We start from the raw sequence: 202,462 nt of genomic DNA, 5'->3' as shown, positions 1-202,462 counted from the left end.
CCGTGAGCAGTGCCGATGGCACCGCTACTTCGGTCACCGTGCACATCCTCGGCACCAACGATGCGGCGGTGCTGTCCACCGGCATCGCCAACCTCACCGAGACCAATGCCGCCGTCGACATTTCCACCGCCGGCACCCTGACCATCAGCGACGTCGACAGTGCCGCAACCTTCGTCGCACAAACCAACACCGCCGGCACCTATGGCCAGTTCTCCATCGGCACCGGCGGTGCCTGGACGTACGTCGCCAGCTCAGCCCACAACGAGTTCGCCGCCGGCACCACCTACACCGACACCTTCGCCGTGAGCAGCGCCGATGGCACCCTCACTTCGGTCACCGTGCATATCGCCGGCAGCAACGACTCACCGACGATCACTTCCAACGGTGCTGGTGCAACGGCTTCGATCAGCGTGGCGGAGAACACCACGGCGATCACGACGGTAACGGCGACCGATGTTGATCTGCCGGCACAAACGCTGAGCTACAGCATCGTCGGTGGAGTGGATGCCGCGAAATTCTCGATCGTTTCTGGCACAGGCGTGCTGAGCTTTATCTCTGCACCCAACTTTGAAGCGCCGACTGATACGGGAACGAACAACGTTTATGACGTGATTGTGCGGGCATCGGACGGCACGCTGTTCGACGACCAGGCGATTGCGGTAACCGTGACAGGCGTCAACGACAACTCCCCAGTGATCACCTCCAACGGTGGTGGTGCGACGGCTTCGGTCAGCGTGGCGGAGAACACCACGGCGGTCACGACAGTGGCGGCGACCGATGCAGACCTGCCGGCACAAACGCTGAGCTACAGCATCGTCGGTGGAGCGGATGCCGCGAAATTCTCGATCGCTTCAGGCACAGGCGTGCTGAGCTTTATCTCTGCACCCAACTTTGAAGCACCGACTGATTCGGGAACGAACAACGTCTATGACGTGATTGTGCGAGCGTCAGACGGCACGCTGTTTGACGACCAGGCGATTGCGGTAACCGTGACGGGCGTCAACGACAATAGCCCGATTATCACCTCCAACGGTGGTGGTGCGACGGCGTCGGTCAGCGTGGCGGAGAACACCACGGCGGTCACGACAGTGGTGGCGACTGACGCTGATCTACCAGCGCAGACGCTGAGCTACTCGATCCTGAATACAGCCGGGACAGACTTCAACAAATTCTCGATCAGTTCGAGCGGGGTGCTGACGTTCAATTCGGCGCCCGACTACGAGAATCCCCAGGATGTCGGTGGAACCGCCGGCGACAATGCCTATGTTGTGGACGTTCAGGTGGCCGACGGCAATGGCGGAGTCGACACGCAGACCATTACGGTAAACGTGCAGAACGTCGTTGAGACGCCAGTTGATACCGTAGCGCCGACGGTGACTTCCATAACCGCGCTCACAGCGTCAGGGACACCGCTAGGGAACACCGGCAGCGGCACAATAACCATCACGTTCAGTGAAGCTGTGATTAACTTCGATATCAGTGATTTCAGTGTCACCGCAGGCCGCGGAACCCTCAGCAACTTCTCCGGTAGCGGCACTACTTATACAGTGGACTTCACAAGAACCAACAATGGATCTGTAAAAGCCAGCGTTACAAACACCTACACGGACTTGGCTGGCAATACGGGTGTTGCGTTCACCTCTAGCGCGAATCTTCCGGCAGGTGTGGCTGGCGAACCGATCAATCTAGCCCTCAACGCTCCATTGGCCGATATCAGCGGCCCCGTAACGGTGTCCATCAGCGGGGTTCCCTCGGGGTGGGTGTTCAATGCAGGAACCGACAACGGCGACGGCACATGGACCGTGCACACCAACGATCCCGGCGCATTGACCGTGACAACACCAAGCGACTTCGTGGGTGCGTTGGTGCTTGATGTCAACATGAGCTGGAGCAACATCGACGGCAGCACCGCCAGTGCCTACGTATTCAACAACGTCGAAGTCTATGCCCCAGGCGCGCCGATCTTCGCCGTGTCCGCCGATGACAATCTGACCGGTTCGTCTGGTGCCGACACCTTCGTCTTCGCCCAGCCGATCGGCAACAACCAGATCTACAATTTCGATGCCGCAGCGGACAAGATCGACTTGATTGGCTTCACGGGCGTCAACGGCTTTGCAGACTTGAGTATCACTAACGACGCCAACGGCAATGCACTGGTCAGCATCAGCACTGGCCAGACGGTCACTCTCAAAGGTGTCGATGCGGCGGACTTGAGCGAAGCGAACTTCCAGTTCGATGTGGACCCGCTCACCAACAACGCCGGTACCCTCAGCATTGCCGACGGCGCGATCATGCCGTTCGGTGGCAGCATCCATAACAGCGGCACCATCGAGCTCGGCTCCGCCGGCAGCGCAACCAGCCTTGAGGTTCTGTTCCGTGGCGCGACCTTGACCGGTGGCGGCCAGGTGCTGCTATCCGACAACGCGCAAAACGTGATTTTCGGCGGCAGCGCCGACACCGTACTGAATAACGTCGACAACCGCATTTCCGGCGCCGGCCAGTTGGGTGCCGGACAGATGGTGCTGATCAATGCGGGGCTGATCATGGCCAGCGGGCTGAACAGCCTGGTGCTCGACACCGGCACCCACACCATCACCAACAGCGGGGTGCTGGAGTCCACGGGCCCAGGCGGCATGACGGTGGCCAGCACGGTCGAAAACACCGGCCACCTGTGGGCCAATGGTGGCGACCTGCGCCTGCTGGCCGACGTGACCGGCGATGGCAGCGCGACCATCGACGGTAACGCGACCCTGACCTTCTCCGGTGCTGCACACGGGTCCGTCGCCTTCCACGGCGAAGGCGCGGGCACGCTGGTGATCGCCCAGGCCGAAACGGCGGGCTCGCTGTCCGGCATCCTCGGCCTTGAGAGCGATGACATGCTGACGTTCGGCAATCTCGCTTTCGGCGCCAACACCCAGCTCAGCTATAACGCCAGCGCCTCTGGCGCCGGCGGCCTGCTGACAGTGGACGACGGCGTGCATCGGGCCGAGGTGAACCTGCTGGGGCATTACTCGGCGGAAGACTTCCAGGTCACCGACGGCGGCGCGGCCGGCACTCAAGTCAGTTACCACGGAGAATCCAGCGGCACGCTGGTGGGCACCATGCTCGCAGACACGATCAGTGGCGGCGACGGCAACGACATCATCGTAGGCCGTGAAGGCGCAGACACGCTCAGCGGTGGCGCGGGCGCCGACGTGTTTGCCTACTTCAACGTGAATGAAGGCGGCGACCATATCCTCGACTACAACTACGCCGAAGGGGACAAAATCGACCTCTCCGCACTGCTCAAGGCGAACTTTGTCAGCGGCACCAGCCAGGTGTCGGACTTTGTCCAAGTGGTGCAGACCGGCACCGACATCACCGTGAAGGTGGATACCGATGGCGCAAGTAATGGCAAGAACTTCGTCGACGTGGCGGTGCTTGACCACACGGGTACGCCTGGGCCAGATCTGGTGCGCACCTGGTTCGGGGATACGGACCATACACTGACGGCGTGATCGTGGGCGGGAGTTGAGCAGTTGATAATGCTGGAGACCAGGGAAGGTCGAACCATTATCCGGCTACTCAACTCCTTCGCTCACACTGCCCCTGACCATTTGATTCACCGGAGAATGCAACGCGTTAGATGAACCTCTGGGTTGCGTAGTTTAATGTGCACTACCCTGGAAAAGGATTTCATCGTGTACATCAAAGGACGCTACATCGTATCTGCCTGCGCACTGCTGTTTTTCCAGCACGCACTGGCGACCGGAATGGACTGCACAAAAGCGGCAAACGCTGTCGAAAATACAATTTGCGCGAACAAAGGACTGTATGAGCTGGATACGCAAATGGGGTCGGTCTATCGAACGCTGATGAACGCCGCTTCGCCGGCGCAGGTTGAACTGAAGAGATCCCAGCGCCAGTGGTTGAAAGTGCGCAATGAATGCGTCGAAGACGTCGCCTGCCTGGACCAACACTATCGCGAACGCTTGCTGGCATTGCACGTGCAATGGGTCGACGTCGTTGCCTATCAACCCGACGATGTTGATAAACAGGTGATGGAGGATTTGCAACAACGCATCCAGGACCTGAGCAAGGACAATCCGGAATTTGCACTGGAGCGAGCACTCGACTCCATGGCGTTCGACAGCAGCACAACGTCATTCCCTGGCGACTCGGGTGAAGATGAGCAATCGCTCTTTCCCAAGGCAATTCCCCGAGATGTCACGGAGGACGAGTGGAGGGCACTGAAAGCGTCCGACATCGGCGACGCCGCTGAATCCGGGCAGACCTCATACACGCTGATGGATATGGATGGCGACGGACAGCGTGACCTCATCGTTGAAACCTATTCCGGCGGCACCGGGATGTTCAGTTACACGCAAACCTACCGTCGCAGTGAAGGTCGGTTCATCAGCAGGACATCGGGGCCTGCCCATGAATCCGGCCCACTTTTCTATACCAATGAACGCGGCGCCAACCAATCCGTGAACTGGATCAAGGCTCGCGGAAAAATCTACTTAGCCTACCGAAACGGTAGCTACGGCGTTGACCAGGTCTTTCTTCTCAATCCCCTGAAGATCAATAACAAAGTACCTACACTGACCGTTCGCTACGGCTATCAACTGACAGTGCCCCATACACAACATCTGGAGGACGGCACCACCACTTTCGAACTGGAGCCCGCCCTGCAAAAGGCACTTGCGAAGGCCTTGATCAAAGTGAATGCAAATGAAGCCCTGGAGACTGGCCGCCAGAAAGCCCCGATCTGCCCCATCCCCCTTTCAGTACAAGACAGTGATGACTATTACAGCTTCGGGGCGAGTTACTACGCGATCGAACCCGTCGCCGATATGCCGGTGGTCATCGCTAATGAGTGCTTCATCGCAAGACTGATCAATTGGTACGGGAGCTACAGCGACAAGGACGGACTGTTTGCACTACTGACGTTGCGCAAACCGGGATCTGAAGACCAGGAACGCAGTTATTCGGTCAACGGACGTCGACATATCACGCAAGTGAGCACATCGATTGGCAAGGCCGAAGGTGGGGCTGAGAATTTTTAGTCAGTTATCCACCGATGGATAGCCACAAAAAAGCCCCACCAGATCACTCTGCGTGGGGCTTTCAAATATATGGTGTCCCAGGGCAGGTTCGAACTGCCAACCTTCCCCTTAGGAGGGGGATGCTCTATCCAATTGAGCTACTGAGACACAAGTCGCGCGCAAGGAATGCGCGGCGATGGACGGCGTGCATGTTAACGGGCAGGCCCGCTTTTGTCATGTCGTCCGTAGGGCTTTTTAAGTGTAGGCAGACGCCCTGCGGTAGCGTGGCTTTGTTTACCGTGCAAATTGCATCACCGCAAAATGCCATCATTGCAAAATGCAATGCCGGCCCTTGGTGAAAATATCTTAAATCGTTGTTTTTAAAGAATTTAATAGCCGTTAAACTTTTGGCATGCGGGCTGCTTCGACTGTTCTCAAAGAACGAAGGAGATCAGCCCCATGAACAGCGCTCTTTTAGTCGCGAATGCAGTCGCCCTGGCGGTTCTGTTGGGTTTTCAGTTCTTTCCCGAAAACGACGCTGCGATGGTTGCCCAACGCACGCCCCATTACCTGCAGCTGCAAAAAGCGCCTCAATGGGCAGTCACGAGCGATCAACGCAGTTTTGTCAGCCAAGAGGTGAGCCAGGAGAGTCTTCAACCGCGCACGCAGTCTTTTGAACGCTTGGTATTTTGAACCACCCCATCGGGAGCACAGCATGTCCAAATCAGCCGCAGGGTTTCTCATCCTCGCTCTACTGAGTGGCATCTTTCATCTGTCATTAGTCCAGGACACGATCGTCACCCTGCCCCTGATTGCCTGCGGCGTGTTCAGTGCGCTGTTCGTGCTGGCGCTGATCGCCGGGCGCAAGATCAAGTTCGATCCGGTTCTGCGCTGACGCTCAGCAACTCCAGAAGACCGGCAACGGTGACCGTAAGGTCGCCGGAGTTATCGAGTCGACGGATCTGCGTATCACCGATTGTATCGTCAGCCGTGAACAGCGCATTGCGGCGCAGTCTCGCTTCAATTTCTGCCGGGCTTTCACGCCCCCGCCGTAGCAGGCGCTCTCGCAGAACGTCATCCTTGACCGTCAACAGCACCGGCAACAACGTGGGATAGCGCTGTTGCGCTTCTGTCAGGTGGCCGCGCGAAGCATTGATCAGCACATCGCGCCCGTCCTTGAGCCACTGGTCTATACGCACAGGAATACCGTAATCCAGCCCATTGGCCTGCCACGAAAGCGCGAAATCCCCTTTGTTTCTGCGTCGCTCGAACTCTTCGCGGGACACCTCAATGGCGTCTTCGCCGACGGACTCAGCCGAGCGCGTAATAACCCGCCGCACGACTTCACAATTGCGTACCCGCAATGGCCCGCGAGCGGCTTCGATGAGGCTGTCCTTGCCGGATCCCGAAGGCCCCATTAAATAAATCAGCCTGCCATCCATCCTGAAATCATCCCATACCGTCCGTCTGCCCTAGTAAATCGGCCATTTGCCACTATCCTGTTAAGGTAAGGAACAAGGATCGAATCCGCATAGCATGCACCTTCAGGCGTCTTCGGGCATCACCTGTCGGGCAAGAGGACGCGGTCAGCGATACGGACTCATGGAATGTTTTCAAACCAGTCCGCATTTCTGATAATAGGTGCTGGCATTAAGCCTTTACCCAGATCAATATTTGTCACAGAATTGACGCCAATGATCTGGCTAATTTGAGGCATGATGCGCGCCTCTATCAATTCAGGTTGAACATTTGGCCGGAGTGCTTGTCCTATCTGACATCCTGCGGCCTATCCCGAGAACCGCTCCCCTGAACTAACCGGTTAAATATATGCGCCCATTGAAACAGGCAATTTATTCCAGCCGTACGGCTGACAAGTTCGTCGTACGTCTGCCAGACGGAATGCGTGAACGCATTGCCGAGGTGGCTCGCAATCATCATCGCAGCATGAATTCCGAGATCATCGCGCGCCTTGAGCAGAGTCTTATTCAGGAAGGCGCGTTGGGCGAAGAATTGAGCATGCGCCTGGACAGCCCCGAGCTGTCATTGCACGAACGCGAACTGCTGCAACGCTTCCGCCAACTCTCCCACCGCCAGCAAAACGCTCTGGTTTCGCTGATCGCCCATGACGCCGAAATGGCTGCAGACGCTTCCTGATTCATCCCGAAAGTTCAAGCCAGCGTAATTGCTGGCTTTTTTTTGCCTGAAATTCGGCCCCAAAAAAAACCCGCCGATTGGGCGGGTTCTTTTGAGGCAGAACGTCAGAGCAGAAAAATCGTCGCCAGCCCGAGGAAGATGAAAAAGCCACCACTGTCGGTCATGGCAGTGATCATCACACTGGCCCCCATTGCCGGGTCGCGCCCAAGCCGCGCCAGGGTCATCGGAATCAACACACCCATCAATGCCGCAAGCAACAGGTTAAGCGTCATGGCGGCGGTCATCACCACGCCCAGGGACCAACTGCCATAAAGCAGGTAGGACACCACACCAATCACCCCACCCCAGACCAGGCCATTGATCAAGGCAACCGCCAACTCCTTGCGCATCAGGCGCGACGTATTACCGGTACTGACCTGATCCAGCGCCATGGCCCGAACGATCATGGTGATCGTCTGGTTACCCGAGTTGCCGCCGATACCCGCCACGATCGGCATCAATGCCGCGAGCGCTACCAGCTTCTCGATAGAGCCCTCGAACAGGCCGATCACCCGTGATGCAACGAACGCGGTGATCAGGTTTATCGCCAGCCAGGCCCAACGGTTGCGCAGGGACTTCCAGACTGACGCAAAAATATCTTCTTCTTCGCGCAGACCCGCCATGTTGAGAACTTCGTTTTCGCTCTCTTCACGAATCAGGTCGACCATTTCATCGATGGTCAGACGACCGATCAGCTTGCCGTTCTTGTCGACCACCGGGGCCGAGATCAAGTCGTAACGCTCGAACGCCTGAGCGGCCTCGTAGGCGTCTTCGTCCGGATGAAAACTCACCGGATCGCTGGCCATTACTTCCGAGACCTGTTTATCCGGGTCGTTGACCAAAAGGCGCTTGATCGGCAACACGCCCTTGAGCACGCCGTCGTAATCGACCACGAACAGTTTGTCGGTATGGCTTGGCAATTCTTTGAGACGACGCAGGTAACGCAACACCACTTCAAGGCTGACATCCTCACGGATGGTCACCATCTCGAAGTCCATCAGCGCACCGACCTGCTCCTCGTCATAGGACAACGCGGAGCGGACGCGCTCACGCTGTTGAGCATCGAGGGTTTCCATCAGCTCGTGGACGACGTCTCGCGGCAGCTCGGAGGCCAGGTCAGCAAGTTCGTCGGCATCCATGTCCTTGGCCGCTGCCAAGAGCTCGTGATCGTCCATGTCGGCGATCAGGGTTTCACGAACCGAATCGGATACTTCGAGCAGAATGTCGCCGTCGCGGTCGGCCTTGACCAATTGCCAGACGGTCAGACGATCGTCCAGTGGCAAGGCTTCAAGGATGTAGGCAACGTCGGCGGAGTGCAGATCATCGAGCTTGCGTTGCAACTCGACGAGGTTTTGCCGGTGAACCAGGTTCTCGACCCGGTCGTGATGCGGACCTTCCTGGCGATGAGTCAGGTCTTCGACCACCCGCTGGCGCTGCAGCAGCTCAACGACTTGAGCAAGGCGGTCCTGCAAGCTTTCCTGCGTTTTCTTTACTTCAACTTCAGACATAGGCGAACTCCACTCCCAGCAGCGGGGCACGCCGGAAGGATCAATCAGTCAATTCATGATTGTAAAAACGGGGTACTGAGTAACTACTGGGTAAGTCCATGGAGGTATTCCACAAGCCCCGGCGGGGCTGACGGGCGCAATGATAACACCGCCTGACGGTTTTAAACGTGAAAAAATCGCGGCTGAAACAAGCGCTTGCGAGACAAACCTGAGCGCTGTCCTGATCCATGGAACTGCGACGACTCATCCTGAAAAGAAAACACACCCTAGTCGAAAAATGCAGCGGCTACTCTTGATAAGGACCGTCAAGGAGGACGTCGAATGCCATGGAATGCTGATTATCTTTTACTTGCCGCCCTGCTCTGCCTGCCGTCCTGGGCGTTTGCTACGACCATCCACCGGTGTGAAGCCCCTGACGGACGCATCACCTTCACGACCTTGAGCTGTACGACCGGAGAAAGCCTTTCGCTTCAGGAAGTACGCACGTTTTTGCCTGGCAGCACGACAGCCCTGATACCAGAAGCCGAGGTTCGCGAAACATCAAGTATGAAAAAACCAAGGAGAGAGCCGACGGTCGTTGGTCAGTCCGAGGACAAATGTGGAAATCAGCTCAGCGCAAAGGAACGCCGCATCGCGATCATCAATCAGAGAGTGGTTGCCGGCATGAGTCAGCAGGACGTCGAAAGCGCTCTCGGCAAGCCAGACAAAATCAGCACTCGCAATTCAGCCATGAGCTACCGCTACGACAACAAGCGAGGGCACAGTGCTCACATCGAGTTCGATGAGAAAGGTTGTACCAAAGGAAAAGCCAAATCGCAGACGGCAAAAAGCCCGCGTTAAACGCGGGCTTTTTGGTGTTTGGTGCACTCGACAGGATTCGAACCTGTGACCGCTCGGTTCGTAGCCGAGTACTCTATCCAGCTGAGCTACGAGTGCATTTGTGTTTTTATACCAGATCACAACTGGTTGAAGCCAAGTTACTCACATTACTGCAAACAACTCTTAAATGGTGCACTCGACAGGATTCGAACCTGTGACCGCTCGGTTCGTAGCCGAGTACTCTATCCAGCTGAGCTACGAGTGCATTTGTTGCCGCGCATTATAGGCCGTCAAATCTTTTTGTAAAGCACTTTTTCTAGTAATTTCAACAACTTACCGAAGAAGCCAGATTACAACGTACTAAACAAATAATGGCGGAGAACGGGGGATTCGAACCCCCGACACCCTTTTGAGGTGTACTCCCTTAGCAGGGGAGCGCCTTCGGCCACTCGGCCAGCTCTCCGCAACACGGGGCGTATATTAACCAGCTTTATCCCCGTTTGCAAACATAAAAAACGATAAAAATTAATGGCTTGGTTCTTCGTCCTTCTCTTTCTTGATACGCAGGTAAATTTCCTCACGGTGCACAGCCACCTCTTTCGGGGCGTTGACACCAATACGCACTTGATTTCCTTTAACGCCGAGCACGGTCACGGTGATTTCGCCATCACCAATAATCAGGCTTTCTGCGCACCGACGAGTCAGAATCAGCATACCTTTCTCCTCACGCATTTCATTTCAGGGACAACAGTCTGCAAAAAAAAGGCATTCGACCTACAACCGAAAAGGTCGCAGCCCTACATGCCTGAGTATTGACTAGCGCGAGCAAAAGAACAGTTTTGGTACGCACCATTCAAAAAAGCGAAGGGCGCGGTCAGACCGCGCCCTTCGGGGGAAACGCATTACTCGCCCTGTCGGGCCGGCGCGTCCAGTTCAAAAGCTGTGTGCAGGGCGCGCACAGCCAGTTCCAGGTACTTCTCTTCGATCACCACGGACACCTTGATTTCCGAAGTCGAGATCATCTGGATGTTGATGCTTTCTTTCGCCAGGGATTCGAACATGCGGCTGGCCACGCCTGCGTGGGAGCGCATGCCGACGCCAACGATCGAGACCTTGGCAATCTTGGTGTCGCCAACGACTTCACGGGCACCGATCTCGCGAGCGGTGTTTTCCAGCACCGATTGCGCCGCCTGGTAGTCGTTGCGGTGTACGGTGAAGGTGAAGTCGGTGGTGTTATCGTGCGCAACGTTCTGCACGATCATGTCGACTTCGATGTTCGCGGCACTGATCGGGCCGAGAATCTTGAACGCCACGCCCGGGGTGTCTGGCACGCCACGGATGGTCAGCTTGGCTTCATCGCGGTTGAAAGCGATGCCGGAAATGATCGGCTGTTCCATGGTTTCCTCTTCATCAATAGTAATGAGGGTGCCCGGACCCTCCTTGAAGCTGTGCAGTACGCGCAGCGGAACGTTGTACTTGCCGGCGAACTCGACCGCACGGATCTGCAACACCTTGGAACCGAGGCTGGCCATTTCCAGCATCTCTTCGAAGGTGATCTTGTCCAGACGCTGAGCCACGGACACCACACGCGGGTCGGTGGTGTAGACGCCGTCGACGTCGGTGTAGATCTGGCATTCGTCAGCCTTCAGGGCTGCCGCCAGTGCCACGCCAGTGGTGTCGGAACCACCACGACCGAGCGTGGTGATATTGCCGTGCTCGTCGACGCCCTGGAAACCGGCGACAACCACCACACGACCGGCCTTCAGGTCACCGCGAATCTTCTGGTCATCAATCTGCAAGATACGCGCTTTATTGTGCGCGCTATCCGTCAGAATCCGTACCTGGTTGCCGGTGTACGACACCGCTGGCACGCCACGCTTGATCAGCGCCATGGCCAACAGTGCAATCGTCACCTGCTCACCGGTGGAAACGATCACATCCAGTTCACGCGGAACCGGTTGGCCGTCGCCACTGATTTGCTTGGCCAGATCGATCAGACGGTTGGTTTCGCCGCTCATTGCAGACAGCACAACCACCAGGTCATCGCCCGCATCGCGGAATTTCTTAACCTTGTCGGCGACCTGCTCGATTCTCTCGACAGTGCCGACTGAGGTGCCTCCAAATTTCTGTACGATCAAAGCCATTTCAAAGCCGCCTCTGCCCATGAAGGGCGCCCAATAATCACTCAAACAGCGTTCTGGCCCGCCACTAGACCGCGGGCCAGGCACACTGCCTTATAAACCCTGCTCTACAAATGGAACAGTCAGGGCCAATGCGGCATCCAGTGCGCCAGCGTCAGTACCACCGCCCTGCGCCATGTCTGGACGACCACCGCCCTTCCCGCCCACTGCCGCAGCAGCCTGCTTCATCAAATCACCGGCTTTGAGTTGGCCAGTCAGGTCTTTGGTCACGCCTGCAACCAGAACGACCTTTTCCTCATGGACACTGCCGAGCAGGATCACTGCGCGGCCGAGTTTGTTTTTCAGTTGATCGACCAGCGCCAGCAGCGCCTTGCCATCCTGACCGTCCAGACGCACGGCCAGCACTTTCACGCCTTTGACGTCCAGGGCAGAAGCCGACAGATCGTCGCCCGCCGCGCTGGCCGCCTTGGCCTGCAACTGCTCGAGTTGCTTCTCCAGCAGACGGTTGCGCTCCAGCACAGCCGACAGCTTGTCGATCAGGTTATCGCGGCTGCCCTTGACCAGGTTGGCCGCTTCCTTGAGTTGTTCTTCTGCAGCATTCAAGTAGGCCAGTGCCGCGGCACCGGTGACTGCCTCGATACGACGCACACCCGAAGCCACACCGCCTTCGCTGATGATTTTCAGCAGACCGATGTCGCCAGTACGGGTGGCGTGAATACCGCCGCACAGCTCAACGGAGAAATCGCCCATGCTCAGCACACGTACGCTGTCGCCGTACTTCTCGCCGAACAGCGCCATGGCGCCTTTCTGCTTGGCGGTTTCGATGTCGGTTTCTTCGGTTTCAACTTCGGAGTTCTTGCGAATCTCGGCGTTGACGATGTCTTCCAGCGCCTTCAACTGCTCAGGCTTGATCGCTTCGAAGTGGCTGAAGTCAAAGCGTAGACGCTGACTGTCGACCAACGAGCCTTTCTGCTGAACGTGCTCGCCCAGCACCTGACGCAATGCGGCGTGCAACAAGTGAGTTGCCGAGTGGTTCAGCGACGTCGCATGGCGCACTTCGGCATCGACATGAGTCTCCACCGGAGCACCTACGATCAGGCTGCCCGAATCCAGCACACCGTGGTGCAGGAACGCACCGCCGGTCTTGGTGGTGTCGCGCACGTCGAAACGCGCAGCGCCAGCCTGAAGGAAGCCGCAATCACCAATCTGACCACCGGACTCGGCATAGAACGGCGTCTGGTCGAGAACGACCACGCCCTCTTCGCCTTCGCTCAGTACGTCAACCGATTGCCCTTCTTTATAGAGAGCAACGATTTTGGCAGAACCGCTGTGAGCGGTGTAACCGGTGAACTCGGTGGCCACATCAACCTTGACCAGGCTGTTGTAGTCCATGCCGAAGGAGCTGGCGGAGCGGGCACGCACGCGCTGGGCTTCCATTTCGCGCTCGAAGCCTGCTTCGTCGATGGTCAGGCTGCGCTCACGGGCGATGTCGCCGGTCAGGTCCATCGGGAAACCGTAGGTGTCGTAAAGCTTGAACACCACGTCGCCCGGCACCACGTCGCCTTTGAGTTCGGCCAGATCCTGCTCGAGGATCTTCAGGCCCTGCTCCAGAGTCTTGGCGAATTGTTCTTCTTCGGCCTTCAGCACGCGCTCGATGTGCGCCTGCTGGGATTTCAGCTCAGGGAATGCTTCGCCCATCTCGGCGACCAGGGCCGCAACGATCTGGTAGAAGAAGCTGCCCTTGGCGCCCAGTTTGTTGCCGTGACGGCAAGCGCGACGAATGATCCGGCGCAGTACATAACCGCGACCTTCGTTGGACGGCAGCACGCCGTCGGCAATCAGGAAGCCGCAGGAACGGATGTGGTCAGCCACGACTTTCAGGGAAGCCTGATTGTCATTGGTGCAACCGATGGCCTTGGCCGATGCGCTCAGCAGGCTCTGGAACAGGTCGATTTCATAGTTCGAGTGAACGTGCTGCAGCACGGCACTGATCCGCTCAAGACCCATGCCGGTGTCCACCGACGGGGCTGGCAACGGGTGCAACACGCCATCGGCGGTGCGGTTGAACTGCATGAAAACGTTGTTCCAGATTTCGATGTAACGGTCGCCGTCTTCTTCCGGCGAGCCCGGTGGGCCACCCCAGATGTCGGCGCCGTGATCGTAGAAGATCTCGGTGCAAGGACCGCACGGGCCGGTATCGCCCATGGTCCAGAAGTTGTCGGACGCGTACGGCGCGCCCTTGTTGTCGCCGATGCGAACCATGCGCTCGGCCGGTACACCGACTTCTTTGGTCCAGATGTCGTAGGCCTCGTCATCGCTGGCGTAGACGGTCACCCAGAGCTTTTCTTTCGGCAGGTTCAGCCATTTGTCGGAGGTCAGGAACGTCCAGGCAAAGGTAATGGCGTCACGCTTGAAATAATCACCGAAGCTGAAGTTACCCAGCATTTCGAAGAAGGTGTGGTGACGGGCGGTATAACCGACGTTTTCCAGGTCGTTGTGCTTGCCGCCGGCACGCACGCATTTCTGGCTGCTGACGGCGCGGGTGTACGCGCGCTTTTCCTGGCCCAGGAAGCAGTCCTTGAACTGGTTCATCCCCGCGTTAGTGAACAGCAGGGTTGGGTCGTTGCCCGGAATCAAAGAGCTGGAGGCTACACGGGTGTGGCCTTGCTCTTCGAAGAAGCGAAGGAAGGCTTCACGGATTTCTGCGCTTTTCATTAGGTTCTTCCACGGAGGCTGCGGCCAAAGGCCTGTGCGAAACGTCAACAGACGAAGCGACGGCAAAGGGCCGCATTATATCGGCCCTGCGCGCGGGGTACAGCGTGTTTATACGATAGAAACGGTCAATTGGACCGCTAACGCGATCAGATGCGGGAAAACTCGACGAATGTAGCGACGACCTGCTCGATTTGCGCACGACTGACGTCCATGTGCGTGACCATTCGCAGACGAGCGGCAGCGCTGAGCTTGACCCCGCGTGTCGCGGCGAAGGCCTTGATCGCTTCGGCCTTGTCGCCCATTTTCACGTAAACCATGTTGGTCTGCACCGGCTCGACCTCATACCCCGCCGCTCGCAGGCCTTCAGCCAGCCATTGTGCGTTGGCATGGTCGTCGGCCAGGCGCTGAACATTATTATCCAGCGCATACAGCCCCGCCGCCGCAAGAATCCCGGCCTGGCGCATGCCGCCGCCGACCATCTTGCGCAAACGCCGAGCCTTGGCGATCAACTCGACCGAGCCGCACAGCACCGAACCGACCGGCGCACCCAGGCCTTTGGACAAACAGACCGACACCGAATCGAAATGCTGAGTGATCTCCCGGGCATCGACACCCAGCTTGACCGCCGCGTTATAGAGCCGCGCGCCATCCAGATGCAGCGCCAGGCCATGCTCACGCGTGAAGCGGCGAGCCTGGGCCAGATACTCCAGCGGCAGCACCTTGCCCTGCATGGTGTTTTCCAGCGCCAGCAAACGGGTGCGGGCGAAGTGGAAGTCGTCCGGCTTGATCGCGGCGGCGACTTGCGTCAGGTCCAGCGAGCCATCGGCTTGCACTTCCAGCGGCTGCGGCTGGATCGAACCGAGTACCGCCGCGCCACCACCTTCGTACTTATAGGTGTGGGCCTGCTGACCGACAATGTACTCGTCACCGCGCTCGCAGTGGGCCATCAAGCCCAGCAGGTTGCTCATGGTGCCCGTTGGAACAAACAACGCCGCGGCAAAACCCAGTCGTGTTGCCAGCTCGGCTTCCAGACGATTGACCGTCGGATCTTCGCCATAAACGTCGTCACCGGTGGCGGCATTGGCCATCGCGTCGAGCATCCCTGCGGTTGGTTGGGTGACGGTGTCGCTGCGAAGATCGATAACGCTCATGAATCTGGCCTCGGTAAACAGGGGAAAAATCCGTTTCGGAAAGGAATTACTGCGGTCATGCCGACAATTAATCAAGCCTTGAACGAGGAAAAGACGCTGTATGCCTTCGGAAAACCCGATAGCAATCATCAGAAAGCAGCCATGCACGCCCCATAAATATGTGTTAAAAACGCTTCGCCGCCAAACAATCTGGCGGCAAAACGTTCTCAGGGCGGGGTGTAACTCCCCACCGGCGGTAATTGCGCGCAATGCGTATAGCCCGCGAGCGCTTGGCGACAGGCACGGCAATGGCTGTGATGGCGGCAAGGTCAGCAGACCCGGTGTGATTCCGGGGCCGACGGTCATAGTCCGGATGAAGAGAGAACGGGATTGACGCCGCCCAGGTTCCATACCAAAGCGCCGTCCGTAGACACGTGTGCCTGCGTACCCTTAAATCCCATTCGATTCATAACGCCCTGTTTTTCACACAAACAGGAGTCAGAACATGCAACCCACCGCAATCGATAGCAAAAGCAAAAACCATCAGGGCGAGCGCGTCGCGTTCATCCAGGCCTGCTGGCACAAGGAAATCGTCGATCAGAGCCGTAAAGGCTTCGTCGCTGAAATGATTGCCCAGGGTTATCAGGAGTCGGACATCGATTTCTTCGAAGTCGGTGGCGCCTTTGAAATTCCGCTGCACGCCAAGTTGCTGGCCAAGTCCGGCCGTTATGCCGGCATCGTCGCCGCGGGCCTGGTGGTCGATGGCGGCATCTATCGCCACGAATTCGTCGCCCAGTCGGTGATCAGCGGCCTGATGCAGGTTCAGCTGGAAACCGAAGTGCCAGTGTTCTCGGTGGTTTTGACCCCGCACCACTTCCATGCCGGTGAAGAACATCAGAAGTTCTTCTTCGAGCATTTCGTGCATAAAGGTCAGGAAGCGGCGAAGACGTGTGCAGATACGCTGCACAAGACTCGCGCATTGCGCCGCAGCGAGCCTCGCGCGGTAGCTGTCTAAACACCGATAAAACTTGTGGGGGGCGGGCTTGTGTGGCGAGGGGGCTTGCCCCCGTTCGGCTGCGAAGCAGTCGTAAATCCAGATAACTTGGTTTGTCTGGACCCAAACCGGGGGCCGCTTCGCGACCCAACGGGGGCAAGCCCCCTCGCCACACAGGCCCGCTCCTACATTTGACGGGTGTTGTGCCTAGACCAGGTTTTCGTCGGTGGTCGGTACGATCAGGATGCCGGCGCGCAGGCCGTTCTTGACCCTGGGGTTCGGGAAGATGATCCGGGCGCCCTGCTCTTCGATGATCCAGCGGGTATTGGCGATATCCTCGGCCAGCACATAACCCACTTTCAATTCCGAAAAGTTTTCGATGTCCGCCGGCAGGTTCAGGCGGAAGTTATCGCTGTGCTTGATCACTTCCCGGGCCACGCTGAACAACTGCAACCCTGCCAGCCCTTCATCGGTCATTGGCGGCTCGTTGCCTTCGATGATCTGCTTCAGGCGGGTTTCCAGCAGGCTGACATTGACCCCTTCGTTCTGCCCGAACGGCCGGGCCTTGCCCAGCTCCAGGGTGAAGGACTCGGCATCGAGCTTGTCGTAGGTGTAGGAGCTGAAGACGATGGAGGGTTTGTTCTGCAACAGCACCGCTTCCATGCCGGCGGCGCGCAAGCGAGCCAGCTCTTGGCGTGAATGCTGACGGCCTTCTTTCCAGGGGTACAGGGCGAACTGCTCGATTTTCGAGCCACGGATCGCCGTGTGCAGGTCGTAGTGCAGACGGTCGCGGTCCGGCAGGCTGAAGAACGTCGCCGCCAGCCGCTCCAGCTCACAGGCGCGCAAGGCCTCGGAACCACTGCTTTGTTCGTGACGGCCGTTGAACAGCCGATTGACGTCCTGCTCGATGAAACGCTCACCGCGACGGATGGCCTCGGGATTGCCGAACAGGAACAGAATACGGGCGCGCGGCTTCAAGTCACCGCGGGCGATGTCATGCAACAGGCGATCGAGCAGCTCGATCGGCGCTGTTTCGTTGCCATGGATACCGGCCGACAGCAGCAGGTCCAGGCCATTGTCGCGAGCTTCAGGTGGCCGGACTTCCAGCGCACCTTCGCTCAACCAGCGCATCCGTACGCCTTCGACAGTCAGTTGAGTCTTCTCCGCCGGTTCGCGGCCGGCGAGGGTCAGTTCAAGCAGTTTGCCGAGGGCGAGCATAGAGCGGTTTCCTTAGTGGTCGTGATTGCAATCCGGGCCGTGCACGTGGTCCTCATCATCACCGAGATCGGCCGGTTCCATCTCCAGTTGCAGACTTACCAGATTAGTCGCCAATGGGCGCAGCAGCAGGTTGGCGTATTCAGCGTCACCCTCTTCGACGTCCACGCCGATCAGCAGTTGGCCACGGCCGTCCTGCTGGATCCACAGCTCTTTGCCTTGCCACATGACCGCGACGCGGGTGCAGGAAGTTTCCAGTTGCGTGCCGTCGGTGTCTTCAAGGATCAGCTGCAGGGTATCGCTCATGTATTTACGCTCTCATCTGGAGATTAAGCGGCGCGCTTGCCATTCATATAAAAAGCCAAAGCGCGCCGGCTATCAATTGATCTGGAATGGATAAACCGAGCCCAGTTTAAGGATTTGCGTCAGTTCATCCAGTGCCGTCCGGCACTCAAGCAACAATTGCGGGTCCGCCAGATCGTTTTCGGTCATGCGGTCGCGGTAGTGCTTTTCGACCCACTCGGTCAATGTGCCGTACAACGGAGCCGTCATGATAACCCCTTGGTTGACGGCCGCCAGTTCGGTCTCGTTGAGGGCGACGCGCAACCGCAGGCAAGCCGGGCCACCGCCGTTCTGCATGCTCTGCTTGAGATCGAAGACTTTCACTTCGCGGATCAGGCCGCCAGAGCTGGTCAGGCCTTGCAGGTACTGCCAGACGCGTTCGTTGCCATGGCATTCTTCCGGCACGATCAACAACATGGAGCCGTCAGGACGCGACAGCAGCTGGCTATTGAACAGGTAGGAACGAACGGCGTCTTCCACGGTGACCGCGGAACGCGGTACGCAGATCGACTGAAATTTCCCGCCGACTTTTGCCAGTTTGCCTTGCAGTTCAACGAGCATCTGGTCGGTGTCGAGGAAGGCGTCCTCGTGATAGAACAGCACCTCGCCGTTGCCCACTGCGATCACGTCGTTATGGAACACGCCCTGATCGATCACCGAAGGGTTCTGCTGGGCGTAGACCACGCCGTCATCGCTCAAGCCATGCAGGCGAGCGACGGCCTGGGAAGCTTCGAGGGTCTGGCGCGCCGGGTACTTCTGCGGGGACGGATAACGGGTGTCGAACGCGCTACGACCGAACACGAAAAACTCGACGCCGGCTTCACCGTAGTCACGGCAGAAACGGGTGTGGTTGGCCGCGCCTTCGTCACCGAACTGCGCCACGGCCGGCAACGCGGCGTGGTGAGCAAAGTGTTTCTGGTCAGCGAACATCGCGCCCAGCACGCGACTGGTGGTCGGGTGCTCGATGCTGCGGTGGTATTTGCAATTGAGGTTAGCGGCGGTGAAATGCACACGACCGTCGGCGGTGTCGGCACTCGGGCTGACCGTGGCGGCGTTGGCCACCCACATGCTCGATGCCGAGCAACTGGCAACCAGCAGCGGCATTGCATCCTTGGCGGCGCGCTCAATCACTTGCGCGTCAGTGCCGCTGAAACCCAAGCGGCGCAGGGCGGCTACGTCAGGGCGCTCCTGTGGTGCGAGCACGCCTTGCTGAAAGCCCATATCCATCAGCGCTTTCATTTTCGCCAGACCTTGCAGCGCAGCTTCCTTCGGGTTCGAGGATTGCTGGCTGTTGCTCTGGGAGGCGACGTTGCCGTAGGACAGGCCACCGTAGTTATGGGTCGGCCCCACTAGACCGTCAAAATTGACTTCATAGGATTTCATCAGCGAGGCTCCACAAGAATCTGTTGTTATAGGCTGCTACAAGGGTCTGTCTTACGACATGCGTACGCCGGGCGTAAGGGCCGCTGGCAAGGTCAGGCTCGGGGTTTCCAGCGAGGCCACCGGGTACGCGCAGTAATCCGCCGCGTAGTAGGCGCTGGCGCGATGGTTGCCCGAGGCGCCGACGCCGCCGAATGGCGCGCTGCTCGCCGCACCGGTCAGCTGCTTGTTCCAGTTGACGATACCGGCGCGGCTTTCCAGCCAGAACTGCTGATAACGCGCTTCGGAATCCGACAGCAGGCCGGCCGCCAGGCCATAAGCGGTGTCGTTGGCTTCAGCGATCGCCGCTTCAAAATCAGCGTAGCGGATCACTTGCAGCAGCGGACCGAACAGCTCTTCGTCTGGGCGATCGGCAACCGCTGTCACGTCCAGAATGCCCGGGGTCAGCAACGCAGCCTGAGCCTGAGGCTGAGTCATTTCCAGCAGCGCCACGGCGCCGTTGGCCAGCAGATGTTCTTGCGCTTCCATCAGGGCTTTCGCAGCACCGAGGGAAATCACCGAGCCCATGAACGGTGCTGGTTGCTGATCGAACGCACCGACGTCGATGGTCGAGCTGACCGCCACCAGACGCGCCAGCAGCGTATCGCCCCAGGCGCCTTGCGGCACCAGCAAACGACGGGCGCACGTGCAGCGTTGGCCGGCAGAAATGAACGCCGACTGAATGATGGTGTAAACGGCCGCATCGAGATCCGCAACCTGATCCACCACCAGCGGGTTGTTACCGCCCATTTCCAGCGCGAGGATTTTGTCTGGACGACCGGAAAACTGCTTGTGCAGATGATTGCCGGTACGGCTGGAACCGGTGAAGAACAGACCGTCGATGCCCGGGTTCGCCGCCAGGGCGATACCGGTTTCGCGAGCACCTTGCAGCAGGTTCAGCACGCCGGCCGGCAGACCGGCTTCGATCCAGCACTTGACCGTCAGTTCGGCGACTTTCGGTGTCAGTTCGCTAGGCTTGAACAGCACACTGTTACCGGCCAGCAGCGCCGGCACGATGTGACCGTTCGGCAAGTGACCGGGGAAGTTGTAAGGACCGAACACCGCCACCACGCCGTGCGGCTTGTGACGCAATACGGCGGTGGCGTCGCCCAGCGGGCCGCTCTTCTCGCCGGTCCGTTCGCGGTAGCTCTGTACCGAGATGGCAATCTTGTTGACCATGCTGGTGACTTCAGTCGCCGCTTCCCACAAGGGTTTGCCGGTTTCTTCACCGATGGTGCGAGCCAATTCGTCAGCGTGATTCTTCAGCGCAGCGGCAAAGGCTTCCAGCACGCTGATGCGCTCTTCCAGGGTACGGCGGGCCCAGCCCGGGAACGCCTGACGCGCGGCTTGCACGGCCGACTCGACCTGAGCGGCAGTGGCGCCTTCGCCGGCCCACAGCACTTGCTGGGTCACCGGGTTGACCGATTGAAAGCTTTCACCCTGGCCGGCCAGCCATTCACCGGCGATGTATAGCGAATTCATTATTTCGACTCCCGAGCTGCAGACAACGGAACGGCGCGTACTTGATCGCCAGCGTTGAGTTGAAGACGTTTGGCGGTCAGCGGATCAACCACCAACGTGCCAGCGGCGAAGCGTGCTGGCGCGGCAGTGATCCGGCAGTCTTCGCGCTTGCGGTTATGGATCAGGAACGGCGTGGCGTCATCACCCGGGGTGCCGATGGCCAGCACCAGCGCCTGGCTGTCGCGCACTGCGCGGATCTTGGCGGTTTCGCACTCCACCGCAGGGCCTGCGTCGAAAATATCGACGTAGCCTTGGTAACTGAAACCTTCACTCTTGAGCATCGCCAGAGCCGGCTCGGTGTCCGGATGAACCTGGCCAATCACGTTGCGCGCGTCTGGCGACAGGAAGCAGGTGTACAGCGGGAATTTCGGCATCAGTTCGGCGATGAACGCCTTGTTGCCCACGCCAGTGAGGTAATCGGCCTGGCTGAATTCCATCTTGAAGAAATGCCGGCCCAGACTTTCCCAGAACGGCGAACGCCCGGCTTCGTCGGACATGCCGCGCATTTCAGCGATGATCTTGTTGCCGAACAGTTGCGGGAACTCGGCGATGAACAGCAGCCGCGCCTTGGCCAGCATGCGGCCGTTGAGGCCACTGCGGTAATCGGCGTGCAGGAACAGCGAGCACAGTTCAGAGTTGCCGGTCAGGTCGTTGGCCAGGAACAGCGTCGGAATTTCGCGGTAGATATTCAGCTCTTGCGAGGCACTGACCGTCAGGCCCACCCGGAAGTTGTACCAGGGCTCACGCAGGCCGACGGCGCCAGCAATCGCGGAAATACCCACCACGCGGCCATTGTCGTCTTCGAGTACGAACAGGTAGTCCGCATCGCCCCGCCCGGCTTCGCCGCGGAAGGTTTTCTCGGCCCAGCCAACCCGATGGGCCAGACGCTCTTCGTTGGCCGGCAAAGTGGTCAGGCCGGTGCCGGTGCTGCGGGCCAGGTCGATCAGAGCGGGTAAATCGCTGCTGCGTACGGGACGAACGATCATGCTATCTCCTCAAACGGGCCGCTTGCGCCACCCGCGAAATTTCGCTGCTTTCCAGACATTTCTCTCCAGGAAGCAGGCGTCAAACCGCCACCAGGCGCACGCTGGCACCTTCACCAACACCCAAGGCTTCGGCCGCTTCAAGATCCAGGGTCACCGGTTTGCCCGGCGCGTAATCAAGCTCGAGCAACACAGCGCGGTAATCCTGCAACTGGGCATTGGCCACCAGATACTGACGACCGGCGCCTTTGACCGGCTCACCGATTTTCACCGGGACTACACGGCTCTGGGCGATCGAACGGATCCCCGAGACGCGGGCATGCAGAGTCGGGCCACCATCGAAAATATCGATGTAGTGATCGGTCTCGAAGCCTTCGCGCATCAGGATGTCGAAGGTGATTTGCGCCCGCGGGTGCACCTGGCCCATCGCCTCTTGAGCGGAGTCCGGCAGCAACGGCACGTAGATCGGGTAATGCGGCATCAGCTCGGCGAGGAACGTGCGGCTCTTCAAACCGCACAGACGCTCGGCTTCGGCGTAGTTGAGGTCGAAGAAGTTGCGACCGATGGCATCCCAGAACGGCGAGTCGCCATTTTCGTCGCTGTAACCGACGATCTCGGTCACCACGGAATCGGCAAAGCGCTCCGGATGGCTGGCCACGAACAACAGACGGCCACGGGAGTTGAGCTCCGCCCAAGGCGTGCCCACCAACTCCCTCTGCACGTAGAAACTGGTCAGCAAGCTGTTGCCGGTCAGATCGTGGCACTGGGAGAGCACGTGGATCTTATTGTGAATCTTCAGCTCGCGGGAGGCGTGCACGAACGTTTCGTTTCGAAAGCTGTAGAACGGCTCGGAATAACCGGCCGAGGCAACGATGGCCGAACAACCGACCAACTTGCCGGTGGCGGTATCTTCGAGCACGAAGAAATAGCTCTCTTCACCGTTGAAGCTCACTTCGGCGGCGAACGAGGCTTCGCTTGCGGCGATCTTGTCGCTCAGGCGTTCAACGTCATCCGGCAAGGAAGTGACACCAATCGGGCTATCCGCAGCCAGACGCTGTACCTCGCCCAGATCAGCCATTTGCGCGGGGCGCATCACCAGCATGGTGTCACTCCTTTCTTAACATCAGGTTGGCGAATTGCGCCAACTCGGGGAAAAAAATGCCGGGCAGGCCCGGCACAGGAAATAATCTCAACGCCTATCTATTACGATAGGCGCTGAGGAGCACTGTATGAATCAGGCTTGCGTCAGCTTGGCCACGGCGCGTTCGAAGCGGTCCAGACCGGCATCGATATCGGCGTCTTCAACCACCAGGCTTGGCGCGAAACGAATCACGTCCGGGCCGGCTTGCAGAATCATCAGACCTTCACGCTCGGCGGCGTTGAAGATGTCTTTGGCCTTGCCTTTCCAGGCATCGGCCAGCACGCAACCGAGCAGCAGGCCCAGGCCACGAACCTGAGTGAAAAGGCCGTATTTCTCGCCAATCTGCTCAAGACGGGTCTTGAACTTGTCGTGCTTGGTTTTGACACCGTTCAGCACTTCGGGCGTGTTGATCACATCGATCACTGCTTCAGCGACCGCGCATGCCAGCGGGTTACCGCCGTAAGTGGTGCCATGGGTGCCGACAACCAGATGTTTAGCCAGGTCTTCGGTGGTCAGCATTGCTGCGATCGGGAAACCGCCGCCCAGGCTCTTGGCACTGGTCAGGATGTCCGGGGTCACGCCGTAATGCATGTAGGCGAACAGCTCACCGCTGCGGCCCATGCCGGTCTGGACTTCGTCGAACACCAGCAGCGCGTTGTGCGCATCGCACAGTTCACGGGCGCCTTGCAGGTAAGACAGCTCGGCCGGCAGTACGCCGCCTTCGCCCTGGATTGGCTCCAGCACCACCGCGCAGGTCTTGTCGGAAACAGCGGCTTTCAGCGCGGCCAGATCGTTGTAAGGCACGTGGGTGATGCCGGTGATCTTCGGACCGAAACCGTCGGAGTACTTCGACTGGCCACCGACATTCACGGTAAACAGGGTACGGCCGTGGAAGCTGTTGAGCGCGGCAACGATTTCGTACTTCTCGGTCCCGAAACGGTCATGGGCCACGCGACGGGCCAGCTTGAAAGCGGCCTCGTTGGCTTCGGCGCCGGAGTTGCAGAAGAACACACGATCGGCAAACGTGGCGTCGACCAGCTTATGGGCCAGGCGCAAGGCCGGCTCATTGGTGAACACGTTGGAGACGTGCCACAGCTTGTTCGCCTGTTCGGTCAATGCAGCGACCAGCGCCGGGTGCGCATGGCCCAATACGTTAACGGCAATCCCGCCGGCGAAGTCGATCAGCTCGCGGCCAGACTGGTCCCAAACACGGGAACCGGCGCCACGCACAGGAATGAAAGCGGCAGGCGCATAGTTGGGAACCATTACCTGGTCAAAATCGGCGCGTTCTACCGCAGCGTGCTCAACGGACATCGGAGTCTCCTGATGAGGAACACTCGCCTGAAACTGGCGAGCGATGAGGGGATTGTAAGGACAGTTTTCAGCCCGGCCTTGCCGCCAAGCGACAACTTCTTATAGCGCAAACACCGGTTTTGCCCGGGTTTACGGCAATGCGACAAATACCGTCGCAAAGGCGCAGTTTAAACTGTCGACGCAGGTTATAGGCAGGGTTGTCGGACGGGGTGGTAATTATGTACCGCACCAAACACATCATTGTCTGTTTTGCTGGCGGCCAATCCAAACGCTAAGGGAATAGCGCATGAGCCGATACGAAAATGATCACCCTTTCACTGTCGCCGTCAGCGAATCCGCCACACAACCGGACGATCACTACCATCACCTGTTCAATAATCTGCCGAACTGGGTATTAGAAGCCTCGCCCGGTACACGTAGCGCCCTCAAACAAGCCTCGCTTGCCGTGCCGGACTGGCATGGCACCGCGACGCCTTCGCAACATCAGTCGCTGAAAAAGCTCAGCCAGGAACACTGGACCCATCGAAATCGCCTGGACTCGATGCTGTCGAAGCTGCAAAGCGCACGCGACTTTGCCGAACCTCTTCTGAGCGCGGCCCTGAAAACCCGTTTTGACCTGGACCTGGACGTCAAAACGACTTTCCTGCGCCTCTACACACCTCAAACAGTGCCCTTATTCGGGATCAAGACGGGTGCTGCGCGTACCTGGACCGTATCGCTGCTCGATGCCTGCCTTCATAATTTTCAGGAATCGGAAACCGCAGCGGATGCCTATGAGTCCGCCTCGACGTTCATCACCAAACCGTCGCTCACAGGGCAGTTCGAGACACTGCCAAGGGTCAAGCAGAAACTCACTGTCGCAGCCTTTGCCCTGTTGTGCCGGGAACTGGATATCGGTGGCCAGTACAGCACTTACCTTAAAGACAATCTGGGGCTGACCAATCCGGTGGCCGCAGCGGTGTTGAAATCGAAGGTGATCGGTTCGCACAAAACCGCACTCAAGTCCGCACTGCAAATGGCGCACATCCGAGGGGACATTCCAGAGGATGCCCGCCTCTCGATCCTGCGCATTGTGGAAGGACGTTCGGGCGCTCGACTGGATGGCCAGCCGCTGTATTGTCACGACCTGACAATCATGTCTTCCTCACTGACCGGCATCGTCATGTTCGCGCCGAAGCTTGACCGAGCACGCAAGGCAACGCGGGTCATCGCTTACATCCCGGACGATCCGGAGCACCCTCTCAAGCAATATCCAGACACACTGGCGTTCCTCAACGAGCTAACCCGCAAGCTGCGCACTCCCGCTTACCAAACGTTTTTCAGTCGCTTCGTCGACCACAAAGAAAGGGGACATTTCTTTGCTGATCTCAATCGTCGCCTCCAGAGCGTAACCTGGCATCCACACCAGCATGGCGACCCCATGCCGAGTTGGCGCGAAACGCCCATCGACACGCCCAATCTCCGGTTTGCGATAACCCCGTTCAGAGCGGACCTGTGGAACCATCTCCATCAGCGGCAGTTGAACAAGATCCTCAACGACGCCAGCACGCTCGCCGTCTCCACCGCTTCTGCCGACCGAAACGCACGATGGGCATTGTGGGATGCCTTCAGCAAAGTGGCCTCGACACTTCTTGAAATCGCGACGTTTGTTGCATTGCCATTTGTTCCGTTTCTTGGCGAATTGATGCTGGCCTATATGGCCTACCAGTTACTCGATGAGACCTTCGAAGGCATCGTGGACCTGGCCATAGGGCTGAAAACAGAAGCGCTGGGGCACTTGATGACGTTCGCCGAAACAGTGGTCCAGGTAGGCACCTTCGCGGTGGGCGGCGCCATCGCTGTCGGCGCCTTCAGTCGCCTGCTTTCGCGCGAAGCTGTTGGGCTTATCGCCCCATTCAAACCCATCACGACGCCTGAGGGGAAAACCCGCTACTGGAAGCCGGATCTCACACCTTACGAACAAACTCTCAGTTTGCCCGAAGAATCAAAACCCGATCAGCTTGGCCTCTATCGTCACGGAGGCAAGACACTGCTGCGACTGGAAGAAAAACTGTATGCCGTGAAACCCGATCATACGTCGGGTGCGTTTCAGATTGAGCATCCGAGCCGGGCCGATGCTTATCAGCCGACTCTGCTGCATAACAACCACGGCGCCTGGTACACAGAGCTGGAACAACCGTTGAACTGGGACCGGGAAAAGGTCATGCGTCGCCTCGGTCATAGTGTTGAATCGTTCAGCAGCACCGAGCGCGAACAAATCCTGCGGATCAGCGGTTACCACGACAACGTAGTGCGTGAAACGCACGTCGAGCGGTATCGCCCGCCTTCGCTGCTGACCGACACGATCAAACGCTTCCGGATCAATCGGGACATTGAAACCTTTATCGAACAGATCGGCAGCGACCAACCCGAACACTATCGAAAGGCCGATCCGGCCATGCAATATCAACTGCTGAGCCGATACGACGCATGGCCTGCCGACACGCCTGTGCCGGCACTGGAAACCCAAACGCCAACACTCCGAAAGCAGACTGTGGATCTCGCCCTGAGGTACCGCAAATCGCTGTTCGAAATGCTCTACCGCGCAAAGGAAAAAACGGATAACCCGCCAGTTCAGCGAGTGCTTGACGACGTGCAGGGACTACCCACCGATATTGCACAAGAGCTGGTGAGCAATGCCACCGGCACCGAATTACGGCAGTTGCACAGCAATCGCATCCCCCAACGCCTCAAGGACGCGGCACAAAAAGCCATGGAGGCCGTACGTGCAACCCGAGCCTGTGAAGGCCTTTATACCGAGGCTCTGGAAACCACCGATACCCATCGGCTGGCCTTACATAGCCTGAACTCATTGCCCAACTGGCCTGCCGAGCTACGTATCGAAGTGAGGGATTATTCCCATGACGGGACCCTGCGTGACAGCATTGGTCAGCCCGATGCGCCGACACTTAAAACGCTGGTGCGGGCCGAAGACGGGACCTACCAGGCTCACCAGGACAGTGAATCAGTACCCGGTGATTTCTATCAGGCCCTCTTTCAGGCGTTGCCGGATGCACAGCGCAATGCATTGAGCCCTTCGCCTCAAGACGCCCGGACATTCAAACAACGCATCGCCGAGCACGCTCTGGAGCAACCGGCATTACGCGCACTGTTCGCAAAAAATCCCCATCGAAAACCCTACTATGACCCCACCACCATGCGCCTGCCCGGTGGCACGCAGGGCTATAGCCGAGCCAGCCGCGAGACACTTACGCTTAACGACCGGGTTCGAGATGTTTACCCCAATCTGTCTCAAGAGCAATTGCAGTCCGTAGTCCAGGCATTGCAGAGTCACCCCGATGGCGCTCGCGTTGAACTCTCACGTCTGAATAGAGAGCTGGTCCGACTGCATCAGGACCTGGGCACCTGGATCAATGAGGTGCCCACTGTTCATCCTGAAACCGGACGCCCTCTCAGTGAGCTGGATCAACAAGCCGAGAGAAACAATCGCCAGTTGCTGGCTCAGGAAATCCAACGCAGTTGGCGGCGACAGACCGAACTGGACTTCGACGCACCGGATGAGACTAGCCGGTATACGCTCAGGTTTGCAGAGCCGATAATCGGTGACTTGCCGTCAATACATGCCGACTTCGCTCATGTGTCGCTGCTATCCCTGGAAGGCAACCATACCGCGCAGGGTATTCCAGGGTTTCTACAGCGTTTCAGTGGATTGCGCCGCCTGGAGTTACGCCGTTTCTCCCTGACCACCCTCCCCGACGCTATCCCTCGAATGACAGACCTTCACGCCCTGGTTCTAAGCGATTGCGGCATCAGGATTGACGCGGCCACATGGTCGAAACTGACTTCATTGAAGAAGCTGGTCTCGCTGGATCTGTACAAGAATCCATTTGAAACCGCCCCCCGCATCGACACAATGAGCGAACTGACTCACCTGGATCTGAGCGCCACCGACCTGTCCGAAATTCCGGCCGGCGCCCTGCAACACCCAAGGCTCGACACCCTTCTGCTGACGAACAACCTTATCAGCGAGTTGCCTGTCGGATTGTTCGAGAGCTCGTTGTACAACAAGCGTGGCATACACCTTACGCACAATCCGGTTTCCAACAGAGCCCGAGAACTGATCAAGCGACACCACTTCGATACCGCTTACGACATGTCCGTCTATGCCCCCGAGGCGGACATTGATCGCGTCACTGCGCTATACCCCGGCATGGACGTCGAGCAAGCGAGTCAATTTGTCTACGAATTGCCGGGCACGCTGGAGGATGGCCGCACCGATCTGACGCGCCTTGAAGAAGAGTTTGCCCAATTGAGAAATGATTTGTCTGTCTGGACCGCCGACGTTCCGGACCGGCACCCCGTAACGGACACCCCCCTCAACGACAACCAACTGGCTGTCGAACAAGCCAACCGTGACCAATTCAAACAGCTTCTTGAGAGGTGCTGGCAGCATGAATCCGAACTGGATGATTTCAACGATGCCCTTGAGCCCACGTTCGAGCTCACAGCCCCCTCCATCATCATCGGAGAGCTGCCGACACTGAGTGCCGACTTCAGCCATGTCTCAGCGCTGGAACTTGGCAGTGCCAACGGCGCGACCCGCATCGGGCGCTTTCTGGAATCCTTCCCCAACCTCAAAAGCCTCAGGCTGCGCGAGTGCAACCTGGGCAACATTCCTGAGGCGGTATTCAAGATGAGTCGACTGAGATCGTTGTCATTGCCCTATTGCCGCATCCGTTTGTCACCGGAGTCGACAAACGCATTAGCAGGGATGGAACAGCTTGATTATCTCGATCTGGGCCACAACCCTCTGGGACAAACACTGGACCTGAGCCAGATGCCAAATCTGGCGACCGTCGTGCTTAACCACACTGGCCTCAGCGAAATTCCACATGGCCTGTTACAACTGACCGAACTGGACTGGGCAGACCTGAGCGAAAACGCAATCACCGAAGTCCCCAGTGACGTTCTGGAGATGCCATTGGACATCGCGGAGAACATTAGCCTGAGAGGCAATCAGCTTTCCGAGGAGAGCCTGTTACGGCTGATCGGCTACTTTGAACACACGGGCGCGGATTTCGGCGTGGAAGAAGTAATCAATCGAGGCGAAATGGAGGTTTCATCCTCCGATAGCTCAGCGATGGACGAGTAACACAACCTTCAGTTCCGAGCGTGGAGCACTTGATCACCCGCGCTCGGACGGCACCGACGACAATTCGAACGGGCTGCTGCTACGCCGCTGGTTGCGGTCTTCCCGGGGCGTGGCACCGAAGAAGTTACGGTAGGCGCTGGAGAAATGCGGCCCCGAAGAGAAGCCACACGACAGGCCGATCTGGATGATCGACTTGCTGGTTTGCATCAACATCTGCCGGGCCTTGTTCAGGCGCAGTTCCAGGTAATACTGGCTCGGCACGCGGTTGAGGTATTGCTTAAAGATCCGCTCCAGCTGCCGACGCGATACGCACACGTGCTGGGCGATTTCGTCAGTGGTCAGCGGCTCTTCGATGTTGGCTTCCATCAGCAACACCGCCTGGGTGAGCTTCGGATGGCTGGAACCCAATCGGTTCTGCAACGGAATACGCTGGCGCTCGCCGCCCTCGCGAATGCGTTCGACCACCAGTTCTTCCGACACCGCACCGGCCAGTTCGGCGCCGTGATCGCGGGCCAGCACCGCCAGCAGCAAGTCGAGAACTGACAGGCCACCGCACGCGGTCAAGCGATCACGATCCCAGTCGAACAGGTGACTGGTGGCAATCACTTTCGGGAAACGCTCGGCGAAATCGTCCTGCCAGCGCCAATGCACGGCAGCGCGATAACCGTCGAGCAAACCCAACTGCGCCAATGGGTAAACACCGGCGGACAAACCGCCGATCACACAACCGGCGCGCACCAGCTGTTTCAACGCACTGCTGAGCGGCGGCGCGAGAGAAGTCGGTGGTTCGTCGGCGAGCAGGAACAGTTTCTGAAAGTTTTCGAGCTTGCCGGCCCATGGCTCACCGGGCAATTGCCAGGCGCCGTCGGTCGGCGGTTCGGCCTGCAAAAACGACAATTCGTAAACAACGTCCGGGTGCACACGCTGGGCAACACGCAAGGCCTCCTCAGCCAGCGCAAGCGTCAGAGCTTTAGTGCTGGGCCAAATCAGGAAACCAATTCGATGGGCAGTCATGGCGGGCAATCCGAAACGAAGACAGTGTTAAAGCCGAAGGCGGCTGCAACCAAATTAGACCATCTGGCGCGCGGTGCGCAGCATGACCTAATTTGGTGCGTAACGGGAGCGATTACTTGAGGCTGCCCGAGAGGAATTGTTGCAAGCGTTCCGACTGCGGATTGACCAGCACTTCGCGCGGGTTGCCGCTTTCTTCGACGACGCCTTTGTGCAGGAAAACCAGCTGGTTCGACACTTCACGGGCAAAGCCCATTTCGTGCGTCACCACCACCATGGTCCGGCCTTCCTGTGCCAGGGCCTGCATGACTTTCAGCACGTCACCCACCAACTCCGGATCGAGGGCCGAGGTCGGTTCGTCGAACAGCATCACTTCGGGTTCCATCGCCAGCGCACGGGCAATCGCCACACGTTGCTGCTCGCCACCAGACATGTGCCCTGGGTAGGCGTCCTTGCGATGGGCCACACCGACCTTGTTCAGGTAGTGCTCGGCTTTCTCGCGGGCTTCGGCCTTGGACACACCGAGCACATGCACCGGCGCTTCCATGATGTTTTCCAGCGCGGTCATGTGCGACCACAGGTTGAAATGCTGGAACACCATCGACAGGCGCGAACGCATGCGTTGCAGTTGTTTCGGGTCGGCGGCTTTCAACGCGCCGTCCTTGTTGGCAACCAGTTTCAACTCTTCGTTGTTGAGCAGAATCTTGCCCGCGTGCGGCTGCTCGAGCAGGTTGATGCAACGCAGGAAAGTACTTTTGCCGGAGCCACTGGAGCCGATGATGCTGATCACATCACCAGCCGCCGCTTTCAGGGACACGCCCTTGAGCACTTCGTGACTGCCATAGCGTTTATGCAGGTCTTGGACTTCAAGTTTGTACATGCGGTCGGTTCTCACAAAAACAGTCAGTCAGTCGTTGAGCAAGCGCCCGTGACGCAGCGCTTCGCGCCCCGCCACCTTGGCCAGCCAGAAACCGGGTTGGGCGTAACGCAGCCGTTCAATGGCAAACAGCACCCCGGACGTACCAGCACACACCGTGCTGACCCGATCCGCCAGCGGATCGATCACTTCAAAAATCTCGTCGCCTGCTTCAACCCATTCACCGGGTTTACGCAGAAAACTCAGCACGCCAGGATGCGGCGCGAACAGTAATTCGGTGCCTTCGAACGGCATGCCTTCACACGCGTCTTGCGCAGGCTTGGGCCATTCACCGCCGATCAAGCCTTGCTCGGCGAGGAACGCCAGAATGCCTTCGGCGTGAGCTTCTGCCTCAGCGCGACCGGTATCGGCCTGACCACCCAGTTCGATGGTCGTCGCCAGGCAGGCCAGTGGAATCTGCGCATCCGGGAACAGACGCGACAAACGCAGCCACGGCAGCGAGCACGCTTCGTCAAAGGAACTGCCGCCGGAATCTTCCGCCAGCAGGCCGACCTTGACGTTCAAGTGCGCAGCCAGTGAGCGCCAGTGCGACCAGTGTTGCGGCAAGGCGTACATGTGCAGCGCCGCTTCGCAATCGCAATGCAGATCCAGCACCACGTCAGCGGTGCAGGCATGGCTGAGCAAGATGCGCTGCATGCCTTGCAACTGGCTGCTCGCCTCTGGCAAAGCTGCCAGGTGATCGCTCATGGCCTGACGGATGAGTCGAATATTGGCATGCGGATCATCACCCAGATGCCCATCGAGTTCGGCGGCCACCGGCGCGCTGAGTTCGACGAAATCCCGGTTGAAGTTCTTGCCGCTGCCCGCTTCGAAACGCCCCTGATGATTGCCTTGCAGCAATTGACCCAGGCCCAATGGATTGGCCACCGGCACCAGTTCAATCACACCATTGAGCAAGCCCTGGGCTTCGAGTTCGCTCAGGCGCTTTTTCAGCTCCCAGGCCGTGCGCATCCCCGGCAGTTCATCGGCGTGCAGGCTGGCCTGGATATAGGCCTTGCGCTCGCCAGCGCCGAAGCGGAACACCGAAATCCGGCGTTCACTGCCCAGGTGGCTCCACGGCAAAGCATGATCGATGCGTTCCATATCAATGCTTCCGCGGGGCCAGATAGCCCAGCCAGCGGTGTTCGGCCAGCTTGAACAGCCTCACCAGAATGAACGTCAGGCACAGATAGAACAGGCCGGCGGTGATGTAGGCTTCGAACGGCAAGTAGAACTGAGCGTTGACCGTGCGCGCAGCACCGGTAATGTCGATCAGGGTCACGATCGACGCCAGACTGGTGGTCTGCAGCATCATGATCACTTCGTTGCTGTACTGCGGCAGTGCCCGGCGCAGGGCCGATGGCAGCAGGATCCGCTTGTACATCTTGATGCGAGACATGCCCATGGCCTTGGCCGCTTCGATCTCGCCGTTCGGCGTGGCACGCAGGCTGCCGGCGATGATTTCGGCGGTGTAGGCGCTGGTGTTGATCGCGAAGGCCAGGCACGCGCAGAACGTGGCGCTGGACAACCATGGCCAGAGGAAGCTTTCACGCACGGTTTCGAATTGCGCCAGACCGTAGTAGATCAAGAACAGCTGCACCAGCATCGGCGTGCCACGGATCACGTAGGTGAACAGCCAGGCACTCATGTTGACCAGCGGCTGCTTGGAGACGCGCATCAGCCCCAGCGGCAGTGCCGCCAGCAAGCCGAAGAACAGCGACAGCGCGAGCAGTTTGAGGGTGGTCACCAGCCCGCCGAAGTACAGCGGCAAGGCCTCCCAAATGACGTTGTAGTCGAAGATCATAGCTCAGCCGCCCTTACGCCTACCGAGTAGCGCTTCTCAAGATGACGCAATGCCAGCAACGAGACGCTGGTGATCACCAGGTACATCGCCGCCACCGCGAGGAAGAAGGTGAAAGGCTCGCGGGTAGCGTCTGCCGCCTGCTTGGCCTTGAACATCATGTCTTGCAGACCCACCACCGAAATCAGCGCGGTGGCCTTGGTCAGTACCAGCCAGTTGTTGGTGAAACCCGGAATCGCCAGGCGAATCATCTGCGGCACCAACACCCGGAAGAACACCTGAAAACTGCTCATGCCGTACGCCATGCCGGCTTCTGCCTGGCCCTTGGGGATCGCCATGAACGCGCCACGGAAGGTTTCCGACAGGTACGCACCGAAGATGAAGCCCAGGGTGCCGATACCGGCGGCCAACGGGTTCAGGTCGATATAGTCGTCATAGCCGAGCATCGGCGCGACGCGGTTGAGCAGGTCCTGGCCGCCGTAGAAAATCAGCAGGATCAGCACCAGATCGGGAATACCGCGGATCACCGTGGAATACAGATCGCCCAGCCAGGCCAGCCAGCGCACCGGCGACAGACGCAGCGCAACGCCGATCAGCCCCAGGACGATGGCCAGGGCCATGGACGACAAGGCGAGCTGAAGCGTCAGCCATGCGCCATCGAGGATGACAGCCCCGTAGCCTTTCAACATGATTCAGGTCCTCGAAAGTTGGGATGAAAAAATGGCGCAAACCTCAGAGATCCTGTTGCTTGCGCCATTTCGGACTTGTTGCGGGGACGATTACTTGCCGTAGATATCGAAGGCGAAGTATTTGTCCTGGATTTGCTTGTACTTGCCGTTCTCGCGAATGGCCGCGATCGCGGTGTTGATCTTGTCTTTCAGCGCGTCGCCCTTGCGAACCGCGATCCCTACGCCGTCGCCGAAGTATTTGACGTCGGTGAAGGCCGGGCCAACGAAGGCGAAGCCCTTGCCGGCGTCGGTTTTCAGGAAGCCGTCATCCAGCAGGGTAGCGTCTGCCACGGTGCCGTCGAGGCGGCCAGCGGCCACGTCGAGGTAGATTTCGTTCTGCGAACCGTAAGGCTTGATCTCGGCACCCAGTGGGGCCAGGACTTCGCGGGCGAAACGCTCGTGGATCGAACCACGTTGCACGCCGATGTTCTTGCCCTTCAGCTCAGACAGGTTTTCGCTGACCTGAGTGCCGGCTTTCATAACCAGGCGAGCCGGGGTGTTGTAGTACTTGTTGGTGAAGTCCACGGACTTCTTGCGGTCTTCAGTGATCGACATGGACGACAGGATCGCGTCGATCTTGCGCACTTTGAGTGCCGGGATCAGGCCGTCGAACTCTTGCTCGACCCACTGGCACTTGACCTTCATCTCTTCGCACAGGGCGTTGCCGATGTCGTAGTCAAAACCCACGATGCTGCCGTCCGGTGCTTTGGAGGCGAACGGAGGGTAAGCCGCTTCGATACCGATTTTCAGAGGTTTTTCATCGGCGAATGTCGGCAGGGACAGCACGGACAGTGCCAGGGCGCCAAGCAGCACGAGTTTCTTCATCTTGGGACTCCATCGGTAAAGGGCAAAAACGGCAGAGTGAGCGACAGCCCAATATGCGAATGGTTAAACCAAAAAGCGGTGCTGCGTCCTAGGAACCGTACGCTGATTTCAACGCAGGCAACGACGAGCGAGTGATTGGCATTCTAACGACAGGCCAGAAGCCGATATTTCTTCAATGCGACAACAAATTACAGAAGCACCGAGAATGCCGCTTGGGCACGTTGACAGCCCTGCAATTTCATGCAAGAGCAAAAGACAGTGAACCGATCTATGTTGCAAATTGCGGGCCTATTATTGGCAAACCCTTCTAATCCGGCAAGCGTAGCGTTGTGTCTTATTTTTCATGGCGATTGAGAAGCCCTGAAACGGGGCTTTGCGTTTCCCATTGCCTCGTTATCGGGCGGGCGGTTACACATTCAGTTACTTGGAAGGTGATGGGTAACAGTGGGAAAGGGCCTACGGGGGAAGCCGATAATTATTGGTTGAAGATCAGTACGAAAAAGCCCCACCAGACTCAACACCTGGCAGGGCTTCGATGACTCCGAATGCTACTTATGCAACATTCATGGTCTTGTGTGTATCAATCAAATGCTGCACCACACCCGGATCGGCCAGGGTGGAGATATCGCCCAACCCGTCGTATTCCGCCGTAGCAATCTTGCGCAGAATCCGGCGCATGATCTTGCCCGAACGGGTTTTCGGCAGACCCGGCGCCCATTGAATGACATCCGGCGAGGCAATCGGGCCAATCTCTTTACGCACCCAGTTCTTCAGCTCCAGGCGCAGTTGCTCGCTCGTCTCTTCACCAGCGTTCAACGTGACGTAGACATAAATGCCCTGCCCCTTGATGTCGTGCGGCACACCCACCACCGCCGCTTCGGCGACTTTCGGGTGAGCGACCATCGCGCTTTCGATCTCGGCGGTGCCCATGCGGTGGCCAGAAACGTTAAGCACGTCATCCACGCGACCAGTGATCCAGTAGTAACCGTCTGCGTCACGACGCGCACCGTCACCGGTGAAGTACATGCCACGGAAAGTCTTGAAGTAGGTGTCGACGAAACGGTCATGGTCGCCATACAGCGTGCGCGCCTGGCCTGGCCACGAGTCGAGAATCACCAGGTTACCCTCGGCAACGCCTTCGATGATGTTACCCAGGTTATCCACCAGCGCCGGCACCACGCCGAAGAACGGCCGTGCTGCCGAGCCAGGTTTCAGCGCATGAGCACCCGGCAATGGGCTCATCATGTTGCCGCCTGTTTCGGTCTGCCACCAGGTATCCACGATCGGGCAACGGGACTGGCCGACATTCTTGTAGTACCAATCCCACGCTTCCGGGTTAATCGGCTCACCGACCGAACCCAACAGACGCAGGCTGCTGCCATCGGCACCTTCAACAGCGGCGGTGCCCGACGCCATCATCGCGCGGATCGCGGTCGGCGCGGTGTAGAGGATGTTGACCTTGTGCTTGTCGACAACCTTCGCCACCCGGGTGATGTCCGGATAGTTCGGCACGCCTTCGAACAGCAGCGTGGTCGCACCGTTGGCCAGCGGGCCGTAGACGATATAAGAATGGCCGGTGACCCAGCCGACGTCGGCGGTGCACCAGTAGATTTCACCCGGGCGGTAGTCGAACACGCGCTCATGGGTCATTGCCGCGTACAGCAAATAACCGCCAGTGGTGTGCTGCACGCCCTTCGGCTTGCCGGTGGAACCGGAGGTATAAAGGATGAACAGCGCTTCTTCGGCGCCCATTTCTTTTGGCGCGCAGACGGTGCCCGCCACTTTCATCAGGTCTTCGTACCAGATGTCGCGATGCTGGTTCCACTTGATGTCGCCGCCGGTGCGCTTGCACACGATGACTTTCTGAATGCTGCTGGTTTCCGGGTTGGTCAGGGCGTCGTCGACGTTGGCCTTGAGCGAGATCTTCTTGCCGGCACGAATGCCTTCGTCGGCGGTGATCACCACTTTGGATTTGCAGTCGATGATGCGACCGGCCAGGGCTTCCGGCGAGAAACCACCGAACACCACCGAGTGAATCGCGCCGATCCGGGCGCAGGCCAGCATGGCGACCACGGCTTCGGGGATCATCGGCATATAGATTGTCACCACGTCGCCGCGATGCACATCCTGGCCGCGCAAGGCGTTGGCGAACTTGCAGACTTGTTCGTGCAGTTCGCGGTAGGTGATGTTGCGGCTTTCGGCAGGGTCATCCCCTTCCCAAATAATCGCGACTTGATCGCCGCGCTCGGCCAGATGACGGTCGAGGCAGTTGTAGGAAACGTTCAGCGTGCCGTCGGCGAACCATTTGATGTCGACATGGTGATCGTCGAAGGACGTCTGCTTCACCGTGGTGAAAGGCTTGATCCAGTCGAGGCGCTTGGCTTGTTCGCGCCAGAAGCCGTCCGGGTTGACGACCGACTGCTGGTACATGGCCTTGTAAGTGGCCTCGTCAGTCAGCGTATTGGCTGCTACCTCGGGACGAACGGGATACAGAGAAGCCGCACTCATCTTTCTTACCTCGGTGGAATAGTTGTTTTTGTATGGCCCCAGTTGTAGCCGGGGCGGGCCTATAGAACCATTCGACGATGGTAGTAACAAGCCCCTACAAAATGTGGCTATACCGCGACGCGACGCTCAAACCCACTGTTTTAGGGGGTTCGACGATTATTACCAAATCTGCCAAAGGTGTTTATCAAAAGCACAGCTATATGCCCGTCATGCCCAGGCCTAAAATCGGTCTCGCCAACACGGCAATGTGATTAACCCAGTTGCAGCCCCCACGAAGGCAGTTAATCCAAGACTCTTTACTAAAGCTCCACACGCAATCCTAAAAAGATTGCGTGACCCCATTCGACCTCAGAAAGGTAAATTCGAAATGAAAGCTTTATTGGTTCTGGCCCTCAGCAGTCTGTGCGCAACCGCCATGGCAGACGAGGCCCCGACTGATGCCGCAAAACAACAACCCGTCGTCGAGGAATACACCTACTCCACCCACCTGGACATCGCCAAAGTCATCTCGATGAGCGAAGTCCCGAACGTCTGCGAAGTAGTCCCGGCCAAAATGGTCTACGACGACTCCAAAGGCCAGCGACACATTCTGCGTTACAGCGTCATGGGTAACGGCTGCTCCAACGGCTGATCCGCCCCACTTTTACCCCCTAAGGCTCGACCCATCCTTTTTAAGAGACCGATGAAGTGCCGAGCCTTACATCGATTAACTTGATTGTTTTTAGCATTTATTTGCTCTTTTTAATCAAATTATCTGGCGTAGTATGAATTCCACACCAAGGCACACAACGCCAACGAACCTGGAGCCACTACCATGAAAACCAAACTGATCCTCGCCCTGACCCTTTCCGTCCTGGCCGCCAACACCTTCGCCGCTGACGGCTACGACCGCACTGGCTCGGCTGCTTTCAACGATGCGGCTGTCGCTTCTGACGGTTACGACCACACCGGTTCCGCCTCTTTTGCGGCTGACGGCTTCGATCGTACGGGCGCTGCCAAAGTCGCTGCCGATGGCGCCGATCACATCGGTGCAGCCAAAGTTGCTGCTGATGGCTCTGACCGCGTGGGTGCCGCTCGTTTCAGCTGAAACCCGGCGCGACATCACAGCCCGACTTCGGTCGGGCTTAGTTGTGTCTGGAGTGGTTGAAAATCGACCAAAACCACAACATGTAGTGAAAAACATGGTTTTTTGGTTGTTTTTTGAGCAATGCTTTTCAAGCTCCCTTACAGCTCAATATTGCACACAATCTCGTCCACAAAACCCCGCCCATTGCTCTGCAAGCCCCGTCTTACCTGGCTTGCAACGTATCAGCCGCGCTTAACCGGGCGAACACCCTGATCTCACCGTCAAAAACCAGCCGAAACAGGCGAAAAAAAAACTTCCTCCGCCAAAGCCCTGTAAACCCTCGCTCCAACCTGAAAACGCCCCTCGCCAAGCCCTCCAGGTGCCATTTCGCCGCACCACGGGGCCGAAAATTTCCTTATAATGCGGACTTAAACGGGCCTGCAATATTCCCTTACAGGGGTGAAAAGCCAGTCTGAAGCCCACGCAGAGCGGTTCACGCTTTCTGCGCCCATCAGCGGCTTCGGAACACCCGTACAAAATTCTGTTTATTGCCTGCGTTGTACTGCTGCAACAAACGATTTCCTTTAGATCCAACGCGGCCAGAACCGGCCGTGTGAAAAACCAACCTATCAGTTTTCACACGGGCAATCTGGCCCTCACGCAGGAGACGACACGTCATGCTGAGCTGGGACGAATTCGACAAAGAAGATGACGGCGAAGCCGCTGTAAAAGGCGCCAATGCCGGCCACGCTTCTGAAGCCAACATGGACCGCCTCGACAGCGCCGGTGGTGCCGCCGCTCAAGAGGCCCGCGCCGTGACCGCGACGGACTCCGCCGCGATCGCCCGCGCCAAGGCTGCCCTGGATTCCCTCGACGTCGCCGAAGGCCTCGCCGAACTGGAAGGCGCCTCTGCCCGTGTAGCTGTCGATGAAAAGCGCATGATCAACTGCCGCGCCGACCTCAACCAGCTCGTGCCATTCAAATACGACTGGGCATGGCAGAAGTACCTGGACGGCTGCGCAAACCACTGGATGCCGCAAGAAGTCAACATGACCGCCGACATCGCCCTCTGGAAAAACCCGGAAGGCCTGACCGACGACGAGCGCCGCATCGTGATGCGCAACCTCGGCTTCTTCTCCACCGCCGACTCCCTGGTTGCCAACAACCTGGTCCTGGCCGTGTACCGCCTGATCACCAACCCGGAATGCCGCCAGTACATCCTGCGCCAGGCCTTCGAAGAGGCGATCCACACCCACGCCTACCAGTACTGCATCGAATCGTTGGCCATGGATGAAGGCGAGATCTTCAACATGTACCACGAGATCCCATCGGTCGCGAAAAAAGCCACCTGGGGCCTGAAATACACCCGTTCGATCTCCGATCCGAAGTTCGAAACCGGCACCGTCGAAACCGACAAAGAGCTGCTGCGCAACCTGATCGCCTACTACTGCGTTCTGGAAGGCATCTTCTTCTACTGCGGCTTCACCCAAATCCTCTCCATGGGCCGCCGCAACAAAATGACCGGCGTCGCCGAGCAGTTCCAGTACATCCTGCGCGACGAATCCATGCACCTGAACTTCGGCATCGACGTGATCAACCAGATCAAAATCGAAAACCCGCATTTGTGGGATGCTGAGATGAAGGAAGAGGCTTCGCAGATGATTCTGCAGGGCACTCAGCTGGAGATCGAATACGCTCGGGATACCATGCCTCGTGGGGTGTTGGGCATGAATGCGGCGATGATGGAGGATTACCTGAAGTTCATCGCTAACCGTCGTCTGTCGCAGATTGGGTTGAAGGAAGAGTATCCGGGGACTACGAACCCGTTCCCTTGGATGAGCGAGATTATGGACTTGAAGAAAGAGAAGAACTTCTTTGAGACTCGGGTTATTGAGTATCAGACTGGTGGGGCGTTGAGCTGGGATTGATTCGATGCTCCGCTGAAACACCGCAAGGGCTACCACTGGTAGCCCTTTTTTTTAGATTTTCGATTCAATAGAACCAGCTCGTCGACTCCACCCTTATCTCTTCAATTCTCACCTGCTAGACTGCTCTCGCATCATCACCATTTTTTCGGAATTCGGCATGCAACCTGATATAGATCACGCACGATTCCTAGCAAGGATTCTCAACCGTACAACATTTACGTCGCTTGCCCGTGGAGAGGATCCACGCGACATTTTCAAACTCTACCTAGACAAAGTCGACCGCATACACATCAGAACAGCTAATGACTTATATGCTTATGCCTACAACTCAATTCAAAAAAACTATAGAAATGAATACATATATAAATCTGCTATCGCGGACCGCATAATCTTTGGCCGACACAGCCCAAACTCATCAGCACTTTCCATAGAGTTACCAGTAGGAAGCTCTATTATAGACGCCGCTGTATTCAATGGAACATCCACAGCGTACGAGATAAAGACCGAATTCGACAGCCCAAGAAGATTAACCTCTCAAACACCAGATTACACAAAAGCCTTTGACAAGATATACATCGTCACACACCCACAACAAGCAAAACGCTATGCTGAAAAAGCCGACACACACATTGGAGTATTATCACTAACTTCAAAAGGAAGCCTTTCAGAAATAAAACCAGCAACCAGCAACATTAAAAATATTGATCAAAAAATCATATTTAGAATGTTGCGAAAAGATGAATATCTACCAGCACTCGAAAAAATAACAGGAAAAAAAATCCAACTACCCAATGGCATAATAAGAAACCATTGTGAAAAAATATTCTTAGAGATTGAGAAACAGGCAGCGCACAAACTTTATATAGATGCAATGCGCCAACGGACAACCAGACCTGAAACTGTAGACTTCATGAGGAGCCTTCCTAGCCATTTAAGGGTTCTCGGATACGCCTCTCCTCTGTCAAGACCTCAGAGAGCTCGGTTACTTACGGCACTTGAGGAAAAACTTAATTAGCCACACATTCATCAGCAAGGAAAGCAATATGTATAGCCCGTATCTTTACGCACGCGCATCAGAATTACTAGCTCTAAGATTCCTGATCAGTGAAAAGACAGACTTGACAGGACTGTTACCGATATTAGAGCCGGTAACTTCCGACACTAGTGGCATACATCGCTGCATGGACGCCTTTGGAAACGATAAAAAACCCTTAATAGTCGTTACAAACCCAAACCAGCACCAATATTTAAATAGCCCAGCAACGCAGGCAAACCTTGTCAAAAACAGTCAAAATCTATTCAACAGCCATTCAACTCTATTACCAGGTTACTGCATAGGATCCACAACCACGCAAAGCGATGTAGCTGCGTTCCTAAACCAGTATCCAAGTAAAAACGTCGCACTCCTTTACAACAACCCGGCTCTTAGCGAAGTAGAAATACAGACAAACGCCACTCTTAATCAAGTTTCATTTCATGTAATTCTTAATGACAAAATTTCCGCCGCGCAGCTGTCTAAAATACCAAAAAACAAAGCCATAATTACACAAGACTTTTTCAACAAGCTTGACCGCAACGCAGATTACAGTGGAAAAGAGTTTTTTACGGATAAACACAAAGCCGTAGGAAAAGATTTCTGTGCAATTGGTGACTACACCATCACAGGAAAAAAACTCGAAATGGGTGGCGGAAAACCTGGCGCCGTGGCAAGCCATATAATCTATAAAAACTCTAACACTTCAGATATCTGGATTGAGCACTTTGTATCAGATGAAACTGATAGAAACGTCAGTGACGCAGAAACAAAATTCTTAGAGATGGCGCGCAAACTTGTCCGCCAAGTAAGAAGCTTACCAGCCGAGTTCGGTTGGAACAGTAGCTTGAAAGCCTACGACGACCATGTAAAACAGAGCACATGGTCAGGACTGCCAAAAAACAAAGAATATCAAATAAAACATCACATCCAACTCATGCTTGATGTTTTAAATAAAAGACTATAAACAAAAAAGCCGAGCGATTAAAAATCGCTCGGACTACAGGTCGTATGTTTATTTCAGAGTATTCGATAATAAATCTAGCTCTTGACCACGAGAACAAATGCCCATAGGCTTTTGTCTCCGGCGCCTAAGAAACGCCTCAAGTAGCGGCCTGACCGCTCCCGAAAGATGCGGCTTTTTTGTGCCTATAGATTTCTCGTGGGCGTAAAACACCTCTGCTATGCCGGGAGTGGGCTAATACAAGACCCGAAAGGGGAATATGTCCGGCCTTCTACTTGGGGTTTCTTAACTCCCGGCGCCTTAGCCCTAAGAAAGCTATCAAGTAGAGGTAATGGATATGCCTAAGATTTTTCGCTTCTCATTGAAGGAAATCACCTACAGCTTTACTGCTGAATTTACGCCTCCACACCAGGAGGTCGATCATGTCTGATCCCATCCCCCCCACAGTTTTTAATCGTCACAACCTTTCCCTTCACGCCCTCCTCCTTGAAAACCAGCCGTGGTTCTGTGCCCGCGATATCGGCCGCATGATGGGTGTCCATCTGAGCGATCGTATGGTCAACAAGCTAGATAAAGATCAGCACCGCATCCTGTGGATCGAATATTACCGACAACCCGAAAAACAGCTGATGCTCAGCGAATCTGGTGTGTATGCGCTGTTGGTGTATCACTACGTCCCAGGGAATCGACTGCTGCGTGAGTGGCTAACCCATCAGGTTGTGCCGGCATTACGCGACGCGGAACAGTACGAGAACACAGATCGACCGATGTTGAGTCTGTTGGATTGGCCGGAAATGTCGTTGAGTCTGCTGCATTGGCGGGATGAAGGTTGGATTCGGCTACGAGATATGCCTTACCTGCTGAACGATCCGAGCCAAGGGCGAGCTAGGGCGGCGAAACCTTGGTGGCGGAGGGTCGCGCAAGTATTCCAGTCTTCAAAGCACTCGATGGGTTAGAGCTGTGGTTGTAGGATCATGCGAGATCCGTCGCGATTTTCTGTAGGAGTTTTCGTAGACAGCTGTGATGGCCACTCAGTATCGTCCGAGGGTTAACCACCCTCGGCGACTCTATGGATACGAAAAAGGAACAAAAAGGCTGGACCAATGACGAATTGGAAGCATCGGTCGACGCCTATCTCGCGATTCAAGCGAGATATCCAAACGATGAGAAATTCAACAAGTCTGCGGAGCACAAGCTTCTGCAGAATGGCGTGCTAGCTAATCGCAATACCAAATCGATCGACTATCGCCTGCAAAACATCTCGGCTCTCTTTGATGAGCTGGGACTGAAACCAATTGTCCATTACAAGCCGAAAGTGAACATTGGCTCGGGAATAGCCGCACGCCTGACCAAAATTTTAGAGGCCAAAGGCCTTTTGGCTCAGAGCACCGATCTACCTTCTACCGAGGGTGGAGTTCGAAATCGACACATTACGCCAGCTAAAGCACAGAATTTCGTAGACGTCCCAGAAGATGATTCAGCACCTCAACAAGGGGTCACAGTTACCCGGTATTTTGTCCGAAATTCAAAAATAAAAGGTTGGATTCTAGAAAATGCTAAAGGAATTTGTGAGGCCTGTGATCAACCAGGTCCATTCGAAATGGATGGAAAACCATACCTTGAGGTTCATCACGTTAGACACCTGGCACAGCAGGGTAAGGATCGCAAAAATAATACTGTTGCGCTCTGTCCGAATTGCCATCGGCGCTGCCACTACTCGAGCGACCGAGAGGAATTCACTGATTCGCTTTATAAAAAAGTGAAGCGGTTAAAGCGACAGTAAGACCTATGCCCAGCAGAACCTGTGGTGAGGGATATAGCCCTGCGAGATGCGTTTCTGCAGTGTTAGCGCCAGATCAGAGGTTTGGTTGATTCCACCAATCGCCAGTAAGCTGGACCCGCATCATCCTAGAAACAATCAGTGCAACCCGCCCCGCCTCCCGCTATTAATACCCTTCCCCACTCAAGGACCCGAGCCCGCCATGAAATTCGACCTCGCCTACTGCCTCAGCCTCGACGACAAGCTGTCGATCTATGACGTGCGCGATTTGAATTTCGACGAAACCATGGAGTTCGATTCCGCCAAGGAGCATTTCCAGTGCCCCAACGATGCCTGCCGTTCGGCGTTTGATACGACCAACGTGCTGGGAACATTCAACGCCAAGAATGTGAATTACGTGCGTACGCCGCACTTCAAGAACATGCCCAGCACGCGGCATGTGGCGGATTGTCCTTATGTCAGTCTGAAGACGCCGGCGTCGGGTCTGGAGGCGGACGGGGCGGAATCGGATGACGGTCGGGAGGAGCATTTTCCGTCGGAGTTGTTGCTGACTCGGCGTGAGTATGTGCGTAAGCCTGCGAGCCCGGCGGTGGCGGCGGATGTTATGCGGGATGACCCGACACCCAGCTCAGCGGCCAATAACGTCGAGCAGCCAAGCCGGGAGTCGGCGCCGGACAAGACCAGTGTCTTCGCCCATCCCGTTGAGTGTTTTGTGTCGAACTTCGCGGACAAGGAGCTGCTCAAGCGCATGCCGCTGAAGATTGGCGAGCACACGGCGCCCTATGGATCGTTCTTCAAGAAGATCGAGTACCTGCAGGACAACAAGGGGCTGATTTACTGGGGCAAGATCAAGGAGATCAAGGATTACACCCAGAGCTTTCGCATCGATTTCGAACAGAAGGTCTGGTTCAAGCAAGCGGACGAGGCGAAGAAGAAGCCTTATTCGGTGAACGTTTATTTGAGCAAGAAGCTGATCGACAACTACCGCAAACGCAAAGCGTTTCTGGAGGAGATCAAGCACGCCGTCGACAGTGATGCCGAGTTGTATTGCTTCTTTTATGGCGTGACGCCGGAGTTGAAGCAGGTGCCGAGCAAGAAAAACCCCGAACAGACGTTCGGGGTGTTCAGTGCCAACATCGAGAACCTGGATCACTTCATTATTCGTGAAGCGCCGGGGTTGGCAGCAGGCTAAGGATTAGTTGCGAGGCAGTTCGAGTTTGACCGCGCCGGGATGTTGCTTGACCACGGCGTACGGCAGCACTGACCAGCCCGGGTCATCGCAATTACGTTGTACGCGGGCGAAGTACGGTCCCAGGTACAGGCCTTTGGCGGTGAAGTGCCAGTTGGAATAACCCCAAACGCTTTCGTCGGTGTAGTCGCAGCTGTCCTCGTCCGCCGGCTTCTGCATTTCCTCGGGGTACAGCGCGGCGAATTGCTTGATCAGCCAGGGTACGAACACTTCGCGCTGATAGGTGAATCGTGCCTTGCTCTCTTCCTCGGTCAAGGATGTATCGCTCGCGCCGTCGCGGTCGGCGTGCAGCAGCGGCTTGCCGTTGCCAACCCACAGCACGTCTTCCAGCGACAGGTTATGGCCGGTGTGAACGTCGAGGTTGATCGGCGAATTGCCAAAGTCCGGGTGAGCGCCGCCGCAGCTGTAGCTGGTGGAGATGTTCAGGCTGACCACATCGGGCGACAGGAATTGGGGGGCGACGCCTTGGTCGAACTCGGCAAATTCCCCACCTCCCAGCAAGCAGCCGTGGTAGTTGATGACTTCGCTCCAGAGCCGCTCCAACAATTGCTGATTGATCCGCTGCTGGTCAGCTTTCGGGTAGCCGGACTCGACGCTGAACATGGAGAGACCGGACGCGGGCTCCGTCCACCATTGCAGGTCGTAGCCCATGAAGGACTCTTTCTTGCCCGGTTTGAGTTTCAAGCCTTGCAGGCGCAGATATTCGTAAGGGTCGCTTTTCGGCAGCGCAGCGATGAAGGGCAAGGCGCCTGCTGCCGGTGCCGGGAGCTTGGCCTCGGTCAATTGCATTTGCAGAACCTTGCCCTTGGGGCTTTTCCATTCGCCTTGCCAGCCGTTGGCCGCTTCTTGCAACTTCAGGGTTGCCAGGGGTTTGTCTTCGCTGTAGCGGCTGTCGCCTTCGGTCAGCGTCAGGGTCTCTTCTTGCAGCGAGCCGCTCAGCTCCAGGTCGCGATGGTATTTCTCATAGAAGTAGCGGCCGGTAACTTCGTCCGGCTGGTTGGTGTTGAGTTCCAGCACGATCGGCATCTTGCCCAGGGTGCCGGTGAACACTCGTCTCCCGTCCTCGGCATGAGCAGTGGAACACAGCATGAGTAACAGCGTGGCAACTGGCGCCAGGCGTAACAATCCTTTGAACATTGATCGATCCCTGAATGAGTCGGAAGCCGCGCCGGGCAGATTGCATGCGGCGCAGGTTGAACGGGGGACGGATTATGGCGAGGTTGCAGGGGAGAATCGAGCCTCATTGCGCGCCCCACTTCGTCGCCATGCTGAGCATCACCACCACCAGCAAACCAATATAAACCCGGGCATGCACCCGATCCGGTATCCGCCCGATCCACGGCGTCGCCAGCCGAATCCCCACCAGCGACCCAACCGTCAGCAGCGTAAACGCCAACACATCCACATAACCGACAAACCACGGCCCCAGATCAAACTCGGTAAACCCGGCCATCGCCATATAGGTCAGCGTTCCGGCCACCGCAACGGGCAGGCTCAGCGGATTAGCCATGGACGTCGCCTGGGACATACTCAGCCCACAACGGCGTAATAACGGCACGGTCATGACGCTACCACCCACCCCAAGAAACGTGGCGATAGCGCCAATTCCCACACCGCCGCCAGACACTTCTGCCCCGCCCAATCGCCGTGGGACTTCGATGTAGGACTGTGTAAGAAAACCGCGTCTGAAAAAGCAGTCCAGAATGGTCACGCCCAGGTAAACGATGAAGGCAAACCGGATCAGCTCTCCACTCGCCCACATCGCGGCAATAGCTCCGACGATCGCGCCCAGGCCGATGAACCCACCCAACGGCCACAGATAATGGCGGATGAGATTGCCCGCGTGATGATGTTTTCTGGTGGCGATCAGTGCATTGACGATCATCACGCAGGTCGAGGTGGCTACGGCAATGTGCATCGCCGATTGGCCGATGGGATCGTCGATGCCATGGCTGGCCGTGAGCATGCGGTACAGCAAGGGCACGACGACGAAGCCGCCGCCGAAGCCGAACAGCACGGCGGTGACGCCGGTCATGCAGCCGAAGAGTGTCAGCAAGAGGTAGAAGAACATCGCGCATCGTCCGTGGGTTGAGAGTGGCCGACGATAGAGCGACGGGGCTTGGCCTGCTTCAGCAAGTCAGCCAATAATGTTTGTGTTTACGCCAATCGCTGGGTGCCGCTCGATGCGCAATGTTTCGATTGATCTGCTGGACGACACGCCACGGCCGGTGGTGGCCATCGGTACGGATTATCCCGACGGTCATCGGTTGCCGCGCCATACCCATCGGCGGGCGCAGTTGTTGTATGGCGCCACGGGGGTGATGCAGGTGAGCACGCTGGACGGTAATTGGGTGGTGCCGCCGCAGCGGGCGGTGTGGATTCCGCCGGGGGTGGCGCATGAGGTGTTGATGCTGGGGGTGAGCACCCGCAGTGTGTATATCGAACCGGGGGCGGTTGATCTGGGCAATCGTTGCCAGGTGATCAGTGTTTCGCCGTTGATGCGGCATTTGTTGATGGAGGCGGTGGAGGTTGCGCTGGAGTATGACGAGGCCGGGCGCGATGGGGCGCTGATCGACTTGTTGCTGCATGAACTGGCGCGCAGTGCTCCTCTGCCGTTGCACATTCCGCTGCCTGTGGATTCGCGGCTGCTCGGGTTGTGTCAGACGTTTCTCCGGCAACCGAACGCTCACCAATCGCCGCAGCAATGGGCCGATCAGTTGCACATCAGTTTGCGTACGTTCAATCGTCTGTTCCGCCAACAAACCGGGCTGAGTTTCAGCCAATGGCGGCAGCGGGCCTGCGTGGTGCTGGCCTTGGCGCGGTTGGCGGTGGACACACCGGTGACGCGCATTGCCCTGGATTTTGGCTATGAAAGCCCGGCGGCGTTTTCGACCATGTTTCGTCGTGTGCTGGGGCAGGCACCGTCCGTTTGGTTGGAAGGGGTGAAATGACCCCGTAGGAGCGAGGCTTGCCCGCGAAGAATGCAACGCGGTATTTCAGGGATTACGCATCATCGTTCTTCGTGGGCAAGTCGGATCGCCGCACCGCTCGCGTCTACAGGTTCTGCACCAGGCGCATGATTGTCTTGACTGGCTTGTTCTGACAGCAATTCAAAGCTCTGCTCCTTCACATCCTGGGAATCCAGGCCGATTTGCACCCGGAACTCACCCGGCTCGGCGACGTATTCCAACTGGCTGTTGAAGAACTTCAAGTCGTTCTCGTCAATGCTGAAGTGCACCGCTTTCTCCTCGCCGGCCTTGAGCATGATTTTTTGAAAGTTCTTCAGTTCCTTGACCGGACGGGCGACGGAGGCAACGACATCGCGGATATACAGCTGAACCACCGTTTCGCCGTCACGCTGGCCGGTATTTTTCACCATGATGCTGGCGACGAGGTTGTCGGTCTTGTTCAGCGTGGTCGAAGACAGGGCCATGTCGGTCAGGCTGAAATCGGTATAGCTCAGCCCATAGCCGAAGGGGTAAAGCGGCCCATAGGATTGATCGAAATATTGCGACGTGTAGTTGCGAAGCGCACCCGGCAGGTACGGACGGCCGGTGTTCAGGTGGCTGTAGTAATTGGGGATCTGCCCCACGGAGCGTGGAAAGGTGATGGGTAATTTGCCGGACGGGTTGTAGTCACCGAACAATACATCGGCAACGGCATTGCCTCCCTCGGAGCCGCTGTACCAGGTTTCCAGGATCGCATCGGCCTGTTTCTGCTCCTTGCCGATGGACAGCGGCCGACCGTTCATCAACACCAGTACCAGCGGCTTGCCGGTGGCTTTCAGGGCGGTGATCAATTCACTCTGGCGCCCAGGCAGATCGAGGCTGGTTCGACTGGCCGCTTCATGGGACATGCTGCGAGGCTCTCCCACCACGGCAATCACAACATCGGCTTGCTGTGCAGCCTTGACTGCTTCGTCAATCATTTCTGCTGACGGACGAGGGTCGTTGGCGATTTCGGACACGCCCTGGTATTCCAAGTATTTAACAACCTCCTGATCCTCCTCGAGATTGGCACCTCGGGCATAGATCAGCGAGCCCTGGTTCATCGCGTTTTTCAGCCCGTCGTAGATCGTCACCGATTGCGCAGGCACACCGCTCGCGGACCAACTGCCCATGATGTCGACGGCACTTTTTGCCAACGGGCCGATGAGCGCGATCGTGCCTTGTTTTTTCAGCGGCAATAGCCCGTTTTCATTCTTCAGCAGCACCAGTGTCTTGCGTGCCACTTCACGGGCCTGCGCTCTGTGCAGACGGTTTTCGGCGTTGTTATCAGCAGCACTCTCACTGGCAGCGCCGAGGCGCCGGTAAGGGTCTTCGAATAGCCCCATGTCGTACTTGGCACCCAGCACCTCGCGCACCGCGTCATCAATATCGCTCTGGGAAATGGCGCCAGACTCAAGCAGCCCTGGCAACTCCGGCCCATAGGAGGAGTCGTTCATGCTCATATCAATGCCGGCCCTGATGGCGAGCCTGGCCGCGTCGCGAGGATTCCTCGCAACACCGTGCTGAACCAGATCGGTGACCCCGTTATGGTCGCTGATGACCAGTCCCTTGAAGCCCCACGCTTTGCGAAGCAGGTCCTGCATCAACCATCTATTGGCCGCCGCCGGCACGCCATTTACCGAGTTAAGCGCCGCCATGACGGCTCCCGCGCCCCCCTCGATCGCCGAACGATAAGGTGGCAAGTAGTCCTGGTACATTCGGGCCAGGCCCATGTCGACGCTGTTGTAGTCGCGCCCTCCTTCGACAGCCCCATACAACGCAAAGTGTTTGGCGCTGGACATGATGCTGTCGGGCGCGCTCAAGCTCTGGCCCTGGTAGGCCTGGACCATCACTCTGGCAATGCGTGAAACCAGATAGGTGTCTTCACCGAAGCCTTCGGATGTGCGCCCCCAGCGAGGATCACGGGCGACATCGATCATCGGTGCGAAGGTCATATCGATACCGTCCTCACTGGCTTCTTTCGCCGCCGTTCGACCGCTCAACTCGATGGCGTCCATATCCCAACTGGAGGCCAAGGCCAGGCCGATGGGGAAAATGGTTCGATGACCGTGTATCACGTCCCAACCGAAAAACATCGGTATCTTCAGGCGGCTTTGTTGAGCCGCGTCCTGCATGGGGCGGTTTACATAACGGCTCACAGAGCCATACGTCCCCCCGATTCGCCCGGCAGTGATCTCCTGGCAGATTTTTTCGGGCGTCATCTTTTCATCGATAGCGATCAGCCGCAGTTGGCCGACTTTTTCGTCGAGGGTCATCTGATTGATGAGGTTGGTGACAAAGGCATCTTTGTTTGGCGATGCCGTATCGGCCAGGACCGGCAGAGTAGTAAAGCTGATCAGGGCACATAGCAGACGTAGTCTTTTCATGATTCCCTTCCCCGCATAACGCTGTGGCGCACTGCTTTTGAAACGCCACCTTTCCGGCATTGAAGATCAGAAGGCTGACGTTCAATCATTTGGAGCTTTCAGGAAACCGCCTAGAGACAGCGTAGTCGGTCCAACGCCCCTGCCTGAGCGAAAAAAGACAATCGATCAAAAAATGAGTTTGATCCGGGCGCAAAACAACTGTACAAAAACACAGTACATTTTCGAATCGCCACGCTCGATCCCCGGAGAAAACCATGGCCTCTCTTGCAATGAAAATCACCCTGGAACGTATCGCCCTCTTCCAGTTCACCCCTGCCCACTGCGCCCAGGCCCGAGCGATGCTGGGTTGGAGTGTGGAAGAGTTGTCCGAGGAATCCGGGGTTTCCGTTGACGCCATCCAGCGATTCGAGGCGCAGCGTAATGTGCTGGATGTCACGCGGCTGGCGTTGGCGTATCGGTTTGAATCGCAAGGCCTGGTGTTCTTCCCGGGGTTTGCACCGGGCCGAGGGATGAATGTGAAAGGGTCCACACCGAATCCGGTGGGGCGGGCGGATTATGCGATGGTTGAGTGAGGTTGCAGCAGATGCGGGCCAAAGCCGAACACGTTATGAAAATAGGCATGCTCCTCGAAACCGGTCGGCTGAGTCAGGCTGATGCTGCCCATAGGCTCGGATTGTCTGAGGAGGAACTGAACGAAATACTCCGTGGAGAATTTTGCGATCTGACCGTGGCAAAAATCTCGGAATATACAAAGCCGTTACTGGACGAACGCAGCTGAAAAGTCCGGGGCGCTTGCACCGCAAGCGCCCCGGCAGCACAACATCAAGCGTTCTGCACTGTCGCCTGATCGCTTACATCTTCCACACCCAACCACCACGCGCCACCACTCTGCGGATACATCACGTTGAACGCCTCGCCCATTTGCGGTGTGGTGATCGATACGTTCCGTTCCCAGGCCAGCGCCAGAATACGGTCGAAAGGTTCGTACCAGGCGTGCATCGACAGGTCGAAGGTGCCGTTGTGGATCGGCAGCAACCAGCGCCCTTTAAGGTCGATGTGCGCTTGCAGGGTTTGCTCGGGCTGCATGTGCACGTGAGGCCACTCGACGTTGTAGGCGCCGGTTTCCATGAGCGTCAGGTCGAACGGGCCGTACTGCTCGCCGATGCGTTTGAAGCCATCGAAGTAGCCGCTGTCGCCACTGAAGAAGATCCGCGTGTCGCCGTCGATCATCACCCACGATGCCCAAAGGGTGCTGTTACCGTCGAACAGCCCGCGACCGGAAAAGTGCTGCGAAGGTGTGGCTACGAATTGAAGGCCATCGACCTCGGTGCCCTGCCACCAATCCAGCTGGCGCACTTTGCTGGCGTCGATGCCCCACTTGATCAGGGTGTCACCCACGCCCAGGGGCGTGAGGAAGTAGCGGGTCTTGTCCGCCAGTTTGAGTACGGCCTGATAATCGAGGTGGTCGTAGTGATCGTGGGACAGGATCACCGCTTCAATCGGCGGCAGGTCTTCGAGGCTGATCGGCGGCTGGTGGAAACGCTTGGGGCCGGCCCATTGCACGGGCGAAGCGCGTTCGGCGAAGACCGGGTCGGTGATCCAGAACTTGTCCTGCAGCTTGAGCAGAAGCGTGGAATGGCCCAGGCGATAGACACTGTGGTTAGGCGCGGCAATCAACGCCGCCTGGGTCAGGGTTTGCACCGGAACGGGAGCTGACGGCCGGGTGTCGTGCGGTTTGTTGAAGATAAAGTTCCACAGGATGCGCAAGGTTTTGCGAAAGCCTTCGCGCTGCACCGGCACATGGTTTCGGTACTGCCCTTGAGCCTGTCGGGACGCTTCAGGCGTTGAAGCGTTGTTCGCTGGGGAAGTTGAAGTGTCCATGACTGAATGACTCCAGAAAAACCGCACAATCGACGATTTTCCGCTTGGGACGATTTATGGCCAAGGCACGCACGCATCAGCCGAAGATTCAATTTCTCACTGTGCAGGATTAACAAAACATTACACTGCACAGTGTAGTTTCTAGGTTGCATCAAAGCCGATCACAAGTAAACTACCAAGTGTAATTCTCCACTTCTTCCTGCCGAAACGTACTTATGACAGCTCCACAGCGCCTCACCGACCGAAAACGCGAAGCCATCATCCAGGCGGCGATTGCCGAATTCCGTGCCAACGGTTTCGACATCACCAGCATGGACAAGATCGCCGCCACCGCCGGCGTGTCGAAGCGCACGGTGTACAACCACTTCCCGAGCAAGGAAGAGTTGTTTGCCGAAATCCTCAATCAGTTATGGACTCGAGTAACGGCCGAACAGGAAACGGCCTACCGCCACGACCTGCCCCTGCGCGATCAGCTGCGCCTGATGTTGCAGGCAAAATTGCAGATGCTGGCCGATGATAATTTTCTCGACTTGGCGCGGGTGGCGATTGCCGCCACCATCCACTCTCCCGAGCGTGCGCAGAACATGGTTGCCCGAATGGGTGAGCGCGAAGAAAGTTTGACCGTGTGGATTCGCGCCGCCCAGGCCGATGGCCGCCTGAAACAGGTCGAGCCTGAGTTCGCCGCGCAACAGATCCATGGGTTGCTCAAGTCCTTTGCGTTCTGGCCGCAGATCTCCATGGGCCAATCGGGCCTGTCGCCCGACATGCAGCACACCGTTGTGGAGTCGGCGCTGGACATGTTCCTGGCGTGTTATGCGTGCTGAATCAAGCTGCAAAAAATGACAATGTCCGCCGTTTTATCGCTGATCGGTCGCTCTGAATAAGAACCCGGTAATGTGTTTCTGAATGAGACTGACGCTGGAGCTATAGTGAGCCTCAGTCCCCGCCCCCTTCAGAGAGCATCATGAGCACTCCGACCCACGAAACCGAAACCGAAATCACCGGCCCCGTCGATCACCTGCGCTTCCATCGCCCTCACGCGCACCTGGCACCTACTTTCGGTACCGACCGTTTTGCCCTGCGCGCCGAGGCTTTTGCGCGGTTCTTCGGCACGCCGACCTTCCTTGGCGCCCAGACCTTGGTGGTGGTGATCTGGATTTGCCTGAACCTGTCCGGCGTAACCCAATTCGATGTGTACCCCTTCATCCTGCTCAACCTGGCGTTCAGCCTGCAGGCAGCCTATGCCGCGCCGTTGATTCTGCTGGCCCAGACGCGTCAGGCCGCGCGGGACAAAGCCCAGTCAGACGCCGATGCGCGACATCGTGAAGCCTTGGCCATCGCCAACAGTGAACGTCAGGCCCAGGCCGCGCGGAACACTGCGCAACTGAAGGAGTTGCTGGAGCAAAATACCCGGCTCACCGAAATCACCAAGACCCTGACCGAACGCATCGAAAGCCTGACGTCGGAAATGCATCAACACTTCATCGGCAAGGAGCCACCGAAGGTTTGATCCGGAGCGCCCGCCCCAACTCGTCGAACAACGTCACCACCGAGCGCAACGCGCGGCAGTCCGGGCGGGTCAGCAGCCACAGCGCGGTGTCGTAACCGTGCAGGGGCTCGGTCAATGGCTGCAGTCCTTCACCGATCAAAAAGTCCGGCAACGCCGCGACACCCAGTCCCGCCCGCACCAACTCGGTCACCGACAACATGCTATTGCAGCGATAACCGGGTGTTACGCCAGGCAACTGCTGACGCCGCCAGGCGACAGTGGGGTGATCGGGCAGAAAGTCATCGGGGGCGATCCAGGTCAATGAGGCCAGGTCGTGGGATTCGACCGATTGCAGATAGGCCGCGCTGGCACAGACCCGGTAGGAAATGTCTGCCAATCGCCGGCCAACCAGATGCTCGGGCGGGGTACGGGTCAACCGCAAGGCGATGTCGGCGTCGCGGCGGCTGAGGTTGGCGAAGTCGTTGGAGGTGCAGAGTTCAATAGTCAGTGCCGGGTAAGACGGCATGAACCGCGCCAGTGCCGGCAGCAGCAGACTTTGCAGGACCGAATCGGTACAGGTCAGGCGCACGGTGCCGCTGATGATTTCACCACCCTGCTCCACGCCAATGCGCGCCGCCTCCAGTGCTTGTTCGGCGCGTTCAGCCTGCTCGGCCAGGGTCTGAGCCAACGTGGTAGGCAGGTAACCAGCGCGGCTCTTTTCGAACAGTTGCTGGCCCAGCGCGGCTTCGAGTCGACGGACCGCGCGAAACACCGTCGACACGTCGACCTTCAACAACGCCGAAGCCCGGGCCAGAGAGCCGCCGCGCACTAAAGCGAGGATCAGCGACAGGTCGGGATAGTCCAGCCGATAGTGCGTCGATGCATTGATCACTTGGGATAACGCCAATATTGATTGCGTGAACGCCAATTTATAGTCGGTGCCGGAAATCAACAAGCGTCGAGATCACTCATGGAAACCAACGCCATCCGCATTGCCCTGATCGGTGACTACGATCCACAGGTCACCGCCCACCAAGCCATCCCCGTCGCCCTCGGCATGGCCGCCGAACACACTGGCCAGAACGTTCAGTTTCAATGGCTGGCCACCGACCACATCACCGCCGATACGCCACTGGATGAGTTCGATGGTTTCTGGTGCGTACCCGCCAGCCCTTATCGCGACATGGATGGCGCGTTACGGGCGATCCGCTTTGCCCGCGAGCAGCAGCGACCGTTCCTCGGCACGTGCGGCGGTTTTCAGCATGCGGTGCTGGAATTCGCCCGCAACGTATTGGGCTGGGAAGATGCCGAACACGGCGAGACATCGCCCGACTCGACGCGGGCGTTACTCACGCCGCTGACCTGTGCGCTGGTGGAAGCCGTCGACAGCATTCATTTGGTTGAAGGCTCGTTGATCGCCAAGGCGTACGAAAATGCGGAGATTCGTGAAGGCTATCGCTGCCGTTACGGTGTGAATCCCGAGTTTGAACGGCAGCTGCTGACGCGACAGTTGCACGCGGTTGGCCACGATTCGGCGGGGGATCTGCGGGCATTGGAGCTGCAGGATCATCCATTCTTTGTCGCAACGCTGTTTCAGCCGGAACGGGCCGCGCTTAAAGGCCTGCTGCCGCCATTGGTCAAGGCGTTGATCGAGGCCTGTGTGAGGCAAAAATCATGATCGCCCAGACACCTGCAGCACCTTACTACGCAGTGATTTTCACCTCGCTGCGCACCGAAGGCGATCACGGTTACGAACAGGCCGCCGAACGCATGGTGGAGCTGGCCCGTGAGCAACCCGGCTTCCTGGGCGTGGAATCGGCCCGGGGCGCGGATGGGCTCGGGATTACGGTGTCCTACTGGGCCAGCGAAGCGGCGATCCTGGCCTGGAAGCATCATCCCGAACACAGCGCGATTCGTGAGCGCGGGCGATCGACCTGGTATTCGGCGTGTCATACGCGGGTGTGCAAGGTTGAGCGGGCCTATGCGTTCAATCAGTGAATGACCCGGTGATTCTGGAGACCGTCTTCGCGGGCTTGCCCGCGAAGACGCCAGAACAGCCACCACAAAACCCTCACCCCCGCACCAAACTCCTCACCGCCGTAATCTGCGGCACGTCCTGTCGATTCATGTACACCCGCAACGGCTCGGTGATGTTGATCCGGTCGTCGATGTTCTGGTCCAGCAGCAACTGAATCAGTTCGCGCTTGAGCGTCATGGTCTGCTCGGGGCCGGGTGCCCAGACGAACTCACTGGTAGGGATGATGCCGTCGTCGGCTACGTCCATGCCGAAAGCGTCTTCACTGAAGCGCACGATGTACTGGCCGGTTTTGCGATTAAGACCGACGAAGCCTTTGAGTTGGTCGGCGGCCTGGCAAATGAGCTGGGAAGTGATGCGCATGGTAAACCTCACAAAAGGTCGCTAAGGACCGGTGATCGATGGTTTACACGCAGGGCAAGTGAACGGGTTTCCCTCTGCCGGGGAAACTGCAGGTGTGAAGATTACTGCAAAGAGCCGCACAAAAGCGTCGAAGAAATCTTCTTTAAACACGTTTATGTCGGTCTGGTGATAGCACAAGCGGCGCTCAGTTGTTAAAAGATACGTCTTTGAACACTCATCGCAAAAGGACTTCGAGCATGCCTGTCTCCTTCACTAAAAGCGCCCTGCTGCTGAGCCTGATGCTCGGCCTCGGCCAGGCACAGGCCACCAGCGAGCCAAGCCCCAGCGCACTGGCAACCCGCCTGGGCATTCCGCACCCGGCGGTGATCGCCCACCGTGGCGCCTCTTTCGATGCACCAGAATCCACCGCCGCAGCCTACAAACTGGCTCGCGACCTGGGCGCCGACTACCTGGAAATGGACCTGCAACGCAGCAAGGATGGTGTGCTGTTCGCCCTGCACGACAACAACCTGCAACGCACCACCGACGTCGCTACCAAATTCCCTGAGCGCAAGGACAGCCCGGCCAACGAATTCACCATCGCCGAACTGAAAACCCTGGATGCCGGCAGCTGGTTCAATACGGCGTACCCGGATCGCGCCCGTCCGGGCTACGTGGGTCTGAAGATCCTGACCCTGGACGAAATCATCGACATCGCCCAAGGCAATCCGCTGCACAAGCCTGGCCTGTACATCGAAACCAAAGAGCCAAAGCAGTTTCCCGGCATCGAGCGCGATCTCAAGGATAAATTGCAGGACCGTGGCTGGCTGAGCCCGACGGGTTCCAAACTGGCAAAAAGTAATCTGGCGGTCGGCCAGGGGAAAGGCAAAGTCGTGCTGCAAACCTTCGAGAAGAGCAGCCTCGAACTGCTCGAGAAGGAGATGCCGCAAGTGCCGAAAATCCTGCTGTTGTGGGTCGGCGAAGGCAGCATCGAGCCGAAATCCAAAGTGACGTTTGCTGAGTCCGGAGACAAGGACAAAGCGACTTACTACGCCAAACAGGAACCGAAAGACAAAGCCGAATTCCAGCAATGGGTCGAGTACGCCAAGTCCCAGGGCGCTATCGGCACCGGGCCTTCTGCCGCGCTGACCAAGGGCGGCGATCAGAGCTATTCGGACCTGGTGAAACCGTGGATGAACCAGTTCACCCACGATCAGGGCATGCTGGTGCACGTCTACACCATCGACGATGCCGTGGATTATCAGAAAGTGACGGATGCCGGTGTCGACGGCATCTTCACCAATCGCGCCAGCGAACTGCTGAAGTTCTACAAGCGCCCGGCGGCGGCGAGTGTTGCGCAGTTGTTGCAGAACAACGGGTACTGATTGGCGCCAGGCACTGCACCGCGTCGTCCCCATCGCGGGCAAGCCACGCTCCCACAAGGTCTGCGCAAAACCTGTGAGAGCGTGGTTGCCCGCGATTGTTTTTTTAAGGGTGAATTAAGTTGTGCTGTTTAACCTGATCCCACTTAAACAGCTCCTCCAAGGAAAGAACTTGATGAAAACCTTAACTGCCCTGTTCACCGCCGCTGCCCTGACTCTCACCGCTGGCCTGGCCCAGGCTGACGTTCGCGTCGACCAGATCCCCGAGTTGGTCAAAAGCGGCAAGATCAAACCCCTGGAAGAAATGAACCAGGCCGCGCTGAAGTTGCACCCGGGCGCCACGATTACCGATACCGACCTGGATAACCACTTCAACGGTTACGAATATGAAGTGGAACTGCGTCTGGCTGACAACACCGAATGGGACGTGGACTTCGATGCCGCGACTGGCAAGGTCCTGAGCAACAAACAAGACAAGTGATTCAACTACAAAAAGCCGCACGACCTTCGGGTCGTGCGGCTTTTTTGCGTTCGGCGTAAGGCAAATCGCTGCAGTGATGAACGAAGTCGCGCCCTTTTGCGCAGGCCCGCTAGAATCCCTCAACACCACTCAGCATGTTGAAGCAGAGAACCACGGATATGGGGCAAACAGCGGCAGCAGACATCGCCACGATCAGCCGGATCAGCGCGGTGCCAGCAGTTCTTCAGGTGATAGGTGAGTTGACCGGTTTGCGGTTCGCGGCGGTGGCCCGCGTCATCGAAAACACCTGGATCGCCTGCGCGGTGCTCGATCGACTGGATTACGGCGTGCAAGTGGGCGATGAACTGCAGCTGGTCTCCACGCTGAGCGACGAAATTCGCCGGGGCCAACAGTCGGTGGTCATCGACAAGGTCAGTGAAGACCCGCTCAGCCGCGATCATCCCTTCGAAAGCTACATCGCCGTGCCGATACTTCGCACCGATGGACGCTTCTTCGGCACCCTCTGCGCTCTCGATCCTGATCCTGCGCCGCTCAAGTCCAGCACGATCCGGAGCACCATGGAATCGTTCGCCCGGATGCTGGCGCTGCAGATCGAAACCGAAGAAAACCTGCAACGGACCGAAGCGGCGTCGATCAAGGAACGCAAAACCACTGAGCTGCGCGAGCAGTTCATCGCCGTGCTCGGTCATGATCTGCGCAACCCCTTGTTCGCCATCAGCGCCGGTGCCGAAATGCTCCTGCGCAAAGTCAAAGACCCAGCGAATGAGCAACGGGCGCGACATATCCTCACCAGCGCCCGGCGTGCGACCAAACTGGTCGACGACGTACTGGACTTCGCGCGCGGGTCATTGGGTCGCGGCATCCCGGTGAATATCGAGCCGTGCCCGGATTTGGGGGATGTGCTGCGGCATGTGATCGCCGAGATCCAGAGCATTCACCCCAAGCGCATTATTCAGTCGTCGATTGGCGACCTGAGCGACATTCACTGCGATCGCGAACGGGTCGCGCAGTTGCTGTCCAACCTGCTGGCGAATGCCGTTGTCCACGGAGATCCCGACGGCGCGGTCGAGGTCAGTGCGCAGGTCAAGAACGGGCACTTCGTGTTGAGCGTGAAAAACCAGGGGCTGATTGCCGAAGATGCACTGCCGCACCTGTTCCAGCCCTACTCGCGACCGACCGGTGGAACACCGCAGGCCGGCCTCGGGTTGGGGTTGTACATCGCCAGTCAGATTGCACAGTCCCATGGCGGCAAACTGGAGGTGGAATCGACCGAGCCGCAGGGCACGACGTTTACCTTCAGCTTGCCCCCCAGGACTTAAGCGGTGGTGCTGACCACCGAACCCGACGTACTGCCACCCTCATCCTGCAACGCCTGCAACAACGCCGCCGTCACCGTCTGCATCGAAGCCGACGTGGCCGCAATTTGCGATTGAGCCGCTGCGACTTCCGCGGCCTTGGCTTCGCTGCTTTGCTGCTTGGCCTGCGCCGCTTGCAGTTGCTGCTGTTGCTCCTGCAATTGCTTTTGCAGTTCGGCGAGCTGCTTGCGCAGTTCTTTCACCGTATCGGACTCACTGCTGCTGGAACTGCTTTCGCTCGACGCGGCTGCGCCGCCAGCGGCAGCCTTGGTGGTGTCACTGGAGGTCTCGGTGGATGCCGCGACGGTGCTGTCTTCGGTGCTGTCGCTGATCGAAACCTGGCTTGAAGAGGTCGACAGGGTCTGGTTGATTGAAACGGAGCTGATGCTGACCATGGGCGTTATCCAATATGCAGTTTGGGTAACTTCCGTCATCGTCAGGCGCGGCACGAACTTGAGAGCGACTGTGTACCGACTCGGTAACCGATTCGGTACACAGCCCATTTCACTAGGCGCTCAACCGCGCCGTCACCTCATTCAATTGCCCTGACAGCCCATGCAGGTTGTGGCTGGCCGCTTCGGTGCGCTGCACGTTGTCCAGGTTGGTGCTGGCGATGCTGGTAATTTCGGTGAGGTTGCGCGAGATGTCTTCGGCCACTGAAGTCTGTTCTTCTGCGGCGGTGGCGATCTGGCGGTTCATGTCGCGAATGGCTTCCACGGCATGGGTGATCCGCTCGAGCATGGCGCCGGCCTGGGTCACTTGCTCGACGCTTTGCTCGCTGCGCGACTGGCCGCTTTCGATGGCCTGGGCCGCATCCACCGCACCGGTTTGCACGGTTTGAATGATCTGGTTGATCTCGATGATCGACGCCGCCGTGCGCTGGGCCAGGCTGCGTACTTCATCGGCGACCACCGCAAAACCACGCCCGGCTTCACCGGCACGGGCCGCTTCGATTGCCGCGTTGAGCGCCAGCAGGTTGGTTTGTTCGGCGATGCCGCGAATCACTTCCAGCACCTTGCCGATGCGCCCGCTGTCTTCTTCCAGACGACGGATGACCGTGGCGGTGTTGGCGATTTCGCCACGCATTTGGGTGATGGTGTGAATGGTGCCCTGCATGACCTTCTCGCCTTGCTGGGCGGACTGATCGGCATCGTCGGCCGCACGTGCCGCTTCGGCGGCGTGGCGCGCGACTTCTTGCGCGGTGGCGGACATTTCGTTCATCGCCGTGGCCACCTGATCGGTGCGATTGAACTGCTCGTTAGTGCCGCTGGCCATAAGGCCGGCAATCGAGTTCAGCTCACCGCTGGCGCTGTCCAGGTCCGACGCGCTGCGCTGCAAACGACTGAAGGTTTCGGCGAGGAAATCGCGCAAGGTGTTGGCGGCCCTGGCCAGGTTGCCCAACTCGTCCTGACGGGTGCTGGCCACGCGTTCGGCGAACCGGCCCTGACTGAGTTGCGCCACGTAGTCGATCAGTTTGCGGATCGGCTCCACCAGATTGCGGTTGACCAGCCACAGACTCAACAGGCCAATCAGTAGGCCCGACAGCAGCATCACCACGAGCCCCGACAACACCGTCTGATCGGCACTGTCACTGATCAATTTCGATTGTTCGACACTCTGCTTGCGCAGTTCACTGACCAGTTCATTCATCTGCTCGCTGGCAGCGCGGTCCACGCCCTTGACCGCATTGTCGCCCGCCGCTGGGTCGGCACCGGCCGCCACGTAGGCATCACGGCCCTTCTGATACGCCGCACCTAATACACGATGCTCCTCACGCAGGCGTTCGATGCGGGTCTTGAGTTGCGGCTCCATACCCTTCTGCCCGGCCAGTTCACCGAGGATACCCTGCACATTGCGCTGACCCTCCTCGAACTGCTTCCAGTATTTGTCCAGGTCCGCGGGTTGCTTGCCGCGCAGCAGGACGTTTTTCCACTCCTGAACCTGCACCTTGAATTGCAGGTTGGCTTCATCGATCAATTGCGAAGTGTGCAACGGGCCTTCAATCAGATTCGCGTAGCTCTGAACGCCGTTGGACAGAAAGTGAAAGCAGGCCAAAGCGATCAACAACATCGCCAACAGGCTGCCACTCAACAGGGCGAGAATTTGTGCTCGAAGGGACTTTTGCAAAGACATCGGGAAGTACTCGAAACAGGAATGAGGCACGCTGATGAAGGCGTGAAAAGTATCCGGACATCCCTGTCTGCCACATTGGCCCTTGGCCGAAGGCGCGCAAACGTAACTCAAGCGTGATCGGCGTTCCAGAGCGGTTCTTGAGGAGAATCCGACCATCGGTATCGCAATCGTTTGCGTACACCTCGCCATCACAAAACCGTCATGAGCGCTTGCAATGATGGGGCTCAAGTGAACCTGTGAAACCCGCGACAGGCGCCTCCTCGCAGCGAGACTTCATGAACCACAGCATTGACCAACGCCATCGCGATTCCGACTTGTTCGGCCTGCTTTACGGTTTCAGTTTTCGCCCCGGCGAGCGCGGTCGAGAGATCGATTCGGCCAAGGCACTGCACTGCCTGCAACAACCGGACGACAGTGACGAGTTTCTCTGGCTGCACCTGAACCTGGCCCATGCGGCGTGCGAGCGCTGGATGAAAAGCCATCTGGAATTGCCCGACGAGTTTTTCGAAGCCTTGCATGAAGGGTCGCGTTCGACGCGCATCGAGCATGTCGATTCGGCGTTGCTGGCGGTGGTCAACGATGTGGTGTTCAACCTCAGCAGCATGGTTTCCTCGGATGTCTCGACGCTGTGGGTCTGCGCCCGCAGTCGGCTGATCATCAGCGCGCGCCTGCAACCGCTGCACTCGGTGGACAAGCTGCGCTCTTCGGTGAAGGCCGGTGAATGCTTTCGCTCACCGCTGGAATTGCTGGTGCATTTGCTGCGCGATCAGGGCGAAGTGCTGACGCAGATCGTGCGCAAGACCAGCCTCAGTGTCGATCAGATCGAAGATGAATTGCTGTCGTCGCGCCTGTCCACCAACCGTGCCGAACTGGGCGCCAACCGCCGGGTGCTGGTGCGCCTGCAACGGCTGCTGGCGCTGGAGCCGGGCTCGTTGCTGCGCCTGCTCAATCGCCCGCCGCAATGGTTGCAAAAGGAGGACGTCAAGGAGCTGCGCAAGTCCACCGAGGAGTTTGCGCTGATCATCAATGACCTTACGGCGCTCGGTGAGCGGATCAAGCTGTTGCAGGAAGAAATCGCCGCCAACCTCAACGAGCAGAGCAACCGCACGCTGTTCACCCTGACCGTGGTCACGGTGTTGGCGCTGCCGATCAACATCATCGCCGGTTTCTTCGGCATGAACGTCGGCGGGGTGCCGCTTGCCGGTGATCCGGAGGGGTTCTGGATTCTGGTGGCGCTGGTCGCGACGTTTACCCTGATTGCCGGGCGTTGGGCGTTTCGCAAGCGGCGCGATTATTAAGCAAAGTACCAAGGCCTTATCCCAATCCTGTGGCGAGGGGGCTTGCCCCCGTTGGGCTGCGCAGCGGCCCTTATCGGGTTTATTCATTCAAACCGCATTCTCTGGTTTTACGACTGCTTCGCAGCCGAACGGGGGCAAGCCCCCTCGCCACAGATATTTGCCTGCATTAACTTCTAGCCCCACAAAAAAACCAAACACTGACCCAGCGCAGCCTCACTGTAATATTTAGCAACGATCATGGCCGATACTCCTTCTCTGCTCAGGATTGTCCGGCATGGCTACGCCTTCTTTCACCGCCGCTACACAGGCTCCTGCCAGCGGCGCCAGGCCGCAGTTCGATAAAAAACCCGGCCTGCTCACCTTCGTGATGTTCTTTGCCGTGCTGGGCAGCGGGCTGTTGTTCACCGCCTACAGCCTGATGCACGACATGAGCGAACTCGGCACGGTGGTCACCACCTGGACGCCGTTTCTGCTGTTGGGTGTCGCGCTGCTGATTGCTTTGGGCTTTGAGTTCGTCAACGGTTTTCACGACACCGCCAACGCCGTGGCGACGGTGATTTACACCCACTCCTTGCCGCCGAATTTCGCCGTGGCCTGGTCCGGGTTCTTCAACTTTCTGGGGGTGTTGCTGTCCAGCGGCGCGGTGGCGTTCGGCATCATCGCCCTGCTGCCGGTGGAGCTGATTCTGCAGGTCGGCTCCTCCGCCGGTTTCGCGATGATCTTCGCCCTGTTGATCGCCGCGATCCTGTGGAACCTCGGCACCTGGTGGCTGGGCTTGCCGGCCTCTTCGTCGCACACCCTGATCGGTTCGATCATCGGCGTCGGCGTGGCCAATGCCTTGATGCACGGCCGCGACGGCACCAGTGGCGTGGACTGGGCCCAAGCGACCAAGGTCGGTTACGCGTTGCTACTGTCGCCGCTGATCGGCTTCGCCTTTGCCGCGTTGTTGCTGCTGGCGTTGCGTGTCTTCGTCAAAAATCGCGCACTGTACAAGGCGCCGAAGGGTAATACCCCGCCACCGTGGTGGATTCGCGGCATGTTGATTCTGACCTGCACCGGCGTGTCGTTCGCCCACGGCTCCAACGACGGCCAGAAAGGCATGGGCCTGATCATGCTGATTCTGGTGGGCACGCTGCCGATGGCGTATGCATTGAACCGCACCATGCCGGCGGATCAGGCCTTGCAATTCGCCGCGGTGGCCGAAGTCACCCAGCAAGCCCTGATGAGAAACACACCACTGCCGATGCCCACCGATCCACGCCCGGTGCTGACCGACTACATGCGCAACAAGGAAGCCACCCCGCAACTGATCCCCGCCCTCGCCGCGTTGGCGGGCCAGATCGGTAACGAAGTGAAGGGTTACGGCTCGCTGTCGAAAGTCCCGGCCGAAGCGATGGGCAACGTGCGCAACGATATGTACCTGACCAGCGAAACCATTCGCCTGATGGACAAGAACAAGGTCGGAAACTTCGACACCGACACCACCGGCAAGCTGCAGTTGTTCAAGCAACAGATCGACAACGCCACGCGGTTCATTCCGCTGTGGGTGAAGATCGCGGTGGCCATCGCCCTGGGACTGGGCACCATGGTCGGCTGGAAACGCATCGTGGTGACGGTCGGCGAGAAAATCGGCAAGACACACCTGACCTATGCGCAGGGCGCATCGGCAGAAACCGTGGCGATGCTGACCATCGGCGCCGCCGACATGTTCGGCCTGCCGGTATCGACCACTCATGTGTTGTCTTCAGGCGTGGCCGGAACCATGGTCGCCAACGGTGGCGGCTTGCAGATGAAGACCATCCGCAACCTGCTGATGGCCTGGGTGCTGACCTTGCCGGCGGCGATTGTGCTGTCGGGCAGTTTGTACTGGTTGTTCACTAAGCTGTTCTAGTCGGCACACCGGACTGTGGGTAATAAAGATCCCCTGTGAGAGCAAGCTCCCTCGCCACAAAGGAGCCCTCTCATTAGCGAACTGCACGAGCCATCACCCACCGCTCACGCACCACGTCGTAGCCCCAGTGGTACACGTAGGTGTACGGCAGGAAAAACAGCAGCACGCCGATATCCAGCAGGAACGCCTGCCACAGGCTGATCTTCAGCCACCAGGCAATCAACGGCACCCCAAATGCCACCAGCCCGCCTTCGAACAACAGCGCATGCACCACGCGCACCCAGGCGTTACGCACAATGGCGAAGCGTTTGAGCACGCGGTCGAACAAGCCGTTGAAGACCACGTTCCAGGCCAGGGCAAGGGCTGCAATCGCCATGGTTGCCACGCCCATTTCCAGCATGGGTTTGTCCATGACCCAGGCCAGCAGCGGAGTACAGATCAGTATCGCCAGCAGTTCGAAACCGATGGCCTGGAGAATTCGTTCAGTGATGGATTTGTTAGCGTTCATGGCCAGACTCCCTGAGTGACTGTGGTTGCCATGATCTGCCATCACACCGATACTTCATAACCAATAACCATCGATCAAGGCGATAGTTCATGGCTTCCCACGAAGTGTTGCTGGCGTTTGTAGAGGCCGCGACCCAAGGCTCGTTTTCCGCCGCGGCGCGCAAGCTCGGGCGCAGTCAGTCGACCATCAGCGCCGCCGTGGCGAGCCTGGAAATCGACCTGAACCTTGTCCTCTTCGACCGCAGCAGTCGCAAGCCGAGCCTGACTCCGGCCGGGCACGTCATGCTGCAACGGGCCGAGGAGATTCTGGCCGCCACCAGCCGTCTGGAAATGACCGCCAGCCAATTGTCCCAAGGCATCGAGCCAAAGTTGACCGTGGCGATTTCCGACACTTACCAGTCCGACCGTTTCGAAGCGGCGCTCAGTGCTTTCGAGCAGCGGTATCCAGACCTGGAACTTGAATGCCTGATCGCCGAATGCGATGACCTGGTAGCACTGGTACAACGCGGCCGCGCGCACGTCGCCTTCGCTGAAATGCAGGACAGCTACCCGCCGGACCTGGTCAGTTCGACGGTGGACGAGCGCACGGAAATCGCCCTGTTCGTGTCCCACACGCACCCATTGGCGACGCTGAACGACATCGATCAGGACGTGCTGCAACAGCACCGCGAACTGCGTCTGGCGACGATCGTCAATCCGTATGAAAGCCGCGCGAAGGGGCGGGTCTGGTCGGCGCCGAGTTACCTGATGCTGCTGGAAATGGCTCAGGGCGGGTTCGGCTGGGCACCGTTGCCGCGATGGCTGGTGGGGCGGTTCGGGGCTGGTTCGTTGGTGGAATTGAAAGTGCGCGGCTGGCCGAAACCGGTGTACGTCGATGCGCTGTGGTCGCGTTTGCACCCGCCGGGGCCGGCGGGGAGTTGGTTATTGGGCAAGATGCTGGAATGAAGGTCCTGCGGACCTTATCGCGGGCAAGCCACGCTCCCACAGGATTGAGGCGATCACACCTTTGCGATTCGACTGTGGGAGCGTGGCTTGCCCGCGATGGGGCCATTGAAATCACATCACTCCAACGCCCGGAGCCGTCCCTCGATAAACCGCCGCTCCGGCACCTGCTGTGTCAATTCCAGCGCCCGCTGATACGCCGCTCGCGCCTCTTCCACCCTTCCCAACTGCCGGCAAAACTCTGCCCGTGCCGAATGCGCCAGGTGGTAATCCAGCAACTCGCCCCGGGCCAGAATCCCTTCGATCAACGTCAGCCCGGCCTGCGGGCCATCACGCCTGGACAGCGCCGCCGCGCGGTTCAGTTCGATCACCGGCGACGGCACCGCCCGCAGCAGCACGTCGTACAGACCGACAATCTGCGCCCAGTCCGTCTCTGCCGCCGAGGGCGCTTCGGCATGCACCGCGGCAATCGCTGCTTGCAGGCAATAAGGTCCGAAGCGCCGTGTCGTCAGCGCCCGCTCAATCAAGGCGCAGCCTTCGGCAATCAGCTCGGCGTTCCACAACGAGCGATCCTGTTCATCCAGCACAATCAGCTCACCGCTCGCGGAGGTCCTGGCCGGACGCCGGGACTCATGCAACAGCATCAGCGCCAGCAGCCCCATCACCTCCGGTTCAGGCAACAGCTCCATCAACAACCGACCGAGACGAATCGCTTCGCGCGTCAGGTCTTCACGGATCAGTTCGTTGCCGATGGACGCCGAATACCCTTCGTTGAACACCAGGTAAATCACCCGCAACACGCTGTCGAGTCGCTCGGGCAGTTCCGTCAGGGTGGGCACTTGGTATGGGATTTTCGCGTCACGGATCTTGGCCTTGGCGCGCACGATGCGCTGGGCGATGGTGGCCGGTGCCGAGAGGAATGCCCGGGCGATTTCTTCCGTGGTCAGGTCGCAGACTTCGCGCAGGGTCAGCGGCACTTGAGCGTCCGCCGCCAGCGCCGGGTGACAACAGGTGAAGATCAGGCGCAGGCGATCGTCTTCCACGTCTTCGTCACTCCAGTCGGCCTGCTCCAGCGCCTCCAGTTGAGCGATCAACAACGGCCGGGACGCGTTAAAACGCGCGCGCCGGCGCAACACATCAATGGCCTTGAAACGGCCGGTGGACACCAGCCAGGTGCGCGGATTGTCCGGCACACCGTCGCGCTGCCAGCGCTCGACCGCGACGAAGAACGCCTCGTGCAGCGCTTCTTCGGCGAGGTCGAAATCGCCGAGCAAGCGGATCAGGGTCGCCAGGATTCGCCGCGACTCGTCGCGGTAAACCTGCTCGACTTGCGCCCGTACCGATTCGCCCGGCATCAGTCCGGCATGCCTGGGGCCATTTTTCGCTGGACGGTTCGCACACTCATAAAAGAACTCCTGTTGTGATAGTTATTCAGACATTCAACTGGCGAACGGGCCGCACCTCGACGCAGCCGACCCGGGCCGCCGGAATGTTACCGGCGACCTGGAGGGCTTCATTGAGGTCTTTGGCATCGATCAGGTAGAAGCCGGCCAACTGCTCCTTGGTTTCAGCGAACGGGCCGTCGGTGATCGACATTTTGCCGTTGCGCATGCGCACGGTGGTCGCGGTCTGCACCGACTCCAGCGCTTCGGCGGCGATCATCCGGCCGCTGCCCTGGATCGACTCGGCATAGGCCATGCACTCGGCGTCGTTGGGGCTTTCGGGCATCGAGTGCAATTCGTGCTCGTTGCTGTAGACCAGGCATAAATACTTCATGGGACTCTCCATTTCAGGCGGCTTTGCCGTGACCGAACTGATCAACTATGGCTGTCGATTGGCGCTTTGGCGCTGCTTTCCGATAAACAGCCCGACCATCAGGGTTCCAGGTTGAACAGCGCCGCGCCGCTGGTCATGTCGAACGGAGCCGACCAGTGTTCGTGGACGATCTGCCAGAGCCCTGCTTCCTGCCGATAGCACGCGGTGACGCGCATCCAGCAAGCCTGGGTTTCACCCTTTTCATTGGTGCCGCCGCAATGCGCCAGCCAGTGAGCGAAAGCGATCTCCTGCGATGGCACGACGTTGATTTCATGGAACTCGAAAATATGCGGGCCGGGGCACATCTCCATGCATTCCTGCCAATGCGCACGGTAGGCCGCCTTGCCCTTGAATTGCAGGGCTTTGACGGCATCGAAGGAGACGATGTCGTCGGCGTACAGGGCCATGACCTTTTCCACGTCCTTGGCGATGACCGCCTGACGGTAGTTCTCGATCAGGTTATGGATTTGTGTCTGAGCGTTCATGAGGGTTCTCCGTGTTTTTTGTTGAAGACACCTTTAGTCGTCTGGCAAAAAGCCAAATCGACAACCGAAATAAAAATAATCCATGGAGGCAAACTCGCTAGAATCCGAGCCTCATTTGTGTTGGAAAAAGGACACTCCAGTGACAGCCCGACTCGTGCCTTACGAAAGCCTGAACGCCTTGCAGCGCCAACAGGTCGAGGCCATCGAAATCCACGCCGAACAAATCAGATTCTCCGGTGACATCCACGGTGCATTGCACACCTTGCTGTCCAAACCGGGCCCAGGCGTCAAAGGCTTTGCCCTGCTGGCCGAAGAGGTTCCAGTGGCCTTCCTGCTGCTCAAGCGCCCGCCGGTGCTGCCGGCCTGGGCCGACGAACACAGCGCCACCCTGCACGCCCTGCAAGTCGATCACCGTGCCCAGGGCAAAGGTTACGGCAAGGCCTGCCTGCAAGCCCTGCCCGAGGTTGCGCGCCAGGCCTGGCCGGAGATCAAAGGGCTGGAGTTGTCGGTGGATGCCGACAATGAATCGGCCATCGCGCTGTATGCCAAATACGGTTTTGTCGACAGCGGCGAAGCGTACAAAGGCCGGATCGGTTACGAACGACGGATGGGACTGGTTTTCTGATTCATGGAGGGATGAACGAATGTTGAATTCAATCGAAGCGCTGGAAGCGATCTACGGCCTGCCCCATGAGCGCGCGGTGCGCAAGCAGATCCCGTTTTTGAACGAGGACTATCAGGCGATGGTCCGCGCCTCGCCGCTGGTGATTATCAGCTCGGTCGGCCCCGACGGCATGGACGGCTCACCGCGCGGCGATACGCCGGGTTTTGTGCGGATCATCGATGAGCGCACGCTGGCGATCCCGGATCGCCCCGGCAACAACCGCATCGACACGCTGCGCAATGTCGTGCTCGACTCGCGGGTATCGCTGCTGTTCATCATTCCGGGGATCGGCGAGACGCTGCGGGTCAACGGCACGGCGCAGATCAGCGCCGAACCGGCATTGCTGGAGAGTTTTGCTGTCAATGGCAAACCGGCGCGCACGGTAATGCTGGTGACGGTGGAAGCGGCGTATTTCCATTGTTCGAAAGCGATTGTTCGTTCGGATTTGTGGAACCCCGAGCGCTACCTCGACCGCTCTGCCCTGCCGACGGCAGGGGCGTTTCACAAACGGCTGAACGATGGGCAGTTCGATGCCGAGACGTATGACCGGGAAGCACCGGCCAGGGTACGAGACAGCCTCTACTGATAACACCGTTGATGATCGTTCCCACGCTTTGGGAACGATCAATCAAAGGTCCAGAATCATCTCATGCCACGCCATCCCGCCATGGTCGGACGCCGAAGGCTTGATGTAGACAAACCCAAACCCGGCATACAGCGCAATGTGCCGCTCTTTGCACATCAAATGGATGCTGGCCTTGTTCAATGCGCGCATGCGCTGGATGAATTCACCCATCAAGCGTTTTGCCAGGCCTTGCCCCTGATAATCCGGATGCACCACCACCGACATGATCACCACATGCGGGCCGGCCGCGTCGTGGCCGATCAGTTCCTTGAACGCCTCGTCCGACATTTCCACCTCGAACGCCGCACCGGAATTGACGAAACCGGCCACAACGCCATCCACTTCGGCGACGATGAAGCCCTCGGGCCATGTGGCGATGCGGGTGGCGATTTTCTCGCGGGTGGCGGCTTCGTCGCCTTCGTAGGCAACGGTTTCGATGGCGTAGCAGCGGTCCAGGTCAGCGGGAATGACGTGGCAGATGACGGTGTTCATGGCAGCTCGGAATCGGCGGGGGAAAGGCTGGGATCATAAATTAATAAGGTGTTCATATCGATCACGACGAGTGCCGTAAAGCCTTCGTATAGGCACTTTCATTGCGCGTCTCCCGGGGCTATTTGTGTTGCCTGTCTCTAGTCACCATGAGGGGAATACACCATGAGCAGCGTCCAAATCGGTCTTCTTATGCTGTTGGGCATCAGCACGTTCGGCTTCGTTTCTTTGGCGATCGACCTGTTGCGGGCGCGACGGGTGAACAAGGGAAAATAGTGCCCGCAGGACATGCAGAGGCGGCCGGTTGAGCCGCCTCTGCAAATGTGATCAGGACTTGATCGGCAGCCAGATTTCCAGCACGCCGGTATTGAGCTTCGGGTTGAAGTCTTCGCTGTAGCGTTCGAACTCCGGGGCATCCGCTGCCTCGTGACCGGACTGCGGCAACCAGGTGTTCCAGATGTACTGAAAGGTCTGGGGCAAGGTATCCAGCGAGCCCTTGTGCTCGAAAACCGCGTAATACTGGGGCTGAATCTCGACCCAGCGGTATTTCTCGGGCAGGTCGTCGAGCTTGCTGATCTCGACACCGGCGATGTATTCGAAACCGCCCTTGCCATCCGGGTTGCAGCAAACGCCGTAGGTCACTTCGCCCTTTTGCCCGGGAACATTGCCGATGTGGGGAACGAATTTATCCCAGAGCTTGGGAATCTTGCCGGCCGTCTCTTGGGTAAATCGTCCGCCAAGCCCCGCTATGAGCATGAAGTGCCCGTGTTCGAAGCGTTGCTCAACCTGATCATCGCGTATTTGCTCATCCATGACTCGACTCCTGGGAACGTAAAAAGTGGGTTCGGCTGGGAGTATAGAGGCCAAACCCGATTCGCCCAGTCAGAGCCCCGGAAGCTGCCCGGCGGTGGGCGCACCGATAAACTCGTTGTAACCCGAAAGAATCACGTACACCGCGAAATAGCAGAAGATCGCGGCCGATGCCATGTAGGAATAACGCAGCAGTTTGTCTCCGAGCAGCTTGCCGCCATGGCTCGCCGCAAAGCACAGCGTGACGCACCAGAGAATTCCCGCACAGAGAAATCCACCGAGAAACAACGCCGAGCTGAGGGTGCCGCCGCCACCGGAACGGGCAATCAGGGTGCCGCCCACCGCGGCGAACCAGAGAATCGCACTGGGCGACGACATGGCGAGGAAAATCCCCCGCAAGAACTCTTTGCGATGGGAGTTGTGGCCAACGTCGGCGGTCTCGGCCAACACGGCACTGTGGTAGATCGCCGAATGAATCATCTTCGCCGCGAAGTACAGCAGCAACGCCGACCCGCCGATCCACAACACCCAACGCACGGTTTCGTACTGCAGCAATACGGTCATGCCGGCCAGTGCCAGCACTGCGTAAATCAGGTCGCCGACGCAAGTCCCCAGCCCCAGGGCAAAGCCCTGGAAATAGCCGCGCTGCATCGCCAGCGTGATCATCGCGATATTGGCCACGCCGATGTCCAGGCACAGCGAAAGGCTGAGCAGGAAGCCACTGGTAAATTCCATCAACCCGTTTCCTTCGGAAAATTTGTTTACGTAGAGGCTGGACAGTTTGCCATACCTGCCCTTACATTCCGCCACAGGCCACCGCAGTGGCCAGCGTCGCTCGGACGGTTCCGGGCGCTTACGTTATTCGAGGCAACAATGGCCGAACAAGGTTCGCCGCGCCGCTTTGCGCGCATAGATCGACTCCCCCCTTACGTTTTCAACATCACTGCCGAGCTGAAGATGGCCGCCCGTCGTCGTGGCGAAGACATCATCGACTTGAGCATGGGCAACCCCGACGGCGCCACGCCGCCGCACATCGTCGAAAAACTGGTCACCGTCGCCCAGCGCGAAGACACCCACGGCTACTCCACGTCCAAAGGGATTCCGCGCCTGCGTCGGGCGATTTCCAATTGGTACAAGGATCGCTACCAGGTTGATATCGACCCGGAAAACGAAGCCATCGTCACCATCGGTTCCAAGGAAGGCCTGGCGCATTTGATGCTGGCCACCCTCGACCAGGGCGACACCGTGCTGGTGCCGAACCCGAGCTACCCGATTCACATCTACGGTGCGGTGATTGCCGGTGCCCAGGTGCGGTCGGTGCCGCTGATCCCTGGCGTGGATTTCTTCGCCGAGCTGGAACGGGCGATTCGCGGTTCGATCCCGAAACCGAAAATGATGATCCTGGGCTTTCCGTCCAACCCCACCGCCCAGTGCGTGGAGCTGGACTTCTTCGAGCGGGTGATCGCCCTCGCCAAACAGTACGACGTTCTGGTGGTGCACGACCTGGCCTACGCCGACATCGTCTACGACGGCTGGAAAGCCCCGTCGATCATGCAAGTGCCCGGCGCCAAGGACATCGCGGTGGAGTTTTTCACCCTGTCCAAGAGTTACAACATGGCTGGCTGGCGCATCGGCTTCATGGTCGGTAACCCGGAGCTGGTCAACGCTCTGGCGCGGATCAAGAGCTACCACGACTACGGCACCTTCACCCCGCTGCAGGTCGCGGCCATCGCGGCGCTGGAAGGCGATCAGCAATGCGTGCGCGACATTGCCGAACAGTATCGCCAGCGTCGCAACGTGCTGGTCAAAGGCTTGCATGAATTGGGCTGGATGGTCGAGAACCCGAAGGCGTCGATGTATGTCTGGGCCAAGATTCCCGAGGCTTATGCACACCTGGGCTCGCTGGAATTCGCCAAGAAACTGCTGGCCGAGGCCAAGGTTTGCGTCTCGCCGGGTGTCGGGTTTGGTGAGTACGGGGACGATCATGTGCGCTTCGCGCTGATCGAAAACCAGGACCGGATTCGTCAGGCCGTACGCGGAATTCGCGGGATGTTCCGGGCGGATGGGTTAGTCACCAAATAACCCCCCGTAGAAGTCGCCCACAAAAAAACCGCATCGCTGCGGTTTTTTTGTGTTGGCCGTTTGTGTCAGACGAACAACGACAGCAGCAGGATAAAGCCCAGGCCTACCACGGACAAGATGGTTTCCATCGCGGTCCAGGTCTTGAAGGTTTCCGCCACGGTCATGTTGAAGTACTGCTTCACCAGCCAGAAACCGGCGTCGTTGACGTGGGACAGGATCAACGAACCGGCACCGGTGGCCAGCACCAGCAGCTCACGGTTCACGCCCGGAATCATCCCCACTACCGGCACCACGATGCCGGCGCCAGTGATGGTCGCCACGGTTGCCGAACCGGTTGCGATGCGAATCACCGCGGCTACCAGCCAGGCCAGCAGGATCGGCGAGATCTGAGCCGCCACCGCCATGTGACCGATCACATCACCCACACCGCTAGTCACCAGCATCTGCTTGAAGCCACCACCGGCACCGATGATCAGGATGATCGCGGCAGTCGGCGCAAGGCTCGAATCCAGCCATTTGAGCATCTGTTGCGAACCGATGCCCTGCTTGTAGCCGAAGGTGTACAGCGACAGCAGCAACGCCAGCAGCAGCGCCGAGATCGGGTGACCGATCAGGTCCATGAAAGTGCGGAAGAAGTTGCCGTCCGGCAGCGCCACATCGGCAAAGGTCTTGAGCAGCATCAGGAACACAGGCGACAGCACGGTGACCAAGGTAATGCCGAAGCTCGGCAGATCGCCTGCATCCTCATCGCGCACCAGTTGATCCACCAGCTCCTGGTTCGGATGACCGGGAATGTGCTTGGCAATGAACGTACCGAAGATCGGACCGGCGATGATGGCCGTTGGCAGCGCAACGATCAGGCCATAGAGAATGGTTTTACCGATGTCGGCACCGAACACGCCGATCGCCAGCAACGGCCCCGGGTGCGGAGGAACCAGACCGTGCACGGCGGACAGACCGGCCAGCAGCGGGATACCGATCTTGATGATCGACACACCGGTACGACGGGCGACGATGAACACCAGCGGGATCAGCAGCACGAAGCCGATTTCGAAGAACAGCGGGATGCCGACCAGGAAGGCCGCGAACATCATGGCCCACTGCACCTTATCCTTGCCGAAGGCCCGAATCAGGGTCTGGGCGATCTGATCCGCCCCGCCGGACTCGGCCATCATTTTGCCGAGCATGGTGCCCAGCGCCAGAATGATCCCGACGAAACCGAGAACGCCGCCGAAACCATCCTGGAACGCCTTGATGATGGTGCCGATCGGCATGCCGGAGGTCAGCCCGAGGAACGCGGCGGCGATGATCAATGCAATGAACGGGTGAAACTTGAACTTGGTGATCAGGACAATCAAGCCGATCACCGTGACCACTGCATCGAGCAGCAGAAACGACTCGTGGGACATGCCAAACATGGGGGGTGTCTCCTGTTTGTTGTTGTTATTAAAGCGATTAATCAGAAGCCGTCAGGACAGCGCTATCTTTTGCAGCAAAACTCAACTGGCGAGTTTCAAGCCGTGATCGAGCCACCAGCGGTGGGCCTGAGCGGCCAATTCGTCGACGCTGTAACTTGAAGCATCCAGAGCCAGGGTCAGGGGCTCACCAACGGGCGATTCAAGGGTGGCGAACTGGCTGTCGATCAGGGTCGACGGCATGAAGTGGCCCGGCCGATGGGAGACACGATCGGCGGCGACTTCAGGGGTCAACTCAAGGAACACAAAGCCCAGGCCCGGCAAGGCACTGCGCAAGCGTTCGCGGTAACTGTGTTTGAGGGCCGAACAGGTCAGCACCGGGCGCTCGCCACGGGCATCGACGCGGCGCAGTTCATCGCACAGGCTGTCGAGCCAGCCGGCACGGTCTTCGTCGTTCAGGGGGATACCCGCGCTCATCTTTTCGATATTGGCGGCAGGGTGGAAAGTGTCGCCTTCAATGGCGGTCGCGCCGCTGAGTTGGCACAGGGCCTGGCTGACGCACGTCTTGCCGCAACCGGCAACGCCCATGATGACCAGGGCGGTGATGGGATGATTCATGTAACACCTCAGCGCGCAGACAGCGCTACCTTTGCTACGTAAAACTCTAGTGCAAAAGCAGATGTTGCCGACGCCTTCTTGTCATTTTTGTGGGTTGCAGCATGTTCGTTCTCGATGCCGAAAAGCGAGGATCAGGCAAACCCCGCTCACGCATTTGCAGCTGCATCGAGACAGCGCTACCTTAGTGCCTTGAATTTTGTTTGGCAAGCCGTCCGATGAATACCCCTAAAAACGATAAAAATACACGAACCACTGGCCGTCCTACCCTCAACGAAGTCGCGCGCCTGGCCGGTGTCAGCCCGATTACCGCCTCCCGCGCCCTGCGTGGCGTCAGCACGGTGGCCACCGAACTGGTGGAAAAAGTCCAGAAAGCTGCCCTCGAGTTGAACTATGTGGTCAACCCCGCCGCACGCGCGCTGGCCTCGGCCCAGAGCCATTCCGTCGTGGTGTTGGTACCGTCATTATCCAACCTGCTGTTCATCGACACGCTGGAAGCCATTCATCAGGTTTTGCGACCAAAGGGCTTCGAAGTGCTGATCGGTAACTTCCATTACTCGCGCGATGAAGAAGAAAACCTGCTGCGCAACTACATGGCTTATCAGCCGCGCGGCTTGCTGCTGACCGGTTTCGACCGCACCGAAAGTTCGCGGCGGATGATCGAGGCCAGCAACATTCCCTGCGTCTACATGATGGAACTGGACAGTGCGGCGGGACTCAATTGCGTCGGTTTTTCGCAACTGGCCGCCGGCGAAACGGCGGCCGAGCATTTGCTTTCCCGTGGTCGCAAACGCCTGGCTTATATCGGAGCGCAACTGGATCAGCGCACGTTGCTGCGGGGCGAAGGTTTCCGCCGGGCGCTGCAAAAAGCCGGATTGTATGATCCGGCCCTGGAAGTGCTGACCCCACGCCCCTCCTCCGTCGGCCTCGGTGGCGAACTGTTCCTGCAACTGCTGGCTGCGCATCCGGACCTCGATGCGATCTTCTTCGGCAACGACGACCTGGCCCAGGGCGCACTGCTCGAAGCCTTGCGCTGCGGGATCAAGATCCCCGAACAAGTGGCGATCCTCGGCTTCAACGACCTGCCCATGTCCGAACACATGGTGCCGCGCCTGAGTAGCATCAATACGCCTCGAGAGGCCATTGGCCGTCGTTCGGCCGAGTTGATGCTGACCTTGATGGCCGGCAATTCGGTGGCCAAACCGGTGCAGGACATGGGGTTTGAATTGAAGGTGCGCGAGAGCACCTGATACGCAATCATCCCTTTGCTCGTGCTAGATTCCCGGCACCTGTAACAGCAAACGGAGAAGCTCAATGGGACATGCGCTGAAGATTTTGGGTCGGGCCTCGTCAATCAACGTCAGAAAGGTCCTGTGGGCCTGCGACGAACTGGGCGTTTCCTACGAACGGGAAGACTGGGGCAGCGGTTTTGCCTCGACCCAGAGTCCGGAATTTCTCCAGCTCAACCCAAACGCACAGGTGCCGGTGCTCATCGACGAAGCCGGCGTGCTGTGGGAGTCCAACACCATCTGCCGCTATCTGGCCGGCAAATACCAAAACACCGATCTGTTGCCCATCGAGCCGGCGGCGCGCGCTCGCGTGGAACAGTGGATGGATTGGCAAGCCACCGAACTCAATCCGTCCTGGGGCTACGCCTTTTTTGCGCTGGTGCGGCAATTGCCGAACTTCCAGGACTCGCAGCGGATCGCCGATGGCGTTCGCGGCTGGAACGCGAAAATGGGCATCCTCGAACAGCAACTCGCGTCGACCGGTGCGTATGTCGCCGGACCTCGGTTCACCCTGGCCGATATCCTCATCGGCTTGTCGGTCAACCGCTGGCGGATGACCCCGATGGAGCGCCCGGACTATCCCGCCGTCGACGCCTATTGCCAACGACTGGCACTGCGACCGGGGTTCATGGAACACGCCTGCAACGGCGTGCCATAACGCCAAACCCGCTCCCTCTGCCCTTCCATAAAAAGAGAACCCCATGAACGGACTCAACGTACTGCTGACCGGCGCCTGCGGCAGAATCGGCAAAACCTTTTTTGAAGCTTCGCAGGACCGCTACACCTTCGTGCTGACGGATCGCATCGAGCCCGACTTCAATGTCGAAGCACCGCATCGCTTTGTACGCCTGGACCTGTCCGACCTCACCGCCATAAGCGAAGTGCTCAAAGGCATCGACGTCATTGTGCATCTGGCCGGCATCCCTCACGCCACCGCCTCTTTCGATGAGTTACTGCCCAACAATATTCTGGCCACCACTTACCTGTTCGAAGCCGCCGTGGCTGCGGGTTGTAAACGATTGGTGTTCGCCAGCAGCGCGCAGACCATCGAGGGCTATCCGGTGGACCGGCAGATCACACCGGGCATGCAGGTGATGCCGGCCAATCTGTATGGCGTCAGCAAGTGTTATGGCGAAGCCTTGTGTGCGTTCTACGCTGCCAAACACAACCTCTCGAGCATTGCCATACGCATCGGCGCTTTCGAGTTTGCGGACCGTCACGAATTGACCAACGCTCGCGACCTGAGTGCATGGCTCAGCCCTCGTGATGCAGTGCAGTTGCTGCAACTCTCTGTGGAGGTCGAAGGTGTGCAACACCTGATCGCCCACGGTATCTCCAATAACCGTTTCAAACGCCTGGACCTCAGTGAAACTACCCGGGTGTTGGGTTATAGGCCGGTGGACGATGCATTTCAGGAGTTCGACATTCCCATTGGGTTTCCTTGACGGTGCGTCTCCAGAATCCGGGCAACGTGGTTCTTGCGCTGTAGCCTGAGGTCGGTCGACCTCTGCCGCTCGGCGGCAAGGGTTGATCGCCCTCCTTTTCAGTTCCCGGACGAATCAGCCGATAACTGATGTTCTGCGAGCATCCTTAGCAGCGCCCGCACCGCCGCCGAAGGTTCTTTGTCGGGCGCGACCACCAAGGCAAACTCCCGGTCGATGCGTGGCGTCACCGGCACTATCCGCAGGCCTTGGCGATGAGTCGGCAGGGTCATTTCCGGCACCACGGTCACGCCGATGTTTTCCCGCACCAAGGTGAACGCACTGCTCCACTCACGCACCTCGGCCCGCACATCCAGCAGTTGCAACCCGGCATCAGCCGCCAGGCTGCGGGCATTGGTCGAGCACCCGCCCGTGGCCAGCACAAAGGGTTGCTGCGCCAGTTCCGCCAGTGAGACGCCCTCTTCATTCGAGCGACGCGCCAAGGGATGGCCACCGGGCAAAACCGCCACCCAGGCATCACGCCCCAAACGTCCGGCATTGCGCGCGGGTGCCGGGTTCAACGCCACACCGACATCCACCAGCCCATCACTGAGCAATGTTTCCACTTCATTGTCGCTGACCTCCAGCGCCACCACTTGAATGCCGGGATACAGCCGATTGAACTGGCGCAACAGCGGCGGCAGGAGTGTCGTCAGCACCATCGGGAAACTGGCCAGACGAATCGTCCCGCGCTGGATGCCTTTAGCGGCGTCGACGGTGCTGCGAATGTTTTCCAGGGCACCGAGCATGGTTCGCGCCTGTTCGATCACCGGCAAGCCAATAGCGGTCGGCAAGGTCTGGCGGTTTTCCCGGCTGAACAGCTGAACGCCCAGGGTTTCTTCGATCAAGGCCAGTGCCTGGCTGGCACCGGACTGAGTCATGCCGACCCGCTCAGCGGCGCGGGTAATGTTGCCGGTATCGGCCACCGCCACCACCATTCGCCAATGCATCAGGTTCATCATGACAGTAGCTTTCCTAATGGCAGTTTTCTGAAAGATTAATTTTACCGAGGGTGCCGCGCACTATGACACTGGCGCAAATCCGCAACCAGAGCCCTGCCCATGAAGTTGTATTACGCCCCGCAAGCCTGCTCATTGGCGCCGCACATCGTGCTGCGCGAACTGGAGCTGCCGTTCGAGTTGGTCCGCGTCGACAACAGCAGCAAGAAAACCGTCACCGGTGATGACTTCCTCGCCATTAACCCCAAAGGCTACGTCGCGGCATTGCAGCTGGATAACGGCGATGTGCTGACCGAGGGCCCGGCGATCCTGCAGTACCTGGCGGATCTGCACCCGGAGGCCAACCTGGCACCGGCGAGCGGAACGTTCGAGCGGGTGCGGTTACAGGAATGGCTGAACTTCGTTTCGACCGAGATTCATGGCGGGCTGGGTTGGCTGTTCAATCCGCAGTTTGCGGACGAGGTGAAGGCGCTCATCAAAGAGAAACTGTTCAAGCGCTTTGCCGTGTTGAGCCGGACGCTGGAGCGGCAGGATTACTTGATGCCCGGCGGGTTCAGCATTGCCGATGCGTATCTGTTTACGGTGTTGCGTTGGGCTCGGCTGTTTGCGATTGATCTGGATGATTGGCCGGCGTTGGCCCGGTTTCAGGCGCGGGTTGATCAGCGGCCAAGCGTGAAAGCGGCGTTGGCGGCGGAGTTGGTGTAAGGCTTTAGATCGCTTCGCGGGCAAGCCCGCGATAGCTATCTATCAAATACAGCTGAACTACAAACTCGCACTCACTTTGCTCGCCACCTCACCCGGCACCCAATCCTTCCACACCTGCGGCTGATCGCGCAAAAACGCTTCGGCGACCTGACGCGGTGGCTGGCGTTTTTCGCTCATCTGCCCCAGGGTCTGGTTCAGCAGATCGATCGGCAAATCGACCTTTTCGAAGAACGCCACCAGGTCCGGGTACTGCGCCTTAAACGGTGCCGACACACCGATGGCCAGGCTGGCCGGCATCGAACGCGTGCCCTTGGGGTTCGGGTTGTTGGCATCGGCCAGGGTTTTCCAGGCTTGCGCGTCGAACGGTGGCTCTTCGAGTTTCACCAATTTGAAGCGGCCCAACAGTGGCGTCGGCGACCAGTAGTAGAACAGCACCGGTTTGCCCCGGCGGATCGATGAAGCGACCTCGGCATCCAGCGCCGCGCCGGAACCGGTGCGGAAGTTCACGTAGCTGGCGGTCAGGTCATAGGCCTTGAGTTTCTGGCTGTTGACGATCTCCGACGTCCAGCCGGTCGGGCTGTTGAGGAAGCGTCCGCGGCTTGGGTCTTCGGGGTCGCGGAATACGTCCTTGTAGCGAGCCAGGTCGGCGACGGATTTCAGCTCCGGCGCCAAGGGTTTAATGCCGCGTTCCGGGTCGCCCTTGATCACGTATTCCGGCACCCACCAGCCTTCGGTGGCGCCTTTGACGGTATCGCCCAAACCAAACACTTTGCCCTCCGATGCCGCCTTGACCCAGGCCGGACTGCGCCCGGCCCACTCTTCGCCGATCACCTGGATGTCGTTCTTGGCCAACGCGGCTTCGAGGCTGACGGTGCTGCCGGGCAAGGTGTCGGTTGGGTAGCCATAACCTTTCTCGACGATCAGCCGCAGGATCTCGGTGATCAGGCTGCCGCTTTCCCAGGTGATGTCGCCGAAATGGATGGGTGTGGCTTTTTCTGCGGCGGGAACATGGCCAGCCACAAGGCTCAGGGCCAGCAGCGAACTGCCGAGCAGGGTTTTGATCGATCTCATGCGGACCTCCGGGTCTGGGGTGTTCGGTTCAAGGACGTTCGGTTCAGGGGTTCGTTGGCGCTGTGCAGCGCGCACAGTGCCTGGGAACGGGTCATGTAGACGCTGACCGAACGCTGGGAAATGCCCAGTTCGGCGGCAATTTGTGGGTAGGTCAGGCCGTCGACTCGCGACAGCAGAAACGTTGCCCTGACCTGGCCCGGCAGGCGGTCGAGGGTTCGATCCAGGTGCTTCAGGGTCTGGGAGAACTGCGCCAGGTCTTCAGGCGATGGCCCGCCAATCGGATCAGTCGGCAGTAACTGCTCGAGGTGTTGGCGTTCCAGATCCCGATGGCGCCACAGCTGATAAATCAATCGCTGGGCGATGGTAGTGAGTAAGGCGCGGGGTTCGCGAATCGGCGTCAGGCCTGGCGACTCGAGCAATTGCACGAAGGTTTCGGCGGCAATGTCTTCGACACTGGGACTGGCTCCCAGATATCGGCGCAGACGTGCGCACAGCCAGGTGTAGTGGGCGCGGAACAATCCGCCCACGGCGTTGCGATGGGAAACGTCGGCGCCGGACATAGGGGCTCCTTGGGTTAGGGGTCGCTGAATGTCCGGTGATCCGGTGGCGCGATCCTAGCAAGGAGCCTTATTCATTAAAAATACTTAAAATGAATTTTTATATTCCATAAATGAATTTACATGAATGAGCCTCATCGCAACCGCCCATACCCCAGCGCTTCGGCGTCCCGCTGATAATCGAGAATAATCTGATAGTCGCTCTCGCTGGCGGGCAACACTTCTTGCAGGCCCAACGTCTCGGCGACCTCGGGCAGTTCCTTCAATGTCTGGTTCATCACCTGTCGAAGCTGTTCAGCCTGCACATCAGTGGTGTCAGCCGCCGCGATGTACGGCAACGTCGGACTGAACGCGGTGCGCGCCAATACTCTCAAGCCAGCGACTTCTGCCTGGGCGTGCTGCGCCAGATAGGTGAAGGTCACGCTGTCGATGGCGGCCAGGTCCGCCAGGTCGTCACGCAGCCAGCGCAGGCTTTCGCGGTGGCTGCCGCTGATGGCGACACGGGCAAAAAACTGCCCGTCGCGGTGCAACGGCGCCAGTCGGTGACGCAACAGGTTCATGCCACTGTTGGAGTCTTCGCCGTTGATCACGCCGCGACTGCCGCGCAAGGCCGACAAGGTTCTTCGAGGATCATCGGCGCGAGTCAGCAACAGGCTGCAATGGTTGCCGCCGCTGCTGTCCGGCAGTTCATAACGAGGACGACCAATGACCCGGACGCGACCGCGCAAGGCTGTCATCAACGGGTAACCACAGGTTTGGGTCAGCAGCAGGTGCGGGGATAGCCAAAGGTCCATCAGCGACAGTTCTTCGGCATCAAGGCGGGTGCTGCCGAGCTGTTCGAGTATCTGCGACAGCCAACGCTCGTTGGCTTGGTGGATCGGCTCGGGAGCGACGTACATCAGTAATTCAGCAAGGTGTTGTGTCATCGAATATTTCTTCACCAGTGAAAATCAATGAAACGGATGCCGCGGACTGTCAATCGCCCTCACCCCGTGCCAACGCACCCACTGGCCATAACCCCGCACCAGAAACCCGCCACTGCGCGCCAGCCATTGATCGCGATGCGCGCGGTACACCCGTGGCAAGTCGTACCAGGGCAACCCCGGCAAGTCATGGTGCACCAGGTGCAGATTGAGATTCAGGAACATCCAGCGCCACGGCCACCCTGCTTCATTGATGACGGTGCGTTGCTCCGGTTGTGTATGCGGACGGTGTTCATAGTAGGAGCGAATCATTGCAATCGACAGCGCCGGCACGCTGATCAGCAACAGGTAATACCAAACCGGCAGCACGCTGTAGCGCGCGATGAACGCCAGCATCAGCAGCGTCAGCGCACCATGGCTCAGCCACATCAACCAGGCTTGGCGCTCACCCGTTTTCAGCCGTTGCAGCTCCTCCCGCACCAGCGCCAGCAAGGCCAGTGGCGCACCGAGGGCCAAGCGCCCCAGCACGGTTTTGTTCAGCCAGTGCAGGCCCTGTTCGAACAGCGAACTGCGCTGCCACTGTTCAGCGCTCAGGTAACGGCTTTCCGGGTCGCTACCTGGGATGGTCAGGTCTTCGTTGCGGTGATGCAGCAAATGGCTGTCGCGGTACAAGGTGTAGGGATACCAGACCGCAAACGGCGCATAACCGAGGACTTTATTCAGCATTGGCCAACGGGTGGGATGACCGTGCAGCAATTCGTGCTGCACCGACAACCACAACACCAGCAGTGGAATCAGCAACAACGTGCTCCACCAGAGCCCCAACCGGGCACTGCCCAGCACAATACTGAACCAGCCGACGTAAACGCCGATCAGCAGCAACCAGGTTGGCCACTCGGTGCGAGCGGTGAAACGTTGGCGCAGGGTTTCGATTTCTTCACGATGGGCAGCGTCAAAGTAATGGGGCATGGCTTTGCTCAGAACGGGAACCAGTCCCCCTCTGTGCAACGGCGCCGGGATTTCTTGCAGATTGTTTGGTTATTTCGATAGACGCAAAAAACAGGAGCCCGAGGACTCGGGCTCCATGGACGCGGGATCAGTGGCCGAACACATTCACCTTCTTGGCTTTCTTGTCCGCGCGTTTTTCAATTGCGGTTTTCGCCGGTTTTTTCTTCGCGGCTTTCTTTGATTCCATACCTTTGGACATGATGCGTACTCCACTAACAGGGGATGTGAGATCAGGTATACACCTATCCCGGCGCGCGTGTTCTTTTATAATCTGTGCCCTGCCCACCGACTGTCCGAGCCCATGCCCAACACCCAGTACACCTTGCTCGACGAGCCATTATGGCCGTTGATGAACAAGTTTTACCGCGCCCACCAATCGTCGATGAAAGCGGTGCGAGACGCTCAATTGTGGGTCGCAAGACGTGAAGAGATCATCGCGGCGCTGTGTTTGCGGCCGGTGGTCGGCGGGCATTGGCTGACCGGGCTGTTTGTCGACCCGAGCTGTCGCGAACAAGGAATCGCCGCGACGTTGATTGCCCACGCCGTCAAGCACCTTGAAGAGCCGGTCTGGCTGTTCTGCCATCCGGATTTGCGTGGCTTTTATGAGCGTCGTGGTTTTACCTTCGACCCGCCCCTGCCCTACGCCCTGGCCGAACGGTTGAGCCGTTATGCGCGCAGCAAACCGATGATTGCCATGGGTTTGCAACCAGGTCCGGCATGAACAGCGATCCTTTAGCGATTCAATCGTCCGCCGCAGGATCAAGGTCCGGGAACATCACTTCGGTAAACCCGAACTTGCTGAAGTCGGTGATGCGCGAGGGGTATAACCGGCCGATCAGGTGATCGCATTCATGCTGCACCACCCGTGCATGAAATCCCGAGGCAATGCGCACGATCGGCTCGCCCTTGGGATCAAAGCCTTCATAGCGAATCTGCTGATAGCGATCCACCGCCCCGCGCAGGCCCGGCACCGACAGGCAGCCTTCGAAACCCTCTTCGAGGGTCGGGCTCAAGGGCGTGATCAGCGGATTGATCAGAATTGTCTGCGGCACCGCTTCGGCGTCCGGATAGCGCTCGCTGTGCTCGAAACCGAAGATCACCAGTTGCAGGTCGACACCGATCTGCGGCGCGGCCAGGCCGACCCCGCCGACGCTTTCCATGGTCTGGAACATGTCATCGATCAGTTGCCACAATTCGGGGCTGTCGAACATTTCCGCCGGCACCGGCGGAGCAATGCGCAGCAGGCGTTCATCGCCCATTTTCAGAATTTCACGGATCATTTTATGACTTCGTCAGTGGTCGGCTGGATTGAGTGATCTCGTCCCAGTCCTGAGACATGCTGTTTGGGTTCTTCGTGCACCTTTTCACCGGGTTTCTTACCTTCGGATGACATGTGCTCGATCACCGCGTTCATTTCCGCACCGAGCAACAGCACCGCGGCGGAAATATAGAAGTACAGCAACAACACGATGATCGCGCCGATACTGCCATACATGGCGTTGTAGTTGGCGAAGGTTTTGACGTACAGACCGAAGCCCAGCGAAGCGACGATCCAGACCACCACGGACAACACCGCACCCGGGGTGATGAAGCGAAACTCTTGTTTGACGTCGGGCATGACGTAGTAAATCAGCGCCACCGCCATCATCAACAGAATCACGATCACCGGCCAGCGCGCGATGGTCCAGACGGTCACGATGAAATCTTCGAGGCCCACTTGCGAAGCGATCCAGGCCATCACCTGCGGCCCGAGCACCATCAGCGCAGCGGCGGCCAGCAGCATGCCGGCAATGCCAATGGTGTAGAAAATCGACAGCGGAAAACGCTTCCACACCGGACGGCCTTCAACCACGTCGTACGCGGCGTTCATCGCACTCATCATCAGCCGTACACCGGCGGACGCGGTCCACAGGGCGATCACAATACCTACCGAGAGCAAACCGCCCTTGGATTGCTGGAGCTGGTCGATCACCGGGTTCACCTGCTCCAGCGCCTGGGGCGGCAGCACCAGTTCCGATTGCAGGCGCAGCCAGGAGAAGAAGTCCGGCAAGTGCAGGAAGCCGATCAGGGCAATCAGGAACAGGATGAAAGGGAACAGCGAGAACAGCATCTGATAGGCGAGCGCCGAGGCATAGGTCGACATCTCGTCGGCGACGAACTCGGTGACCGTGCGCATCATCACGCGATGCAGGGGCAGACCTTTCATGGTCGGGAAAAACATTAGCGTCTCGCCGCAAAAAAGTTGAAGTCATGGCGACTCAGGGGCCGTTTTCTACAACAAAGTAGCCTACTTGGCGACTTTGAAACAATTTCCTTGCTCAAGTTCAAGCTGACACAAAAACGGCCATCCGCGGATGGCCGTTTGTGTTACTCGTCAAAGGCCGGATCACGCCTTGTCGATACCTTTTTTAAGAGCATCCTTGACCTTACCGATGGCTTGCTGGGCTTCGCCTTTCTGTTCCTGCCTGACGCCTTCGGCGCGCATTTTGTCATTACCGGTGGCCTTGCCGACACCTTGCTTGACGTTGCCGACCGCTTCGTTTGCCATGCCTTTAACTTTATCGCCAGTGCTGCTCATGGTATGTCTCCTGAGAACATTTCAACGGGGAAAGTCGTTACATAAGGGTGGACCGAAAGCCTTTGCGCGGAGTTTCATTTATTTCCCAACAGAACATTTCATCGCCCCAGGCAGGTTAGGCTTTATGTTTGCAGGCTTTGCCCCGAGAATGCGCAACGTATTCAGGCCATGGCGCTGAAGATCCAATCCCGTAGGAACGTTATGAAACTCGATAAAAAGCAGGCCATTGCCCGCAGAAACCAGGAACTTGGCGGTGCCGTGCTTGGCGTCAACAACTGCCATTTCACCGAATTGAACCGTAACCGCAACATTTTCTGGTTCGATATTCCGGTCGCGCGCCTGGCCATTGGTCAGTACGAATGGATTCACTTGCTGATGCACACCCCGGACACCGACGAACTGCTGCACCTGAAAGTGCCGACGGTGTTCCTGCGCGAGAAGCTGGAAGGCCTGGTGGTGCGTAACCAAGGCAAACGCAAGGCCGCCCTGAGCCTGGAACTGAGCGCCGACAAGGACTCGTACCTGCAGGACATGCGTCCGGCGGGCACCAACGTCAATTTCGCGCAGTTCCGCCAGTAATCCTCTCAAGCCATCAAAGAGTCCCCTGTGGCGAGGGAGCTTGCTCCCGCTGGGGTGCGTAGCGCCCCTAAATCAGGCACCTCGATTCACCAGATCAGGCCGCTGGCGGCTTTTACGACTGCTGCGCAGTCGAACGGGGGCAAGCCCCCTCGCCACAAAAGCACACTTCATACTGCTTTAAACAAAAAGCCCCGCATCTGCGGGGCTTTTTGTTTGATCAGGCGCTGACTTTCTTCACGCCCAGCTTTTTCAGCTCTTCGTCGCGCAACTCGCGGCGCAGGATCTTGCCGACGTTGGTAGTCGGCAGCGCGTCGCGGAACTCCACGGCTTTGGGCACCTTGTAGCCGGTGACGTTGGCGCGCATGTGCTCCATCACCTGTTCCTTGGTCAGGGTCACGCCCGGTTTGGCAACGATGAAGATCTTGATCGCCTCCCCCGACTTCTCGTCCGGCACGCCGATGGCCGCGCATTGCAGCACGCCCGGCAGGGTCGCCAGCACGTCTTCCAGTTCGTTGGGGTACACGTTGAAACCGGAGACCAGGATCATGTCTTTCTTGCGATCGACAATGCGCATGTAGCCATCGGGCTGAATCAGTGCGATATCACCGGTCTTCAACCAGCCTTCGCTGTCGAGTATTTCATCGGTGGCTTCCTGACGCTGCCAGTAGCCCTTCATGACTTGCGGACCTTTCACACACAGTTCACCGATGCCGCCCAACGGCTGCTCAACGCCGGCATCGTCGATGACTTTGCACCGGGTCGACGGCACCGGAATACCGATGGTGCCGATCTGGATGTTCTGGCTCGGGTTCACCGTGGCCACCGGGCTGGTTTCGGTCATGCCGTAACCTTCGCAGATCGGGCAGCCGGTGACCGCTTTCCAACGTTCAGCCGCGGCCAGTTGCAAGGCCATGCCGCCGGACAAGGTGATTTTCAGGTTCGAGAAATCCAGCTTGCGGAACGCTTCGTTGTTGCACAGAGCAACAAACAGCGTGTTCAAGCCGACGAAACCGCTGAACTTCCACTTCGACAGTTCCTTGACCATCGCCGGCAAGTCGCGCGGGTTGCTGATCAGGATGTTGTGGTTGCCGATCAGCATCATCGCCATGCAATGAAAGGTGAAGGCATAGATGTGGTACAGCGGCAGCGGCGTGATCAGGATCTCGCAACCTTCGTTGAGGTTGGAGCCCATCAGCGCCTTGCACTGCAGCATGTTCGCCACCAGGTTGCGATGGGTCAACATCGCGCCCTTGGCCACGCCGGTGGTGCCGCCGGTGTATTGCAGCACCGCCACGTCGCTGCTGGCCGGGTTGGCTTCAGCCACTGGCTGGCCATGGCCTTTGCTCAACACATCGTTGAATTTGATGGCCTTGGGCAAGTGATACGCCGGGACCATCTTCTTCACGTACTTGATGACGCTGTTGATCAGCAGACGCTTGAGCGGCGGCAGCAGGTCGGCCACTTCAGTGACGATCACGTGCTTGACGCCGGTTTTCGGCACGACGGTCTGTGCCAGATGCGCCATGTTGGCCAGGCAGACCAGGGCTTTGGCACCGGAGTCGTTGAATTGGTGTTCCATTTCCCGCGCGGTGTACAGCGGGTTGGTGTTAACCACGATCAGCCCGGCGCGGATGGCACCGAAGACGGCGACCGGGTACTGCAACACGTTGGGCAATTGCACGGCGATTCGATCGCCCGGCTGCAAATCGGTATGCTGTTGCAGGTAAGCAGCAAAGGCACCGGACAATTCGTACAGCTCACCGTAGGTGATTGTCTTGCCCAGGTTGCTGAATGCCGGTTTGTCAGCGAAGCGTTGGCAGGATTGCTTCAACACTGCCTGAATATTCGGGTACTCGTCTGGATTGATCTCGGCAGCTATTCCAGCTGGGTACTTATCCTTCCAAAAGTCTTCGATCATGGAAGCCCACTCCTCAGCAACGCGAATTCAACACCGCATTTGATGCGATTATTATTGGTGTTTGTCTATTGGTGAATCTGGCTTTACATAGGCCGAGAAGTCACAAAGCGCGCCGAGAGTAGCAGCTTTGCCAAGGGCCGACTAGAGCCTAAATAGGCCTCCACAGTCACTTTGGTGACTCTAGAATGGCAAGCAGTCATATTAGAGCAAAAATCCTATACCTCCCTGAAAGCCGCTGAATTCGCGGCTTCCATCGTCTGAAAAGCATCGCGGGCAAGCCTCACCCCTACTGTCCGCGTCATTCATAAAATGAACGCCACTGAACCTATGGGAACGAGGCTGCCCGCAATCCGCGCAAAGCGCGGGCCATTCAACGATCAAGCGATATCCCGCAACTCCCGCCGCAAAATCTTGCCCACCGGCGTCATCGGCAACGACTCACGCAATACGATGTGTTTGGGTACTTTGTACGCCGTGAAGTTTTCCTTGCAGTAAGCCTTCAGCTCTTCAAGGCTGACCCCCGACTCACGGGCCACCACAAACAATTTCACCGCCTCCCCTGAACGCTCGTCAGGCACGCCGATCACCGCACAGTTGGCGACTTTCGGGTGGGCCATCACCACGTCTTCGATCTCGTTCGGGTACACGTTGAAGCCCGAGACGATGATCATGTCTTTCTTGCGATCGACAATGCGCACGAAACCGTCCGGGTCGATCACCCCGATGTCGCCCGACTTGAACCAGCCGTCGGCATCCAGCACTTCGGCGGTGGCTTCGGGTTTCTGCCAGTAGCCCTTCATGATCTGCGGGCCCTTGATGCACAGTTCGCCGCGCTCGCCCAACGGCTGCTCGACGCCTTCATCGTTGATCACTTTCAGGGTGGTGCCCGGCACCGGCAGGCCGACCGTGCCGATGCGCGATTTGTCGCCGTAAGGGTTGGTGCAGGCCACTGGCGAGGTTTCGGTCAGGCCGTAACCTTCGGTGATCCGGCAACCGGTGAGCTGTTCCCAGCGTTCGGCGGTGGCCTTGACCAGCGCCGTGCCGCCGGAGTTGGTGAGTTTGAGGCTGGAGCAATCCAGGGTCTTGAAGTCGGGATGGTCCATCAGCGCGACAAACAGCGTGTTGAGCCCCAGCAGCGCCGAGAACCGCCAGTTCTTCAGTTCCTTGATGAAGCCCTTGATGTCCCGTGGATTGGTGATCAGCACGTTGTGGTTGCCGGTCACCATCATGCACATGCAGTTCGCCGTGAAGGCATAGATGTGGTACAGCGGCAGCGGCGCGATCATCACTTCCTGGCCTTCGCGCAGCAGCGGCTGACCGTCGGCACCCAGTTGACTGAGGCATGCCCGGGCCTGCTGCATGTTCGCCACCAGGTTGCCGTGGGTCAGCATGGCGCCCTTGGCCAGCCCGGTGGTGCCGCCGGTGTATTGCAACACCGCGATGTCGTCGAGACCGACGTTCAGCGGTTTGATGCCCAGGCCCCGGCCCAGACGTAGCGCGCTCTTGAAGGAGATGGCCTGGGGCAGTGAATAATCCGGGACCATTTTCTTGACCTTGGCGACCACGGTATTGATCAGCCAGCCCTTGGCGGTGGGCATCAGGTCGCCCATCTTCGCTTCGATCAGGTACTGGATGTCAGTGTCGGGCAGCACTTCCTGGACCTTCTGCCCGAACACGTTCAGGTACACCAGCGCCCGGGCACCGGAGTCCTTGAACTGATGACGCATCTCCCGCGCGGTGTACAGCGGGTTGGTGTTGACCACGATCAGCCCGGCACGCAAGGCGCCAAACACGGCAATCGGGTAATGCAGGACGTTGGGCATCTGCACCGCGATGCGATCCCCCGGCACCAGGTCGGTGTGAGCTTGCAGGTAACCGGCGAATGCCGCGCTGTAACGTTCAAGTTCAGCGTAGGTCAGGGTCACCCCCATGTTGCTGAATGCCGGGCGGTCAGCAAATTTCTTGCAGGAACGCTCGAACACCTCGATCACCGACTTATAGGCCCCAAGGTCGATATCCATGGGCACGCCGGCCGGGCGTTTGTCATTCCAGAAATCAGGTTGCATTGTTCTTGTCCTCATTACCTGAATCTATCCAGGGCCGCTTTTTCCATCACTTCTGAAAAGCGGGGCTTCCCGGACACTAGCAGCTATGGTGAATCAGGCAAATATGCGCACAGTCGTCATTGATCCCGTGAATCTTGCTGCCCCGGCGTGGCCTGATCAGACGGCGCGCGCGGGATGCGCTATACAATGCAACGACGCCCATGCCGCATACAGTCCCATGCAAAGGAATCGCCATGATCCACGACACTTTCTGGCTGACCGCGAGCGACCGCAGCCGCCTCTTCGTCAACCAGTGGCTGCCAGCTGCGCCGCTCAAAGCCGTGATCCTGCTGGCCCACGGCATGGCGGAACACAGCGGTCGCTACGCTCGCCTGGCAGAAAAGTTCTGTGAACAGGGCTACGGTGTTTACGCACCGGACCTGCGTGGACATGGCAAAACCGCTGAAAACGGCACGCTGGGCCACTTCGCCGACAGCGATGGCTGGGGCAAAGTGGTCGGTGACCTCGCCAGCCTCAACCAACATATCGGCCAACAGCATCCCGGTACGCCGATCGTGCTGTTGGGCCACAGCATGGGCAGCTACATCGCCCAGGCTTACTTGCTGCACCACAGCGCCAGTCTGCACGGGGCGATTCTCAGCGGTTCGAACTTCCAGCCCGTGGCGCTCTATCGCGTCGCGCGGCAGATTGCTCGCCTCGAACGCCTGCGCCAGGGGCCCAAGGGTCGCAGTGCATTGATCGAATGGCTGTCGTTCGGCTCATTCAACAAGAAGTTCAAGCCAGCGCGTACCTCATTCGACTGGCTGAGCCGCGACCCGGCCGAGGTCGACAAATACGCCAACGACCCGCTCTGCGGCTTTCGCTGCACCAATCAGCTTTGGATCGATTTGCTCGGCGGCTTGCAGCAAATCAGCAAAGCGTCCAATCTCGCCCAGATCGATCCGGGCCTGCCGCTGCTGGTGATTGGCGGCGAATGTGATCCGGTGAGCGAAGGCAAACGTCTGAAAGATCTGGCCCACGCCCTGCGCGACGCTGGCTGCCAGAGCCTGCACTTGAATATTTACCCGCAGGCCCGGCACGAACTGTTCAATGAGAGCAATCGCGATGAAGTGACTGCCGACGTGCTGAACTGGATCGCCCAGGCCTTGAGCAACCGCCGGCCCCCCAGAGCCGAATAGTTTTTTTTGTGGATTCATTTAATTCGTCACAGGAATCGAGACAGATGACCCAGGTTACCAACACCCCTTACGAAGCCCTCGAAATCGGCCAGACCGCCAGCTACAGCAAAACCGTTGAAGAACGCGACATTCAGTTGTTCGCCGCGATGTCCGGCGACCACAACCCGGTGCACCTGGACGCCGAATTCGCCGCTGCCTCCATGTTCAAGGAGCGCATCGCCCACGGCATGTTCAGCGGCGCGTTGATCAGCGCGGCAGTGGCTTGTGAGTTGCCTGGGCCGGGGACTATTTATATCGGTCAGACGATGAGTTTTCAGAAGCCGGTGAAAATTGGTGACACGCTGACTGTGCGCCTGGAAATTCTCGAGAAAATGCCGAAGTTTCGTGTGCGGATCGCCACACGCGTGTTCAACCAGCGTGATGAACTGGTAGTAGATGGCGAGGCGGAGATTCTGGCACCGCGTAAACAGCAGACCGTGACATTGCCGACGTTGCCGGCGATCAGCATCGGCTGATTCATCACTTCCTTGTGATGAGAGGCCTTCCCTGTGGCGAGGGGGCTTGCTGTGGTGAGGGGGCTTGCCCCCGTTCGACTGCGAAGCAGTCGTAAAACCTGCTACCGCGTTTAATCAGGTCAAATGCGGCGCCTGTTTCAGGGGCGCTGCGCCCCCCAACGGGGGCAAGCCCCCTCGCCACAGGTCGAACGCTTACGAGCGTGCGCGAGCCTGGTTACGCAGGGCTTTGACCTGATCGTGGTTGCGTTGCACGCCGTGGTACTGGCGTTCAACGGTGTCACGAATACTCACCAGGTTGTCCTCGTTGATTTTTTCCAGCGCTTGCTTGTAAGCCTTCTTCGCGTGGTCTTCACCACGCTCCGCTTCGTTCAGCACTGCCTCTTCATCCTTGCCAGTGAACATCGACTTCACATCGACCCAACGGCGATGCAGATCACCGCTGACGCTGGTGGAGGTTTCCGGATCGCCGCCCAGGGAACGCACCGTGGCCTGCAGTTCGGCAGCGGCAGTGGCGCAGTCGGCGGAGCGCTGAATGAACAGGTTTTTGAGTTCGGGATTCTTGATGTCTTCAGCGCAAGTCTTGAACCCTTCCTGACCATCTTTACAGGTTTCAATCAGGTCGTTGAGTACAGAGATCGCTTCTTTATTAATGTCGGTCATTTTTCAATTCCTTGCGGTTGATGAAAGATGCAGTAAGTCATTGCACCCCGCATGCCAGCTTCGAATTGATATTTTTCACTTTAATTTCAATACGTTAGATTTATATGCGAAATCTGTATCCGTTTTTTTTGCATGATCTGTCAATTGGCCTGCATGCAGAATGCCTGTATTTTCCAGACTGTTTTGAATCAAGACGACTGATGATGAATCCCGAAAAGCTCGAACTGCTGATTACCCGCGAGATGCCCTTCGGCAAATACAAGGGCCGTATCATCGCCGACCTGCCCGGTCAGTACCTGAACTGGTTCGCTCGCGAAGGTTTCCCTCACGGGGAACTGGGCGGGTTGCTGGCCTTGATGCAGGAAATCGATCACAACGGCCTGTCGGAACTGCTCGAACCGCTGCGCGCCAAGCACGGCAAACCTGCCCCTCGTCACTGACCCGCCCTTCTGACCGAGTAGCCCATGCCCGATAACACCCGCCGTGCCCGTGATGAAGCCTTTTGGCAGACCTTTGCCGACCGCTATGCTGTCGAACCCGGCCCCCTGAACCTGGAGAACGGTTACTTCGGGCGCATGTCACGCACCGTGGTCGAGGAGTATCAACGCAACATCGAGCTCATCAACCGCGGCAACTCGGTGCATGTGCGCCAGCGCTTCGAACAGGGCGAAAGCGTCAAGATCCGCGCGCAGCTGGCCGAGCTGATCGGTGCCCCGGCCGAAGCCGTCGCCTTCACCCGAAACGCCTCGGACGGTTTGCAGTCGCTGATCCGCAACTACAATCGCCTGGAACCGGGCGATCAGGTCCTGCTGTGCGATCTGGAGTACGACACGGTCAAGAGCGCAATGCGTTGGCTGGCCCGCTATCGAGGCGTGGAAGTGATCGAGATCGAGCACCGTCACCCCGCCAGTTTCGACAGCTTGCTGGCCACGTACCGCGAAGCTTTCACACGTTATCCGCGACTGAAGTTGATGGCCCTGACCCACGTCACCCATCGCACCGGTCTGGTAATGCCGGTGCAGGCGATTGCCGCTGCAGCCAGGGAGCATGGCATCGATGTAATCCTCGACGGCGCCCATGCCCTCGGCCAGATCGAGTTCAACCTCGATGAACTGGGCATCGCCTTTGCCGGCTACAACCTGCACAAATGGATCGGTGCGCCATTGACCCTCGGCTTCATTTACATCGCGCCCGAGCGCCTGGTCGACATCGATCCGGACATGGGCGAGATGCATTTCCCGGCCACCGACATTCGCGCCCGCACGCCATACAGCACCCCGAACATCCCGGCCCTGCTGACCCTGCCGCTGGTGTTCGAAGAGCATCAGGCCATGGGCGGTTCTGTCGCCAAGGGCACACGGCTCAATTACCTGCGCAACCGCTGGGTCGATGCCGTTCGGGCGTTACCGGGGATCGAAGTCATGACCCCGGATGACCCGCGCCTGTACTGCGGCATCACCTCGATGCGCTTTACCCGACATGCCGACCAACAAGTGATGGTCGAGCGCCTGCTCAACGACTACAACCTGTTTACCGTGGCGCGCAGCGGCGCGGCGTCTGGCCCGTGCATCCGCATTACGCCGGGGCTCACGACCATGGCTGCGGACATGGATGTACTGGCCCGGGCGTTGAACGAATTGCGCTGACGTCACACGGTGTATTTATCAAAGTCCTCGGGCTTGATTTGCGATGACACCGCAAACGTGTCGACACCGATGGTCATGTGCCCGAAAAAGCCGTCCTCATTCGAGTCTCGACCGATGGTGTGGATGTTCAGGGTCGAGGCCTCGCCGCCCATGCGCTGATGAAACATATCCTGCGCATTGGTCAGCGGTGAGACGGCTCGACCGCTGTACTCACGGGCGTTGAGCACTGACCTTGATGCGACCTCGGGAAAGTAAAGCTGGCCGACCCAGGCGACGTGCCGCTCCTCCAGATAGTTATTACCGGCCGTGATGCGTACCGCGACGTGAATGTGCAAAGCGCGGCCGGCATAGAACCCCGGATAAATCGTGGTAAACCGCACGATGCCCATTTTGTCGGTGAATTGCCCACCACGCAGGTAGGTGTCGTCGTCGGTGCGCGGGATCGACCCGATATCATCCACATCGACTTCCTTGTCCGGGTTGACCTTGCTCCAGCCCGAATACGCCCCGCGCGCATTGCAATGCCAGATATCGACCAATGCCCCGGTAACCGGTTGACCGGTCATGGCATCGATGATCGTGAGCCGCAGCACCAAGGGAATGCCGTCCATGCCTTCGCTGACGTTTCGCCTGATCAGTTTTGGATTTCGAAAATACGGACCGGCGATCTGCTCGGGTGACAGTTGATAAACCGGTAGTGGGGATGCAGCTGAGGTGTTGTCGTCCATGACGTTCTCTCTTCCATAAGATGAACGCAGGTTAACGCTGGACGTGCGGCGAGATGCGGTAACTATGTATCGCGTGATGTCGATCCGTAGCAGCTGCCGAGCCTGCGAGGCTGCGTTCGGCTGCGCAGCAGTCGTAAAACCAGAGATTGCGGTATGTCAGGCAGACCGCGTCAGCCGGATTCACGACTGCTTCGCAGCCGAACGCAGCCTCGCAGGCTCGGCAGCTGCTACAACGAGCGTTTCGACGGCCACAGGAGTTTTCACCAGGCAAAAAAAAACGGTGCACCGACCAAGCGCACCGTAAAGCCGTAGAACACACAACGAAGTGTTTGGTAAATCCGCTAAATCAGATCAGTCCAGCAGCGCCAACGCCTCGGCGGTGCACTCCTGGATGCGGGCCCAGTCGCCGTTCTTGATCCACTCGGGGTCAAGCATCCAGCTACCGCCCACGCACATCACGTTTTTCAACGCCATGTAGCTCTTGATGTTGGCCGGGCTGACGCCGCCGGTCGGGCAGAATTTAACTTCGCCGAACGGGCCGCCCAGGGCTTTGATGGCTGCGACGCCGCCGCTGACTTCCGCCGGGAACAGCTTGAAGCGGCGATAGCCCAGGCAATAGCCTTCCATGATGCCGGAGGCGTTGCTGATGCCCGGCAACAGCGGAATCGGGCTGGCGACACTGGCTTCGAGCAAGTCACGGGTGATGCCCGGCGTCACGATGAATTGCGAACCGGCGGCTTCGGCAGCGGCCAGCATGCTGCGATCAAGCACCGTACCGGCACCGGTCACCAGCTCCGGACGCTTTTCGCGCAGGATCTGGATGGCCTTGAGGCCGAACTGCGAACGCAGGGTCACTTCCAGCGCCGTCAGGCCACCGGCGGCCAGGGCGTCGGCCAACGGCAGCACGTCCTGTTCGCGAGCGATGGTGATCACCGGCAGGATCCGCGCCTTGGCGCAGAGGCTGTCGATCAGGGCAACTTTGTCCGCCATGGAAACGGTCGGGGATGTGTTTGTCATAGCGGCTGATCCTTGGTTCATGGGCACCAGTAAATCTCTAACGTAGGTTGCAGAAACGCCCGAATCGGCATGGCGGCGACATCGTCACCGGCCAGTGCGGCGCTCAGGGTGGTCAACTTGGACTGACCGGAAATCGATAGAACGGTGTGCCTGGCCGAAGCCAGCAGCGCGCGACTCATGGTCAGGCGCTGACGCGGCACGGTCGGCGCCAGCATCGGCCAGCAACGACGAGTGCCGTCGACTTTCAAGGCGTCGGCCAGGTTCGGGCTGTTGGGGAACAGTGATGCGGTGTGACCGTCGTCGCCCATGCCCAGCACCAGCACATCGATCGCCGGCAACTCGGCGAGCAAGCGATCAGCCTGCTCGGCGGCCTGCTCCAGGTTGGCGGTGGCACTGTAGAGGCTCAGGAACTGGGCCTTGGCCGCCGGACCTTGCAACAGGTAACGCTTGAGCAGACCGGCATTACTGTCGGCATGCTCCACCGGCACCCAACGCTCGTCAGCCAGGCTGACCACCACCTTCGACCAGTCCAGCGCCTGCTTGGCCAGGTGCTGGAAAAATGCCACCGGGCTGCGTCCACCGGACACCACCAGCGTCGCGGTGCCTTGTGCGGCAATCGCGTCGCTCAGTTGTTTGGCCACTGCCAATGCCAGGCCTTCGGCCAGCAGCATCGGTTTTTTGAACTCATGGGCGCTGACGCCCTGAGGCAGTTTCAATTCAGATATCGCCATACCACGACCTCCCGTCCCGCGTGATCAGTGCAATGGAGCTCATCGGCCCCCAGGACCCGGCCGCGTACGGCTTGGGCGCATCACCGGACTTTTTCCACCCGGCAATCAACTGGTCACACCACTTCCACGCGGCTTCGATTTCATCTTTACGGACAAACAGGTTCTGATTGCCACGCATCACTTCCAGCAACAACCGCTCGTAGGCATCGGGAATCCGTGCGCTGCGCCAGGTGTCGGAAAAATTCAGCTGCAACGGACCGCTACGCAGCTGCATGCCCTTGTCCAGGCCTTGTTCCTTGGTCATCACGCGCAAGGAAATGCCTTCGTCCGGTTGCAGGCGGATGATCAGTTTGTTGCTGATCTGCAAGCGCTGCTCGGGGGCGAAGATGTAGTGCGACGGTTCCTTGAAGTGGATGACGATCTGCGACAGCTTCTGCGGCATGCGCTTGCCGGTGCGCAGGTAAAACGGCACGCCGGCCCAACGCCAGTTGCGAATGTCGGCACGCAGGGCAACGAAGGTTTCGGTGTCGCTCTGGGTGTTGGAGTTAGGCTCCTCCAGATACCCCGGCACCGACTTGCCTTCGCTGTGACCGGCGATGTACTGGCCGCGCACCACTTGAGTGGTCAGGCCTTCCGGGCTGATCGGCGCCAGCGCCTTGAGCACTTTGACCTTCTCGTCGCGGATGCTGTCGGCGGACAAGTCGGCCGGCGGGTCCATGGCGATCAGGCACAGCAACTGCAACAGGTGATTCTGGATCATGTCCCGCAGCTGGCCGGCCTTGTCGAAGTACCCCCAACGGCCTTCGATCCCGACCTGCTCGGCCACGGTGATTTCCACGTGGGAGATGTAATTCTGGTTCCACTGGGTTTCGAACAGGCTGTTGGCGAAACGCAGCGCAATCAGGTTCTGTACGGTCTCTTTGCCCAGGTAGTGGTCGATACGGTAGGTGCGGTTCTCCGGGAAGAACTGCGCCACGGCGTCGTTGACCTTACGCGAGGATTCCAGGTCCGAACCGATGGGTTTTTCCAGCACCACGCGGGTGTTTTCGGCCAGGCCAACCTTCGACAGGTTCTCGCAAATAGCACCGTAAACCGCCGCCGGCGTGGCGAAGTAGGCAATCACCCGCTGGGCGCTGCCGGCCTGCTCGGCCAGGGCGACGTAATCGTCGGCCTTGAGGAAGTCGACATGCAGGTAACTCAACCGGGCCAGGAAGCGCTCGAGCACGGCTTCATCCAGCTCTTTGGCGCCCACGTAGCGACGCAACTCGGTGGCGATGAACGCCAGATGCTGCTGCTCGCTGCCAGGTTCACGGGCCAGTGCGATAATGCGCGTATCCTCATGAAGCAGGCCGGCACCATCGAGTTGATAAAGGGCAGGGAATAGCTTGCGCAGGGCTAGATCGCCGAGAGCGCCGAACAAGGCAAAGGTGCACGGTTCAACCGTAATCGAAGGCATGATGTTTGTTCTTTTATCAAGTTAAGCTACAAATACCTTTTTTCAAGGCATCACTCAAGGGAAAATGTAGTAATAACCACAACATTTTCGCAAAATATAGATTCCGAGTGGTGGTCGGTCGGAGCCATCAGTAGGATAGGCCACCGTTATGGGCCGTATCAAAGGCCCAATTTGCATAGCCGAGCGCTTGTTTGCGCAGGTGAATTTAGGAACCCCATATGGACCGCGTGCGAAATTTACTGGAACAGATCCAGAGTCGCCTCGAAGACCTGAACAAGGCAGAACGCAAAGTCGCCGAAGTGATCCTGCTCAACCCACAGCAGGCGACCCGGTTCAGCATCGCCGCCCTCGCCCAGGCCGCGTCGGTCAGTGAGCCGACGGTCAACCGTTTCTGCCGCTCATTCGGTGTCAGCGGCTACCCTGAACTGAAACTGCAGCTGGCCCAGAGCCTGGCCAGCGGCGCGGCGTATGTCAGCCGTGCGGTGGAAGCCGACGACAACCCCGAGGCTTACACCCAGAAGATCTTCGGCAGCGCCATCGCGTCCCTGGACAGCGCCTGCCAGGCACTGGACCCGAACCTGATCAGCCGCGCCGTCGACCTGTTGATCCAGGCCCGGCAGATCCACTTCTTCGGCCTCGGCGCCTCGGCCCCGGTGGCACTGGATGCGCAGCACAAGTTCTTCCGCTTCAACCTCGCCGTCACCGCCCATGCCGATGTGCTGATGCAACGCATGATTGCCTCGGTGGCCCACACCGGTGAGTTATTCGTGATCATCTCCTACACCGGCCGTACCCGCGAACTGGTGGAAGTGGCACGCATCGCCCGGGAAAACGGCGCTTCGGTGCTGGGGCTGACGGCCGAGGGTTCGCCGCTGGCCAAGGCCAGTACCTTGAGCCTGAACATTCCGTTGCCGGAAGACACCGACATTTACATGCCGATGACCTCGCGGATCATTCAGCTGACCGTGCTCGATGTGCTCGCCACCGGCATGACCTTGCGCCGAGGCGTGGATTTCCAGCCGCATTTGCGCAAGATCAAGGAAAGCCTCAATGCCAGTCGGTATCCGATTGGGGATGAGTTTAATTAACCCCCTGTGGCGAGGGGGCTTGCCCCCGTTCGGCTGCGCAGCAGTCGTAAACCTGGCAAACGCGGCTTGAGCAGAATGTCGCGCTGGTGATTTTGGGGCCGCTTCGCGGCCCAACGGGGGCAAGCCCCCTCGCCACAAAGGTTGTGCGCATCGGCTATGCCCCAACCCGCGCCTGCAAACTCAGATGCGCCCTCTCCCCCGGCGCCAGGCACAGGCTGTCGGTGCCGCCGCTGGCCGCTTCCACACAGACGAACTCGGAAATCTCATTCCAGCTCACGCCCAGCAATGGCCGCGAGCCGGGATGCCAGACCACCGTGTCTGCATGATCACCGGTGTCGATGCACAGTTCGCGCTGCCAGGCGTGGTCCTTGAGCTGCAATTCGCCGTCATGCTGGAACACCCGCTGACACCCACCGTCGACCCGCAACTCGCCTTCCTGTTGGCAAACCTGGCGGTTCAACTGGTCGTAACCTTGCGCTCCTTCGAGCCCAGACAGCGCTACCTCACCGACGTCACCAATACGCCAATAGGCGTGCAACGCCTGACTCAACTGGCACGGCATGTCGTCCTGATGCTCCGTGCTCAAGTGCAAATCCATGCGTTCGCCCAGGTGCGCGTGCAAGTCCACTTGCCAGTCGCACAGCTGTAACTGCCAGTGCAGGTGCACGCCATCGTCGTCACTGCTGCTGTCGAGTAACTTCCAGTCCAGCAGGCGCGCCCAGCCATGGGACGGCCAGGCGTTTTCGCTTGGGTGGCGGCCATACCACGGCCAACACACCGGCACGCCGCCGCGAATCGCACCCACGTGCGGCCATTTCGCCGCGCACCACAGCCAGGGTTTCTGACCCTTTGGCTGGAAGTGCAGCAACTGCGCGCCCTGACGACTGAACACCGCCTGACACAGCGGATGGTCGATCACCAGCACGTCGCGCATCTGATAGCGCTCCCACGCAAACACCGGACGTTCGCGCAAGGATTTGAAGAAGCGTTGTAGCGGATGCTCAAGCATGTGCCACGGTCCTGAAAATCATCTGTCACCCGAGGGTGCGCCACCCCCAAAAAAAAGCGGACAGCCATGGCCGTCCGCAAATATGCGCACATAGAGAGGAGCTTATCGCAACAGCGTTAGAACACCGACTGAATTTTCAGGCCGGCGACCAGCGCGTTATCAACTTCATCCACACCACCCGGGTGAGTGATGTATTGCAAGTTAGGACGCACCGTCAGCCAGTTGGTAACGTGGAAACCGTAGTTGATCTCGTAGTTGTACTCGGTGCTGCGCAGTGGCGCGAACAGTGGATCGTTGTAGTCGGTGACACCATTGGCGGCGTTGACCAACTCGGAGTTTTTCTTCACGTCATCGTTGACATGGATACGGGAGAAACCGATCCCGACGTCGTCTTTTGGACGCGCATCGAACGGGCCCTTGTAAACAAACATCAGCGACTGGTAGTTGTCGACGAAGTTGGTGTCCTTGTCGTGGAAGGTGGCGTTGGCCGCGATGTTCAGACCGCGCGAAGCATCACCGTTATGGGTGGTCAGTTGTTGCTGCGCCACGAACCAGTAACCGTGCTTGCTGTCATGGCTGCGATAGGCATTGCCGGTGGTCGCTGCATCATTGCCGTTGTCGTCTTTACGGACGTCATCGGCGTCGGCCGTGCTCTTGTAGTAACCGACACGGTATTCGCCCGGCAGGTTGTTGACCTTCGGCGACCAGACCAATTCAACCGGCAAGACGGTACCTTTGGTACCACTGCCGCTGAGCTTGAAGCCGTTACCGTGCTCAAGTTGCGATGGGTTCTGGTTGTACGCGCCGATCTGCGCATAGAACTCAGGCGTGATGTTGTACTTCACGCGAACCGCCGCCTGCATGACCGGCCAGTTGTACCAGATACCGGTCGCCCAGTTACCCGCCTGGGAACCGCAGAATGCCAGGTTCTGGAACTCGCAAGGGAAGGTGTTGAAGTCTTCGCCTTCGCCGAAGTAACCAGCCTTGACGTCCAGTTTCCCGTCGAGGAACTGATGCTTGATCCACAGCTGGGTCAGACGGACCATGTGGCCACGACCGTAGACTTCCTGGGAGGAACTCAAGGTGCCGGCACGCGGGTCGCCGACACGGTCATTGGAGATGTTCTGACCGTTACGGTTGGTGAGCTGGATCTTGGCCTGGGTGTTATCCCAGCCCCACAGTTTTTGCAGGTCCAGCGCCACGCCCAGACCAAACTGGTCGGCGTAACGCGCCGTTTTGTCGTCGTTGTAGCCGCCGTGCAGGTTGGCGCCCACTTCACCGACGTAGTCGGCCTTGATGTCGATACCTTGCTCGATCAGCTTGGTCCGCTCACCACCCCAGTCCCCCGTCATCCACTGGGAATCGGCACTGAACGCGTCAGCCGCGTGTGCGCTACCGGCCAGCATCATCGCCGCAACCGCTGACAATTGGCAGATCAGTTGAGCGTTGTTCTTCTTCTTCATCCCTACATCCTCGTTTTATTGTTATTAACTGTTTTTATCTAACGCGGTTTACATCGATTGCGACGGATGTCTCCATCCGCCACTAATCCCCCCTGTGAGAGCGGGCTTGCTCGCTCCCACATTTGATCTTCAGCGGCCTTTGAACTGGGCCACGTTGGCGCTGTGAGCTTCGGTTTTTGGCAGGCCGGCAACGCCCAGACGCTCACCGGTCTTGGCATCGAACAGCAGCACTTTCGATGGATCGAATTGCAGCGTCAGGGTCTCGCCCGGGGCCGGTGCGACGTCCGGTGCCAGACGGCAGCAGACCTTGGTGTCGTTGAGATTGACGAATACCAGGGTGTCGGGACCGGTCGGTTCGGTGACCTGCACTTCGGCGCGGATGGTCGGCAGGCCGTTGGCTTCGCCGTTCGCCAGCACGATTTGCTCCGGGCGCATGCCGAGGATCACTTCGCGGTCTTCGAGCCCGGCGTCCTGCATGCCCAGCGGCAATTCGCAGCGCGCCTGACCACTGTCGAGCAACGCCAACAGACGGCCGTCCTTGCGCTGCAAACGCAGGGGAATGAAGTTCATCGGCGGCGAACCGATGAAGCTCGCCACGAACAGGTTGGCCGGGTTGTTGTAGATGTCTTTCGGCGTACCGAACTGCTGGATGATCCCGTCCTTCATCACCGCCACTTTGTCGCCCAGGGTCATCGCTTCAATCTGGTCGTGGGTCACGTAGACCGTGGTGGTTTTCAGGCGCTGGTGCATCAGTTTCATTTCGGTGCGCATCTCGACCCGCAGCTTGGCGTCGAGGTTGGACAGCGGTTCGTCGAACAGGTAGATCTTCGGCCGACGCGCCAACGCCCGGCCCATGGCCACGCGCTGTTGCTGACCACCGGAGAGTTGACCCGGCTTGCGGTTGAGCAGGTGTTCGATTTGCAGCAACTTGGCCACGCGAGCGACTTCCGCGTCGATGTCGGCGGCAGGCATCTTGCGGATCTTCAAACCGAAGGCGATGTTTTCGCGCACGCTCATGGTCGGGTACAGCGCGTAGGACTGGAACACCATGGCGATGTCGCGGTCTTTGGGGCTCATGCCGCTGACGTCCTGGTCACCGATCATGATCGCGCCGCCGGTGATGGTCTCAAGGCCGGCGATGCAATTCATCAGGGTCGATTTACCGCAACCCGAAGGGCCCACAAGAATCAGGAATTCACCGTCCTTGATCGACAGCTCAATGTTCTTGAGGGTGTCCGGCAGGCCGGGGCCATAGGTTTTGTTTACATTGCGAAGTTCGAGCGTAGCCATGATTACCCCTTGACTGCGCCGGCCGTCAGCCCGCGCACGAAATACTTACCTGCGACCACATAGACCAGCAGGGTTGGCAACCCGGCGATCATTGCCGCCGCCATATCAACGTTGTATTCCTTGGCCCCGGTACTGGTGTTGACCAAGTTGTTCAACGCCACCGTAATGGGTTGCGAGTCACCGCTTGAGAACACCACGCCGAACAGGAAGTCGTTCCAGATCTGAGTGAACTGCCAGATCAGGCAGACCATGATGATCGGGGTGGACATCGGCAGGATGATCAAGCGGAAGATGGTGAAGAACCCCGCGCCATCGAGCCGCGCCGCTTTCACCAGTGCATCGGGAACGCTGACGTAGTAGTTACGGAAAAACAGCGTGGTGAACGCCAGGCCGTAGACCACGTGCACGAACACCAGGCCTGTCGTTGTGCTGGCCAGGCCCATCTTGCCGAGGGTGAACGAGGCCGGCAGCAGGACCGTCTGGAATGGCAGGAAGCAACCGAACAGCAGCAGGCCGAAGAACAACTGCGACCCGCGAAAGCGCCACATCGACAGCACATAGCCGTTCAACGCACCGATGGCCGTGGAGATCATTACCGCCGGAACGGTGATCTTGATCGAGTTCCAGAAGTACCCGTCAACCGTGCCCCAGGCCTTGATCCAGCCAATACCGCTGACCACGGTCGGCCAGCTCAGCAGGTTGCCGGAGTTGATATCTTCCGGCGTCTTGAAACTGGTCAACAGCATGACCACCAGCGGTATCAGGTACAGCAATACCGCAAGGAGCAGCACGCCATAGATCGCGATGCGACTCAGGCTGATGGCAGGTTTGGCAGCGAAACTAGTCATGACGTTTGGCCCTCAGCTCGGAGTACAGGTAAGGCACGATGATCGCGAGAATCGCACCGAGCATCAGAATCGCACTGGCCGAGCCCATGCCCATCTGGCCGCGACTGAAGGTGAAGGAATACATGAACATCGCAGGCAGATCGGAGGAATAACCCGGGCCACCGGCGGTCATTGCCGCCACCAGGTCGAAACTCTTGATAGCGATGTGGGCCAGGATCATCACTGCGCTGAAGAACACCGGGCGCAGGCTCGGCAACACCACCTTCAGGTAAATGCGCGGCATGCTCGCGCCATCGATCTGGGCGGCACGGATGATCGATTGATCAACGCCACGCAGACCGGCGAGGAACATCGCCATGATGAAGCCCGAGGCTTGCCATACCGCCGCGATCACCAGGCAATACACAACGCGATCCGGATCGATCAGCCAGTCCAGGCGAAAGCCTTCCCAGCCCCAGTCACGCAGCAATTTGTCCAGGCCCATGCCCGGGTTGAGCAGCCACTTCCAGGCGGTACCGGTGACGATCATCGAAAGCGCCATCGGGTACAGGTAAATGGTGCGAATGAAACCTTCGCGACGAATGCGCTGATCAAGAAACACCGCCAGCAACACACCGATCACCAGGGTGATGCCGATGAACATGCCGCCGAAAAGCGCCAGGTTCTTGCTCGCTACCCACCAGCGATCGTTGTCGAACAGCCGCTGGTACTGCGCCAGACCTGCCCATTTGTAAGTCGGCAGGAAAGTCGAAGTGGTGAACGACAGGACGAAGGTCCACAGGATATAGCCATAGAACCCCACCAGAACAATGAACATGCTCGGCGCCAGCACCAGCTTGGGGAGCCAGCGCTGCAGCGCATCGAACGGCGAGGCCTTGCTGAACACAGCAACAGAACTCATGGGAAGATCCAGTACGAGAGAGAGAGAATTCGGGCAGGTCCCCTGTAGGAGCCGGCTTGCTGGCGAAGGCGGTGTGTCAGTCGACATCTGCGTTGAATGACACATCGCTATCGCCAGCAAGCCGGCTCCTACAGGCCAAGCATTACTTGGCCGCTTTAATGGCAGTGCCGAGTTGCTTGGCGGCAGTGGCAGGATCGGCTTTCGGATCGTTGATGAAGTTGGTCACGACATCAAAGAAAGCACCCTGTACCGCCAGCGTGGTCGCCATGTTGTGCGCCATGCTCGGCTGCAAGCCACCGGACTTGGCGTCCGCCAGGAAGTCTTTGGCAGCCGTCTGGGCGCACGAGTCAAAACCGTACTTGCCCATGTCGCTCAGCATGTCGTTTCGAACCGGGATCGAGCCCTTGTTGATGCTGAAGACTTTCTGGAAGTTCTCACCCAGCACGACCTTGGCAATGTCCTGCTGAGCTGCAGCAGTGCCCTTGTCTTTCTGCTTGAACACGGCCAGCGAGTCGATGTTGTAGGTGAAGGCCTTGTCGGTGCCCGGGAAGGCTACGCACTCGTAATCCTTGCCGGCGACTTTCTTGGCCGCTGTCCACTCGCTCTTGGCCCAGTCACCCATGATCTGCATGCCGGCCTTGCCGTTGATGACCTTGGCTGCCTCCAGGTTCCAGTCCTGGCCTTTGCCGTCGGCGTCCATGTAGGTCGCGACTTTCTTCAGCTCGGTCAGCGCCTTGACCATGTCAGGACCGGTCAGCGCCGCGTTATCCAGGTCGACCAGGGCTTTCTTGTAGCCATCGACGCCCATGACCGACAGGACCACCGCTTCGAACACGGTGCTGTCTTGCCAAGGCTGGCCACCGTGGGCAAGCGCGATGAAGCCCGCAGCCTTGAGCTTGTCACCGGCCGCGTAGAATTCCTGAAGGGTGGTTGGCGCTTTTTCGATGCCGGCTTTCTTGAAGACTTCCGGATTGATCCACAACCAGTTGACGCGGTGAATGTTCACCGGCACGGCCACATAGTTACCGTCGTACTTCACGGTATCGGAGACTTTCTTGTCGAGCAGGCTGTCCCACTTCTCAGCTTTGGCAGCGTCTTTCAAGACGTCGGTATCGAGCAGACCGGTAGACGCCCATTCCTGAATGTCCGGACCTTTGATCTGCGCTACGCCCGGCGGGTTACCGGCCACGGCGCGGCTTTTGAGTACGGTCATAGCTGTGGCACCGCCACCGCCGGCGACTGCGCCGTCTTTCCAGGTGAAACCGTCTTTTTCGACTTGAGCCTTGAGCACATCGACAGCCGCTTTTTCACCACCAGACGTCCACCAGTGAACGACTTCCACCGAACCTTTGGAATCGGCGGCAAGGGCACTGATCGGGAATGCAGCAACGGGAAGCAGTGAAGCGAGAGAAATGACAGTAGCGAGGCGAGAAATCGCATTCATCTAGTAGTACCTTTCTTGTTGTTATGCATGCAAGTCTGGTGCTTGCGCTGCATAGGATTTTAAACAGGGGATAGCCCTTCGCAGGTAACGAAGGGACGCGCGAATGTCACCACATGGTTACACAGGAATGCTCTGGGACAACTGCCCCAGCGCACTGGCCATGCTCGGCGCCAATGGCAGGCGCGGGATCAATACGGCTTGCCAGGCGTGATACAGGTCAGGTTTACCGGCCCAGATATCGGCGCTCGGGCGGTTCAGCGGATCGAGCTCGTGATGCCAGCTGCCATCGCAGCGGTCGATGAAATGACTGTCACAGAATTCCCAGAACAGTCGGTACCAACGCTCGTATTGCTCATCACCGGTGCGTTTTAGCAGCGCACTGGCGGCGGCGCTGGCTTCGCAATGAGTCCAGTGCAAACGATGACGAACCACCGCGCGATTGTCCCAGTCGAGGGTGTAGACGATGCCCGGCGCACCGTCGACGTCCCAGCCGTGACGGCAATTGTGTTCGAAGAGTTTTTGCGCATCGGTGGCCAGCCAGCCCGGCGTGAGCATCCCGGCCTGTACCCGCGCCGCTTCAAGGTGCAGTAACAACCGCGCCCATTCGAAACCATGACCCGGCGTGGTGCCGTAAGGGCGGAAACCGTCGGCTGGGTTGTCGTGGTTGTAGTCGCGCAGCGGCTGCCAGTCGCGGTCGAAATGCTCGACCACCAGGTAATCGTTGGCGGCGGCGTGTTCGTGAATGACACGCTCGACGATGCGCTGCGCGCGAATCAGCCAGCGGTGGTCCTCGGTGACATCGGCCAGGGCGAGGAAGGCTTCGGTGGCGTGCATGTTGCTGTTGGCGCCGCGATAGGCCTCCTCGCAACTGAAGTCGCGGTTGAAGGACTCGCGCATGGCGCCCTCCTCCTCGCTCCAGAAATGGCTGTCGATGATGTGGATCGCATCATCGAGCAAGGCTTGCGCACCGGGACGCTGGGCAACCACCGCAGAACTCGCGGCCAACGCCACGAAGGCATGCAGGTAAGCGGCTTTGCCGGTATTGCCGTCGCGGTGTTCGGGCGTGGCGAACCAGCCACCGTGTTCGGCGTCACGCAGCGGCCCGCTGAGGGCTTTGATGCCGTGATCCACCAGCTCGGCGAACCCCGGCAAACCCTGGATGTGGGCCATGGCGAAGCTGTGGGTCATGCGCGCGGTGTTCATGGTTTCGGCTTGCGCGTTGGCCGCCAGGCGCCCCTTTTCATCAAGGTTGCCGAAACCTTCGGGGAGTTTTGAAGCCTTGGCAAACGCCAACAGGCGCAGGCCTTCGGCGCCGAGCCATTGCTGATGGGCAGGCGCGTTCAGCCAACTGCTGAAGGCGGGTTGGAAGGTGTCCATGCGGTACCTTTTTTTGTTGTTATGACTGGGACCAGTCTAAACAACGGTCGGTGGCGGGCAGGTAACGAAGGGGGCGGCTTTTGTCACCGAGCTGTGACATTCACCCCAATTTTGAAGTGAGTGGTTACTTGTGGCGAGGGGGCTTGCCCCCGTTGGACTGCGCAGCAGTCCCGCTTTCAGGGCCGCTCCGCGCCCCAACGGGAGCAAGCTCCCTCACCACAGGGTCGCTTTCAATCCATTGGTCGCGGCAACTGCAACGTCACGCGCAACCCGCCTTCACGCAGGTTTTGCAGGCTGACTTCACCGCCATGGCTATGGGCAATGTTGCGTGCAATCCCCAGCCCCAGGCCATAACCCTGCTGCTGCCCGGCCAGGCGGAAGTGCGGCTCGAACACTTGCTCCAGCCGCTGCTCCGGCACGCCCGGACCTTCGTCGTCGACATGCAGGACGAACGCGCTCTCGTCGTCATCGATGTGCAGATGCGCGTTCTGCCCGTACTTCAAGGCGTTGTCGATCAGGTTGCCAATGCAGCGCTTGAGCGCCAGTGGCTTGCCGGGATACGGCGCCAGCGCCCGCCCCTGCTGAGTCACGCGGCCATTGCCGTTAGGCGCCAGATACGGTTCCACCAGGCAGTCGAGCACATGATTGAGGTCCACCGGTTCGATGTTTTCGTGGATGTCAGTGTCTTTCACGCATTGCAGCGCGCCTTTGACCAGCAACTCCAGCTCATCCAGATCGCGACCGAACTTGGCTTGCAGCTTTTCGTCTTCAAGCAATTCGACCCGCAGTCGCAACCGAGTGATCGGTGTGCGCAAGTCATGGGAAATCGCGCTGAACAACTGGCTGCGCTCAGTCAGGTAACGGCTGATGCGTTCACGCATTGCATTGAACGCGCGACCGACTTCCACCACCTCACTGCCGCCGCCCTGAGCGACTGGTTCGACGTCGGCCCCCAGGGACATGTCCCGCGCCGCCCGCGCCAATCGCTTGAGTGGCCGGCTCTGCCAGTGCACCAGCAGGCCAATGAACAGGAGTAAGAAGCCGCTGGTGAGTACGATGAACCAGACTTGCTGTGCCGGCAGGCCTTGCTCTTCGAGACTGGTGTAGGGCTCGGGCAACAGCGAAGCGATGTACAGCCATTCCCCCGGCGCCATCTGGATTTGCGTGACCAGCACCGGTGGGTTCACTGGCTCCAGGGTCAACGCGTAGTGCGCCCAGGAGCGTGGCAATTCATCGAGTTTCAGCCCGCTATTGAAGATCCGCAGGTCTTCGGGGCTGACGAACGTCACCGAAATATCCGCGTCCTGGCCCAGCGACTGGCGCAGCACTTCGTCCACCGCTTTGAGCACCGCTTCTTTGCGCGGCGTGATCGGCAGCACTTCCATGCCCAAGGGTTTGTCGTTGAGGGTCACCACGAACCGGGTGCCGCCCATGCTGCGCAACTGGTCGAGCACCAGCGGCCTGAACGCCACCGGCAACGAGCGGAAATAACTGACGCTGGCCGTCATCGAATGGGCCAGGCTGCGGGCGCTGGTGACCAGGCCTTCGAGTTGGGTAGCACGCAGTTGCGAAACCCAGATCACGCTCGACAGCGTCTGGGCAAACAGCACCGCCAACAGGGTCAGCAGCAACATGCGCCCGAGCAGCGAGCGCGGCACCGGCACGCGCCCGGCGAGCTTGCGCAGGAACTCAGTGACCATTGCCGGCAACCACGTTGGCTGCCAATTGGTAGCCGCTGCCACGCACGGTCCGGATCAGCCGCGGCGGCTTTTCGGTGTCGCGCAGGCGCTGGCGCAAACGGCTGACCGCCATGTCGACGATGCGATCGAGCGGCATCAGGTCACGGCCACGGGTGGCGTTGCCGATGGTGTCGCGGTCGAGGATTTCCTGGGGGTGATCGAGGAACAGTTTCAGCAGGGCGAAATCGGCGCCGGAGAGAATCACTTCCTCGCCGTCGGTGTGGAACAGCCGATGGCTGACCATGTCCAGCCGCCAGTCGTCGAAGGCCAGCACTTCACCGCCGGAACGCTCCTGACCAAACTGCGCGCGGCGCAACAAGGCTTTGATCCGCGCCTGCAATTCACGGGGGCTGAAGGGTTTGCCGAGGTAGTCGTCGGCGCCCAATTCCAGGCCGATGACACGATCGGCCTCATCGGAACTGGCGGTGAGCATGATGATCGGCACGTGGGCCTGGCGCGGGTGCTGGCGGATCCAGCGGCAGAGGCTGAAACCATCTTCGTCCGGCAGCATCACGTCGAGGATCACCAGATCGCTCGGCGCCTCGTTCAGCGCCTGACGAAAGCCTGCGCCATCGGGCGTGGTGCGGACCTGGAAACCGGCACGGGTCAGGTAGGTGTCCAGCAACTCGCGTATCTCTTGATCGTCATCGACCAACAAAATCGACTTGTTGACTGAGCTCACGGCGGCATCCTTGTTGTTTGTGTTGGGGAGGATTATGCCTTACGGAAATCTGATGACGTGCGCGGATTTGTGGCGAGGGGGCTTGCCCCCGTTGGATCGCGTAGCGGTCCTTTTTTACGACTGCTTCGCAGCCGAACGGGGCGGTGCGGCGTTCCGACAAGCCCCCTCGCCACAGGTCTCAGGCCTGCTCCAGCGCCACACCCGCGCCAACAAGGCCGGAATACGGCGCTGTCACCAGCCACACCGGAATGCCCTTGAAGTAATCGCTCATGCAACCCTTGTCGGCAAAGCACCGGGCGAAACCGCTTTTAACGAAAAAGTCGGCAAACCGTGGAATCACCCCGCCAACGATGTACACACCACCCCGTGCACCGGTGGTCAGCACATTGTTGCCGGCCACGCGGCCGAGCCAGCAGCAGAACTGCTCAAGCACTTCCAGGGCAATCGGATCACCCGCCAGCCCGGCCGCCGTGATCGCCTCAGGTGTGTCGAGCACAGGCGTGTGACCATCCACCGCGCAGATCGCCCGGTACACTCGCGGCAAACCACTGCCGCTCAATGCCGTTTCAGCGCTGACATGGCCGATCTCGTTGTAGATGTGTTGCCACAGTTGGGTTTCCCGCGGGCTGCTCAGCGGCAGATCGACGTGACCACCCTCCCCCGGCAACGCGGCAAAACGGCCCTCGCCCAGATCGAGCAACGTGCCTACGCCCAAGCCTGTACCCGGACCGATTACCACTGCTGGCCGCAACGGTTCCGGCGTGCCTTCGCAGACCACCCGGAACTCGCCCGGCTGCAATCGGGTCATGCCCAGCGCCATGGCTGAGAAATCGTTGACCAGCAGCAGTTGATCCACCTGCAAAGTCTTGCAGAAACCCTTGCGGCTGAGCCGCCAGTGATTGTTGGTGAACTTGAATTCATCACCGCTCACAGGGCCGGCCACCGAGAGGCACACCGAACCGATCGAACCCGGCGCCAGGCCGAGCCCGCTCAGGTACAGCGCAATCGCTTCTTCCGGGGTGGCGTGGTCTGCCGTTGCCAGCACCTGGACCGATTCCAGCTGCTGGTTTTTCCACAACGCGAAACGTGCGTTGGTCCCACCGATATCACCGACCAAAGCCAGTTTCAATTAAGCGTCTCCAGGGCAGAAGTAAAGGCGCTGGCGCCTTGCTCTGCGGAGCTGAAGGCCATGCGCATGAAACCAAACAGTTCGCGACCGGTGCCGATGTTGTTGCCCAACAGACCTTTGGCCGGCTCGCGTGCTGCGAATTCTTCGGCGTCCACCTTAAGCTCCAGGGTGCCTTTGACGCCATCGACGCGGATGATATCGCCCTCACGCACCCGTGCCAAAGCGCCGCCCACATAAGCTTCGGGGCTGACGTGGATCGCCGCCGGGATTTTCCCTGAGGCGCCGGACATGCGCCCGTCAGTCACCAACGCAACTTTGAAGCCACGGTCCTGCAACACACCGAGGAATGGCGTCATCTTGTGCAGTTCCGGCATGCCGTTGGAACGCGGGCCCTGGAAGCGCATTACCGCGACAAAATCCTTCTCCAGCAGACCAGCCTTGAATGCATCGGCCAGGTCCTGTTGATCCTGGAACACCATGGCCGGGGCTTCGACGACTTGGTTTTCCAGCGCGACCGCCGAGACCTTCATCACGCCACGACCGAGATTGCCTTCCATCACGCGCAAACCGCCCTCTGCCGAGAATGCCCGAGCTACGGGGCGCAGGATGTTTTCGTCGAGGCTTTCGATCGGGCCTTCGCGCCAGACCAGCTCGCCGTTTTCGAGGAACGGCTCTTTGGTGTAGCGGCTCAGGCCGTGGCCGAGCACGGTGTTGACGTTTTCGTGGAGCAGGCCGGCTTCCAGCAGTTCGCGGATCAGGAACGACATGCCGCCCGCTGCCTGGAAGTGGTTGATGTCGGCTTTGCCGTTCGGGTACACGTGGCTCAGGGTCGGCACCACCTCGGAGAGGTCGGCCATGTCCTGCCAAGTCAACTGGATGCCTGCGGCCATGGCGATGGCCGGCATGTGCAAAGTGTGGTTGGTCGAGCCGCCGGTGGCGTGCAGGGCCACGATGGAGTTGACCAGCGAACGCTCGTCGACGATTTCGCCGATCGGCAGGAAGTTGCCATTCTGCTTGGTCAGGCGCGTGACCTGATGCGCCGCTTCGCGGGTCAGGGCATCGCGCAACGGGGTGTTCGGGTTGACGAACGAGGCGCCTGGCAAGTGCAGGCCCATGACTTCCATCAGCAACTGGTTGGTGTTGGCGGTGCCGTAGAAGGTGCAGGTGCCAGGGCTGTGGTAGGACTTCATCTCCGATTCCAGCAGCTCTTCGCGGGTCGCCTTGCCTTCGGCGTAGCGCTGACGCACATCGGCTTTCTGCTTGTTGGAGATGCCCGACACCATCGGCCCGCCCGGCACGAAAATCATCGGCAGATGACCGAAGCGCAACGCGCCCATCATCAGGCCCGGCACGATCTTGTCGCAGATGCCGAGCATCAGCGCGCCGTCGAACATGTTGTGGGACAGCGCCACGGCGGTGGACAACGCGATCACTTCACGGCTCGGCAGGCTCAGTTCCATGCCCGGTTCGCCCTGGGTCACGCCATCGCACATGGCCGGGGTACCACCGGCGAACTGGCCGACGGAGCCGATTTCGCGCAGGGCTTTTTTGATCTGTTCAGGAAAGACTTCGTACGGCTGGTGCGCCGAGAGCATGTCGTTATATGACGAAACAATTGCGATGTTGGCGGAGTTCATCATCCGCAAGCTGTGCTTGTCGTCGCTGCCACATCCGGCCACGCCGTGGGCGAAGTTGGCGCATTGCAGCTTGCCACGCATCGGGCCGTCACTGGCGGCGCCACGGATCAATGCAAGGTAAGCCTCACGTGTGGCGCGGCTGCGGGCGATAAGCCGTTCGGTGACCTCAAGGACGCGGGGATGCATGTGTAGAACTCCAGGCTAACGGATGTGGCGACCTGATTGTCTATGCTGATCAAACGCCGTTGTGATCGGGATGACAGACGGCTTTCTTGATCATTCGGACCAGTTGATTCAGGTCACTCGTTGTAGATAAAACAAAATATTGCCACTAAAAAGGCTTGTTTTCTATTTTTTTGCGAATAATCTTGTAATTCCAACAACAAAACGACGGCGGCGCTGTAAATGACTCTTCGAATCGCAATCAATGGTTTTGGCCGTATCGGCCGTAATGTCCTGCGCGCACTGTATACCCAAGGCTATCGCCAGGATCTGCAGATCGTGGCAATCAACGACCTGGGCGACAGCTCGATGAATGCTCACCTCCTGAAATACGACACCGTTCACGGCACATTCGATGCCGATGTCCAGCACGATCAGGAAAGCCTGACCGTCAACGGCGACCGTATTTCGGTCAGCGCCATTCGCAACCCGGCCGAATTGCCTTGGGCCGCGGAGAAGGTCGACGTCGTATTCGAATGCACTGGTCTGTTCACCGACCGCGCCAAAGCCGCCGCCCATATTACGGCCGGCGCACGTAAAGTGATCATCTCGGCCCCGGCCAAAGGCGCCGACGCCACTGTGGTTTATGGGGTTAACCACGACATTCTGCGCCAGTCGCACCAGATCATTTCCAACGCCTCGTGCACCACCAACTGCCTGGCCCCGGTGGCCCAGGTGCTGCACCGCGAGCTGGGCATCGAAAGCGGTCTGATGACCACCATCCATGCCTACACCAACGACCAGAACCTGACCGACGTCTACCACACCGACCCGTACCGCGCCCGTTCCGCCACCCAGAACATGATCCCGAGCAAGACCGGCGCCGCTGAAGCGGTAGGCCTGGTGCTGCCGGACCTGGCGGGCAAACTGACCGGCATGGCAGTGCGTGTTCCGGTGATCAACGTGTCGCTGGTGGACCTGACCGTGCAGCTCAAGCGCGAAGCGTCGGCCGATGAAGTGAATGCGCTGCTCAAACAAGCCAGCCAACACTCGAAGATTCTCGGCTACAACGCCCTGCCGCTGGTATCCAGCGACTTCAACCACAACCCGCTGTCGTCGATCTTCGACGCCAACCACACTAAGTCCAGCGGCAAGCTGCTCAAAGTGCTGGCCTGGTACGACAACGAGTGGGGCTTCTCCAACCGCATGCTCGATAACTGCCTGGCGCTCTGCAACGCCGAGTAAACCGTGGAGCAGCAACCGATGATCGGTATCAGCTTTACGCAAAAGACCATGGCAGCGCGCAAGCGTATCGCCCTGGTCGCCCATGACCACTGCAAAGTGTTTTTGCTGGACTGGGCCGAGCGACAGAAAGACAAACTCGCGCAGCATGAACTGGTCGCCACCGGCACCACGGGGTTGTTGTTGCAACAACGCCTCGGCCTGTCGGTGGAAAGCATGATCAGCGGTCCACTGGGCGGCGACCAGCAACTCGGCGCGCAAATCGCCGAGCAGCGGGTCGACATGCTGGTGTTCTTCTGGGACCCGTTCGAACCGCAACCCCACGACCCGGACATCAAGGCATTACTGCGGGTCGCGGCGGTGTGGAACATCCCCGTGGCCTGCAACGAATGCAGCGCCGACTACCTGCTCAGCAGCCCGTTGATGGATCAGGCTCACGAACACCGCATCCCGGATTACGCGACCTATCTGCAGGGGCGTGGGTAAAGCGCTGGAACAATTCCCCTGTTGCAGCAGCTCCCACAGGGGAATGCATATCCTCGTAGGAGCGAGGCTTGCCCGCGAAGGCGTCAAGTCAGCCAACTCAAACTCTGAACTCAGCCAACAGTCCCCCCGGCCACTGGGAATTACTCAGTTGGCACTACCTTATCCAACACCTGATTCACAGCCAGTTCAGCCAGCATCACCACCTGCGCGATGCCCAGCAAGGTTTTGCGGTGAGTGCCTTCAAGCAAAGCCGCGAAGTCGTTGAGCATGACGGTGGCCGAGCCCAGGGTTTCGCTGGCGTTGACCAGCATCGGCTCGGTGGCGGCCGCCGGGTTGGCCAGGTACAGCTTGTTGGGTTGGTAGGGTGTGGCCATGACCGTGGCCGCCGGGTTGAGGTAATGGTCGAGGGCGCGCTCGGCGGCTTCGTTGAGTTTTCTGGAATCGGGGGATTCGTAGGGGGAGACCGGGTCGGTGACCGGTGGATTAGGCGTTACTTTGAACATGGGGTATCTCCAGTAAGGCCGCAACCATCTCGCTGCTAAACGAAAGGGTGGCAGCTGTGCGCAAGTTAGCAGACCGGTAACCCCAAACCCGGCGCACCCGAAGGTGCCATGCGCACAGCCACCATCGAGCGCAGGCGAATGCCTGACTGGATAAGACTTGTACAACCGGGATGAAGAGCCGGGCTGCTAAACCCGATCACTGGGAATCAGTGATGCGAATCAAGTTACCGACCGGCCCCAAGGCGCACAAGCCGGCGGATTCTGGCGCAGGCGTAGGCAACGGCGCAAGGTTTCGTGGGCTTTAGGACGTAACACAGGGTGTCGTTAAACATTCATTCTGGATCGTGTGTATTGGCGCTCGGAAATCGATGAATACCCTGACAGATCGGTCTTGCTCCCACAGGATTTCATCTGGCCGAGCCGTCTTTTTGAACTATGCTCGGGCTCTCGTTCCGGAGGGCCTTCGATGACTGATTTACTCACGTCCATTCAAGCCGCACTCGGCTTGCCCCACACCCCAATCCCGTTCACCTCGAGCGGCGCCCTGCCCTCGGCGTTTGCCGTGACCGATCTGGCTTGCGCCAGCATTGCTGCCGCCGGCCAGGCCGCCAGCGAACTGCTGCATCAACAAACCGGTCGCTTGCCCACCCTTGAAGTCGACCGCCGCCTGGCGTCGTTCTGGTTCGCCACCTCGATCCGCCCCATGGGCTGGAGCGTCCCGCCGCTGTGGGACCCGGTCGCCGGCGACTACGCGACCAAGGACGGCTGGATCCGCCTGCACACCAACGCGCCCCATCACCGCGCCGCTGCTGAATCAGTGCTCGGCGCCTGTGCCGACCGCGCAGCGATGGCGAGCAAAGTGGCTCAGTGGGCGAAAAGCGATCTGGAACAAGCGGTGGTCGCGGCCGGTGGATGCGCCGCCGAAATGCGCAGTTGGAAGCAATGGCAAGCTCATCCCCAAGGTCAAGCCGTGAACGCCGAACCGTTGATCCAATTCAGCGCCGATGGCAGCCAGAACGCCAAACCGTGGAAAGGCTCGGTGGCGCAACCGTTGGCCGGGATCAAGGTGCTGGACCTCACGCGAGTACTCGCCGGCCCGATCGCCAGCCGCTTCCTCGCCGGGCTCGGCGCCGATGTGCTGCGCATCGACCCACCGACCTGGAACGAACCGGGGGTGGTGCCGGAAGTCACCTTGGGCAAACGCTGTGCGCGCCTGGATCTGCACGACAAAGCCGATCGCGCGGTGTTCGAAAGCCTACTCAAGGACGCCGACATCCTGCTCCACGGCTACCGCGCCGATGCCTTGGAACGCCTGGGTTACGGCATCGCCCAACGCCAGGCACTGGCCCCGGGCCTGATCGATGTTTGCCTCAACGCTTACGGCTGGAGCGGCCCTTGGCAGAACCGTCGCGGCTTCGACAGCCTGGTGCAGATGAGCAGCGGGATTGCCGACGCGGGCATGCACTGGAAGAAGGCGGATAAACCGACACCGCTGCCGGTCCAGGCCCTTGATCACGCCACCGGGTATTTAATGGCGGCCAGTGCGATCAAGCTATTGGGGCACGGTGGTTCTGCGCGGTTGTCGCTGGCACGGACGGCGAAGCTGTTGATCGAACATGGCGCCGGAACCAACGAGCCATTGCGCGCAGAGGATGACCTCGATCAAGGGATGTTGATTGAGCAAACGCCGTGGGGACCGGCCCATCGGTTGCAGGTGCCGTTGAAGATCACCGGGACGCCACTGCAATGGGCGCTGCCGGCCGGGGAACTGGGCGCCCATCGCGCGCAGTGGTGGTGATCATCAGATAGCTATCGCGGGCAAGCCCGCTCCCACAGGTACAGCGTGACCCTGTGGGAGCGTGGCTTGCCCGCGATGAGGCCAGAACAGTCACTGCAAATACCTCAACGCTGCAAAGCAGTGACTTTTAACTAAATAGATAAAGCGAAATAACCTTAATCAATTAGTCTCAATAGCGTCTTTTATTTATCGCTGAATAATCTATAGCTTCAGCGCCTGCTTTTTTTACATCAACATCTGTATGCCCGACAAAGATACATAAGTCTTTCAATAACAATGAAATGTGCCCATGCACTGATCTATATCAGCTGATTGAACAGCCAACGGAATTACGCTGTGGCCTCTCTTCTCCTGCAATGGAGTCATGCAATGTCTGAAAACCCCGGAAAACTGAAACTCGGCGCGCTTGTTGCGTTAGTGGTCGGTTCAATGATTGGTGGCGGGATCTTTTCTTTGCCCCAGAACATGGCCGCCAGTGCTGATGTCGGTGCTGTTCTTATTGGTTGGGTAATCACCGCAGTGGGCATGTTGACCCTCGCTTTCGTCTTCCAGACCCTGGCCAATCGCAAGCCTGAGCTGGATGGCGGTGTTTATGCCTACGCCAAGGCCGGTTTCGGCGACTACATGGGTTTCTCGTCAGCCTGGGGATACTGGATCAGTGCCTGGCTGGGCAATGTGGGTTATTTCGTTCTGTTGTTCAGCACCCTCGGTTACTTCTTCCCGCTATTTGGAGAGGGGAATACTCCTGCCGCCGTCATCGGTGCTTCGCTGCTGCTTTGGGCCGTGCACTTTCTGGTTTTACGGGGAATCAAGGAAGCGGCGTTCATCAACCTGGTGACCACCGTCGCCAAGGTCGTACCGCTGCTGCTGTTCGTGTTGATCGCCTTGTTCGCGTTCAAACTGGAGATCTTCACCGCCGACATCTGGGGCATCAAAAACCCAGACCTGGGCAGTGTGATGAACCAGGTGCGCAACATGATGCTGGTCACCGTGTGGGTGTTCATCGGCATCGAAGGCGCGAGCATCTTCTCGGCCCGTGCCGAAGTACGCAGCGACGTGGGTAAAGCCACCGTCATCGGCTTCATCACCGTGCTGCTGTTCCTGATGCTGGTGAACGTGTTGTCTCTGGGGATCATGACCCAACCTGCGTTGGCGAAACTGCAGAACCCGTCGATGGCCGCGGTGCTGGAACATGTGGTCGGTCATTGGGGCGCGGTGCTGATCAGCGTCGGCCTGATCATATCCTTGCTCGGGGCGTTGCTGTCGTGGGTGCTGCTGTGCGCGGAGATCATGTTCGCTGCCGCCAAGGACCACACCATGCCGGCGTTTTTGCGCCGTGAAAACGCCAACCTTGTACCGGCCAACGCGCTGTGGCTGACCAACGCGATGGTGCAGCTGTTTCTGATCATCACACTGTTTTCGGCCAGCACTTACCTGTCGCTGATCTACCTCGCCACTTCGATGATTCTGGTGCCGTACCTGTGGTCGGCGGCTTATGCCGTGCTGCTGGCGGTACGCGGCGAGAGCTATGAAAACGCCCTGGCCGAACGCAGAAAAGATTTGATCGTCGGTGGCATCGCGTTGATCTACGCGATCTGGCTGCTGTACGCCGGCGGCGTCAAATACCTGCTGCTCTCCGCCCTGCTGTATGCCCCCGGTGCGATCCTGTTCGCCAAGGCCAAACTTGAAGTCGACAAACCGGTTTTCACTAACGTCGAGAAGCTGATTTTCGCCGCCGTCGTCGTAGGCGCCCTGGTGGCGGCCTATGGGCTGTATGCCGGCTTTCTGACCCTTTAGCACTGTAATGAAAAGCAGCACCTGAATGTTTTGATCTGGAGGAACACGGTAATGACCACGGAAAAAGTTAAGTACGGCGTCCATTCCGAAGCCGGCAAACTGCGCAAAGTCATGGTTTGCTCCCCCGGCCTGGCCCACCAGCGGCTGACCCCGAACAACTGCGACGAACTGCTGTTCGATGATGTGCTGTGGGTCGCCCAAGCCAAACGCGACCACTTCGACTTCGTCACCAAAATGCGCGAGCGTGGTGTCGACGTGCTGGAAATGCACAACCTGCTGACCGACATCGTCGCGATGCCTGAAGCGCTGGACTGGATTCTGGAGCGCAAGATCACCGCCAATTCGGTCGGTCTCGGCCTGGTCCATGAAGTGGGGGCCTGGCTACGTAGCCTGGAGCCACGCAAGATCGCCGAATTCCTCATCGGCGGGGTTTCCGCCGATGACCTGCCGGACAGTTTCGGCGGCAAGACCATTCAGATGTTCCGCGACTTCCTCGGCCACTCCAGCTTCATTCTGCCGCCGCTGCCCAACACTCAGTTCACCCGCGACACTACGTGCTGGATCTACGGCGGCGTGACCCTGAACCCGATGTACTGGCCGGCGCGCCGTCAGGAAACCCTGCTGGCCACCGCCATTTACAAATTCCACCCGCAGTTCACCCACGCCGACTTCCAGATCTGGTACGGCGACCCCGACCAGGACCACGGCAACGCCACCCTTGAGGGCGGCGATGTGATGCCGATCGGCAACGGCGTGGTGTTGATCGGCATGGGCGAGCGCTCGTCCCGCCAGGCCATCGGCCAATTGGCGGTCAACCTGTTCAAGAACAAAGCCGTGGAACGCGTCATCGTCGCCGGCCTGCCGAAATCCCGCGCGGCGATGCACCTGGACACCGTGTTCAGCTTCTGCGACCGCGACCTGGTGACGATTTTCCCGGAAGTGGTGAAGCAGATCGTCGCCTTCAGCCTGCGCCCCGATGAAAGCAAACCGGGCGGCATCGACGTGCGCCGTGAAGAAACCAGCTTCCTCGACACCGTGGCCAAGGCCCTCAACCTCAAGGCGCTGCGCGTGGTCGAAACCGGCGGTAACGCCTTTGCCGCCGAACGCGAGCAATGGGACGACGGCAACAACGTGGTGGCGGTGGAGCCAGGCGTGGTCATCGGCTACGACCGCAACACCTACACCAACACCCTGCTGCGCAAGGCCGGCGTCGAGGTCATCACCATCAGCGCCAGTGAGCTCGGGCGCGGGCGTGGCGGTGGCCACTGCATGACCTGCCCGATCATTCGCGACCCTATCGATTATTAACTTTCGAGCCTTGGCCGATGCTTATCCAGCACGGCCGAGGGGATAACCGAAACCCAAGGAGATCCAATCATGGCTTTCAACATGCGCAACCGCAGCCTGCTCTCGCTGATGCACCACACCACTCGCGAGCTGCACTACCTGCTGGACCTGTCCCGCGACCTCAAGCGCGCCAAATACACCGGCACCGAGCGTCCGCACCTGCAAGGCAAGAACATCGCGCTGATCTTCGAAAAAACCTCGACCCGCACCCGGTGCGCCTTCGAAGTCGCGGCCCATGACCAGGGCGCCCACGTCACCTACATCGACCCGGTGTCGTCGCAGATCGGCCACAAGGAAAGCATGAAGGACACCGCCCGCGTGCTGGGGCGGATGTTCGACGCCATCGAGTACCGTGGCTTCGAACAGGAAATCGTCGAAGAGCTGGCCAAGTTCGCCGGCGTACCGGTGTTCAACGGCCTGACCGCTGAATTCCACCCGACGCAAATGATCGCCGATACCCTGACCATGCGCGAACACAGCGACAAACCGCTGCACGACATCAGCTACGCCTACCTCGGCGATGCGCGCTACAACATGGGTAATTCGTTGCTGATGATCGGCGCCAAACTCGGCATGGACGTGCGCATCGCCGCGCCGAAAGCGCTGTGGCCGCATCAGGACTTCATCGATCAGTGCAAAGCCTTCGCCGAAGAGAGCGGCGCGCGCATCACCATCACCGAAGACCCGAAAGCCGCGGTCAAGGGCGTGGACTTCATCCACACTGACATCTGGGTGTCGATGGGTGAGCCGGTGGAAGCGTGGGACGAGCGTATCGAGCAACTGCTGCCGTACCAGGTCAACGCCGACATGATGAAGGCCTCGGGCAACCCGCGCGTGAAGTTCATGCACTGCCTGCCGGCGTTCCACAACAGCGAAACCAAGGTCGGCAAGGACATCGCCGCGCGTTATCCGAACCTGGCCAACGGGGTTGAAGTGACTGAAGAAGTCTTCGAATCGCCGGCCAACATCGCCTTCGAGCAAGCGGAAAACCGTATGCACACCATCAAGGCTATTCTGGTGTCGGCGCTGGCGGATGTCTGACGGCTGAACACTTGCTCATGATCGTTCCCACGGTCCCCGTGGGAACGATCATCAGGGAGATCAGATTGCCCGCCCCTATTTAGAAGGACTGCACTATGCGTATCGTCATTGCTCTGGGCGGTAACGCCCTGCTCCGCCGGGGTGAGCCCATGTCCGCGGACAACCAGCGCGCGAACATCCGGATCGCCACCGAACAGATCGCCAAGATTCATCCCGGCAACCAACTGGTGATTGCCCACGGCAATGGTCCGCAGATCGGCCTGTTGTCGCTGCAAGCGGCGGCCTACAGCCAGGTTTCGCCTTACCCGCTGGACGTACTCGGCGCCGAAACCGACGGCATGATCGGCTACATCATCGAACAGGAACTGGGCAACCTGCTGGACTTCGAAGTGCCGTTCGCCACCCTGCTGACCCAGGTCGAAGTCGACCCCAACGACCCGGCGTTCCAGGCCCCCAGCAAACCGATCGGCCCGGTGTACACCAAAGCCGAAGCAGAAAAACTCGCCGCCGAAAAAGGCTGGGCCATCGCCCCGGACGGCAACAAGTTCCGGCGCGTGGTCGCCAGCCCGAAACCCAAACGTATCTTCGAAATCCGCCCGATCAAGTGGCTGCTGGAAAAAGGCAGCATCGTGATCTGCGCCGGTGGTGGCGGCATCCCGACGATCTACGACGCCAACGGCAAACTGCAGGGTGTGGAAGCGGTGATCGACAAAGACCTGTGCTCGGCGCTGCTGGCCGAACAGTTGGAAAGCGATCTGTTGGTGATCGCCACTGACGTCAATGCGGCGTTCATCGATTTCGGCAAGCCCACCCAGAAAGCCATCGCCCAGGCTCACCCCGATGAAATGGACAAACTCGGCTTCGCCGCCGGCTCCATGGGACCAAAGGTCCAGGCGGCCTGTGAGTTCGCCCGCCATACTGGGAAAGTCGCGGTAATCGGTTCACTCTCGGACATCGAAGCGATCATCCAGGGCAAGGCCGGCACCCGTATCAGCACAGCGACGCCTGGCATCAGTTATCAATAGAAAGAAACGAATAGAAAGAAACGCAGGGGGGCAGGCGTGAGGTCTGCCCTGATTCAATGCCTTTGAAGGAGAGACGCCAATGGCTACGTTCGAACCCGGACACCTGCACATCGAGCGCCATGCGCTGAACAAGGACGATTACAGCTACAACCTGCACATCGAATACAAAATTGCTCAGGATCCCAAGGAAGGCCAAGGCATGCTCTTCACGCTGCGTGGTTCGGTCGAGGGCAAGGAGCTAAATGAAGCGTTTTATCTGCCCAAGGACCAGGCCTTCGACTTTGCCCGCCACGCCACGCGCATCGCGCAAAAGTACGGCATGCCCAAGACCGCCAACATCGGCGCCATGCACAAGTACTACGACGAAATGTTTGAAGACGTGCGGGCCCAACTCGACGTCAAATCCGGCGACCCGGTCAAACCTGAACACCTGGGATAAAACGGTGAACGCTGAACCTGTGGGAGCGGGGCTTGCCCGCTCCCACAGGAGATCATCGTTGTCATGAAGTCCCGTGCAGGATTTCACCATTGGCCCGCCCCAAGGCATACTTGCCACCCTCCGCACTCCAGAACCAAACCGCCCCATGCGCATCCACGTCAGTTTCATCGACCGCGTCGGTATCACCCAGGAAGTCCTGGCCCTGCTCGGTGGGCGTAATCTCAATCTGGATGCGGTGGAAATGGTGCCGCCCAATGTCTACATCGACGCCCCGACCTTGAGCCCGGCCGTGCTCGAAGAGCTGCGCGATGCGCTGTTCAACGTGCATGGCGTGCAAGCGGTGACGGTGGTCGACATCCTTCCCGGTCAACGCCGTCACTTGCAGCTCGATGCGCTGCTCGCCGCCATGACCGACCCGGTGCTGGCCCTGGACAGCGCCGGCAAGGTGCTGCTGGCCAACCCGGCACTGATTGCCCTGTACGGTCGCGAACCGGCGGGTGAAAGCATCAGCGAGCTGTTTGCCGACCCGGCGCTGCTCGACACATTGCTGGAAAACGGCTTCCGCCTGCCGCTGCGCGAGATCACCGTCAACGGTCAAACCCTGCTGCTGGATGCCACGCCGATCACCGACGCCGGCGCCCTGCTGACCCTGTATCAACCGAACCGCATTGGTGAACGCCTCTCGGCGCTGCACCACGATCACGCTGAAGGTTTCGATGCCCTGCTCGGCGAATCCCCGGCGATTCGTACGCTCAAGGCCCGCGCCCAACGAGTCGCAGCCCTTGATGCACCGTTGCTGATCCAGGGTGAAACCGGCACCGGCAAAGAACTGGTGGCCCGTGCCTGCCACGCCATCAGCGCCCGCCACAGTTCGCCGTTCCTGGCCTTGAACTGCGCGGCACTGCCGGAAAACCTCGCCGAAAGCGAACTGTTCGGCTACGCCCCCGGCGCTTTCACCGGGGCGCAACGGGGCGGCAAGCCGGGGCTGATGGAGCTGGCCAACCAGGGCACGGTATTTCTCGACGAGATCGGTGAAATGTCGCCGTATTTGCAGGCGAAACTGCTGCGTTTTCTCAACGACGGCAGCTTCCGTAGGGTTGGCGGCGATCGCGAAGTGAAGGTCAACGTGCGGATCCTCAGCGCGACCCATCGCGACCTGGAAAAAATGGTCAGCGAAGGCACTTTCCGCGAAGACCTGTTCTATCGCCTCAACGTGCTGAATGTCGAAGTCCCGCCCCTGCGCGAGCGCGGCCAGGACATTCTGCTGCTGGCGCGTTACTTCATGCAGCAGGCCTGCGCGCAGATCCAGCGTCCGGTCTGTCGCCTGGCCCCCGGCACTTACCCGGCGCTGCTAGGCAATCGCTGGCCAGGCAACGTACGGCAATTGCAGAACGTGATCTTCCGCGCCGCGGCGATTTGCGAAAGCAGCCTGGTGGACATCGGCGACCTCGACATCGCCGGCACCTCTGTGGCGCGCCAGAGCGACATCGAGGTCGACAGCCTCGAACAGGCCATGGAAGCGTTCGAGAAGGACCTGCTGGAAAAGCTCTACGTCAGCTACCCCTCGACCCGCCAACTGGCCAGCCGCCTGCAAACCTCCCACACCGCGATTGCCCATCGGTTACGCAAGTACGGCATTCCCAATAAGCCGTGAGGCTTGTGGCTGAAAGGCTATCTCTCTAAACACCATAGACCGCCGCTCCCGCAGGTTTTTGCCGCCTTCAAAACCATGCCAAAAAGCGACCTCCATCTGTACTGAAAGCGCTACAGTGGAATGATATCGATACACCCTCTCCCAATCAGCGCCGTGCAAGGCTTTGATCCACCTAGGCTTTTTTCTTTGCTTCAAGCTGTAGCGATTTCGCTACAGCCGCAGAAACACAACGGTTTACGCAAACATCTAAGTTGCTGTTTTTAAACATAAAAATAACATTGGCCGCCTTTTTGCTTAGTAACCTCCTATAAAGCAGGGTTTTTGCCCCTGCATTCCATCGCGTCCACCAGACGAGTCTGGCCCCCTTAGGAGTTTCCATGAGCGAGTTGCGTTTTACTGAAGATCACGAATGGCTGCGCACCGAAGCTGACGGCACCGTTACGGTCGGCATCACCGCTTTCGCACAGAACGCACTGGGCGACGTGGTTTTCGTACAACTGCCTGAGCTGCAGTCCTACGACAAAGGCGCAGAAGCCGCCACAGTGGAATCGGTAAAAGCTGCCAGCGGTGTGTACATGCCTCTGGACGGAGAAGTGGTCGAGACCAACCCGGCCCTCGATAGCAGCCCTGAACTGGTCAACGAAGATCCGCTGGGCGAAGGCTGGTTCTTCCGCTTCAAGCCAACCGACGCCTCGGCTGTCGGCCAACTGCTGGATCAAGACGCTTACGACCGTCTGATTGCCCAAGCCTGAGGAGCGCTGACATGACTCAAGTCAATCTGACGACCGCCAACGAATTCATCACCCGCCACATCGGCCCGCGCGCAGGTGATGAGCAAGCCATGCTCAACAGCCTGGGCTTTGATTCCCTGGAAGCCCTGAGCGCCAGCGTGATTCCCGACAGTATCAAAGGCACCAGCATCCTCGGCCTTGAAGACGGCCTGAGCGAAGCCGATGCCCTGGCGTTGATCAAATCCATCGCCGGTAAAAACCAGCTGTTCAAGACTTACATCGGTCAGGGCTACTACGGCACTCACACGCCGTCGCCGATCCTGCGCAACCTGCTGGAAAATCCGGCCTGGTACACCGCCTACACCCCATACCAGCCAGAAATCTCCCAGGGCCGTCTCGAAGCGCTGTTGAACTTCCAGACCCTGATCAGCGACCTGACCGGCCTGCCGATCGCCAACGCCTCGCTGCTGGACGAAGCCACCGCTGCTGCCGAAGCCATGACCTTCTGCAAACGCCTGAGCAAGAACAAAGGCAGCCACGCCTTCTTCGCCTCCGTTCATTGCCACCCGCAAACCCTCGACGTTTTGCGCACCCGTGCCGAGCCTTTGGGCATCGACGTTGTGGTGGGCGACGAGCGTGAACTGACCGACGTGACGCCGTTCTTCGGCGCCTTGTTGCAATACCCGGCCAGCAACGGTGACGTGTTCGACTACCGCGAACTGACCGAGCGCTTCCACGCGGCGAATGCGCTGGTCGCGGTCGCTGCTGACCTGCTGGCCCTGACCGTGCTGACCCCGCCGGGCGAGTTCGGCGCCGACGTGGCCATCGGCAGCGCGCAACGCTTCGGCGTTCCGCTGGGCTTCGGTGGCCCGCACGCAGCGTACTTCTCCACCAAGGATGCGTTCAAGCGCGACATGCCGGGCCGTCTGGTCGGCGTTTCCGTGGACCGTTTCGGCAAGCCGGCCCTGCGCCTGGCCATGCAGACCCGCGAGCAACATATCCGTCGCGAGAAAGCCACCAGCAACATCTGCACCGCCCAGGTTCTGTTGGCCAACATCGCCAGCATGTACGCCGTGTACCACGGCCCGAAAGGCCTGACGCAGATCGCCAATCGCATTCATCACCTGACCGCGATCCTCGCCAAAGGCTTGAGCGCACTGGGCCTGAGCGTCGAGCAAGCCAGCTTCTTCGACACCTTGACGATCAAAACCGGCGCGCAAACGGCGGCCCTGCACGACAAGGCTCATGCGCAGAAGATCAACCTGCGCGTGGTCGATGCTGAGCGTCTGGGTCTGTCCCTCGACGAAACCAGCAGCCAGGCTGACGTCGAAACCCTGTGGAGCCTGCTGGCCGACGGCAAGGCACTGCCGGACTTCGCTGCATTGGCCGCTTCGGTCCAAAGCACCCTCCCGGCCGCACTGGTTCGCCAATCGCCAATCCTCAGCCACCCGGTGTTCAACCGTTATCACTCCGAAACCGAGCTGATGCGCTACCTGCGCAAACTGGCGGACAAGGACCTGGCCCTGGATCGCACCATGATCCCGCTGGGTTCCTGCACCATGAAACTCAACGCCGCCAGCGAAATGATCCCGGTGACCTGGGCTGAATTCGGTGCCCTGCACCCGTTCGCTCCGGCCGAGCAAAGCGCCGGCTATCAGCAACTGACCGATGAACTGGAAGCGATGCTCTGCGCCGCCACCGGTTACGACTCGATCTCCCTGCAACCGAACGCCGGTTCCCAGGGTGAATACGCCGGTCTGTTGGCGATTCGTGCCTACCACCAGAGCCGTGGCGAAGACCGTCGCGACATCTGCCTGATCCCGTCGTCCGCCCACGGCACCAACCCGGCCACCGCCAACATGGCCGGCATGCGTGTGGTTGTGACCGCGTGCGATGCCCGCGGCAACGTCGACATCGAAGACCTGCGTGCCAAGGCCATCGAGCACCGCGAACACCTCGCCGCGCTGATGATCACCTACCCGTCGACCCACGGCGTGTTCGAAGAAGGCATCCGTGAAATCTGCGGCATCATTCACGACAACGGCGGCCAGGTGTATATCGATGGCGCGAACATGAACGCCATGGTCGGCCTCTGCGCACCGGGCAAGTTCGGCGGCGACGTATCGCACCTGAACCTGCACAAAACCTTCTGCATCCCACACGGCGGTGGCGGCCCGGGCGTCGGCCCGATTGGCGTCAAGTCGCACCTGACGCCATTCCTGCCGGGCCACGCCCAGATGGAACGCAAGGAAGGCGCGGTCTGCGCGGCACCGTTCGGCAGCGCGAGCATTCTGCCGATCACCTGGATGTACATTCGAATGATGGGTGGCGCCGGCCTCAAGCGCGCTTCGCAATTGGCGATCCTGAATGCCAATTACATTTCCCGTCGCCTCGAAGAGCACTATCCAGTGCTGTACACCGGCAGCAACGGTCTGGTGGCGCACGAATGCATCCTCGACCTGCGTCCGCTGAAAGACAGCAGCGGCATCAGCGTCGATGACGTGGCCAAGCGCCTGATCGACTTCGGCTTCCACGCCCCGACCATGTCGTTCCCGGTGGCCGGCACGTTGATGATCGAGCCGACCGAAAGCGAATCCAAGGAAGAACTGGACCGCTTCTGCGACGCCATGATCCGCATCCGCGAAGAAATCCGCGCGGTGGAAAACGGCACGCTGGACAAGGATGACAACCCGCTGAAAAACGCCCCGCACACCGCTGCGGAAATCGTCGGCGAGTGGACTCATCCGTACAGCCGCGAGCAAGCCGTTTACCCGGTAGCGTCGCTGATCGAAGCCAAGTACTGGCCGCCGGTCGGTCGCGTCGACAACGTGTTTGGCGATCGCAACCTGGTCTGCGCCTGCCCGTCGATCGAAAGCTACGCTTGATCTATAGGGGGCGAGTTACTCGCCCCCTTCAAGAACACCGCACTCCCCCTGTGGGAGCTGGCTTGCCTGCTCCCACAGGATCGCAGTTCCCCATCGGATCTGTGTCGATCCTCATAACAAGAAACCGGAGAACAACCATGTCGTTAAGCGTGTTCGACCTGTTCAAAATTGGTATCGGCCCCTCCAGCTCCCACACCGTCGGCCCGATGCGTGCCGCTGCGCGCTTCGCCGAAGGTCTGCGCCGTGAAGGGCTGCTATCGGCAACCACCTGCGTCAAAGTCGAGCTCTACGGCTCGCTCGGCGCCACCGGCAAAGGCCACGGCAGCGACAAGGCCGTATTGCTGGGCTTGGAAGGCGAACACCCGGACACCGTGGACACCGAAACCGTCACCGCCCGCCTGCAAGAGATTCGCAGCAGCGGTCGCTTGAACCTGCTCGGTGAACACAGCATCGCGTTCAACGAGAAAGAACACCTGGCAATGATTCGTAAACCGTTGGCCTATCACCCCAACGGCATGATCTTTCGCGCGTTCGACGCGGCCGGCCTGCAAGTGCGCAGCCGCGAGTATTACTCGGTCGGTGGCGGGTTCGTGGTCGATGAAGACGCGGCCGGTGCCGATCGCATCGTTGAAGACGCCACACCGCTGACCTTCCCGTTCAAAAGCGCCAAGGACCTGCTTGGTCACTGCAGCACTTACGGTTTATCGATCAGTCAGGTGATGCTGACCAACGAAAGCGCCTGGCGCCCGGAAGCGGAAACCCGCGCCGGGCTGCTGAAGATCTGGCAAGTGATGCAAGACTGCGTCGCCGCCGGTTGCCGCAACGAAGGCATCCTGCCCGGTGGGCTGAAGGTCAAACGGCGGGCGGCGGCGCTGCATCGGCAACTGTGCAAAAACCCGGAATCGTCGCTGCGCGATCCACTGTCGGTGCTGGACTGGGTCAACCTGTACGCCCTGGCGGTCAACGAAGAAAACGCCAACGGCGGACGCGTGGTCACTGCGCCCACCAATGGTGCAGCCGGCATTATCCCGGCGGTGCTGCATTACTACATGCGCTTCATCCCCGGTGCCAACGAAGACGGCGTGGTGCGTTTTCTACTGACAGCTGCTGCGATTGGCATTCTGTACAAGGAAAACGCCTCGATCTCTGGCGCCGAAGTCGGCTGTCAGGGTGAAGTCGGCGTTGCATGTTCCATGGCGGCCGGCGCCTTGTGCGAAGTGCTGGGCGGTACGGTGCAGCAGGTGGAAAACGCGGCCGAAATCGGCATGGAACACAACCTCGGCCTGACCTGCGACCCGATTGGCGGACTGGTGCAAGTGCCTTGCATCGAGCGCAACGCCATGGGTTCGGTCAAGGCCATCAATGCGGTGCGCATGGCCCTGCGTGGCGACGGTCAGCACTTCGTCTCCCTCGACAAGGTCATCCGCACCATGCGCCAGACCGGCGCCGACATGAAAAGCAAATACAAGGAAACCGCCCGTGGCGGTTTGGCGGTCAACATTATCGAGTGCTGATGCGCGCATCTGCACTATTTTCAGGAGCTGTATATGTCCACCGAACAACTGTTGAAGACCCCGTTGCACGCACTGCACCTCGAACTCGGCGCCCGCATGGTGCCGTTCGCCGGTTATGACATGCCGGTGCAATACCCGTTGGGCGTGATGAAAGAACACCAGCACACCCGTGATCAGGCCGGGCTGTTCGATGTGTCGCACATGGGCCAGATCCGCCTGACCGGTGCCAACGCCGCCAAAGCCCTGGAAACCCTGGTACCGGTGGACATCATCGACCTGCCGGTGGGCATGCAGCGTTACGCGATGTTCACCAACGAGGCCGGTGGCATCCTCGACGACCTGATGGTCGCCAACCTCGGTAATGACGAACTGTTCCTGGTGGTCAACGCCGCCTGCAAGGACCAGGACTTGGCGCACCTGCGCAAGCACATCGGCGACCAGTGCACCATTGAACCGCTGTTCGAAGAGCGTGCCCTGCTCGCTCTGCAAGGCCCGGCTGCCGTCACCGTGCTCGCACGCCTGGCACCGGAAGTTGCGAAGATGACCTTCATGCAGTTCACCCGCGTGAAACTGTTGGGCGTGGACTGCTTTGTCAGCCGTTCGGGCTACACCGGTGAAGACGGTTACGAAATCTCCGTACCGGCGGCCAACGCCGAAGCGCTGGCTCGCGCCCTGCTGGCCGAACCGGAAGTGGAGGCCATCGGCCTCGGCGCCCGCGATTCCCTGCGCCTGGAAGCCGGCCTGTGCCTCTACGGCCACGACATGAACACCGAAACCACGCCGATCGAAGCAAGCCTGTTGTGGGCCATCTCCAAGGTTCGTCGTGCCGATGGTGCACGGGCCGGCGGCTTCCCTGGCGCCGAAACCGTGTTCGCCCAACAGCAAACCGGTGTCAGTCGCAAACGCGTTGGCCTGCTGCCGCAGGAACGTACACCGGTGCGTGAAGGTGCAGAGATCGTCAACGAAGCTGGCGAAATCATCGGCAGCGTCTGCAGCGGCGGCTTCGGTCCGACCTTGGGCGGTCCTTTGGCCATGGGTTACCTCGACAGCGCTTATACCGTTTTGGAAACGCCAGTTTGGGCCATTGTGCGTGGGAAAAAGGTGCCTTTGCTTGTAAGCAAAATGCCATTTGTTCCACAACGCTACTATCGTGGCTGATTGACTGTTTCTATAAGTAACGCGGTTGCGTTAACAGTGCACTAATCTGTAACGCAACCGCCATAAAATAGTGCATACGTTTCGTTTATGAACGTTACTTATAACAATCGAAAAGCAATGAACAACTCGATCGAATAAGCCCGCACTAGTGACCACTCTAATTGCCATCAACCTGAGGAAATCCGGGCCTTCGCGGGGCTTGTTTTTTCTCCCGTAGTTGGCGTAGAGTTTGTTCACTGTGTTTGCATGGGTCGCTTGGAAATCGTGACCTGGGCAGTAGCCTACAAGTTAGCTACATCCCGCTCGACGTCTTCTTACTCTCCTGCAACCAGCCCCAGTACTCTTTCACGAGAAGGAGACTGTCATTCATTTTTGCGTCAAAGGAAATAAGAAATGTCCCAACGTCAGAGCGGTACCGTCAAGTGGTTTAACGACGAGAAAGGTTTTGGTTTTATCACTCCAGAAAGCGGTCCGGATCTGTTCGTGCATTTCCGCGCTATTCAGGGCAACGGCTTCAAGAGCCTGAAAGAAGGCCAGAAAGTGACGTTCGTTGCTGTGCAAGGCCAGAAAGGCATGCAGGCTGACGAAGTACAAGCAGAAGGCTAATCTTCTGTTACGAAAAAGCCCCTGATGGTGACATCAGGGGCTTTTTTGTGCGCGCAAATCCGTAAAATGGCTTCTTTTTTCCGTTCAGAGGCAGCCATGTCGAAACACCTGCTCAACCCCCAAGGCGACTTTCCCGCCGCAGGCCTGGGTCGTCGCCTGGCAGCGATGTTCTACGACTTCCTGCTGTGCACCGCGCTGCTGATCGTCACCAGCGGCATTTACAAGATGATCCAGATGGCGATCATCGGCGAAGACCGGATGCGCACCCTGACCGAGGCCGGCGCCTTGGACGGTGACCCACTGCTGTCGACGGTTCTGCTGTTTGTGCTGTTCGGCTTCTTCGCCAAGTTCTGGACCTGGTCGGGCCAGACCCTGGGCATGCAGGTGTGGTGCATCCGCGTACAAAACGCCGACGGTTCATCCATCAGCCTGTGGCAGGCGCTGCTGCGCTTTGTGGTGTCGATCGCGTCCTGGTTATGCCTCGGGCTGGGGTTCTTCTGGTCGCTGTTCGACAAACAGAAGCGCAGCTGGCATGACATCTACTCCAACACCCAGTTGGTGCGGATTCCGAAGAAGACCAAATAATCCTCAGATGCAAAAACGCCCCGATCAAACCGGGGCGCTTTTTTGGCTCACTGCCAACGAATCAGGCGTTACCCGCCAGCTTCATCCGCGCCGCCTGCGTGAAATCGAGCATCCGCTTCAACGGCCGAATCGCCTGCGGAATCAACGCCGGGTCGACGAAGATCTCGTTGGTCCCCTCCTTCAAGCTCTTCAGCGTGCGTTCAAGGGTGTTCATCGCCATCCACGGGCAATGCGCGCAACTGCGGCAAGCCGCGCCGTTACCGGCCGTTGGCGCTTCGATAAAGACCTTGTCCGGGCACAACTGCTGCATCTTGTAGAAGATGCCGCGGTCGGTGGCAACGATCAGGGTCTTGTTCGGCAGGCTTTGCGCAGCAGCGATCAGCTGACTGGTGGAACCCACCGCATCGGCCAATTCGATCACGGCGGTCGGCGACTCCGGATGCACCAGAATGGCCGCGTCCGGGTACAGCGCTTTCATGTCTTCAAGCTGCTTGGCCTTGAACTCTTCGTGAACGATGCAGGCACCGTCCCACAGCAGCATGTCGGCGCCGGTCTGGCGCTGGATGTAAGTGCCCAGGTGCTTGTCCGGGCCCCAGATAATGGTTTCGCCGTTATCCATCAGGCTTTCGACGATTTCCAGCGCGCAACTGGAAGTCACCACCCAATCCGCCCGGGCTTTGACTGCCGCCGAGGTGTTGGCATACACCACCACCGTGCGTTCCGGGTGCTGATCGCAGAACGCCGAGAACTCGTCCACCGGGCAACCCAGGTCCAGCGAGCAGGTCGCTTCCAGGGTCGGCATCAGCACACGTTTTTCAGGGTTGAGGATTTTCGCGGTTTCACCCATGAATTTCACACCGGCGACCACTACGGTCTTGGCCGGGTGAGCATTGCCGAAGCGGGCCATCTCCAGAGAGTCGGAGACGCAGCCACCGGTTTCTTCGGCCAGGGCCTGAATGACTGGATCGCAATAGAAGTGGGCAACCAGCACCGCGTCCTGAGCTTTGAGCTCGGCTGCGATGGCTGTGCGGTAATAAGCCTCTTCCTCGGCCGTCAGCGGCTTGGGCTGCTTGGCGTCGAGGTGGGCTTGAACCAGAAGGCGTTCGGAAATCTGCGTCATGTTCGCAAGACCTGCAGGCGCTTTCGCGCGAAAGTCGAGTATACACCCGGCTCCGGACCCTTCGGGGTACCGCCGGGAGAGTGAGTATTCATCAGGCACGGACAGCGTTGAAGCTGCGCAAGGCTACAGAATATCCGGCGGATGCAAAAGATGATTCTGACCTGTGTCACTCGGTGCGATCCCGAACCAGGACAACCTCAAATCGCAGGCAAAAAAAAACCCGGAAATCCTCACTTACGTGGGCCTTCCAGATTTTTTAAAATGGTGGGTCGTGTGGGATTCGAACCTACGACCAATTGGTTAAAAGCCAACTGCTCTACCAACTGAGCTAACGACCCGCTGTGTGGTGGCGCGTATAATACTGATTTTTAAGGACTATTCAACACCTAATTTGAAATAAATCAAAAATAAGGTGTCGGGTCGCTGATTCCGGCCGCCGCAAAGCCTTCTGCACGCAGACGGCAGCTGTCGCATTTACCGCAAGCACGGCCGTTATCGTCCGCCTGATAGCAGGAAACGGTCAGCCCGTAATCGACGCCAAGCTTCACGCCCGCCTGAACGATCTGCGCCTTGCTCAGGTTCTGCAGGGGCGCCTGGATACGGAAGCCATTCCCTTCTACACCGGCTTTGGTCGCCAAATTAGCCATGCGCTCGAAGGCTTCGATGAACTCGGGACGGCAATCCGGGTAACCGGAGTAATCCACCGCGTTGACACCGATAAAGATGTCACGCGCACCCAGCACTTCGGCCCATCCCAACGCCAGGGACAGAAACACCGTGTTGCGCGCCGGCACATAAGTCACCGGAATGCCTTCGCTCGGCGCCTCCGGTACGTCGATGGAACTGTCGGTCAGGGCCGAGCCGCCGATACCGTTCAGGTTCAGGCCGATCACCTTGTGCTCGACCACACCCAAGTCGCGGGCAACACGCTCGGCGGCCTGCAGTTCGGCACGGTGGCGCTGACCGTAATCGAAGCTCATGGTGTAGCAGCTATAGCCTTCGGCACGGGCCATGGCCACGACCGTCGCCGAGTCCAGGCCACCGGACAGCAGGATGACCGCACGTTTTTCAGCAGTGTTCAGTTGTTCAGTCATTTCAGCGCCCCGGCTCGTCATTCCAAAGATATTTATGCAGCTGCAATTGCAGACGCACTGGCAGATTGTCCGCCACCACCCAGTCCGCGAGATCACGTGCATTCAGGTCATGGTGGCTCGGCGAGAACAGGACTTCGCCGGCACGCTCGTTCAAACCGTATTGAATCAGCTTGGACACGGCCCAGTCATAGTCTTCCCGCGAGCAGATGACAAACTTCACCTGATCGTTGGGCGTGAGCAGTTCGATGTTCTCGTAGCGGTTGCGGTGGGCTTCTTTCGAACCCGGGGTTTTCAGGTCGACGACGCGACTGACCCGTGGATCGACCGCCGAGATGTCCAGCGCACCACTGGTTTCCAGCGACACTTCGTAACCGGCGTCACACAACTGCTTGAGCAAGGGAATGGCATTGGGTTGCGCCAGGGGCTCACCGCCCGTGACACAGACGTAACGCGGGCGAAAACCGGCCACTTGCTCGAGGATGTCGTCGAGCGTGCGGAGGGTGCCGCCAGTGAACGCGTAGGCGCTGTCGCAGTATTGGCAACGCAATGGGCAACCGGTCAGGCGCACAAAAACAGTGGGCAGCCCGGCAGTCCGCGTTTCACCCTGCAACGAGTAGAAAACTTCGGTGATTCTCAATGTGTCTTGCATAGTCGCCACGGGCGTAACAGCTAAACAGGCTGTCCGCCTCCGTCAGGCACTTCAAGGAACCCCGCCAACGCGCAGATCCCAAAAAGCGTGTTTCATAAAAAGGGCATGAATTCTAACGAAAAAACCCGCGACAAGCGCGGGTTTCTTCAAAACGGGCCAAACAGGCTTACATGCGCTGCAAGTCCCGTTGCGCCAGCTGAGCGGCGGAAGTGCCCGGATATTGGGACACGACCTGTTGCAGAATGCCTTTGACCCGGTCGGTATGACCGAGACGACGCTCTACATCAGCGAGCTTGTACAGCGAATCAGGCACTTTGGGGTGCTTGGGGTACAACTGCGAAACCTTGGCAAATGCCTGACCTGCACCTTGCAGATCACCTTTGGCCAGGTTCACTTCACCCAACCAGTACTGGGCATTGCCCGCGTATTGGCTGTTCGGGTATTTGCGCAGGAATGCGGCGAAAGCCTGGCTGGCCTTGTCGAAATCCTTGGCTTTGATCAGGTCGAAGGCTGCATCGTAATACAGTTTTTCCTTCGCCGGGTCAGCCGGTTCGCCACCCGCGGCCGGGGCTTGAGCGGCAGCCGCTCCCGCACCTGCGCCGGCTGCTGCACCGGGGGCATTCAAATTGCCACCGGTGGAAGAATTATCAGGAGTCGCGGCTGGTGCAACGCCGGTTCCTATGCGCCGATCAAGATCCTGATATCGCTCCAGGTTCTCTTGCTTCATGCGCGCTACATCATTTTGCAGAACCTCGATGATGCCTTGTTGGCGCGAGATCTGCTCCTGCATCGATTGCAGTTGGTTGAACAGCTCGCCCTGTGCCGAGACAGGGGCCGAAACCCCTCCCCCGGCATAGGCGCCGTTCGTACCGTAACCCGCAGGCGGATAACTGCTCCCGCTATTGTTATAGCCGGAGTTGTCCTCGACCACAGGAACCGCAGCCCACACCGCAAGCGGTGCGAGACTGAGAGCCAAAACAGTTACAGCACGACGGCACGTTCGCATGACGAATTACTTACGCAGTTCGACGCGACGGTTTTGAGCCCAGGACTGCTCGTCGTTGCCGGTAGCAACTGGACGCTCTTCGCCGTAGGAAACCAGTTCCAGCTGAGCTGGGGAAACACCTTGCAGTACCAGGTAGCGCTGAACGGCTTTCGCACGACGCTCGCCCAGTGCCATGTTGTACTCACGAGTACCACGTTCGTCGGTGTTGCCTTCCAGAACAACGCGAGCGCCGTTTGCTTTCAGGTCTTTGGCGTGAACGTCCAGAGCGCGCATGGCTTCTGGCTTCAGGTCCGAGCTGTCGTATTCGAAGTAGAAGGTGGTGATTGCGCGCAGAGCAGCTTCTTCGCTCAGGGAGCCGTCAACTGCACCAGTGTTAGCGCCGTAACCAGCGTTTGGATCTACAGCGCCTTCACCGGCGTTGTCGCCGCCTTTGGACGAGCAACCTACAGCTACAGCCATGGCCAGAGCCAGCGCAGCAAATTTACCAAACTTCAGCATTTCCATCGTGAAACTCCTAATGAACCCCAGTGTGTTAAGTAAAACGTATAGCGCCGCGTCAGTTCAGGTAAGGGGACCAGGACGGTTCTCTGACTTCGCCTTGTGCGGTAGGAAGCGGGAGCCTCACGCGTCCATTAATAGACACGAGCATCAAGACTCCCCGGCCCTGCTGGCGGGTGGCGTAGATTACCATGGTGCCGTTGGGCGCAACAGTAGGAGACTCGTCCAGAGTGCTATCAGTGAGGATCTTTACACTACCGCGCTGCAAATCCTGGGCCGCCACCTTGAAGTTGGTGAAACCGTCCTGGCGGTGAATCATCACCAGGGTCTTTTCATCGGCCGACAGTTTAGGGTTGGCGTTGTAGTTACCAATGAAGGTCACACGCTCCGCACCACCACCGCCTGCGCTGGTTTTATAGATCTGAGGCTTGCCGCCACGGTCGGAGGTGAAGTAGATGGTCGAACCATCCTTACCCCAGAACGGTTCGGTGTTGATGCCAGGACCATTGGTGACACGGGTGATCTGACGCGACCCCAGGTTCATCACGTAGATGTCCGGGTTACCGTCTTTCGACAATACGAATGCCAGGCGATTGCCATCCGGCGACCAGGCTGGCGCGCCATTCAGGCCTTCGAAGTTGGTGATCTGCTCACGGCGACCAGTGTCGATGTTCTGCATGAAAATGCGCGGACGCTTCTGCTCGAACGACACGTAGGCAATGCGCTTGCCATCCGGTGCGAAACGCGGCGACAGGATTGGCTCGCGCGATTGCAGCAGCGTCACGGCACGGGCACCGTCGTAGTCCGAACGTTGCAGTGTGTAGCGAGTGTTCTTCTCGGAGAAACGCTCGGCCGTCACGTACAGCAGACGTGTCGAGAACGCACCTTTGATACCGGTGAGTTTTTCGAACGACTGGTCGGAGATGTAGTGCGCCATGTCGCGCAGTTGATCGACGCCGCCCGACACGCTGCCGGTCAGCACTTGCTGCTCGGTGGCGACGTTGAACAGTGCGTACTGCACCTGCAGGCGACCGCCCGCCGGAACAATGCTGCCGACCATGACGTACTGGGCACCCACCGCCTTGAAGTCACGGTAGATGATTTCGCTGGCCTGGCTTGGCTGGCTGATCATGTTCTGCTTTGGAATCGGCGCGTAGTAACCCGAATTGCGCAGGTCGTTACCGATAATCTCAGCCATGTCGTCCGGCAGCACGCTACCGCCCTGGAAGCCGAAAGGCACAACGGCAATTGGAGTTGCCTGGGAGCTGCCACTGCTGACCAGGATATTTTTTTCATCTGCCGTGGCCAGTCCTGCAAAGCAGAACATGACTACAAGCAGTCCTCGAAGAAGGTTTCTCACAAGGCTAAATCCTCAGGTGTGAATGTCATCTTGAATGAACGATAGGGTGCGAAATCAGCTGGCTTCAGACCCTGCATTTCGGTCAATCGACCAATATTTTTTACAGCCGCGACTGCAGAACTGTCGAACGGCGCGTCACCGCTGGAATGAGCAACCGAAACACCGGAGATCGTTCCGTCAGGGAGCATGTTGATTTGCAGAATCACCTTCATGCCCTTGCGGGCCGACGGTGGCTGCGCCCAACCTTCAGATGCTCGCGAACGAATCAGATCATCAAAGTTGCCCGCGGTTTCATCGCCTTGCTCATCCGCCAAAGCCTGCTGACGCTCGGTCTTATCGGACAGCAAGTCAGCCAGAGCCTGAGCCTTCTTGTCCTCTACCGACTTGCGAGCCGCATCCTGCGCTTTCTTCTTCGCAGCATCGGCAGTCGCTTTCTTCTTCGCGTCTTCGGCGATTTTCTTCTTCGCCTCTTCCGCTTCAGCTTTCTTCTTGGCGTCTTCCGCGGCTTTCTTCTTCGCGTCTTCGACGATCTTTTTCTTCGCTTCTTCAGCGGCCGCTTTCTTGGCCTCTTCTTCAGCAGCTTTTTTGGCTTCTTCTTCGGCTTTCTTCTTGGCTATATCAGCCAATTGTTTCTCTTCGGCCTTTTTGGCTTCGGCGGTCTTCTTCGCTTCGTCGGCTTTCTTGGCTTCATCAGCCTTTTTCGCCTCTTCCGCTTTCTTCGACTCGTCGGCCTTCTTGGCTTCCTCGGCCTTTTGAGCCGCTTCTTCTTTCTTTTGTTCCGCAGCCTTCACCGCTTCCTGCTCGACCTTCTTCTGTTCCATCTGCTCGACTTCGGTCTGACGCGCAGCAGATTTCTGCGCCTCACCCGCGATCTTCTGATTGGTCTGGGTGGTCGCCCGACTTTTCGATTTCAGCTGGTACAGGGTTGCCTGGACAATCGGCTTGGCCGGCGGCAGCTCCGGTGTGAAGGCGAAACTGACGAACAGCATGCCGAACACCAGCACGTGCAAGACAATCGCCCAGACACTAGGCCAGAAGTAGCTTTCCGAGGCGGACGGCTCTCGCAGTTGCTGCATCAGGGCGCCTCGGTAATCAAGCCAACATTACCGACCCCGGCCTTCTGCAACCCGCCCATGGCGCCCATGACGGCGCCATAATCGACGGTTTTGTCGCCACGAATGAACACCTGCGTGCGCTTGCCGTTACCGTTACCAACGCGAATGATCTTGGTCACGGCGTCGGTCATTTGCGGCAAGGTCATGGCCTTGTCCTGCTGCTTTTCGGTGTCGACTTCGCTGCCAAGGTTCCAGTAGTAGGTCTTGTCAGCCTTGATCGAAATGGTCAGGACCTGAGTGTTGTTGTCCTGCGGCAAGGCTTCGCTGGAAACCTTGGGCAGATCAACTTTCACGCCCTGATTGAGCATCGGCGCGGTCACCATGAAGATGACCAGCAGTACCAGCATCACGTCGATGTAAGGCACCACGTTCATCTCGGCAACCGGCTTGCGCTTTTTGCGAGCTCGAGCGATTAAAGCCATTGGAAATTACCTGCTTATTCTTCGCTGGTGTGCACTTTACGGTGCAGGATCGCCTGGAATTCGTCGGCGAAGGTGTAATAGCGGCCCAGCAGGGTTTCGCTGCGGGCAGCAAAACGGTTGTAGGCGATAACGGCCGGGATGGCGGCGAACAGACCGATCGCAGTAGCAACCAGTGCTTCGGCGATACCTGGAGCCACAGTGGCCAGGGTCGCTTGCTGGGCGGTCGCCAGACCACGGAAGGAGTTCATGATGCCCCAGACTGTACCGAACAGACCGATGTACGGGCTGACGGAACCGACGGTGGCGAGGAACGGCAGGCTCTGCTCGAGCTTCTCTTCCTCACGGGAGATGGCTACGCGCATGGCACGCGCCACGCCTTCCATGACCGCTTCCGGATCAACGCCCGACTGCTGGCGCAGACGGGAGAATTCCTTGAAGCCGGCACGGAAGATCTGCTCGACGCCGGAATCCGGATCAGGGTTGCTGCCAGCCTGACGGTAGAGTTTGGACAGGTCGATACCGGACCAGAAGCGCTCTTCAAAGCTCTCCAGGGCACGTCGACCGGCGCGCAGCAAGTTGCTGCGCTGAAAGATCATGATCCACGAGGTCACCGATGCGGCTACCAGAATCAGCATTACCAGTTGCACCACGACACTGGCATTGCTGACCAGGCTCCACATGGAGGAATGGTCGACGACGTTAGCTTCCACGCTTTATCTCCTGCTTTGAGTGTGTACCCGCGCCGCTCACGTCGGCAAAGGCCGCACGTAGAGCTTCGGGAATGGCCCGGGGTTTCAAACTGTTAGTGCGCACACAGGCCACCAGAAACTGCCCTTCGCAGAGCAGCACGTTATCCGTAGCCCGCCTGACCTGCTGTTTGAAGCGCAGGCTGACCCGGTTCAATTCAATTACTTCGGCGCTTACCAGCAGCTCGTCGTCCAGTCGCGCCGGCGCGTGATAACGCGCTTCGCTGGAATGCACGACGAACAACAGGTCCTCCCCTGCCAGCGCCGACTGGGCAAAGCCCAGCTCTCGGAGCCGCTCGGTTCGAGCCCGTTCCATAAACTTGAGGTAATTGACGTAATACACGATGCCGCCGGCATCGGTGTCCTCGTAATAAACGCGACAACGATGTGCGAACGGCTCAAGCCCGTTTTGCGCGCGCATACTCTAGTGCTTACTCCTCAGGTTGCCAATCCGGCCAGGCAACTGTTTTTCATTGATTCGCGGCTTTCTGGCGAAAGTACCGTCCTGGGACAGCACAAACCCTGAATAAATCAGCGCGCAAAGGTGATTAATCGTCCACGGCATCGAGGAACTCGTCTACCACGGGCATCTCGCCCAATCGTGACGGAATGTTTAAGCCGAAGTGCAAATACGCATGCCGGGTCACTACCCGCCCCCGCGGCGTGCGCATGATATAGCCCTGCTGGATCAGGTACGGCTCCAGCACATCTTCAATGGTGTGGCGTTCTTCGCTGATAGCAGCGGCCAGACTGTCCACCCCCACCGGCCCACCGTCGAACTTCTCGATCATGGTCAACAGCAGGCGTCGGTCCTGATGGTCGAAGCCACGCTCATCGACATCCAGCAGGTTCAAGGCCAGGTCGGCGATTGGTTTGGTGATGTGACCCTTGGCACGAACCTCGGCAAAATCCCGGACCCGGCGTAGCAAACGGTTGGCGATTCGCGGTGTGCCACGGGCACGCCGGGCGATTTCAAAGGCGCCTTCCGGGTCCAGCGGCAAACCGAGAATGTTCGCCGAACGGCTGACAATCGTTGCCAGGTCGGCGGTGCTGTAGAACTCCAGGCGCTGGACGATTCCGAAACGGTCGCGCAACGGGTTGGTCAGCATACCGACACGGGTCGTCGCGCCAACCAGGGTAAACGGTGGCAGATCGAGCTTGATCGAGCGCGCCGCCGGCCCTTCGCCGATCATGATGTCGAGCTGGAAATCTTCCATGGCCGGGTACAGCACTTCTTCGACGATCGGCGACAACCGATGGATCTCGTCGATGAACAGCACGTCATGGGGCTCAAGGTTGGTCAGCAATGCAGCCAGATCACCAGGACGCTCGAGGACCGGCCCCGAGGTGCTTTTGATCGACACGCCCATTTCCTGGGCAATGATGTTGGCCAGGGTGGTTTTACCCAGACCCGGCGGGCCGAAAATCAGGGTGTGATCCAGCGATTCATTGCGCCCGCGCGCGGCCTGGATGAACAACTCCATTTGCTCGCGAACGGTCGGCTGGCCAATGTATTCGGCCAGGCTGACGGGACGAATCGCCCGGTCCTGGACTTCTTCGCGCTCACGGGGGCCACCCGTAGCGGCGATCAGACGATCAGCTTCAATCACTTAGATCATTCCCTTCAGGGCACGACGAATCATGTCTTCACTGCTCAAACCTTTCTCCTTGATCGCGGAAATCGCCTTGCTGGCTTCCTGCGGCTTGTAGCCCAGGGAAATCAGCGCGCTGACCGCGTCATTTTCGGCGGCAGCGACTTGTTGCGCTGGCGCATCCGGCTGGTTCGGCACCAACGCAAACATGCTCGGTACGGTTTCCCAGGCTTTGAAGCGATCCTTGAGTTCCACCAGCAAACGCTCGGCAGTCTTCTTGCCAACGCCCGGCACCTTGGTCAGTGCCGAGGTGTCCTGGGACTGCACGCAACGGATCAACTCGTCGACTTCCAGGCTCGACATCAGGGCCAGCGCCAGTTTCGGCCCTACCCCATTGAGACGGATCAGTTCGCGAAAAAAGTCTCGCTCACGCTTGCCGAAGAAGCCATAGAGTAACTGCGCGTCTTCGCGTACGACCAAATGGGTGTGCAGGGTCAGCGGTTCACCGACCGACGGCAAGCGATAAAGCGTGGTCATGGGCACTTCCAGCTCATACCCCAGACCGTTTACATCCAGAATCAGGTGCGGCGGCTGTTTCTCAGCCAAAGTGCCGCGCAAGCGTCCAATCACGTTTCAGATCCTTGAGCGTTGGCCAGATCAGTGCTGGCGACTGACAGAACAAGGGTTTTGCACCGACTACACAGGCGCAAAACCCTCATCCCACAAAAAATGATTGCTGATGCTATCAGAGACGCAGGCGCCCGCCACGACTGCGTGCCGCGCCCAGGCCATGGGGCAACAGGCTGGAACGGGTGTGAGCGTGGCAAATCGCGATGGCCAGGGCATCCGAGGCATCGATTTGCGGCTTGCTGGTCAGTTTCAGCATGTGCATGACCATCATTTGCACTTGTTCTTTATTGGCGGCGCCGGTGCCGACCACGGCCTGCTTGACCTGGGTTGCGGTGTACTCGGCAATTTCCAGGCTCTCTTCGGCGCCGGCGACAATCGCCGCGCCACGGGCCTGCCCCAGTTTCAGCGCGGAGTCAGCATTGCGCGCCATGAACACCTTTTCGATGCCCATGGTGACCGGACCATAAGTCTGAATGATTTCACGCACACCGCGATAGACGATCTGCAGACGCTCATGCAACTCGCCGGCACCGGTGCGGATACAGCCCGATGCCACGTAAACACAACCACGGCCAGTATCGCGAACAATGCCGTAACCGGTGATACGCGAGCCGGGGTCGATACCAAGAATTAAAGTCATAACGCCTGCGAAGCTAGTGCGAATATCTGAGAGTAACCGTAGGAGCTGCCGAAGGCTCGGGCCGCGTTCGGACGATCTTTAAAATAAATAGCTGAAAATCAAAAGATCGCAGGCTTCGCCAGCACCTGCAGGGCTGATGAAGGCTGCGATCTTTATAAAGGCATCAACCGAGCTGTGCGGCCACCGCCTCCGGAATGTCCGCGTTGGAATACACGTTCTGCACGTCATCCAGGTCTTCGAGCATGTCGATCAGCTTGAGAACCTTCTCGGCGCCTTCCAGATCCAGTTCGGCACTGGTGGTCGGCAACATGACGATTTCCGCATCGCTGCCCTTGAAGCCTGCGGCCTCCAAGGCGTTACGCACGGAATAGAAGCCGGCGAACGAGGTAAACACGTCGATGGAGCCGTCTTCGTTGGTCACCACGTCATCGGCGTCGGCTTCCATGGCGGCTTCCATCAGCGCGTCCTCATCAACCCCTGGCGCGAAGGAAATCTGCCCTTTGCGTTCGAACAGATAAGCCACCGAACCGTCGGTACCGAGGTTGCCGCCGCACTTGCTGAACGCATGGCGAACAGCGGCTGCGGTACGGTTGCGATTATCGGTCATGCATTCGACCATCACCGCCACGCCGCCCGGGCCATAGCCTTCGTAGGTCAGCTCGACCATGTCATCGGTGTCGGCAGCGCCGGCACCACGGGCCACCGCGCGGTCGATGATGTCACGGCTCATGTTTGCGCCCAGCGCTTTATCCAGCGCCAGACGCAGACGCGGGTTGGAGCCCGGATCAGCGCCGCCCTGACGGGCAGCGACCGTCAGTTCACGAATCCACTTGGTGAAAATCTTGCCCTTCTTGGCATCCTGACGTTCTTTGCGGTGCTTGATGTTCGCCCACTTGGAATGACCCGCCATAACTCGCTCCGAATTTCTCTTTGAAACATCGCCCGCCACACAGGGAGTGTCGGCCAGCAACAAAAAATCTCGACCTAAAGAAAAGGCGCATCCCAAAAGGATGCGCCTTTGCGGTCAGCTTTACTCTGCCTTTGGCGTTTCGCGCAGACGAATGTGCAGTTCGCGCAACGCCTTGGCATCTACCACGCCCGGAGCCTGCGTCATCACGTCCGCAGCACTCTGGGTTTTCGGGAAGGCGATCACTTCACGGATCGACTGGGCGCCGGTCATCAGCATCACCAGACGGTCCAGACCGAAGGCCAGACCACCGTGCGGCGGCGCGCCATATTTCAGGGCGTCGAGCAGGAAGCCGAATTTCTCTTCCTGTTCCGCTTCGTTGATACCCAACAGACGGAACACCGACTGTTGCATTTCCTTGCGGTGGATACGGATCGAACCGCCACCCAGCTCGGTGCCGTTCAGGACCATGTCGTAGGCGCGGGACAAAGCGCCGGCCGGGTTGGCTTCCAGCTCTTCAGGAGTGCACTTCGGCGCGGTGAACGGGTGGTGCAAGGCGCTGAAGCTGCCGTCGTCGTTCTCTTCGAACATCGGGAAGTCGACGACCCACATTGGCGCCCACTTGCAGGTCAGCAGCTCGAGGTCATGACCCAGCTTGATCCGCAGCGCGCCCAGGGCTTCGCTGACGATCTTGGCTTTGTCGGCGCCAAAGAACACGATGTCACCATCGACCGCACCCACGCGATCGAGGATCACGTTCAGGTTGGCTTCCGGGATGTTTTTCACGATCGGCGACTGCAGACCTTCAACACCGGCAGCACGCTCGTTGACCTTGATGTACGCCAGGCCCTTGGCTCCGTAGATGCCGACGAACTTGGTGTAATCGTCGATCTGCTTGCGCGGCATGCTCGCCCCGCCTGGAACGCGCAAGGCGGCGATACGGCATTTCGGGTCATTGGCCGGGCCACTGAACACCTTGAAATCGACTTCCTTGAGCTGATCGGCAACATCCACCAGTTCCAGCGGGTTACGCAGGTCTGGCTTGTCGGAACCGTAGCGGCGCATGGCCTCTTCGAAGGTCATGTGCGGGAATTCGCCGAATTCCAGACCCAGCACTTCCTTGAACAGGTTGCGGATCATGCCTTCGGTCAGGCCCATGATGTCTTTTTCATCGAGGAAGCTGGTCTCGATGTCGATCTGAGTGAATTCCGGCTGACGGTCGGCACGCAGGTCTTCGTCGCGGAAGCACTTGGCGATCTGGTAGTAACGGTCGAAGCCGGCCACCATCAACAGCTGCTTGAACAGCTGAGGCGATTGCGGCAAGGCGAAGAACGAACCGGCGTGAGTACGGCTCGGCACCAGATAGTCACGCGCGCCTTCCGGCGTTGCACGGGTCAGGATCGGCGTCTCGACGTCGAGGAAACCGTTCTCGTCCAGATAGCGGCGGATGCTGGTAGTCATGCGCGAACGCAGACGCAGCTTCTCGGCCATTTCAGGGCGACGCAGATCAAGGAAGCGATAACGCAGGCGGGTTTCTTCGCCAACGTCGGAGAACTCGTTCAGCGGGAACGGCGGGGTTTCCGATTCGTTCAGCACTTCCAGCTCGTAGCCCAGGACCTCGATCATGCCCGACGCCATGTTGGCGTTGGTTGCACCGGCCGGACGCAGGCGAACCTTGCCGGTGATCTTCACGACGTACTCGCTGCGCACGCGATCGGCGGCGGCGAAGCTCTCGGCACGGTCCGGATCGAACACCACCTGGGCCAGACCGTCACGATCACGGATATCGAGGAAAATCACCCCGCCATGGTCACGGCGACGGTGAACCCATCCGCAAAGGGTAATTTCCTGGCCTTCCAGGCTTTCGTTCAGTTGGCCGCAATAATGGCTGCGCATCATGGTAGTGGTTTCACTTCTCGTAATTCGAAATTCGGGTGGAGGTCTTACCGCACCACCGCACTTGAATAAGGTGCCAGATGATGCAAGAGCTCGCGCGTGTCGTTCAACCCGGGCGCTAGACCCTAGTCAGCTTTGTCGCCACCGGCCAGATTTTTCTTGGAACCGGTCTTGAAGTCGGTTTCGTACCAGCCGGTGCCACTGAGGCGGAAACCGGGCATGGACAGCATCTTTTTAAGCTCTGGCGCCTGGCAGGCAGGGCAGTCGACCAGCGGTGCTGCGCTGATCTTTTGAATGGCTTCCAACTGATGACCACAGGAAGCACATTGGTAATCGTACATCGGCATGGGGGTTGTCTCGGCGATCAGATTGCTACCGCGCATGCAGGGCTTTGCGGCAAAGAGCGGGATTATATCCATTAAATGCTGCCTGTGCAGCCGTAAGACTGCACAGACCGACACTCGACTCATTCAGCTGCTCTCGCTAAGCCATGACGGGGCAACTGCCCTCCTTCAGGCTGTGCACGACACAGACAACCCGCACCAGCCCGGTGAAGTTTTTCACCCCGCCATGGCGCAAGTGCACCTCACGATCCACATGGGACAACAGCGCGCTGACCGAGCAGCAATTAACCTTGGCCATGTCGCCCAAAATATCCCAATAGACCTGCTCAAGCCGCAAACAGGTCGCAAAACCATTCAAACGCACTGACCGGGATAAGGGCTGGACCAGCCCCATATCGAATTCGCTGACAAGTGAATCAATCCTTATATCCTTGAGTGGACCGATCCTCCCCTCGCCTTGTCTGTCTTCATGAACCATACCGTTGACACTCCTTTGTCATCCTTGCTGCTTGTAAAGGCCATATTCCGTTTCCTTATAAAAGCGCAGGCGCTACGGTATATCCAGATGACTTTATGACCATCAACGTAGGATAAGCCAACAACGGAGGCGCGATCATGGAGCTCGTCCTAGGCCGGACGATTTCCTACGAAAACTGACGCAACATCACTCAACGAAAAGGCGAAAGATCCGAGAAACACAGCGCACGAATCACACTCGGCAGCGTCATCCGCGCACCATGCCAATGGAAACGCCGCCGGACCGCCTGATTTGAGTAGCCGCAGGCTTTGCTGTTAAATAGGCAGTGTGTCGCTACCACCTATTTTCCGGGGGCTGCGCATAGGCTGATATCAGGTACGTGCCCAACGCCTCTTATTGTTCTGAAGCGAACCGTGCTCTATCAGCTCTTCCTTGTGATCCGTCTTAACGTGAGTTAATCAAAATGTTGAAAATCGTCCACCTGCTAATGGGCGCAGCAGCCCTGCTGCTGTCCTTCATCCCTAGCCTGCGATCCGAAGCGGCACCTTACCTGCAACAACCCGATGCGCTGTACCTGGCCTTTTTCGGCCTGCTCAACCTCACCCTCGCGCCTGTTATCCCTTACTGGAACAAAGGCCCGCGTCATCAATTGCAAAACCTGGTCAGCGCCTTGCTGGTTCTGGCTGTCGTGCTGCAAACCCTGACGCTGATCGCCCCGATGCCTGTCATCGCCGGTCAACCTGCCGTTCTGTTCAGCCTGGTCGCTGCCCTGATCGCCGTATTCCTGCACTTGGCCATCAGTTTCTACAAATCTTCACCGACCGCCGCCGCGCCAAGCTATGACATGAGCAACCGCGATACTGGCACCGTCAAATGGTTCAACACCTCCAAAGGCTTCGGCTTTATTTCCCGTGACTCCGGCGATGATATTTTCGTGCATTTCCGGGCGATTCGCGGTGAAGGCCACCGCGTTCTGGTGGAAGGCCAGCGCGTGGAGTTCTCTGTCATGAATCGTGACAAAGGCCTGCAAGCCGAAGATGTGATCGCCGCACTGCCGCGCCGCTGATTCAAGGCTAAAAAAAACCGCGAACAGCTTGGCTGTTCGCGGTTTTTTATTGCCTGTTTCCTAGTAATGGGGCGGTGGCGCCTCTTCTTCTTCAAGCGTCGCAAACTGGCCGGCCATTTCCTCCTGCCGCTTGAGCAACGCCGACATTTGCAATTGCAGACGCTCGACCACCCGCTGCTGCGCCACCAGCACATCATTCAATGCCTGGATGGTGTCATCCTGAAACGCCAGCCGGCTTTCCAGATCGGTAACGCGGTCGTCCAGGCTCATGATTCAGCCCTCCAGAAACTTGAAATCGTCGGTCAATACCAGACGCAGTCGCTCGCGAATCGTCGCGATCTGCTCTGAACTGTATGGCTTGGCCTCCTGTTTGCCCCAGATCGGAGCTGGCCAGGCGGCGTCCTCACGCTTGCGCACAATCACATGCATGTGCAACTGATTGACGACGTTACCCAAGGCCGCGACGTTCAACTTGTCCGCGTCGAAAGAGTCCTTGAGGATTTCCGCCAGCTCAGTCGTTTCCCGCCACAGCTGCTGTTGATCTGCGCCATCCAGCTGAAATATTTCACTGATATCCTCGCGGCGTGGCACGAGGATGAACCAGGGGTAATTCGAATCGTTGGACAGCAGTAACCGGCAGAGCGGGAAATCGCCGATTGGCAACGTGTCTTGTTGAAGTCGTGGATCTAAAGCGAACACAGCGCACACTCCCCTCTGGTCATCTTTTTTCAGCTTAGCGCCCCCACCGAAAGACGGCGCACCAAGCGACAGGACGGCAGCATACCTGCGAACGCCACACGCTTCACGACGAACTGCCGCCAGCACCGTCCTGCGGGCGCGTCGTGATGCGCCATTTTGATTCAGGACGCACCATGACGGAACCGGCCATCACGGAAAAAACGCCGAAACAGCCCATAAACAACGCACCGTTCGAACCCACGGCAAAGCCACCATGCGTGAATTCAGTACAGGAAATAAAATTTTTTGCACCAAAACCGCACAACGCGTCTACGCTCAGTGCGTCAGCATCCGCCAATTACTCACTGGCGGGGTGAACCGGTAACGCTTTTGGTTGTCACCCCCGCAGCTTCGATGTGGTAACCACGATGCAAAGCATGGCGTCAAGCCCACATAAAATGAGCTTGAACCCCCCGGTTTTATGAGGTTTTTACGGCAACAGGCAGGTTTTCGGAAAAAAACAGCAACAGAATTCCGATTTGTGCACGCTTGTTGCATCAACACTCGTATCGTCTATAAGCGCTCCACTGGAAGTGGAAGCCTGAAGACCAATAAAAACAGTGGCAGGGTTGCCCGATGGAGATTCAAGTGCAGGACAAGGGACTCTTTTTTACCGATGCTCAAGCCCTGGAAAACAGCGCTGAAGTTGTCAGTCCGATTGTGTCGGGATTGTGAATTTGCGACATTGATCAAGCCATTTGCGACAGGGTCGTAAAGAAGCTGAAAGGTTAGATGCGCAAGTATCGCCAATAGGGTCGGCGTGATATAAGTTTGCGCCGACACAAAAAGAAAGAGCCGCCCAGATAATAAAACAGGTGGGACGGCAGTACTCTTCTAAAAACCAAAGGAGCAAATCACGATGCGCGTGATGAAGTGGAGCATGATCGCACTGGCAGTTGCTGCAGCAGCCAGTACTCAATTGGCTACGGCCGCACCTTTCGTAAGTGACCAGGCTGAAGCCAAAGGTTTTGTTGAAGACGCCAAGCTAAACTTGCTGCTTCGCAACTATTACTTCAACCGTGACCGGAAAGACGGCGCAAACGACCAGAAAGACTGGACACAGGGTTTCTGGGGCAACTTCAGCTCCGGTTACACCCAAGGTACCGTAGGCGTCGGTGTTGATGCGTTCGGTTATCTGGCAATCAAACTGGACGGCGGCGACGGCACAGGCGGCACGGGCAACATGAGCCGCGACGCCGATGGCCACGTCAACGACAGCCAGGGCAAAGCCGGTGCAGCGGTTAAATTCCGCGTATCCAAAACCGAGCTGAAAATCGGTGACATGCAGCCAAGCACTGCTCCAGTGTTCGCTGTTGGCGGTTCCCGCGTCCTTCCTCAAACTGCCAGTGGTATCCAACTGCAGAGCAGCGAAGTCAAAGACCTTGATCTCGAAGCTGGTCATTTCTACTCGTCGACCAGCCAGGACAAAAACGCTCGTGATGGCGAGCTGTGGGCGACTTACGCTGGCGTACAAGCCAATTCCATCGATTACTTCGGTGGCAAGTACGGCATCACCGACAACCTGAGTGCATCGCTGTACGGCGCCAAGCTTGAAGATATCTGGAACCAGTACTACGCCAACCTGAACTACACCATCCCGATGGGTGGCGATCAGTCGCTGAACTTGGACGGTAATATTTATCGTACTACCGATACCGGCGATGCCAAGGCTGGCGATATCAGCAACACTGCCTACTCCCTGGCAGCCGCTTTCTCGTTCCTGAAAGCGCACACCGTCACCGTCGCCTTCCAGAAAATCAATGGTGATACTCCGTTCGACTACATCGGTGTAGGTGGTCACAATCCTGGCACCAACCGTGGCGGCGACTCGATTTTCCTCGCCAACTCCATCCAGTACTCTGACTTCAACGCCCCTGGCGAGAAGTCTGCCCAGATCCGTTACGACCTGAAAATGGCCGAGTACGGCATTCCTGGTCTGAGCTTCATGACCCGTTACGTTAAAGGCTGGGATATTGATGGCACCGGTCTGGCTGCTAACAGTGTGTACCGCACCTCTACCGGTGACCCACTGTACGGTGAAGACGGCAAGCACCACGAAACCAACCTGGAAGCCAAGTATGTTGTTCAAACTGGCCCAGCTAAAGATCTGTCCTTCCGCATCCGTCAAGCATGGCACCGCGCCAACGCCGACGAGGGTGAAGGCGATATCAACGAGTTCCGTCTGATCGTCGACTACCCTCTGTCGATCTTGTAATTGCGGCTCGTTAGTTCGCGGTAATCAAAAAGGCCCATCTTCGGATGGGCCTTTTTTATTGGCTACAGCATTGTGCTTAAAGGATCGGGGGCTTGCGAAATGTCTGACCAGAAGGTCAGACATTAGTTGAAATACTGATCCTTATACCGCCGCCGATTCCTGCACCACGCGAATAACCCGCTGCGGAAATGGAATATCGATGCCGGCAGTCTTCAAGCGATCGCGCGATTGCTCGTTAAACATGAACATCACATTCCAATAGTCAGCGGTTTTCACCCACACGCGCAGGGAAACTGTAATCGAACTATCGCCCAGTGTGGAAATCACCGCTTCCGGTGCCGGCTCAGCCAATACTCGCGGATCCTTGGCCAGGTCCAGCAACACTTCACGGGCCTTCTGCAAGTCCGCTTCGTAGTCCACACCCACATCAAATACTACTTTGCGGGTCGGCTGACGGTTAGTGTTGGTGATAATGCCGTTCGACAGATTACCGTTAGGCACGATGATGGTTTTGTTATCGCCAGTGCGCAGTACGGTGTGGAAGATCTGGATGCTGTCGACAGTACCGGCAACACCTTGGGCTTCGATCCAGTCTCCGATACGGAACGGACGGAACAACAGGATCAGCACGCCGCCGGCAAAGTTCGCCAGGCTGCCCTGCAGGGCCAGACCGATGGCCAGACCGGCCGCACCGATAGCCGCGACGAAGGAGGTGGTTTCCACACCGATCATCGACGCCACGCTGACGATCAACAGAACCTTGAGGATGATGTTCGCCAGGCTACTGATGAAACCTTGCAGCGCCAGGTCGGCGTTGCGCAACGCCAGCAGGCCGCCCAGTTTTTGCGTGACTTTGTTGATCAGCCACCAGCCAACGGCCAGGGTGATCACCGCCAGCAACACGCGGCTGCCGTATTCCATGATCATCGGAATCCAGGCTTGAGACGCCTTGACGAGGTTGTCCACTTCAGCATTCAAATCCATCTTCTTTCTCCTGATTTCCGGCTACCCGGCACGCAAAAAATGAGCGGCAGAAAGACCGAACCCATAAGGCCCGATCCTTTCTGCCGTTGCTTGGGCCTCGGACGTCGAAATCGCCGAGAGGTTCCCGCTTGAAAGATCAGTCGCGGAAGTTATTGAACTGCAGCGGCATGTCGAAAGTTTTGGCGCGCAGGGCGGCGATGGCTTCCTGCAGATCGTCACGCTTTTTACCGGTGATACGCACCTGCTCACCCTGAATGGCAGCCTGGACCTTGAGCTTGGCATCTTTGACGTGGGCGACGATTTTCTTCGCCAGCTCTTTGTCGATGCCTTCCTTGAGGACCGCCTCCTGCTTCATCAGCTTGCCCGACGCGTAGGCATCCTTGACTTCAAGGCATTGCACGTCGATCTTGCGCTTGACCAGGGCCAGCTTGAGGATCTCGATCATCGCTTCGAGCTGGAAATCGGCTTCAGCGGTCAGGTTGACGGTCAGGTCTTTTTCCTTGAACTCGAAGCTGCCCTTGCCTTTCAGGTCATAACGACGATCGAGTTCCTTGACGGCGTTCTCGACCGCGTTGGTGACTTCGTGTTTGTCCAGTTCGGATACCACGTCGAACGACGGCATGTAATTTCTCCAATAAAAAGGCGCGCTCGATAACGATGGAGCGCGCTTGGCTTGCGGTTAAAATCGGGCTCATTATAACGGGTCTTTTCCAACCGATACTGCGAGCCTCACATGCCAGCATCAAACCGAGCAAAAAGCTGATGTCGACCCCTTGGCATGTTCTGGGCGCCGGCAGCCTCGGCACGTTGTGGGCCACCCGTCTGGCACGGGCCTCAGTGCCGGTCAGGCTGATCGTACGGGACGCGGCACGCCTGCAGGCCTATCAGGCGGCGGGCGGGCTGACGCTGGTCGAGCACGGCGAAGCGCGGGTGTACCCGGTGCCCGGCGAAACAGCCGACAGCGACGGACCGATCAGCCGTCTGCTGGTGGCCTGTAAAGCCTATGACGCCGTAACAGCCGTGGCCCGGCTCGCCCACCGCCTGACCCCGGACGCCGAACTGATCCTGTTGCAAAACGGCCTTGGCAGCCAGGACGCCGTCGCCGCGCAAGTCCCGCATGCCCGCTGCATCTTCGCTTCCAGTACCGAAGGCGCGTTTCGCGATGGCGACTGGCGCGTGGTGTTTGCCGGTCATGGTTACACCTGGCTGGGAGATGCCGGCCATCCGGTGGCACCGTTCTGGCTGGAGGACTTGAGCGACGCCGGCATTCCCCATGAGTGGAGCACCGACATTCTCACAAGGCTGTGGCGCAAGCTGGCGCTCAATTGTGCGATCAACCCGTTGACCGTCCTGCACGAATGCCGCAACGGCGGTTTGCAGCAACATCAGTGCGAAGTGGCCACCCTGTGCGCCGAACTCACCGAACTGCTGGAGCGCTGCGGCCAGCCGGCGGCAGCCGAAAACCTCCGGGAGGAAGTCGAACGGGTGATCAAGGCGACCGCGACCAATTTCTCCTCGATGTACCAGGATGTCGCCAATCAGCGCCGCACCGAAATCAGCTACCTGTTGGGCCATGCCTGCAAAGTTGCGTCGCGGCATCAGTTGAACCTGCCCCACCTCAATCAATTGCAGCAGCGCTTGATCGCTCATCTGCACAGCCTTGGATTGCCCAGCGACTGAGCAGCGGCTACGCTGGCCACTTGTTCCTTTTCAGCGATGAACCTGATGCCATTGCGCCAGCGCCTTGAAAACCTTCCGGTCGGCCAGAAACTGCTGGCCGCCCTGCTGGTGCTGTTGACCACCGTTTTGCTGGTCGCCAACCTGACCTTTATCAGTGCCGCGTATTACATCTCCCAGGAAAGCATGGCCCCCCAGGCCCTGCAGACTATCGGCCGACTGGTGTCCAACCCGAGCCTGGTGTCCGACGCGCTGAAGTCGCCGCAAAACGCCGAACGCCTGCTCAACGAACTCAACAGTTATTCACCACTGCGTGCGGCAGCCCTTTACGACGGCACGGGTACGCGTCTGGCGCAGCTGCAACACGGCGACACGCTGAACCTGCCAGAACACTACCGACACCTCGAAGCCTGGCAAGCCACGGAGTTTCGCAGCAATCAAGTGATCACCCTGCCCCGCCCCGGCACCGCACCCGGGCATCTGCTACTGGTGGCCAGCAGCGAATTGCCGATGGCGTTCTACACCGGGACCCTGACCGCCAGCCTGGGGATTCTGATCTTCAGCGTGCTGTTGTGGCTGGTGATCGCCCGGCAAATCAAACGCCTGATTACCCGCCCCATCCATCAGCTCGAAGAGCTGTCCCGGCAAGTCACCCGGGAAGAGAACTACGCCCTGCGCGCCTCTCGCGGCAACCACGATGAAATCGGCAGCCTCGCCGAAGCGTTCAACACCATGCTCTCGCGCATCGAGGCCCGGGAGCAGCAGCTCAAGCGTGCCCGCGACGATTCCCAGGCGGCTTACGACCAGGCCCAGGGGCTGGCCGAAGAAACCCGTCACACCAACCGCAAGCTGGAACTGGAAGTTCAGGTGCGGAGCAAGATCGAGAAAAAACTCACCGGTTTCCAAAACTACCTCAATAGCATCATCGACTCCATGCCATCGGCGCTGATCGCCCTCGACGAGCAGCTTTACGTGACCCAGTGGAATCAGGAGGCCAGCGCACTGTCCGGCACGCGCCTGGACGAAGCCTTGAACCAGCCGATCTTTCTCGCCTTCAAACCCCTCAAGCCATTCCTGCCGCAGCTCAAGCAAACCGTCGAGCAGCATACGGTGGCCAAGATCGAACGCGTTACCTGGCCCAAAGACGACGAACCCCGGCATTACGCCCTGACGTTCTACCCGTTGATGGGCGGCGCCGGGCGTGGCGTGGTCATCCGGATCGACGACATCACCCAGCGTCTGTCCCTGGAAGAGATGATGGTGCAGTCGGAAAAAATGCTCTCGGTCGGCGGCCTCGCCGCCGGTATGGCCCATGAGATCAACAACCCGCTGGGCGCGATCCTGCACAACGTGCAGAACATTCGTCGACGTCTGTCCCCCGACCTGCCGAAGAACCTCGAACAGGCCGAGCAAATGGGCATCGAACTGGAAACGGTCAATAAGTACCTGAAAGCGCGTGAAGTACCGCAGCTGCTCGACGGCATTCAGCAGGCCGGCGCCCGGGCGGCGAAGATCGTGACCCACATGCTCAGCTTCAGCCGCCGCAGCACTCGGCAAATGGCGCCATGCGACCTGCCGGCACTGATCGATCAAGCGGTGGAAATCGCCGGCAACGACTTCGACCTGGCCATTGGCTTCGACTTCAAGGGCCAGGCAATCATTCGCCAGTTCGATCCGGCGCTGGGCCCGGTACCCGGCACCGCCAACGAACTGGAACAGGTGCTGCTCAACCTGCTGAAAAACGCTGCGCAAGCCATTCACCAGCGTACAGACGACCGCGAACCGGGGCGGATCATTCTGCGTACAAAACTGAATCCGCCGTGGGCGGAAATCCAGGTCGAGGACAACGGCATCGGCATGAGCGAAAGCGTGCGCAAACGCACGTTCGAGCCGTTCTTCACCACCAAGGAAATCGGTCAGGGCACCGGCCTTGGGCTCTCGGTTTCGTATTTCATCATCACCAACAACCACAAGGGCCAGATGGAAGTGCAATCGACGCCGGGCCAAGGCACTTGCTTCACCTTGCGCCTGCCCTTGTCGGGCACTGCGGTGAACTCTCAAGAACTCAATCAGCTGTCGAGGTAACCATGGGCTTTCGTTTGTCGAAGATTTACACCCGCACCGGCGACAAAGGCGAAACCGGGCTTGGCGACGGCCGCCGGGTGCCCAAGGACCATCCGCGAATCGAGGCCATTGGCGAGGTCGATACGCTGAACAGCCAGGTGGGCGTGCTGTTGGCCGGGTTGGCGGCGCAAAGTGGCGAGTTTCCCGGACTTGGCGAAGTGATCGAGGTATTGGCGCCCTGCCAGCATCGGTTGTTCGACCTCGGTGGCGAACTGGCCATGCCGGTGTATCAGGCACTGAACACGGCAGAAATCGAACGGCTGGAAGCGGCCATTGATGTGTGGAATGAAGAACTGGGGCCGCTGGAGAATTTCATTCTGCCCGGCGGTTCGGCGCTGATTGCCCAGGCCCACGTGTGCCGCAGCCTGGCGCGCAGTGCCGAACGCCGTTGTCAGCAGTTGAATGCGATCGAACCGTTGGCCGGGGTGGGCCTGGCGTATATCAATCGGTTGTCGGATTTGTTGTTTGTGGCGGCACGGTTGATTGCCAAGCGCCAGGGGATTGCCGAGATTTTATGGCAGCCTGCGGCGAAACCTTCAAACTGATCGACTGATCATTCCCACGCGGAGCGTGGGAATGATCACAGCACTGCAAATCAAGCCTCAGGCCAGAACGCCCGAATCCCCGCCACACCTTGTGCGCCCGCTTCCCAGGCTTTCTGCCGCTCTACCGGGCCAACACCACCCAACAAGAACACCGGTTTGCTGAAGCCTTCGATCAAAGTCGACGCCAGCTCCCAACCCAGCGGCTGAGCATCCGGGTGCGTCTGGGTCGGCTGCACCGGCGACAGGGTCACAAAGTCCACGCCCATCTGCTCGGCCAGCGCCAGTTCTTCAGCGTTGTGGCAGGACGCCGCCAACCAGCGCGACGCTGGTAGCGGTCGGCCGGCCGCCGCGTACTTGCGCAACTGCGCGGCAGTGATGTGCCAACCAGCGGAGGGGAAGTCCCCCAGCCATTCAAACGGCCCCTTGATCATCAACTGCGCCTTGCCAGCACACAATCCCGCCGCGTCCACCGCCAGATCGCGGTATTGCGGGTCATAGCCATTGGGCGCACGCAACTGAATCAGCTTGATGCCGCCCGCGATGGCTTTCTGGATACCGCGCAGCAAGGCCGGGGTTTCCAGACCGTCCGGGGTGATCAGGTACTCGCCGGGCAAGCGTGCAGCCGCGACGATCGGCTGGTTCGCGGCCGGAAACTCGTAGTCCAGCAGTTCCCGCGCCGTCACCCAGGCCAAAGGCTGACCTTCGGCACCATGGGGTTCGCCGGTAAACGCCGAGACTTCCCAGACATCCAGCAACACCTGCTTGTCCGGGTAGTCGTGGTGAACCTTGATCAACGGTCGCGCGGTATTGACCACGATGCCCAACTCTTCGTGAAGCTCGCGGGCCAGGGCAGTTTCGACGGATTCGTTATCCTCGACCTTGCCACCGGGGAACTCCCACAAGCCGCCCTGATGCTGGGTGTCGGCACGCCGGGCGATGAGGATCTTGCCGTTGCTATCGCGGATAACCGCCGCGGCCACGTGTACTCGTTTCACTGCCCGACCTCCTCCAGACCTGCCTTCTGCCAGGCCTTGAAAGCTGGCCATTGGTAAATGGTTTCGACATAGGCTGCATCGACCTCGGGCAGCTTCACTTGATAGGTGCGCAGGCGGACGGCGATCGGTGCGAAAAACGCATCGGCCAGGGTCGCGCCACCAAACAGGAATGGGCCGGCTTCAGTCGCGGCCGCACGACACTCAGCCCACAACGCCAGCATGCGCTCGATCTCGGCCTGAACGTCAGGCGGAGTCGGCAACAACGGCGCATTGTGGCTCAGGTCGAACGGCATGTTGCCGCGCATGGCGAAGAAACCGCTGTGCATCTGCGCGCAGGCCGAACGCGCCTGAGCACGGGCGGCGGTGTCTTTGGGCCAGAGGCCGGCATCGGGGAATTGCTCGGCCAGGTACTCGGCAATCGCCAGCGAATCGGCGATGGTGCCGTGTTCGCTTTTCAGCAGTGGGACTTTCCCGGTCGGCGAATGCATGAGCACGCGTGCGCGGGTATCCGGCTGGTTCAGCTTGATCAGTTCTTCGGTGTAGGACGCGCCGGTCAGGTCGAGGGCCAGCGCGGCGCGCAGGGACCAGGAAGAATACAGTTTGTCGCCGATGATCAGGTGGAGGCTCATGTTCGGGCGCCTTTTGGTAAGAGTACAAGCCAGAATCTTTAGCGTCTGGTGGTCGGTCTTCGCGGGCAAGCCTCGCTCCTACAGGTCACACCACCTGTAGGCGCAAGGCTTGCCCGCGAAAGCGATCTTTCTTACGTGCGGTACTCGGCGTTGATCTTCACGTATTCGTGGGACAGGTCGGTGGTCCAGATGGTTTCGCTGCAATCGCCGCGACCCAGCTCGATGCGGATGGTGATTTCTTCCTGCTGCATCACCGCCGCGCCCTGGGCTTCGGTGTAGGTGGCAGAACGCGCGCCACGGCTGGCGATGCACACCTCGCCCAGGAACACGTCGATCTTGCTCACGTCCAGGTTCGGTACACCGGCACGGCCTACAGCGGCCAGGATGCGGCCCCAGTTCGGATCGGAGGCGAACAGCGCAGTCTTGATCAGCGGCGAGTGGGCCACGGTGTAACCGACGTCCAGGCATTCCTGGTGATTGCCGCCGCCGTTGACTTCAACAGTGACGAACTTGGTCGCGCCTTCGCCGTCACGCACGATAGCCTGGGCCACGTCCATGCACACTTCGAATACCGCTTGTTTCAACTTGGCGAACAGCTCGCCTTCGGCACGGGTGATTTCCGGCAGTGCAGCCTTGCCGGTGGCGATCAGCATGCAGCAGTCGTTGGTCGAGGTGTCGCCGTCGATGGTGATACGGTTGAACGACTTGTTGGCGCCGTCCAGAAGCAGGTTTTGCAGCACTTCGCGGGAGACTTTGGCGTCGGTGGCGATGTAACCGAGCATGGTCGCCATGTTCGGGCGAATCATGCCCGCGCCTTTGCTGATGCCGGTGACGGTGATGGTCACGCCGTCATGCTGGAACTGGCGGCTCGCGCCCTTGGGCAGGGTGTCGGTGGTCATGATGCCGGTGGCGGCAGCTTCCCAGTTGTTTTCCGACAAGTCATCGAGGGCGGCTTGCAACGCGCCTTCGATTTTCTCGACCGGCAGCGGTTCGCCGATCACACCGGTGGAATACGGCAGCACCAGGCTGGCATCGACGCCGGTCAGCTCGGCCAGCTTGGCGCAGGTGCGCTCGGCGGCGGCCAGGCCTGGTTCGCCGGTGCCGGCGTTGGCATTGCCGGTGTTGGTCAGCAAGTAACGTACCGGGCCTTGCACGCGTTGCTTGGCCAGGATCACGGGAGCGGCGCAAAAGGCGTTCAGGGTGAACACGCCCGCCACTGTGGAACCTTCGGCACAGCGCATGACCACGACATCCTTGCGCCCCGGGCGCTTGATACCGGCCGAGGCGATACCGAGTTCAAAACCGGCAACCGGGTGCAACGTTGGCAAAGGACCAAGACCAACAGCCATGAATGCGCTCCTTAAAAAATGTTGTCTGCACCGTCATTGCGATAGACGGTGGTTTGAATGGCAAAACGCCGCGACGGCATAAGCCGGTCGCGGCGCGGGTATTTCAGCGTTTGAAACGGGTTTTACTGGATCTGCCCGTGGCAATGCTTGAACTTCTTGCCCGAGCCGCAGTAGCACAGCTCGTTGCGGCCCAGTTTCTGCTCGTTGCGTACCGGTGCGGTGGCGAGAGCTACATCGATCTCTTCACCCAACACTTCCGGTTGCTCCAGGCCAGGCGCTTCGTCGTGCTGGAACTGCATGCGCGCAGCCAGCGCCTCGGCTTCCTGACGCAGACGTTGCTCTTCGGCTTCCGGATCTTCGCGGCGCACCTGAACGTGCGACAGCACACGAATCGAGTCGCGCTTGATCGAATCCAGCAGCTCGGAGAACAAGGTGAAGGACTCGCGCTTGTACTCTTGCTTCGGGTTCTTCTGCGCATAACCACGCAAGTGGATGCCGTGACGCAGGTGATCCATGGTCGACAGGTGGTCTTTCCACAGGTCGTCGAGCACGCGCAGTACGATTTGCTTCTCGAAGGAGCGCAGTGCTTCGGCACCGGCCTGGTCTTCTTTCTCGTTGTACGCGGCGATCAGTTCGTTGAGCAGCTTCTCGCGCAGGGTTTCTTCGTACAGGTGGTCGTCTTCGTCGAGCCATTGCTGGATCGGCAGCGCCACACCGAAGTCGCTCTGCAACGCCGCTTCCAGACCGGACACGTCCCACTGCTCAGGCAGCGATTGTGGCGGAATGTGTGCGCTGACGGTTGCGTTGAGCACGTCCTGACGGAAATCGGCAATGGTTTCGCCAATGTTGTCAGCGGCCAACAAACTGTTACGCATGTGATAGATCACTTTACGTTGTTCGTTGTTGACGTCGTCGAACTCAAGCAGCTGCTTACGGATGTCGAAGTTGCGGCCTTCAACCTTGCGCTGAGCCTTCTCGATGGCGTTGGTCACCATGCGGTGTTCAATCGCTTCACCGGACTGCATGCCCAGCGCCTTCATGAAGTTCTTCACCCGGTCAGAGGCGAAGATGCGCATCAGGCTGTCTTCCAGCGACAGGTAGAAACGGCTGGAACCGGCGTCGCCCTGACGACCGGCACGACCGCGCAACTGGTTGTCGATACGACGCGATTCGTGACGCTCGGAAGCGATCACCTGCAAGCCGCCCGACTCCAGCACTTGCTGGTGACGTTTCTGCCAGTCGGCCTTGATCTGGGCAATCTGCTCAGGAGTCGGGTCTTCCAAGGACGCCACTTCCACTTCCCAGTTACCGCCCAACAGGATGTCGGTACCACGACCGGCCATGTTGGTGGCGATGGTCAGTGCACCCGGACGACCGGCCTGAGCGATGATTTCGGCTTCTTTTTCGTGGAACTTGGCGTTCAGAACCTTGTGTTCGATGCCTTCCTTCTGAAGCAGGCCGGACATGTGCTCGGACGTTTCGATGGTGGCGGTACCCACCAGCACCGGACGGCCCTGAGCCATGCACTCCTTGATGTCGCCGATGATCGCCGCGTATTTCTCTTCGGCGGTCAGGAACACCAGGTCGTTGTAGTCTTTACGCGCCAACGGCTTGTTCGGCGGGATGACCATGACCTGCAGGCCATAGATCTGATGGAATTCGAACGCTTCGGTGTCCGCGGTACCGGTCATGCCGGACAGCTTGTTGTACAGACGGAAGTAGTTCTGGAACGTGGTCGACGCCAGGGTCTGGCTCTCGGCCTGGATGTTCAGGTTTTCCTTGGCTTCGATGGCCTGGTGCAGACCTTCGGACAAACGGCGACCCGGCATGGTACGGCCGGTGTGTTCGTCGACCAGCACCACCTGACCGTCCTGCACGATGTACTCGACATTGCGATGGAACAGTTTGTGCGCACGCAGGCCGGCATAGACGTGAGTCAGCAAGCCCAGGTTATGCGCCGAATACAGGCTCTCGCCTTCAGCCAGCAGGCCGACGCGGGTGAGCATTTCTTCGATGAACTGGTGACCGGCTTCGTTGAGTTCGACCTGACGGGTCTTCTCGTCCACGGTGTAGTGGCCAGCCTTGGTGACTTCGCCTTCGACTTCCTCGATGTGCAATTCAAGCTGCGGGATCAGTTTGTTGATCTCGATGTACAGCTTGGAGCTGTCCTCGGCCTGACCGGAGATGATCAGCGGGGTACGGGCTTCGTCGATGAGGATGGAGTCGACTTCGTCGATCACGGCAAAATTGAGTTCGCGCTGGAATTTTTCTTCCATGCTGAACGCCATGTTGTCGCGCAGGTAGTCGAAACCGAATTCGTTGTTGGTGCCGTAGGTGATGTCGGCGGCGTAAGCGGCGCGCTTCTCTTCCGGCGGCTGGAATGGCGTGACCACGCCGACCGTCATGCCGAGGAATTCGTAGAGCGGACGCATCCAGTTGGCGTCACGACGGGCCAGGTAGTCGTTCACCGTCACAACGTGCACGCCCTTGCCGGACAGCGCGTTGAGGTAAACGCCCAGTGTTGCCACCAGGGTCTTGCCTTCACCGGTACGCATTTCCGCGATCATGCCTTCATGCAAGGTCATGCCGCCGATCAGCTGGACATCGAAGTGGCGCATACCCATGACGCGCTTACCGGCTTCGCGGGCGACCGCAAAGGCTTCTGGCAGCAGCTTGTCGAGGGTTTCCCCTTTGGCGAGGCGGGCCTTGAACTCGTTGGTCTTGGCACGCAATTGATCGTCCGAAAGGGCCACCATTTGCTCTTCGAAGGCATTGACGAGCTGCACCGTCTTGAGCATGCGTTTGACTTCACGCTCGTTCTTGCTTCCAAAAAGTTTCTTTAACAAAGGCGCAAACATATCGGCAGGATCTTCCACACTAAAGGGATGGAGGGCGGCCCCGTGAGTCGCCCGTGCAGCCCTCATGGCCGCATGCGAACGAGCATTCTACCCGGAAACGATGGTGAGGAAAGTGGCGTTATTCCACGATGCATGCACTGCGCTGTGACGGGGCTCACTTAAAATAAGGGCTTTTTGCTGAACTTCAACCCATTGAGGGTACAAGTTACTCGTTGATTTAATGGGTAAAGCGCTCGTAAAGCAATGGGTCAGGACCAGCGGGTGCTTTCTGTTACCATGGCCATTCTGTTACTTCAGGTGTTCGATCATGGCATTTCGCCCTCTCACGGCCAGAGCACCCGCCGTTCTGCTTCGCGAAGCCAAACCGCTGAAAGCCATCTTTGGCCACGCTCAACGCCTGGGCCATTTGCAACGTCTGGTAGAAAGCCAGCTGCAACCGGCTGCCCGCGAGCATTGCCATGTGGCGTCGTGGCGCGAAGGCAGTTTATTGCTGATTGTCACCGACGGTCACTGGGCCACCCGCCTGCGTTATCAACAAAAGCGTCTGCAACGCCAGTTACAGCTGTTCGACGAGTTCGCCAGCCTGACGCGGATCCTGTTCAAGGTGCAACCACCGACCGTTCAGCAAGGAGCGGCTGGGCATACCATGGATTTGTCGACGGATGCCGCGGCGACCATTCAGGCGACGGCTGACGGGATTACCGACCCGAATTTAAGGGCGGCGCTGGAGCGCCTTGCGGCGCACGCAAAACCTAAATCCTGAACCCCTGTAGGAGCGAGGCTTGCCCGCGAAGAGACCCCCGAGGGCGCCAAAAGCTTCGCGGGCAAGCCTCGCTCCTTGGTGATTGCATTCCAATTCATTCAGCGGCGTTTGCTACCGCCGAGCAATGACCCCATCAACCCGCGTACCAGTTGTCGGCCCAATTGATTGGCCGCCTGTCGCATCGCCGATTTAAGCGCCTGTCCTGCCGCCGTACCGAGGAATTCCCCGGCCTGTTCGGTGAAGCTCGGCTCTTCGGGGGCAGGTTTGCCCGGCGCGGTTTCAGGCTCCGGCGCCAACCCCTTGCGCCCCATCAGCACTTCATAGGCCGATTCGCGATCGACCGGTTTGTCATATCGCCCTTTAAACGGCGAACCGGCAATCAGCACCGTGCGCTCAGTCTCGGTCAGCGGCCCGATCCGCGATTGCGGCGGTGCGACCAGTACACGCTGGACCATCTCCGGCGTGCCCTTGTCCTGCAAGGTGCCGACCAACGCCTCGCCGATGCCCAGCTCAGTCAACACCGACAAGGCATCAAATGCCGGGTTCGGCCGAAAGCCCTCGGCCACTGCCCGCAGGGATTTCTGCTCTTTGGCGGTGAACGCGCGCAAGCCATGCTGAACACGCAGGCCCAACTGAGCCAGCACATCATCCGGCAAGTCCCCCGGCGATTGGGTAACGAAATACACGCCCACGCCTTTCGAACGGATCAGCCGCACCACTTGTTCCAGACGATCCTGCAACGCCTTGGGCGTACCGGCGAACAACAAGTGCGCCTCGTCGAAAAACAGCGCCAGCAGCGGTTTATCGGCATCGCCGCGTTCCGGCAGTTGCTCGAACAATTCAGCCAGCAACCACAGCAGGAACGTCGCGTAGACCTTCGGTGCTTCGTGCACCAGACGGCTGGCGTCGAGCAAGTGGATGCGCCCGCGACCGTCCATCGCCGGCTGCAAAATATCTTCCAGTTGCAGTGCCGGTTCACCGAACAACGCTTCGGCGCCCTGCTGTTCCAGCGTCGCCAAACGGCGCAACAGTGCCTGGCTGGAACCGGTGGTCATCAGCGCCGCGTCATCGCCTAGTAATACGGGGTTATCACGCAGGTGATTGAGCAGCGCCTTCAAATCTTTCAAATCCAGCAGTAACAGCCCTTCGCGGTCGGCCACCTTGAACGCGGCATAAAGTGCCGACTGCTGACTGTCGGTCAGCTCCAGCAGGCTGCCGAGCAGCAACGGCCCCATTTCGCTCAAGGTGGTGCGCAATGGATGACCGGACTGACCGTGAATATCCCACAGGGTTACCGGATACGCCTGAGGCTTATGGTTCAGCCAGGGCATGCCGGCGATCCGCTCCGCGACCTTGCCTTGAGGGTTACCGGCGGCGCCCAGGCCGCACAAGTCGCCTTTGATATCCGCCGCGAACACCGCCACGCCTGCATCGCTGAACGCTTCGGCCAGGCGCTGCAACGTAACGGTTTTACCGGTCCCGGTAGCGCCCGCTACCAAACCGTGACGGTTCGCCAGGCGCATGGCCTGGGCGATTGGCTGGCCAGCGAGGTCAGCGCCGATAACGAGTTGCGATGAGTCAGGCATTTTGTCACCCATGGTTAATCTTTGATCCTTCATGGCCGATAACAACCGAGAGACCAGACTGGAAACAGCGTCGGTAATTCCCTAAGGAGAGACGGAAATATCAGCTTACTTTCATCACTGCCCATTCTGCGCGCCTTTATAAAAGCACGCCCTGGACATTAAGACCTAGCGGACCCCCAAGCCATGAACAAAAACCTGCGCTTCAGCCATAAAATACTGCTTGCCGCCGCCCTGATCGTTATCGCCGCATTCGCTTCGTTCACACTGTACAACGACTATTTGCAGCGCAATGCGATACGCCGCGACCTGGACAACTACCTGCAAGAAATGGGTAACGTCACCGCCAAGAATATTCAGACCTGGCTGGCGGGTCGTAGCCTGTTGATCGAAAACCTCTCACAGACCGTTGCCCTGAACGCCGAGACCGACAACGTCGCCAAACTGCTGGAACAGAAGGCTGTCACATCGACCTTCATGGGTGCCTACCTGGGCAACAAGGATGGCACCTTCATTATCCGCCCGGACAGCAAGATGCCCGACGGCTATGACCCTCGCGCCCGCCCCTGGTATAAGAGCGCGCAGAGCACCAGCGGTTCTGCCTTGACCGAACCTTACATCGATCTGGCGTCTGGCCAGTTGGTGATTTCCATCGTCGACAGCGTCCTCAAGGACGGTCAGAACATCGGCGTGGTCGGTGGCGACCTGAGCCTGCAAGCGATCACCGACAGCCTCAACGCGCTGGACTTCGACGGCATGGGCTATGCGTTCCTGGTCAGCGCCGACGGCAAGATCCTGGTTCACCCGGACAAAGCGCTGGCGATGAAAAACCTCAAGGACGTCTACCCACAAGACACGCCCGTCATCGGTAATAAGCCGAGCGAGATCGAAGTCGACGGCAAAACCCGCATCGTAACCTTCACCCCGATCAAGGGACTGTCCTCGGTCAACTGGTACATCGGCCTGTCGGTGGACAAGGACAAAGCCTTCTCCATGCTCAGCGAATTCCGCACCTCGGCGATCATCGCGACCCTGATTGCCGTGGCCATCATCATTGGCTTGTTGGGCATGCTGATCCGCCTGCTGATCCAGCCGCTGCACGTGATGACCCGCGCCATGGAAGACATCGCCGACGGTGAAGGCGACCTGACCAAACGCCTGACCATCCAGAATCAGGACGAATTCGGCATCCTTGGCACGGCATTCAACCGTTTCGTGGAGCGAATTCATACATCGATCCGCGAAGTGTCCTCAGCCACCGGCCAGGTCAACGAAGTGGCCTTGCGGGTGGTGGCGGCCTCGAACTCGTCGATGTTCAATTCCGACCAGCAAGCTTCGCGCACCAGCAGCGTCGCCGCGGCCATCAACCAGCTCGGCGCCGCTGCTCAGGAAATCGCCCGTAACGCAGCCCAAGCATCGAATCAGGCCAGCGATGCCCGCAGCCTGGCCGAAGACGGCCAGCAAGTGGTGGATCGCAGCATTGCCGCGATGAATCAGCTGTCGAGCATGCTCAGCGCTTCGAGCACCAACATCGAATCGCTGAACAGCAAAACCGTGAACATCGGGCAGATTCTCGAAGTGATCACCAGCATTTCCCAGCAAACCAACCTGCTGGCGCTCAACGCCGCCATCGAAGCGGCGCGGGCCGGTGAAGCCGGGCGCGGTTTTGCCGTGGTGGCCGACGAGGTGCGCAACCTGGCGCACCGCACACAGGAATCGGCGCAACAGGTGCAGACCATGATCGAGGAGCTGCAAGTCGGCGCCCGCGAATCCGTCAGCACCATGAGCGACAGCCAGCGCCACAGCCAGGACAGCGTGGAAATCGCCAACCTGGCTGGCGAGCGCCTGAACAGCGTGACGTTGCGCATCGGCGAAATCGACGGCATGAACCAGTCGGTGGCCACGGCGACCGAGGAACAGACGGCGGTGGTGGAGTCGATCAACGTGGACATCACCGAGATCAACACGCTGAACCAGGAAGGCGTGGAAAACCTGCAATCGACCCTGCGGGCGTGCTCGGACCTTGAGCAACAGGCTTCTCGATTGAAGCAGTTGGTGGGCAGTTTCCGTATCTAGTGTCTGAACTGGTCTCTTCGCGGGCGGCGATCCGACTTGCCCGCGAAGGCGTCCATCCAGACACCGCAAATCCCGCTGCGCCCCCCCACCGCAAAACCCCAACCGAACATCTATCCTTCATATAGGTCAACCAAAGGGAGCACATCGAACCCGGAGGGATGTTCATCGTGCATATCGCTGACATAACCATGTTCTACGCCCCTGCCAGCGGTGGCGTGCGCACTTATCTGGATGCCAAACACCGTCGTTTGGGCATCAAACCCGGCATTTGCCATAGCCTGCTGATCCCAGGGGCGCATTTGAGTGAACAGGATGGTGTCTATACGGTTCCGGCCCCCGCCCTGCCCTTCGGCAAGGGTTATCGCTTCCCCCTCCGTCTCGGGCCGTGGCGCAATGTTCTGCAGGATTTACAGCCTGACTTGATCGAAGTCGGCGACCCTTACCTGACTGCCTGGGCCGCTTTGGACGCCAAGCGGCAACTCGATGTGCCGGTGATCGGTTTTTATCACTCCGACCTGCCGATGCTGGTCAGCAATCGCATGGGCAACTGGGTTACACCCAATGTCGAGGCTTATGTCAGCAAGCTCTACGGCAACTTCGACCGGGTTCTGGCGCCAAGCCAGGTCATGGCCGACAAACTGATCGGGTTGGGGGTGAAGAACGTTTTCGTACAGCCCCTGGGCGTCGACCTGCAAACGTTCAACCCCAGCGTTCGGGATCCAGGCCTGCGGGCCGAATTGGGCATCGATGAAAACACTCACCTGCTGATCTTCGCCGGCCGTGGCTCCAAGGAAAAAAACCTGCCGGTGCTGCTCAACTGCATGAAACGCCTGGGTCGTCGCTACCACCTGCTGCTGGTGGGCTCGTCGATGCCGACCCTGGTGCCGCGCAATGTCACCGTCCTCGATGAATTCTGCCCGGCAGCGCAAGTCGCGCGCCTGATGGCCAGCGCCGACGCGCTGGTGCATGCCGGCGACCAGGAAACCTTTGGCCTGGTGGTTCTCGAAGCCATGGCCAGTGGCATTCCCGTGGTGGCCGTGGCGGCCGGGGCTTTTCAAGAGATTGTTACCGATCAATGCGGCCTGCTCTGCGCGCCGAACAATCCAGTGGCGATGGCCAACACCGTTCGCGAACTGTTCAGCCAAGGCAGCGCCGCGTTGGGCAAACAGGCCCGCCGACATGTCGAGCAACATTACGCCTGGGACACCGTGGTCCACAGCCTGCTGGGGCACTATCACGCCGTACTCGGTACGCAATGGCCGCTGATCGCCAATGGCTGAGCCCATGAACACACCCAGCCTGTTGTTGGTGCTACACGACGTTGCACCGCAGACCTGGCCCGATTACCAGGCCTTCGTCGAAGCCGTCGACGCATTGGGTACAGTGCCAATGACCTGGCTGGTGGTGCCGAATTTCCATAAACATAACGACCTTGACGCATATCCGGAGTTTCGACGTTTGCTAAGCCGTCGCGTCGCTCGCGGCGACGAACTGGTACTGCACGGTTACTACCATTGCGATGAAGGGCCGATTCCCACCACTCCCCGAGACTGGTTCATGCGCCGGATCTATACCCATGAAGGCGAGTTCTATGACCTGCCTCTAGACGCCGCCCTCGCCCGCCTGCGCGCCGGAATCGAGGTATTCAATCGCTACAACTGGCCGCTCGAAGGCTTTATCGCCCCCGCCTGGCTGATGAGCGAAGGCACCCGCCAGGCATTGCGCCAGTTACCGCTGCGCTACACCAGCGATTCGCAGCACCTGTATCGTCTGCCGGATTTCACTGCGATCGATGCCCCAGGCCTGGTCTGGAGCGCACGCAGCGCCTGGCGCCGTGGCCTGTCGAAAATCGTCAGCGATCAACGCGAACAGCGCTGGCGCCAGGCGCAGGTGATTCGTCTCGGCCTGCACCCGGTGGACATGCGCCATGAGTTCTCGCGTCAGTATTGGCTGCAAACGCTCAAGCGCTTGCTCGACGAGGGCCGTGTGCCGATGACCAAGGCCGGTTGGTTGAAACTGCAACGCGCCCCCGTCGGTCGCGCAGCATGAGCCGGGGGATTCTGCTGGTCATCGCGCTGCTCGCTGCGGTGCTCATCCCGTCGTTGCTGGGCGGCGGCGAGACATGGTCGCGGCTGCAAAGTTTTCCGTTGGAATGGCTGCTGATCATGTTCGGCATGATCCTGCTGTGCTGGGTGATCAACACCTTGCGCTTGCGCCTGTTGATGGGTGATCAGCGTGACAAGGTGAGCCGACTCAAAAGCCTCGGGGTGGTGATGTCCGCCGAGTTCGCCTACTGCGCCACCCCCGGCGGCAGTGGTGGACCGCTGACCATCATGGCCCTGTTGGCGCGCCACGGCGTGCGGCCGGCCAGGGGCAGCGCCGTGTTCGCCATGGACCAGTTGAGCGACTTGCTGTTTTTTCTCTGCGCGCTGAGCGCGATTCTGATTTATGCACTGTTCCAGCACCTCAGTCAGCGCCTGGAATGGATGCTGACGGTCAGCGCCATCTCGTTGTTCGGCGGGCTGTTCAGTTGTGTGTTGATGGCTCGCTGCCACCGTTCGCTGATTCGCCTGAGTGGTCGGTTGCTCGCCCGTTTCAATGTCAAGGAAGCGACCCGGCTTCGTTGGGCGCGAAAGCTCCTGCACTTCCTGGCGGCGTTCACCGACACACTGAAGTTACCCTTTCAAACATTGATCACGGTATTTGCCCTGACCTGTCTGCATTGGGTCTTGCGGTATAGCGTGCTGTATCTGGCGTTACGCGGGCTGGGCGTGGACTTGCAATGGGCCTGGTGCTTTCTGATCCAGATGCTGTCATTGAGTGCGGGGCAGTTCAGTCTGTTGCCGGGCGGTGCCGGGGCGGCGGAACTGACGTCGGCGGCGCTGCTGGCGCCGATGGTGGGGAAATCCACCGCGGCGGCGGCGATTCTGATCTGGCGGACAGTGACTTATTACTTCTATCTGGTGGTCGGTGGCCCGGTGTTTCTGCTGATGCTCGGGCGGCCATTGCTGAAGAAGTTGATGAAGTTCAAGCAAGCTTGAAAGATCCCTGTGGTGAGGGGGCTTGCCCCCGTTCGGCGGCGCAGCCGTCGCAAGATATACCTGAAAAAATGCCGGGGGCCGCTTCGCAGCCCAACGGGGGCAAGCCCCCTCGCCACAGTTCAGGCGTCCCCGGCTGTATCTTCAGAATCGTCCTGCAACTGTTCCCACAACTCGGCGGCGCCGGGAAACTCCGTGCCGTCTTCGGGGCTCAGGTCGTCCGGATCGTAGCGGCTCAAACAGCCCTCGCCCAATGTGGCGGGCGCCTTGGAAACGGCTTTTTCCAGCGGATCGGCCATGGTCATGTCCTCGGTGCAGAAACGGCGAAGGGCCTGAAGCGATTGAACGCCCAGGCCCTTCGGATTTCAACCGTATGGTTGTCAGAACACGACGGTTTTGTTGCCGTGCACCAACACCCGGTCTTCCAGGTGATAACGCAGACCACGGGCCAGCACCATTTTCTCGACGTCACGACCGAAGCGCACCATGTCTTCAATACTGTCGCTGTGGCTGACACGCACCACGTCCTGCTCGATGATCGGACCGGCGTCCAGCTCTTCGGTGACATAGTGACAAGTGGCACCGATCAACTTCACACCGCGCATCGAAGCCTGATGATACGGCTTGGCGCCAACGAACGACGGCAGGAAGCTGTGGTGAATGTTGATGACTTTGTGGGCATATTCGCTGCACAACTCGGGCGGCAGAATCTGCATGTAACGGGCAAGTACCACCACTTCGGCGTCGTGCTGTTTTACCAGGCGCGAGACTTCGGCGAAGGCCGGCTCCTTGTCCTGCGGGTTGACCGGTACATGGTAGTAAGGAATACCGTGCCACTCGACCATGCTGCGCAAATCGCCATGGTTGGAAATCACGCAGGCGATTTCGCAGTCCAGTTCGTCGCTGTGCCAGCGGTGCAACAAGTCAGCCAGGCAATGGGACTCACGGCTGGCCATCAACACCACGCGCTTCTTCTGCTCGGTGTCGGTGATGCGCCAGTCCATCGAGAACTCTTGGGCAATCGGTGCAAACGCTTCGCGAAAGGCTTCGATACCGAAAGGCAGCGAATCGGCACGAATTTCGTGACGCATGAAGAACCAGCCACTGAGATTGTCCGAGTGATGGCTCGCTTCAGTGATCCAGCCGTTATGTGACGCCAGAAAGTTACTGACTTTAGCAACGATGCCGACGCGGTCCGGGCAAGCAATCACCAGCCGAAAAGTGCGCATAAGGGGGAAACTCCAGAACTTCGCAAAGGCCGCCATTCTAGCGATTGCGCAGCAAAACTGCAGTATTGATGACGCGCGGCTGCGGATTGCGGTCATCGGCACAGGTTCTGGCGGTGCCATACGCCAGTGCATGGTGCTCTAGTGGCCAGTCTTCAAGGGGTTAACTGTGAATATTTGTGACGCTATTTAACTGCCTCTCCAATGTGCGTCCTATTCACCGCAACTAATTTAAGTAAAACTTCGGTTAAATGTTTACTTGATGAAACACCCTGACTATTATTGTCGCACTGTCACCCTGTCATCCAGCGCCAACATAAGGTAGTCCTCATGTCCTTGATCAACGAATATCGCGCCACCGAAGAAGCTATCAAAGAGCTGCAAGCCCGTTTGAAGAACCTGTCCCAAGACGACAAACTGCAAACCGAGCTGGAATTCGAAGGCAAATTGCGCACCCTGATGGGCGAATACTCCAAATCCCTGCGTGACATCATTGCCCTATTGGATCCAGAGTCCAAAACCAAGGCTCCACGTGGCGGCGCAGTAAAAACTACTGGCACCAAGCGTGCTCGCAAAGTTAAACAATACAAAAACCCGCACAACGGCGAAGTCATCGAAACCAAAGGTGGCAACCACAAAACTCTGAAAGAGTGGAAAGCCAAGTGGGGCGGTGACGTGGTTGAAGGCTGGGCTACCCTGCTGGGCTAAGCCGCAAGCGCGTCGCAGACTGATCCGCGACCAAAAGAACGCCAGCAAATGCTGGCGTTTTTTTATGCCCGTAATTCAATCGCAAGTCATTTTCGTTTTCAAATATTCAAACGTTTGCGTAATGCCTGGACATGAATCTGCCATTCATCCAGAACCTCTTGCTGAAACGATGTAGGACTAATCGTCAATTGGGCGGCAGCTGTCAGAAAACTTTCCAGCGTATTGGGAGCGCCCCACTCCGGCACGGACAAACGCTGCTGACAAAATATTCGCCAACGTTCTTGCTCTTCCGGGCTCAACGTATCCGGAAAGTTGCGTGCGCGATAACGAAACAATAATTCGGGCAAACGTTCATCATCGAAAGGCCACTGCTCTTGTGCTAATTGCGCAGGGTCGGCGGCTCTGACTTGCTCACATAGACGCCGATCCCGATCGCCAATAAAACCGTCGTATAACTGTTGCTCGGGGTCCAGGCTTGCGGCGAAATCCTCGCGGGCATAAATTCCCGAGACTTTATCTTGCCAAAGTTGTTGTGCGGCACTTAGCCGCAGCGCCCGTTCCTGATAGAGCGCCATGTCCAGCCCCAAACGTTGCTGATCTTCGGGACGAAGTACCGATAACGGCGCCACCACCGGGCACTTGTTGATGTGTATGAGCTTGAGCGGCACCGGCAGTTCGCCTTCAACCAGATCGTCACGCCGGGTATAAAGCCGCTGACGCAAGGTTTCGGTATCCAGATCGAGCAGCCCCTGAGGGTCCAGGTGCAGGTCACAAACAATCAACGCGTTGCGATTGCGTGGATGCCAGGCCAGTGGCAGTACCACGCCGACATAATGGCGGGCCGCCGAAAAGCGCCCGGAAATGTGCACCATCGGCTGCAACAGCCGAATCTGGTCCATCACCTTTTGTTTGCTGCGCAACTGAAACAGCCATTCATACAACTTCGGCTGTTTTTCACGAATCAGACGCGCCAGGGCGATGGTCGCGCGAACATCCGACAGTGCCTCGTGGGCATTCCCGTGATCGATGCCGTTGGCGGCGGTCAGGCGTTCGAGCTTGAGCGTCACCCGCCCTGCGTCATCCGTGGGCCAGACGAAGCCATCGGGACGCAACGCATAAGCCGCGCGCACGATGTCGATCAGATCCCAGCGGCTGTTGCCGCCCTGCCACTCCCGTGCGTAGGGGTCGAAAAAGTTTCGATACAGGCTGTAACGGGTCATCTCGTCGTCGAAACGCAGCGTGTTGTACCCCGCCCCACAAGTGCCGGGCAGGGCGAGCTGGGCATGCACCCGTGTCATGAAATCGGCTTCGCTCAAACCTTGCTCGGCCAGAAGGCCAGGCGTGATACCGGTGATCGCGCAGGCTGCCGGATGCGGCAGGATGTCGTCACTGGGCTGGCAGTAGAGATTGACCGGCTCGTCTATTTCATTGAGATCGAAGTCGGTGCGAATCCCCGCCACTTGCAACGGACGGTCGCAACGGGGGTTGATGCCAGTGGTTTCGTAGTCGTACCAGAAGATCGAGGTCACGGGTTGTTCCTGAACAGAAGACCGGCGAAGTCTAGGCGCACACAGGCTGCCCCGACCAGAATTCTTGTTATTCAATCACCTCTGGCCACGCACCGTGCAATACATAGTTATGTCGTTTTCCCCTGAGAGGCTGCTAGCATCGGACGGACATCGATTCGCAAACCAGCCACACCAAGGTTGCCCATGCTCGAGACCACAGCACTGCCACGGAAAGCAACGCTGGCCCCGCCACTGGACACGCGGTATCACGTCGAAACGCCCGAAGGCATCGACTTGCCACTGCGCCCGGCCGGGTTGATGGTCCGTGCGCTGGCGTTCGCCATCGACCTGGGCCTGCGCGGGTTGATCCTGGGCCTGCTGTTCATGGTGCTGGCGTTCCTCGGCAAACTCGGCGCCGGGCTTGGCTCGATTCTGCTGTTCGTGGTGAGCTGGTGGTACATGGTGCTGTTCGAGGTGCTCAATCAGGGGCGCTCGCCGGGCAAGCAATGGATGGGGTTGCGCGTGGTGCACGACGATGGCACCCCCATCGGCTGGTCCGCGTCCTTGCTGCGTAACCTGTTGCGATTTGTCGACATGTTGCCGTTCGGCTACTTCCTCGGGGCGATCAGTTGCCTGCAACATCCCACTTTCAAGCGCCTCGGCGACCTGGCTGCCGGCACGCTGGTGATCTACCGCGAACAACCGCTCACCCGACCGCAGTTACCCGATGCCCCGCCGCGCCGTGCCGCTTTCGCGCTGACGCTGACCGAACAACGCGCCATCCTCGGGTTTGCCGAGCGCCAGGGTGAACTCTCCGAGGCGCGGGCAAGCGAACTCGCCTCGATACTCGCGCAACCGCTGCACGTTTCAGCGCCGCAGGCCGTGGCCGAACTCAACGGCATCGCCCGCGGACTGTTGGGCCCGACATGAAGCAAAGCCTATTCGAAAGCCGCCACAAGACCGAATGGGAGCAGTTTGCACTCATGCTCGAACGGCTGGAACGCGGCAAGGAAACCTCGCGAGTCGCCAGCTTCCCCAGCGATTATCGACGGCTCTGCCAACACCTGGCCCTGGCTCAGGAGCGTGGTTACAGCAGCTTTTTGGTCGACTCGTTACAGCAACAAGTGCTGCGCGGGCATCAACAGCTTTATCGGCATCGCAGTTGGCTGAGGGCCAACGTACTGAGCTTCATCCTTGCCGACTTCCCGCGACTGGTGCGTGAACAATGGCGTTTCGTGCTTGCCGCCAGCCTGATATTTTTTGGCAGCCTGATTGGCATCGGGCTGCTGGTGTATCTGTTCCCGGAACTGGTCTACAACCTGATCCCGGCCGAGCAGGTCAGTGAGATGCAAAGCATGTACGACCCCGTCGCCGGTCATCTGGGGCGCTTGGCAGAACGGGCGGCCAGTGAAGACTGGGAGATGTTCGGTTACTACATCATGCACAACATCGGCATCGCGTTTCAGACCTTCGCCAGCGGTTTGCTGTTTGGCCTGGGCAGCGCGTTTTTCCTGTTCTTCAACGGCTTGATGATCGGTGCGGTGGCCGGGCACCTGACGCACATCGGCTACGGGCAAACCTTCTGGTCATTCGTGATCGGGCACGGCGCCTTCGAACTGAGCGCCATTGCCCTGGCCGGTGCCGCCGGCCTGCAACTGGGCTGGGCGTTGATCGCGCCGGGACGTTTGCCCCGTGCCGAAGCCCTGCGAGTGGCGGCGAGCAAGAGCGTGTTGCTGATTTGCGGGGTCATGCTGTTTTTGTTGATTGCAGCGTTTGTAGAAGCCTACTGGTCGTCGCGAACCGGAGTCACGCCGCTGACCAAATACCTGGTCGGCGCAGCGCTCTGGGTGTTGGTCGGGACTTATCTGCTGTTTGCCGGACGGACCCGCCATGCGCCTGAGTGACGCCAGTGCAGTGATTCGCCCACGCACAAACTGGGAAGCCATGGACCTCGGGGTGCTGCTGAGTCAGCGCCATCGACGCCTGTTGATGACCAGTTGGGCGATCGTGACCCTACCGATATTTACCTTGCTCAGCCTGATGCTGTGGGATTCGCCCTCCCTCGCCCTGTTCCTGTTCTGGTGGCTCAAACCGGCGTTCGATCGGCTGCCGCTGTACATCCTGTCCAAAGCCATGTTCGGCGAAACACCCACACTGAAACAGGCCCTGCGCCAATGGCCGCGCCTGCTCCCGCCGCAACTGCTGGCCAGCCTGACCTGGCGCCGCCTGAGCCTGAGCCGCAGCTTTCTGATGCCGGTGGTACAACTCGAAGGCCTGGAGGGCGAAGCACGACAACAGCGTTTACGCGTGCTCTTGCAGCGCAATGCCGGTGCCGCGCAATGGCTGACGATCATCGGCGTGCACCTGGAAACCGCGTTGTGGATCGGCCTGATGGTGCTGTTCTACATGCTCTTGCCGCTGCAGGTCGAACTCGACTGGGGCTGGCAGACCTTGATTGCCGCCGCCACACAAGACTGGCGCTGGCTGGAACACCTGACCAATGCTTTTTACGCCCTGGTGCTGGTGGTCTGGGAGCCGATTTATGTCGCCTGTGGTTTCAGCCTTTACCTGAACCGGCGCACACGATTGGAGGCCTGGGACATCGAACTGGTGTTCCGCCGCTTGCGCCAGCGCCTGAGCAGCGCAGTCATCACGTTGCTGCTGGCGGCGTTTGTGCTGGTGCCGACGGGGCAAAGCGTCTGGGCCGCCGAACCGGGCATGTCACCAGACAGCCCGCGTCTGCTGGAGCAACCGCTGACCAGTCAGGCATCCCGAGACAGCATCAAGACCATCCTCGATCAGCCACCGTTCAAGAACAAGGAAACGGTGACCCGCTATCGGTTTGGCCAAGACAAGCCCAACGACGACACTGCGCACGGTGGTCAAACACCCGCCTGGCTGAAAGCGCTGTTCAGTTTGCTCGACAGCCAACGTTTCGGCGTATTGGCCAACCTGATCGAGGTGTTGCTGTGGGGCGCGGTGATCGGCGCCATTGGCCTGTTGATCTGGCGTTACCGCGACTGGTTGCAGGCGTTCGTCAGCCGCCGGCCGGCGTTGAACCATAAAGTGACGCGACCATCGCCGCAGCAGGCGTTCGGCCTGGACCTCAACCGCGAAACCCTGCCCGCCGATATCGCGGCCAGCGCCGAAAGCCTCTGGCAAACCAACCCGCGTGAAGCCCTTGGCTTGCTCTATCGCGCCTTGCTCAGCCACTTGCTGAACGACTTCAACATGACGCTCAAACCCGCCGACACCGAAGGCGAAGTGCTTCAGCGCGTTGAACAATTGAAGCAACCGGCGTTGCTGGCCTTCAGTAAAAACCTGACCGCACACTGGCAGAACATGGCCTACGGGCATCGCCTGCCACCGGCGCATTTGCAACAGGAACTGTGTGACGGCTGGCGCGCATTGTTCGGCCCGGGAGCGGTCCGTTGAACCGCAGGGCATGGCTGGCGGTCGGCGTGTTCATCGTCGTGCTCTTGGGTGCGCTGAGTGTTTACCTGTATTTCAAGGCCACGCCCTATCAGGTACAAATCGAACACGGCCCGTCCCCTGAAGCCCAGGCCAATCCCTACCTGGCCGCCGAGCATTTTCTGCGCAAACAGGGCCTGACCGTCAGCCACGCCAACAGCCTCGACATCCTGCCGACCCTCGAACCGCGTCAGCACAGCCTGTTGTTGCTCGGCGACCGGTCCAACATGTCGCCTCGCCAGGTGGATCAGGTATTGAACTGGACCCGGGCCGGTGGGCGCCTGGTATTCGTCGCCGAAGCCCTGTGGGATGAAAAGACCGGCCAAAGCAATGACCTGCTGCTCGACCGGGTGCAGTTGCACCAGTTCCTGAGCAAAGACCTCAAGGACTCGCCTCCCGATCTGCGCGATGATCCCTACCCCAAACTGACCAAGCTCTATCTGGAAAACGAAGAGGCGCCGGCCTACTTCAGCTTCGATACCGCGTTCCACCTCGACGACCCGAAAAACCTCGCCCAGGCCTGGGCCAACAGTGGCAAGGCCACGCACATGATGCAGCTGAGCCACGGGCTGGGTTCGATCACCGTGGTCACCGACGCCGACCTCTGGAAAACCCCGGCTATCAACCAGTACGACAACGCCTGGCTGCTGTGGTACCTGACGGCCGACACCGATGTGACCCTGCTGTTCAATACCGAGCACGACAGTCTGCTGACCTTGTTGTGGCGTTACTTTCCCCAAGCCCTGGTGGCCCTGATCGCCTTGATCGCTTTGGGTTTCTGGCACGTTGGCGTGCGCAGCGGCCCGTTGCTGGAGCCGGCCCCAAGGGCGCGTCGGCATCTTCAGGAACACCTGCGCGCCAGCGCCGATTTCATGCTGCGCCGCAGCGGTCAGCACAGCCTGTTGCACGCCTTGCAGCAAGACATCCTGCGTCGTGTCCGCCACCGTCATCCCGGTTTTGAACAACTCGGCGTCGCCGAACAATGGCTGGTGCTCGCACGCCTGACCGGCCACCCTACACGCGCCATCAGCCAGGCCATGAGCCCGCGACCGAAGCAGCGGCTGTCCAGCGCTGAATTCAGCCGTCAGGTCGCCCACCTGCAAACCTTGAGGAACGCCTTATGAGTGAACAGATCGAGCCCGGCACCCAGCCCCACGCCGCCCAACAGCGCCAGCGCGCCAGCCAGTTGGCCCAGGCGATAAGAACGGAATTGCAAAAAGCGGTGATCGGCCAGAACACCGTGATCGACGATGTGCTCACCGCCCTGATCGCCGGCGGCCATGTGCTGCTCGAAGGCGTGCCGGGGTTGGGCAAGACGTTGCTGGTGCGCGCCCTCGCCCGTTGCTTCGGTGGCGAATACGCCCGCATCCAGTTCACCCCGGACCTGATGCCCAGCGACGTCACCGGGCATGCGGTGTACGACCTGCAGACCGAGCAATTCAAACTGCGCAAAGGCCCATTGTTCACCAACCTGCTGCTGGCCGACGAGATCAACCGCGCCCCGGCAAAAACCCAGGCGGCGTTGCTCGAAGCCATGCAGGAACGCCAGGTCACCCTCGAAGGCCGCGCCCTGCCCATCGCCCAACCGTTCATGGTGCTGGCCACACAGAACCCCATCGAACAGGAAGGCACCTACCCACTGCCGGAAGCCGAGCTCGACCGCTTCATGCTCAAGGTGCGCATGGACTACCCCGAGGCCGATCAGGAATTGGACATGGTGCGTCAGGTCAGCCGCTCGACCCGCGCCGACATGCTCGATGTACAACCTCTGCGCACCGTGTTGCAAGCCAAGGACGTGCTGGCCTTGCAGCGCATTGCCAGCGATCTGCCGCTGGACGATCAGGTGCTCGATTACGCCGTGCGCCTGGCCCGCACCACCCGCACCTGGCCGGGCTTGACCCTCGGCGCCGGGCCTCGCGCCTCCATCGCCCTGGCACGTTGCGCCCGCGCCCGCGCCTTGTTGCGCGGGGGCGAGTTCGTGATTCCCGACGACATCAAAGGTTGCGCCCTGGCGGTACTGCGTCACCGCGTGCGGATTGCCCCGGAACTGGACATCGAAGGGCTGGACGTCGATCAGGTGCTCAAGCAACTGCTCGACCAAGTGCCGGCGCCACGGTTATGACCCCCTCTATTTCGTTACACGCCACTCCTGTGGCGAGGGGGCTTGCCCCCGTTGGGTTGCGAAGCGACCCCAAAACCTGCAATCGCATATCGACAGACACACCGCGGTTGTCGGGTTTACGACTGCTTCGCAGCCGAACGCGGGCAAGCCCGCTCGCCACAGAATTACCGTGCCAGACCAACCCTTGCCACGAAGTCGCGACGCCATGAAACCCTCGCGCCTGCTCTTGACCTGGCTCACTATCCTGCTGGCCATCGGCATCGTGCTGGGCGCCTTACGGGCGCTGGACATCGCCGTTCCATCAAGCCTTTTATCGATCAACTGGGGATTACTGCTAGCCCTGCTGGCCCTGGCGATACTCGACGCCATTCGCCTCAAGCGTTTGCCCTCACCGCGCCTCCAGCGACAAATGCCCGGCAGCCTGGCACTCGGTCGATGGAGCGAAGTGCGACTGGAGGTCGAGCATGATTTTACCCAGCCACTGAACATTCAGATCTTCGACCATGTACCCGACGGCCTGAGCTTCGAAAACCTGCCCCTGTCGGTCGAACTGCAACCCGGCCAACAGAGCCAGATCAGCTACCGCCTGCGCCCGCTCATGCGCGGCCATTTCAGCTTCGAACACTGCGAAATCAACCTGCCGAGCCCCATGGGTTTGTGGTCCGACAAACGCCTGCTCAACATACCCGACACCACCCGCGTCTACCCCGACTTCGCCCGCCTCTACGGCGGCGAACTGCTGGCGGTGGACAACTGGCTCAGCCAGCTCGGCGTGCGCCAACGACAACGTCGCGGTCTGGGCCTGGAATTCCATCAGCTGCGCGAATTCCGCGAAGGCGACAGCCTGCGCCAGATCGACTGGAAAGCCACCGCCCGCCAACGCACCCCCATCGCCCGCGAATACCAGGACGAGCGCGACCAGCAAATCATCTTCATGCTCGACTGCGGCCGGCGCATGCGCAGCCAGGATGGCGAACTCGCCCATTTCGATCACGCACTCAACGCCTGCTTGTTGCTCAGCTACATCGCATTACGCCAAGGCGATGCAGTCGGCCTGAGCACCTTCGCCAGCGACCGACCGCACTACCTCGCCCCGGTCAAAGGCACGGGCCAGCTCAACGTATTGCTCAACACCGTCTACGACCTCGACAGCACCCAACGCCCCGCCGACTATCAGGCTGCCGCCACGCAATTACTGGCCCGACAAAAACGCCGGGCGCTGGTGGTGCTGGTCACCAACCTGCGGGATGAAGACGATGAAGAATTGCTGACTGCGGTCAAACGCCTGAGCAAACTGCATCGGGTGTTGGTGGCGAGCCTGCGTGAAGACTTGCTCGACAATCTACGGCACGCCCCGGTGCAGACCTTGCCAGAGGCGCTGGCCTATTGCGGGACGGTGGATTATTTGAATGACCGGGCGCAACTCCATGAGCGGTTGAGTGCTCATGGAGTGCCGGTGGTGGATGCTCGGCCTGGGGAGTTGGGGGCCGAGTTGGTGACGGCGTATTTGGGGTGGAAAAAAGCTGGGACGATGTAACGTCGAATCGTATATAAAATCGTCATATCACGATGTCTACATGAATATGACGTGCGAGCACGTACGACAGGCCTTCAATCCGGGTACTTACGAAAACCAATCCCCTGAAAGCTCTATCACAAGGAATCAATCATGGACGAGACAAACCTATTTGCTTCAGTGCTAACGCAGATCAATGAGAACCAACTGGCTTTGGGCGCCGCTATAGAAGAACTATCGAATTGGGTGGCGCAACGAGGGGGTACCGAAGTAGCGGATAACATCCGATGTGCAATGCAAACGATAGATCGAAACCAAGAATTCATCTCTTTGGCACTTATTTCTATCTCCACCGATTTTAAAGAATCACAGGTTCCAAAAAAGAATGCCCCTAATGACTAGCTAACCATCAAGAGTCGCAATTCTCCTCGGTTGTTACCCGATGCCTCTCATCGGGTAACAACTGACGCTCATGGTCAGTAATCTGCTTGTTGTCCTCCTCCCGACTTCTCGAATAGCAGCGCTAACGGCTACAGAATGAAGCGCATCTGCCTACAAGTGTCAGCGACCTGGGCTGATTGTGGGTGCTGTCCGTCCCGACATAAGGTTCTCCTTCCCTCGCTGCCGTCCATTCGTCTACCTCCGAATCGGCGGTAGCTCCAACAAGGAGTTAACCGTGTTAATGCCTCGACCCAATCCACGCAATACCATCCCGCGTTCCCCCTACGGAACCCTCGACTCAAGAAAACTCCAAGAAGCTGCCAACAGGGCTCTAGATCACTATCTAAAACAGGAAAACACTGAGCCGTGTTTTGCCAACGAGCGCCCCACCGAGGAACGATCCATGAAAATGTTCACCGTTGTCCCCGATGCCAATCCCGAAGCCTTGACCATCGAGACCTACGAAACCTTTTCGACGGTCAGCATTCTGCTGCTCGACCTGGCTGAAAGCCTGGACGACAAGCCGCGACATCTGGCCATGGCGATTTATCGGATGAGTGAGTTGGGGTTGATGCTGGTGGAGCGATCGCTGGATAACGAGAAGGCGATTAAAACGACGTAGCGACGAATCCCAGTAGCAGGCTGTGCCAGCTGCTACTGGTTGCGGATTTGTCAGGCTGAAGCAGGCAATGGCTGAAAGCTGAAGTACTGCGTCAACGCCTCCATCAGCTGCCCATACTCCGGCGGTGCCGGTTGCAGGCTGAACCCGGCGTCATAATGGTGGGGCGTGGCGTCTTCATGGCACCACAGACAACACGCCTTCAGGTCAATGACCTGCTGGCAGCCGTCGCTGGCGGGGATTTTCAATCGCAGGTCAAAGTCGACGCCCACCATCATCGGCAACTGGCTGATGAGCATCAGCCCGTCGTTGGACAAGTTGCCCAGAAAGCCGATGGGTTTGTCGGTGACGCTGTTGAACACTTTCAGAAAATACGGCAGTTGATGCCGCTCGATCCGGCGGTCGGTAAACATGCGCAAATGGCCCAGCAAGGCCCTTAAGCAGGGCCGCACTAATGCTTCGGAACGTGCCGGCTACTTGATAAGCCTGGGCGCGCTCTCCCCGATCCTGGTGCGTCAGTCCTTACAACGCTGACGTTTACTGCAGCCGATCACAGGTATCACCTCGGTTTAGAAGCAGGGTTCTAAAACCGATCTATTCGACTATAGCTCACCACCGCCGGGCGGCCAGCCGTTGCATGACAGCGGCCATCAGAACTGCGTCGGGCGCACGGCCGCCGCGCTGCGCGTCGGGTAATGGCCCAGGCTCTGCAAGGTTTCCAGACGGGCACGGGCGCGATAGGCATATTCGCTTTGCGGGTAGGCCGCGATGATGTACTGGTAGGTCTGGGCCGCATCAATAAACAGCTTCTGCCGTTCCAGGCACTGGCCACGCATCATCGACACTTCCGGCTGTACGTAGCGACGGGAACGACTTTCACGATCGACCTTGGACAGTTCGAGCATTACCTGTTCGCAGTTACCGCGTTCGTAGGCGCTGTAGGCATTGTTCAAATGATGGTCCATCGACCAACGGGTGCAGCCCGTGACGCTGAGGACGCTGAGGGCAAGGGCGGCAGTGGGCACGAATCGCATGGGGGATCTCCTGTCTTGTGCTCTGTATCGACCCGTTGTCGGAAATCTTCAGGATGGCGTGCTGCAAAGTTGTCACGTTCAATAAAGAAAGCAATAAGTAGTGCAAACGAACAATGACTACACCCAAAGACCATAGTAGCCTCTGCTAGCGCTTGAACTCAGGAGTCTTTGCATGTCCGTCCGTCGTACCAAAATCGTCGCTACCCTTGGCCCGGCCAGTAACTCGCCGGAAGTTCTCGAACAGCTGATTCTGGCTGGCCTGGACGTCGCCCGCCTGAACTTCTCCCACGGCACCCCCGACGAGCACAAGGCTCGCGCGAAGCTGGTGCGTGACCTCGCTGCCAAGCACGGCCGCTTCGTTGCCCTGCTGGGTGACCTGCAAGGCCCGAAAATCCGTATCGCCAAATTCGCCAACAAGCGGATCGAGCTGAAGATCGGTGATCAATTCACCTTCTCCACCAGCCATCCGTTGACCGAAGGCAACCAGCAAGTGGTCGGCATCGACTACCCGGACCTGGTAAAAGACTGCGGCGTGGGCGACGAGCTGCTGCTCGACGACGGCCGCGTGGTGATGCGCGTCGATACCGCCACCGCCACCGAACTGAATTGCACCGTGACCATCGGCGGCCCGCTGTCGGACCATAAAGGCATCAACCGTCGCGGCGGTGGCCTGACGGCGCCGGCCCTGACCGAGAAAGACAAGGCCGACATCAAGCTCGCCGCCGAGATGGAAGTCGACTACCTCGCGGTGTCCTTCCCGCGTGACGCCGCCGACATGGAATACGCCCGTCAACTGCGCGACGAAGCCGGCGGCACTGCCTGGCTGGTGGCGAAGATCGAACGCGCCGAAGCCGTGGCCGACGACGAAACCCTCGACGGCCTGATCAAGGCCTCCGACGCGGTGATGGTTGCCCGTGGTGACCTGGGTGTGGAAATCGGCGACGCTGAGCTTGTGGGCATTCAGAAGAAAATCATTCTGCACGCTCGCCGCCACAACAAAGCCGTGATCGTCGCGACCCAGATGATGGAGTCGATGATCCAGAACCCGATGCCGACCCGCGCCGAAGTGTCCGACGTAGCCAACGCCGTACTCGACTACACGGACGCCGTGATGTTGTCGGCGGAAAGTGCTGCTGGCCTGTACCCGCTGGAAGCGGTGCAAGCCATGGCGCGCATTTGCATCGGCGCTGAAAAGCACCCGACCAGCAAGACCTCCAGCCACCGCATCGGCAAGGAATTCGAGCGCTGCGACGAGAGCATCGCGCTGGCAACCATGTACACCGCCAACCACTTCCCGGGCGTGAAAGCGATCATCGCGCTGACCGAAAGCGGCTACACCCCGCTGATCATGTCGCGTATCCGCTCGTCGGTGCCGATTTACGCGTTCACCCCGCACCGCGAAGCCCAAGCCCGCGCAGCGATGTTCCGTGGCGTGTACACCGTTCCGTTCGACCCGGCCTCGCTGGCACCGAACGAAGTCAGCCAGAAAGCCATCGACGAGCTGGTCAAGCGCGGCGTCGTGCAGAAAGGCGACTGGGTCATCCTGACCAAGGGCGACAGCTACCACACCACCGGCGGTACCAACGGCATGAAGATCCTGCACGTGGGCGACCCGCAGGTCTGAGTGACCGATTGCTGAAAAACAAAAGCCCCGCCATGTGAATGGCGGGGCTTTTTTTCGTCTGTGGTGATCGTTCCCACGCTCTGCGTGGGAACGATCGGTTAGTGTTTGCTGATAAACGCTGACAACGCCGCCATCGCTTCCGGCGAGCGCAACCGCTGGGTGAACAACGCGCCCTCTTCTTCTATGACCTGGCGCAGCTGTTCCCGGTCCGGCGCTTTCATCAATTGCTTGCTGATGCGCACCGCCTCCGCTGGCAACGACTCGAACCGCAACGCCATCTCCCGCGCCTTGGCCAACGCCGCTTCGCCACTGCCCAAGGCCTCAGTCGCGATCCCCCACGCGGCAGCCTGTTCACCGCTGAAACCTTCGCCGAGCAACAGTAACTGCGCCGCTTTGGCCTGCCCGAGCAAACGCGGCAGGATCAGACTGGAACCGAACTCCGGGCATAACCCGAGATTAACGAACGGCATGCGCAACCTCGCATCCGCACTGACATAAACCAGATCGCAATGCAGCAGCATCGTCGTGCCGATCCCCACCGCCGCGCCGGCTACCGCAGCGATCACTGGCTTGCGGCACTCAAGAAGGCCGAGCATGAAGTGAAACACCGGGCTGTCGAGGTTACCCGGCGGTTGCTGGATGAAGTCGGCGATGTCGTTGCCAGCCGTGAAGCACTCGGCGCTGCCGGCAATCAGCACGGCTTTGATTTCGGGGTCGCTGTCGGCAAGCCGCAAACCCTCCGCCAGTTGGCTGTACATGGCGCGGGTCAGGGCGTTTTTCTTTTCCGGGCGGTTGAGGCGCAGGGTCAGTAAACCGCGCTCACGTTCAAACTGGATGGCGTCGGGCATGGCGTGTCCTGATCTGAGAGGATCAACTGTGGCGAGGGAGCTTGCTCCCGTTCGGCTGCGAAGCAGTCGTAAAACCGGCACGCTCGGTTTGTCTGATACCCGAGGTAGCGTCTGTTTTTAGGGGCCACTTCGCAGCCCAACGGGGGCGAGCCCCCTCGCCACAGCAAGCTCCCTCGCCACAAAAATCAGCGCTCAACCATGGGGTACAAAGACATCCGCCAGCAGTTGATTGCGCGGCAAACCCGCCAGGTACAAGCGCCGGGCAAAGGCGTCGACGCTGTCGGGTGCTCCGCAGACTAAGGCCAGGGTTTGCCGGGAAACAAGGTGCAGTTGCGCCAAAGCCGCGGGCAACTCGGCCGCCGTCCACAGCTCGACATTAAGGTTTTCACGGCCCTCGGCCATGGCTTGCAGGGGTTTGGCCAGATAATGCTCACTGGCATCATGGGCCAGGTGAATGACGCGGATGGCGCCCTGGTGATGCTGACGCAAGGCTTCGCGCAAGATGCCGAACAACGGCCCCAGACCGGTGCCGGCCGCCAGCAACCACAGTGGTCGGGTGTGCCAGTCCGGATCGTAATGCAGCGCCCCGCCGCGCAACTCGCCGAGGCGGATCGGATCGCCGATTTTCAAGCGACGCGCCGCGTCACTGAATTCCCCCGGTTGACGGCAATCGAGGTGGAATTCCAGAAAGCGGTCTTCTTCTGGCAGGCTGGCCAGGGAATATGGCCGCGCCACCTGCCCCGCCCACAACACCAGATGCTGCCCCGCCTGATAGCGCAACGGGCGCTCGCTGGTCAGGCGCAAGCGCAACACGCTGGCGCTCAGCCAATCGCTGGCGACCACTTGCGCGGCAAGACCATCGCGCAGCGGGTCAAAAGTTTCGACTTGCAGATCGTCAACCACCTGGCACTGACAGGCCAACCGCCAACCCTGTTGGCGCTGTTCATTGCTCAAGGCATCGGGACGGCTGTCGCTGGGCAGGCCCTCGACACATTTGACCAGGCACGCGTGGCAACTGCCGGCGCGGCAGCTATAGGGCACCGGCACGCCGTTTTGATTGAGGGCATCGAGCAGGTTACTGCCCGCCTCCACTGCCCATTGGCGTTCGCCGACCCGTAACTCAGGCATCGACATTCTCCCAGGCGGCCGCGCAACGGTTACGGCCGTCACGCTTGGCGCGGTACAGCGCCTGATCGGCGCAGTGCAAGGCACGATCCAGATCGTCACCCAATTCCAACAAGGTCATGCCCGCCGACAGGCTGAGGTGGGCGATCTCCAGGCCGACCAATTCGACATCCATGAAGGCTATGCGCAAGCGCTCGCAACAGGCCGTCAGGCGCTCGGCATCGCAATCGGGCAACAGCACCACGAATTCTTCACCACCATAGCGGGCCAGAATATCGCCATCGCGCAGGCAGGCCGTGGCCACTCCGGCGAACGCTTGCAGCACCTGATCGCCGGCGGCGTGGCCATGAACATCGTTGATGCGTTTGAAGTGGTCGAGGTCGATCAGCGCCAGGCCATGCACCACACCGACTTCCATGGCGTTCAGCTCGCGGGAGGCCAGGCGCAGAAAATGCCGGCGGTTGAACAGCCCGGTGAGTTCGTCGGTCGCCACCAGGCCTTCGAGCTGGCGCATCATCCCGCGCAGGGTGTCTTGATGCGCCTGCAAGGCGAACCGCCGCTGACGCATACGCTGGCGCGACACCTGGACGTAACGGGCATAGAGCACCAGCCAGCCGAGTACCACAAACAGCACGCACACCTGCAACAGGGCCTGCGTCGGGTCGTGCAGCTTGAAGTGGTAAAGCTCCCATAACGTGATGGCGCTGAAACTGAAAAACACCAGCAACGCGCAACGCACAAAAGCAATACGCGACAGATGAAACAGCCCGAACAACAGGATCAGCAGGTAAAACACCAGAAACGCACCGCGCGCCTCGTCCAGATGGGCAATCAGCCAGGATTGCCAACCCAGCCCCAGCAGTATTTGCACTTCGGTCAGGCTGGGGTCGGAACAGCGCAGGTTCGTGCCGCTGTAAAACACCGCGAACAACACGGCCTGGCTGAACACCGTCAACACGCTGCCGATCACCATGCCGGCAAGGGAGTCGTCGTAATGGCCGGTGAAAAACGCCAGCCACACCAGCAGCAAGGCCAGGGCATAAGTGCCGGCCGCAAGGGCAAAGCGTTTGAGCAAAAGCCGCTGGATGGCGTTATGGGTCAATCGTTGATTCACCGTGCGAAAGGAGGCTGTCAGAGTGTCCTACTCTACAGACCGGATGCCACTTTAGTGGCGAGTCTGATAAATGACCATTCAATTTTTAGGGCGAAATTCTGGCGTCAAACCCATGACCCGTTTCCTGTGAGTCGAGCCTTGCTGCATTCCAGGTAGCAGCTGCCGAAGACTGCGTTCGCTGTAGCAGCTGTCGAGCTTGCGAGGCTGCGTTCGGCTGCGTTCGGCTGCGAAGCAGTCGTGAATCCGGCTGACACGGTCTGCCTGACATACCGCAAATCTCTGATATTGCGACTGCTTCGCAGCCGAACGCAGCCTTCGGCAGCTGCCACAGGTTCGCGTTGTGCGGCTATATCAGGATTCGTGGCGATCCGCACCGGCGATCTATGCGACCAACGTTTGACTGTCAACAGATGTACCCGCCTTTGATGCGCGGTATACTGCCGCGCCTTTTTAGCGTCGCGCCAGCATGCCCGGCGTGCCTTGAAAGGTGTCTGCGACCGACCGATGCACCCAAGCCGCAGGCACCTTATTGAATGTTCCCGTCTTTTAGAGGAGCGCGACTCGATGACCGTGATCAAGCAAGACGACCTGATTCAGAGCGTTGCCGACGCCCTGCAATTCATTTCTTACTACCACCCCGTGGATTTCATCCAGGCGATGCACGAGGCCTACCTGCGTGAAGAATCGCCGGCAGCCCGCGATTCCATCGCGCAAATCCTGATCAACTCGCGCATGTGCGCCACCGGCCACCGCCCGATCTGCCAGGACACCGGTATCGTCACCGTGTTCGTGCGCGTGGGCATGGACGTACGTTGGGATGGCGCCACCATGGGCCTGGACGACATGATCAACGAAGGCGTGCGCCGGGCTTACAACCTGCCGGAAAACGTCCTGCGTGCCTCGATCCTCGCCGACCCGGCGGGTGCTCGTAAAAACACCAAGGACAACACCCCGGCCGTTATCCACTACTCCATCGTTCCGGGTAACACCGTGGAAGTGGACGTGGCGGCCAAGGGCGGCGGTTCCGAGAACAAGTCGAAAATGGCCATGCTCAACCCATCCGACTCGATCGTCGACTGGGTTTTGAAAACCGTTCCGACCATGGGCGCCGGCTGGTGCCCACCGGGCATGCTCGGCATTGGCATCGGCGGCACCGCCGAGAAAGCCGCCGTGATGGCCAAGGAAGTGTTGATGGAATCCATCGACATTCACGAGCTCAAAGCACGCGGCCCGCAGAACCGTATCGAAGAGATGCGCCTGGAGCTGTTCGAGAAGGTCAACCAACTGGGCATCGGCGCCCAGGGCCTGGGCGGTCTGACCACCGTGCTCGACGTGAAGATCATGGATTACCCAACCCACGCCGCCTCCCTGCCGGTGTGCATGATCCCCAACTGCGCCGCCACCCGTCACGCGCACTTCGTGCTCGACGGTTCCGGCCCGGCCTCGCTGGAAGCGCCACCGCTGGACGCCTACCCGGAAATCGTCTGGGAAGCCGGCCCGTCGGCCCGCCGCGTCAACCTCGACACCCTGACGCCGGAAGAAGTGCAGAGCTGGAAGCCGGGCGAAACCGTCCTGCTCAACGGCAAGATGCTCACCGGTCGCGACGCCGCGCACAAGCGCATGGTCGAGATGCTGAACAAGGGCGAAACCCTGCCGGTGGACCTGAAAGGTCGCTTCATCTACTACGTCGGCCCGGTTGATCCGGTGCGCGAAGAAGTGGTGGGCCCTGCCGGTCCGACCACCGCGACGCGGATGGACAAGTTCACCCGTCAAATCCTCGAGCAAACCGGCCTGTTGGGCATGATCGGCAAATCCGAGCGCGGCCCGACCGCAATCGAAGCGATCAAGGACCACAAAGCCGTTTACCTAATGGCTGTCGGCGGCGCGGCTTACCTGGTGGCGCAAGCGATCAAGAAATCCCGCGTGGTGGCATTCGCCGAACTGGGGATGGAAGCCATCTACGAGTTCGACGTCAAAGACATGCCGGTGACTGTTGCGGTCGACAGCAAAGGTGAGTCGGTACACATCACCGGTCCTGCCATCTGGCAGAAAAAGATCAGTGAAAGCCTGGCGGTCGAAGTGCAGTAAGCGCTTCGATTGACCCCAACGGCCGGCTCGTCAGATGACGACCCGGCCGTTTTTTTGCTGACGAACAGTGTCAATCGGCATTAAAAACTTTCTCCTTACAGCGATTCGATCTAGAAAACCCCCTCTGACCTGTCAGATCTGACAGGTTACGAATGCCGCCCATCTTGTTAGCGTCTGACCTATCCCGCGACACCGTTGCCATGCAACAGCGTCTGGCCAAAACAGGATCAGCCCCATGCAAGAACAAGCGTCCCTGAGCATCACTGAACCTTCCATCGCCAAGAGCGCTTCAATCGCCACCATCGCCAGTAGCTGGGGCTCGACGGGTTCGACGGGAGCCACTGCCTATGACTTGCCTGTGCCCTTGTCATTGGGCCGTGGCTGGGATCCTCACCTCTTACTAAGTTACAGCAGCCAGTCGGGAAACGGTCCGTTCGGTATCGGTTGGCGCTTGAACCTTCAGGCTTTTACCCGCCAGACGGACAAGGGTGTACCAAGTTATCGTGACGAGAAGGATGTGTTCATCGACCCCTTGGGGCAGGAGGTGATGCCCGATCGTGACAACGAGGGCAAGATCGAGTCCAGAGAGGTGTCCGAATACTGTGGTCAACTCGTTGGCAAACATACGGTGGTGCGTTACAGGCCTCGGGTCGAACAGACATTCGACCTCATCGAGTTCTGGCGTTCCGACTTCACGCCCGAGGGCTTCTGGCTGGTGCACGGAGCAGACGGCAGCCTGCACCTTTTCGGCAAAGACGACAGCTCCCGCGTGGCCGACCCGCAAGCCCCACTCCATGTGGCGACGTGGCTGTTGCAGGAAAGCATGAACGCCCTTGGCGAGCATATTTGCTATGAGTACCTGTCAGAGAAACAGGACGAGCTTCCTGACCCGCATGACTACCGGGCCCAGCGATATTTGCATCGAGTGCTCTACGGCAATGGTCAGGCAAACGATCAGTTGTACGGTTGGAATGTCTTGAGGCCGGCACCACCTTCATGGCTTTTTCACGTGGTATTCGATTACGGCGAACGTACGCTGGGCCTGACTGAAAAACCGGTTTATGACGGCGCGACACTCGAGCCTTGGTTAGTCCGTAACGACCCGTTTTCATCCTATGGGCGAGGCTTCGAAGTGGGCACCCGGCGCCTCTGTCGGCAGGTGCTGATGTTTCACAGTTTCCCGCAACTGGGCGATAAACCTGTGCTGGTGCGCCGCTTGCTGCTGGAGTACTCGGACTACACCAACCTGCGGCCCTACAGCCAGATCACAGCGGCGCATTATCAGGCATACGAAGCCGGCGGACTGATGGAATCCTCGCCGCCGGTGGAATTCGAATACTCGTCTTTCGAACTCAACACGCAGCCGAGCGCATTTTTTCCGTTCGAGGTCATGCCGGCAATCGAGGATGGACAGACATATCAATGTGTTGATCTGTTCAGCGAAAGCATTCCCGGTTTTCTGTGTTGCTATGACCAATGCTGGTATTACCGCGAACCGCTGCGTGGCGCGGACAATGTCGATCACATCACGTATGGCCCCTGGACAGCCCTGGATAAAATCCCGGGCGCCGACCGCAATAAGGAGGCGCATCAGGCCCTGATGGACCTGACCGGCGAAGGCCGTCTGAACTGGATTATTGCCGAGCCGGGAATGTGTGGTTTTTATACGCTGAACCCGGATAAATCCTGGTCTGGCTTCATTCCGTTCACGGCGTTCCCGGTGGAGTTTTTCAACGTCCTTTCGCAACTGGGCGACTTTACGGGAGACGGGCTCAACTCCCTGGCCCTGATCGGGCCCAACGCTGTACGCCTTTACGCCAACCGGCGCGAAGACGGTTTTGCCAAGGGCGAAGATGTCGCTCATGAGCCGCCTGATGACCGTCTGCCGTTGATCAGCAACTCACCCATCGAGCTGGTATTTCTGGGCAACCTGAACGGTAGCGACATGACCGGGTTGTGCCGCATTCGTCACAACGAAATCAAATGCTGGCCAAACCTCGGGCATGGGAAATTCGGCACTGGCTTTGTTATCGACGGCCCCGTTTTCGAGTACGAAACATTCAACGTGAGCCAGGTGCGCATCGCGGACCTGGACGGGTCCGGCGCACCGGCGCTGATCTATCTCAAATCGGATCACTTTGAGATTTACCTCAACCGCGGCGGCAACGGTTTCGAAAAGACACCCATCGAGGTTTCGTGGCCCGAAGACGTGCGTTACGACAACCTGTGCCAAGTCACATTCGCCGACCTGCAAGGGCTCGGTTGCGCCAGCCTGATCCTGACCGTGACGCACATGAAGCCCCAGCACTGGCGTTATGACTTTGTCAGCGCCAAGCCCTATTTGCTGACATCGAGCAATAACAACATGGGGTGCTTCACCGAGGCGGTGTACAGAAGTTCTGCGCAATTCTGGCTGGATGAAAAAAAGGACATCCTCGGCCTCGGGCGACTTCCCGTGTGTTACCTGCCGTTTGCCGTGCAAGTCGTCAGTCAACAGACCCAGCTCGACGAAATCACCGGCAACTGCCTGAATCAGTTTTTCAGTTATTTCGCGGGATACTACGACAGTCGGGACCGCGAATTCCGGGGCTTCGGCCGCGTGCGCCAAACCGACAGTGAAAGTGCATCAGATGACGACAACACCGGCTTTACCGAATCGGCGCTGCTCGACATCTGGTATCACACCGGCAACAGGATCAATGCATCTCGCGATGGATATTTCAATCTCGATGATGAGGCACAGCCTCTGGGTGACACGCTTTTTTGTCGGTATCACCCGGCCGACGATTGCGAAGAGATCATTACGCCGGCCGACGACGCCATTGCCCACGAAATCGCCCGCGCCCTCGCAGGTTCCGTATTGAGAGTCGAAACCAGAGCGGAGAAAGACACAGACGCCGACACTCCCATTCTGGTAGAGCAAAATCGTTACATCGTGCGCGAAGTGCGTGAGCGCGGCCACCATCCCGACTCGGTGTTGATGGCATCCCTGCTGGAGAACATCAGCTACCGTTACGAACGTATCGTCGAAGACCCGTTGTGCCGCCATGTCATCAACCTGAAACGAGACGAATTCGGCCTGACCACCCACAGCTTCACGGTCAGTTACGCCCGCCGCAGGACCGAAAAGGATGAGCCCCCCTTTGAAGACCCTGACGAAAGGAAGCGCTGGTTCGATGCACATGACCGAGCACAACAGTCTTATTACCTGAGCGAAACCCGCGCCCAATTCATTCACTTGGTCGACCTGCAGGGCTGGCGGATTGGTCTGCCGTTTCTGCAACGCGGCAACGCATTGATTTTGCCCAAAGGAACAGCACCATCGGGTCTCAACCCCGCAGAAATTTCTTATAAGGACTTCCTGGATTCATTCAAGTCCCTCGAATGGGCCGCTGTGCGGGAACTGACCGCGCAATCGGTGCAACTCTACGTCGACACGAACAATGACGAGTTGCCGAAGGATGAAGCCTGTTTACAGGCTTTGCGGGGGACGATGGAAATCGCTTATCTGAACAAGAACGCGCTGGAGGTCTACGGCAACGTAACGCCCCCGATCGATATCCGGGAAGAACTTGCGAACATTGGATATCTGCCCATGGAGCTGTTTCTGGGTGCGGACGACACGGCCGACAAAAAGGAGGACGAAGAGAGAAATCTTTGGTCTGCCCTACACAACTTTGCTACGTATGCTGGCATCGATCAATTCTACCGAGTGATCAAATACAACGAAACGCAAAGCCACGGTGTCACCCAGGCGCAATATGACGAGTACTGTCTGGTGACCAAAAGCGTCGAGCAGCCGGATGGCTGCACCACTCGCGTCGAGCAGGATTACTTCTCAGGGTTAACGAAGAGCATCACCGACGCCAACGATAATACGGAGGAAGCCTATAACGGTCCTTCCGGTGTGCACACTCACACTTTTCACGGCACTGAAAATGGTCAGCCCATCGGCTTTGGCTTAATCAGAAACTATATCCCCAGCGGAGATTTAAGCCCTGACACGGCAATCGAGCACCCTGAAGATGAGCTGCAAGAAGCGGCCAGCACCTTGCGCACAGATCTTCACTGCTGGATGGGCACATTGCCCGTATCGGCCAGACAGAACACCGAATGGCTGAACGAGTGGATCAACAACGGTTACGTGTTACCCAGCGGCCACATTCGCGCCAGTGCCCGCAGGCGCCTGGCCAGGATCCGAACGCGCACGCCGGCGGAACAGGCTTTAAATGACTTGTTGCACACCGTCGAGCGCATGCCGGTGCACAGCGTCCGCCTGAGTGCGGACCGGTACCCTGGTGACGATGTTTCGGCAAAATTCCACATCATTCGGTCATTTTTCGACGGTTTTCAACGGCTCTTGCAAACTCAGCAACGGGTCGAGTCCGGTGAAGCTTATGTCGTGAAGGACGGCAAATTGGAGTACGAGAACGGTGAGCCAATGGTGGCATACGCCGATCAACGCTGGCGCATCAGCGAGCGCGTGGAATACAACAACAAAGGGTTAGTAGTACGAACGTATCGTCCCTATTTCGCCAATGCTAAGGGTTACATCCGCGATCACTCCTTCAGGGATTCCGGCCATCACGATAAAAGCTTCTACGACGTGATGGGTCGCCTCATCAAGATCATCAACGCCAAGGGGCATATTGCGCTCGTCGTCTATCATCCCTGGTATGTCAGAAACTGGGACTACAATGACACCTACGTCGGACCAGACGCGAAAGGACTCAATATGGGGAACCGATGATGCCCATTGTCGACTGGCAAACACCGTCATTGAAATCCTTTGACTCGCGGGGCCTGGCAGTCCCCTGCCGAGAACATCAAAGTGTTGCCGGGTAATGAGCGTTTCCACGGGACCGCCCGCCACAGTGCGCCAATAGGCAATATCTCTTGCGGCGGGCGCACATGCTATGGTGCCCGCCCAACTTTCTAACTGTTTGCGCCAGCATGCTGCCGATTTCTCGTACCTTGCGTTTGTCGTTTTATACCTTGCTCATCATCGCCGGTGCCGCGTTGGCGGCCGGCTTGGCCGTGCGTCACGCCGAACGCCAGGCGTTAGTCGAAGACGCGGCCCGCGCCAACCAGCAACTGGCGCTGTACGCCAATTCCCTGCATACCCTGATCGACCGCTACCGTGCCCTGCCCGCCGTGCTGGCGCTGGACCCGGAGTTGCGCGCCGCGCTCGATGGCCCGGTAACGCTTGAGCAACAGGACGCACTGAACCGCAAACTGGAAAAAATCAACGGTGCGGCCCAGTCCTCGACCCTGGAACTGCTCGACCGCACCGGCCTCGCCGTGGCCGCCAGCAATTGGCGTTTGCCCAGCAGTTACGTCGGCCACAACTACGGTTTTCGCCCCTACTTCAGCCAGACCCGCACCCAGGGCGCCGGGCGCTTTTATGCGGTAGGCGTAACCAGTGGCATTCCCGGCTACTTTCTCTCCAGCGCGGTGACCCGCGACAGCGGCGAGTTCCTCGGCGCCATGGTGGTGAAACTGGAATTCCCGGAGCTGGAGCGCGAATGGCGTCAGGGCAGCGACACGCTGCTGGTCAGCGATGCACGCGGGATCATCTTCATTGCCAACCAGCCGGGCTGGCGCTATCGCCTGTTGAAACCGTTGAACGACAGCGACCGCGCCGAACTTAAAGCCACCCGGCAATACGACAAACAACCGCTGACACCGCTGGATTACCAATCGCTGCAGCGCTTTGACGACAACAGTGATCTGGCGCGCGTCGTCGGTCCTGACGGCACGGCAAACTATCTGTGGGAATCGCTGCCGCTGACCACTGAAGGCTGGACCTTGCACCTGCTGCGCCGCCCGCAAATCGCCTTCGAAGACATCCGTAACGCCGCGCTCGCCGCTGCCGGGTTGTGGCTGGCACTGGTGTTTCTGTTGCTGTTCCTTAATCAACGCTGGCGCCTGGCCAAGCTGCGCCAACGCAGCCGCGAAGAACTCGAACAACTGGTAGAAGAACGCACCCGTGACCTGCGCACCGCTCAGGACGGACTGGTGCAATCGGCCAAACTCGCGGCGCTGGGGCAGATGTCCGCAGCGCTGGCCCATGAAATCAATCAGCCCCTGACCGCTCAGCGCATGCAGCTTGCTACGCTGAGGTTGCTACTCGATCACGGCCGGGTCGACGACGCCTACAAGGCGCTCAAACCGGTGGACGACATGCTCACGCGCATGGCCGCCCTCACCGGCCACCTGAAAACCTTCGCGCGCAAAAGCCCCAGCGGTTTGCGCGAACGGCTGGATCTGGCGGCGGTGGTGGATCAGGCCCTGCAATTGCTCGACGCCCGCCTGCGCGATGAACAGGTCAGCCTGGTGCTGCACCTGACCCGTCCGGCCTGGGTGCGTGGTGATGCGATTCGTCTGGAACAGGTGCTGATCAACCTGCTGCGCAACGCCCTGGACGCCATGCAGGGCAAATCCTGCAAGCGTCTGGAAATCCGCCTCGAAGCCGATGAACAGCTATGGCGCCTGAGTGTGATCGACAATGGCGGCGGCATTGCCGAAGAACATTTGAGCCAGGTGTTCGATCCATTCTTCACCACCAAACCGGTGGGTGACGGCCTGGGCTTGGGGCTGGCCGTGTCCTTTGCCATCGTCCACGAAGCGGGCGGACGCCTGAGCGCCGATAATGGCGAAAAAGGCGCGGTATTCACCCTGACGTTGCCCATTGATCTGGAGGTATGTACCTGATGCTCAATTCGGTGATGGTGGTCGATGACGAAAGCAGCATCCGCAGCGCCGTCGAACAGTGGCTGAGCCTGTCGGGGTTCGAGGTGCAACTGTTCAGCCGCGCCGATGAATGCCTGGCGCAACTGCCGAAACACTTCCCTGGGGTGATTCTCAGCGATGTGCGCATGCCAGGCATGAGCGGGCTGGAGCTGCTGGCCGAAGTGCAGCGCCGCGACGCCGATTTGCCGGTGATCTTGCTGACTGGTCACGGCGATGTGCCGATGGCCGTCGAAGCGATGCGCGATGGCGCCTACGATTTCCTCGAAAAACCCTTCAGCCCGGAAACCCTGCTGAGCAGCCTGCGCCGCGCGCTGGACAAACGCCGGCTGGTGCTGGAAAACCGTGCCCTGCACGAGCAGGCCGACAATCGCGCCAAACTCGATGCCACCCTGCTGGGGGTATCCCGTGGTTTGCAGACGCTGCGCCGGCAAGTGCTGGATCTGGCGACGCTGCCGGTCAATGTGCTGATCCGTGGCGAAACCGGCAGCGGCAAGGAACTGGTTGCCCGCTGCCTGCACGACTTCGGCCCCCGCGCCGACAAGCCCTTCGTCGCCTTGAACTGCGCGGCGATTCCCGAGCAGTTGTTCGAGGCCGAACTGTTCGGCCATGAGAGCGGAGCGTTCACCGGCGCCCAGGGCAAGCGCATCGGCAAGCTCGAATACGCCGACGGTGGCACGCTGTTTCTCGATGAAATCGAAAGCATGCCGCTGGCGCAGCAGGTGAAACTGCTGCGGGTGTTGCAGGAGCAGAAGCTTGAGCGATTGGGCTCCAATCAGAGCATCCGCGTGGATTTGCGCATCATCGCCGCGACCAAACCCGACTTGCTGGATGAAGCCCGGGCCGGGCGTTTTCGCGAGGACCTGGCGTATCGCTTGAACGTCGCCGAGCTGCGGCTGCCGCCGTTGCGTGATCGGCGTGAAGACATTCCACTATTGTTCGAGTTCTTCGCGCAGAGTGCCGCCGAACGCCTTGGCCGTACCTTTCCACCGTTGAGCGGGCCGCAATTGAGCCATCTGCTGAGCCACGACTGGCCGGGCAATGTGCGCGAGCTGGCGAACGTCGCCGAGCGCCAAGTGCTGGGCCTCGGCGAACCGGAGCCGGTGGGGATCGATCCCGGCCAGTCACTGGCCGCGCAGCAAGAAGCCTTCGAAGCGCATTGCTTGCGCGCGGCGCTGACCCGGCATAAGGGCGATGTGAAAGCGGTGCTTGAAGAACTGCAACTGCCGCGCCGTACCTTCAATGAAAAGATGCAGCGGCATGGGTTGAGTCGCGAGATGTTCATATCCGACACATGACCTGTGGCGAGGGGGCTTGTCGGAACGCCGCATCGCCCCGTTGGAGTGCGAAGCGCTCCCCGGCATTTTTCAGGTACACCATATTTGCAGACTTTACGACTGCTTCGCAGCCGAACGGGGGCAAGCCCCCTCGCCACAAGTGATCGGCGGAAATCCGCTCATGCTTGCATATACCTTGAGCGACTATCCGCTCAACAAAACCTCTTACCCCCTCTAAACCGGCCCTCCTCCCCTTGGCACAGCTCCTGCTATAGCCCCTGCAGGCTGCGTTTACACGCGCTCCACAAAAACAATTAAACGAAGGATCCTTCAATGGATAACTCCAACGCCCTGCCCCTTGGGTCGGCTGCCGTGCCGGCTAAAGAAAGAAGCACCGCCAGCCGGATCAAATCGATCTTCAGCGGCTCTGTCGGCAACATGGTCGAGTGGTACGACTGGTACGTCTACGCCGCCTTCTCCCTGTACTTCGCCAAAGTCTTCTTCCCCAAAGGCGACACCACCGCCCAACTGCTCAACACCGCCGCAATCTTCGCCGTGGGCTTTTTGATGCGCCCGATCGGTGGCTGGCTGATGGGCCTCTACGCTGACAAGGCCGGCCGTAAAGCCGCGCTCATGGCCTCGGTCTACCTGATGTGCTTCGGCTCGCTGCTGATCGCCCTGAGCCCAGGCTATGAAACCATCGGTATCGGCGCGCCGATCCTGCTGGTGTTCGCCCGCCTGCTGCAAGGTTTGTCGGTGGGGGGTGAGTACGGCACCTCGGCGACGTACCTCAGCGAGATGGCAACCAAGGAACGTCGCGGCTTCTACTCGAGTTTCCAGTACGTGACGCTGATCTCCGGCCAGCTCATCGCCCTGGGCGTGCTGATCGTGCTGCAAAATTTCCTGACCACCGAAGAGCTGTACGCCTGGGGCTGGCGCATTCCATTCGCCATCGGCGCGCTGTGTGCCGTGGTCGCGCTGTACCTGCGTCGTGGCATGGAAGAAACCGAGTCGTTCACCAAGAAAGAGAAGGCCAAGGAAAGCGCGATGCGCACCTTGCTGCGCCATCCCAAGGAACTGATGACCGTGGTCGGCCTGACCATGGGCGGCACGCTCGCGTTCTACACCTACACCACGTACATGCAGAAATACCTGGTGAACACCGTCGGCATGAGCATTTCCGACTCCACCACGATTTCCGCGGCCACGCTGTTCCTGTTCATGTGCCTGCAACCGATCATCGGCGGGCTGTCGGATAAAGTCGGTCGGCGGCCGATCCTGATCGCCTTCGGTATTCTCGGGACGCTGTTCACCGTACCGATCCTGACCACCCTGCACACCATCCAGAGCTGGTGGGGCGCGTTCTTCCTGATCATGGCGGCGCTGATCATCGTCAGCGGCTACACCTCGATCAACGCGGTGGTCAAAGCCGAACTGTTCCCCACCGAAATCCGCGCCCTGGGCGTCGGCCTGCCATACGCACTGACCGTGTCGATCTTCGGCGGCACCGCTGAATACATCGCCCTGTGGTTCAAGAGCATCGGCATGGAAACCGGTTATTACTGGTATGTCACGGCGTGCATCGCGGTGTCGTTGCTGGTGTACGTGACCATGAAAGACACCCGCAAGCATTCGCGGATCGAGACCGACTGACAGCAATATTGATAGTGGCTGTACCGTCCTCTTCGCAGGCAAGCCCGTGAAGAGGACGACTCAGTCTCAAGTCAACTCGGCCGCCGTCTGCTTCGCGTACTTGCCCTGCACGTAAGATGCCCCCGCAATCATCACCACCAGAATCCCCGCCAACACCAGCGACGAGCCGATGGTGCCGAAATCCAGGCCACCCTTTGCATGGGGTTTGGTCAGGAAGTCGCCCAAGGTTGCGCCGAATGGCCGCGTCAGCACGAACGCTACCCAGAACAGCAGCACCGACGAAATCTTCGTGAAGTATTTCAACAGCACCACCAGCGCAATGGTCGAACCGATCAACAGTGCGCCGCCGGCAAAACCCAGGCCCGAGTCGTCGGCCAGGTAATCGCCAAGCGCCGTGCCCAGAGTGTTGGAAAACAGAATCGCCATCCAATAGAACATCTCGCCCCGGAAGGTCTGGACCTTGGTGACGTTCAGCGAATCGCCGCTCAAGCGCCAGGCCGCGAAAATCCCCAGCAGAATCGCAATCAGGATCATCGAACCCGTGGCGTAGCCCAATTCAAGGGTGCGGTCCATGAAGTCGGACATGGTGGTGCCAGCGGTGCTGGTCGACAGAATCACGATCCAGTACAGCACCGGCTTGTAAGTTTTGGACATCAACTGCGTGACCAGCGTCAGCACAAAGACGCTGATCAGGATCAGCGAGCTGATGGCGTAACCGACATTAAGGGTCATCGACAACAAATCCCCCGCGGTTTCACCCAGGGTCGTTGCGCAGATTTTCATGACCCAGAACGCCAGGGTGATCTGAGGAAGTTTATTCATTCAAGGCAAGCTCCAGTTCGTGACGGTCGTTTCTTCGGTTTATTGACCGGTGCGCAGACTGGCGGTGGAGCGGTGAAAAATAGGTAAGTGCAGGATGAAAATTCTGTCACGCAGACAAGAGAGCCCGATTAATCGCTGGTTAATGCCCAGTACGCATCCTGCCCCCGTCTGATCAATTCATTGCGCTGTGCAAACTGGAGTTACCCATGAAAACCAAACTGATGCTCGTTCTGGCCCTCTCTGTGCTGGCCGCCAATACCTTCGCCGCCGATGGTTACGACCGCACCGGTTCCGCCGTCTTCACTGCACAAAGCAACGTCGCTGGCGATAGCCGCACCGACGCAGCCACAGTCGCTACCGACAGCGTCGATCGCACCGATGCAGCTCGCACCAACTGATCCCTGAACGCACCACACAGCCCGGCTTTGGCCGGGCTTAGTCATTTCTGGAGCAAGCAAAACCCAGTGATCTCCACAAAACCCACACTGATTGAGGATGGACTGGAAATCTGCCGCTGGCCCTTGCACCATGCTCACCTCCCGAACGCCCTCAGGAATTCACTCCATGCCCGACGATATCCATTTCTACGAACCCGCCAACGGCCATGGCCTGCCCCATGATCCGTTCAACGCCATCGTCGGCCCGCGTCCCATTGGCTGGATTTCCTCCCAGGACGCCAACGGTCGCCTGAACCTGGCGCCCTACAGCTTCTTCAATGCCTTCAACTACATTCCGCCGATCATCGGGTTCTCCAGTGTCGGGCGCAAAGACAGCTTGAACAACATCGAGCAGACCGGCGAGTTCGCCTGGAACCTGGCGACGCGCCCACTGGCCGAGCAGATGAACCAGAGTTGCGCGATGGTTGGGCCCGAGGTCAACGAGTTCGAACTGTCCGGGCTGACCACCGCCGCGTCGAAAATCATTCAGGTGCCACGGGTCGCCGAAAGCCCGGTGTCCTTCGAGTGCAAGGTCACGCAGATCATTCAGTTGCAGCGCGCCAACAAGGAAGTGGTGCCGAGCTGGCTGATTCTCGGCGAAGTGGTCGCCGTGCATATCGCCAAATGGCTGTTGAAGGATGGGGTGTACGACACCGCCGCGGCAGAACCGATTCTGCGCGGCGGCGGGCCAGCGGATTATTTTCAGCTGGGGCCAGAGGCACTGTTCAAGATGTTCCGCCCGGGGGCGGTCAAGTGATTACCAGAGCAGGTCGGCGTCTTGTTTGACGTCTTTGAGGTGGGTCAGCTCTTTGGCCGCGGCCTCGTCGGCTTCATGAGCGGTCTTGAACGTCTGGCCTTCCAGCACTTTGTGAAAAACCGGGGCACCGGAACCACCTAGGGCTTTGACGGCAATCGCGGCGTGGTAACCGCCCTCGCCCGGTACTACTGCTGAAACGGCTTCGAAGTGTTCAAAGGCTTTACGTGCCATGTCGCGGATCCTGGCTAATGGAGAGTTGCGCCATTAAACCCTCAACCGGCCAGTTTGTGTACCGCTGCCTGGGACTGGCCGAGGGCCTGGGTCGCCGAGACATCCTTGAAGGTATGGAAATCCAGGCTGTTGACCACCATATCCTGCACCAGCTCGGCAAAAATCTGCATCGCCGGGCTGCCGAAGTAAGCGGTCATCGCCTGTTGGCTGGCCCAGAAACCGGACACCAGCCACAGCTCGGGATCACATTGCGAGTGTTGCAGGGCGAAGCTCAGGCAACCCGGCGCATTGCGCGACGGTTCGATCAGGGCGCTCAGACGCGCACCGAGTTCTGCCGAACGCCCGGCGCGGGCGCGAACGAAGGCCATATGACTGACGGGGATCTGCGTAGACATGTTCAACCCTCCCAGGGAGTCGAGTGGCAGCCGTGGGACGGGCTGCGACAGGATCCAAGATTAGGCGGCGCATCACAGTCACCGTTAGTCGATTTCTGCCGGCTTATTGCACAATCCTGCGCAACTGCAAAAAGCCTCTGTAACAGCGCGCAAAGTACTGTCACACCGCTGTCACACCACTTTTAAGCAAGTTTCATCCACGTTGCCCTGCTATGGCAGCCTCGTGTATTCACCCCGCGCAGAATCAGGCAAGCTTTTGACAGGATGTGTCTACCGCTGTCCCTTGCACAAATTTAAGCTCGGCCCATGACCAACACTTCACGGAGGATTCCCTGCATGTCGTCGCTCGATCACTTTCAGGCTCCGCTTCCCGCTGACATGGAAAAACAGCGCGCGGAACTGGCCGACCTCATCCGCCGCAACACCATGGACGATGGCTCCTACGCCACTGCCGTCGGTTCGCTGTTCATGTCGCGTCACAGCAAATCCCATGATTTCGCCCCGGGGCTGGCCCAACCGGCCCTGTGCATCATGGCCCAGGGGCGCAAGGAAGTTCGGCTGGCGGACGAGTACTTCAATTACGACCCGCTGAATTACCTGGTGGTATCAGTCTCGATGCCCTTGAGCGGACGGGTGGTGAATGCCTCGCCCGAAGAACCGATCCTCGCGGTGCGGCTGGACATCGACCCGGCGGAAATCACCGCGCTGATTGCCGACGCCGGCCCCATCGGCCTGCCCACAAGGCCCACGGGCCGAGGCCTGTATGTCGAGCGGATCGACGCGGCCATGCTCGACGCCGTGCTGCGTCTGGCGCGTTTGCTGGACACACCGAAAGACATCGCCATGCTCGCGCCGCTGATTCGTCGGGAGATTCTGTATCGGCTGTTACGCAGCCAGCAGGGACATCGGCTGTATGAGATTGCCATCGCCAACAGCCAGAGCCATCGCATCAGCCAGGCGATCAAATGGCTCAACGGCAATTATGAGCAACCGCTGCGCATCGACGACCTGGCGCGGGAAGTGAACCTGAGCGTGTCGACGCTGCATCACCGCTTCAAGGCGATGACGGCGATGAGTCCGCTGCAGTATCAGAAACAGCTGCGCCTGCAAGAAGCGCGACGGTTGATGCTGGCCGAAGGGCTGGAAGCGTCGGCGGCGGGATATCGAGTGGGGTATGAAAGCCCTTCGCAGTTCAGCCGCGAGTACAGCCGATTGTTCGGGGCACCGCCGCTGCGGGATTTGGCGCGGTTGCGGTTGTCCGTGTAATCAGATTCACACCCTGTAGGAGCGAGGCTTGCCCGCGAAGGCGTCGTATCAGCCAGCATCAATGCTGAGTATGAAATAGCCTTCGCGGGCAAGCCTCGCTCCTACGAGGATGGGG

At 59.0% G+C, this 202,462-nt stretch carries 189 protein-coding genes, 5 tRNA genes, 1 pseudogene and 1 riboswitch; of the genes and pseudogenes, 87 read left to right on the top strand and 108 right to left on the bottom strand.

Annotated elements, in window-relative coordinates; translation table 11 throughout:
- Both AC1RL4_RS10305 and AC1RL4_RS10300 read left to right on the top strand, forming a co-directional pair.
- Window positions 1-3,497: beta strand repeat-containing protein (locus AC1RL4_RS10305; protein WP_493119594.1), on the top strand; the 3,497-nt coding region annotated here is incomplete at its 5' end.
- A 183-nt stretch (window positions 3,498-3,680) separates the two neighbouring features.
- Window positions 3,681-5,048 carry a lysozyme inhibitor LprI family protein gene (locus AC1RL4_RS10300; protein WP_230174720.1) on the top strand — a complete coding sequence of 456 codons (1,368 nt, stop codon included), beginning with the start codon at window positions 3,681-3,683 and terminating at the stop codon, window positions 5,046-5,048.
- Between the two features lie 70 nt (window positions 5,049-5,118).
- Here AC1RL4_RS10300 and AC1RL4_RS10295 read toward each other — a convergent pair.
- Window positions 5,119-5,195: transfer RNA gene (locus AC1RL4_RS10295), tRNA-Arg, on the bottom strand.
- 291 nt (window positions 5,196-5,486) lie between these two features.
- On the opposite strand from AC1RL4_RS10295, the gene AC1RL4_RS10290 reads away from it, so the two are divergent.
- Window positions 5,487-5,720, top strand: a complete 234-nt coding sequence (locus AC1RL4_RS10290) for a hypothetical protein (protein ID WP_007934920.1) — start codon at window positions 5,487-5,489, stop codon at window positions 5,718-5,720.
- A 22-nt stretch (window positions 5,721-5,742) separates the two neighbouring features.
- Window positions 5,743-5,922: a PA3371 family protein gene (locus tag AC1RL4_RS10285; protein WP_019582893.1), complete on the top strand. Its 180-nt coding sequence runs from the start codon at window positions 5,743-5,745 to the stop codon at window positions 5,920-5,922.
- On the opposite strand, the gene phnN is transcribed toward AC1RL4_RS10285, so the two are convergent.
- On the bottom strand, window positions 5,897-6,469 hold the full coding sequence (gene phnN / locus AC1RL4_RS10280; RefSeq protein ID WP_019582892.1) for a phosphonate metabolism protein/1,5-bisphosphokinase (PRPP-forming) PhnN: 573 nt from the start codon (window positions 6,467-6,469) through the stop codon (window positions 5,897-5,899). The genes AC1RL4_RS10285 and phnN overlap by 26 nt on opposite strands.
- Before the next feature lie 385 nt (window positions 6,470-6,854).
- On the opposite strand from phnN, the gene AC1RL4_RS10275 reads away from it, so the two are divergent.
- On the top strand, window positions 6,855-7,181 hold the full coding sequence (locus AC1RL4_RS10275) for an Arc family DNA-binding protein (protein WP_003178899.1): 327 nt from the start codon (window positions 6,855-6,857) through the stop codon (window positions 7,179-7,181).
- Window positions 7,182-7,285: 104 nt separating this feature from the next.
- On the opposite strand, the gene mgtE is transcribed toward AC1RL4_RS10275, so the two are convergent.
- Window positions 7,286-8,728: a magnesium transporter gene (mgtE, locus tag AC1RL4_RS10270; protein WP_007934913.1), complete on the bottom strand. Its 1,443-nt coding sequence runs from the start codon at window positions 8,726-8,728 to the stop codon at window positions 7,286-7,288.
- A gap of 321 nt (window positions 8,729-9,049) precedes the next feature.
- On the opposite strand from mgtE, the gene AC1RL4_RS10265 reads away from it, so the two are divergent.
- Window positions 9,050-9,568 (top strand): cell envelope protein SmpA, encoded by a 519-nt coding sequence (locus AC1RL4_RS10265; RefSeq protein WP_230174722.1) that lies wholly within the window; start codon window positions 9,050-9,052, stop codon window positions 9,566-9,568.
- Between the two features lie 19 nt (window positions 9,569-9,587).
- Here AC1RL4_RS10265 and AC1RL4_RS10260 read toward each other — a convergent pair.
- The 7 genes from AC1RL4_RS10260 to ltaE form a co-directional block, all read right to left on the bottom strand.
- A tRNA-Arg gene (locus tag AC1RL4_RS10260) sits at window positions 9,588-9,664 on the bottom strand.
- Between the two features lie 71 nt (window positions 9,665-9,735).
- Window positions 9,736-9,812: transfer RNA gene (locus AC1RL4_RS10255), tRNA-Arg, on the bottom strand.
- Window positions 9,813-9,919: 107 nt separating this feature from the next.
- A tRNA-Ser gene (locus AC1RL4_RS10250) sits at window positions 9,920-10,010 on the bottom strand.
- Window positions 10,011-10,072: 62 nt separating this feature from the next.
- Window positions 10,073-10,261, bottom strand: a complete 189-nt coding sequence (gene csrA, locus AC1RL4_RS10245; protein ID WP_002554426.1) for a carbon storage regulator CsrA — start codon at window positions 10,259-10,261, stop codon at window positions 10,073-10,075.
- 188 nt (window positions 10,262-10,449) lie between these two features.
- Window positions 10,450-11,691: an aspartate kinase gene (locus AC1RL4_RS10240; RefSeq protein ID WP_007934911.1), complete on the bottom strand. Its 1,242-nt coding sequence runs from the start codon at window positions 11,689-11,691 to the stop codon at window positions 10,450-10,452.
- Between the two features lie 90 nt (window positions 11,692-11,781).
- A complete protein-coding gene (gene alaS / locus AC1RL4_RS10235) occupies window positions 11,782-14,403 on the bottom strand; it encodes an alanine--tRNA ligase (RefSeq protein WP_018926383.1) in 2,622 nt (873 codons plus the stop codon).
- A 146-nt stretch (window positions 14,404-14,549) separates the two neighbouring features.
- Window positions 14,550-15,554 (bottom strand): low-specificity L-threonine aldolase, encoded by a 1,005-nt coding sequence (gene ltaE, locus AC1RL4_RS10230; protein WP_230174724.1) that lies wholly within the window; start codon window positions 15,552-15,554, stop codon window positions 14,550-14,552.
- A 198-nt stretch (window positions 15,555-15,752) separates the two neighbouring features.
- Window positions 15,753-15,923: riboswitch (FMN riboswitch) on the top strand.
- Window positions 15,924-16,038: 115 nt separating this feature from the next.
- Here ltaE and AC1RL4_RS10225 point away from each other — a divergent pair.
- The gene (locus tag AC1RL4_RS10225; RefSeq protein WP_019582888.1) at window positions 16,039-16,548 is read left to right on the top strand and encodes a 6,7-dimethyl-8-ribityllumazine synthase; all 510 of its coding nucleotides are present in this window, start codon (window positions 16,039-16,041) and stop codon (window positions 16,546-16,548) included.
- 186 nt (window positions 16,549-16,734) lie between these two features.
- Here AC1RL4_RS10225 and astE read toward each other — a convergent pair whose 3' ends face one another.
- The 7 genes from astE to AC1RL4_RS10190 all read right to left on the bottom strand — a co-directional run bounded on the left by astE (window position 16,735) and on the right by AC1RL4_RS10190 (window position 24,462).
- On the bottom strand, window positions 16,735-17,745 hold the full coding sequence (gene astE / locus AC1RL4_RS10220; RefSeq protein WP_230174726.1) for a succinylglutamate desuccinylase: 1,011 nt from the start codon (window positions 17,743-17,745) through the stop codon (window positions 16,735-16,737).
- Window positions 17,746-17,757: 12 nt separating this feature from the next.
- Entirely contained in the window at window positions 17,758-18,048 is a 291-nt protein-coding gene (locus AC1RL4_RS10215; protein WP_018926388.1) for a hypothetical protein, read from the bottom strand.
- A gap of 72 nt (window positions 18,049-18,120) precedes the next feature.
- A complete protein-coding gene (astB, locus tag AC1RL4_RS10210) occupies window positions 18,121-19,467 on the bottom strand; it encodes an N-succinylarginine dihydrolase (protein ID WP_096480932.1) in 1,347 nt (448 codons plus the stop codon).
- A gap of 51 nt (window positions 19,468-19,518) precedes the next feature.
- The gene (gene astD / locus AC1RL4_RS10205) at window positions 19,519-20,988 is read right to left on the bottom strand and encodes a succinylglutamate-semialdehyde dehydrogenase (RefSeq protein ID WP_169342486.1); all 1,470 of its coding nucleotides are present in this window, start codon (window positions 20,986-20,988) and stop codon (window positions 19,519-19,521) included.
- Window positions 20,985-22,010 carry an arginine N-succinyltransferase gene (astA, locus tag AC1RL4_RS10200; RefSeq protein WP_018926391.1) on the bottom strand — a complete coding sequence of 342 codons (1,026 nt, stop codon included), beginning with the start codon at window positions 22,008-22,010 and terminating at the stop codon, window positions 20,985-20,987. The genes astD and astA overlap by 4 nt, the downstream gene beginning before the upstream one ends.
- Window positions 22,011-22,089: 79 nt before the next feature.
- Complete coding sequence (aruF, locus tag AC1RL4_RS10195) at window positions 22,090-23,109, bottom strand: arginine/ornithine succinyltransferase subunit alpha (protein WP_007934901.1); 1,020 nt, start codon at window positions 23,107-23,109, stop codon at window positions 22,090-22,092.
- Between the two features lie 132 nt (window positions 23,110-23,241).
- The gene (locus tag AC1RL4_RS10190; RefSeq protein WP_019582884.1) at window positions 23,242-24,462 is read right to left on the bottom strand and encodes an aspartate aminotransferase family protein; all 1,221 of its coding nucleotides are present in this window, start codon (window positions 24,460-24,462) and stop codon (window positions 23,242-23,244) included.
- A gap of 286 nt (window positions 24,463-24,748) precedes the next feature.
- Here AC1RL4_RS10190 and AC1RL4_RS10185 point away from each other — a divergent pair, with 286 nt between their 5' ends.
- Window positions 24,749-29,614, top strand: coding sequence for a leucine-rich repeat domain-containing protein (locus tag AC1RL4_RS10185; RefSeq protein ID WP_230174735.1), 4,866 nt, complete (start codon window positions 24,749-24,751; stop codon window positions 29,612-29,614).
- A 33-nt stretch (window positions 29,615-29,647) separates the two neighbouring features.
- On the opposite strand, the gene AC1RL4_RS10180 is transcribed toward AC1RL4_RS10185, so the two are convergent.
- The 7 genes from AC1RL4_RS10180 to acs form a co-directional block, all read right to left on the bottom strand.
- Window positions 29,648-30,628 carry a GlxA family transcriptional regulator gene (locus tag AC1RL4_RS10180; RefSeq protein WP_019582882.1) on the bottom strand — a complete coding sequence of 327 codons (981 nt, stop codon included), beginning with the start codon at window positions 30,626-30,628 and terminating at the stop codon, window positions 29,648-29,650.
- Between the two features lie 112 nt (window positions 30,629-30,740).
- Complete coding sequence (locus AC1RL4_RS10175; RefSeq protein WP_007971015.1) at window positions 30,741-31,505, bottom strand: ABC transporter ATP-binding protein; 765 nt, start codon at window positions 31,503-31,505, stop codon at window positions 30,741-30,743.
- A 27-nt stretch (window positions 31,506-31,532) separates the two neighbouring features.
- Complete coding sequence (locus tag AC1RL4_RS10170; protein WP_019582881.1) at window positions 31,533-32,645, bottom strand: succinylglutamate desuccinylase/aspartoacylase family protein; 1,113 nt, start codon at window positions 32,643-32,645, stop codon at window positions 31,533-31,535.
- Between the two features lies 1 nt (window position 32,646).
- Window positions 32,647-33,345 carry an ABC transporter permease gene (locus AC1RL4_RS10165; RefSeq protein WP_230174737.1) on the bottom strand — a complete coding sequence of 233 codons (699 nt, stop codon included), beginning with the start codon at window positions 33,343-33,345 and terminating at the stop codon, window positions 32,647-32,649.
- Window positions 33,342-34,031 (bottom strand): ABC transporter permease, encoded by a 690-nt coding sequence (locus AC1RL4_RS10160; RefSeq protein WP_007934894.1) that lies wholly within the window; start codon window positions 34,029-34,031, stop codon window positions 33,342-33,344. Before AC1RL4_RS10160 ends, AC1RL4_RS10165 begins: the two co-directional genes overlap by 4 nt.
- Before the next feature lie 90 nt (window positions 34,032-34,121).
- Window positions 34,122-34,895 (bottom strand): ABC transporter substrate-binding protein, encoded by a 774-nt coding sequence (locus AC1RL4_RS10155; RefSeq protein WP_204125589.1) that lies wholly within the window; start codon window positions 34,893-34,895, stop codon window positions 34,122-34,124.
- Between the two features lie 552 nt (window positions 34,896-35,447).
- Window positions 35,448-37,403, bottom strand: a complete 1,956-nt coding sequence (gene acs / locus AC1RL4_RS10150) for an acetate--CoA ligase (protein ID WP_019582878.1) — start codon at window positions 37,401-37,403, stop codon at window positions 35,448-35,450.
- 367 nt (window positions 37,404-37,770) lie between these two features.
- Here acs and AC1RL4_RS10145 point away from each other — a divergent pair, with 367 nt between their 5' ends.
- From AC1RL4_RS10145 to AC1RL4_RS10110, 8 genes are all read left to right on the top strand, one after another.
- Window positions 37,771-38,034, top strand: a complete 264-nt coding sequence (locus tag AC1RL4_RS10145) for a DUF2790 domain-containing protein (protein WP_019582877.1) — start codon at window positions 37,771-37,773, stop codon at window positions 38,032-38,034.
- A 183-nt stretch (window positions 38,035-38,217) separates the two neighbouring features.
- Window positions 38,218-38,490 (top strand): hypothetical protein, encoded by a 273-nt coding sequence (locus AC1RL4_RS10140; protein WP_028939372.1) that lies wholly within the window; start codon window positions 38,218-38,220, stop codon window positions 38,488-38,490.
- 656 nt (window positions 38,491-39,146) lie between these two features.
- Complete coding sequence (locus AC1RL4_RS10135) at window positions 39,147-40,397, top strand: ribonucleotide-diphosphate reductase subunit beta (protein WP_019582875.1); 1,251 nt, start codon at window positions 39,147-39,149, stop codon at window positions 40,395-40,397.
- A 157-nt stretch (window positions 40,398-40,554) separates the two neighbouring features.
- On the top strand, window positions 40,555-41,412 hold the full coding sequence (locus AC1RL4_RS10130; RefSeq protein ID WP_230174739.1) for a sce7726 family protein: 858 nt from the start codon (window positions 40,555-40,557) through the stop codon (window positions 41,410-41,412).
- A 28-nt stretch (window positions 41,413-41,440) separates the two neighbouring features.
- Window positions 41,441-42,397, top strand: a complete 957-nt coding sequence (locus AC1RL4_RS10125; protein ID WP_493119593.1) for a sce7725 family protein — start codon at window positions 41,441-41,443, stop codon at window positions 42,395-42,397.
- Window positions 42,398-42,816: 419 nt separating this feature from the next.
- Window positions 42,817-43,350, top strand: a complete 534-nt coding sequence (locus tag AC1RL4_RS10120) for a BRO-N domain-containing protein (RefSeq protein ID WP_019651755.1) — start codon at window positions 42,817-42,819, stop codon at window positions 43,348-43,350.
- Between the two features lie 113 nt (window positions 43,351-43,463).
- Complete coding sequence (locus AC1RL4_RS10115) at window positions 43,464-44,177, top strand: HNH endonuclease (protein WP_430954232.1); 714 nt, start codon at window positions 43,464-43,466, stop codon at window positions 44,175-44,177.
- A 199-nt stretch (window positions 44,178-44,376) separates the two neighbouring features.
- Window positions 44,377-45,366 carry a hypothetical protein gene (locus tag AC1RL4_RS10110; RefSeq protein WP_230174743.1) on the top strand — a complete coding sequence of 330 codons (990 nt, stop codon included), beginning with the start codon at window positions 44,377-44,379 and terminating at the stop codon, window positions 45,364-45,366.
- 3 nt (window positions 45,367-45,369) lie between these two features.
- Here the strand turns inward: AC1RL4_RS10110 and AC1RL4_RS10105 are convergent, their stop codons facing one another.
- On the bottom strand, window positions 45,370-46,560 hold the full coding sequence (locus AC1RL4_RS10105) for a hypothetical protein (RefSeq protein ID WP_230174745.1): 1,191 nt from the start codon (window positions 46,558-46,560) through the stop codon (window positions 45,370-45,372).
- Window positions 46,561-46,663: 103 nt separating this feature from the next.
- Window positions 46,664-47,494 (bottom strand): sulfite exporter TauE/SafE family protein, encoded by an 831-nt coding sequence (locus AC1RL4_RS10100; RefSeq protein WP_230174747.1) that lies wholly within the window; start codon window positions 47,492-47,494, stop codon window positions 46,664-46,666.
- A gap of 112 nt (window positions 47,495-47,606) precedes the next feature.
- Between AC1RL4_RS10100 and AC1RL4_RS10095 the strand changes: the two genes are divergently transcribed.
- Window positions 47,607-48,374, top strand: a complete 768-nt coding sequence (locus AC1RL4_RS10095; RefSeq protein ID WP_230174749.1) for an AraC family transcriptional regulator — start codon at window positions 47,607-47,609, stop codon at window positions 48,372-48,374.
- Between the two features lie 59 nt (window positions 48,375-48,433).
- Here the strand turns inward: AC1RL4_RS10095 and bglX are convergent, their stop codons facing one another.
- Window positions 48,434-50,797, bottom strand: coding sequence for a beta-glucosidase BglX (gene bglX / locus AC1RL4_RS10090; RefSeq protein ID WP_230174751.1), 2,364 nt, complete (start codon window positions 50,795-50,797; stop codon window positions 48,434-48,436).
- A gap of 254 nt (window positions 50,798-51,051) precedes the next feature.
- Between bglX and AC1RL4_RS10085 the strand changes: the two genes are divergently transcribed.
- The gene (locus AC1RL4_RS10085) at window positions 51,052-51,369 is read left to right on the top strand and encodes a helix-turn-helix domain-containing protein (protein WP_018926408.1); all 318 of its coding nucleotides are present in this window, start codon (window positions 51,052-51,054) and stop codon (window positions 51,367-51,369) included.
- 11 nt (window positions 51,370-51,380) lie between these two features.
- Window positions 51,381-51,575: an XRE family transcriptional regulator gene (locus AC1RL4_RS10080; RefSeq protein ID WP_019581424.1), complete on the top strand. Its 195-nt coding sequence runs from the start codon at window positions 51,381-51,383 to the stop codon at window positions 51,573-51,575.
- 44 nt (window positions 51,576-51,619) lie between these two features.
- Here the strand turns inward: AC1RL4_RS10080 and AC1RL4_RS10075 are convergent, their stop codons facing one another.
- Window positions 51,620-52,678 (bottom strand): MBL fold metallo-hydrolase, encoded by a 1,059-nt coding sequence (locus tag AC1RL4_RS10075; RefSeq protein ID WP_019581425.1) that lies wholly within the window; start codon window positions 52,676-52,678, stop codon window positions 51,620-51,622.
- Between the two features lie 215 nt (window positions 52,679-52,893).
- On the opposite strand from AC1RL4_RS10075, the gene AC1RL4_RS10070 reads away from it, so the two are divergent.
- Complete coding sequence (locus AC1RL4_RS10070; RefSeq protein ID WP_019581426.1) at window positions 52,894-53,502, top strand: TetR/AcrR family transcriptional regulator; 609 nt, start codon at window positions 52,894-52,896, stop codon at window positions 53,500-53,502.
- Window positions 53,503-53,642: 140 nt separating this feature from the next.
- Window positions 53,643-54,188: a DUF1003 domain-containing protein gene (locus AC1RL4_RS10065; protein WP_019581427.1), complete on the top strand. Its 546-nt coding sequence runs from the start codon at window positions 53,643-53,645 to the stop codon at window positions 54,186-54,188.
- On the opposite strand, the gene AC1RL4_RS10060 is transcribed toward AC1RL4_RS10065, so the two are convergent.
- A complete protein-coding gene (locus AC1RL4_RS10060) occupies window positions 54,160-55,122 on the bottom strand; it encodes a LysR family transcriptional regulator (RefSeq protein WP_349746605.1) in 963 nt (320 codons plus the stop codon). The genes AC1RL4_RS10065 and AC1RL4_RS10060 overlap by 29 nt on opposite strands.
- A gap of 15 nt (window positions 55,123-55,137) precedes the next feature.
- Between AC1RL4_RS10060 and AC1RL4_RS10055 the strand changes: the two genes are divergently transcribed.
- A complete protein-coding gene (locus tag AC1RL4_RS10055) occupies window positions 55,138-55,845 on the top strand; it encodes a CTP synthase C-terminal region-related (seleno)protein (protein WP_493119592.1) in 708 nt (235 codons plus the stop codon).
- On the top strand, window positions 55,842-56,165 hold the full coding sequence (locus AC1RL4_RS10050; RefSeq protein ID WP_007934839.1) for an antibiotic biosynthesis monooxygenase family protein: 324 nt from the start codon (window positions 55,842-55,844) through the stop codon (window positions 56,163-56,165). Before AC1RL4_RS10055 ends, AC1RL4_RS10050 begins: the two co-directional genes overlap by 4 nt.
- A 73-nt stretch (window positions 56,166-56,238) precedes the next feature.
- On the opposite strand, the gene AC1RL4_RS10045 is transcribed toward AC1RL4_RS10050, so the two are convergent.
- Complete coding sequence (locus AC1RL4_RS10045; protein WP_019581430.1) at window positions 56,239-56,565, bottom strand: DUF2025 family protein; 327 nt, start codon at window positions 56,563-56,565, stop codon at window positions 56,239-56,241.
- Between the two features lie 236 nt (window positions 56,566-56,801).
- Between AC1RL4_RS10045 and AC1RL4_RS10040 the strand changes: the two genes are divergently transcribed.
- The 3 genes from AC1RL4_RS10040 (at window position 56,802) to AC1RL4_RS10030 (ending at window position 59,726) form a co-directional block, all read left to right on the top strand.
- Window positions 56,802-57,929 carry a glycerophosphodiester phosphodiesterase gene (locus AC1RL4_RS10040; protein ID WP_019581431.1) on the top strand — a complete coding sequence of 376 codons (1,128 nt, stop codon included), beginning with the start codon at window positions 56,802-56,804 and terminating at the stop codon, window positions 57,927-57,929.
- A 172-nt stretch (window positions 57,930-58,101) separates the two neighbouring features.
- On the top strand, window positions 58,102-58,407 hold the full coding sequence (locus tag AC1RL4_RS10035) for a PepSY domain-containing protein (protein ID WP_007934833.1): 306 nt from the start codon (window positions 58,102-58,104) through the stop codon (window positions 58,405-58,407).
- Window positions 58,408-58,565: 158 nt separating this feature from the next.
- Entirely contained in the window at window positions 58,566-59,726 is a 1,161-nt protein-coding gene (locus AC1RL4_RS10030) for a GAF domain-containing sensor histidine kinase (protein ID WP_433785428.1), read from the top strand.
- On the opposite strand, the gene AC1RL4_RS10025 is transcribed toward AC1RL4_RS10030, so the two are convergent.
- Window positions 59,723-60,157 carry a hypothetical protein gene (locus AC1RL4_RS10025; protein WP_096480951.1) on the bottom strand — a complete coding sequence of 145 codons (435 nt, stop codon included), beginning with the start codon at window positions 60,155-60,157 and terminating at the stop codon, window positions 59,723-59,725. The genes AC1RL4_RS10030 and AC1RL4_RS10025 overlap by 4 nt on opposite strands.
- A 112-nt stretch (window positions 60,158-60,269) precedes the next feature.
- Window positions 60,270-61,895: a methyl-accepting chemotaxis protein gene (locus AC1RL4_RS10020; RefSeq protein ID WP_096480952.1), complete on the bottom strand. Its 1,626-nt coding sequence runs from the start codon at window positions 61,893-61,895 to the stop codon at window positions 60,270-60,272.
- A gap of 275 nt (window positions 61,896-62,170) precedes the next feature.
- On the opposite strand from AC1RL4_RS10020, the gene AC1RL4_RS10015 reads away from it, so the two are divergent.
- On the top strand, window positions 62,171-63,193 hold the full coding sequence (locus AC1RL4_RS10015; protein ID WP_019581436.1) for a transporter: 1,023 nt from the start codon (window positions 62,171-62,173) through the stop codon (window positions 63,191-63,193).
- A 274-nt stretch (window positions 63,194-63,467) separates the two neighbouring features.
- Window positions 63,468-65,084, top strand: a complete 1,617-nt coding sequence (locus AC1RL4_RS10010; RefSeq protein WP_019581437.1) for an inorganic phosphate transporter — start codon at window positions 63,468-63,470, stop codon at window positions 65,082-65,084.
- A 73-nt stretch (window positions 65,085-65,157) separates the two neighbouring features.
- Here AC1RL4_RS10010 and AC1RL4_RS10005 read toward each other — a convergent pair whose 3' ends face one another.
- Window positions 65,158-65,592, bottom strand: a complete 435-nt coding sequence (locus AC1RL4_RS10005; protein WP_096480953.1) for a multidrug/biocide efflux PACE transporter — start codon at window positions 65,590-65,592, stop codon at window positions 65,158-65,160.
- A gap of 89 nt (window positions 65,593-65,681) precedes the next feature.
- Between AC1RL4_RS10005 and AC1RL4_RS10000 the strand changes: the two genes are divergently transcribed.
- Entirely contained in the window at window positions 65,682-66,536 is an 855-nt protein-coding gene (locus AC1RL4_RS10000) for a LysR family transcriptional regulator (protein ID WP_028939393.1), read from the top strand.
- 116 nt (window positions 66,537-66,652) lie between these two features.
- Here the strand turns inward: AC1RL4_RS10000 and AC1RL4_RS09995 are convergent, their stop codons facing one another.
- The 3 genes from AC1RL4_RS09995 to AC1RL4_RS09985 all read right to left on the bottom strand — a co-directional run bounded on the left by AC1RL4_RS09995 (window position 66,653) and on the right by AC1RL4_RS09985 (window position 68,833).
- Entirely contained in the window at window positions 66,653-67,888 is a 1,236-nt protein-coding gene (locus AC1RL4_RS09995; protein WP_018926429.1) for an RNA polymerase sigma factor, read from the bottom strand.
- 76 nt (window positions 67,889-67,964) lie between these two features.
- Window positions 67,965-68,309 carry a YciI family protein gene (locus tag AC1RL4_RS09990; protein WP_018926430.1) on the bottom strand — a complete coding sequence of 115 codons (345 nt, stop codon included), beginning with the start codon at window positions 68,307-68,309 and terminating at the stop codon, window positions 67,965-67,967.
- Window positions 68,310-68,407: 98 nt separating this feature from the next.
- Window positions 68,408-68,833: a YybH family protein gene (locus AC1RL4_RS09985; protein ID WP_018926431.1), complete on the bottom strand. Its 426-nt coding sequence runs from the start codon at window positions 68,831-68,833 to the stop codon at window positions 68,408-68,410.
- A 139-nt stretch (window positions 68,834-68,972) separates the two neighbouring features.
- Between AC1RL4_RS09985 and AC1RL4_RS09980 the strand changes: the two genes are divergently transcribed.
- A complete protein-coding gene (locus AC1RL4_RS09980; RefSeq protein WP_028939395.1) occupies window positions 68,973-69,458 on the top strand; it encodes a GNAT family N-acetyltransferase in 486 nt (161 codons plus the stop codon).
- 19 nt (window positions 69,459-69,477) lie between these two features.
- Complete coding sequence (locus AC1RL4_RS09975; protein WP_007934805.1) at window positions 69,478-70,083, top strand: pyridoxamine 5'-phosphate oxidase family protein; 606 nt, start codon at window positions 69,478-69,480, stop codon at window positions 70,081-70,083.
- A 42-nt stretch (window positions 70,084-70,125) separates the two neighbouring features.
- On the opposite strand, the gene AC1RL4_RS09970 is transcribed toward AC1RL4_RS09975, so the two are convergent.
- The 3 genes from AC1RL4_RS09970 to AC1RL4_RS09960 form a co-directional block, all read right to left on the bottom strand.
- Entirely contained in the window at window positions 70,126-70,614 is a 489-nt protein-coding gene (locus tag AC1RL4_RS09970) for a GNAT family N-acetyltransferase (RefSeq protein WP_493119591.1), read from the bottom strand.
- A gap of 324 nt (window positions 70,615-70,938) precedes the next feature.
- Window positions 70,939-71,424 carry a GyrI-like domain-containing protein gene (locus AC1RL4_RS09965; protein ID WP_064616409.1) on the bottom strand — a complete coding sequence of 162 codons (486 nt, stop codon included), beginning with the start codon at window positions 71,422-71,424 and terminating at the stop codon, window positions 70,939-70,941.
- Between the two features lie 69 nt (window positions 71,425-71,493).
- Window positions 71,494-72,156: a LysE family translocator gene (locus tag AC1RL4_RS09960; protein ID WP_064616407.1), complete on the bottom strand. Its 663-nt coding sequence runs from the start codon at window positions 72,154-72,156 to the stop codon at window positions 71,494-71,496.
- 138 nt (window positions 72,157-72,294) lie between these two features.
- On the opposite strand from AC1RL4_RS09960, the gene alaC reads away from it, so the two are divergent.
- Window positions 72,295-73,503: an alanine transaminase gene (gene alaC / locus AC1RL4_RS09955; protein WP_007934798.1), complete on the top strand. Its 1,209-nt coding sequence runs from the start codon at window positions 72,295-72,297 to the stop codon at window positions 73,501-73,503.
- Window positions 73,504-73,568: 65 nt separating this feature from the next.
- Here the strand turns inward: alaC and AC1RL4_RS09950 are convergent, their stop codons facing one another.
- The gene (locus AC1RL4_RS09950; protein WP_019581444.1) at window positions 73,569-74,921 is read right to left on the bottom strand and encodes a GntP family permease; all 1,353 of its coding nucleotides are present in this window, start codon (window positions 74,919-74,921) and stop codon (window positions 73,569-73,571) included.
- A gap of 81 nt (window positions 74,922-75,002) precedes the next feature.
- Window positions 75,003-75,536, bottom strand: coding sequence for a gluconokinase (locus tag AC1RL4_RS09945; RefSeq protein ID WP_019581445.1), 534 nt, complete (start codon window positions 75,534-75,536; stop codon window positions 75,003-75,005).
- Between the two features lie 215 nt (window positions 75,537-75,751).
- On the opposite strand from AC1RL4_RS09945, the gene gntR reads away from it, so the two are divergent.
- The 3 genes from gntR to AC1RL4_RS09930 all read left to right on the top strand — a co-directional run bounded on the left by gntR (window position 75,752) and on the right by AC1RL4_RS09930 (window position 78,267).
- Window positions 75,752-76,783, top strand: a complete 1,032-nt coding sequence (gene gntR / locus AC1RL4_RS09940) for an HTH-type transcriptional regulator GntR (RefSeq protein WP_019581446.1) — start codon at window positions 75,752-75,754, stop codon at window positions 76,781-76,783.
- Between the two features lie 64 nt (window positions 76,784-76,847).
- Window positions 76,848-77,480 carry a glutathione S-transferase family protein gene (locus AC1RL4_RS09935; protein WP_028939399.1) on the top strand — a complete coding sequence of 211 codons (633 nt, stop codon included), beginning with the start codon at window positions 76,848-76,850 and terminating at the stop codon, window positions 77,478-77,480.
- 43 nt (window positions 77,481-77,523) lie between these two features.
- Window positions 77,524-78,267 (top strand): NAD-dependent epimerase/dehydratase family protein, encoded by a 744-nt coding sequence (locus tag AC1RL4_RS09930; protein WP_018926442.1) that lies wholly within the window; start codon window positions 77,524-77,526, stop codon window positions 78,265-78,267.
- A gap of 98 nt (window positions 78,268-78,365) precedes the next feature.
- Here the strand turns inward: AC1RL4_RS09930 and AC1RL4_RS09925 are convergent, their stop codons facing one another.
- Window positions 78,366-79,265: a LysR family transcriptional regulator gene (locus AC1RL4_RS09925; RefSeq protein ID WP_019581447.1), complete on the bottom strand. Its 900-nt coding sequence runs from the start codon at window positions 79,263-79,265 to the stop codon at window positions 78,366-78,368.
- A 99-nt stretch (window positions 79,266-79,364) separates the two neighbouring features.
- Between AC1RL4_RS09925 and gstA the strand changes: the two genes are divergently transcribed.
- Complete coding sequence (gene gstA / locus AC1RL4_RS09920) at window positions 79,365-79,967, top strand: glutathione transferase GstA (RefSeq protein ID WP_019581448.1); 603 nt, start codon at window positions 79,365-79,367, stop codon at window positions 79,965-79,967.
- Between the two features lie 57 nt (window positions 79,968-80,024).
- Here the strand turns inward: gstA and AC1RL4_RS09915 are convergent, their stop codons facing one another.
- From AC1RL4_RS09915 to AC1RL4_RS09900, 4 genes are all read right to left on the bottom strand, one after another.
- A complete protein-coding gene (locus AC1RL4_RS09915; protein ID WP_096480954.1) occupies window positions 80,025-81,038 on the bottom strand; it encodes an ABC transporter substrate-binding protein in 1,014 nt (337 codons plus the stop codon).
- Window positions 81,035-81,598 carry a sigma-70 family RNA polymerase sigma factor gene (locus AC1RL4_RS09910; protein ID WP_230175480.1) on the bottom strand — a complete coding sequence of 188 codons (564 nt, stop codon included), beginning with the start codon at window positions 81,596-81,598 and terminating at the stop codon, window positions 81,035-81,037. The genes AC1RL4_RS09915 and AC1RL4_RS09910 overlap by 4 nt, the downstream gene beginning before the upstream one ends.
- A gap of 131 nt (window positions 81,599-81,729) precedes the next feature.
- A complete protein-coding gene (locus tag AC1RL4_RS09905; RefSeq protein ID WP_018926447.1) occupies window positions 81,730-82,521 on the bottom strand; it encodes a phosphate/phosphite/phosphonate ABC transporter substrate-binding protein in 792 nt (263 codons plus the stop codon).
- 24 nt (window positions 82,522-82,545) lie between these two features.
- A complete protein-coding gene (locus AC1RL4_RS09900) occupies window positions 82,546-83,487 on the bottom strand; it encodes a fatty acid desaturase (RefSeq protein WP_493119590.1) in 942 nt (313 codons plus the stop codon).
- Window positions 83,488-83,827: 340 nt separating this feature from the next.
- On the opposite strand from AC1RL4_RS09900, the gene AC1RL4_RS09895 reads away from it, so the two are divergent.
- Window positions 83,828-84,247: a GNAT family N-acetyltransferase gene (locus tag AC1RL4_RS09895; RefSeq protein ID WP_493119589.1), complete on the top strand. Its 420-nt coding sequence runs from the start codon at window positions 83,828-83,830 to the stop codon at window positions 84,245-84,247.
- Window positions 84,248-84,266: 19 nt separating this feature from the next.
- Here the strand turns inward: AC1RL4_RS09895 and def are convergent, their stop codons facing one another.
- The 3 genes from def to AC1RL4_RS09880 form a co-directional block, all read right to left on the bottom strand.
- Complete coding sequence (gene def, locus AC1RL4_RS09890; protein ID WP_018926451.1) at window positions 84,267-84,806, bottom strand: peptide deformylase; 540 nt, start codon at window positions 84,804-84,806, stop codon at window positions 84,267-84,269.
- Entirely contained in the window at window positions 84,803-85,747 is a 945-nt protein-coding gene (locus AC1RL4_RS09885; protein ID WP_018926452.1) for a YihY/virulence factor BrkB family protein, read from the bottom strand. Before AC1RL4_RS09885 ends, def begins: the two co-directional genes overlap by 4 nt.
- A 165-nt stretch (window positions 85,748-85,912) precedes the next feature.
- A complete protein-coding gene (locus AC1RL4_RS09880) occupies window positions 85,913-86,104 on the bottom strand; it encodes a CsbD family protein (protein WP_018926453.1) in 192 nt (63 codons plus the stop codon).
- 201 nt (window positions 86,105-86,305) lie between these two features.
- Between AC1RL4_RS09880 and AC1RL4_RS09875 the strand changes: the two genes are divergently transcribed.
- Entirely contained in the window at window positions 86,306-86,683 is a 378-nt protein-coding gene (locus AC1RL4_RS09875; RefSeq protein ID WP_018926454.1) for a hypothetical protein, read from the top strand.
- Between the two features lie 217 nt (window positions 86,684-86,900).
- On the opposite strand, the gene fadD1 is transcribed toward AC1RL4_RS09875, so the two are convergent.
- Window positions 86,901-88,601, bottom strand: a complete 1,701-nt coding sequence (gene fadD1, locus AC1RL4_RS09870) for a long-chain-fatty-acid--CoA ligase FadD1 (RefSeq protein ID WP_028939404.1) — start codon at window positions 88,599-88,601, stop codon at window positions 86,901-86,903.
- Between the two features lie 377 nt (window positions 88,602-88,978).
- The gene (gene fadD2 / locus AC1RL4_RS09865; RefSeq protein WP_493119588.1) at window positions 88,979-90,667 is read right to left on the bottom strand and encodes a long-chain-fatty-acid--CoA ligase FadD2; all 1,689 of its coding nucleotides are present in this window, start codon (window positions 90,665-90,667) and stop codon (window positions 88,979-88,981) included.
- Window positions 90,668-90,900: 233 nt separating this feature from the next.
- Here fadD2 and AC1RL4_RS09860 point away from each other — a divergent pair, with 233 nt between their 5' ends.
- A complete protein-coding gene (locus AC1RL4_RS09860) occupies window positions 90,901-91,845 on the top strand; it encodes an alpha/beta hydrolase (RefSeq protein ID WP_019581455.1) in 945 nt (314 codons plus the stop codon).
- Window positions 91,846-91,889: 44 nt separating this feature from the next.
- Window positions 91,890-92,360, top strand: a complete 471-nt coding sequence (locus AC1RL4_RS09855; protein ID WP_019581456.1) for a MaoC family dehydratase — start codon at window positions 91,890-91,892, stop codon at window positions 92,358-92,360.
- 192 nt (window positions 92,361-92,552) lie between these two features.
- Here AC1RL4_RS09855 and AC1RL4_RS09850 read toward each other — a convergent pair whose 3' ends face one another.
- Window positions 92,553-93,020 carry a ferritin-like domain-containing protein gene (locus AC1RL4_RS09850; protein WP_493119586.1) on the bottom strand — a complete coding sequence of 156 codons (468 nt, stop codon included), beginning with the start codon at window positions 93,018-93,020 and terminating at the stop codon, window positions 92,553-92,555.
- 203 nt (window positions 93,021-93,223) lie between these two features.
- On the opposite strand from AC1RL4_RS09850, the gene AC1RL4_RS09845 reads away from it, so the two are divergent.
- Both AC1RL4_RS09845 and AC1RL4_RS09840 read left to right on the top strand, forming a co-directional pair.
- Window positions 93,224-93,460, top strand: a complete 237-nt coding sequence (locus AC1RL4_RS09845; RefSeq protein ID WP_007949456.1) for a DUF3820 family protein — start codon at window positions 93,224-93,226, stop codon at window positions 93,458-93,460.
- A 24-nt stretch (window positions 93,461-93,484) separates the two neighbouring features.
- Complete coding sequence (locus AC1RL4_RS09840; protein WP_019581458.1) at window positions 93,485-94,666, top strand: aminotransferase class V-fold PLP-dependent enzyme; 1,182 nt, start codon at window positions 93,485-93,487, stop codon at window positions 94,664-94,666.
- Window positions 94,667-94,668: 2 nt separating this feature from the next.
- On the opposite strand, the gene AC1RL4_RS09835 is transcribed toward AC1RL4_RS09840, so the two are convergent.
- The 4 genes from AC1RL4_RS09835 to zwf form a co-directional block, all read right to left on the bottom strand.
- Entirely contained in the window at window positions 94,669-95,394 is a 726-nt protein-coding gene (locus AC1RL4_RS09835) for an intradiol ring-cleavage dioxygenase (protein WP_019581459.1), read from the bottom strand.
- Between the two features lie 351 nt (window positions 95,395-95,745).
- Window positions 95,746-96,411 carry a bifunctional 4-hydroxy-2-oxoglutarate aldolase/2-dehydro-3-deoxy-phosphogluconate aldolase gene (locus AC1RL4_RS09830; protein WP_018926462.1) on the bottom strand — a complete coding sequence of 222 codons (666 nt, stop codon included), beginning with the start codon at window positions 96,409-96,411 and terminating at the stop codon, window positions 95,746-95,748.
- 17 nt (window positions 96,412-96,428) lie between these two features.
- The gene (gene pgl / locus AC1RL4_RS09825; RefSeq protein WP_018926463.1) at window positions 96,429-97,142 is read right to left on the bottom strand and encodes a 6-phosphogluconolactonase; all 714 of its coding nucleotides are present in this window, start codon (window positions 97,140-97,142) and stop codon (window positions 96,429-96,431) included.
- Window positions 97,129-98,598 carry a glucose-6-phosphate dehydrogenase gene (zwf, locus tag AC1RL4_RS09820; RefSeq protein WP_019581460.1) on the bottom strand — a complete coding sequence of 490 codons (1,470 nt, stop codon included), beginning with the start codon at window positions 98,596-98,598 and terminating at the stop codon, window positions 97,129-97,131. The genes pgl and zwf overlap by 14 nt, the downstream gene beginning before the upstream one ends.
- A 227-nt stretch (window positions 98,599-98,825) precedes the next feature.
- Here zwf and AC1RL4_RS09815 point away from each other — a divergent pair, with 227 nt between their 5' ends.
- Window positions 98,826-99,686 (top strand): MurR/RpiR family transcriptional regulator, encoded by an 861-nt coding sequence (locus AC1RL4_RS09815; protein ID WP_172901244.1) that lies wholly within the window; start codon window positions 98,826-98,828, stop codon window positions 99,684-99,686.
- Window positions 99,687-99,840: 154 nt separating this feature from the next.
- On the opposite strand, the gene AC1RL4_RS09810 is transcribed toward AC1RL4_RS09815, so the two are convergent.
- The 11 genes from AC1RL4_RS09810 to edd form a co-directional block, all read right to left on the bottom strand.
- The gene (locus AC1RL4_RS09810; protein ID WP_028939405.1) at window positions 99,841-100,695 is read right to left on the bottom strand and encodes a D-hexose-6-phosphate mutarotase; all 855 of its coding nucleotides are present in this window, start codon (window positions 100,693-100,695) and stop codon (window positions 99,841-99,843) included.
- 116 nt (window positions 100,696-100,811) lie between these two features.
- The gene (locus AC1RL4_RS09805; RefSeq protein WP_028939406.1) at window positions 100,812-102,158 is read right to left on the bottom strand and encodes a carbohydrate porin; all 1,347 of its coding nucleotides are present in this window, start codon (window positions 102,156-102,158) and stop codon (window positions 100,812-100,814) included.
- Between the two features lie 129 nt (window positions 102,159-102,287).
- A complete protein-coding gene (locus AC1RL4_RS09800; protein ID WP_018926468.1) occupies window positions 102,288-103,448 on the bottom strand; it encodes an ABC transporter ATP-binding protein in 1,161 nt (386 codons plus the stop codon).
- Between the two features lie 2 nt (window positions 103,449-103,450).
- On the bottom strand, window positions 103,451-104,296 hold the full coding sequence (locus AC1RL4_RS09795) for a carbohydrate ABC transporter permease (RefSeq protein ID WP_019581464.1): 846 nt from the start codon (window positions 104,294-104,296) through the stop codon (window positions 103,451-103,453).
- Complete coding sequence (locus tag AC1RL4_RS09790) at window positions 104,289-105,197, bottom strand: carbohydrate ABC transporter permease (RefSeq protein WP_018926470.1); 909 nt, start codon at window positions 105,195-105,197, stop codon at window positions 104,289-104,291. Before AC1RL4_RS09790 ends, AC1RL4_RS09795 begins: the two co-directional genes overlap by 8 nt.
- Window positions 105,198-105,339: 142 nt before the next feature.
- Window positions 105,340-106,641 carry an ABC transporter substrate-binding protein gene (locus AC1RL4_RS09785; RefSeq protein ID WP_096480959.1) on the bottom strand — a complete coding sequence of 434 codons (1,302 nt, stop codon included), beginning with the start codon at window positions 106,639-106,641 and terminating at the stop codon, window positions 105,340-105,342.
- A 117-nt stretch (window positions 106,642-106,758) separates the two neighbouring features.
- Window positions 106,759-108,018, bottom strand: a complete 1,260-nt coding sequence (locus tag AC1RL4_RS09780; protein WP_493119580.1) for a D-mannose isomerase — start codon at window positions 108,016-108,018, stop codon at window positions 106,759-106,761.
- Window positions 108,019-108,248: 230 nt separating this feature from the next.
- Complete coding sequence (locus AC1RL4_RS09775; protein ID WP_018926473.1) at window positions 108,249-109,718, bottom strand: ATP-binding protein; 1,470 nt, start codon at window positions 109,716-109,718, stop codon at window positions 108,249-108,251.
- On the bottom strand, window positions 109,708-110,439 hold the full coding sequence (locus tag AC1RL4_RS09770) for a response regulator (protein ID WP_007934711.1): 732 nt from the start codon (window positions 110,437-110,439) through the stop codon (window positions 109,708-109,710). Before AC1RL4_RS09770 ends, AC1RL4_RS09775 begins: the two co-directional genes overlap by 11 nt.
- A 178-nt stretch (window positions 110,440-110,617) precedes the next feature.
- On the bottom strand, window positions 110,618-111,568 hold the full coding sequence (locus AC1RL4_RS09765; protein ID WP_019581467.1) for a glucokinase: 951 nt from the start codon (window positions 111,566-111,568) through the stop codon (window positions 110,618-110,620).
- Complete coding sequence (gene edd, locus AC1RL4_RS09760; RefSeq protein ID WP_019581468.1) at window positions 111,565-113,391, bottom strand: phosphogluconate dehydratase; 1,827 nt, start codon at window positions 113,389-113,391, stop codon at window positions 111,565-111,567. Before edd ends, AC1RL4_RS09765 begins: the two co-directional genes overlap by 4 nt.
- 219 nt (window positions 113,392-113,610) lie before the next feature.
- Here edd and gap point away from each other — a divergent pair, with 219 nt between their 5' ends.
- Both gap and AC1RL4_RS09750 read left to right on the top strand, forming a co-directional pair.
- On the top strand, window positions 113,611-114,612 hold the full coding sequence (gene gap, locus AC1RL4_RS09755) for a type I glyceraldehyde-3-phosphate dehydrogenase (protein WP_018926476.1): 1,002 nt from the start codon (window positions 113,611-113,613) through the stop codon (window positions 114,610-114,612).
- An 18-nt stretch (window positions 114,613-114,630) separates the two neighbouring features.
- Window positions 114,631-115,095 (top strand): methylglyoxal synthase, encoded by a 465-nt coding sequence (locus tag AC1RL4_RS09750; RefSeq protein WP_204124643.1) that lies wholly within the window; start codon window positions 114,631-114,633, stop codon window positions 115,093-115,095.
- A gap of 140 nt (window positions 115,096-115,235) precedes the next feature.
- Here the strand turns inward: AC1RL4_RS09750 and AC1RL4_RS09745 are convergent, their stop codons facing one another.
- The gene (locus AC1RL4_RS09745; protein ID WP_477813411.1) at window positions 115,236-115,598 is read right to left on the bottom strand and encodes a DUF6124 family protein; all 363 of its coding nucleotides are present in this window, start codon (window positions 115,596-115,598) and stop codon (window positions 115,236-115,238) included.
- A gap of 466 nt (window positions 115,599-116,064) precedes the next feature.
- Here AC1RL4_RS09745 and AC1RL4_RS09740 point away from each other — a divergent pair, with 466 nt between their 5' ends.
- From AC1RL4_RS09740 to gcsR, 7 genes are all read left to right on the top strand, one after another.
- On the top strand, window positions 116,065-117,396 hold the full coding sequence (locus tag AC1RL4_RS09740; RefSeq protein WP_204124644.1) for a CoA transferase: 1,332 nt from the start codon (window positions 116,065-116,067) through the stop codon (window positions 117,394-117,396).
- Window positions 117,397-117,765: 369 nt separating this feature from the next.
- Entirely contained in the window at window positions 117,766-119,193 is a 1,428-nt protein-coding gene (gene arcD, locus AC1RL4_RS09735) for an arginine-ornithine antiporter (RefSeq protein ID WP_493119575.1), read from the top strand.
- 51 nt (window positions 119,194-119,244) lie between these two features.
- A complete protein-coding gene (gene arcA, locus AC1RL4_RS09730; RefSeq protein ID WP_230175472.1) occupies window positions 119,245-120,501 on the top strand; it encodes an arginine deiminase in 1,257 nt (418 codons plus the stop codon).
- Between the two features lie 69 nt (window positions 120,502-120,570).
- Window positions 120,571-121,581 carry an ornithine carbamoyltransferase gene (locus tag AC1RL4_RS09725; protein WP_105346555.1) on the top strand — a complete coding sequence of 337 codons (1,011 nt, stop codon included), beginning with the start codon at window positions 120,571-120,573 and terminating at the stop codon, window positions 121,579-121,581.
- Between the two features lie 95 nt (window positions 121,582-121,676).
- Window positions 121,677-122,606: a carbamate kinase gene (gene arcC / locus AC1RL4_RS09720; RefSeq protein ID WP_493119573.1), complete on the top strand. Its 930-nt coding sequence runs from the start codon at window positions 121,677-121,679 to the stop codon at window positions 122,604-122,606.
- A gap of 79 nt (window positions 122,607-122,685) precedes the next feature.
- Window positions 122,686-123,045 carry a DUF5064 family protein gene (locus tag AC1RL4_RS09715; protein WP_018926483.1) on the top strand — a complete coding sequence of 120 codons (360 nt, stop codon included), beginning with the start codon at window positions 122,686-122,688 and terminating at the stop codon, window positions 123,043-123,045.
- Between the two features lie 145 nt (window positions 123,046-123,190).
- Complete coding sequence (gene gcsR / locus AC1RL4_RS09710) at window positions 123,191-124,699, top strand: transcriptional regulator GcsR (RefSeq protein ID WP_019651448.1); 1,509 nt, start codon at window positions 123,191-123,193, stop codon at window positions 124,697-124,699.
- Between the two features lie 172 nt (window positions 124,700-124,871).
- On the opposite strand, the gene AC1RL4_RS09705 is transcribed toward gcsR, so the two are convergent.
- Entirely contained in the window at window positions 124,872-125,078 is a 207-nt protein-coding gene (locus AC1RL4_RS09705) for a hypothetical protein (protein WP_155954627.1), read from the bottom strand.
- Here AC1RL4_RS09705 and gcvH point away from each other — a divergent pair.
- The 6 genes from gcvH (at window position 125,077) to AC1RL4_RS09675 (ending at window position 132,178) form a co-directional block, all read left to right on the top strand.
- Window positions 125,077-125,451, top strand: a complete 375-nt coding sequence (gcvH, locus tag AC1RL4_RS09700) for a glycine cleavage system protein GcvH (protein ID WP_018926486.1) — start codon at window positions 125,077-125,079, stop codon at window positions 125,449-125,451. The two genes, AC1RL4_RS09705 and gcvH, sit on opposite strands and share 2 nt — an antisense overlap.
- Before the next feature lie 11 nt (window positions 125,452-125,462).
- Window positions 125,463-128,315, top strand: a complete 2,853-nt coding sequence (gene gcvP, locus AC1RL4_RS09695) for an aminomethyl-transferring glycine dehydrogenase (RefSeq protein ID WP_230175470.1) — start codon at window positions 125,463-125,465, stop codon at window positions 128,313-128,315.
- A 137-nt stretch (window positions 128,316-128,452) separates the two neighbouring features.
- Complete coding sequence (locus tag AC1RL4_RS09690) at window positions 128,453-129,829, top strand: L-serine ammonia-lyase (RefSeq protein WP_018926488.1); 1,377 nt, start codon at window positions 128,453-128,455, stop codon at window positions 129,827-129,829.
- Between the two features lie 33 nt (window positions 129,830-129,862).
- The gene (gene gcvT, locus AC1RL4_RS09685; protein WP_019581476.1) at window positions 129,863-130,987 is read left to right on the top strand and encodes a glycine cleavage system aminomethyltransferase GcvT; all 1,125 of its coding nucleotides are present in this window, start codon (window positions 129,863-129,865) and stop codon (window positions 130,985-130,987) included.
- Between the two features lie 393 nt (window positions 130,988-131,380).
- Window positions 131,381-131,593: a cold-shock protein gene (locus AC1RL4_RS09680; RefSeq protein ID WP_007934683.1), complete on the top strand. Its 213-nt coding sequence runs from the start codon at window positions 131,381-131,383 to the stop codon at window positions 131,591-131,593.
- Between the two features lie 96 nt (window positions 131,594-131,689).
- Window positions 131,690-132,178: an RDD family protein gene (locus AC1RL4_RS09675; RefSeq protein WP_019581477.1), complete on the top strand. Its 489-nt coding sequence runs from the start codon at window positions 131,690-131,692 to the stop codon at window positions 132,176-132,178.
- 61 nt (window positions 132,179-132,239) lie between these two features.
- On the opposite strand, the gene nadA is transcribed toward AC1RL4_RS09675, so the two are convergent.
- The 18 genes from nadA to AC1RL4_RS09585 form a co-directional block, all read right to left on the bottom strand.
- Entirely contained in the window at window positions 132,240-133,298 is a 1,059-nt protein-coding gene (gene nadA / locus AC1RL4_RS09670; RefSeq protein ID WP_018926491.1) for a quinolinate synthase NadA, read from the bottom strand.
- 262 nt (window positions 133,299-133,560) lie between these two features.
- Window positions 133,561-133,636 (bottom strand) — tRNA-Lys (locus AC1RL4_RS09665).
- 63 nt (window positions 133,637-133,699) lie between these two features.
- Window positions 133,700-134,392, bottom strand: coding sequence for a 7-cyano-7-deazaguanine synthase QueC (queC, locus tag AC1RL4_RS09660; RefSeq protein ID WP_019581478.1), 693 nt, complete (start codon window positions 134,390-134,392; stop codon window positions 133,700-133,702).
- Window position 134,393: 1 nt separating this feature from the next.
- Window positions 134,394-135,041 carry a 7-carboxy-7-deazaguanine synthase QueE gene (gene queE / locus AC1RL4_RS09655; RefSeq protein ID WP_018926493.1) on the bottom strand — a complete coding sequence of 216 codons (648 nt, stop codon included), beginning with the start codon at window positions 135,039-135,041 and terminating at the stop codon, window positions 134,394-134,396.
- A 166-nt stretch (window positions 135,042-135,207) separates the two neighbouring features.
- Entirely contained in the window at window positions 135,208-136,047 is an 840-nt protein-coding gene (gene ybgF / locus AC1RL4_RS09650) for a tol-pal system protein YbgF (RefSeq protein WP_026331869.1), read from the bottom strand.
- Between the two features lie 6 nt (window positions 136,048-136,053).
- Window positions 136,054-136,551, bottom strand: a complete 498-nt coding sequence (pal, locus tag AC1RL4_RS09645) for a peptidoglycan-associated lipoprotein Pal (RefSeq protein ID WP_003178634.1) — start codon at window positions 136,549-136,551, stop codon at window positions 136,054-136,056.
- Window positions 136,552-136,603: 52 nt separating this feature from the next.
- Window positions 136,604-137,872 carry a Tol-Pal system beta propeller repeat protein TolB gene (gene tolB, locus AC1RL4_RS09640; protein WP_018926495.1) on the bottom strand — a complete coding sequence of 423 codons (1,269 nt, stop codon included), beginning with the start codon at window positions 137,870-137,872 and terminating at the stop codon, window positions 136,604-136,606.
- 29 nt (window positions 137,873-137,901) lie between these two features.
- Window positions 137,902-138,981 (bottom strand): cell envelope integrity protein TolA, encoded by a 1,080-nt coding sequence (tolA, locus tag AC1RL4_RS09635; RefSeq protein WP_018926496.1) that lies wholly within the window; start codon window positions 138,979-138,981, stop codon window positions 137,902-137,904.
- Complete coding sequence (tolR, locus tag AC1RL4_RS09630) at window positions 138,981-139,433, bottom strand: protein TolR (RefSeq protein ID WP_169342487.1); 453 nt, start codon at window positions 139,431-139,433, stop codon at window positions 138,981-138,983. Before tolR ends, tolA begins: the two co-directional genes overlap by 1 nt.
- A 23-nt stretch (window positions 139,434-139,456) precedes the next feature.
- Window positions 139,457-140,152: a protein TolQ gene (gene tolQ / locus AC1RL4_RS09625; RefSeq protein ID WP_018926498.1), complete on the bottom strand. Its 696-nt coding sequence runs from the start codon at window positions 140,150-140,152 to the stop codon at window positions 139,457-139,459.
- Window positions 140,142-140,609, bottom strand: coding sequence for a tol-pal system-associated acyl-CoA thioesterase (gene ybgC / locus AC1RL4_RS09620; RefSeq protein ID WP_007933231.1), 468 nt, complete (start codon window positions 140,607-140,609; stop codon window positions 140,142-140,144). The genes tolQ and ybgC overlap by 11 nt, the downstream gene beginning before the upstream one ends.
- Before the next feature lie 127 nt (window positions 140,610-140,736).
- A complete protein-coding gene (gene ruvB / locus AC1RL4_RS09615) occupies window positions 140,737-141,798 on the bottom strand; it encodes a Holliday junction branch migration DNA helicase RuvB (RefSeq protein ID WP_493119566.1) in 1,062 nt (353 codons plus the stop codon).
- The gene (gene ruvA, locus AC1RL4_RS09610) at window positions 141,799-142,410 is read right to left on the bottom strand and encodes a Holliday junction branch migration protein RuvA (protein ID WP_007933256.1); all 612 of its coding nucleotides are present in this window, start codon (window positions 142,408-142,410) and stop codon (window positions 141,799-141,801) included. It lies immediately after the preceding gene.
- A gap of 115 nt (window positions 142,411-142,525) precedes the next feature.
- On the bottom strand, window positions 142,526-143,050 hold the full coding sequence (ruvC, locus tag AC1RL4_RS09605) for a crossover junction endodeoxyribonuclease RuvC (protein WP_018926500.1): 525 nt from the start codon (window positions 143,048-143,050) through the stop codon (window positions 142,526-142,528).
- A gap of 163 nt (window positions 143,051-143,213) precedes the next feature.
- Window positions 143,214-143,960 carry a YebC/PmpR family DNA-binding transcriptional regulator gene (locus tag AC1RL4_RS09600; RefSeq protein ID WP_018926501.1) on the bottom strand — a complete coding sequence of 249 codons (747 nt, stop codon included), beginning with the start codon at window positions 143,958-143,960 and terminating at the stop codon, window positions 143,214-143,216.
- Between the two features lie 120 nt (window positions 143,961-144,080).
- Entirely contained in the window at window positions 144,081-145,856 is a 1,776-nt protein-coding gene (gene aspS, locus AC1RL4_RS09595) for an aspartate--tRNA ligase (protein ID WP_018926502.1), read from the bottom strand.
- A gap of 122 nt (window positions 145,857-145,978) precedes the next feature.
- On the bottom strand, window positions 145,979-146,200 hold the full coding sequence (locus tag AC1RL4_RS09590) for an FmdB family zinc ribbon protein (RefSeq protein WP_010457489.1): 222 nt from the start codon (window positions 146,198-146,200) through the stop codon (window positions 145,979-145,981).
- A gap of 136 nt (window positions 146,201-146,336) precedes the next feature.
- The gene (locus tag AC1RL4_RS09585) at window positions 146,337-146,675 is read right to left on the bottom strand and encodes a ribbon-helix-helix domain-containing protein (protein WP_019581482.1); all 339 of its coding nucleotides are present in this window, start codon (window positions 146,673-146,675) and stop codon (window positions 146,337-146,339) included.
- 463 nt (window positions 146,676-147,138) lie between these two features.
- Between AC1RL4_RS09585 and AC1RL4_RS09580 the strand changes: the two genes are divergently transcribed.
- Window positions 147,139-147,741 (top strand): cold-shock protein, encoded by a 603-nt coding sequence (locus AC1RL4_RS09580; RefSeq protein ID WP_028939415.1) that lies wholly within the window; start codon window positions 147,139-147,141, stop codon window positions 147,739-147,741.
- Between the two features lie 60 nt (window positions 147,742-147,801).
- On the opposite strand, the gene AC1RL4_RS09575 is transcribed toward AC1RL4_RS09580, so the two are convergent.
- From AC1RL4_RS09575 to AC1RL4_RS09565, 3 genes are all read right to left on the bottom strand, one after another.
- Window positions 147,802-148,011 (bottom strand): SlyX family protein, encoded by a 210-nt coding sequence (locus AC1RL4_RS09575; protein WP_019581483.1) that lies wholly within the window; start codon window positions 148,009-148,011, stop codon window positions 147,802-147,804.
- Between the two features lie 3 nt (window positions 148,012-148,014).
- Window positions 148,015-148,440 (bottom strand): HIT family protein, encoded by a 426-nt coding sequence (locus AC1RL4_RS09570; protein ID WP_007933275.1) that lies wholly within the window; start codon window positions 148,438-148,440, stop codon window positions 148,015-148,017.
- A 103-nt stretch (window positions 148,441-148,543) separates the two neighbouring features.
- A complete protein-coding gene (locus tag AC1RL4_RS09565; RefSeq protein WP_155954628.1) occupies window positions 148,544-148,777 on the bottom strand; it encodes a hypothetical protein in 234 nt (77 codons plus the stop codon).
- Between the two features lie 561 nt (window positions 148,778-149,338).
- Here AC1RL4_RS09565 and AC1RL4_RS09560 point away from each other — a divergent pair.
- Entirely contained in the window at window positions 149,339-150,694 is a 1,356-nt protein-coding gene (locus tag AC1RL4_RS09560) for an OprD family porin (RefSeq protein WP_019581485.1), read from the top strand.
- Between the two features lie 141 nt (window positions 150,695-150,835).
- Here AC1RL4_RS09560 and AC1RL4_RS09555 read toward each other — a convergent pair whose 3' ends face one another.
- Together AC1RL4_RS09555 and AC1RL4_RS09550 are read right to left on the bottom strand one after the other, a co-directional pair.
- Window positions 150,836-151,678, bottom strand: a complete 843-nt coding sequence (locus AC1RL4_RS09555; protein WP_230175469.1) for a mechanosensitive ion channel family protein — start codon at window positions 151,676-151,678, stop codon at window positions 150,836-150,838.
- Window positions 151,679-151,814: 136 nt separating this feature from the next.
- The gene (locus AC1RL4_RS09550; protein ID WP_018926510.1) at window positions 151,815-152,300 is read right to left on the bottom strand and encodes a YajQ family cyclic di-GMP-binding protein; all 486 of its coding nucleotides are present in this window, start codon (window positions 152,298-152,300) and stop codon (window positions 151,815-151,817) included.
- A gap of 140 nt (window positions 152,301-152,440) precedes the next feature.
- On the opposite strand from AC1RL4_RS09550, the gene AC1RL4_RS09545 reads away from it, so the two are divergent.
- The 3 genes from AC1RL4_RS09545 to AC1RL4_RS09535 are packed head-to-tail and all read left to right on the top strand — an operon-like array spanning window position 152,441 to window position 156,024.
- A complete protein-coding gene (locus AC1RL4_RS09545) occupies window positions 152,441-153,358 on the top strand; it encodes a putative 2-dehydropantoate 2-reductase (protein ID WP_028939416.1) in 918 nt (305 codons plus the stop codon).
- Window positions 153,359-153,403: 45 nt separating this feature from the next.
- Window positions 153,404-155,440: a sensor histidine kinase gene (locus AC1RL4_RS09540; RefSeq protein WP_028939417.1), complete on the top strand. Its 2,037-nt coding sequence runs from the start codon at window positions 153,404-153,406 to the stop codon at window positions 155,438-155,440.
- Window positions 155,441-155,442: 2 nt separating this feature from the next.
- The gene (locus AC1RL4_RS09535) at window positions 155,443-156,024 is read left to right on the top strand and encodes a cob(I)yrinic acid a,c-diamide adenosyltransferase (RefSeq protein ID WP_019581489.1); all 582 of its coding nucleotides are present in this window, start codon (window positions 155,443-155,445) and stop codon (window positions 156,022-156,024) included.
- 50 nt (window positions 156,025-156,074) lie between these two features.
- On the opposite strand, the gene AC1RL4_RS09530 is transcribed toward AC1RL4_RS09535, so the two are convergent.
- From AC1RL4_RS09530 to secA, 4 genes are all read right to left on the bottom strand, one after another.
- The gene (locus AC1RL4_RS09530; RefSeq protein ID WP_019581490.1) at window positions 156,075-157,019 is read right to left on the bottom strand and encodes a Nudix family hydrolase; all 945 of its coding nucleotides are present in this window, start codon (window positions 157,017-157,019) and stop codon (window positions 156,075-156,077) included.
- Window positions 157,016-157,648, bottom strand: coding sequence for a glutathione S-transferase family protein (locus tag AC1RL4_RS09525; protein ID WP_493119559.1), 633 nt, complete (start codon window positions 157,646-157,648; stop codon window positions 157,016-157,018). The genes AC1RL4_RS09530 and AC1RL4_RS09525 overlap by 4 nt, the downstream gene beginning before the upstream one ends.
- 131 nt (window positions 157,649-157,779) lie before the next feature.
- The gene (gene argJ, locus AC1RL4_RS09520) at window positions 157,780-158,997 is read right to left on the bottom strand and encodes a bifunctional glutamate N-acetyltransferase/amino-acid acetyltransferase ArgJ (protein WP_019581492.1); all 1,218 of its coding nucleotides are present in this window, start codon (window positions 158,995-158,997) and stop codon (window positions 157,780-157,782) included.
- A 122-nt stretch (window positions 158,998-159,119) separates the two neighbouring features.
- Window positions 159,120-161,855, bottom strand: coding sequence for a preprotein translocase subunit SecA (secA, locus tag AC1RL4_RS09515; protein ID WP_019581493.1), 2,736 nt, complete (start codon window positions 161,853-161,855; stop codon window positions 159,120-159,122).
- Window positions 161,856-162,162: 307 nt separating this feature from the next.
- Between secA and AC1RL4_RS09510 the strand changes: the two genes are divergently transcribed.
- Entirely contained in the window at window positions 162,163-162,618 is a 456-nt protein-coding gene (locus tag AC1RL4_RS09510) for a DUF721 domain-containing protein (RefSeq protein WP_018926518.1), read from the top strand.
- Between the two features lie 98 nt (window positions 162,619-162,716).
- Here AC1RL4_RS09510 and AC1RL4_RS09505 read toward each other — a convergent pair whose 3' ends face one another.
- On the bottom strand, window positions 162,717-164,204 hold the full coding sequence (locus AC1RL4_RS09505; RefSeq protein WP_026286451.1) for a helicase HerA-like domain-containing protein: 1,488 nt from the start codon (window positions 164,202-164,204) through the stop codon (window positions 162,717-162,719).
- A 183-nt stretch (window positions 164,205-164,387) separates the two neighbouring features.
- Here AC1RL4_RS09505 and AC1RL4_RS09500 point away from each other — a divergent pair.
- The 5 genes and pseudogenes from AC1RL4_RS09500 to gpgF form a co-directional block, all read left to right on the top strand.
- A pseudogene (locus AC1RL4_RS09500) lies at window positions 164,388-165,419 on the top strand (HAMP domain-containing protein); the annotation flags it as partial.
- 93 nt (window positions 165,420-165,512) lie between these two features.
- Window positions 165,513-166,277 carry a methyl-accepting chemotaxis protein gene (locus tag AC1RL4_RS09495; RefSeq protein ID WP_425439644.1) on the top strand — a complete coding sequence of 255 codons (765 nt, stop codon included), beginning with the start codon at window positions 165,513-165,515 and terminating at the stop codon, window positions 166,275-166,277.
- 158 nt (window positions 166,278-166,435) lie between these two features.
- Entirely contained in the window at window positions 166,436-167,557 is a 1,122-nt protein-coding gene (gene gpgS / locus AC1RL4_RS09490) for an N-acetylglucosaminyl phosphatidylglycerol synthase (RefSeq protein WP_204124655.1), read from the top strand.
- Complete coding sequence (gpgD, locus tag AC1RL4_RS09485) at window positions 167,550-168,326, top strand: N-acetylglucosaminyl phosphatidylglycerol deacetylase (RefSeq protein WP_493119555.1); 777 nt, start codon at window positions 167,550-167,552, stop codon at window positions 168,324-168,326. The genes gpgS and gpgD overlap by 8 nt, the downstream gene beginning before the upstream one ends.
- Window positions 168,323-169,318 carry a glucosaminyl phosphatidylglycerol flippase gene (gene gpgF / locus AC1RL4_RS09480; protein WP_493119553.1) on the top strand — a complete coding sequence of 332 codons (996 nt, stop codon included), beginning with the start codon at window positions 168,323-168,325 and terminating at the stop codon, window positions 169,316-169,318. The genes gpgD and gpgF overlap by 4 nt, the downstream gene beginning before the upstream one ends.
- A gap of 119 nt (window positions 169,319-169,437) precedes the next feature.
- Here the strand turns inward: gpgF and AC1RL4_RS09475 are convergent, their stop codons facing one another.
- Window positions 169,438-169,614, bottom strand: coding sequence for a hypothetical protein (locus tag AC1RL4_RS09475; protein ID WP_019581497.1), 177 nt, complete (start codon window positions 169,612-169,614; stop codon window positions 169,438-169,440).
- Between the two features lie 81 nt (window positions 169,615-169,695).
- Window positions 169,696-170,544 (bottom strand): formyltetrahydrofolate deformylase, encoded by an 849-nt coding sequence (gene purU, locus AC1RL4_RS09470; protein ID WP_493119551.1) that lies wholly within the window; start codon window positions 170,542-170,544, stop codon window positions 169,696-169,698.
- A 327-nt stretch (window positions 170,545-170,871) separates the two neighbouring features.
- Here purU and mvaT point away from each other — a divergent pair, with 327 nt between their 5' ends.
- A complete protein-coding gene (gene mvaT, locus AC1RL4_RS09465; protein ID WP_007933316.1) occupies window positions 170,872-171,249 on the top strand; it encodes a histone-like nucleoid-structuring protein MvaT in 378 nt (125 codons plus the stop codon).
- Window positions 171,250-171,347: 98 nt separating this feature from the next.
- Here mvaT and sbcB read toward each other — a convergent pair whose 3' ends face one another.
- The gene (gene sbcB, locus AC1RL4_RS09460) at window positions 171,348-172,778 is read right to left on the bottom strand and encodes an exodeoxyribonuclease I (protein WP_493119549.1); all 1,431 of its coding nucleotides are present in this window, start codon (window positions 172,776-172,778) and stop codon (window positions 171,348-171,350) included.
- Between the two features lie 183 nt (window positions 172,779-172,961).
- Here sbcB and AC1RL4_RS09455 point away from each other — a divergent pair, with 183 nt between their 5' ends.
- From AC1RL4_RS09455 to AC1RL4_RS09420, 8 genes are all read left to right on the top strand, one after another.
- Complete coding sequence (locus tag AC1RL4_RS09455) at window positions 172,962-173,687, top strand: RDD family protein (protein WP_028939421.1); 726 nt, start codon at window positions 172,962-172,964, stop codon at window positions 173,685-173,687.
- Window positions 173,684-174,661: a stage II sporulation protein M gene (locus tag AC1RL4_RS09450; protein ID WP_096481692.1), complete on the top strand. Its 978-nt coding sequence runs from the start codon at window positions 173,684-173,686 to the stop codon at window positions 174,659-174,661. Before AC1RL4_RS09455 ends, AC1RL4_RS09450 begins: the two co-directional genes overlap by 4 nt.
- Window positions 174,648-176,192, top strand: coding sequence for a DUF4129 domain-containing protein (locus AC1RL4_RS09445; RefSeq protein WP_493119547.1), 1,545 nt, complete (start codon window positions 174,648-174,650; stop codon window positions 176,190-176,192). Before AC1RL4_RS09450 ends, AC1RL4_RS09445 begins: the two co-directional genes overlap by 14 nt.
- On the top strand, window positions 176,189-177,352 hold the full coding sequence (locus AC1RL4_RS09440) for a DUF4350 domain-containing protein (protein WP_064616340.1): 1,164 nt from the start codon (window positions 176,189-176,191) through the stop codon (window positions 177,350-177,352). The genes AC1RL4_RS09445 and AC1RL4_RS09440 overlap by 4 nt, the downstream gene beginning before the upstream one ends.
- On the top strand, window positions 177,349-178,350 hold the full coding sequence (locus tag AC1RL4_RS09435; protein WP_493119545.1) for an AAA family ATPase: 1,002 nt from the start codon (window positions 177,349-177,351) through the stop codon (window positions 178,348-178,350). Before AC1RL4_RS09440 ends, AC1RL4_RS09435 begins: the two co-directional genes overlap by 4 nt.
- Before the next feature lie 205 nt (window positions 178,351-178,555).
- Window positions 178,556-179,887, top strand: coding sequence for a DUF58 domain-containing protein (locus AC1RL4_RS09430; RefSeq protein ID WP_493119543.1), 1,332 nt, complete (start codon window positions 178,556-178,558; stop codon window positions 179,885-179,887).
- 132 nt (window positions 179,888-180,019) lie between these two features.
- Entirely contained in the window at window positions 180,020-180,268 is a 249-nt protein-coding gene (locus AC1RL4_RS09425; RefSeq protein WP_019581504.1) for a hypothetical protein, read from the top strand.
- Between the two features lie 280 nt (window positions 180,269-180,548).
- Window positions 180,549-180,929, top strand: coding sequence for a DUF6124 family protein (locus AC1RL4_RS09420; RefSeq protein ID WP_081625771.1), 381 nt, complete (start codon window positions 180,549-180,551; stop codon window positions 180,927-180,929).
- Window positions 180,930-180,979: 50 nt separating this feature from the next.
- On the opposite strand, the gene AC1RL4_RS09415 is transcribed toward AC1RL4_RS09420, so the two are convergent.
- Together AC1RL4_RS09415 and AC1RL4_RS09410 are read right to left on the bottom strand one after the other, a co-directional pair.
- The gene (locus tag AC1RL4_RS09415) at window positions 180,980-181,339 is read right to left on the bottom strand and encodes a PilZ domain-containing protein (protein ID WP_028939423.1); all 360 of its coding nucleotides are present in this window, start codon (window positions 181,337-181,339) and stop codon (window positions 180,980-180,982) included.
- Between the two features lie 237 nt (window positions 181,340-181,576).
- The gene (locus AC1RL4_RS09410; RefSeq protein WP_019581507.1) at window positions 181,577-181,960 is read right to left on the bottom strand and encodes a tetratricopeptide repeat protein; all 384 of its coding nucleotides are present in this window, start codon (window positions 181,958-181,960) and stop codon (window positions 181,577-181,579) included.
- A 172-nt stretch (window positions 181,961-182,132) separates the two neighbouring features.
- Here AC1RL4_RS09410 and pyk point away from each other — a divergent pair, with 172 nt between their 5' ends.
- Window positions 182,133-183,584, top strand: coding sequence for a pyruvate kinase (gene pyk, locus AC1RL4_RS09405; protein ID WP_018926537.1), 1,452 nt, complete (start codon window positions 182,133-182,135; stop codon window positions 183,582-183,584).
- A gap of 98 nt (window positions 183,585-183,682) precedes the next feature.
- On the opposite strand, the gene AC1RL4_RS09400 is transcribed toward pyk, so the two are convergent.
- The 3 genes from AC1RL4_RS09400 to AC1RL4_RS09390 form a co-directional block, all read right to left on the bottom strand.
- Window positions 183,683-184,432 carry an enoyl-CoA hydratase-related protein gene (locus tag AC1RL4_RS09400; protein WP_019581508.1) on the bottom strand — a complete coding sequence of 250 codons (750 nt, stop codon included), beginning with the start codon at window positions 184,430-184,432 and terminating at the stop codon, window positions 183,683-183,685.
- Between the two features lie 192 nt (window positions 184,433-184,624).
- Window positions 184,625-185,560, bottom strand: coding sequence for an iron-sulfur-binding ferredoxin reductase (locus AC1RL4_RS09395; protein WP_204124661.1), 936 nt, complete (start codon window positions 185,558-185,560; stop codon window positions 184,625-184,627).
- Entirely contained in the window at window positions 185,553-186,659 is a 1,107-nt protein-coding gene (locus tag AC1RL4_RS09390) for a GGDEF domain-containing protein (protein WP_026331874.1), read from the bottom strand. Before AC1RL4_RS09390 ends, AC1RL4_RS09395 begins: the two co-directional genes overlap by 8 nt.
- A gap of 576 nt (window positions 186,660-187,235) precedes the next feature.
- Between AC1RL4_RS09390 and AC1RL4_RS09385 the strand changes: the two genes are divergently transcribed.
- From AC1RL4_RS09385 to AC1RL4_RS09365, 5 genes are all read left to right on the top strand, one after another.
- A complete protein-coding gene (locus AC1RL4_RS09385) occupies window positions 187,236-188,759 on the top strand; it encodes a fumarate hydratase (RefSeq protein ID WP_019581511.1) in 1,524 nt (507 codons plus the stop codon).
- A gap of 235 nt (window positions 188,760-188,994) precedes the next feature.
- On the top strand, window positions 188,995-193,509 hold the full coding sequence (locus AC1RL4_RS09380; protein WP_028939427.1) for a SpvB/TcaC N-terminal domain-containing protein: 4,515 nt from the start codon (window positions 188,995-188,997) through the stop codon (window positions 193,507-193,509).
- 203 nt (window positions 193,510-193,712) lie between these two features.
- Complete coding sequence (locus AC1RL4_RS09375) at window positions 193,713-195,473, top strand: sensor histidine kinase (protein ID WP_028939428.1); 1,761 nt, start codon at window positions 193,713-193,715, stop codon at window positions 195,471-195,473.
- Window positions 195,473-196,807: a sigma-54-dependent transcriptional regulator gene (locus tag AC1RL4_RS09370; RefSeq protein ID WP_028939429.1), complete on the top strand. Its 1,335-nt coding sequence runs from the start codon at window positions 195,473-195,475 to the stop codon at window positions 196,805-196,807. Before AC1RL4_RS09375 ends, AC1RL4_RS09370 begins: the two co-directional genes overlap by 1 nt.
- A gap of 312 nt (window positions 196,808-197,119) precedes the next feature.
- Window positions 197,120-198,439, top strand: a complete 1,320-nt coding sequence (locus AC1RL4_RS09365; RefSeq protein WP_019581515.1) for an MFS transporter — start codon at window positions 197,120-197,122, stop codon at window positions 198,437-198,439.
- Between the two features lie 66 nt (window positions 198,440-198,505).
- Here the strand turns inward: AC1RL4_RS09365 and AC1RL4_RS09360 are convergent, their stop codons facing one another.
- Window positions 198,506-199,261, bottom strand: a complete 756-nt coding sequence (locus tag AC1RL4_RS09360; RefSeq protein WP_019581516.1) for a COG4705 family protein — start codon at window positions 199,259-199,261, stop codon at window positions 198,506-198,508.
- Window positions 199,262-199,467: 206 nt separating this feature from the next.
- Here AC1RL4_RS09360 and AC1RL4_RS09355 point away from each other — a divergent pair, with 206 nt between their 5' ends.
- Window positions 199,468-199,659, top strand: a complete 192-nt coding sequence (locus tag AC1RL4_RS09355; protein WP_096480976.1) for a hypothetical protein — start codon at window positions 199,468-199,470, stop codon at window positions 199,657-199,659.
- Between the two features lie 166 nt (window positions 199,660-199,825).
- Window positions 199,826-200,455: a flavin reductase family protein gene (locus AC1RL4_RS09350; protein ID WP_018926552.1), complete on the top strand. Its 630-nt coding sequence runs from the start codon at window positions 199,826-199,828 to the stop codon at window positions 200,453-200,455.
- Here the strand turns inward: AC1RL4_RS09350 and AC1RL4_RS09345 are convergent, their stop codons facing one another.
- Window positions 200,456-200,686, bottom strand: a complete 231-nt coding sequence (locus AC1RL4_RS09345) for a hypothetical protein (RefSeq protein ID WP_019581518.1) — start codon at window positions 200,684-200,686, stop codon at window positions 200,456-200,458.
- Window positions 200,687-200,727: 41 nt separating this feature from the next.
- Entirely contained in the window at window positions 200,728-201,081 is a 354-nt protein-coding gene (locus tag AC1RL4_RS09340; RefSeq protein ID WP_230174931.1) for a putative quinol monooxygenase, read from the bottom strand.
- A gap of 336 nt (window positions 201,082-201,417) precedes the next feature.
- On the opposite strand from AC1RL4_RS09340, the gene AC1RL4_RS09335 reads away from it, so the two are divergent.
- Window positions 201,418-202,347, top strand: a complete 930-nt coding sequence (locus AC1RL4_RS09335) for an AraC family transcriptional regulator (protein WP_019581520.1) — start codon at window positions 201,418-201,420, stop codon at window positions 202,345-202,347.
- Window positions 202,348-202,462: the final 115 nt, after the last annotated feature.

Source organism: Pseudomonas sp. GW822-FHT07A10 (assembly GCF_058798795.1).
This window is presented reverse-complemented; position numbering and strand designations above follow the sequence as displayed.

Coding starts and splice junctions, on each gene's coding strand:
- AC1RL4_RS10290 (WP_007934920.1), top strand. CDS start 5,487: ATGAACAGCGCTCTTTTAGTCGCGAATGCAGTCGCCCTGGCGGTTCTG.
- AC1RL4_RS10285 (WP_019582893.1), top strand. CDS start 5,743: ATGTCCAAATCAGCCGCAGGGTTTCTCATCCTCGCTCTACTGAGTGGC.
- phnN (WP_019582892.1), bottom strand. CDS start 6,469: ATGGATGGCAGGCTGATTTATTTAATGGGGCCTTCGGGATCCGGCAAG.
- AC1RL4_RS10275 (WP_003178899.1), top strand. CDS start 6,855: ATGCGCCCATTGAAACAGGCAATTTATTCCAGCCGTACGGCTGACAAG.
- mgtE (WP_007934913.1), bottom strand. CDS start 8,728: ATGTCTGAAGTTGAAGTAAAGAAAACGCAGGAAAGCTTGCAGGACCGC.
- AC1RL4_RS10265 (WP_230174722.1), top strand. CDS start 9,050: ATGCCATGGAATGCTGATTATCTTTTACTTGCCGCCCTGCTCTGCCTG.
- csrA (WP_002554426.1), bottom strand. CDS start 10,261: ATGCTGATTCTGACTCGTCGGTGCGCAGAAAGCCTGATTATTGGTGAT.
- AC1RL4_RS10240 (WP_007934911.1), bottom strand. CDS start 11,691: ATGGCTTTGATCGTACAGAAATTTGGAGGCACCTCAGTCGGCACTGTC.
- alaS (WP_018926383.1), bottom strand. CDS start 14,403: ATGAAAAGCGCAGAAATCCGTGAAGCCTTCCTTCGCTTCTTCGAAGAG.
- ltaE (WP_230174724.1), bottom strand. CDS start 15,554: ATGAGCGTTATCGATCTTCGCAGCGACACCGTCACCCAACCAACCGCA.
- AC1RL4_RS10225 (WP_019582888.1), top strand. CDS start 16,039: ATGCAACCCACCGCAATCGATAGCAAAAGCAAAAACCATCAGGGCGAG.
- astE (WP_230174726.1), bottom strand. CDS start 17,745: ATGCTCGCCCTCGGCAAACTGCTTGAACTGACCCTCGCCGGCCGCGAA.
- AC1RL4_RS10215 (WP_018926388.1), bottom strand. CDS start 18,048: ATGAGCGATACCCTGCAGCTGATCCTTGAAGACACCGACGGCACGCAA.
- astB (WP_096480932.1), bottom strand. CDS start 19,467: ATGAAATCCTATGAAGTCAATTTTGACGGTCTAGTGGGGCCGACCCAT.
- astA (WP_018926391.1), bottom strand. CDS start 22,010: ATGATCGTTCGTCCCGTACGCAGCAGCGATTTACCCGCTCTGATCGAC.
- aruF (WP_007934901.1), bottom strand. CDS start 23,109: ATGCTGGTGATGCGCCCCGCGCAAATGGCTGATCTGGGCGAGGTACAG.
- AC1RL4_RS10190 (WP_019582884.1), bottom strand. CDS start 24,462: ATGTCCGTTGAGCACGCTGCGGTAGAACGCGCCGATTTTGACCAGGTA.
- AC1RL4_RS10185 (WP_230174735.1), top strand. CDS start 24,749: ATGAGCCGATACGAAAATGATCACCCTTTCACTGTCGCCGTCAGCGAA.
- AC1RL4_RS10180 (WP_019582882.1), bottom strand. CDS start 30,628: ATGACTGCCCATCGAATTGGTTTCCTGATTTGGCCCAGCACTAAAGCT.
- AC1RL4_RS10175 (WP_007971015.1), bottom strand. CDS start 31,505: ATGTACAAACTTGAAGTCCAAGACCTGCATAAACGCTATGGCAGTCAC.
- AC1RL4_RS10170 (WP_019582881.1), bottom strand. CDS start 32,645: ATGGAACGCATCGATCATGCTTTGCCGTGGAGCCACCTGGGCAGTGAA.
- AC1RL4_RS10165 (WP_230174737.1), bottom strand. CDS start 33,345: ATGATCTTCGACTACAACGTCATTTGGGAGGCCTTGCCGCTGTACTTC.
- AC1RL4_RS10160 (WP_007934894.1), bottom strand. CDS start 34,031: ATGTTGAAAGGCTACGGGGCTGTCATCCTCGATGGCGCATGGCTGACG.
- AC1RL4_RS10155 (WP_204125589.1), bottom strand. CDS start 34,895: ATGAAGAAACTCGTGCTGCTTGGCGCCCTGGCACTGTCCGTGCTGTCC.
- acs (WP_019582878.1), bottom strand. CDS start 37,403: ATGAGTGCGGCTTCTCTGTATCCCGTTCGTCCCGAGGTAGCAGCCAAT.
- AC1RL4_RS10145 (WP_019582877.1), top strand. CDS start 37,771: ATGAAAGCTTTATTGGTTCTGGCCCTCAGCAGTCTGTGCGCAACCGCC.
- AC1RL4_RS10140 (WP_028939372.1), top strand. CDS start 38,218: ATGAAAACCAAACTGATCCTCGCCCTGACCCTTTCCGTCCTGGCCGCC.
- AC1RL4_RS10135 (WP_019582875.1), top strand. CDS start 39,147: ATGCTGAGCTGGGACGAATTCGACAAAGAAGATGACGGCGAAGCCGCT.
- AC1RL4_RS10130 (WP_230174739.1), top strand. CDS start 40,555: ATGCAACCTGATATAGATCACGCACGATTCCTAGCAAGGATTCTCAAC.
- AC1RL4_RS10125 (WP_493119593.1), top strand. CDS start 41,441: ATGTATAGCCCGTATCTTTACGCACGCGCATCAGAATTACTAGCTCTA.
- AC1RL4_RS10120 (WP_019651755.1), top strand. CDS start 42,817: ATGTCTGATCCCATCCCCCCCACAGTTTTTAATCGTCACAACCTTTCC.
- AC1RL4_RS10115 (WP_430954232.1), top strand. CDS start 43,464: ATGGATACGAAAAAGGAACAAAAAGGCTGGACCAATGACGAATTGGAA.
- AC1RL4_RS10110 (WP_230174743.1), top strand. CDS start 44,377: ATGAAATTCGACCTCGCCTACTGCCTCAGCCTCGACGACAAGCTGTCG.
- AC1RL4_RS10105 (WP_230174745.1), bottom strand. CDS start 46,560: ATGTTCAAAGGATTGTTACGCCTGGCGCCAGTTGCCACGCTGTTACTC.
- AC1RL4_RS10100 (WP_230174747.1), bottom strand. CDS start 47,494: ATGTTCTTCTACCTCTTGCTGACACTCTTCGGCTGCATGACCGGCGTC.
- AC1RL4_RS10095 (WP_230174749.1), top strand. CDS start 47,607: ATGCGCAATGTTTCGATTGATCTGCTGGACGACACGCCACGGCCGGTG.
- bglX (WP_230174751.1), bottom strand. CDS start 50,797: ATGAAAAGACTACGTCTGCTATGTGCCCTGATCAGCTTTACTACTCTG.
- AC1RL4_RS10085 (WP_018926408.1), top strand. CDS start 51,052: ATGGCCTCTCTTGCAATGAAAATCACCCTGGAACGTATCGCCCTCTTC.
- AC1RL4_RS10080 (WP_019581424.1), top strand. CDS start 51,381: ATGCGGGCCAAAGCCGAACACGTTATGAAAATAGGCATGCTCCTCGAA.
- AC1RL4_RS10075 (WP_019581425.1), bottom strand. CDS start 52,678: ATGGACACTTCAACTTCCCCAGCGAACAACGCTTCAACGCCTGAAGCG.
- AC1RL4_RS10070 (WP_019581426.1), top strand. CDS start 52,894: ATGACAGCTCCACAGCGCCTCACCGACCGAAAACGCGAAGCCATCATC.
- AC1RL4_RS10065 (WP_019581427.1), top strand. CDS start 53,643: ATGAGCACTCCGACCCACGAAACCGAAACCGAAATCACCGGCCCCGTC.
- AC1RL4_RS10055 (WP_493119592.1), top strand. CDS start 55,138: ATGGAAACCAACGCCATCCGCATTGCCCTGATCGGTGACTACGATCCA.
- AC1RL4_RS10050 (WP_007934839.1), top strand. CDS start 55,842: ATGATCGCCCAGACACCTGCAGCACCTTACTACGCAGTGATTTTCACC.
- AC1RL4_RS10045 (WP_019581430.1), bottom strand. CDS start 56,565: ATGCGCATCACTTCCCAGCTCATTTGCCAGGCCGCCGACCAACTCAAA.
- AC1RL4_RS10040 (WP_019581431.1), top strand. CDS start 56,802: ATGCCTGTCTCCTTCACTAAAAGCGCCCTGCTGCTGAGCCTGATGCTC.
- AC1RL4_RS10035 (WP_007934833.1), top strand. CDS start 58,102: ATGAAAACCTTAACTGCCCTGTTCACCGCCGCTGCCCTGACTCTCACC.
- AC1RL4_RS10030 (WP_433785428.1), top strand. CDS start 58,566: ATGGGGCAAACAGCGGCAGCAGACATCGCCACGATCAGCCGGATCAGC.
- AC1RL4_RS10025 (WP_096480951.1), bottom strand. CDS start 60,157: ATGGTCAGCATCAGCTCCGTTTCAATCAACCAGACCCTGTCGACCTCT.
- AC1RL4_RS10020 (WP_096480952.1), bottom strand. CDS start 61,895: ATGTCTTTGCAAAAGTCCCTTCGAGCACAAATTCTCGCCCTGTTGAGT.
- AC1RL4_RS10015 (WP_019581436.1), top strand. CDS start 62,171: ATGAACCACAGCATTGACCAACGCCATCGCGATTCCGACTTGTTCGGC.
- AC1RL4_RS10010 (WP_019581437.1), top strand. CDS start 63,468: ATGGCTACGCCTTCTTTCACCGCCGCTACACAGGCTCCTGCCAGCGGC.
- AC1RL4_RS10005 (WP_096480953.1), bottom strand. CDS start 65,592: ATGAACGCTAACAAATCCATCACTGAACGAATTCTCCAGGCCATCGGT.
- AC1RL4_RS10000 (WP_028939393.1), top strand. CDS start 65,682: ATGGCTTCCCACGAAGTGTTGCTGGCGTTTGTAGAGGCCGCGACCCAA.
- AC1RL4_RS09995 (WP_018926429.1), bottom strand. CDS start 67,888: ATGCCGGGCGAATCGGTACGGGCGCAAGTCGAGCAGGTTTACCGCGAC.
- AC1RL4_RS09990 (WP_018926430.1), bottom strand. CDS start 68,309: ATGAAGTATTTATGCCTGGTCTACAGCAACGAGCACGAATTGCACTCG.
- AC1RL4_RS09985 (WP_018926431.1), bottom strand. CDS start 68,833: ATGAACGCTCAGACACAAATCCATAACCTGATCGAGAACTACCGTCAG.
- AC1RL4_RS09975 (WP_007934805.1), top strand. CDS start 69,478: ATGTTGAATTCAATCGAAGCGCTGGAAGCGATCTACGGCCTGCCCCAT.
- AC1RL4_RS09970 (WP_493119591.1), bottom strand. CDS start 70,614: ATGAACACCGTCATCTGCCACGTCATTCCCGCTGACCTGGACCGCTGC.
- AC1RL4_RS09965 (WP_064616409.1), bottom strand. CDS start 71,424: ATGGATGAGCAAATACGCGATGATCAGGTTGAGCAACGCTTCGAACAC.
- AC1RL4_RS09960 (WP_064616407.1), bottom strand. CDS start 72,156: ATGGAATTTACCAGTGGCTTCCTGCTCAGCCTTTCGCTGTGCCTGGAC.
- alaC (WP_007934798.1), top strand. CDS start 72,295: ATGGCCGAACAAGGTTCGCCGCGCCGCTTTGCGCGCATAGATCGACTC.
- AC1RL4_RS09950 (WP_019581444.1), bottom strand. CDS start 74,921: ATGTTTGGCATGTCCCACGAGTCGTTTCTGCTGCTCGATGCAGTGGTC.
- AC1RL4_RS09945 (WP_019581445.1), bottom strand. CDS start 75,536: ATGAATCATCCCATCACCGCCCTGGTCATCATGGGCGTTGCCGGTTGC.
- gntR (WP_019581446.1), top strand. CDS start 75,752: ATGAATACCCCTAAAAACGATAAAAATACACGAACCACTGGCCGTCCT.
- AC1RL4_RS09935 (WP_028939399.1), top strand. CDS start 76,848: ATGGGACATGCGCTGAAGATTTTGGGTCGGGCCTCGTCAATCAACGTC.
- AC1RL4_RS09930 (WP_018926442.1), top strand. CDS start 77,524: ATGAACGGACTCAACGTACTGCTGACCGGCGCCTGCGGCAGAATCGGC.
- AC1RL4_RS09925 (WP_019581447.1), bottom strand. CDS start 79,265: ATGATGAACCTGATGCATTGGCGAATGGTGGTGGCGGTGGCCGATACC.
- gstA (WP_019581448.1), top strand. CDS start 79,365: ATGAAGTTGTATTACGCCCCGCAAGCCTGCTCATTGGCGCCGCACATC.
- AC1RL4_RS09915 (WP_096480954.1), bottom strand. CDS start 81,038: ATGAGATCGATCAAAACCCTGCTCGGCAGTTCGCTGCTGGCCCTGAGC.
- AC1RL4_RS09910 (WP_230175480.1), bottom strand. CDS start 81,598: ATGTCCGGCGCCGACGTTTCCCATCGCAACGCCGTGGGCGGATTGTTC.
- AC1RL4_RS09905 (WP_018926447.1), bottom strand. CDS start 82,521: ATGACACAACACCTTGCTGAATTACTGATGTACGTCGCTCCCGAGCCG.
- AC1RL4_RS09900 (WP_493119590.1), bottom strand. CDS start 83,487: ATGCCCCATTACTTTGACGCTGCCCATCGTGAAGAAATCGAAACCCTG.
- AC1RL4_RS09895 (WP_493119589.1), top strand. CDS start 83,828: ATGCCCAACACCCAGTACACCTTGCTCGACGAGCCATTATGGCCGTTG.
- def (WP_018926451.1), bottom strand. CDS start 84,806: ATGATCCGTGAAATTCTGAAAATGGGCGATGAACGCCTGCTGCGCATT.
- AC1RL4_RS09885 (WP_018926452.1), bottom strand. CDS start 85,747: ATGTTTTTCCCGACCATGAAAGGTCTGCCCCTGCATCGCGTGATGATG.
- AC1RL4_RS09880 (WP_018926453.1), bottom strand. CDS start 86,104: ATGAGCAGCACTGGCGATAAAGTTAAAGGCATGGCAAACGAAGCGGTC.
- AC1RL4_RS09875 (WP_018926454.1), top strand. CDS start 86,306: ATGAAACTCGATAAAAAGCAGGCCATTGCCCGCAGAAACCAGGAACTT.
- fadD1 (WP_028939404.1), bottom strand. CDS start 88,601: ATGATCGAAGACTTTTGGAAGGATAAGTACCCAGCTGGAATAGCTGCC.
- fadD2 (WP_493119588.1), bottom strand. CDS start 90,667: ATGCAACCTGATTTCTGGAATGACAAACGCCCGGCCGGCGTGCCCATG.
- AC1RL4_RS09860 (WP_019581455.1), top strand. CDS start 90,901: ATGATCCACGACACTTTCTGGCTGACCGCGAGCGACCGCAGCCGCCTC.
- AC1RL4_RS09855 (WP_019581456.1), top strand. CDS start 91,890: ATGACCCAGGTTACCAACACCCCTTACGAAGCCCTCGAAATCGGCCAG.
- AC1RL4_RS09850 (WP_493119586.1), bottom strand. CDS start 93,020: ATGACCGACATTAATAAAGAAGCGATCTCTGTACTCAACGACCTGATT.
- AC1RL4_RS09845 (WP_007949456.1), top strand. CDS start 93,224: ATGAATCCCGAAAAGCTCGAACTGCTGATTACCCGCGAGATGCCCTTC.
- AC1RL4_RS09840 (WP_019581458.1), top strand. CDS start 93,485: ATGCCCGATAACACCCGCCGTGCCCGTGATGAAGCCTTTTGGCAGACC.
- AC1RL4_RS09835 (WP_019581459.1), bottom strand. CDS start 95,394: ATGGACGACAACACCTCAGCTGCATCCCCACTACCGGTTTATCAACTG.
- AC1RL4_RS09830 (WP_018926462.1), bottom strand. CDS start 96,411: ATGACAAACACATCCCCGACCGTTTCCATGGCGGACAAAGTTGCCCTG.
- pgl (WP_018926463.1), bottom strand. CDS start 97,142: ATGGCGATATCTGAATTGAAACTGCCTCAGGGCGTCAGCGCCCATGAG.
- zwf (WP_019581460.1), bottom strand. CDS start 98,598: ATGCCTTCGATTACGGTTGAACCGTGCACCTTTGCCTTGTTCGGCGCT.
- AC1RL4_RS09810 (WP_028939405.1), bottom strand. CDS start 100,695: ATGCTTGAGCATCCGCTACAACGCTTCTTCAAATCCTTGCGCGAACGT.
- AC1RL4_RS09805 (WP_028939406.1), bottom strand. CDS start 102,158: ATGAAGAAGAAGAACAACGCTCAACTGATCTGCCAATTGTCAGCGGTT.
- AC1RL4_RS09800 (WP_018926468.1), bottom strand. CDS start 103,448: ATGGCTACGCTCGAACTTCGCAATGTAAACAAAACCTATGGCCCCGGC.
- AC1RL4_RS09795 (WP_019581464.1), bottom strand. CDS start 104,296: ATGACTAGTTTCGCTGCCAAACCTGCCATCAGCCTGAGTCGCATCGCG.
- AC1RL4_RS09790 (WP_018926470.1), bottom strand. CDS start 105,197: ATGAGTTCTGTTGCTGTGTTCAGCAAGGCCTCGCCGTTCGATGCGCTG.
- AC1RL4_RS09785 (WP_096480959.1), bottom strand. CDS start 106,641: ATGAATGCGATTTCTCGCCTCGCTACTGTCATTTCTCTCGCTTCACTG.
- AC1RL4_RS09780 (WP_493119580.1), bottom strand. CDS start 108,018: ATGGACACCTTCCAACCCGCCTTCAGCAGTTGGCTGAACGCGCCTGCC.
- AC1RL4_RS09775 (WP_018926473.1), bottom strand. CDS start 109,718: ATGGTCACTGAGTTCCTGCGCAAGCTCGCCGGGCGCGTGCCGGTGCCG.
- edd (WP_019581468.1), bottom strand. CDS start 113,391: ATGCATCCCCGCGTCCTTGAGGTCACCGAACGGCTTATCGCCCGCAGC.
- gap (WP_018926476.1), top strand. CDS start 113,611: ATGACTCTTCGAATCGCAATCAATGGTTTTGGCCGTATCGGCCGTAAT.
- AC1RL4_RS09750 (WP_204124643.1), top strand. CDS start 114,631: ATGATCGGTATCAGCTTTACGCAAAAGACCATGGCAGCGCGCAAGCGT.
- AC1RL4_RS09745 (WP_477813411.1), bottom strand. CDS start 115,598: ATGTTCAAAGTAACGCCTAATCCACCGGTCACCGACCCGGTCTCCCCC.
- AC1RL4_RS09740 (WP_204124644.1), top strand. CDS start 116,065: ATGACTGATTTACTCACGTCCATTCAAGCCGCACTCGGCTTGCCCCAC.
- arcD (WP_493119575.1), top strand. CDS start 117,766: ATGTCTGAAAACCCCGGAAAACTGAAACTCGGCGCGCTTGTTGCGTTA.
- arcA (WP_230175472.1), top strand. CDS start 119,245: ATGACCACGGAAAAAGTTAAGTACGGCGTCCATTCCGAAGCCGGCAAA.
- AC1RL4_RS09725 (WP_105346555.1), top strand. CDS start 120,571: ATGGCTTTCAACATGCGCAACCGCAGCCTGCTCTCGCTGATGCACCAC.
- arcC (WP_493119573.1), top strand. CDS start 121,677: ATGCGTATCGTCATTGCTCTGGGCGGTAACGCCCTGCTCCGCCGGGGT.
- AC1RL4_RS09715 (WP_018926483.1), top strand. CDS start 122,686: ATGGCTACGTTCGAACCCGGACACCTGCACATCGAGCGCCATGCGCTG.
- gcsR (WP_019651448.1), top strand. CDS start 123,191: ATGCGCATCCACGTCAGTTTCATCGACCGCGTCGGTATCACCCAGGAA.
- gcvH (WP_018926486.1), top strand. CDS start 125,077: ATGAGCGAGTTGCGTTTTACTGAAGATCACGAATGGCTGCGCACCGAA.
- AC1RL4_RS09705 (WP_155954627.1), bottom strand. CDS start 125,078: ATGGAAACTCCTAAGGGGGCCAGACTCGTCTGGTGGACGCGATGGAAT.
- gcvP (WP_230175470.1), top strand. CDS start 125,463: ATGACTCAAGTCAATCTGACGACCGCCAACGAATTCATCACCCGCCAC.
- AC1RL4_RS09690 (WP_018926488.1), top strand. CDS start 128,453: ATGTCGTTAAGCGTGTTCGACCTGTTCAAAATTGGTATCGGCCCCTCC.
- gcvT (WP_019581476.1), top strand. CDS start 129,863: ATGTCCACCGAACAACTGTTGAAGACCCCGTTGCACGCACTGCACCTC.
- AC1RL4_RS09680 (WP_007934683.1), top strand. CDS start 131,381: ATGTCCCAACGTCAGAGCGGTACCGTCAAGTGGTTTAACGACGAGAAA.
- AC1RL4_RS09675 (WP_019581477.1), top strand. CDS start 131,690: ATGTCGAAACACCTGCTCAACCCCCAAGGCGACTTTCCCGCCGCAGGC.
- nadA (WP_018926491.1), bottom strand. CDS start 133,298: ATGACGCAGATTTCCGAACGCCTTCTGGTTCAAGCCCACCTCGACGCC.
- queC (WP_019581478.1), bottom strand. CDS start 134,392: ATGACTGAACAACTGAACACTGCTGAAAAACGTGCGGTCATCCTGCTG.
- queE (WP_018926493.1), bottom strand. CDS start 135,041: ATGCAAGACACATTGAGAATCACCGAAGTTTTCTACTCGTTGCAGGGT.
- ybgF (WP_026331869.1), bottom strand. CDS start 136,047: ATGCGAACGTGCCGTCGTGCTGTAACTGTTTTGGCTCTCAGTCTCGCA.
- pal (WP_003178634.1), bottom strand. CDS start 136,551: ATGGAAATGCTGAAGTTTGGTAAATTTGCTGCGCTGGCTCTGGCCATG.
- tolB (WP_018926495.1), bottom strand. CDS start 137,872: ATGTTCTGCTTTGCAGGACTGGCCACGGCAGATGAAAAAAATATCCTG.
- tolA (WP_018926496.1), bottom strand. CDS start 138,981: ATGCAGCAACTGCGAGAGCCGTCCGCCTCGGAAAGCTACTTCTGGCCT.
- ybgC (WP_007933231.1), bottom strand. CDS start 140,609: ATGCGCGCGCAAAACGGGCTTGAGCCGTTCGCACATCGTTGTCGCGTT.
- ruvC (WP_018926500.1), bottom strand. CDS start 143,050: ATGACTTTAATTCTTGGTATCGACCCCGGCTCGCGTATCACCGGTTAC.
- AC1RL4_RS09600 (WP_018926501.1), bottom strand. CDS start 143,960: ATGGCGGGTCATTCCAAGTGGGCGAACATCAAGCACCGCAAAGAACGT.
- aspS (WP_018926502.1), bottom strand. CDS start 145,856: ATGATGCGCAGCCATTATTGCGGCCAACTGAACGAAAGCCTGGAAGGC.
- AC1RL4_RS09590 (WP_010457489.1), bottom strand. CDS start 146,200: ATGCCGATGTACGATTACCAATGTGCTTCCTGTGGTCATCAGTTGGAA.
- AC1RL4_RS09585 (WP_019581482.1), bottom strand. CDS start 146,675: ATGGTTCATGAAGACAGACAAGGCGAGGGGAGGATCGGTCCACTCAAG.
- AC1RL4_RS09580 (WP_028939415.1), top strand. CDS start 147,139: ATGTTGAAAATCGTCCACCTGCTAATGGGCGCAGCAGCCCTGCTGCTG.
- AC1RL4_RS09575 (WP_019581483.1), bottom strand. CDS start 148,011: ATGAGCCTGGACGACCGCGTTACCGATCTGGAAAGCCGGCTGGCGTTT.
- AC1RL4_RS09560 (WP_019581485.1), top strand. CDS start 149,339: ATGCGCGTGATGAAGTGGAGCATGATCGCACTGGCAGTTGCTGCAGCA.
- AC1RL4_RS09555 (WP_230175469.1), bottom strand. CDS start 151,678: ATGGATTTGAATGCTGAAGTGGACAACCTCGTCAAGGCGTCTCAAGCC.
- AC1RL4_RS09550 (WP_018926510.1), bottom strand. CDS start 152,300: ATGCCGTCGTTCGACGTGGTATCCGAACTGGACAAACACGAAGTCACC.
- AC1RL4_RS09545 (WP_028939416.1), top strand. CDS start 152,441: ATGTCGACCCCTTGGCATGTTCTGGGCGCCGGCAGCCTCGGCACGTTG.
- AC1RL4_RS09540 (WP_028939417.1), top strand. CDS start 153,404: ATGCCATTGCGCCAGCGCCTTGAAAACCTTCCGGTCGGCCAGAAACTG.
- AC1RL4_RS09535 (WP_019581489.1), top strand. CDS start 155,443: ATGGGCTTTCGTTTGTCGAAGATTTACACCCGCACCGGCGACAAAGGC.
- AC1RL4_RS09525 (WP_493119559.1), bottom strand. CDS start 157,648: ATGAGCCTCCACCTGATCATCGGCGACAAACTGTATTCTTCCTGGTCC.
- argJ (WP_019581492.1), bottom strand. CDS start 158,997: ATGGCTGTTGGTCTTGGTCCTTTGCCAACGTTGCACCCGGTTGCCGGT.
- secA (WP_019581493.1), bottom strand. CDS start 161,855: ATGTTTGCGCCTTTGTTAAAGAAACTTTTTGGAAGCAAGAACGAGCGT.
- AC1RL4_RS09510 (WP_018926518.1), top strand. CDS start 162,163: ATGGCATTTCGCCCTCTCACGGCCAGAGCACCCGCCGTTCTGCTTCGC.
- AC1RL4_RS09505 (WP_026286451.1), bottom strand. CDS start 164,204: ATGCCTGACTCATCGCAACTCGTTATCGGCGCTGACCTCGCTGGCCAG.
- AC1RL4_RS09495 (WP_425439644.1), top strand. CDS start 165,513: ATGTTCAATTCCGACCAGCAAGCTTCGCGCACCAGCAGCGTCGCCGCG.
- gpgS (WP_204124655.1), top strand. CDS start 166,436: ATGTTCATCGTGCATATCGCTGACATAACCATGTTCTACGCCCCTGCC.
- gpgD (WP_493119555.1), top strand. CDS start 167,550: ATGGCTGAGCCCATGAACACACCCAGCCTGTTGTTGGTGCTACACGAC.
- gpgF (WP_493119553.1), top strand. CDS start 168,323: ATGAGCCGGGGGATTCTGCTGGTCATCGCGCTGCTCGCTGCGGTGCTC.
- AC1RL4_RS09475 (WP_019581497.1), bottom strand. CDS start 169,614: ATGGCCGATCCGCTGGAAAAAGCCGTTTCCAAGGCGCCCGCCACATTG.
- purU (WP_493119551.1), bottom strand. CDS start 170,544: ATGCGCACTTTTCGGCTGGTGATTGCTTGCCCGGACCGCGTCGGCATC.
- mvaT (WP_007933316.1), top strand. CDS start 170,872: ATGTCCTTGATCAACGAATATCGCGCCACCGAAGAAGCTATCAAAGAG.
- AC1RL4_RS09455 (WP_028939421.1), top strand. CDS start 172,962: ATGCTCGAGACCACAGCACTGCCACGGAAAGCAACGCTGGCCCCGCCA.
- AC1RL4_RS09450 (WP_096481692.1), top strand. CDS start 173,684: ATGAAGCAAAGCCTATTCGAAAGCCGCCACAAGACCGAATGGGAGCAG.
- AC1RL4_RS09445 (WP_493119547.1), top strand. CDS start 174,648: ATGCGCCTGAGTGACGCCAGTGCAGTGATTCGCCCACGCACAAACTGG.
- AC1RL4_RS09435 (WP_493119545.1), top strand. CDS start 177,349: ATGAGTGAACAGATCGAGCCCGGCACCCAGCCCCACGCCGCCCAACAG.
- AC1RL4_RS09430 (WP_493119543.1), top strand. CDS start 178,556: ATGAAACCCTCGCGCCTGCTCTTGACCTGGCTCACTATCCTGCTGGCC.
- AC1RL4_RS09425 (WP_019581504.1), top strand. CDS start 180,020: ATGGACGAGACAAACCTATTTGCTTCAGTGCTAACGCAGATCAATGAG.
- AC1RL4_RS09420 (WP_081625771.1), top strand. CDS start 180,549: ATGCCTCGACCCAATCCACGCAATACCATCCCGCGTTCCCCCTACGGA.
- AC1RL4_RS09415 (WP_028939423.1), bottom strand. CDS start 181,339: ATGTTTACCGACCGCCGGATCGAGCGGCATCAACTGCCGTATTTTCTG.
- AC1RL4_RS09410 (WP_019581507.1), bottom strand. CDS start 181,960: ATGCGATTCGTGCCCACTGCCGCCCTTGCCCTCAGCGTCCTCAGCGTC.
- pyk (WP_018926537.1), top strand. CDS start 182,133: ATGTCCGTCCGTCGTACCAAAATCGTCGCTACCCTTGGCCCGGCCAGT.
- AC1RL4_RS09400 (WP_019581508.1), bottom strand. CDS start 184,432: ATGCCCGACGCCATCCAGTTTGAACGTGAGCGCGGTTTACTGACCCTG.
- AC1RL4_RS09395 (WP_204124661.1), bottom strand. CDS start 185,560: ATGCCTGAGTTACGGGTCGGCGAACGCCAATGGGCAGTGGAGGCGGGC.
- AC1RL4_RS09385 (WP_019581511.1), top strand. CDS start 187,236: ATGACCGTGATCAAGCAAGACGACCTGATTCAGAGCGTTGCCGACGCC.
- AC1RL4_RS09380 (WP_028939427.1), top strand. CDS start 188,995: ATGCAAGAACAAGCGTCCCTGAGCATCACTGAACCTTCCATCGCCAAG.
- AC1RL4_RS09375 (WP_028939428.1), top strand. CDS start 193,713: ATGCTGCCGATTTCTCGTACCTTGCGTTTGTCGTTTTATACCTTGCTC.
- AC1RL4_RS09370 (WP_028939429.1), top strand. CDS start 195,473: ATGCTCAATTCGGTGATGGTGGTCGATGACGAAAGCAGCATCCGCAGC.
- AC1RL4_RS09365 (WP_019581515.1), top strand. CDS start 197,120: ATGGATAACTCCAACGCCCTGCCCCTTGGGTCGGCTGCCGTGCCGGCT.
- AC1RL4_RS09360 (WP_019581516.1), bottom strand. CDS start 199,261: ATGAATAAACTTCCTCAGATCACCCTGGCGTTCTGGGTCATGAAAATC.
- AC1RL4_RS09355 (WP_096480976.1), top strand. CDS start 199,468: ATGAAAACCAAACTGATGCTCGTTCTGGCCCTCTCTGTGCTGGCCGCC.
- AC1RL4_RS09350 (WP_018926552.1), top strand. CDS start 199,826: ATGCCCGACGATATCCATTTCTACGAACCCGCCAACGGCCATGGCCTG.
- AC1RL4_RS09345 (WP_019581518.1), bottom strand. CDS start 200,686: ATGGCACGTAAAGCCTTTGAACACTTCGAAGCCGTTTCAGCAGTAGTA.
- AC1RL4_RS09340 (WP_230174931.1), bottom strand. CDS start 201,081: ATGTCTACGCAGATCCCCGTCAGTCATATGGCCTTCGTTCGCGCCCGC.
- AC1RL4_RS09335 (WP_019581520.1), top strand. CDS start 201,418: ATGTCGTCGCTCGATCACTTTCAGGCTCCGCTTCCCGCTGACATGGAA.